The 227,432-nt window shown below is 65.7% G+C and carries 204 protein-coding genes, 2 tRNA genes and 4 pseudogenes (2 of these 210 only partly in view); 134 read left to right on the forward strand and 76 right to left on the reverse strand.

The window, feature by feature from the left end; all coding sequences use genetic code 11:
• The 3 genes in view from ssuC to G4D77_RS27175 are tightly spaced (at most 54 nt apart) and all read left to right on the forward strand, a layout consistent with a single transcriptional unit that may run on beyond the window.
• Positions 1-657: the 3' portion of an aliphatic sulfonate ABC transporter permease SsuC gene (ssuC, locus tag G4D77_RS27165; RefSeq protein ID WP_012206436.1), read on the forward strand. Its footprint begins 195 nt before the window's first position; 657 of the gene's 852 nt are visible here — the last part of the coding sequence; the start codon falls outside the window, past its left edge; it ends in the stop codon at positions 655-657.
• Positions 658-672: 15 nt separating this feature from the next.
• Positions 673-1,653: an ATP-binding cassette domain-containing protein gene (locus G4D77_RS27170; RefSeq protein WP_047218081.1), complete on the forward strand. Its 981-nt coding sequence runs from the start codon at positions 673-675 to the stop codon at positions 1,651-1,653.
• 54 nt (positions 1,654-1,707) lie between these two features.
• Positions 1,708-1,923 (forward strand): TOBE domain-containing protein, encoded by a 216-nt coding sequence (locus tag G4D77_RS27175; protein WP_012206434.1) that lies wholly within the window; start codon positions 1,708-1,710, stop codon positions 1,921-1,923.
• Positions 1,924-1,964: 41 nt separating this feature from the next.
• Here G4D77_RS27175 and G4D77_RS27180 read toward each other — a convergent pair whose 3' ends face one another.
• The 4 genes from G4D77_RS27180 to G4D77_RS27195 are packed head-to-tail and all read right to left on the reverse strand — an operon-like array spanning position 1,965 to position 4,300.
• Positions 1,965-2,444 carry a DUF2269 family protein gene (locus G4D77_RS27180; RefSeq protein ID WP_012206433.1) on the reverse strand — a complete coding sequence of 160 codons (480 nt, stop codon included), beginning with the start codon at positions 2,442-2,444 and terminating at the stop codon, positions 1,965-1,967.
• Positions 2,441-2,845: a DoxX-like family protein gene (locus G4D77_RS27185; RefSeq protein ID WP_133072957.1), complete on the reverse strand. Its 405-nt coding sequence runs from the start codon at positions 2,843-2,845 to the stop codon at positions 2,441-2,443. Before G4D77_RS27185 ends, G4D77_RS27180 begins: the two co-directional genes overlap by 4 nt.
• Positions 2,838-3,707: an NAD-dependent epimerase/dehydratase family protein gene (locus G4D77_RS27190; protein WP_133072958.1), complete on the reverse strand. Its 870-nt coding sequence runs from the start codon at positions 3,705-3,707 to the stop codon at positions 2,838-2,840. The genes G4D77_RS27185 and G4D77_RS27190 overlap by 8 nt, the downstream gene beginning before the upstream one ends.
• Before the next feature lie 38 nt (positions 3,708-3,745).
• Positions 3,746-4,300, reverse strand: coding sequence for a GbsR/MarR family transcriptional regulator (locus tag G4D77_RS27195; RefSeq protein WP_034364559.1), 555 nt, complete (start codon positions 4,298-4,300; stop codon positions 3,746-3,748).
• 186 nt (positions 4,301-4,486) lie between these two features.
• Between G4D77_RS27195 and G4D77_RS27200 the strand changes: the two genes are divergently transcribed.
• Both G4D77_RS27200 and rlmD read left to right on the forward strand, forming a co-directional pair.
• A complete protein-coding gene (locus G4D77_RS27200) occupies positions 4,487-4,804 on the forward strand; it encodes a hypothetical protein (RefSeq protein WP_154833992.1) in 318 nt (105 codons plus the stop codon).
• 76 nt (positions 4,805-4,880) lie between these two features.
• A complete protein-coding gene (rlmD, locus tag G4D77_RS27205) occupies positions 4,881-6,353 on the forward strand; it encodes a 23S rRNA (uracil(1939)-C(5))-methyltransferase RlmD (RefSeq protein WP_154833993.1) in 1,473 nt (490 codons plus the stop codon).
• An 88-nt stretch (positions 6,354-6,441) separates the two neighbouring features.
• On the opposite strand, the gene G4D77_RS27210 is transcribed toward rlmD, so the two are convergent.
• Entirely contained in the window at positions 6,442-6,870 is a 429-nt protein-coding gene (locus G4D77_RS27210; protein WP_016448327.1) for a hypothetical protein, read from the reverse strand.
• Between the two features lie 68 nt (positions 6,871-6,938).
• Complete coding sequence (locus tag G4D77_RS27215; protein ID WP_012206426.1) at positions 6,939-7,631, reverse strand: Bax inhibitor-1/YccA family protein; 693 nt, start codon at positions 7,629-7,631, stop codon at positions 6,939-6,941.
• Positions 7,632-7,821: 190 nt separating this feature from the next.
• Here G4D77_RS27215 and G4D77_RS27220 point away from each other — a divergent pair, with 190 nt between their 5' ends.
• Positions 7,822-8,229: a GlcG/HbpS family heme-binding protein gene (locus G4D77_RS27220; RefSeq protein WP_017405970.1), complete on the forward strand. Its 408-nt coding sequence runs from the start codon at positions 7,822-7,824 to the stop codon at positions 8,227-8,229.
• Between the two features lie 265 nt (positions 8,230-8,494).
• On the opposite strand, the gene G4D77_RS27225 is transcribed toward G4D77_RS27220, so the two are convergent.
• The 8 genes from G4D77_RS27225 to G4D77_RS27260 form a co-directional block, all read right to left on the reverse strand.
• Positions 8,495-8,716, reverse strand: a complete 222-nt coding sequence (locus tag G4D77_RS27225; protein WP_016448325.1) for a hemin uptake protein HemP — start codon at positions 8,714-8,716, stop codon at positions 8,495-8,497.
• 212 nt (positions 8,717-8,928) lie between these two features.
• The gene (locus tag G4D77_RS27230) at positions 8,929-9,342 is read right to left on the reverse strand and encodes an ExbD/TolR family protein (protein ID WP_016448324.1); all 414 of its coding nucleotides are present in this window, start codon (positions 9,340-9,342) and stop codon (positions 8,929-8,931) included.
• A 3-nt stretch (positions 9,343-9,345) separates the two neighbouring features.
• Positions 9,346-10,068, reverse strand: a complete 723-nt coding sequence (locus tag G4D77_RS27235; protein WP_016448323.1) for a MotA/TolQ/ExbB proton channel family protein — start codon at positions 10,066-10,068, stop codon at positions 9,346-9,348.
• Positions 10,069-10,083: 15 nt separating this feature from the next.
• On the reverse strand, positions 10,084-10,788 hold the full coding sequence (locus tag G4D77_RS27240) for an energy transducer TonB (RefSeq protein ID WP_016448322.1): 705 nt from the start codon (positions 10,786-10,788) through the stop codon (positions 10,084-10,086).
• Between the two features lie 101 nt (positions 10,789-10,889).
• On the reverse strand, positions 10,890-11,162 hold the full coding sequence (locus tag G4D77_RS27245; protein WP_016448321.1) for a (2Fe-2S)-binding protein: 273 nt from the start codon (positions 11,160-11,162) through the stop codon (positions 10,890-10,892).
• Positions 11,163-11,268: 106 nt separating this feature from the next.
• Positions 11,269-12,396, reverse strand: coding sequence for an alpha-hydroxy acid oxidase (locus G4D77_RS27250; RefSeq protein WP_193726212.1), 1,128 nt, complete (start codon positions 12,394-12,396; stop codon positions 11,269-11,271).
• A gap of 101 nt (positions 12,397-12,497) precedes the next feature.
• Complete coding sequence (locus G4D77_RS27255) at positions 12,498-12,797, reverse strand: SWIB/MDM2 domain-containing protein (protein WP_012206418.1); 300 nt, start codon at positions 12,795-12,797, stop codon at positions 12,498-12,500.
• Positions 12,798-13,013: 216 nt separating this feature from the next.
• Complete coding sequence (locus tag G4D77_RS27260) at positions 13,014-13,964, reverse strand: DMT family transporter (protein WP_034364552.1); 951 nt, start codon at positions 13,962-13,964, stop codon at positions 13,014-13,016.
• A 362-nt stretch (positions 13,965-14,326) separates the two neighbouring features.
• Between G4D77_RS27260 and aceA the strand changes: the two genes are divergently transcribed.
• The 4 genes from aceA to G4D77_RS27280 all read left to right on the forward strand — a co-directional run bounded on the left by aceA (position 14,327) and on the right by G4D77_RS27280 (position 20,798).
• Positions 14,327-15,658 carry an isocitrate lyase gene (gene aceA / locus G4D77_RS27265; RefSeq protein ID WP_016448318.1) on the forward strand — a complete coding sequence of 444 codons (1,332 nt, stop codon included), beginning with the start codon at positions 14,327-14,329 and terminating at the stop codon, positions 15,656-15,658.
• 484 nt (positions 15,659-16,142) lie between these two features.
• Positions 16,143-17,015 carry a toll/interleukin-1 receptor domain-containing protein gene (locus G4D77_RS27270; protein ID WP_213757798.1) on the forward strand — a complete coding sequence of 291 codons (873 nt, stop codon included), beginning with the start codon at positions 16,143-16,145 and terminating at the stop codon, positions 17,013-17,015.
• A gap of 1,006 nt (positions 17,016-18,021) precedes the next feature.
• Positions 18,022-19,518, forward strand: a complete 1,497-nt coding sequence (locus G4D77_RS27275) for an SNIPE associated domain-containing protein (protein ID WP_213757799.1) — start codon at positions 18,022-18,024, stop codon at positions 19,516-19,518.
• A gap of 317 nt (positions 19,519-19,835) precedes the next feature.
• Positions 19,836-20,798, forward strand: coding sequence for a restriction endonuclease (locus G4D77_RS27280; RefSeq protein WP_213757800.1), 963 nt, complete (start codon positions 19,836-19,838; stop codon positions 20,796-20,798).
• Between the two features lie 612 nt (positions 20,799-21,410).
• Here the strand turns inward: G4D77_RS27280 and G4D77_RS27285 are convergent.
• The gene (locus G4D77_RS27285; protein ID WP_213757801.1) at positions 21,411-23,210 is read right to left on the reverse strand and encodes a DUF262 domain-containing protein; all 1,800 of its coding nucleotides are present in this window, start codon (positions 23,208-23,210) and stop codon (positions 21,411-21,413) included.
• A gap of 660 nt (positions 23,211-23,870) precedes the next feature.
• A complete protein-coding gene (locus G4D77_RS27290) occupies positions 23,871-24,155 on the reverse strand; it encodes a helix-turn-helix domain-containing protein (protein WP_017407084.1) in 285 nt (94 codons plus the stop codon).
• A gap of 231 nt (positions 24,156-24,386) precedes the next feature.
• Here G4D77_RS27290 and G4D77_RS27295 point away from each other — a divergent pair, with 231 nt between their 5' ends.
• The 17 genes and pseudogenes from G4D77_RS27295 (at position 24,387) to G4D77_RS27375 (ending at position 39,711) form a co-directional block, all read left to right on the forward strand.
• Positions 24,387-24,755: a DUF4177 domain-containing protein gene (locus tag G4D77_RS27295; RefSeq protein WP_017407085.1), complete on the forward strand. Its 369-nt coding sequence runs from the start codon at positions 24,387-24,389 to the stop codon at positions 24,753-24,755.
• A gap of 1 nt (position 24,756) precedes the next feature.
• Positions 24,757-25,245, forward strand: a complete 489-nt coding sequence (locus G4D77_RS27300) for an SPFH domain-containing protein (protein WP_213757802.1) — start codon at positions 24,757-24,759, stop codon at positions 25,243-25,245.
• Complete coding sequence (locus G4D77_RS27305; protein ID WP_213757803.1) at positions 25,242-25,871, forward strand: hypothetical protein; 630 nt, start codon at positions 25,242-25,244, stop codon at positions 25,869-25,871. The genes G4D77_RS27300 and G4D77_RS27305 overlap by 4 nt, the downstream gene beginning before the upstream one ends.
• 127 nt (positions 25,872-25,998) lie before the next feature.
• Positions 25,999-26,367 (forward strand): hypothetical protein, encoded by a 369-nt coding sequence (locus tag G4D77_RS27310; RefSeq protein ID WP_213757804.1) that lies wholly within the window; start codon positions 25,999-26,001, stop codon positions 26,365-26,367.
• A gap of 122 nt (positions 26,368-26,489) precedes the next feature.
• The gene (locus G4D77_RS27315) at positions 26,490-26,966 is read left to right on the forward strand and encodes a hypothetical protein (RefSeq protein WP_213757805.1); all 477 of its coding nucleotides are present in this window, start codon (positions 26,490-26,492) and stop codon (positions 26,964-26,966) included.
• Positions 26,967-27,945: 979 nt separating this feature from the next.
• A complete protein-coding gene (locus G4D77_RS27320; protein WP_213757806.1) occupies positions 27,946-29,160 on the forward strand; it encodes a DUF3631 domain-containing protein in 1,215 nt (404 codons plus the stop codon).
• Positions 29,161-29,445: 285 nt separating this feature from the next.
• Entirely contained in the window at positions 29,446-30,618 is a 1,173-nt protein-coding gene (locus tag G4D77_RS27325; protein ID WP_213757807.1) for a site-specific integrase, read from the forward strand.
• 246 nt (positions 30,619-30,864) lie between these two features.
• Positions 30,865-31,095 (forward strand): annotated as a pseudogene (locus tag G4D77_RS27330) (isocitrate lyase); the annotation flags it as partial.
• A gap of 301 nt (positions 31,096-31,396) precedes the next feature.
• Positions 31,397-33,328: a threonine--tRNA ligase gene (thrS, locus tag G4D77_RS27335; RefSeq protein ID WP_016448317.1), complete on the forward strand. Its 1,932-nt coding sequence runs from the start codon at positions 31,397-31,399 to the stop codon at positions 33,326-33,328.
• An 81-nt stretch (positions 33,329-33,409) separates the two neighbouring features.
• Positions 33,410-34,030: a translation initiation factor IF-3 gene (gene infC, locus G4D77_RS27340; protein ID WP_074923479.1), complete on the forward strand. Its 621-nt coding sequence runs from the start codon at positions 33,410-33,412 to the stop codon at positions 34,028-34,030.
• Between the two features lie 203 nt (positions 34,031-34,233).
• Positions 34,234-34,437 carry a 50S ribosomal protein L35 gene (rpmI, locus tag G4D77_RS27345; RefSeq protein ID WP_046240115.1) on the forward strand — a complete coding sequence of 68 codons (204 nt, stop codon included), beginning with the start codon at positions 34,234-34,236 and terminating at the stop codon, positions 34,435-34,437.
• A gap of 26 nt (positions 34,438-34,463) precedes the next feature.
• Entirely contained in the window at positions 34,464-34,823 is a 360-nt protein-coding gene (gene rplT, locus G4D77_RS27350; RefSeq protein WP_012206412.1) for a 50S ribosomal protein L20, read from the forward strand.
• Positions 34,824-34,933: 110 nt separating this feature from the next.
• Positions 34,934-35,986: a phenylalanine--tRNA ligase subunit alpha gene (pheS, locus tag G4D77_RS27355; RefSeq protein WP_012206411.1), complete on the forward strand. Its 1,053-nt coding sequence runs from the start codon at positions 34,934-34,936 to the stop codon at positions 35,984-35,986.
• 212 nt (positions 35,987-36,198) lie between these two features.
• Positions 36,199-38,646, forward strand: a complete 2,448-nt coding sequence (gene pheT, locus G4D77_RS27360) for a phenylalanine--tRNA ligase subunit beta (RefSeq protein WP_154833995.1) — start codon at positions 36,199-36,201, stop codon at positions 38,644-38,646.
• 33 nt (positions 38,647-38,679) lie between these two features.
• Entirely contained in the window at positions 38,680-39,012 is a 333-nt protein-coding gene (locus G4D77_RS27365; RefSeq protein ID WP_016448314.1) for an integration host factor subunit alpha, read from the forward strand.
• A gap of 181 nt (positions 39,013-39,193) precedes the next feature.
• Positions 39,194-39,604 (forward strand): MerR family transcriptional regulator, encoded by a 411-nt coding sequence (locus G4D77_RS27370; protein WP_013801679.1) that lies wholly within the window; start codon positions 39,194-39,196, stop codon positions 39,602-39,604.
• A 30-nt stretch (positions 39,605-39,634) separates the two neighbouring features.
• Positions 39,635-39,711: transfer RNA gene (locus G4D77_RS27375), tRNA-Pro, on the forward strand.
• 100 nt (positions 39,712-39,811) lie between these two features.
• On the opposite strand, the gene G4D77_RS27380 is transcribed toward G4D77_RS27375, so the two are convergent.
• Positions 39,812-40,810, reverse strand: a complete 999-nt coding sequence (locus G4D77_RS27380; RefSeq protein WP_126312046.1) for a LysR substrate-binding domain-containing protein — start codon at positions 40,808-40,810, stop codon at positions 39,812-39,814.
• A 53-nt stretch (positions 40,811-40,863) separates the two neighbouring features.
• Here G4D77_RS27380 and ydiJ point away from each other — a divergent pair, with 53 nt between their 5' ends.
• From ydiJ to G4D77_RS27400, 4 genes are all read left to right on the forward strand, one after another.
• Positions 40,864-43,917: a D-2-hydroxyglutarate dehydrogenase YdiJ gene (gene ydiJ / locus G4D77_RS27385; RefSeq protein WP_154833996.1), complete on the forward strand. Its 3,054-nt coding sequence runs from the start codon at positions 40,864-40,866 to the stop codon at positions 43,915-43,917.
• Between the two features lie 108 nt (positions 43,918-44,025).
• Positions 44,026-44,102: transfer RNA gene (locus G4D77_RS27390), tRNA-Pro, on the forward strand.
• A 236-nt stretch (positions 44,103-44,338) separates the two neighbouring features.
• Positions 44,339-44,689 carry a single-stranded DNA-binding protein gene (locus G4D77_RS27395; protein WP_012206405.1) on the forward strand — a complete coding sequence of 117 codons (351 nt, stop codon included), beginning with the start codon at positions 44,339-44,341 and terminating at the stop codon, positions 44,687-44,689.
• 134 nt (positions 44,690-44,823) lie between these two features.
• Positions 44,824-45,642: a MetQ/NlpA family ABC transporter substrate-binding protein gene (locus G4D77_RS27400; protein ID WP_016448274.1), complete on the forward strand. Its 819-nt coding sequence runs from the start codon at positions 44,824-44,826 to the stop codon at positions 45,640-45,642.
• A gap of 184 nt (positions 45,643-45,826) precedes the next feature.
• On the opposite strand, the gene G4D77_RS27405 is transcribed toward G4D77_RS27400, so the two are convergent.
• The 6 genes from G4D77_RS27405 to G4D77_RS27430 form a co-directional block, all read right to left on the reverse strand.
• Positions 45,827-46,552 (reverse strand): nitroreductase, encoded by a 726-nt coding sequence (locus tag G4D77_RS27405; protein ID WP_154833997.1) that lies wholly within the window; start codon positions 46,550-46,552, stop codon positions 45,827-45,829.
• 4 nt (positions 46,553-46,556) lie between these two features.
• Entirely contained in the window at positions 46,557-47,765 is a 1,209-nt protein-coding gene (locus tag G4D77_RS27410; protein WP_154833998.1) for a thiolase family protein, read from the reverse strand.
• Positions 47,762-49,264, reverse strand: coding sequence for an AMP-binding protein (locus G4D77_RS27415; RefSeq protein ID WP_154833999.1), 1,503 nt, complete (start codon positions 49,262-49,264; stop codon positions 47,762-47,764). The genes G4D77_RS27410 and G4D77_RS27415 overlap by 4 nt, the downstream gene beginning before the upstream one ends.
• The gene (locus tag G4D77_RS27420) at positions 49,257-49,850 is read right to left on the reverse strand and encodes a biotin transporter BioY (protein ID WP_016448270.1); all 594 of its coding nucleotides are present in this window, start codon (positions 49,848-49,850) and stop codon (positions 49,257-49,259) included. The genes G4D77_RS27415 and G4D77_RS27420 overlap by 8 nt, the downstream gene beginning before the upstream one ends.
• A gap of 74 nt (positions 49,851-49,924) precedes the next feature.
• Entirely contained in the window at positions 49,925-50,518 is a 594-nt protein-coding gene (locus tag G4D77_RS27425) for an energy-coupling factor transporter transmembrane component T family protein (protein WP_046241668.1), read from the reverse strand.
• Between the two features lie 17 nt (positions 50,519-50,535).
• Positions 50,536-51,276: an energy-coupling factor ABC transporter ATP-binding protein gene (locus G4D77_RS27430; RefSeq protein WP_047326868.1), complete on the reverse strand. Its 741-nt coding sequence runs from the start codon at positions 51,274-51,276 to the stop codon at positions 50,536-50,538.
• Positions 51,277-51,662: 386 nt separating this feature from the next.
• On the opposite strand from G4D77_RS27430, the gene G4D77_RS27435 reads away from it, so the two are divergent.
• From G4D77_RS27435 to G4D77_RS27450, 4 genes are all read left to right on the forward strand, one after another.
• Positions 51,663-52,544 carry a methionine ABC transporter ATP-binding protein gene (locus G4D77_RS27435; RefSeq protein ID WP_046985622.1) on the forward strand — a complete coding sequence of 294 codons (882 nt, stop codon included), beginning with the start codon at positions 51,663-51,665 and terminating at the stop codon, positions 52,542-52,544.
• 50 nt (positions 52,545-52,594) lie between these two features.
• The gene (locus G4D77_RS27440; protein WP_012206396.1) at positions 52,595-53,260 is read left to right on the forward strand and encodes a methionine ABC transporter permease; all 666 of its coding nucleotides are present in this window, start codon (positions 52,595-52,597) and stop codon (positions 53,258-53,260) included.
• A gap of 62 nt (positions 53,261-53,322) precedes the next feature.
• On the forward strand, positions 53,323-54,153 hold the full coding sequence (locus G4D77_RS27445; protein ID WP_154834000.1) for a MetQ/NlpA family ABC transporter substrate-binding protein: 831 nt from the start codon (positions 53,323-53,325) through the stop codon (positions 54,151-54,153).
• A gap of 84 nt (positions 54,154-54,237) precedes the next feature.
• The gene (locus G4D77_RS27450; protein WP_016448265.1) at positions 54,238-54,786 is read left to right on the forward strand and encodes an NADPH-dependent FMN reductase; all 549 of its coding nucleotides are present in this window, start codon (positions 54,238-54,240) and stop codon (positions 54,784-54,786) included.
• A gap of 90 nt (positions 54,787-54,876) precedes the next feature.
• Here G4D77_RS27450 and G4D77_RS27455 read toward each other — a convergent pair whose 3' ends face one another.
• Positions 54,877-55,281: a hypothetical protein gene (locus tag G4D77_RS27455; RefSeq protein WP_227740966.1), complete on the reverse strand. Its 405-nt coding sequence runs from the start codon at positions 55,279-55,281 to the stop codon at positions 54,877-54,879.
• A gap of 412 nt (positions 55,282-55,693) precedes the next feature.
• Positions 55,694-56,332: an FMN-dependent NADH-azoreductase gene (locus G4D77_RS27460; protein ID WP_016448263.1), complete on the reverse strand. Its 639-nt coding sequence runs from the start codon at positions 56,330-56,332 to the stop codon at positions 55,694-55,696.
• Between the two features lie 175 nt (positions 56,333-56,507).
• Between G4D77_RS27460 and G4D77_RS27465 the strand changes: the two genes are divergently transcribed.
• The 7 genes from G4D77_RS27465 (at position 56,508) to G4D77_RS27495 (ending at position 63,121) form a co-directional block, all read left to right on the forward strand.
• Positions 56,508-57,437 carry a LysR family transcriptional regulator gene (locus G4D77_RS27465; RefSeq protein WP_012206391.1) on the forward strand — a complete coding sequence of 310 codons (930 nt, stop codon included), beginning with the start codon at positions 56,508-56,510 and terminating at the stop codon, positions 57,435-57,437.
• A 115-nt stretch (positions 57,438-57,552) separates the two neighbouring features.
• Positions 57,553-58,212 (forward strand): RBBP9/YdeN family alpha/beta hydrolase, encoded by a 660-nt coding sequence (locus G4D77_RS27470; RefSeq protein ID WP_154834002.1) that lies wholly within the window; start codon positions 57,553-57,555, stop codon positions 58,210-58,212.
• A gap of 158 nt (positions 58,213-58,370) precedes the next feature.
• Positions 58,371-59,372 carry a sulfate ABC transporter substrate-binding protein gene (locus G4D77_RS27475; protein WP_026062880.1) on the forward strand — a complete coding sequence of 334 codons (1,002 nt, stop codon included), beginning with the start codon at positions 58,371-58,373 and terminating at the stop codon, positions 59,370-59,372.
• 74 nt (positions 59,373-59,446) lie between these two features.
• Positions 59,447-60,352 carry a sulfate ABC transporter permease subunit CysT gene (gene cysT, locus G4D77_RS27480; protein WP_154834003.1) on the forward strand — a complete coding sequence of 302 codons (906 nt, stop codon included), beginning with the start codon at positions 59,447-59,449 and terminating at the stop codon, positions 60,350-60,352.
• A gap of 1 nt (position 60,353) precedes the next feature.
• On the forward strand, positions 60,354-61,352 hold the full coding sequence (gene cysW, locus G4D77_RS27485) for a sulfate ABC transporter permease subunit CysW (protein WP_016453281.1): 999 nt from the start codon (positions 60,354-60,356) through the stop codon (positions 61,350-61,352).
• A gap of 36 nt (positions 61,353-61,388) precedes the next feature.
• A complete protein-coding gene (locus G4D77_RS27490; protein WP_016448258.1) occupies positions 61,389-62,516 on the forward strand; it encodes a sulfate/molybdate ABC transporter ATP-binding protein in 1,128 nt (375 codons plus the stop codon).
• A gap of 98 nt (positions 62,517-62,614) precedes the next feature.
• Positions 62,615-63,121, forward strand: coding sequence for a disulfide bond formation protein B (locus tag G4D77_RS27495; RefSeq protein WP_034364539.1), 507 nt, complete (start codon positions 62,615-62,617; stop codon positions 63,119-63,121).
• A gap of 3 nt (positions 63,122-63,124) precedes the next feature.
• On the opposite strand, the gene dhaL is transcribed toward G4D77_RS27495, so the two are convergent.
• Positions 63,125-64,933, reverse strand: a complete 1,809-nt coding sequence (gene dhaL, locus G4D77_RS27500; RefSeq protein ID WP_154834004.1) for a dihydroxyacetone kinase subunit DhaL — start codon at positions 64,931-64,933, stop codon at positions 63,125-63,127.
• A 294-nt stretch (positions 64,934-65,227) separates the two neighbouring features.
• Here dhaL and rpiB point away from each other — a divergent pair, with 294 nt between their 5' ends.
• The 7 genes from rpiB to G4D77_RS27535 all read left to right on the forward strand — a co-directional run bounded on the left by rpiB (position 65,228) and on the right by G4D77_RS27535 (position 72,299).
• Positions 65,228-65,701 carry a ribose 5-phosphate isomerase B gene (gene rpiB / locus G4D77_RS27505; protein ID WP_012206383.1) on the forward strand — a complete coding sequence of 158 codons (474 nt, stop codon included), beginning with the start codon at positions 65,228-65,230 and terminating at the stop codon, positions 65,699-65,701.
• Positions 65,702-65,703: 2 nt separating this feature from the next.
• Complete coding sequence (locus G4D77_RS27510; protein ID WP_154834005.1) at positions 65,704-67,218, forward strand: sugar ABC transporter ATP-binding protein; 1,515 nt, start codon at positions 65,704-65,706, stop codon at positions 67,216-67,218.
• 63 nt (positions 67,219-67,281) lie between these two features.
• A complete protein-coding gene (locus tag G4D77_RS27515; protein ID WP_209672342.1) occupies positions 67,282-68,337 on the forward strand; it encodes a substrate-binding domain-containing protein in 1,056 nt (351 codons plus the stop codon).
• A complete protein-coding gene (locus G4D77_RS27520; protein WP_047326873.1) occupies positions 68,334-69,098 on the forward strand; it encodes a GolD/DthD family dehydrogenase in 765 nt (254 codons plus the stop codon). Before G4D77_RS27515 ends, G4D77_RS27520 begins: the two co-directional genes overlap by 4 nt.
• 48 nt (positions 69,099-69,146) lie before the next feature.
• Positions 69,147-70,127 (forward strand): ABC transporter permease, encoded by a 981-nt coding sequence (locus G4D77_RS27525; RefSeq protein WP_016448253.1) that lies wholly within the window; start codon positions 69,147-69,149, stop codon positions 70,125-70,127.
• Between the two features lie 48 nt (positions 70,128-70,175).
• A complete protein-coding gene (locus G4D77_RS27530) occupies positions 70,176-71,297 on the forward strand; it encodes an alcohol dehydrogenase catalytic domain-containing protein (protein WP_154834007.1) in 1,122 nt (373 codons plus the stop codon).
• A 45-nt stretch (positions 71,298-71,342) separates the two neighbouring features.
• Positions 71,343-72,299, forward strand: a complete 957-nt coding sequence (locus G4D77_RS27535; RefSeq protein WP_012206377.1) for a sugar-binding transcriptional regulator — start codon at positions 71,343-71,345, stop codon at positions 72,297-72,299.
• A gap of 35 nt (positions 72,300-72,334) precedes the next feature.
• Here G4D77_RS27535 and G4D77_RS27540 read toward each other — a convergent pair whose 3' ends face one another.
• The 3 genes from G4D77_RS27540 to G4D77_RS27550 form a co-directional block, all read right to left on the reverse strand.
• Entirely contained in the window at positions 72,335-72,982 is a 648-nt protein-coding gene (locus G4D77_RS27540; RefSeq protein ID WP_154834008.1) for a LysE family translocator, read from the reverse strand.
• A gap of 106 nt (positions 72,983-73,088) precedes the next feature.
• Complete coding sequence (locus tag G4D77_RS27545; protein ID WP_013801706.1) at positions 73,089-73,760, reverse strand: glutathione S-transferase; 672 nt, start codon at positions 73,758-73,760, stop codon at positions 73,089-73,091.
• Between the two features lie 93 nt (positions 73,761-73,853).
• Complete coding sequence (locus G4D77_RS27550) at positions 73,854-74,711, reverse strand: LysR family transcriptional regulator (protein WP_012206374.1); 858 nt, start codon at positions 74,709-74,711, stop codon at positions 73,854-73,856.
• Between the two features lie 109 nt (positions 74,712-74,820).
• Between G4D77_RS27550 and bla the strand changes: the two genes are divergently transcribed.
• A complete protein-coding gene (gene bla / locus G4D77_RS27555) occupies positions 74,821-75,732 on the forward strand; it encodes a class A beta-lactamase (RefSeq protein ID WP_034367430.1) in 912 nt (303 codons plus the stop codon).
• 171 nt (positions 75,733-75,903) lie between these two features.
• Here bla and argA read toward each other — a convergent pair whose 3' ends face one another.
• A complete protein-coding gene (argA, locus tag G4D77_RS27560; RefSeq protein WP_012206372.1) occupies positions 75,904-77,250 on the reverse strand; it encodes an amino-acid N-acetyltransferase in 1,347 nt (448 codons plus the stop codon).
• A gap of 283 nt (positions 77,251-77,533) precedes the next feature.
• On the opposite strand from argA, the gene G4D77_RS27565 reads away from it, so the two are divergent.
• The 4 genes from G4D77_RS27565 to G4D77_RS27580 are packed head-to-tail and all read left to right on the forward strand — an operon-like array spanning position 77,534 to position 82,394.
• Positions 77,534-78,985 (forward strand): TolC family protein, encoded by a 1,452-nt coding sequence (locus G4D77_RS27565; protein ID WP_154834009.1) that lies wholly within the window; start codon positions 77,534-77,536, stop codon positions 78,983-78,985.
• A complete protein-coding gene (locus G4D77_RS27570; protein ID WP_016448246.1) occupies positions 78,982-80,031 on the forward strand; it encodes an HlyD family secretion protein in 1,050 nt (349 codons plus the stop codon). Before G4D77_RS27565 ends, G4D77_RS27570 begins: the two co-directional genes overlap by 4 nt.
• Positions 80,032-80,044: 13 nt before the next feature.
• Positions 80,045-81,259 (forward strand): ABC transporter permease, encoded by a 1,215-nt coding sequence (locus G4D77_RS27575; protein ID WP_154834010.1) that lies wholly within the window; start codon positions 80,045-80,047, stop codon positions 81,257-81,259.
• A gap of 1 nt (position 81,260) precedes the next feature.
• A complete protein-coding gene (locus G4D77_RS27580; RefSeq protein ID WP_017406196.1) occupies positions 81,261-82,394 on the forward strand; it encodes an ABC transporter permease in 1,134 nt (377 codons plus the stop codon).
• 12 nt (positions 82,395-82,406) lie between these two features.
• Here the strand turns inward: G4D77_RS27580 and G4D77_RS27585 are convergent, their stop codons facing one another.
• The 4 genes from G4D77_RS27585 to G4D77_RS27600 all read right to left on the reverse strand — a co-directional run bounded on the left by G4D77_RS27585 (position 82,407) and on the right by G4D77_RS27600 (position 85,381).
• Entirely contained in the window at positions 82,407-83,612 is a 1,206-nt protein-coding gene (locus G4D77_RS27585) for an MFS transporter (protein WP_016448243.1), read from the reverse strand.
• A 63-nt stretch (positions 83,613-83,675) separates the two neighbouring features.
• Positions 83,676-84,122 carry a type II toxin-antitoxin system VapC family toxin gene (locus tag G4D77_RS27590; protein WP_154834011.1) on the reverse strand — a complete coding sequence of 149 codons (447 nt, stop codon included), beginning with the start codon at positions 84,120-84,122 and terminating at the stop codon, positions 83,676-83,678.
• Positions 84,119-84,385 (reverse strand): antitoxin, encoded by a 267-nt coding sequence (locus G4D77_RS27595; RefSeq protein ID WP_016453264.1) that lies wholly within the window; start codon positions 84,383-84,385, stop codon positions 84,119-84,121. The genes G4D77_RS27590 and G4D77_RS27595 overlap by 4 nt, the downstream gene beginning before the upstream one ends.
• Before the next feature lie 24 nt (positions 84,386-84,409).
• On the reverse strand, positions 84,410-85,381 hold the full coding sequence (locus G4D77_RS27600; protein WP_154834013.1) for a LysR family transcriptional regulator: 972 nt from the start codon (positions 85,379-85,381) through the stop codon (positions 84,410-84,412).
• A gap of 76 nt (positions 85,382-85,457) precedes the next feature.
• Between G4D77_RS27600 and G4D77_RS27605 the strand changes: the two genes are divergently transcribed.
• Positions 85,458-86,342 carry an amidohydrolase family protein gene (locus G4D77_RS27605; protein WP_227740968.1) on the forward strand — a complete coding sequence of 295 codons (885 nt, stop codon included), beginning with the start codon at positions 85,458-85,460 and terminating at the stop codon, positions 86,340-86,342.
• A gap of 26 nt (positions 86,343-86,368) precedes the next feature.
• Positions 86,369-87,364, forward strand: a complete 996-nt coding sequence (locus G4D77_RS27610) for a tripartite tricarboxylate transporter substrate binding protein (protein ID WP_013801717.1) — start codon at positions 86,369-86,371, stop codon at positions 87,362-87,364.
• A 25-nt stretch (positions 87,365-87,389) separates the two neighbouring features.
• Here the strand turns inward: G4D77_RS27610 and G4D77_RS27615 are convergent, their stop codons facing one another.
• Positions 87,390-89,021, reverse strand: coding sequence for a gamma-glutamyltransferase family protein (locus G4D77_RS27615; RefSeq protein ID WP_154834015.1), 1,632 nt, complete (start codon positions 89,019-89,021; stop codon positions 87,390-87,392).
• A 13-nt stretch (positions 89,022-89,034) separates the two neighbouring features.
• Positions 89,035-90,024, reverse strand: coding sequence for a Bug family tripartite tricarboxylate transporter substrate binding protein (locus G4D77_RS27620; RefSeq protein ID WP_013801719.1), 990 nt, complete (start codon positions 90,022-90,024; stop codon positions 89,035-89,037).
• A 132-nt stretch (positions 90,025-90,156) separates the two neighbouring features.
• Here G4D77_RS27620 and G4D77_RS27625 point away from each other — a divergent pair, with 132 nt between their 5' ends.
• Positions 90,157-91,041: a LysR family transcriptional regulator gene (locus tag G4D77_RS27625; RefSeq protein WP_154834016.1), complete on the forward strand. Its 885-nt coding sequence runs from the start codon at positions 90,157-90,159 to the stop codon at positions 91,039-91,041.
• Positions 91,042-91,077: 36 nt separating this feature from the next.
• Here the strand turns inward: G4D77_RS27625 and G4D77_RS27630 are convergent, their stop codons facing one another.
• Positions 91,078-91,461, reverse strand: coding sequence for a tautomerase family protein (locus tag G4D77_RS27630; RefSeq protein WP_154834017.1), 384 nt, complete (start codon positions 91,459-91,461; stop codon positions 91,078-91,080).
• 135 nt (positions 91,462-91,596) lie between these two features.
• Here G4D77_RS27630 and G4D77_RS27635 point away from each other — a divergent pair, with 135 nt between their 5' ends.
• From G4D77_RS27635 to G4D77_RS27645, 3 genes are all read left to right on the forward strand, one after another.
• On the forward strand, positions 91,597-92,454 hold the full coding sequence (locus tag G4D77_RS27635; RefSeq protein ID WP_026062589.1) for a LysR family transcriptional regulator: 858 nt from the start codon (positions 91,597-91,599) through the stop codon (positions 92,452-92,454).
• Positions 92,455-92,865: 411 nt separating this feature from the next.
• Entirely contained in the window at positions 92,866-93,720 is an 855-nt protein-coding gene (locus tag G4D77_RS27640; RefSeq protein WP_154834018.1) for an RNA ligase family protein, read from the forward strand.
• A gap of 35 nt (positions 93,721-93,755) precedes the next feature.
• Positions 93,756-94,901, forward strand: coding sequence for an ATP-binding protein (locus G4D77_RS27645; protein WP_213757808.1), 1,146 nt, complete (start codon positions 93,756-93,758; stop codon positions 94,899-94,901).
• Positions 94,902-94,928: 27 nt separating this feature from the next.
• Here the strand turns inward: G4D77_RS27645 and G4D77_RS27650 are convergent, their stop codons facing one another.
• Positions 94,929-95,675, reverse strand: a complete 747-nt coding sequence (locus tag G4D77_RS27650; RefSeq protein ID WP_154834019.1) for a Fic/DOC family protein — start codon at positions 95,673-95,675, stop codon at positions 94,929-94,931.
• Entirely contained in the window at positions 95,623-96,330 is a 708-nt protein-coding gene (locus tag G4D77_RS27655) for a hypothetical protein (protein ID WP_154834020.1), read from the reverse strand. The genes G4D77_RS27650 and G4D77_RS27655 overlap by 53 nt, the downstream gene beginning before the upstream one ends.
• Before the next feature lie 280 nt (positions 96,331-96,610).
• Between G4D77_RS27655 and G4D77_RS27660 the strand changes: the two genes are divergently transcribed.
• Positions 96,611-97,342 carry an ABC transporter substrate-binding protein gene (locus G4D77_RS27660; RefSeq protein ID WP_213757809.1) on the forward strand — a complete coding sequence of 244 codons (732 nt, stop codon included), beginning with the start codon at positions 96,611-96,613 and terminating at the stop codon, positions 97,340-97,342.
• Positions 97,343-97,345: 3 nt separating this feature from the next.
• Here the strand turns inward: G4D77_RS27660 and G4D77_RS27665 are convergent, their stop codons facing one another.
• A complete protein-coding gene (locus G4D77_RS27665; RefSeq protein ID WP_193726213.1) occupies positions 97,346-98,512 on the reverse strand; it encodes a metallophosphoesterase in 1,167 nt (388 codons plus the stop codon).
• A gap of 214 nt (positions 98,513-98,726) precedes the next feature.
• Here G4D77_RS27665 and hrpA point away from each other — a divergent pair, with 214 nt between their 5' ends.
• On the forward strand, positions 98,727-102,815 hold the full coding sequence (gene hrpA, locus G4D77_RS27670) for an ATP-dependent RNA helicase HrpA (protein ID WP_154834023.1): 4,089 nt from the start codon (positions 98,727-98,729) through the stop codon (positions 102,813-102,815).
• 266 nt (positions 102,816-103,081) lie between these two features.
• Positions 103,082-103,732 (forward strand): cysteine hydrolase family protein, encoded by a 651-nt coding sequence (locus G4D77_RS27675; protein WP_154834024.1) that lies wholly within the window; start codon positions 103,082-103,084, stop codon positions 103,730-103,732.
• A gap of 29 nt (positions 103,733-103,761) precedes the next feature.
• Here the strand turns inward: G4D77_RS27675 and G4D77_RS27680 are convergent, their stop codons facing one another.
• The 4 genes from G4D77_RS27680 to G4D77_RS27695 all read right to left on the reverse strand — a co-directional run bounded on the left by G4D77_RS27680 (position 103,762) and on the right by G4D77_RS27695 (position 111,738).
• Entirely contained in the window at positions 103,762-104,139 is a 378-nt protein-coding gene (locus G4D77_RS27680) for a right-handed parallel beta-helix repeat-containing protein (protein ID WP_250134238.1), read from the reverse strand.
• Positions 104,140-104,793: 654 nt separating this feature from the next.
• A complete protein-coding gene (locus G4D77_RS27685; protein WP_250134239.1) occupies positions 104,794-105,720 on the reverse strand; it encodes a DUF3939 domain-containing protein in 927 nt (308 codons plus the stop codon).
• Positions 105,692-106,717 carry a right-handed parallel beta-helix repeat-containing protein gene (locus G4D77_RS30935; RefSeq protein ID WP_227740971.1) on the reverse strand — a complete coding sequence of 342 codons (1,026 nt, stop codon included), beginning with the start codon at positions 106,715-106,717 and terminating at the stop codon, positions 105,692-105,694. The genes G4D77_RS27685 and G4D77_RS30935 overlap by 29 nt, the downstream gene beginning before the upstream one ends.
• Entirely contained in the window at positions 106,702-111,738 is a 5,037-nt protein-coding gene (locus G4D77_RS27695; protein WP_213757810.1) for a DUF6765 family protein, read from the reverse strand. The genes G4D77_RS30935 and G4D77_RS27695 overlap by 16 nt, the downstream gene beginning before the upstream one ends.
• Before the next feature lie 257 nt (positions 111,739-111,995).
• Between G4D77_RS27695 and G4D77_RS27700 the strand changes: the two genes are divergently transcribed.
• Together G4D77_RS27700 and G4D77_RS27705 are read left to right on the forward strand one after the other, a co-directional pair.
• Positions 111,996-112,898 carry a LysR family transcriptional regulator gene (locus G4D77_RS27700; RefSeq protein ID WP_016453252.1) on the forward strand — a complete coding sequence of 301 codons (903 nt, stop codon included), beginning with the start codon at positions 111,996-111,998 and terminating at the stop codon, positions 112,896-112,898.
• Between the two features lie 2 nt (positions 112,899-112,900).
• Positions 112,901-113,404 carry a hypothetical protein gene (locus tag G4D77_RS27705; RefSeq protein ID WP_016450580.1) on the forward strand — a complete coding sequence of 168 codons (504 nt, stop codon included), beginning with the start codon at positions 112,901-112,903 and terminating at the stop codon, positions 113,402-113,404.
• Between the two features lies 1 nt (position 113,405).
• On the opposite strand, the gene G4D77_RS27710 is transcribed toward G4D77_RS27705, so the two are convergent.
• Positions 113,406-113,945, reverse strand: coding sequence for a pyridoxamine 5'-phosphate oxidase family protein (locus G4D77_RS27710; RefSeq protein ID WP_016450579.1), 540 nt, complete (start codon positions 113,943-113,945; stop codon positions 113,406-113,408).
• Between the two features lie 227 nt (positions 113,946-114,172).
• Between G4D77_RS27710 and G4D77_RS27715 the strand changes: the two genes are divergently transcribed.
• The 3 genes from G4D77_RS27715 to G4D77_RS27725 all read left to right on the forward strand — a co-directional run bounded on the left by G4D77_RS27715 (position 114,173) and on the right by G4D77_RS27725 (position 117,100).
• A complete protein-coding gene (locus tag G4D77_RS27715) occupies positions 114,173-115,864 on the forward strand; it encodes a long-chain fatty acid--CoA ligase (RefSeq protein WP_016450578.1) in 1,692 nt (563 codons plus the stop codon).
• 143 nt (positions 115,865-116,007) lie between these two features.
• Positions 116,008-116,820, forward strand: coding sequence for a class D beta-lactamase (blaOXA, locus tag G4D77_RS27720; RefSeq protein WP_016450577.1), 813 nt, complete (start codon positions 116,008-116,010; stop codon positions 116,818-116,820).
• A gap of 61 nt (positions 116,821-116,881) precedes the next feature.
• Positions 116,882-117,100, forward strand: coding sequence for a hypothetical protein (locus tag G4D77_RS27725; protein WP_012206342.1), 219 nt, complete (start codon positions 116,882-116,884; stop codon positions 117,098-117,100).
• Positions 117,101-117,187: 87 nt separating this feature from the next.
• On the opposite strand, the gene G4D77_RS27730 is transcribed toward G4D77_RS27725, so the two are convergent.
• From G4D77_RS27730 to G4D77_RS27750, 5 genes are all read right to left on the reverse strand, one after another.
• Complete coding sequence (locus G4D77_RS27730; protein WP_154834026.1) at positions 117,188-118,087, reverse strand: NAD(P)/FAD-dependent oxidoreductase; 900 nt, start codon at positions 118,085-118,087, stop codon at positions 117,188-117,190.
• Positions 118,074-118,559 (reverse strand): Rrf2 family transcriptional regulator, encoded by a 486-nt coding sequence (locus G4D77_RS27735; protein WP_016453247.1) that lies wholly within the window; start codon positions 118,557-118,559, stop codon positions 118,074-118,076. The genes G4D77_RS27730 and G4D77_RS27735 overlap by 14 nt, the downstream gene beginning before the upstream one ends.
• Positions 118,560-118,625: 66 nt before the next feature.
• Complete coding sequence (locus G4D77_RS27740) at positions 118,626-119,618, reverse strand: tripartite tricarboxylate transporter substrate-binding protein (protein ID WP_074924056.1); 993 nt, start codon at positions 119,616-119,618, stop codon at positions 118,626-118,628.
• A gap of 47 nt (positions 119,619-119,665) precedes the next feature.
• Positions 119,666-120,814: a porin gene (locus tag G4D77_RS27745; RefSeq protein ID WP_016450572.1), complete on the reverse strand. Its 1,149-nt coding sequence runs from the start codon at positions 120,812-120,814 to the stop codon at positions 119,666-119,668.
• Between the two features lie 170 nt (positions 120,815-120,984).
• Positions 120,985-122,694 carry a tannase/feruloyl esterase family alpha/beta hydrolase gene (locus G4D77_RS27750; RefSeq protein ID WP_154834027.1) on the reverse strand — a complete coding sequence of 570 codons (1,710 nt, stop codon included), beginning with the start codon at positions 122,692-122,694 and terminating at the stop codon, positions 120,985-120,987.
• Between the two features lie 195 nt (positions 122,695-122,889).
• Between G4D77_RS27750 and G4D77_RS27755 the strand changes: the two genes are divergently transcribed.
• On the forward strand, positions 122,890-123,777 hold the full coding sequence (locus G4D77_RS27755; RefSeq protein ID WP_046241907.1) for an amidohydrolase family protein: 888 nt from the start codon (positions 122,890-122,892) through the stop codon (positions 123,775-123,777).
• A 6-nt stretch (positions 123,778-123,783) separates the two neighbouring features.
• Here G4D77_RS27755 and G4D77_RS27760 read toward each other — a convergent pair whose 3' ends face one another.
• The gene (locus G4D77_RS27760; protein ID WP_016450569.1) at positions 123,784-124,284 is read right to left on the reverse strand and encodes a MarR family winged helix-turn-helix transcriptional regulator; all 501 of its coding nucleotides are present in this window, start codon (positions 124,282-124,284) and stop codon (positions 123,784-123,786) included.
• Positions 124,285-124,500: 216 nt separating this feature from the next.
• On the opposite strand from G4D77_RS27760, the gene G4D77_RS27765 reads away from it, so the two are divergent.
• The 9 genes from G4D77_RS27765 (at position 124,501) to G4D77_RS27805 (ending at position 134,289) form a co-directional block, all read left to right on the forward strand.
• Positions 124,501-126,330 carry a CocE/NonD family hydrolase gene (locus G4D77_RS27765; RefSeq protein WP_154834028.1) on the forward strand — a complete coding sequence of 610 codons (1,830 nt, stop codon included), beginning with the start codon at positions 124,501-124,503 and terminating at the stop codon, positions 126,328-126,330.
• 51 nt (positions 126,331-126,381) lie between these two features.
• Positions 126,382-127,008, forward strand: a complete 627-nt coding sequence (locus tag G4D77_RS27770; protein WP_154834029.1) for a TetR/AcrR family transcriptional regulator — start codon at positions 126,382-126,384, stop codon at positions 127,006-127,008.
• Positions 127,005-128,054, forward strand: a complete 1,050-nt coding sequence (locus G4D77_RS27775; RefSeq protein WP_154834030.1) for a DUF418 domain-containing protein — start codon at positions 127,005-127,007, stop codon at positions 128,052-128,054. The genes G4D77_RS27770 and G4D77_RS27775 overlap by 4 nt, the downstream gene beginning before the upstream one ends.
• A gap of 218 nt (positions 128,055-128,272) precedes the next feature.
• Positions 128,273-129,391 (forward strand): LuxE/PaaK family acyltransferase, encoded by a 1,119-nt coding sequence (locus tag G4D77_RS27780; RefSeq protein ID WP_016450565.1) that lies wholly within the window; start codon positions 128,273-128,275, stop codon positions 129,389-129,391.
• The gene (locus tag G4D77_RS27785) at positions 129,388-130,884 is read left to right on the forward strand and encodes an acyl-CoA reductase (protein WP_213757811.1); all 1,497 of its coding nucleotides are present in this window, start codon (positions 129,388-129,390) and stop codon (positions 130,882-130,884) included. Before G4D77_RS27780 ends, G4D77_RS27785 begins: the two co-directional genes overlap by 4 nt.
• Before the next feature lies 1 nt (position 130,885).
• Entirely contained in the window at positions 130,886-131,671 is a 786-nt protein-coding gene (locus G4D77_RS27790; RefSeq protein WP_016450563.1) for an ABC transporter ATP-binding protein, read from the forward strand.
• Positions 131,668-132,429: an ABC transporter permease gene (locus G4D77_RS27795; protein ID WP_016450562.1), complete on the forward strand. Its 762-nt coding sequence runs from the start codon at positions 131,668-131,670 to the stop codon at positions 132,427-132,429. Before G4D77_RS27790 ends, G4D77_RS27795 begins: the two co-directional genes overlap by 4 nt.
• Before the next feature lie 38 nt (positions 132,430-132,467).
• Positions 132,468-133,490, forward strand: coding sequence for an ABC transporter substrate-binding protein (locus tag G4D77_RS27800; RefSeq protein WP_154834032.1), 1,023 nt, complete (start codon positions 132,468-132,470; stop codon positions 133,488-133,490).
• A gap of 1 nt (position 133,491) precedes the next feature.
• A complete protein-coding gene (locus G4D77_RS27805; RefSeq protein WP_154834033.1) occupies positions 133,492-134,289 on the forward strand; it encodes an SDR family oxidoreductase in 798 nt (265 codons plus the stop codon).
• Between the two features lie 7 nt (positions 134,290-134,296).
• Here the strand turns inward: G4D77_RS27805 and G4D77_RS27810 are convergent, their stop codons facing one another.
• From G4D77_RS27810 to G4D77_RS27820, 3 genes are all read right to left on the reverse strand, one after another.
• Positions 134,297-136,135 carry a methyl-accepting chemotaxis protein gene (locus tag G4D77_RS27810; protein ID WP_154834034.1) on the reverse strand — a complete coding sequence of 613 codons (1,839 nt, stop codon included), beginning with the start codon at positions 136,133-136,135 and terminating at the stop codon, positions 134,297-134,299.
• Between the two features lie 93 nt (positions 136,136-136,228).
• The gene (locus G4D77_RS27815; protein WP_227740973.1) at positions 136,229-137,635 is read right to left on the reverse strand and encodes a helix-turn-helix domain-containing protein; all 1,407 of its coding nucleotides are present in this window, start codon (positions 137,633-137,635) and stop codon (positions 136,229-136,231) included.
• Positions 137,604-137,954, reverse strand: coding sequence for a hypothetical protein (locus G4D77_RS27820; RefSeq protein ID WP_128422723.1), 351 nt, complete (start codon positions 137,952-137,954; stop codon positions 137,604-137,606). The genes G4D77_RS27815 and G4D77_RS27820 overlap by 32 nt, the downstream gene beginning before the upstream one ends.
• Positions 137,955-138,254: 300 nt before the next feature.
• On the opposite strand from G4D77_RS27820, the gene G4D77_RS27825 reads away from it, so the two are divergent.
• The gene (locus G4D77_RS27825) at positions 138,255-141,113 is read left to right on the forward strand and encodes a midcut-by-XrtH protein (protein ID WP_154834035.1); all 2,859 of its coding nucleotides are present in this window, start codon (positions 138,255-138,257) and stop codon (positions 141,111-141,113) included.
• A gap of 54 nt (positions 141,114-141,167) precedes the next feature.
• On the opposite strand, the gene G4D77_RS27830 is transcribed toward G4D77_RS27825, so the two are convergent.
• From G4D77_RS27830 to G4D77_RS27850, 5 genes are all read right to left on the reverse strand, one after another.
• Entirely contained in the window at positions 141,168-142,436 is a 1,269-nt protein-coding gene (locus tag G4D77_RS27830; RefSeq protein WP_213757812.1) for a ferritin-like domain-containing protein, read from the reverse strand.
• An 8-nt stretch (positions 142,437-142,444) separates the two neighbouring features.
• Positions 142,445-143,311 (reverse strand): phosphate/phosphite/phosphonate ABC transporter substrate-binding protein, encoded by an 867-nt coding sequence (locus tag G4D77_RS27835; protein ID WP_016450660.1) that lies wholly within the window; start codon positions 143,309-143,311, stop codon positions 142,445-142,447.
• 64 nt (positions 143,312-143,375) lie between these two features.
• A complete protein-coding gene (locus tag G4D77_RS27840; protein WP_026062547.1) occupies positions 143,376-144,485 on the reverse strand; it encodes an acyl-CoA dehydrogenase family protein in 1,110 nt (369 codons plus the stop codon).
• A gap of 327 nt (positions 144,486-144,812) precedes the next feature.
• On the reverse strand, positions 144,813-146,045 hold the full coding sequence (locus G4D77_RS27845) for a sensor domain-containing phosphodiesterase (protein ID WP_034367634.1): 1,233 nt from the start codon (positions 146,043-146,045) through the stop codon (positions 144,813-144,815).
• A 369-nt stretch (positions 146,046-146,414) separates the two neighbouring features.
• Entirely contained in the window at positions 146,415-147,230 is an 816-nt protein-coding gene (locus G4D77_RS27850) for a helix-turn-helix domain-containing protein (protein WP_034367637.1), read from the reverse strand.
• Positions 147,231-147,303: 73 nt separating this feature from the next.
• Here G4D77_RS27850 and G4D77_RS27855 point away from each other — a divergent pair, with 73 nt between their 5' ends.
• Positions 147,304-148,020, forward strand: a complete 717-nt coding sequence (locus tag G4D77_RS27855; protein ID WP_034367640.1) for an aspartate/glutamate racemase family protein — start codon at positions 147,304-147,306, stop codon at positions 148,018-148,020.
• Between the two features lie 96 nt (positions 148,021-148,116).
• Here the strand turns inward: G4D77_RS27855 and G4D77_RS27860 are convergent, their stop codons facing one another.
• From G4D77_RS27860 to G4D77_RS27870, 3 genes are all read right to left on the reverse strand, one after another.
• Positions 148,117-149,283, reverse strand: a complete 1,167-nt coding sequence (locus G4D77_RS27860) for a GGDEF domain-containing protein (protein ID WP_016453228.1) — start codon at positions 149,281-149,283, stop codon at positions 148,117-148,119.
• Positions 149,284-149,792: 509 nt separating this feature from the next.
• Positions 149,793-150,476: an energy-coupling factor ABC transporter permease gene (locus tag G4D77_RS27865; protein WP_154834037.1), complete on the reverse strand. Its 684-nt coding sequence runs from the start codon at positions 150,474-150,476 to the stop codon at positions 149,793-149,795.
• A 202-nt stretch (positions 150,477-150,678) separates the two neighbouring features.
• Entirely contained in the window at positions 150,679-151,068 is a 390-nt protein-coding gene (locus G4D77_RS27870) for a MerR family transcriptional regulator (RefSeq protein WP_016450653.1), read from the reverse strand.
• Between the two features lie 72 nt (positions 151,069-151,140).
• Between G4D77_RS27870 and G4D77_RS27875 the strand changes: the two genes are divergently transcribed.
• The 3 genes and pseudogenes from G4D77_RS27875 to G4D77_RS27885 all read left to right on the forward strand — a co-directional run bounded on the left by G4D77_RS27875 (position 151,141) and on the right by G4D77_RS27885 (position 155,153).
• On the forward strand, positions 151,141-152,220 hold the full coding sequence (locus G4D77_RS27875) for an SDR family oxidoreductase (RefSeq protein WP_154834038.1): 1,080 nt from the start codon (positions 151,141-151,143) through the stop codon (positions 152,218-152,220).
• 161 nt (positions 152,221-152,381) lie between these two features.
• Positions 152,382-153,277, forward strand: a pseudogene (locus G4D77_RS27880) (oxidoreductase).
• A gap of 250 nt (positions 153,278-153,527) precedes the next feature.
• The gene (locus G4D77_RS27885; RefSeq protein WP_154834039.1) at positions 153,528-155,153 is read left to right on the forward strand and encodes a sensor domain-containing diguanylate cyclase; all 1,626 of its coding nucleotides are present in this window, start codon (positions 153,528-153,530) and stop codon (positions 155,151-155,153) included.
• Between the two features lie 22 nt (positions 155,154-155,175).
• Here G4D77_RS27885 and G4D77_RS27890 read toward each other — a convergent pair whose 3' ends face one another.
• Together G4D77_RS27890 and G4D77_RS27895 are read right to left on the reverse strand one after the other, a co-directional pair.
• Entirely contained in the window at positions 155,176-155,664 is a 489-nt protein-coding gene (locus G4D77_RS27890) for a MarR family winged helix-turn-helix transcriptional regulator (protein WP_012206289.1), read from the reverse strand.
• Positions 155,661-156,566 carry an alpha/beta hydrolase gene (locus G4D77_RS27895; protein WP_016453223.1) on the reverse strand — a complete coding sequence of 302 codons (906 nt, stop codon included), beginning with the start codon at positions 156,564-156,566 and terminating at the stop codon, positions 155,661-155,663. Before G4D77_RS27895 ends, G4D77_RS27890 begins: the two co-directional genes overlap by 4 nt.
• A gap of 197 nt (positions 156,567-156,763) precedes the next feature.
• Here G4D77_RS27895 and G4D77_RS27900 point away from each other — a divergent pair, with 197 nt between their 5' ends.
• The 14 genes and pseudogenes from G4D77_RS27900 (at position 156,764) to G4D77_RS27960 (ending at position 173,273) form a co-directional block, all read left to right on the forward strand.
• Positions 156,764-157,939, forward strand: coding sequence for an ABC transporter substrate-binding protein (locus G4D77_RS27900; protein ID WP_016450648.1), 1,176 nt, complete (start codon positions 156,764-156,766; stop codon positions 157,937-157,939).
• A gap of 110 nt (positions 157,940-158,049) precedes the next feature.
• On the forward strand, positions 158,050-158,970 hold the full coding sequence (locus tag G4D77_RS27905) for a branched-chain amino acid ABC transporter permease (protein ID WP_154834040.1): 921 nt from the start codon (positions 158,050-158,052) through the stop codon (positions 158,968-158,970).
• 2 nt (positions 158,971-158,972) lie between these two features.
• A complete protein-coding gene (locus G4D77_RS27910) occupies positions 158,973-159,935 on the forward strand; it encodes a branched-chain amino acid ABC transporter permease (RefSeq protein WP_227740976.1) in 963 nt (320 codons plus the stop codon).
• A complete protein-coding gene (locus tag G4D77_RS27915; RefSeq protein WP_193615974.1) occupies positions 159,932-160,726 on the forward strand; it encodes an ABC transporter ATP-binding protein in 795 nt (264 codons plus the stop codon). The genes G4D77_RS27910 and G4D77_RS27915 overlap by 4 nt, the downstream gene beginning before the upstream one ends.
• Complete coding sequence (locus G4D77_RS27920; protein ID WP_046240736.1) at positions 160,726-161,439, forward strand: ABC transporter ATP-binding protein; 714 nt, start codon at positions 160,726-160,728, stop codon at positions 161,437-161,439. Before G4D77_RS27915 ends, G4D77_RS27920 begins: the two co-directional genes overlap by 1 nt.
• 235 nt (positions 161,440-161,674) lie before the next feature.
• A complete protein-coding gene (locus G4D77_RS27925) occupies positions 161,675-164,029 on the forward strand; it encodes a type VI secretion system Vgr family protein (RefSeq protein WP_213757717.1) in 2,355 nt (784 codons plus the stop codon).
• A gap of 87 nt (positions 164,030-164,116) precedes the next feature.
• Positions 164,117-168,670 (forward strand): RHS repeat-associated core domain-containing protein, encoded by a 4,554-nt coding sequence (locus G4D77_RS27930; RefSeq protein WP_250134242.1) that lies wholly within the window; start codon positions 164,117-164,119, stop codon positions 168,668-168,670.
• Positions 168,667-169,137, forward strand: coding sequence for a hypothetical protein (locus G4D77_RS27935; protein ID WP_128422682.1), 471 nt, complete (start codon positions 168,667-168,669; stop codon positions 169,135-169,137). The genes G4D77_RS27930 and G4D77_RS27935 overlap by 4 nt, the downstream gene beginning before the upstream one ends.
• A gap of 184 nt (positions 169,138-169,321) precedes the next feature.
• Positions 169,322-170,815: pseudogene (locus G4D77_RS27940) on the forward strand (RHS repeat-associated core domain-containing protein); the annotation flags it as partial.
• Positions 170,796-171,302 carry a hypothetical protein gene (locus G4D77_RS27945; protein ID WP_128422760.1) on the forward strand — a complete coding sequence of 169 codons (507 nt, stop codon included), beginning with the start codon at positions 170,796-170,798 and terminating at the stop codon, positions 171,300-171,302. The pseudogene G4D77_RS27940 and the gene G4D77_RS27945, both read left to right, overlap by 20 nt.
• A gap of 279 nt (positions 171,303-171,581) precedes the next feature.
• Positions 171,582-171,734 (forward strand): annotated as a pseudogene (locus G4D77_RS31105) (RHS domain-containing protein); the annotation flags it as partial.
• 5 nt (positions 171,735-171,739) lie between these two features.
• Positions 171,740-172,177, forward strand: a complete 438-nt coding sequence (locus tag G4D77_RS27950) for a DUF6896 domain-containing protein (protein WP_154834044.1) — start codon at positions 171,740-171,742, stop codon at positions 172,175-172,177.
• 114 nt (positions 172,178-172,291) lie between these two features.
• On the forward strand, positions 172,292-172,696 hold the full coding sequence (locus G4D77_RS27955; protein WP_154834045.1) for an SCO4402 family protein: 405 nt from the start codon (positions 172,292-172,294) through the stop codon (positions 172,694-172,696).
• Between the two features lie 175 nt (positions 172,697-172,871).
• The gene (locus G4D77_RS27960) at positions 172,872-173,273 is read left to right on the forward strand and encodes a hypothetical protein (protein ID WP_046240940.1); all 402 of its coding nucleotides are present in this window, start codon (positions 172,872-172,874) and stop codon (positions 173,271-173,273) included.
• A gap of 19 nt (positions 173,274-173,292) precedes the next feature.
• Here G4D77_RS27960 and G4D77_RS27965 read toward each other — a convergent pair whose 3' ends face one another.
• Entirely contained in the window at positions 173,293-174,039 is a 747-nt protein-coding gene (locus tag G4D77_RS27965; protein WP_016450628.1) for a hypothetical protein, read from the reverse strand.
• Between the two features lie 59 nt (positions 174,040-174,098).
• The gene (locus G4D77_RS27970; protein WP_154834046.1) at positions 174,099-174,317 is read right to left on the reverse strand and encodes a DUF7661 family protein; all 219 of its coding nucleotides are present in this window, start codon (positions 174,315-174,317) and stop codon (positions 174,099-174,101) included.
• A gap of 180 nt (positions 174,318-174,497) precedes the next feature.
• Between G4D77_RS27970 and G4D77_RS27975 the strand changes: the two genes are divergently transcribed.
• From G4D77_RS27975 to G4D77_RS28005, 7 genes are all read left to right on the forward strand, one after another.
• Positions 174,498-176,846 (forward strand): bifunctional salicylyl-CoA 5-hydroxylase/oxidoreductase, encoded by a 2,349-nt coding sequence (locus tag G4D77_RS27975; protein WP_154834047.1) that lies wholly within the window; start codon positions 174,498-174,500, stop codon positions 176,844-176,846.
• A 159-nt stretch (positions 176,847-177,005) separates the two neighbouring features.
• Positions 177,006-177,809 carry an SDR family NAD(P)-dependent oxidoreductase gene (locus tag G4D77_RS27980; RefSeq protein WP_034400129.1) on the forward strand — a complete coding sequence of 268 codons (804 nt, stop codon included), beginning with the start codon at positions 177,006-177,008 and terminating at the stop codon, positions 177,807-177,809.
• Between the two features lie 42 nt (positions 177,810-177,851).
• The gene (locus G4D77_RS27985) at positions 177,852-178,709 is read left to right on the forward strand and encodes an enoyl-CoA hydratase family protein (protein ID WP_043792445.1); all 858 of its coding nucleotides are present in this window, start codon (positions 177,852-177,854) and stop codon (positions 178,707-178,709) included.
• Positions 178,710-178,711: 2 nt separating this feature from the next.
• Positions 178,712-179,881, forward strand: coding sequence for an acyl-CoA dehydrogenase family protein (locus G4D77_RS27990; RefSeq protein ID WP_013801799.1), 1,170 nt, complete (start codon positions 178,712-178,714; stop codon positions 179,879-179,881).
• A 41-nt stretch (positions 179,882-179,922) separates the two neighbouring features.
• On the forward strand, positions 179,923-181,563 hold the full coding sequence (locus tag G4D77_RS27995) for an AMP-binding protein (RefSeq protein ID WP_154834048.1): 1,641 nt from the start codon (positions 179,923-179,925) through the stop codon (positions 181,561-181,563).
• 9 nt (positions 181,564-181,572) lie between these two features.
• Positions 181,573-182,025, forward strand: coding sequence for an acyl-CoA thioesterase (locus G4D77_RS28000; RefSeq protein WP_016450635.1), 453 nt, complete (start codon positions 181,573-181,575; stop codon positions 182,023-182,025).
• Positions 182,026-182,029: 4 nt separating this feature from the next.
• Positions 182,030-182,434, forward strand: a complete 405-nt coding sequence (locus G4D77_RS28005; protein ID WP_012206268.1) for a RidA family protein — start codon at positions 182,030-182,032, stop codon at positions 182,432-182,434.
• A 66-nt stretch (positions 182,435-182,500) separates the two neighbouring features.
• On the opposite strand, the gene G4D77_RS28010 is transcribed toward G4D77_RS28005, so the two are convergent.
• On the reverse strand, positions 182,501-182,779 hold the full coding sequence (locus tag G4D77_RS28010) for an H-NS histone family protein (protein ID WP_016450637.1): 279 nt from the start codon (positions 182,777-182,779) through the stop codon (positions 182,501-182,503).
• A 766-nt stretch (positions 182,780-183,545) separates the two neighbouring features.
• Between G4D77_RS28010 and G4D77_RS28015 the strand changes: the two genes are divergently transcribed.
• The 6 genes from G4D77_RS28015 to G4D77_RS28040 all read left to right on the forward strand — a co-directional run bounded on the left by G4D77_RS28015 (position 183,546) and on the right by G4D77_RS28040 (position 190,610).
• Complete coding sequence (locus tag G4D77_RS28015) at positions 183,546-184,160, forward strand: TetR/AcrR family transcriptional regulator (protein WP_016450638.1); 615 nt, start codon at positions 183,546-183,548, stop codon at positions 184,158-184,160.
• Positions 184,161-184,292: 132 nt separating this feature from the next.
• Positions 184,293-184,646, forward strand: a complete 354-nt coding sequence (locus tag G4D77_RS28020) for a hypothetical protein (protein ID WP_016450639.1) — start codon at positions 184,293-184,295, stop codon at positions 184,644-184,646.
• 117 nt (positions 184,647-184,763) lie between these two features.
• Positions 184,764-186,959, forward strand: coding sequence for a TonB-dependent siderophore receptor (locus G4D77_RS28025; protein ID WP_043792450.1), 2,196 nt, complete (start codon positions 184,764-184,766; stop codon positions 186,957-186,959).
• An 8-nt stretch (positions 186,960-186,967) separates the two neighbouring features.
• Complete coding sequence (locus tag G4D77_RS28030; RefSeq protein ID WP_154834049.1) at positions 186,968-187,825, forward strand: ABC transporter ATP-binding protein; 858 nt, start codon at positions 186,968-186,970, stop codon at positions 187,823-187,825.
• Entirely contained in the window at positions 187,822-189,249 is a 1,428-nt protein-coding gene (locus G4D77_RS28035; protein ID WP_016454676.1) for an ABC transporter permease, read from the forward strand. The genes G4D77_RS28030 and G4D77_RS28035 overlap by 4 nt, the downstream gene beginning before the upstream one ends.
• On the forward strand, positions 189,246-190,610 hold the full coding sequence (locus G4D77_RS28040) for a DUF3526 domain-containing protein (protein WP_016450442.1): 1,365 nt from the start codon (positions 189,246-189,248) through the stop codon (positions 190,608-190,610). Before G4D77_RS28035 ends, G4D77_RS28040 begins: the two co-directional genes overlap by 4 nt.
• A 100-nt stretch (positions 190,611-190,710) precedes the next feature.
• On the opposite strand, the gene G4D77_RS28045 is transcribed toward G4D77_RS28040, so the two are convergent.
• From G4D77_RS28045 to G4D77_RS28055, 3 genes are all read right to left on the reverse strand, one after another.
• Positions 190,711-191,136, reverse strand: a complete 426-nt coding sequence (locus G4D77_RS28045; protein WP_016450441.1) for a Fur family transcriptional regulator — start codon at positions 191,134-191,136, stop codon at positions 190,711-190,713.
• Positions 191,137-191,868: 732 nt separating this feature from the next.
• On the reverse strand, positions 191,869-192,645 hold the full coding sequence (locus G4D77_RS28050; RefSeq protein WP_016454678.1) for an SDR family oxidoreductase: 777 nt from the start codon (positions 192,643-192,645) through the stop codon (positions 191,869-191,871).
• A gap of 105 nt (positions 192,646-192,750) precedes the next feature.
• Positions 192,751-193,638: a LysR family transcriptional regulator gene (locus G4D77_RS28055; protein ID WP_016450439.1), complete on the reverse strand. Its 888-nt coding sequence runs from the start codon at positions 193,636-193,638 to the stop codon at positions 192,751-192,753.
• 123 nt (positions 193,639-193,761) lie between these two features.
• On the opposite strand from G4D77_RS28055, the gene G4D77_RS28060 reads away from it, so the two are divergent.
• The 14 genes from G4D77_RS28060 (at position 193,762) to G4D77_RS28125 (ending at position 207,358) form a co-directional block, all read left to right on the forward strand.
• On the forward strand, positions 193,762-194,634 hold the full coding sequence (locus G4D77_RS28060; protein WP_154834050.1) for an amidohydrolase family protein: 873 nt from the start codon (positions 193,762-193,764) through the stop codon (positions 194,632-194,634).
• Entirely contained in the window at positions 194,631-195,632 is a 1,002-nt protein-coding gene (locus G4D77_RS28065; RefSeq protein WP_016450437.1) for a tripartite tricarboxylate transporter substrate binding protein, read from the forward strand. The genes G4D77_RS28060 and G4D77_RS28065 overlap by 4 nt, the downstream gene beginning before the upstream one ends.
• Before the next feature lie 183 nt (positions 195,633-195,815).
• A complete protein-coding gene (locus G4D77_RS28070; RefSeq protein WP_074924096.1) occupies positions 195,816-196,331 on the forward strand; it encodes a hypothetical protein in 516 nt (171 codons plus the stop codon).
• A 180-nt stretch (positions 196,332-196,511) separates the two neighbouring features.
• Positions 196,512-197,636 carry a 4-oxalomesaconate tautomerase gene (locus G4D77_RS28075; protein WP_154834051.1) on the forward strand — a complete coding sequence of 375 codons (1,125 nt, stop codon included), beginning with the start codon at positions 196,512-196,514 and terminating at the stop codon, positions 197,634-197,636.
• Between the two features lie 101 nt (positions 197,637-197,737).
• Entirely contained in the window at positions 197,738-199,114 is a 1,377-nt protein-coding gene (locus G4D77_RS28080) for an MFS transporter (RefSeq protein ID WP_154834052.1), read from the forward strand.
• A 37-nt stretch (positions 199,115-199,151) separates the two neighbouring features.
• Positions 199,152-200,180 (forward strand): amidohydrolase family protein, encoded by a 1,029-nt coding sequence (locus tag G4D77_RS28085; protein ID WP_016454681.1) that lies wholly within the window; start codon positions 199,152-199,154, stop codon positions 200,178-200,180.
• Positions 200,181-200,212: 32 nt separating this feature from the next.
• Positions 200,213-200,896: a 4-carboxy-4-hydroxy-2-oxoadipate aldolase/oxaloacetate decarboxylase gene (ligK, locus tag G4D77_RS28090; RefSeq protein WP_012206250.1), complete on the forward strand. Its 684-nt coding sequence runs from the start codon at positions 200,213-200,215 to the stop codon at positions 200,894-200,896.
• 10 nt (positions 200,897-200,906) lie between these two features.
• On the forward strand, positions 200,907-201,824 hold the full coding sequence (locus G4D77_RS28095) for an amidohydrolase family protein (protein WP_016450432.1): 918 nt from the start codon (positions 200,907-200,909) through the stop codon (positions 201,822-201,824).
• A 48-nt stretch (positions 201,825-201,872) separates the two neighbouring features.
• On the forward strand, positions 201,873-202,331 hold the full coding sequence (gene ligA / locus G4D77_RS28100; protein WP_016450431.1) for a protocatechuate 4,5-dioxygenase subunit alpha: 459 nt from the start codon (positions 201,873-201,875) through the stop codon (positions 202,329-202,331).
• Between the two features lies 1 nt (position 202,332).
• Complete coding sequence (locus tag G4D77_RS28105; RefSeq protein ID WP_047472058.1) at positions 202,333-203,202, forward strand: class III extradiol dioxygenase subunit beta; 870 nt, start codon at positions 202,333-202,335, stop codon at positions 203,200-203,202.
• 82 nt (positions 203,203-203,284) lie between these two features.
• Positions 203,285-204,244, forward strand: coding sequence for a Gfo/Idh/MocA family oxidoreductase (locus tag G4D77_RS28110; protein ID WP_016450429.1), 960 nt, complete (start codon positions 203,285-203,287; stop codon positions 204,242-204,244).
• Positions 204,245-204,411: 167 nt separating this feature from the next.
• Positions 204,412-205,296 (forward strand): 4-hydroxyphenylpyruvate dioxygenase, encoded by an 885-nt coding sequence (locus G4D77_RS28115; RefSeq protein ID WP_034366790.1) that lies wholly within the window; start codon positions 204,412-204,414, stop codon positions 205,294-205,296.
• Positions 205,297-205,361: 65 nt separating this feature from the next.
• Positions 205,362-206,258, forward strand: coding sequence for a sugar phosphate isomerase/epimerase family protein (locus tag G4D77_RS28120; protein ID WP_154834053.1), 897 nt, complete (start codon positions 205,362-205,364; stop codon positions 206,256-206,258).
• Between the two features lie 74 nt (positions 206,259-206,332).
• Positions 206,333-207,358: an aldo/keto reductase gene (locus tag G4D77_RS28125; protein WP_154834054.1), complete on the forward strand. Its 1,026-nt coding sequence runs from the start codon at positions 206,333-206,335 to the stop codon at positions 207,356-207,358.
• A 16-nt stretch (positions 207,359-207,374) separates the two neighbouring features.
• Here G4D77_RS28125 and G4D77_RS28130 read toward each other — a convergent pair whose 3' ends face one another.
• Positions 207,375-207,812, reverse strand: coding sequence for a nuclear transport factor 2 family protein (locus G4D77_RS28130; protein WP_227740981.1), 438 nt, complete (start codon positions 207,810-207,812; stop codon positions 207,375-207,377).
• A 17-nt stretch (positions 207,813-207,829) separates the two neighbouring features.
• A complete protein-coding gene (locus G4D77_RS28135; RefSeq protein WP_012206241.1) occupies positions 207,830-208,600 on the reverse strand; it encodes an IclR family transcriptional regulator domain-containing protein in 771 nt (256 codons plus the stop codon).
• 186 nt (positions 208,601-208,786) lie between these two features.
• On the opposite strand from G4D77_RS28135, the gene G4D77_RS28140 reads away from it, so the two are divergent.
• The 6 genes from G4D77_RS28140 to G4D77_RS28165 all read left to right on the forward strand — a co-directional run bounded on the left by G4D77_RS28140 (position 208,787) and on the right by G4D77_RS28165 (position 215,168).
• On the forward strand, positions 208,787-210,181 hold the full coding sequence (locus G4D77_RS28140; RefSeq protein WP_017404655.1) for an MFS transporter: 1,395 nt from the start codon (positions 208,787-208,789) through the stop codon (positions 210,179-210,181).
• A 35-nt stretch (positions 210,182-210,216) separates the two neighbouring features.
• Complete coding sequence (locus G4D77_RS28145; RefSeq protein WP_154834055.1) at positions 210,217-211,050, forward strand: shikimate dehydrogenase family protein; 834 nt, start codon at positions 210,217-210,219, stop codon at positions 211,048-211,050.
• 91 nt (positions 211,051-211,141) lie between these two features.
• Positions 211,142-212,293: a porin gene (locus tag G4D77_RS28150; protein WP_154834056.1), complete on the forward strand. Its 1,152-nt coding sequence runs from the start codon at positions 211,142-211,144 to the stop codon at positions 212,291-212,293.
• Between the two features lie 11 nt (positions 212,294-212,304).
• Positions 212,305-213,366 carry a Gfo/Idh/MocA family protein gene (locus tag G4D77_RS28155; protein ID WP_213757813.1) on the forward strand — a complete coding sequence of 354 codons (1,062 nt, stop codon included), beginning with the start codon at positions 212,305-212,307 and terminating at the stop codon, positions 213,364-213,366.
• 26 nt (positions 213,367-213,392) lie between these two features.
• Complete coding sequence (aroQ, locus tag G4D77_RS28160) at positions 213,393-213,830, forward strand: type II 3-dehydroquinate dehydratase (protein WP_074924075.1); 438 nt, start codon at positions 213,393-213,395, stop codon at positions 213,828-213,830.
• Between the two features lie 84 nt (positions 213,831-213,914).
• Positions 213,915-215,168, forward strand: coding sequence for an MFS transporter (locus G4D77_RS28165; RefSeq protein WP_154834058.1), 1,254 nt, complete (start codon positions 213,915-213,917; stop codon positions 215,166-215,168).
• 6 nt (positions 215,169-215,174) lie between these two features.
• On the opposite strand, the gene G4D77_RS28170 is transcribed toward G4D77_RS28165, so the two are convergent.
• On the reverse strand, positions 215,175-215,831 hold the full coding sequence (locus tag G4D77_RS28170) for a GntR family transcriptional regulator (protein WP_012206234.1): 657 nt from the start codon (positions 215,829-215,831) through the stop codon (positions 215,175-215,177).
• A 215-nt stretch (positions 215,832-216,046) separates the two neighbouring features.
• Between G4D77_RS28170 and G4D77_RS28175 the strand changes: the two genes are divergently transcribed.
• Genes G4D77_RS28175 through G4D77_RS28185 form a run of 3 tightly spaced genes read left to right on the forward strand, consistent with a single transcriptional unit; the run spans position 216,047 to position 218,647 of the window.
• Positions 216,047-216,898, forward strand: coding sequence for an NAD(P)-dependent oxidoreductase (locus tag G4D77_RS28175; RefSeq protein ID WP_250134285.1), 852 nt, complete (start codon positions 216,047-216,049; stop codon positions 216,896-216,898).
• A gap of 47 nt (positions 216,899-216,945) precedes the next feature.
• Positions 216,946-217,932 (forward strand): Bug family tripartite tricarboxylate transporter substrate binding protein, encoded by a 987-nt coding sequence (locus tag G4D77_RS28180; protein WP_213757814.1) that lies wholly within the window; start codon positions 216,946-216,948, stop codon positions 217,930-217,932.
• 40 nt (positions 217,933-217,972) lie between these two features.
• Positions 217,973-218,647 carry an RraA family protein gene (locus G4D77_RS28185; RefSeq protein WP_016451449.1) on the forward strand — a complete coding sequence of 225 codons (675 nt, stop codon included), beginning with the start codon at positions 217,973-217,975 and terminating at the stop codon, positions 218,645-218,647.
• 55 nt (positions 218,648-218,702) lie between these two features.
• Here G4D77_RS28185 and G4D77_RS28190 read toward each other — a convergent pair whose 3' ends face one another.
• Entirely contained in the window at positions 218,703-219,041 is a 339-nt protein-coding gene (locus tag G4D77_RS28190; protein WP_154834060.1) for a DUF6616 family protein, read from the reverse strand.
• A 430-nt stretch (positions 219,042-219,471) separates the two neighbouring features.
• On the opposite strand from G4D77_RS28190, the gene G4D77_RS28195 reads away from it, so the two are divergent.
• A complete protein-coding gene (locus G4D77_RS28195) occupies positions 219,472-225,531 on the forward strand; it encodes a DUF4011 domain-containing protein (protein WP_154834061.1) in 6,060 nt (2,019 codons plus the stop codon).
• Between the two features lie 60 nt (positions 225,532-225,591).
• Here G4D77_RS28195 and ppk2 read toward each other — a convergent pair whose 3' ends face one another.
• Positions 225,592-226,512: a polyphosphate kinase 2 gene (ppk2, locus tag G4D77_RS28200; RefSeq protein ID WP_154834062.1), complete on the reverse strand. Its 921-nt coding sequence runs from the start codon at positions 226,510-226,512 to the stop codon at positions 225,592-225,594.
• Between the two features lie 114 nt (positions 226,513-226,626).
• Positions 226,627-227,432: the 3' portion of a magnesium/cobalt transporter CorA gene (gene corA / locus G4D77_RS28205; RefSeq protein ID WP_012206223.1), read on the reverse strand. Its footprint extends 169 nt past the window's final position; the window shows 806 of its 975 coding nt (coding positions 170-975); its start codon lies off the right edge, out of view; its stop codon occupies positions 226,627-226,629.

Raw genomic sequence — 227,432 nt, forward strand, 5'->3', positions numbered from 1 at the left:
CCGCTGGATGTGCTGCGCGCCGCGCAGGCGCTGGCCGAGTCGGGAGAGCTGCTCAAGCATGTGCAGGTGAGCGCGGGCCGCGCGCTGGGTGGCCTGGCCATCGGCGGCGGGCTGGGGCTGGCGCTGGGCCTGCTCACGGGCTCGCTGCGCTGGGCGGAGACGCTGCTGGACTCCACCATCCAGATGGTGCGCAACATCCCCGCGCTGGCGCTGATTCCGCTGGTCATCCTGTGGTTCGGCATCGACGAGAGCGCCAAGCTGTTCCTGATCAGCGTGTCGGTGTTCTTTCCCATCTACCTGAACACCTTCCACGGCATACGCAATGTGGACCCCGCGCTGATCGAGATGGGGCGCAGCTACGGCCTCACGCGCTGGCAGCTGTACCGCGAGGTCATCCTGCCGGGCGCGCTGTCCTCCATCCTGGTGGGCCTGCGTTTTTCGCTGGGCCTGATGTGGGTGATCCTCATCGTGGCCGAGACCATCTCGGCGCAGTCGGGCATCGGCTACCTGACCATGAACGCCCGCGAGTTCCTGCAGACCGACGTGGTGCTGGTCGGCATCCTGCTATACGCCCTGCTGGGCAAGCTGGCCGACTGGTTTGCGCGTGCGCTGGAGCACTGGTGGCTGCGCTGGCATCCGGGCTACCAGCCCAAGTGACACAAGGAGCACGACATGAGCCGATGGAACCGCATGAAGACCACGCTGGCACAGGCCGTGGAGCTGAACACCACCGCGCCGGCGATGGCCTGGGAGGCCTCGTTCGATGCCGATGGCCTGGACGTCAGCGACCGCCTGGCCCAGAACGACGATGCGCCGCAGTCCGCATCCCCCCAATCCGCACCGCGCCGTGGCGTGCGCCTGCAGGCCGGCGGGCTGACCAAGCGCTACGGCCAGCGCGAGGTGCTGCACGAAGTGCAGCTGCAGGTGGAGCCTGGCGAATTCGTCGCCATCGTGGGCCGCAGCGGCTGCGGCAAGAGCACCTTGCTGCGCCTGGTCGCAGGCCTGGAACAGGCCACGGCCGGCACCTTGCTGCTGGACGGCGAGCCCGCCCGCGCCGTGCAGGGCGCGCAGGGCGGCACGCGCATCATGTTCCAGGATGCGCGCCTGCTGCCCTGGCGGCGCGTGCTGGCCAATGTGACGCTGGGCCTGCCCGCCTCGGCCCAGGAACGTGGCCGCGAAGTGCTGGCCCAGGTCGGCCTGGCCGACCGCGAGGGCGAATGGCCGGCGCGCCTGTCTGGCGGCCAGCGCCAGCGCGTGGCCCTGGCGCGCGCCCTGGTGCACCGCCCGCAACTGCTGCTGCTGGACGAGCCGCTGGGCGCGCTCGATGCGCTCACCCGCATAGAGATGCACCGCCTGATCGAAGGCCTGTGGCAGCGCCACGGCTTCACGGCCCTGCTGGTCACGCATGACGTGCAGGAGGCCGTGGCCCTGGCCGACCGCGTGGTGCTGATCGAGGACGGCCGCATCGCGCTGGATGAACGCATCGCCCTGCCGCGGCCGCGCGTGCACGGCAGCGTGGCGCTGGCGGCCATCGAGCAACGCATTCTCGACCGCGTGCTGCAAAAGCCCGCCGCCGAGCCCGACTCCAACCCGCTGACCGACACCACGGCCTGGCCCGGCGTGCCGGCCCATGGCCTGCGCTGGGCGGTCTGACTTTCCGTTTTCCCCCACCTTCCTTTGATTCCTTTTGATCCCCAGGAGAAAAACATGTCCATTCAAGCCATCAACGTGCGCAACCAGTTCAAGGGCCAGGTGCGCGAAATCATCCGTGGCGATGTCGTTTCCGAAGTCGACGTGCAGACGCCCTGGGGCGTGGTCACCTCGGTGATCACCACGCGCTCGGTGGACGAGCTGGGCCTGGTCGTGGGCTCCGACGTGGTGGCCCTGGTCAAGTCCACCGAAGTGTCCATTGCCAAGCTCTGAGGCCAAGCTCTGAGGCCAGGCACTGAAGGCATTGCCGATGCTCAACCGCCCCAGAGCATCGGCTTGTTGACCATCAGGTAATAGGTCACGGCCATGGCGATGAAGGCCGGGTAGCCCAGCGCCTCCCAGCGCCGGGCATAGACGGCATACAGCGCGGGCAGGGCGGCCTGCGCTGCGTGCGCGCCGCGCGCCATGGCGGCCATGCGCACCTGCAGCCAGACCACGGGCAGCCAGCAGGCGCCGGCCAGCAGGTACAGGCCCAGCGACAGTGCCAGCCACGGCGTGGTCAACGGCCAGCCCGCCATGTGGGCCAGGGCAATGCCGCTCACAGGCTGTATGACCACGCAGGGCGTGGTGAACCACCAGTCCGCACGCACCACCAGGCGGCTGACCACGGCCTGGGCAGCGACGCTGCCGCTGCGGTTGGCGAAGAACATGTAGAAGGCCGAGCCCAGGCCGGTGCCGACCAGCAGCACGCTGGACGCGATATGCAGCGTCTTGAGCAACAGGTAGAGATTCATGCAGACTCCTTGGACGTGACGGGCGCCGACATCAGGTGCAGCAGCATGGCTGCGATCGGCAGGTTCTTGAGCAGCGGCCCCAGCGGATGCAGCCACAGCGTGGGCTGCAGCGCCGTGGCCAGCACGGTCATGGCAGCCATCAGCAGCAAGGCCGCCAGATAGCTCTTGCGGCCGGGCAGGAGCCACAGCGCCAGGCCCACGGCCAGGTCGGCAAGCAGGCCGCTCCAGATCAGGAACGTCTGCCAGCGCGCATCGTGAATGCCGGCATCGGCCAGCACCTGCACGCTCAGGCCCCGGTGCTCGATGGCACTGACCAGGGCCGTGCCCAGCCAGACGGCGATCAGGCTGAGGTGCATGGCTCGCTGTGAAGGGGGAACCTGGCGCAGGCGGTGTTCACCCATGGCGCAGCGTGGCCAGCAAATGGGCGGGCGCGATGCCGGGCCGGCCCAGCAGGCCTTGCAATCCGGCCGGATCGGTGACGTTGTCGCTGGCCAGCATGGCCAGTGTCTCGCTGCACCAGGGCGAGGCGCTGACCCAGTCGCCAGCGCGTGCGCTGGCGCGGGTGAGCCAGCCGGGCAGCGTGCCCACGCGGGCGGGGGCGCGGCCCATCTGCGCGCGCAGGCTGGCAATCAGCGCGGCCAGCGGCAAGGGCAGGGGGCCGCCGATCTCGATCATGCCCACGGGCTCGGGGCGCGTCACCAGGCCGGCCACGGCCTCGGCCAGGTCGCGCACGGCCACGGGCTGCACGCGGGCCTGCAGCACGGGGCGCGGCAGCAGCAGCGCCGGCAGGCGCGCCATGGACAGGAACATCTCGCTGCTGGCGCCGCCAGCGCCGAACACCACGCTGGGGCGGACCACGCAGCCTTGCAGATGGCCGGCTGCTGTGAGTGCCAGCAGATGCTCGTCAGCGGCGCGCTTGGTGGTGGCGTAGCGCGTGGCACTGCCTTCTATGCCCAGGGCAGAGATCTGCACCACGCGCCGCACGCCGGCCGCCGCGCAGGCATCGAACAGGGCGATGGGGGCCTGGGCGTGCATGGCATCGATGGGCCGGGAGGCGCTGTCGCGCAGCACGCCCACGGCATTGACCACGGCGTCCACGCCCGCCAGGTGCGGCAGCCAGGCGTCGGGCGTGGTGGCCTTGGCGTAGTCGAGCGCAGGCAGTGAATGGCGGCTGCGCGCCACGGGGTCGTGGCCGGCCAGTGCCAGCAGGTTGACGATATGGCGGCCGATGAAGCCGTTGCCGCCGCAGACCAGAATGCGCATGGTGACCTCCAGTTTCTCTTGTGACGGAAATTTCAGGCTCAGCGTCCGCGCTTGACACGGGTGTCAGCGGCCTCGGAGCGCACGAAGCGCTGCACGCTGGCGCCCAGGCGCAGGAGCTTGTCCAGCGTGGAGGGCGACAGCCGCAGCATCTCGTCGGTCCAGATGCCCAGCGACTCCATGAGGCGCAGCGTCTCGTGCACGCGGTCCTGGGTGTCGGGGGATTCGGCATCGAAACCGGGCTCGGCGATCAGTTCGCGCAGCATCTCCGAGGTCGGGTCGAACTCGCGCTGCTTGCGCTCTCGCACGATGGTGCGCAGCAGCTCCCAGACATCGGACGAGGTCTCGAAGTAGTCGCGGCGATCGCCGGGCCTGCGGCTGGTGCGGATCAGCTCCCAGTCCTGCAGTTCCTTGAGGCTGTTGCTCACGTTGGAGCGAGCGGCGCCCAGCGTGCCGGCAATCTCTTCCGCGTTGAGCGGGCGGCCATGGAAGAACAGCAGGGCGTGGATCTGGGCGACCGTGCGGTTCACCCCCCAGGAGCTGCCCATGTCGCCCCAATGGTGGATGAAACGGTGTGCGATGGGACTCAGTTGCATGGCCTCAGTGTCTGCAGGCCTGAAATTTCTGTCAAGAGAGAAATTTGAGAAAGCTGAAAATCAAAACCGGCTGCAGTGCGGAGGCGGCACCTGGCGGGGCGCGGCATGTGCTGCTCCATAATGCTGGGCAGCCTGGCCTGCCACCCAGTACATACACAGGCGGGCCGCCGTTTTGAGGGGAACACCATGACTGCTGTGCAAAACCTGCGTGCCATCACCGTGCTGGTCGCCTGCGCGCTGGCGCAGGCTGCGTCTGCCGCCTGCTATTCCGTCTACACGCCCGAGCAGGAGCTGATCTACCGCTCCAACCGCCCGCCGGTGGACCTGACCTTGCCGCTGCACCAGACCGTGGACAAGATCGAGCGCGGCGCCACCATGGTGTTCACGCTGGACGAGTTCAACTGCATCACCGAAATCAACCTGCTGGCCGAACGCGAGCAACTGGCCCGGGCGCGCCAGGAGCGGCAGCGGGACCTGGGCCGCAGCAGCACTCCGCGGTCCTGAGAGGCAAAAGCGAGTTGGGGGCTTTTTTGGGGGGCCGCCACCAGGGCAATCGGAGAGCCTGAGACAATCTGGCCCCATGAGTGAACCCCGCGACAACAAGATCCCCGACAACCTGCCCGAAGCCGACGACGACGCCCCTGCACTGCCCGAAGGCTGGCTGCAGGTGCTGTCCATGGATATGGACGCCCAGGGCGTGGCCCGCAAGAGCGATGGCAAGGTGGTATTCATCGACGGCGCACTGCCGACCGAGCTGGTCAGCGCCAATACCCATCGCAAGAAAAACAACTGGGAAGCCGCCAGCCTGACGGCCATCCACCGCGAATCCTCCCAGCGCGTGCGCCCCGGCTGCCCCAACTTCGGCTTGCATGCCGGCGCCTGCGGCGGCTGCAAGATGCAGCATCTGCACGTCGCTGCCCAGGTGGCCATCAAGCAGCGCGTGCTGGAGGACAACCTCTGGCATCTGGCCAAGGTCAGGCCCGAGACGCTGCTGCGCCCCATCGAAGGTCCGTCCTGGGGCTACCGCTTCCGCTCGCGCCTGTCGGTGCGCTACGTGGCCAAGAAGGGCAAGGTGCTGGTGGGCTTTCACGAGCGCAAGAGCCGCTACATCGCCGACATGGAGACCTGCAAGGTCCTGCCACCCCATGTGGATGCCATGCTGCTGCCCATGCGCGCGCTGATCGCCTCCATGGATGCGCGCGAAACCTGCCCGCAGATCGAGGTCGCCTGCGGCGACTCCGTCACGGCCCTGGTGCTGCGCCACCTGGAGCCGCTGTCCGAGGACGATCAGGCCCGGCTCCGCGCTTTCGCGGCCGAGCACAACGTGCAGTGGTGGCTTCAACCCAAGGGCCCGGACACCGTGCACCTTATGGAGCAGGGAGGCGCCCAGCTCGATTACGGCCTGCCTGATTTCGGCATCACCATGCCGTTCAAGCCCACGGACTTCACCCAGGTCAATCCGCACATCAACCGCGTGCTGGTCACGCGCGCGCTGCGCTTGCTGGATGTCAAGAAGGATGAGCGCGTGATCGACTGGTTCTGCGGTCTGGGCAACTTCACCCTGCCCCTGGCCACGCAGGCGCGCGAGGTGCTGGGCATCGAGGGCAGCGACACCCTGGTCAAGCGCTCCCATGAAAACTACGCGGCCAACAACGCGCAGCGGGCGGAAGGCGACAAGCTCGCGCCCACGCGCTTTGTGGCGCGCAACCTGTTCGAGATGACGCCCGAGATGCTGTTCGCCGACGGCGTCGCCGGCAAGTGGCTGGTCGATCCGCCGCGCGAAGGAGCGTTTGCGCTGTCCAAGGCCCTGGCCGACATCCACCAGGCGCGCATCGGCGCCGAAGGCGCCGAGCCCCTGCCGGCAGGGCATGAGGACTGGCGCTTTCCAGAGCGCATCGTTTATGTCAGCTGCAATCCCGCCACGCTGGCACGCGATGCCGGTTTGCTGGTGCACCTGGCCGGCTATCACTGTGTTTCGGCCGGCGTGGTCAACATGTTCCCGCACACGGCCCATGTGGAGAGCATGGCGGTGTTCGAGCGTCGCGTGGACTGACGGCGGCCCCGCAGGCCCTGCATGAAAAAGCCGTGGCCGCCTGAGGGCGCCACGGCTTTTTTGCGGCCGGATCCGGATGCCTGCCGGATCAGCTGCGATTGCGTCCTGCCGAAGGCTCGGCAGGCACATCTTCCTTGTCGCTGCGGCGGCGGTCACTCTGGCCCAGGACCGAAGGCGTGCCCTCGATCTTGTTGGCGCGCATGTACTCGTCCATATCCTTCCAGCCTGCGAACACCAGGGCCTTGGGCGATTTGGGGTTGAGCGTGTAGCAATCCTCCAGCCCGCGCAGGGCATGGCGGCAGGCCCCGCCAATGGCCTTGGCCTCGGCCTCCTTGGCGACGGCGCGGGGGTCCGGCCCCAGGCCCGGAATATCATCCAGCTTGCAGCCGGCAAGCAGCGTGGGCAGCAGCAGGATGGCGAAGGTGCGGGGAAGATTAGGCATGGTCATCTTGACGAGATTATCGGCACGACCCGGAAAAAGTTGAGCCCGCCTTGCACGAATGATGATCCCGGACATGCAAAAGGCCTCCCGAAGGAGGCCTTTGGTGTTGCAGCACGCAAGGCGCAGCCTTGGCGCGTGCGGCATCAGTCGCGTTCGCCGCCCATGATGCCCAGCAGGGCCAGCAGGCTCTGGAACACGTTGAACAGGTCCAGGTACAGGGCCAGCGTGGCGCTGATGTAGTTGGTCTCGCCGCCGTCCATGATCTGCTTGAGGTCATAGAGCATGTAGGCGCTGAAGATGCCGATGGCCGCCACCGAGATCGCCATCATGCCGGCCGTGGAGCCGATGAAGACGTTGATGATGGAGCCCACGAACAGCACCAGCACGCCCACGAACAGGAACTTGCCCATGCCCGACAGGTCGCGCTTGATCACCGTGGCCAGCGAGGCCATGACCAGGAACACGCCGGCCGTGCCTGCAAAGGCGGTCATGATCAGCTCGGAGCCGTTCTTGAAGCCCAGGATCATGCCGATCATGCGCGACAGCATCAGGCCCATGAAGAAGGTAAAGCCCAGCAGCACGGGAATGCCGGCTGCCGAGTGCTTTGTCTTCTCGATGGCGAACATGAAGCCGAAGGCGCCGCCCAGGAAGACGATGAGCCCCAGACCGCCGCTCAGCGAGCGCGTGATGCCCGTGGCCACGCCCAGCCAAGCGCCCAGCACGGTGGGGAGAAGACTCAGGGCCAGCAGCCAGTAGGTGTTGCGCAATACGCGATTGCGCTCTTGCTGCGAGACACCGTAGCCCGCAGAGCCCAGTGTGGTGACTTGATCATTCATGTGGCCAGTCCTCCGAAGGAGTGTTGTTGCGACTTGCCCATTCTAGGTGGCGGCTCGCGCGCCGCTTGCAATACCCCGAGCCGCTGCCATGGTTTGGTTTCGAATGTTTTGTTCTGCGCATGCATTGTCAGTCCTCATACGATTGCTATGCTTATAGGACATTTGTGATGGAATGGATAACTGCAATCTTATGAAGACCAAGCATGAACTCGAACTGGCCGACGTGAAGGCCATTGCCGCCGCCGCAGAGGCCGAGGCGCTGAAGAACAAGTGGGCCGTGACCATTGCCATCGTCGATGACGGCGGTCACCTGCTGTGGCTGCAGCGCCTCGATGGCGCCGCCGCAGTCTCGGCCCATATCGCTCCGTCCAAGGCCCGTTCGGCTGCCCTGGGCCGCCGCGACACCAAGGGCTATGAAGACATGATCAACAACGGCCGTACGGCCTTCCTGAGCGCCCCCACGGTGGACGGCCTGCTCGAAGGCGGCGTGGCCATCATGAAGGACGGCCAGTGCCTGGGCGCCGTGGGCGTCAGCGGCGTCAAGGCCAATGAGGATGCCCAGGTGGCCAGCGCCGGCATTGCGGCTCTGGGTCTGTAAAAGCCCCTGATGCACCCTGCATGAATCTGCCTTTTGGGCCGATTCATGAGGCAAAGAAAAAGCCCCTGTACTGAGGTACAGGGGCTTTTTCTTTGAAGCGATCCACATTGCAGCGCAGGGAAAAAATGCTTGGCTACGCAAAATCCGAAGATTCTGTTGGCTGGCTAATCGACCTTTGGGACTGGAAGCCCCAAGGTCGCCCCACGATGAAACAAAGAAGCGGTCAGCGGACCCGAACATGACCCGCCGACGGCTGCAATCTTGGTTATTTGGTCAGGATGAGCTTGCCCAGCTTGGTGGCCTGCAGACGATAGGGTGTGCCGTTGTGCACGATGGTCACAGCCTTTTGCCCATTGAGCAGCAAGGTGCTGTCGAGTCCGCTGGCGGCCCCGCTGAGGGCTGCGGATGCTGCGGCCTGCAGCGCTGCAAAGGCCTGGGCTGTGGAGTTGCCGGACAGATGCGAGGTGGCGGCGGAAGTGGCAGACATGCAGGGAATTCCTCAAAAATTGGAAAGTTTTGTGAATGATAACAATTCTCAATTGAAAATCAAGTGAGACTTACTCTCATTGTGGTTTCTGCCCCCGAACGACCGAACGCCTGATCACCTCGCGAGCTTGTTCCAAGAGCGGGCCGCAATGGAAAACGGCCCCGAAGGGCCGTTGTCGCTGAGCGCCAGGCAACGAATGCCGCTCTCGCGGCCTACTTGACGGGGTCCGTCACAAAGCCGATCTTGCGCACGCCGGCACGCTGGGCGGCGGCCATGGCCTGGGCAACACGCTCGTAGCGCACTTCCTTGTCGCCCTGGATGTGCAGGTCGGGTTGCGGCTCCTTGGCTGCCTCGGCCTTGAGGTTTTCCTCGAACTGCGTATCGCTCACGGCCACGCCATTCCAGTGGTACTGGCCATCAGCGGACACGGCCAGGCGCACGGTGGCGGGCTTGACGTCTTCGGGCTGGTTGGTGGCGCGGGGCAGGTCCACGTTCACCGAATGCTTCATCACCGGCACGGTGATGATGAAGATGATCAGAAGCACCAGCATGACGTCGACCAGCGGCGTCATGTTGATCTCGTTCATCACCTCTTCGCCGTCATCATCCATTGTTCCGAATGCCATGGCTTACGCGCCTTTCTTCAGCGGCAGCACATTGCCGGCTTCCTTGCCGTCGATGGACACACGGGCGCCGGTCACGAAGTAGGCGTGCATGTCGTGGGCAAAGCTGTTGAGTGCGTTGAGGATGGACTTGTTGCCACGCACCACGGCGTTGTAGCCGAGCACGGCCGGAATGGCCACGGCCAGACCCAGGGCCGTCATGATCAGCGCCTCGCCGATGGGGCCTGCCACCTTGTCGATGGAGGACTGGCCCGACAGGCCGATGGCGACCAGTGCGTGGTAGATGCCCCAGACGGTGCCGAACAGGCCGATGAAGGGAGCTGTAGAGCCCACGGAGGCCAGAATGGCCAGGCCCGATTGCAGGCGGGCCGTGAACTCGCTGATGCCGTTGCGCATGCAGCGGGTCACCCAGTCGCTGATGTCAAGCGTGTCGTGCAGGTGGGCGCTGGTCTTGCGGTGGTGGGCAGTGGCTTCGCGGCCTTCGAGCACCAGGTAGCGGAAGGGGTTGGACCGGTCATTGCCGAGCTTTTCCAGGCCGCTGGCCAGGTCGGGGCTGTGCCAGAAGTCCTGGGCGTTGCGGGCGTACTTCTTGAACTTCACGATGTCCAGGGCCTTGATGATCATCACCAGCCAAGAGGCCACCGACATGGCCAGCAGGATGACGGCGACGGCACGGGTGACGAAGTCTCCCTGCGTCCAGACGTGGGCAATGCCGAATTGGGAATCCATGGATACTCCTGAGAATCAATTGAGGGTGAATTTGACCGGGACCGTAACCCACATGGGGGTTGGCGTGCCGTTGCTCTTGCCGGGGACGAACTTCCAGTTCTTGACGCCGTCCACGGCCTGCTGGTCCAGACGGTCGTAGCCGCTGGATTTGCTGACCTCGATCTTCTGAGGCAGGCCTTGCGCATCCACGAAGATGCGCAGCATCACGGTTCCCTGCTCGCCCATGCGCCGGCTGATGGCAGGGTAGTTGGGCGCCGGGTTGTTCAGGTAGGCGGCATTGTTGGATGGCAGCTCGATCTTGGGCGGTGCCGGAGGGGCAGGAGGCGCGGGCGGGGCAGGTGGGGCGGGCGGTGCCGGGGGGGCCGGCGGCGCCTCCACCACGGGCTTGGGCTCGTCTTCCAGCGTGCCTCGCGGCGCCGCAGGTGCCGGCTTGGGATCGGCAATGGCCTTGGGCAGAGGCGGCGCCTTCTTCACGACCGGCTGTGGCTTGGGGGGGGGCGGTGGCGGCGGAGGTGGCTTGGGGGCCTCGGGCTCGGGCGCGGGTGGCGAAATGAATTCCGCGATCACCTGGGCTGGCACGATGACCTCTTCGGGGGCGCGCTGGAGCAGGCCATGCTGCATCGCCCAGAGGGTTGCTGCATGCAAGACCACGACCGAACCCGCGATGGCCACGTTACGGCCAAGGCCCCCGGGGGGGCCAAAACGATCAGACTGGGACATAGAGACAGAAGGAGCTGACAGCGGATAGGTGCCGGGTGCTGTCGCTCGGAAGACGGAGTATCAGCTGCGCAGGATCCACCAGGTGCATGTAACGACGAGGATCAGGCTGCCGACAAGTGCTGAGAGGAGGACCATGCTTTGCTCTCCAGGATATTGTTGGCAAGCTGGACGGTCTGGGCCGCGATCTCGTTGTGTATGGCCGCCACGGGCTGGGTTGCGCAGCATTGCGCCACCACATCCCGGGCACAACTCTCGCACCGGCCGCACTGCATGGCGATACCCAATTCGAATTGGATTTCGTCAAAGCTCATGCCAGCGTGAGCGTGGCGTGCGATCTCACGGTCGGAAACCCGGCGACATACACAGACGATCATGGCTACAGGCAGTAATGGCTGGCTATTGATGAGATGAAAAATTATAAATGAGAATTCATCGCATTTGCAATTCTTGGTTGTCTGTAGGGCTGTATGGCCTTGCGCTTTACTCGGTATCCAGTAGCTCCACAGTGGCCTGCGCGAGGGTTGCACAGCCTGTCAGGGCCATGGCGACCTCCAGTTCGTCGCGCAGCAGCCTCAGTACGTGGGCCACGCCAGCGGCACCTGCATTGGCCAGACCCCAGATTATCGGGCGGCCTATCAGCACAGCCGTTGCACCGAGAGCGATGGCCTTGAGCACATCGGTGCCTCGCCGTATGCCGCCGTCGGCGAGCACAGGGAGCGCATGGCCCGAGTTGCGCAAGGCCTTGGTGACGCGCGCCAGTGCGGTGGCCGTTGCGGGAACGGTATCCAGCGTGCGTCCCCCGTGGTTGGAAACAATGATGCCTGCCACGCCCGATCTCGCCGCCTGCAGCGCGTCAGCCGGATGCAGCACCCCCTTGAGCAGCACTGGCAGGCGTGTCTGCTGCTGCAGCCAGGCGACGTCATCCCAGGTGGGCGCATGCTGCAGCAGGCCGTCGAACAGTGCGCTCTGGTCCGGTGTGAGCCGGACGGCCGGAGATGGAGCCAGGCCCTGCAGATTGACGGCAGAAATGCCGGCGGGAAGGCTAAAGCGCGCGCGGCGTTCACGGTCCCTTACGCCGCTGGCGGGGGCGTCCACCGTCAGCACCAGCGCTTCGTAGCCTGCCGCCTCGGCCCGTTCGATCAATTGCCTGGTAAAGCCCCGGTCGTGCTGCAGGTACAGCTGGAACCATAGCGGCCCGCGGGTCGGCGTGAGCTGTGCGGCCTTCGCCACAGTCTCCAGCGGCAGGCTGGCCTGGGTGCTGAGCACCATGCCCGCGCCCAGCGCCGCAGCCGCATAGGCTGTTGCAAGCTCTGCGTCGGCATGCGCCATTTGCTGGAAGGCCATGGGGGCGACCAGCAGGGGGCAGGCCAGCTCTCGCCCCAGCAGTTGCAGCCGTGTGTTTCCCCCTGCAAGAGGCCTGAGTACGCGTGGCCACAACGTGAGCGCATCCCAGGCGCTGCGGTTGGCGGCAAGGCTGTGCTCATCGGCCGCGCCGCCCGAGAAGTAGGCCCAGGCGTTGTCGTCCAACCGCTGCCGCGCCTGGATCTCGTGGTCGGCCAGATTGATGATGCCGTCGGGAACGGCTTGCAGTGCGGGCACTTGGCTCATGGCATTGGAGGGGGGCGATGGCGCATCGCCGGTGGCAGACATCCGGAAAAAAGAAAAGCCGGCCCATGGGCCGGCTTTCATCCGTGGGGCAGGCCCGGGGATTACTTGACGTGCTTGCCGATCAGGCCAGCCATCTCGAACATCGAGACTTGGGGCTTGCCGAACACTTCCTTGAGCTTGGCATCAGCGTTGATCATGCGCTTGTTGGCAGCGTCTTGCAGCTTGTTGGCCTTGATGTAGACCCACAGCTTGCTGATGATCTCGGTGCGGGGCAGGGGGGTGGAACCCACCACGGCAGCCAGAGCGGGGCTGGGGGTGAGGGGTTTCATGAAGGCGGCGTTGGGAGTGCGCTTCTTTGCGGGAGCTGCCGGAGCAGCCGTTGCCTTCTTTGCAGTTGCCATGTTGCTTGTTCCTAGTATGGAGTGGATTCTTTACCAGCGAAAAACCGTCGCTATCCACTGGCAGGCTGATGCTAATGGGAAAAAAACGGTCTTCCAAGCTCACCCGTCAAATTTTTGCCTCGATTTGTTGCTGTGGCGCTGTTTTTTGAAGAGTTTTTGCATTCCTGCTCCCTTTCGGGGGCCGCCATGGCTGGAGGGCCGTCGGAGCCAGCGCTTTCAGAGGGGGCGGACTTCGCTTGTGGACGAAGGTTCCGAAGAGAGTTTTCGGGCGGGCCAGGTAGCCACAAAAATGCCCAGCAGGGCGATCGCGAAGGCCAGTGCCTGCATGGATGTGACCCGTTCGCCCAGCACGCACATGCCGACCAAGGCGGCGCTGATCGGCAGCAAAACCGTGAAAGTGCCCGCCTGCGAGGCTGGCACGCTGCGCAGGCCCGTCATCCACAGCCATACGGTCCACACGCAGGCAGCCAGGGCGTAGAACAGCAGCAGTCCCCAGATGCTCCATTGCACGCTGCCGAAGTCGAAGTGCCAGGCCAGATACAGCCCGAAGGGAGTTGACAGCGCAAATCCCCAGAGGTTGACGATGGATGTGATGCGTTTGGGCCCCAGGGATGTGGTCAGGCGCTTGCCGATCACGGCGTAAAACGCCTCGCAAAGCACGGCGCCGACGAGCAGCATCTGCCCCAGCCATGCCTGCGACGAGGTCGAAGAGGCTGCCGCGGTGCCCGCGTCGGGGCGCGACAGTGCATACAAGCCTATGCCGGTCACAGCCAGTGCAATGGCCAGCCAGGTGCGCGCGGCCACGCGCTCGCGCAGGAACAGCCAGCTCATCAAGGCCACGGCGGCCGGAATGGCGGCCATGGTCACGCCTGCCGTGACGGCGCTGGTCAGGCTGACGCCGGTAACCATGCAGATGGTGAAAAGGAAGTTGCCGAACAACGATTCCAGGAACAGCAGTCCTTGTGTGCGGCGCGGCAAGGGAGCCTCGTCAGCCGGCTTGCGCAGCCATCGCAGCATGGCGATGGCTCCTATGCCAAAGCGCAGCCAGGCCAGCAACAGCACCGGAAAAATGGCGGCCAAGGGCTTGGATAGGGCGACATAGCTGCCGACCAGGGACATGCTCAGCGCCAGGCAGGCATAGGCAGATCTGCGATGGGAGGTGTTCACGGCTTGTGGAGTTTGGGGCGGCGGTGGCGCTGCCTGAACGCGCGATGGTACCTGCGAGCACGGCAGGCACCCGTGACATACCTGTGTCGCGAATGCTTGCCATGCTGTGGCAATTTTTCACTGCATGGAATCTTTGTTTTGCATTATGAAAAATTGAATTGCTGCGTTGCGCCATTTTTTCTCAATACGAGAAATGCAATTTCACATTGAAAAATATGAAAATAAGCTGTTGATTTTTATGACGAAAAATTTAGTCTTGTATAAGACACAAGATGTTGATCGGGTCTTCTATAAGACTTAAATTTGATCCCAAGGCCGACGCAAGAAAGCCGCTTGTTTCAACAACCTCCCAGGAGAGCAACATGCCCCAATCCCTGACCCAGCAACTGAGCCGCGAACAACAGATTTCCGCCCTTGAGAAAGACTGGGCGCAGAACCCCCGTTGGAAGGGTGTCAAGCGTGGCTACAGCGCCGCTGACGTGGTGCGTCTTCGCGGCAGCCTGCAGCCTGAATACACGCTGGCCCAGCGCGGCGCGGAACTGCTCTGGGACAGGATCAACGGCGGTGCCAAGAAAGGCTACGTGAATGCCTTTGGCGCCATCTCTGCGGGCCAGGCCATGCAGCAGGCCAAGGCCGGCCTGGAAGCGGTGTACCTGTCGGGCTGGCAGGTGGCTGCCGACGGCAACACCAGCGAAACCATGTACCCCGACCAGTCGCTGTACGCCTATGACTCGGTGCCCACCATGGTGCGCCGCATCAACAACACCTTCAAGCGCGCCGACGAAATCCAGTGGAGCCGTGGCATCAACCCCGGCGACAAGGAATTCATCGACTACTTCCTGCCTATCGTGGCGGATGCCGAAGCCGGCTTCGGCGGCGTGCTCAACGCGTTCGAGCTGATGAAGAACATGATTGCCGCTGGCGCGGCAGGCGTGCACTTCGAGGACCAACTGGCCGCCGTGAAGAAGTGCGGCCACATGGGTGGCAAGGTGCTGGTGCCTACCCAGGAAGCCGTCGAGAAGCTCATCTCCGCACGCTTTGCCGCCGACGTGATGGGCGTGCCCACAATCGTGTTGGCCCGTACCGATGCTGAAGCCGCCAACCTGATCACCTCCGACCATGACGCCAACGACAAGCCGTTCCTGACCGGCGAGCGCACGCAGGAAGGCTTCTACCGGGTCAGGAACGGCATGGAGCAATCCATCAGCCGCGGCGTGGCCTACGCACCCTATGCAGACTTGGTGTGGTGCGAAACCGGCGTGCCTGACATCGGCTTTGCCCGCGAGTTCGCCCAGGCCGTGCATGGTGCCTGCCCAGGCAAGCTGCTGAGCTACAACTGCTCGCCCTCGTTCAACTGGAAGAAGAACCTCAACGACAGCCAGATTGCCTCCTTCCAGGAAGAGCTGTCTGCGTTGGGCTACAAGTTCCAGTTCATCACGCTGGCCGGCATCCACATCAACTGGTTCAACACCTTCAAGTTTGCCCACGCCTACGCTAACGGCGAAGGCATGAAGCACTACGTGAACATGGTGCAGGAGCCTGAATTCGCAGCCCGCGAACAAGGCTACACCTTCGTGTCGCACCAGCAGGAAGTGGGTGCAGGCTACTTCGACGACGTGACCACGGTGATCCAGGGCGGCTCGTCCAGCGTCAAGGCACTGACCGGCTCCACGGAAGAGGAGCAATTCCACTGAAGCGCGGCTTCGGTGAGTGCAACTTCAGGTAGATAGGGGTGAGAAAGCGTCCGAGGCCTTTTGCTTCGGGCGCTTTTTCTTTGCTGGTCCTTCCGATGGCAGCTGGTCGGGTTGTTCACGACCAACTACGTTCGGGCAAGAGCAGTCTTCGGGAGCGTTCTGAGGCAAGGGCTTCAGTCTGATCCGCGACATCCACGGCGCGGTGTTCGAATGATCGCGACAGCAATTGCCAGCCGTTGACGTTTCCGGTCTTGGTCGAACGCTTCACTCTTAGGAGCAGCCATTCGATTGCTGGGCTTGCCTCGCACCCGCTCGAAGGACCGATTTGGCGCGGCCCGGTTAGCTCGTGTCGACGCGTTACAGTCATCCTGGATACACGCCCCTAGGCCGTCCTCTGTTACATTTCTTAGAAGTCAGTCTTTAGCCCAGCGTGAGCAATCACGGCACGCTGGCTACCGCAAACGTTAGATTTCTTGAGAATAATATGACCAGCGTATTCCTTAGCCACAACTCGCAAGACAAACCATTCGTTCGTCGGCTGGCCAACGACCTGGACGCTCATGGTGTGAAGTGTTGGATTGATGAAGCAGAAATCAAAGTCGGAGACTCACTCATTGAGAAGATTCGTCAAGGACTCGACTCAATGAGCTACGTAGCCGTCGTTCTTTCCCCTAACTCCGTCAACTCAGCGTGGGTTCAGAAAGAGGTGGATGTTGCTATGAATCAAGAAATCCTTGGAAGGCAGGTCAAGGTTCTTCCTCTTCTGTACCGAAAGTGCGATCTCCCGGGATTTCTTCTCGGAAAGAAGTATGCTGACTTCACTAAGGATGAACGCTATGAAGTCGCGCTTGAGGACTTCGTGCGAAGTATCGGAATAGTCTTTCGCCGAAGCGTTCTTACACCTCCCGAGCAAGGCCGCCACATCGGACGAGCGCTAGACAAAGCTTGGATGTGCGGCTTGCCTGTCCTTTCCAGACCATTTCACAGGCCATTCCAATACATTGGATTGACAATTGATGCGGCTGCAAAGGCGGTTGGAGGTACTCCGAACGAAGTAGGGAACATCATCCTTGAGAGCGAAGAATGCCGGTTAGTTCTTGAGGCGGAAGGAAATTTCATCAACTATGTTGATATAGAGCTCAAACGAACTGCGCCTCATCGGCAGTCAGAAGAGTTTGACTCGGAGGTCATTCTTGGCGCACTTAGTATCAATCCGGCCGAGTTGGAGTTGGTCAGAAAAGCTGTCCATTACCACCATTACAGCGACCATAGAAGAAAGCTCAAGGTTAGCGTCTCGTGTCTCTATGATGGCGCCCCTTTGAGTGTCGGATTTGGTGGCAAGTACTACGGAATGTGAGGCAACCAACGCGATGAACTAACCATTCTGTGAGCATATGGCTTGCCGGTTGCGCCGTCGATTCGTGGTTCATGTCAACCGCTGAGTTACTGCATTTTTTTTTGTGGTCATCGACGGCTTATAGTCTTTGTGCGACCGTCGAAAGCGACTCATGATTCATAAGTGACATGGCGCATCGCTTCTCAAAGCGATCACCGATTAAAGATCTGCTTCCACGGCCGGAAAAAGGCTTGTTAGAAGCTCGTGCTCAACGGCTGGCAAGAATAGTTCTCCCATTTGAAATTGGCTGGATTTAATTACGTTAAAGTTTCTAGAGGTTTAGTGCATAAGCGAAATTTCCAGAGAACAGATCAGTAGCGCAGTTCTTTCCTGAATTGAGTAGCACAAAGACCGTAGTGTGCTTGAGCAGTACGCCATATTTATGGATAAATCTCAGATTCTCGAGATCGGCCTCAAAGGATTACTCATCCGTAAGTTCAAAGTTCCGCTTGAAGATTCGGAGCGCTGGACTCTTGGAATAATCAAGAATGAACTTAAATGTCGAGGGCTTCGACCAGATTTTACAAATTACTGGAGAGCGTCATCGAGCACCGCAAAAACATGGCACACGAGTTTCTCGTCAACATCCAGATTACAAGCGTAATTGCCAAATTTAGCGAACGAAAAATCTATGGAGATCTGTTCCGTGCGCTCTATGAACTTGAGCAAACAATCATCTTTCATGATTGGTTTGAAGAGAATGACGGCTGGCTACTAGGCACTTAAAAATATATTCAAGCCGATGTCATTGGCACGGATTGACTCGAATGTCGAGCGTCTGCTTATATGATTTGTCACCGGTTGCTCTTGGCCGATAAGCGGTTGGTGCCGGCCGGCCCAAAGCGACCGTTCCAGATCAGCGAAGTGCATGGCAGTTCGCTGCTTTGGGCTGTGCTTGGCTACTTTAACGAGGTGCCCTCGAAACCGGCGGGAGCCCAATAATCGCAAACGGAAAATGGGAGGACGGATGACACTCAGTGACTTCTGGAACGGGACAAAGCACCGGGTCCGAGCCGAACAACTAGAACAAGAACTGAGGGCTTCGCAGTCGTCTGCCGACGAACTTCGAAAGCGCTGTGAGGTGCTGGAGGGCCAATTGCAGCACAGTGGCCTATTGAGTCTGGGTGAAATTAAGGGCTTAGTCAAAATGGAGGAAGATCGGCTTGCACAGACTAGGGTGCATGTGGCAGCGGCCCAGGCCGAAGTGGACGCCGCCTTTCGAAATTTGAAGGACATTCAGAAGGCAATCCTGGTTGCAGAGGACACGGTGGAGCTCGAATCATTCGCGCTTTACGTGCCCAAGTATCAATTCACCAACAGTGCCGACTACAAGGGCCGTCTGGATGAAATCCGTGAGGAGCAGAAAGAGTCGGCCCGGAGATTGAGCAAGGAAGTCGAAAGTTGGAACCACGCGGGGGTCACGCTGACAAAGACGGAGTGGAAACAGTTGCGCAAGGATGTCTTAAAGCTCTCGTTACGCGCATTCAATAGCGAATGCGAGAACTGCATCGACAACGTCAAGTTCAATAACTTCGATCGCATGGTAGAGCGCATCCGCCGGTCTTTCGACGCCTGCAACAAACTGCTCAAGCGTACAGAGTGCTGGTGGACGGAAGTGGTTCTTCAGCGAAAGTTGGCAGAGCTGCACCTAGCTTACGAATTCCAAGTGAAGCGGGCTGAGGAGAAAGAGATGGCGCGTCAGGCTCGCGAGGACCAGCGTGAACAGGAAAAGCTGGAGCGAGAAATCCGCGAGGTGCGTGCCAAGATCGACAAGGAGCGTCGGCACTTTGTCAGTGCAATTCAGAAGTTACAACTTCGTTTGGCAACCGCCCAGAGCGAGCAAGAGCGTGAAGATCTGCAGGCACGCCTCACCGAATTAGCTCAGCAAAATCGGGCGCTTGATGAAGAAGAGCGAGTTTTAGATTACCGCGAGCAGAACGCTCGAGCCGGTTACGTATACGTGATCTCGAACATCGGCGCGTTCGGCGAAGGGGTCTACAAGATTGGAATGACACGACGTCTGGAACCTATGGAGCGAGTCGATGAACTAGGCGATGCCTCTGTGCCATTTCGGTTCGACGTGCACGCCCTGGTGTTCTCGGACAACGCACCGGCACTCGAGGCAAAGTTGCATGCGCATTTTGCAGTAGGACGTATGAACAAGGTCAACGGGCGCAAAGAGTTCTTCCGCGCCGACCTCAAAGAGATCGAAGCGGTGATCCGGGCGAACTACGATGCAGTGGTAGAAGTAGTGCATGCGGCTGCAGCAGAACAGTACCGCGAGAGCCTTCGCATGGTCATGCCGGCGGAGTCTATCCAAGCGGCGGAACTGGCTGTGGCCGCAGACGCCCGGGGGAATCTTTTGGCTGCCAGTGGAGCCGATGATTCTGGGCGCGATATCTTTGGAGATAAAGCGCCTTGCGCGCAGCGGGCTGGCGAACCTTCTGGTCGCTGCGCTTACTGACCGCTCGTTGGTAGCTAGCGTGAATACGCCTGTCGGCATTGACATATGGCTCACGCTGCAAAGCGGGCGCCAGATTGTGACCTTTTGGCCGGGCAGCCATCTGGCGCAGCCAGCGAAGGTCACGCACGGCCAAATGAGGTCTGTGGTGGTGCTTTAAAGCGGACATCCAACGTTCGAGCGAATCGGCCGCTACGTCCAAGGGCCAGTTGGCCACCCGGTGCTATAGCAGCAGGCCATGAGGAGGCCGTGTCGATTCAGAGGTCGGTAACCTTGTGAACCGCCTTAGCGTCCAGACCCACTGTTGGCACAATTGCAGTATGAATGACGACCGCTTCCACTACCCGCCCGATGTTTTCAACCTGCTGGTTGACACGATTCCACTGCTTTGCAAGGGAAAGGACGATGTGATCCTGTTCTTGCGCGGGGCGGGTGTCCCAAACGATGATCTTGCGGAAATGGAGGCCAAGGTGCGGGCGGATCGCAAATCCGTGAGCAAGTTCGCCATCGTGCGCAATGTACTGGCAAAGTTGAACAAGCGTGGTGACGCTGGTCTTGGCCCACGCCGCGAGGTGATCAAGCGTGTAGTTGAGTTCGAGCACTTCTCGATGTGCTGGGCGAACGACGTGCACAAGGCGAAGGCCAACGTCGGTGACCTCGCGCGCATCGTGAATCACCGAGATTCGTTCACCCGCATGAATCAGCAGCGCGAAGCTGCGCAGGCCGAGATCGCGGCTAAAGCTCGCGCAGAACGTGAAGCTGCAGCCGAGAAACGCCGCAAGATCGAGGATGTACGCGACCGACTGAACGTACTGTTCGGCATGGACAGCGAGCCACATAAGCGCGGCAAGCTGCTGGAAGGCGTGCTGAACGATCTCTTCCGCGCGCACGGCATCCTAGTGCGAGAAGACTTCACGCGGCAGGACCCAACTGGTTCGGTCGTGGTCGAGCAGATCGACGGCGTTGTTGAGTTCGAGGGGCACATCTACCTTGTCGAGATGAAGTGGCTGAAGGACCCGGTTGGTGTGCCCGAGCTTGGCTCGCACATGATGCGACTGTTTGCCCGCGAGGGTGTACGCGGTATCTTCATCTCGAATTCCGACTTCGCAGCATCTGCAATCGCAGAGTGCGTCACCCACTCGACGGCAAAGACTATGGCTCTATGCACGCTGCGCGAAATCGTGATGCTGCTTATGAACGAGCGCGATCTAGTCAAGCTGCTTAGAGACAAGGTCCATGCGGCGATCCTTGAGAAGAGGCCATTTGTCGAAATTCTGGGCTGATGGATGTTCCGACGACACGTTGCGGATCTTCTTTCGACAAAGCCTAGGACGACGAAGGCTACCAGTTCATCACATCGGTGGCCTGTGCTTCGACTGGTATGACATTGACACAATCTAGGCGGCGCGAGCCGCGTCCAGAAAGTCCTGCCGCTGCAGTACCTCATAGAGCTGCCATTCGAGACAGCCGCCTGTTGCTGGACGCAACGACTGCCTGATGTCAGGCAGCGTGAATCAGTTCAGCGACTGTCAACGACAGATCCTGCCCGAAGCCGGGCCTAGCGACTTGTTAGAGCAGCGCCGCAAGGCTGACTTTCGGGTCTGCACCTTGAGCGCCCGGTTTAGGACAGTCCGTCATTCTCCAGGTGGGCGGACCTCACTTCCGATCAACTGGTACGGCTATGAGGGGGTAGCTTACTTAAGCTGTATTGATGATATGCAAACTGCGCATCCTGTACTGCCCAAGAAACATCGGTAGGGCAATCTTATTTTTCAGGTCATTTTAAGAGGCGAGTATTATCAAGGAATTAACCATCTCCTTCCAATATCATTCGTGCTCTTTTCGTACAAATAAAAAATTTCCGAAGGTGTGTCGTTAAGTTAATTTTTTATTTATTAACTGGAATATGGGTAGCGGCTGGATTGCTCGATGAATTCTGCAAAAAATGCAAATTCATTCTCATCGGAAATCGGCTCTGGATCAGTGTTGGCGAGTTTCCTAATATAAATCTTCCCGGCGTACTTAATTGGAGCCTTACTTCTTGTTATTTTCATCAGAACGACGTCTTTATCATAGTATTTTATGAAAACCACATTTCTTTGGATTGCGCGCTTAACATCCTCGCCAATCGGCTCTGCTTCAATTAATTGATGGAGCTTTTGCTGATACCCATCCAAATCTTTATAGAATTTATTCGCCTCTGCGCCGACGCCTGTTACATAGAAGCCACCGTACATAAGTGATTTGGATGCATAGGTATTATCGTGTCGGCGGGCATCAGCCTCGCAATCGGCAACACCAATAATTACGTAGCTATCCCCCGTATGCGAATTTGACATCGCAGTCAATGTCTTTACAATTTTTGGAAGCAGCTTCTCGTTCAACTGACCAACTCTCGACAGCTCATGCAGCCCGATCTTAAAGTCATAGCACACATTCTCCGTCCTAGACTGGTTGAGAATGTTTTGTAGATTTTCCACCCAAGAGATGGCTGTAGGATCCATTCCCTCACGAGGTATAAAGTGCGGCGCAAGAACGCCTTTGGTGGCGTTGATCATCTGAATCCGGTCAGATTGCACCCATTTTCTATCATTACTCAACCGGCCCATGCAGTTTGTCGCCACCCCTCGCAGTGCTGAGGCAAGGGACTTTGAATTTTGGATTTTCTTATTCTGCCCCATCAAAAAGTCAAAAAAAGCCAAATAAATAACTTGGTACGCATTCTGAATTTTTAGCGGCCTATCAGTGTAGAGATGTGCTGCCAAATTGAAGCCAAACTCCTCGACAACTCGCGAAAGTTCATCGAATACAAAGCAAAATTGTTTGTAGATTATTTCAGCGCCGTGCTTCAATACGGCATCATTTGCGAGTACTGAAGAATCTGTGCCAGCAGTATAAACCTCATCTAAAAAACTTGACGACGTCCTTGCGGAGTCTTTTAGCAACAGGTGAAGAAGGATGTGTGCCACAACCTCCTCGTCGCGAGATGCAAGAATGTTTTCATTCGTAAGAATATGACATTTATTCCAGAATGTCTCCCTGACTTTTATCCCATAGTTCAGGTCGTCGCTTGTCAGGCTAATGCTTCGCATCGCATCGAGATCAACAATGTCCGTATGCGAGACATCCCCACGTATATAAATTGCACACCTTCTAACCAATTGCGGAAATTCCGATAAGGCGCCAGCTTGCCTTACCTCGTGCGTGGATAGTCGAACGCCACCAGTGTTAATTCGCCTGAATGTCTCGTCTACATTTGCAGTGGTGGTATATGTTGATGTCGATATTGGTATCGGATAATTGAGAATGTTCGTGCATGCCTCAAAGCTCAAGGTTGGGAGATTCTGCGTTAGCTTTCCATCTTGTAGAAGCTTGTTGGTTTCTGCGACAATTGAAAGATCGAAAAATCCTTCATCAACTCGAAATTGACCTTCGATAAAGGAAGTGATGGCTTCCAAGCGTTGCATTCCGTCTAGTATTTCAAAACAACTTCCGCGCGACGGATGCTCAAACGCAACACCAAGAAATAGCGGGACAGGGAATTGGTTTATCAGTGAATCAATAAACCTCTGCTTTTCCAATAATGTCCATACCAATTTTCTTTGGTACCGACGGTTTACGATAAATTTTCCGAGACGAAAATTTGTATAGACTGCTTGAATCGGTTCACCACGAATATTTAGATTGTTCTGCATCGGCTGGGTTATTGAGCGAAGATTGGACGTTTGTTGAGAAATCCTGCAAAGTATGAGTGTAGATGCTTCTCGTGTACTCCGTCTACTCCGCATCACACTGGAGGGGGGCTAAGCGCTTGAACGCGACCGATTCGCGGCTTTCGTCATCTGCGAGACCCGGACCTCGTCACGTGCGAAGAGCAGAGGAGCTCCCACAGCGGTCAGAAACTGCGGTGTTGTCTTCGCGTCAGCGATACATTTCGGAGGGCGGGGAGCACTCGTTCGAGAGTGTCTGCTCTTAGCGGTGGACTCAACCGGTGAATGCAACACACTCATCAAACATCTCTTCAGGTGTTTGATCCCCAGCGTCTTCCTTGGGTCGTAGACGGTCTCGGATCTTTCAGAAACAATCGCGTAGACGTGTTGTCTGGGCGCCAGGTGAGTCTGTTTGCAGATACTCAAGAAGGACACCCCGGACGACAGCGATGTCCCCGCATCTTTTGTAGACACCACATCCCGATCGACATCGTCATTGCTGCAAAAAAGGCATTCGCAGCTGTTGCCTAAGCGGCGGCAACGGGCCAGCTTAGCCTGAGCGGAGGCGCTTATCAGCTGGGCATCTGAAGGACTTTCGAGCCTTCGAGAACGTTGGCGTTGCCGACCCTTCGAGGTCGGTTGGCCTCAGATTCGGCTCTTCGTTTTCCGGCTATAGGCAAGCGTGCTGCTGCTACGCTTATCGAGGTACTCGCCAAGCAGTTCTAGTGCTGGCACGCCTAGCGCTTCTGCAAACTCAACCAGTTCGACGGCATCAAGTCGGCGCTCCCCCCGCTCGCACTTCGATACGAACGTTTGTGTGTTGCCCAGCCGTTCTGCCAGTTCGACCTGAGATACCCCTACACGCTTGCGAGTCGTCCTGAGGATCGACAGCAAGAGTTGGTAGTCGGAGTTGTGGGTCGAGAGGGACATCGTGCAGTGACTGAAGAGTCATGACACGGTAAAGTCCATCTTGAAATAGTCCAAAATAGACTATTTTTGCCTGGAGTTGGCTGCCGCTTGATCAAGGCATGGTCGTGGGCAGCACAGCAGAACCCGCTGATGTAAAGGGAGATGAACGTCTTAAAAGATCAATACGGCTGTGTAAGCGGCCTATTTCAGATGGCTCAGAAGTGAGCTCTTTTTTTCAACCTGAGGTATTAAATGGAATACGAGTACAAGGTCATTGACGTGGCTGATGGAGCGATCAGTTCACTTTTGCTCGGAGAGGGGCGAATAGAAACTGAAGTTCTGGAGGCTTATATCAATGCCATGGCGTCTGAAGGATGGCGCATGGTTTTTATGGAGAAAGTCATGCAAAGGCATCTTGTCATTGCAGATAGGGAAACCTTGATGATTACTTTTGAACGGAGAGTACCGGAGTCCGAGCGCGTCGCAAGAGCCGCGAGGTGTATTGACGATGTGATTCGTGCAGAAGACGCAGCCAAGCGCAAGGGGCGTGGAGCGGCTGTCGGGGCAGCGGGCATGGTTGCCGCAGGAGCGGTGTTGAGCAATCTACTGAGCGAGGAATAAATTGGATCTGAACCAAAAAATTGCAGAGAGAAGGGCGCAATTGCAAAAGGAAGAGGCGGCCCAGGAGGCGCTCAAGCGGCAGGAGGCGCTTGAACAGCGGCAAAGGGAGCAAGCGCGCGAGAGGGCGATCAAAGAGTCTGCCGAGAAGGAGGCGGCGCGGAAGATTCAAGAGATCGAGGCCCAACTGCACAGCACAAAGGAGAAGGTATCAACTGATGCAGCTCCAGTGCTGGATGAGCGAGTAAGCCAGGAGGCCAAGAAGAAGGTAGATGCACATATCAGCGCACTTGCCAACAAACGATTCACCAAAGGAGAAAACTGGGCATTTGGCCTTCTCATGTTGGGCACCGTCCTTGGGTTCTTTATGGCGTGGTGGGTTGGCCTGGGAATGCTGATTTGGACGTGCTACTACGTCACCAAGGTAAGCAATCGCCACGAAACCGAGATCAGGGCCGAGTTGGCTCAATCCGAAGAAGGGAGCAACAAATGAAGAGAATTTCAACCGCGATCATGCTTGTGGGCATTGTCATGCTCATCCTCGCCTTGGGCAGCGATGTTGCTGTCGATGGCATGGGAGGGCGACGGATCACGAACAACGGCTTGATGCATGACCGCTTGGTCAACATCATCCTGAGCGTGACCCTGATCCTGGGCGGTCTGCTGCTGAAGCTGTTCGGGGAGCGACTGTCAGGCGCCTACCTGCAGGCCATTGATCAGTTGCCAGCGAGTGAGTACTTCGCTCGTTGGGCGACGGCCATGTTGTCGTCTGCCTGTGTGTGGGTGCTGGTCCTGATGTATCTCTGGCCGACAACCCTGATGGCCGCCGTGCTGCTCGGTGTGGTGGCTTGGTGCTCATTCCTGCCGAAGGCTACCTACACAGTGCTCAAGCGAGTGTGGTCCGGCACGCTGGTTCTGGCGCTGGGCATGGCGACATGGCACGCAATAGCCTTGTCTGTTCCATGGATCAATGCGATGACTCTCATGCTGATTTCGAAGGGCGTGCCCTTGGTGGGGACTGGTCGGTTGTTGACCTTGTTCACCGTGATGGCCGGGGTTCCGCTGCTGGTGTCCATCGGTGGATTCGTTTTCACCACACTCAAAATGAAAGAAAACTGACTGAAAATTTCTCTCACACTGGCCGATATTTTGACTAGCTATCTGTAGCCATTTACATTTTCCGCGTGTTGCCCGCCCTAGAGAAATCTTCGGCGGGCTTTATTTTTTTCTAACAGAAAGGAGCTTTATGTTCGTTTATGCGGATTCGCTATCTATTAAATTTGGCTGTGCAAAATCTCTTGGTGCCGAACTGGGGGAATTGATTGGCTTGCGCATTGAAGAGTTGGCCGAATATGAGGTGGATGATCTATCCAGTCTCATCAAAATCCTGGTTCTGGACCCTAGCGATGCATTGGCTACGGTTGATACGGAGCTGGGTTTCTCACTTCTTGGCCGCCATTGCGATGTAGCCGAGAGCCATCGGGATTGGTTCGAGCTGACCCTGGTGCTCAGTGATGACGGCTTCGGTGTCGTGATTTACGTGCCCAAGCATGCGGATCTTGATTCCCGGCTGACGGCCTATTGCGCCAGCCAGGTGAGGGCCAGTTCACAGTGACCTGCCTTCATCACCCACCACCTGCCGCCCGTCGAGGCGGCTTTTTTTTTTGTCTGAGGGCGTTTTGCCACCTTATTTGATAGGCCACCTGCCTATCGCATCTATCTACCAAGGAGAACTTTATGAGTGAAATCGAAGCGACAGAAGCCGGGCAGCAGCCCGTATTGATTGACAGCATCTACAGCGGCACGTGCCTGTCCGTCTCGGGCCGAAGCACGCTCACCTACACAGTGGGCCGGGGCCAGGGCGACAACGCGCTGTACCTGCGCATCGCAAATAGCACCGGCAACGGCGTGTGGTGCAAGGACTGGGCGCCTGCTCAGGCCATAGAGGAGATCGTCGTGGGCGCGCAAGTACTGACGGCCAAGAGCTTTCACTGCTTGCATCCCGGTAAGTCCATCAACACAGGCGGCTTCGTGCTGGCTGCGCTACGGGGCTTGGGGCTGATTCAGCCGGGCAAGGTGAACACGCGGCTCCATGAGCATGTGCCTGGGGCAACCCTGGAGGGCATCATGCGCAACCCGCCCAAGGCAAAGGATGAGTGCAATGTCACCCGCTTGGCAGGCAAGTCGCGCCGCAAGGCCAAGGGGGACGCTTGACTCTCCGAGTTCAGGCCGCCTTGGTCACAGTCATGGTTCTGGGGATGTGGTTCAACGTGACTCGTCCCTTGTCCATAGCTGCTGCGGCTGCGCTGACCTTCATCTACCCCCAGTTGCTGATCGTGAACCTGATTGGCGTGGGACTCGCTCTGTGGGTGCGCTACTTCCGCAAATAGGCAAGCCCAGGCCATAGACGCCCCGTTGCGCACCCCACCCGCACCCCACCCGCACCCCTGCGCCGCAGACCGCAAGAGTGGGGCAGGGCGGCGCGCGCTGGGGGCCCAAGTAGGGGGGTGATGCCGACCCCTCGCCGGCCGCGCCTCGGGGCAATCTGGCCACCCGCCGGGTACGAACCCCCTGGGGCCCTCGGCACCCGGCGCGGGGCTCGCTGCACCCCGGAGCGACGGCGCTCCTCCCCGCTGCAGTCCGCCACATCTGCCACGGCGCCACCGGCCGGGCCATGCCCTGCAACAACGTTGCGGCGTTGCAGATGTTGCGGATGGGGAAGGAGGGCCGGGGCATGCCGTCGAGACCCATGTGGTCAAAAACATACGCTAACTGGCGGATTTTTGAATTTTTTTTGAACCCCCGTTTTGCGGGAGCTTTGCCGTCCCCAAGCAGCGCGTCTCCCACGCAGACGTGCGCCGAGCTCTATGCCAAAAAATCTTAAGGCCGAAAACCAGTACCAAATTTGCTGTCCATGTTTTTTTGTTCCCAGCGAGAAGTGCTTCCGTTCAAAGAAAAAAAATCTTCCCAGCGAGATGGGCGTCTGAGTCTATCTATTTATTTTTACTGTTTGGTGTGCGTCTGCCGCTGACGTATTTTTCGACTCTCTTTTGATGGATAGGAACTCGCTGGATGCATAGCTTGCAGGGACATGTTTTTGTAGGAACAATTCATTCCTGGATTCGCTGTATGAACACGGCGAACCACGGATTGGCCAATCCATCTTTTCAACCACTCATTTTCAGGATGGATCGTGAATAGTAAGTCTAAGAGTTCAGTGTCTTCAATTATTTCGGAAAGTTTGGGCTCTAATAATGTTGCGCCATTTTCTGGGATGGTCGATTGTGATGTGCTGATGGATGATTTGATTGGGGTTATTAAAGATTATGTGATCGTCTCGGAGCGTGATGCCTTGGTTGTCGCTCTGTGGGCCATCCTGACATGGTGCTACGAAAAATTTCATCGTTGTCCATTGCTTTTGATTAATGCTCCGGAGAGGGAGTGCGGTAAAACTCAGCTACTTAAGGTGGTGGAGAAATTGGTGTTTCGCCCAATGGAGACGGCCAATATCACGTTGGCAGCACTTTTTCGGTTGATTACCAACCACAAGCCAACGCTGCTGATCGATGAGGCAGACACATTCGTGGAGGGGAAGACGGAGTTGGCAGGAGTTGTAAACAAGGGCTATGAACGTGGTGGCTTCGTTTTGCGTGTGGAGTCCGATGGAAAGGAGCTGACCGAGCGTGCTTACTACGTTTATGGTCCCAAGGCCATGGCAGGAATCTCGCTTGAGCGGCATCTGCCCAACGCCACAATGAGTCGAGGCATCCAAGTTCCTTTGAAGCGCAAGACCAAGGACGACAGCGTGCAGCGCTTGCGCTCTGCTGATCCCGAAGTCTTTAAGGGCTTGCGTTCTCAGATTTTGAAGTTTGTCCTGGAGAACAAGGAGACCCTTGCGAAGGGGTGGGATGAAATGCCGGAGGAGCTCAGTGATCGCCAGCAGGACAACTGGGAGCCTTTGCTGGCTATTGCACATTGCCTGGGAGAAAAATGGTATCGGAAGGCCTGCGAGGCAGCGGTGCAAAACTACGAAGAAACCTCACCTCCGAAATCTTCTTCAAACCAATTGCTGGAGGATATAAGGGAAGTATTGTCTGGCTACAAAGAGAAGTACATTCCATCCGCTGATTTGCTGAGCATGCTGCATGAAGATAAAGATATGGACTGGTGCACTTACAACTACGGTAAGCCTCTGTCGGCGCGTCAATTGGCAAAATTTATGAGTGCCTACAAGATCAAATCGAAAACTGTGCGTATGACGGAGGAATATACCCCCAAGGGTTACGAGGTGCATGAGTTTGCTGATGCCTTTGCGCGTTACCTGCCGGAACTGCCGAAGGAACTGCCAGAAGAGCTGGAGCAAAAGAAGCCGCCTCGTACGGGCAAGGCGCCTATTCCGAATTTCTGAAGTGGTGATCAAGAAGTTGCATCTAACAAAAGATAGCAGCTATTCTTGTGGAAACCAACGGGTGCGCCGCCTCTGGCGTTGAGGGATTTTTCCTAAGGCGATGATTCTTATTGCCGTTGAGTCGCGCGGTAGCGATCTCTAGCAGATTGCGCCGCGTCTCTTTCTAACTACTTGATTTTACATATCTATGTTCATTTGGATAGGTGCTCGTGCGTCTATTGCACCGGTGCCTATCTCCATGGGCGTGGTTTTTTTATCAATCAACACCCTGAAAGGAGGGGCTGTATGCCCATTGTCAAACTCAGTGCGAAGTTCGTGAATGAAGCGGTTTGCCCGCCCGAGAAATCGCGGGTGGACTATTACGATAGCGCGCTCAAAGGTTTTATTCTGGAGGCTCGGCCTTCAGGGGGCAAAACCTTTTATCTGCGCTATCACGATACCCACGGTAAGTTACGGCAATACAAGATCGGCGATGCCGTGGTGATTAGCTGCGAGAAGGCTAGGAAGATGGCCATGGAGTTGCGCGCAAAAGTGGAGCTGGGCGGCAATCCCCTGGAGGAGCGCCAAACCTTGCGCACAGTGCCGACCTTGGCATCTTTCATCCAAGACGTCTACGTTCCGCACATCAAAGTCCATCGGAGGAATTTTCAGTCCACGCTGAGCTTTATCAAGTGCCACATCCTTCCGCGCTTTGGCGCCAAGCACCTGGATGCGATCACGAGCAACATGGTGGCCGAGGCCCACGCGGATCTGCGTGGGAAGGGCTACGCATTGGCACAGGCCAACAAGCTGCCCATCCTGCTCAAGATCATGTTCAATCTGGCGAAAAAAAAGGGCATCCCCGGCAGCCAGTCCAATCCGACCGACAGTGTGGTGCTGTTCAATCCGAACAACGCCAAGGAGCGGTATCTCAGTGCCGCTGAGACCCAACGCCTGCACGAGGCCCTGTCCCGGTGTGGTTCCGCCCAGTTCAAGAGCATCGTTGCTCTTTTGCTGCTGCTCGGATGCCGCAAGCGCGAACTGCTGGATGCTCGTTGGGAGGATGTTGATCTGGAGCGGCGCAACTGGCGCATTCCTATGTCCAAGAGCGGGAAGCCGCGAAACGTTCCGATCTCTGAAAGGGCTCTGGAGGTGTTTCAAGCGCTGCCACGTTGGAAAGGGTGCCCTTACGTAGTGCCCAATCCCAATACCAAGCAGCCGTTTGGCAACCTGTACCACCCCTGGGACAAGGTTCGCAAGGAGGCCGGGATGCCTGAACTGCGGATGCACGACCTGCGTCACACGTTCGCCAGCAATCTGGTGAACTCGGGGCAATCCATCTACGTGGTGAGCAAGCTTTTGGGGCACTCCCAGCTCAAGACAACGGCGCGTTACAGCCACCTGGCGGATGAGACGCTGATGTCTGCGGTGGATGCTGCAGCTAAAGTGGTGGACACAAGTTGGAGGCCCTGCGTGTAAAAAGCTGCCTAAAATTTGGGCAAAGCGAAGTGCGCCACGCACGCGATCACCTGCCCATCCTATGGGGCTGGGTGGTCCGTGGGGGTCAAACCCTCCCCCTCATTCCTGGGGTGATGGCCCAAAAGCTGAAAACCCAGCAAACAGGTCACTGCGACAGTTTGGGGCATGCATGGGTGGGGCGGGAGGCGCAGGCTCGAAAACGGAAAAAACCCTTGAAAATCTGCTACTTACAGTATTGCTTGAGGGTTCAACACCTTCAAGTTTGCCCACGCCTACGCCAACGGCGAAGGCATGAAGCACTACGTGAACATGGTGCAGGAGCCTGAATTCGCAGCCCGCGAGCAAGGCTACACCTTCGTGTCGCACCAGCAGGAAGTGGGTGCAGGCTACTTCGACGACGTGACCACGGTGATCCAGGGCGGCTCGTCCAGCGTGAAGGCGCTGACCGGCTCCACGGAAGAGGAGCAATTCCACTGAAGCGCGGCTTCGGTGAGTGCAACTTCAGGTAGATAGGGGTGAGAAAGCGTCCGGGGCCTTGTGCTTCGGGCGCTTTTTCTTTGCTGGGGTTAAAATGCAAGGAGTTTTCAACTGACAAGGGCGAGAAAGGCATCATGGTTATGACACCGCGAACTACATCGGAGATGTACACCGGCCGCTAGCGGCTGGCGGTTCGCGCCTGCACGAGATTCACTCGACCCCAACAAAGCGCGGACCAGGCTCCGCGCTTTTTTGCTTTTTGGGGATGGCGCACCCCCTGAGAAATATTTTTAGGAATCCCATGATCCACATTACGCTTCCCGATGGTTCGCAACGCGAGTATCCCGGTCCGGTCACCGTGGCCGAAGTGGCTGCATCGATAGGCACGGGCCTTGCCAAGGCTGCACTGGCTGGCAAGGTTGGCACGGGCGACGACGCCAAGGTGGTGGACACCAGCTTTGTGATCGACAAGGACATGCCCCTGTCCATCGTGACGGCCAAGGATGCAGATGGCCTGGACGTGATCCGTCATTCGACGGCCCACTTGCTGGCCTACGCCGTCAAGGATCTGTTTCCTGACGCCCAGGTCACCATCGGCCCCGTCATCGAGAATGGCTTCTACTACGACTTCTCGTACAAGCGTCCTTTCACGCCCGAGGACCTGGTTGCCATCGAAAAACGCATGGCCGAGCTGGCTGCCAAGGACGAGCCCGTGGTGCGCCGCGTGCTGCCGCGCGACGAGGCCGTGGCCTACTTCAAGGGCATGGGCGAGAACTACAAGGCCGAGATCATCGCCAGCATCCCCTCGAACGAGGATGTGAGCCTGTACCGCGAAGGCGGTTTCGAGGATCTGTGCCGCGGCCCGCACGTGCCGAGCACCGGCAAGCTCAAGTTCTTCAAGCTGATGAAGGTGGCTGGCGCCTACTGGCGCGGTGACCATCGCAACGAGATGCTGCAGCGCGTGTACGGCACGGCCTGGGCTACCAAGGACGACCTGCAGCAGTACCTGCACATGCTGGAGGAGGCCGAAAAGCGCGACCACCGCAAGCTGGGCCGTGAACTGGATCTGTTCCACATCGACGAGCATTCGCCAGGCACCGTGTTCTGGCATCCGAAGGGTTGGGCTTTGTGGCAAGAGGTCGAGCAGTACATGCGCCGCGTGTACCGCGACAACGGCTACCAGGAGGTCAAGGGTCCGCAGATCCTGGACAAGACCCTGTGGGAGAAGACCGGCCACTGGGACAAGTACCGCGAGAACATGTTCACGACCGAGTCGGAAAAGCGCGACTACGCGCTCAAGCCGATGAACTGCCCCGGCCACATCCTGATCTTCAAGCAGGGCATCAAGAGCTACCGCGACCTGCCGCTGCGCTACGGCGAGTTCGGCCAGTGCCACCGCAACGAGCCCACGGGCGGCCTGCACGGCATCATGCGCGTGCGCGGCTTCACGCAGGATGACGGCCACGTCTTCTGCACCGAAGACCAGATCCAGCCCGAAGTGCTGGCCTTCACCACGCTGCTGCAAAAGGTCTACGCGGACTTCGGTTTCAGCGACATCATCTACAAGGTTGCCACGCGCCCCGAGGCGCGCATCGGCTCCGATGAAAGCTGGGACAAGGCGGAGGCCGCGCTGATCAACAGCCTGGAGGCTTCGGGCTGCGAGTACGTGATCTCGCCCGGCGATGGCGCGTTCTACGGTCCCAAGATCGAGTACACGCTCAAGGACGCCATCGGTCGCCAGTGGCAGTGCGGCACCATCCAGGTCGACTTCTCCATGCCCGAGCGCCTGGATGCGGAATACGTGGGCGAAGACGGCGATCGCCATCGCCCCGTGATGCTGCACCGTGCCATCGTCGGCAGCCTTGAGCGTTTCATCGGCATCCTCATCGAGCAGCATGCCGGTGCCATGCCGACATGGCTGGCTCCTGTTCAGGCGGCCGTGCTCAATATCACTGACGCGCAGGCGGACTATGTGCGGGAAGTCGCGCAAAAGCTGCAAAAAGCATTTCCGAATCAAGGCCTTAGGGTGGCGACAGATCTGCGCAACGAAAAGATTACGTATAAAATACGGGAGCATTCGTTGCAAAAGCTGCCTTACATCCTTGTTGCAGGCGACAAGGAGAAGGCCGCTGGTGCAGTGGCAGTGCGCGCACGGGGCAACAAGGACCTCGGAGTGATGTCGGTCGACGCGTTCATTGAACTCGTGGCCAAGGACATCGCGGCGAAGGCCTGACGGAGCATCTCCAAAGGCGTTAGCCGTTTGGCGTGTACTGCACACAAGCGGCTACGCTGTTGTAGCAACTTAAATCCAAGGGTGAGAACCATAGCTACTGAATTTCGTGATCGGCGCCACCGTGAAGAGCGCAAGCATCGTCTCAACCGTGAAATCATGGCGCCTGAAGTGCGTCTGTCCGGCCCGGAGAACGAGCCGCTGGGCATCGTGCCTCTGCAGGAAGCGCTGCGCATGGCGGGCGAGTTGGACGTGGACCTGGTGGAAATCGCCGCCACGGCCACTCCGCCTGTCTGCCGGTTGATGGACTATGGCAAGTTCAAGTACCTTGAACAGAAGAAGGCTGCCGAAGCCAAGGCCAAGCAGACCGTCATCGAAATCAAGGAAGTGAAATTCCGCCCTGGTACCGACGACGGCGACTACAACATCAAGCTGCGCAACATCCGCCGATTCCTGGCCGATGGTGACAAGTGCAAGATCACGCTGCGTTTCCGCGGCCGTGAAATCACGCACCAGCAGATCGGTCTGGACCTGCTGAACCGTCTGCGTGACGATCTGGCGGACTCCATCCAGGTGGAGCAGTTCCCCAAGCTCGAAGGCCGCCAGATGGTGATGATGATCGCCCCTGCGCGCAAGAAGCCCACCACCGGTGGCAAACCGCAAGCAGAGGTTTCTGCTGCACCTGCGGTGGCTGATAAGGCATAATCGCGGTTTCGCCCTTCGCTGAGGGGCGACAGAATTTGCAGGCCTTGCGCGAGTCGATTGCGCGGGGCGTGCGATGCAAGGGACATGGTATCCATGTCCCTTGTTCTTGCCGGCCTTCGGGCTGGCACAGAAGTGTCTCGGGGCCAGCAAGTGCGCGCAGTGTTGCGAGCCGCCTCACGAGCACAAACAACAGGAGCATTCAAATGCCCAAAATGAAGACCAAGAGCAGCGCGAAGAAGCGTTTTCGCGTTCGTCCCGGTGGCACCGTCAAGCGCGGTCAAGCCTTCAAGCGTCACATCTTGACCAAGAAGACCACCAAGAACAAGCGTCACCTGCGTGGTGCAGTGGCTGTGCATGAGACCAACATGGGCTCGATCGCACAGATGCTGCCGATGGCTGGCCTGTAATTCACTGACGAACAAGGAGAAAACACATGCCTCGCGTCAAACGTGGTGTAACGGCCCGCGCCCGTCACAAAAAAGTTCTGGCCCTTTCCAAGGGTTTCCGCGGCCGCCGCGGCAATGTCTTCCGCATCGCCAAGCAGGCGGTGATGAAGGCTGGGCAATATGCCTACCGTGACCGCCGTGCCAAGAAGCGCGTGTTCCGCCGTCTGTGGATCGCCCGTATCAACGCCGCTGCACGTGAACTGGGCCTGACCTACAGCCAGTTCGCCAACGGCCTGAAGAAGGCAGCCATCGAGATCGACCGCAAGATGCTGGCCGATATCGCGGTGCACGACAAGGCTGCTTTCAGCAGCATCGTTGATCAAGTCAAGGCCAAGCTGGCTGCTTGAGATAACGGTCTGTGGCCATCCTCGTGATGGCTTGCAGCGCAAACAGCAAGGGCTAGGGCTTGAAAAGGCTGCTAGCCCTTGTTTCTTTTCACAGTCGATAAAGAGTCGATATGAACGAGTTGGATTCTCTGGTCGAAAGCGCGCAGCAATTGTTCGCGCAGGCACAAACCCCCGCTGATCTGGAAAACGCCAAGGCGCAGTTTCTGGGCAAGTCGGGCAAGGTGACCGAGCTCATGAAGGGCATGGCGCAGCTTTCCGTCGAAGAGAAGAAGTCGCGCGGAGCCGCCATCAACGTGGCCAAGCAAGGCATCGAGGCCGCGCTGACCGCGCGCCGCAAGGCCCTGGCTGATGCCGAACTGCAGGCCCACCTGAAGGCCGAGGTGCTGGATGTGACCTTGCCGGGCCGTCGCCGTGGCCAGGGCGGCCTGCACCCCGTGTCGCTGACGCTGGAGCGCATCGAGGGCATCTTCGGCTCCATGGGCTTCGATGTGGCCGAGGGCCCCGAGATCGAGTCCGACTGGTTCAACTTCACGGCGCTGAACACGCCCGAAGACCATCCCGCCCGTTCCATGCACGACACCTTCTACGTGGAAGGCGGCACGGAACAGGCCCCCAATCTGCTGCGCACGCACACCAGCCCCATGCAGGTGCGCCATGCCGTGCAGCACGTCAAGAAATACCGTGAGCGGCTGGACGCCGGCCAGGGCATGCCCGAGATCCGCGTGATCGCGCCGGGCCGCACCTACCGCGTGGACAGCGATGCCACGCACTCGCCCATGTTCCACCAGTGCGAAGGCCTGTGGATCGGCGAGAACGTCAGCTTCAAGGATCTGAAGGTGGTCTTCACCGACTTCTGCAAGACCTTCTTCGAGAGCGACGACCTGGTGTTGCGCTTCCGTCCCAGCTTCTTCCCCTTCACCGAGCCCAGCGCCGAGATCGATATCCAGTTCCAGAGCGGCCCGCTGGCCGGCCGCTGGCTGGAGGTGGCTGGCTCCGGCCAGGTGCACCCCAACGTGGTGCGCAACATGGGGCTGGATCCTGAGAAGTACATCGGCTTTGCCTTTGGCATGGGTCCTGACCGCCTGACCATGCTGCGCTATGGCGTCAACGATCTGCGTCTGTTTTTTGACGGCGATATCCGCTTCCTGTCGCAATTCCGTTAGAAATGGACCGCCCCCTGAGGCGCTGCGCGCCATCCCCCTGGGAGGGGGATGACGCCCTCGCCGCGAGGCGGCTCTTGCTCGGCGTCTCCGGCCTGAACCACGCCAGTCGCATGGTCAGGCTGTTCGGGGGCTTGGAATGAGAGTCGTCAATACGTTCATGGGGTCCGCCAGCGCCGCGGCGCGCGGACCGAACCAACGCCAAAGAGTCTGATATGCAATTTCCCGAATCCTGGCTGCGCGAGTTCTGCAATCCGCCGCTGACCACCCAAGAGCTGGCCGACACCCTGACCATGGCCGGCCTGGAGGTGGAGGAGCTGGAGCCCGTGGCACCGCCGTTCACCAAGATCGTCGTCGGCGAGATCAAGGCTGCCGAGCAGCATCCCAATGCCGATCGCCTGCGCGTGTGCCAGGTCGATGTGGGCGGGCCCGAGCTGCTGACCATCGTCTGCGGCGCGCCCAATGCGCGCGTGGGCATCCGCGTGCCCTGCGCCACGGTTGGGGCCGAGCTGCCACCCGGTGAAGACGGCAAGCCCTTCCTCATCAAGATCGGCAAGCTGCGCGGTGTGGAGAGCTTCGGCATGCTGTGCTCGGCGCGCGAACTCAAGCTGTCCGAGGACCATGGCGGCCTGATGGAGCTGCCGCTGGACGCGCCCCTGGGCCAGAACATCCGCGAATACCTGAACCTGGATGACACCCTGTTCACGCTCAAGCTCACGCCCAACCTGGCGCATTGCCTGAGCGTCTATGGTGTGGCGCGCGAAGTGGCTGCGCTGACCGGTGCGCCGCTCAAGCCCCAGTCGTTCACGCCTGCTGCGGTGGGTGTGCAGGACAGGCTGGCCGTGAAGATCGAGGCGCCCGACCTGTGCGGTCGCTTCTCGGGCCGCGTGGTGCGCAACGTCAACACCCAGGCGAAGACGCCGCAGTGGATGGTCGATCGCCTGGCGCGCTGCGGCCAGCGCAGCGTGGCGCCGCTGGTGGACATCTCCAACTATGTGATGTTCGAGCTGGGCCGCCCCTCCCACATCTTTGACCTGGACAAGATCCACGGCGGCCTGCAGGTGCGCTGGGGCAAGGAAGGCGAGCAGCTCAAGCTGCTCAACGGCAACACCGTCACCGTCGATGGACAGGTGGGGGTGATCGCCGATGAGCGCGAAGTCGAATCGCTGGCCGGCATCATGGGCGGCGACGCCACGGCCGTGTCCGACGACACGCGCCACATCTACATCGAGGCGGCCTTCTGGTGGCCCAAGTCGATTGCCGGCCGTTCGCGCCGCTACAACTTCTCCACCGATGCGGGCCACCGCTTCGAGCGCGGCGTCGATCCCGAACTGACGGTCGAGCACATCGAGCGCATCACCGAGCTGGTGCTGCAGATCTGCGGCACGCCCGAGACCGTCTGCGGCCCCGTCGACGACCAGAAGTCCAACATGCCCCAGCCCAAGCCCGTCACGCTGCGCGTGGCGCGTGCGGCCAAGGTCATCGGCATGCCGCTCACGCAGCAGCAATGCCAAGATGCGCTGGCCGGCCTGGGCCTGCCGGTGGAGCAGGGCGATGGCGTGCTCACCGTCACGCCGCCCAGCTTCCGCTTCGACATCAACATCGAGGAAGACCTGATCGAGGAAGTGGCGCGCATGGTGGGTTACGAGAACCTGCCCACGACCAAGCCGCTGGCGCCCATTGCGCCCAAGCTGCGCGCCGAAAACCGCCGCAGCCAGTTCGCCGTGCGCCGCGCGCTGGCCGATCTGGGTTACCAGGAAACCATCAACTTCAGCTTTGTGGAAGCCGCGTGGGAGAAGGATCTGGCTGGCAACGCCAATCCCATCCAGCTGCTCAACCCGATCGCAAGCCAGCTCAGCGTGATGCGCTCCAGCCTCATCGGCTCGCTCATGCAGGTGCTCAAGTTCAATGCCGACCGCAAGGCCGAGCGCGTGCGCGTGTTCGAGCTGGGCCGTGTCTTCCTCAAGGATGACAGCGTTGTTGACAGCGACACCACGGTCAAGGGCTTCTACCAGCCCATGCGCGTGGCGGGCCTGGCCTGGGGAGCTGCCGAGCAGCTGCAATGGGCTCGTGGCGAGACCAGGGTCGACTTCTACGACGTCAAGGGCGATGTCGAGGCGCTGCTGGCGCCGCGCAAGCCCGTGTTCGAGCCGGCCGAGCATCCGGCCATGCACCCGGGCCGCTGCGCACGCGTGCTGCTCGATGGCCAGTCCATCGGCTTCATTGGCGAGCTGCATCCCCAGTGGCGCCAGCAATGGGATCTGGCCCAGGCGCCCGTGCTGTTCGAGCTGGAGCTCGATGCCGTGCTGGCGCGCGAGGTGCCGGTGTTCAAGCCCGTGGCCAAGCACCAGGCCGTGGAGCGCGACATTGCCGTGGTCGTGAACGAAAAGACCACGCATGCCCAGCTCATGCAGGCGGTGGAGGCTGCCCAAACCGGCGGCCTGCTGCGCTCTGCCGTGCTGTTCGATGTGTTCCGTCCCAAGGCGCTCAAGGCCGGCGAGACAGCGGCACCGGGCGCGCTGGCGCAGGACGAAAAGAGCCTGGCCGTGCGCCTGACGCTGGGCCATGACGACAGCTCGCTGACGGATGTGCAGATCGAGCAGGCCGTGCAGGCCGTGCTCGAGCAGCTGCAGCAGCGTCTGGGTGCGCGCCTGCGCGCATGATGGAGGGTGCATGCCGTGAAAGGAGATCCTGTGATGGAACTGGCGGTGGAAAGTCTTGATTCGCCTGCGCTGACCAAGGCGCAGCTGGCGGATCTGCTGTTCGACGAGATCGGCCTGAACAAGCGCGAATCCAAGGAAATGGTGGATGCGTTCTTCGAGCTGGTCTCGCAAAGCCTGGTGTCGGGCGAGGATGTGAAGCTGTCGGGCTTCGGCAACTTCCAGATCCGCACCAAGGCGCCGCGTCCGGGGCGCAATCCGCGCACGGGCGAGGCCATTCCGATCGAGGCGCGCCGCGTCGTGACCTTCCATGCGAGCAGCAAGCTCAAGGAGCAGATCCAGGAAGGCACATCGGGCTCCCAGGCCTGAGGAAAGCCTGCCCGGGCCTGCATGGCCAGCTGTCGCCAGCCTGTCTGCCTCGCGGTGGATGGGCTGTTTTTACGACAGGGTGCTGGCTTGCAGGCGAGCTGTGCAGTAGGCTCGGCCTTCTTCCCGGATCAGCGTCCGCGCACCAGCGGCATTGCACATCCTGACTTCATCCACATTTGCCATGGCTTCACTTCTGCCCCAGATTCCCGCCAAGCGCTACTTCACCATCGGTGAGGTCGCGGATCTGTGCGACGTCAAGCCGCATGTGCTGCGCTACTGGGAGCAGGAGTTCACGCAGCTGCGCCCCATGAAGCGGCGCGGCAACCGCCGGTACTACCAGCACCATGAAGTGCTGATGATCCGGCGCATCCGCGAGCTGCTGTACGAACAGGGCTTCACCATCAACGGTGCGCGCAACCGCCTGCGCGAAGCCTCGGGGTCTGCCGTGGTTCCCGCGCTGCAGGCCGGTGTCGTGGTGTCGGCGCCGGCTGCCGCGCCGCTGCTCGGTGGCGATGCCGCGGCCAGCGTTCCGCTGGAGCCGGAGGCCGTGCGCGAGGAGCTTTTGCAGATTCGTGCGCTGCTTTCTATTTGAGAGCAAAAAGCTGTATATAATTGAATTCTTCGGCGTGTAGCGCAGCCTGGTAGCGCACTTGCATGGGGTGCAAGGGGTCGCGAGTTCGAATCCCGCCACGCCGACCATAAATGAAAACGGACCACAGCTTCTGGCTGTGGTCCGTTTTTCTTTGTGCCATTGCCAACCGCTACCAACCGCTGAAGGGGAGCGGCCGTTGCGCAGGAATCAACCCTCAGCGCAGGTTGCAAGCAGCCATTGCCGGAAGGCTGCCAGCGCCGGCAGTGTCGCGTTCCTCTCGGGATAGACCAGGTAGTAGCTGCGCTGGCTGGGGATGGCGTCTCCCACCACGTGCAGCTCACCGCGCGCTATCTCCTCTTCCACCAGTACCCGTGGCACCAGGCCCACGCCCATGCCTGCCAGCACGGCCTGTATCAGGTGCGAGGTCAGCTCGAAGCTCGGCCCTATCCGCATCTGCCGGTGATCGAGCCGATAGTGCGTGAACCACTCGCTCCAGGCCTGCCGGTTGCTGGCCACCGTGAGCAGCACCTGCTGGCCCACCCAATCCGGCGAGGCTGCTGCCTGCCCGGCCTGCTGCAGCGCCTGCGGGCTGGCCACCGCCACCAGAAACTCGTGGTACAGGCGGTGCGCGGTCAGCCCGGGCCAGTCTCCCGTGCCCACGGTGATGGCGGCGTCTATCTCGCCGCTGTCGAAGTCGATGTCGCCTATGCGGGAATGGATGTGCATGGTCACCCCGGGCTGCGCCTGGTAGAAGCCATGCAGGTGCGGCAGCAGCCATTTGGAGCCGAAGGTGGGCAGGGTGGCCAGGTTGAGCGTGCCACCGCCGGACTGGCGTGACATGGCCTGCAGGGTGGCGCTGCGTATGCGGCCCAGCGCGGCACCCAGGTCGATGAAGTAGCGGCGCCCCACATCAGTCAGGCGCACCGTGCGGCCCTCGCGGCGGAACAGGCTGATGCCCAGCTGCGCCTCCAGTGTCTGCACCTGCCGGCTGATGGCGCTCTGGCTGAGCGACAGCTCCTCGGCCGCTCGCGCATAGCTTTCGTGGCGCGCGGCCGCCTCGAAGACCAGCAGCAGGGACATGGAGGGCGTCAGGCGTCGGTAATTCATGAGTTTTATGCAGTGTTCGCGGCCGCAATTTTCGTTTGTTCCAGAGGAAGAGTGTAGAGATACTTGCGGCCATGGTCGGCCTGAAATCGTGTATTGCATGCATGGGTTTCCTGGGCTGATCGCCAGCAACAAATCTCCCCACCTTGCCTTCCATGTCGATTGCCCCACTGCCCCACGCCAGCGCCCCCGTGCCTGCCCAATACCTTGAGTTTCTTGAAGCGTTGAAGGCCGCCGGCTTCGAGGGCGACGTGGACACGGACCATGCCAGCCGCACCGTGCTGGCCACGGACAACTCCATCTACCAGCGCATGCCGCAGGCGGCCATCTACCCGCGTCACGCCGAGGATGTGGCCAGGGCGGCGCAGGTGCTGGCGCGGCCTGAGTTCCGCGATGTGGTGCTGACACCGCGCGGCGGCGGCACGGGCACGAACGGGCAGTCGCTCACGCATGGCGTGACCATGGACTTGTCGCGGCACATGAACGGTATCCTCGAAATCAATGCCGAGCAGCGCTGGGTGCGCGTGCAGGCCGGCGTGGTCAAGGACCAGCTCAACGCCGCGCTCAAGCCATACGGACTGTTCTTTGCGCCCGAGCTGTCCACCTCCAACCGCGCCACCATCGGCGGCATGATCAACACCGATGCCAGCGGGCAGGGCAGCTGCACCTATGGCAAGACGCGCGACCACGTGCTGGCGCTGGACTTCGTGCTGCTGGGCGGCGAGCGCCTGCACAGCGCGCCGCTGGATGCTCAGGCGCTGGAGCGCATGTGCGCCGATTCGGGGCGCATCGGCAAGGTGCACCGCACGGCGCGGCGCATCAGCGAGGACCAGGCGGAGTTGATCGAGGCCAGATTCCCCAAGCTCAACCGCTGCCTCACCGGCTATGACCTGGCCCATCTGCGCGAAGGCGACGGGCGCTTCAACCTCAACAGCGTGCTGTGCGGCGCCGAAGGCTCGCTGGGCTTCGTGGTGGAGGCGAAGCTCAACGTGCTGCCCATTCCCCGCTACTCGGTCCTGGTCAACGTGCGCTACGCTGGCTTCATGGACGCGCTGCGCGATGCGCGCGCGCTGATGGCACACCGGCCGCTGTCCATCGAGACGGTGGATTCCAAGGTGCTGCTGCTGGCCATGAAGGACTTCGTCTGGAGCAGCGTGGCCGAGTACTTTCCGCAGGACGGCCAGCGCCCTACGCTGGGCATCAACCTGGTGGAATTCAGCGGCGACGATCCGCAGGAGGTCGATGGCCGCGTGCAGGCCTTCCTCGGCCACCTGGGCGCCGACGCCTCGGTGGAGCGGCTGGGCCACACGCTGGCGGCCGGCAATGCGGCGGTGCACCGCGTCTATGCCATGCGCAAGCGCGCCGTGGGCCTGCTGGGCAACGTGGCGGGCGAGGCGAGGCCCCAGCCCTTTGTCGAAGACACGGCCGTGCCGCCCGAGAACCTGCCCGAGTTCATTGCCGAGTTCCGCGCGCTGCTGGACAGCCACGGCCTGCAGTACGGCATGTTCGGCCACGTCGATGCCGGCGTGCTGCATGTGCGCCCCATCCTGGACATGAAGAACCCCGTGGACGCCGCCCTGGTGCGCCCCATCTCCGACGCGGTGGCCGAACTCACGCAGCGCCATGGCGGCCTGCTGTGGGGCGAGCACGGCAAGGGCCTGCGCTCCGAATATGTGCCGGCCTTCTTCGGCGAGCTGTATCCCTCGCTGCAGCAGCTCAAGGCCGCCTTCGACCCGCACAACCAGCTCAACCCCGGCAAGATCGCCACGCCGCCGGCCAGCAAGACCTTGCTGCTCAAGGTGGACGGCGTCACCACGCGCGGCGAGCTGGACCGGCAGATCGACGAGCGCGTATGGCAAAGCTATGGCGCGGCCATGCACTGCAACGGCAATGGCGCCTGCTACAACTTCGATCCGGACGATGCCATGTGCCCTTCCTGGAAGGCCACGCGCCAGCGCGTGCATTCGCCCAAGGGCCGGGCCTCGCTGATGCGCGAATGGCTGCGCCTGCAGGGGCAGGCCGGCGTGAACGTGCTGGAGGTCGCGCAGCAGCCCCAGCCCTTCCTGTCCAGCCTGGCCGCGCGCTGGCGCAACAGCCGCGCGGCGCGCCGCGGCGAGGCCGATTTTTCGCACGAGGTCTATGACGCCATGGCCGGCTGCCTGGCCTGCAAGTCCTGCGCCGGGCAATGTCCCGTCAAGGTCAACGTGCCCGAATTCCGCTCGCGCTTTCTGGAGCTCTACCACCGCCGCTACCTGCGGCCCGTGCGTGACTACCTGATCGGCTCGCTGGAGTTCACCATGCCGTGGCTGGCGCGCATGCCCGCGCTCTACAACGGGGTGATGGGCTCGCCATGGATGCGCGATGTGCTCAGCCGTCGCATCGGCATGGTCGATGGCCCGCTGCTGAGCCGGCTGGACCTGGCAGCCACCTTGCGGCAATGGAAGGTGCGCGCGGCCGATGCGCAGGCGCTGGCTGCGCTCACGTCCGAGCAGCGCGCACGCAGCGTGGTCATCGTGCAGGACAGCTTTACCCGCTACTTCGAGACCGGCCAGCTGCAGGTGCTGATCGAGCTGGCGGCGCGCCTGGGATTCCAGGTCTGGCTGGCGCCGCTGCTGCCCAATGGCAAGCCGCTGCATGTGCAGGGATTCATGGGCGCCTTTGCCAAGGCGGCCATCCGCAATGCCGCGCAGCTGGCGCAACTGGCGCAGCCCGGTGTGGCGCTGGTGGGGCTGGACCCGGCCATGACGCTGGCCTATCGGCAGGAATACCTCAAGGTGCCGGGTATGGGCGAGGTGCCGAAGGTCGAGCTGCCCCAGGAATGGCTGCTGCAGGTGCTGCCCGAGGCAGTGACCAGCGTGGCCAGCGTGGCCTACCGGCTGCTGCCGCACTGCACTGAAAAGACCAATGCGCCCGACAGCGGCAAGCAGTGGACGCAGCTTTTCGAGCGACGGGGGCTGCGCCTGAGCGTGGAGGCCACCGGCTGCTGCGGCATGTCGGGCACCTACGGGCATGAGGCGCGCAACCTCGAAACCTCCAAGACCATCTATGCCCAGTCATGGGAGAAACAGATCGAGAGCAAGCAGAACCTGGGCGAGCCGCTGGCCACCGGCTATTCCTGCCGCAGCCAGGTCAAGCGACTGTCTGCACGCCAGTTGCGCCATCCGTTGGAGGCCTTGCTGGACCACGTGCGCGCCACGCATCAGGGGTGAGAAGATGCGGGGGGCTGATCGTCGCCATTTCAGGAATTTGCAGACATTTTTGAAAAATCTCTGCGTTTTCCCTGAAGGCCTGTTTTTAGTCCCTATAATTCAATGCTTCGGCGTGTAGCGCAGCCTGGTAGCGCACTTGCATGGGGTGCAAGGGGTCGCGAGTTCGAATCCCGCCACGCCGACCAAAACGCAAAGCTCCTGACGGAAACGTCAGGAGCTTTTTGCTTTGTACGTTCGTTTTTTTGCGCGTTCAATTTTGCGCGCGATGGCGCCTTGCCGCGAAGAGCAAGGGCAAGGACAAGGACATGTGCAGCTTCGCCAGGCAGGTCCATCACGGATGGCGAGGGCAGCCAGCGCATGAAAAGTCCATGCACCGCGAAGATGCGCGTCCCGGTCTGGGCACGTAAAACCTGCACCTACAATGGCGTCTTTTGTAACTGACGATTTCTTCCTGGTCTCGCACATGATGGATGGACTGATTACCGGCAGACTCACCGGTACGCCCGAACACCGCAGCGACCGCAATCGGCGCCCCTTCATGGTGGCCCGCGTGCGCTCCGAGGCATCCGATGGCACTTCCATCCCGGTCAATGTGGTTGCATTCGACGCCCAGGCCTGCGAGGTGCTGCGCAATCTGATCGAAGGCGATGCCGTGGCGCTGCGTGGCAGCTTCACGCCCAAGGTCTGGATAGACCGCCAGGAGCAACCCCATCCCGTACTGGATGTCGTGGCCCACCAGGTCATGGCAACGCCCGAGTTCCAGGACCGCTGACGCCCGCGCTGCGGCGCCGGTTGTGAGCTACTGAAAAAACTGTCTAGCCGCAGTGTGCCGGTACGGTCGCCGTGCGCTGTGTTGGCGCTACAGTGTGCGCCTGTGTTTTTGACAGGTTACAAGGAACCGCATCCATGCCCACCAAGCGCCATTTCCTCCGCCGCACGCTCACGGCCGCCGCGATTGCCAGCACCGCCGCCATGACCCTGCTGGCCATGCCCGCGCAGGCGCAGGACAAGCCCATCAAGGTCGGCGTCACGGCCGGCCCGCACGCCCAGATCATGGAGCAGGTCAAGAAGGTCGCCGAGAAGAACGGCCTGAAGATCCAGATCGTTGAATTCGGCGACTACGTGCAGCCCAATGCCGCGCTGTCGGCCGGTGACCTGGACGCCAACAGCTACCAGCACCGCCCCTACCTCGACGCCCAGGTGCGCGACCGCGGCTACAAGATCGGCTGGGTGGCCGACACGGTGAATTTCCCCATCGGCATCTATTCCAAGAAGATCAAGCAGCTGGCCGACCTGCCCCAGGGCGCCAAGTTCGGCATCCCCAACGACCCCACCAACGGTGGCCGCGTGCTGCTGCTGCTGCAGGCCCAGGGCCTGATCAAGCTCAAGGAAAGCGCGGGCCTGAAGGCCACGCCGCTGGACGTGGTCTCCAACCCCAAGAAGCTGCGCTTCGTGGAGCTGGACGCAGCCCAGCTGCCACGCTCGCTGGATGACCTGGACGCCTCGGCCATCAACACCAACTTCGCGATCTCGGCAGGCCTGAACCCCAAGACCGATGCCATTGCGCAGGAAGCCGCCAAGAACCCCTATGTGAACATTCTGGTCGCGCGCGATGCCGACAAGGGCAAGCCCTGGGTGGCGCAGCTGATCAAGGCCTACCACTCCGATGAAGTGCGCCAGTTCATCGATGTGCAGTTCAAGGGGTCGGTGATCCCTGCGTTTTGATAGGAAGCACCCCCTGAGCGGCTGACGCCGCTTCCCCCTCTCTCGCTTCGCGGGAGGGGGACGACACCCTCGCTGCGGGGCGGCCCTTGCTCGGTGTCCCTCGCTATGTGTTGCGCCGGTTTCGGTCGCCGTGTTCAGTGCGAGCGAGGGCTGAATTGCAAAAGCTGCCATTGGCAGCTTTTTTTCATTCTCCCAGTACCCTGAAGTATTCGGTCAGCGGTGCGCGGGTGGTCTGGGTGCGGTTGACGGGGGCGGCCTCGTCGGGCCAGCCCAGGGCCAGGCCGCAGACGATGTGCTCGCCGGGCGGCAGGTCGAGCACGCGGCGCACGGTGTCGGGGTAGGAGGCCAGGGCGCCGATGGCGCAGCTGCCCAGGCCCTGGGCAGCTGCGGCCATTTGCAGGCCGTACAGGGTCATGCCCAGGTCCATGTAGCCGCCTGCGCCGAAGCGTGCGTCGATGCTCACCACCAGGGCCACGGGCGCATCGAAGAAGCGGTAGTTGCGGCCGAACTGCGCGTCGCGCCCGGCGCGGTCCTCGCGGGCCACGCCCAGGGCGCTGTACAGGGCCTGGGCCGACGCCACCTGGCGCTTGCGCAGCGCCATGGGCATGGGGCGGGGGAAGTAGCCGTAGTCCTCGCGCTCAGGTGCTCCGCCTTGCCAGTCGGCCAGCAGCGCCTGTGTGAGTGCGCCGCGCAGGCTGCCGCGCACCTGGATGAACTGGCCTGGCTGCAGGTTGCCGCCGCTGGGCGCCCGGCGGGCCGATTGCAGCAAATGGTGCAGCAGCGCGTCCGGCACGGGATCGGACCGGTAGGCGCGCACGGAGCGGCGCGCGTGCACCAGGGCCTCATGCGCATCGCCAAAGGGAAGGGTGTCGGACGGTGGGTTGGCGGACATGGGAAATGCGGAGTCCATGGATTCAAAGCGCCTGCACCAGGCAGGCCGCGCCTATGCCGCCAGCCCCTGCAATGGCGGCCAGGCCCAGGGCCGGTCTGTGGGCTGCTGGCGTGCGGTGCAGGTCTGAGAGCATGCGCACCAGCGCAACCGCGCCCGATGCGCCTATGGGATGGCCGCGCGCCAGGCCACCGCCGCCAGCGTTGAGCTGCTGCAGCGGCAGGCCCAGGGTTTCGGCAAAGGCCAGGGCCTGCACGGCGAAGGCATCGTGCAGCTCCACAGCCTGGAGCTCTTCCGCAGTCAGGCAAGGCAGCTGCAGCGCTGCGGCTGCACGCTCCAGCACCTGCTGGGCCGCCAGTGCGGCGGCGACCGGCGGTGTTTCGGGCGCATGGCCCAGCGAGGCACTGGCCACCCAGCGGGCGCGTGGCTGCAGGCCCAGGCGTGCACAGGCCTGCGGCGTGGCCAGCAGCACCAGGGCTGCGCCATCGGCCTTGGGCGAGATGGTGGGCGTGCTCAGCGCATGGCGCTGGCGTGCATGGGCGTCAACGGCGCCACCCGCTTCGGCCACCACGGGCATGCGCGCAACGCGGGCCGGGTTCAAGGCGCGCGGATAGGCGTCGTGGTCCAGCCCCGCCATGGGCACGATCTCTTGGGCCAGCCGGTCGCGGTGCGCGAGCGCCTGCGCGTGGCTGTGGATGGCATGGGCCTCCTGAACGGCGCGGGTGATGCCATGGGCCAGCGCATGGTCGGCGGCCGATTGCAGCAGGTCCGGGTCGCGTGCGGGATCGGGGGCGAAGGCGGGGCGGTCATAGGTGACGGGCAGCTCGCCTGCATGGCGCGGGCGCGTCTGGCGGATGGGGGCACGGCTCCAGGCCTCGGCACCACCGGCCACCACGATATCGGCCTGGCCCGACAGCAGCAGGCCTGCAGCCAGGGCCACGCTGTCCAGGCCCGAGCAGCACTGGGTATCCACGCTGTGTGCTGCGCAGCGCTCGGGCAGGCCCGCAGCCAGGGCCAGCATGCGGGCCGGGTTGCCGCCTGCGCCCAGGGCGTTGCCTAAGACCACGGCATCCACGGCATCCACGGCCCGGGCAGGCAGGCCGGCCCGGGCCAGCAAGGCCTGGAGCACGGGCGCGCCCAGCTCGTGCGCCGCAAGCTCGCGCAGCGCACCGCCCACGGGGGCGACGGGGCTGCGCGCCCAGGCCAGGATGACGGGGGCGTCGTGCGGGTTCATGGCAGGGGCAGCAGCGCGGGTTCGCCGGGCAGTGCCCGGCCAGTGTCCGTGGCGGTGGCCGCCAGCGCGCGCGCCAGACGGCCGTGGTCGGTCTTGCCGCTGGCGGTCTGCGGCCAGTCGGTGCAGCTCCACCATTGGCGCGGCAGCTTGTAGCTTTCCAGCCGGTCGCGCAGCCAGGCCGCCAGCGCCTGTGCGGAGCCTGCGGGCGCGGCGCCGTGCCATTGCACGACGGCGTGCACCTGCATGCCGCGCAGCGCGTCGGGCAGGCCTTGGATGGAGACCTGGGCGACGCCCGGGTGCGCGGCCAGCAGGGTTTCGACTTCCTCGGGGAACAGGTTCTTGCCCTGGGTGACGAGCATGCGGCTCTGGCGCCCGGCCAGGCACAGCTGGCCGCCGGCATCGATATGGCCCATGTCGCGCACGGACAGCCATTCGCCGTCGCGCAGCGCGGCCGTGCCGTCGCGCGCCTCGCCCACATAGTCCATGAACAGCATGGGGCTGCGCATGTAGATCAGGCCGTCCTCGCCCGGCTGCAGGGGCTGGTCGCCGGGCTGCCGCGTGGCGGGGCGGATCTGCAGCTGCACATTGCTGAAGGGCCGGCCCACGGCCTGGGGCGGGGCCTGTTCGTCGGCCTCCATCCAGGCGATGAAGCTGGCTTCCGAGGCGCCGTAGAACTCGATGATGCGTGCGTGCGGAAACAGCGCGCGCAGGGCCGGGGTCTGGGCGCGCATCCAGCGCGCGCCGCTGATCATGATCAGCTCCACCTCGGGGATGGGCGCCAGCGCGCGGTGTGCGGCCCATTGCAGCATCAGCAGCAGCTGGCTGGGCACGGCGACCAGGCAGGGGGCTTCGCCGCGCGCCAGCGAGGCCAGGCAGCGCGCCGCCGAGAACCGCTCCTGCACCACGGCGCCTTCGCCGCACCACAGGCCCTGCATCACGCCGAACAGGAACAGCGAATGCGAGATGCGCCCGGGCGCCATGGTGCGCTGCGCGGCCACGGGGCCGAAGTCCTGCAGGCAGACGCGAAAGCTCTCTGTCCACGAACGGTGGTGGCGCATGAAGCCCTTGGGCAGCCCGGTGCTGCCCGAGGTGAAGCCGGTGTAGAAGGCGCCGGTGGCCGTGGCCTCGGCCAGAGCGCTGGGCGCCGTGGGCAGCCAGCCCTCGATGCGGCTGCGCACGGCATCGGGCCAATCAGGATCGGCCACGGCGGCGCAGCGGCCGCTGTGCAGGATGGCGAGGAATTCGACGATGGCATCCACGGTGCTGGCGCTGCCGCCCGTGTCCACCAGCAGCATCTCTGGCGCCTGGCCGGCCACCAGCGCGGCCGAGCGCTGCAGCACGGCGGCATGCAGCGCGGCAAAGCTCCATTGGCCGGCCTCGCTTTGCAGCGCCATCGCATCGGGGCGCTGCCGGGCCCAATGCTCCAGCGGACCATGGACCAGGGTCCACGGGTGCTGCAGCGGCGCGGCCAGCGGGTGGGGCGCGGATGGCTCAGCCATGCTGGCGGCCTCCGAACGGCCAGTCCGGCATGCCGCGCGCCACCGTGTGCACCACCAGGGCGCACAGCACGCACTTGACCAGATCGCCGGGCACGAACAGCAAGGTGGCCATGAAGGCCTGCGACAGGCTGAGCTTGGCCATCAGCATCAGCCCCAGCACGCCGAAGGCATGCAGGGCCACCAGCCCGCCCAGCGCCGAGGCCGCAAAGGCGCTGAGCGCCGCGCGCCGGGGCGATCCCTGGGGCAGCGCACGCATGACCAGGCCGGCAATGCAGGCCGCCAGCGGGTAGCCCAGCAGGTAGCCGGCCGAGGGCGCCATGAAGACGGCAATGCCGCCGCGCCCGCCCGACAGCAGGGGCAGGCCCACGGCCACGGCCGCAAGGAACAGCAGCATGGACTGCATGCCGCGCCAGGGGCCGAGCATCACGCCGGCCAGCATCACGCCCAGCGACTGGATGGTGATGGGCACGCCCAGCGGCAGGTCGATCTTGGGAATCAGGCCCATGACGGCCATCAGTGCCGCGAACAGCGAGACCTGGGCCATGGAGCGCGCCGAGGCGCGTGAGACGGTGGAGGGAGCGGTCATGGAGAGTTCTCGCTGTCGGTCAGGAAGGGCAGTTCAGCAGGGCAAATCGGAAGGGCAAATCGGCAGGGCAGGCCTCAGCGGCCCAGGCGCGCCCACAGCGCATCGGACACGCGGCGCGTGGCCTGCAGCATGTGGATGGTCAGCGGCGCAATCAGGCGCAGGCCGCCGGCGCGGCCCGTGCGCAGCCGGTGGGCATCGTCCATGCGCTTCCACTGCACGAAGAAATGCTCGGTGAAACGCAGCATCAATGCCAGCTGCAGGGCCACCTGTTCGGGGGAGATGCCGATGCGCTCCAGCGGCGCCAGCAGCCGCTCCAGCACATCGACCAGATCGCTGGGGCGCGTGCTCACGGTCAGCGCCATGCCCAGCGTGGAGGCGCAGACCAGGCGCAGCGCGCTGGAGGCGGCCAGGGCGTAATGCTGCATCCACACATGGAAGGCAGCCACCAGCAGGGCGGCCACGGTCACCGACAGCATGAGCCGCCGTGCGCCCTCGGTGGCGCGGCCCAGCGACAGCCACAGCAGGCCGCAGGCGGCGCCGGCCATGGCCAGCAGCCACGGTGAATCGATGAGGAACAGGCCCGTTCCCAGCAGCGCCATGAGCAGCAGCTTGCGGCCCGCACTCCAGGCATGGAGCCAGCTGGTGTATTCGCTGTAGAGGCTTCCCATGGCGGCCGGCTCCTGCGTCAGGACTGCGCTTGCAGCCGGCGGGCCACGTCGGCTTCATAGGCTGCGCAGATCTCATGGCCGGGGCCGTCTGCGCGCACCTGACCGCGCTCCAGCCAGAGCACGCGGCCAAAGCTGCGCACGTGGTCCAGCACATGGGTGGAGACCAGCACCTGCTGCTCGGCGGCCGCGATGTCCCTGGCCAGCCGCGCCTGGCCCGGCAGGTCCAGGCTGGCGAAGGGCTCGTCCAGCAGCAGCACGCGCGGCGCGGCAATGAGCAGGGCCAGCCAGCACACCTGCTGGCGCTGGCCCTGGCTGAGTCCGGCCACGGCGCGCGGTGCCCAGTCGGCCAGGCCGCGGCTGTTCAGCAGGGCGCGGGCGCGCTCCGTGGCCTCGCGCCGCGAGATGCCCGAAGGGCGCAACCCCAGGGCCAGCTCTTCCTCCACGGTGGGGAAGATGATCTGGTCGTCGGGGTTCTGGAACATCAGCCCAACCTGGCCCGGCCGCCTGGCGCGGGCCTCGTGCAGTTCGGTGCCGTCCAGCAGCACGCGCCCGGCCTGCGGCGCATCCAGGCCGCACAGCAGCCGGAACAGACTGGTCTTGCCCGCGCCGTTGTCGCCGATGAGTCCCACGCGCGGCTCGTCCAGCTGCAGGTCCAGGCCATCAAAGACGGTTGTGATGCCACGCCGCAGGCGCACCGCTTCCACGCGCAGGCTGGCGGCGCAGGCGGGGCAGTCGGCAGTTCGGGAGGATTCAGGCATGGCGAATGAAAGCGGGTACTTACCTGTAATGCACGCAACCACAAGGAATCTTGCCGTTGTACAGGCCTGTCGGGGGCGGATTCTAGCAATGCCGTCCAGGCCGTACATCAAGGCTTGAAAGACGGCAATCGATATAAGCACCGTATTTTTTATTCTTTTGTTTGAACAACGTTTTGCAACACACTCGTTAGAACACTAATGACGGCAGATCCTGGGGATTCGCCTGTGCTTGGCGACGACGCAAGACAACGCATGCCCATCGGCTTGCAACTGCGTCCAACTGCGCAGCACAGGGCCCGGAAATTGCGCGCCATTGCCTGGAGATGGCGGTGCAAAGGCTGCCGTTGCCGATCCCAGGACCGTTTTCACTGCCGAACCGAGAATCCATGACCGTCCAGACCGCCCATTTGGCCCCGGAAAACGCGCTGATCCGCCTGCGCGACCTGCAAAAGAAATTTGTAACAGCCGATGGCAAGCACTTCGATGCCGTGCGTTCGGTATCACTGGACATCGGCCAGGGCACGGTCTTCGGCCTGATCGGCAAGAGCGGTGCGGGCAAGTCCACGCTGCTGCGCCTGATCAACCTGCTGGAGCGCCCCGACAGCGGCGAGGTGGTGGTGGCAGGCCAGCGCCTGACCGACCTGGGCCGCCGCGCGCTGCGCGAGGCGCGCCAGAACATCGGCATGATTTTTCAGCAGTTCAACCTGCTGCAGAACGCCAGCGTGTTCGAGAACGTGGCCTTTCCGCTGCGCATCCATGGCGGCCACTCGCGCGCCCAGATCGAGCAGCGTGTGCGCGAATGCCTGGACATCGTGGGTCTGGCCGACAAGGCCGGCAGCTATCCGGCCCAGTTGTCCGGAGGTCAGAAGCAGCGCGTGGCGATTGCGCGTGCCCTGGCGCCGCGCCCCCAGGTGCTGCTGTGCGACGAGCCCACCTCGGCGCTGGACAGCGAGACCACGCGCTCCATCCTGGCCACGCTGGCGGACATCAACAGCCGCCTGGGCGTGACCATCGTCATCGTCACGCACGAGCTGGCCGTGGTCGATGCGCTGTGCAGCGAGGTGGCCATCATCGAGCAGGGCCAGGTGGCAGAACGCTTCACGCTGCCCGCCTTGCCGCAGGGCCGTGCCTACGAGGCGCCGCAGCGCGCCACGCTGCTGGGCAGCGAACTTGAGGCCCTGCGCGTGGAGCGTGCCGACAAGGCCCTGCGCGAACGCGGCGCCACCCGCCCCGTGGTGCTGCGCGCCGTGGGCGGCTCCGAGCACTGACGGGCTTTCGCCCGGTCCCGTTTTCCTCTTCTTTTAGCTTCCGCATTCCCATGTCTGAAAACATCGTCGAAATCCTGCCCGAGCTGTGGCTGGCCATGGGCCAGACCCTTTTGATGCTGGGCATCGGCCTGTCGGCCGCCGTGCTGATCGGCGGCCCGCTGGGCGTGCTGCTGTTCCTGCTGGGCCCCGGCCAGTCGCTGGACAACCGCCCGGCCTTTGCCGTGCTGAACTGGACGGTCAATACCGTGCGGTCCTTCCCCTTCATCATCTTGCTGGTCGCGCTGGTGCCCTTCACGCGCTGGCTGGCCGGCACCTCCATCGGCCCGCTGGCTGCGGCAGTGCCGTTGTCCGTGGCGGCCATTCCCTACCTGGCACGCCTGGTGGACCAGTGCCTGCGCGACGTGCCGCGCGGCGTGATCGAGGCCGCGCACGCCATGGGCGCCTCGGAGCTGCAGATCGTCTGGCGCGTGCTCATCGTCGAGGCGCGCTCGGGCCTGGTGCTGGCGCTGACCGTGCTGGCCGTGAGCTTTCTGTCGTACTCGGCCATTGCCGGCGTGGTGGGCGGCGGCGGCATTGGCGATCTGGCCATCCGCTACGGCTACTACCGCTTCCAGACCGATGTGATGGTGCTCACCGTGACCATCCTCGTGGCCATGGTCCAGGTCATCCAGTTCGTGGGCAACACGGCGGCCCGCCGCCTGGACAAGCGCGGCTGAGCGCGCTGTCCAGACCCGCTTTCTTCTTTCTTCCCGCTCCCTCCCAAAAAAAGGATTCCGACATGACCGCATCCCTTTCCTTCGTGCGCCGCCACCTGCTGGCCTCGGCCGCCGCCCTTGCCGCTGCCAGCGTGCTGGCGCTGCCCGCCCACGCCCAGGCCGACAAGAAGCAGCTGGTGATCGGCGGCACGGCAGGCTCCAACATCGACCAGCTCAAGCAGGGCATCGTGCCGCTGCTGCAAAAGAAGGGCTACCAGGTCAAGCTGGTGGAGTTCAACGACTACGTGCAGCCCAACCTGGCGCTGGCCCAGGGCTCGCTGGATGCCAACTTCTTCCAGCACCGTGTCTACCTGCAGAAGTTCGCGGCCGACCAGAAGCTGGACCTGGTGGAGCTGGTGCAAGGCCCCATCGCCCCCCTGGGCGTGTACTCCAAGACCCGCAAGACCCTGGCCGAGGCCAAGGAAGGCGACCGCGTGACCCTGCCCAACGACCCGAGCAACCTGGCCCGCGCGCTGGTGCTGCTGGAGCAGGCCGGCCTGATCAAGGCCAAGCCCGGCATCGACCCGTTGCGCGTGTCCGAAAAGGACCTGGCCGAGAACCGGCGCAAGCTCAAGTTCATCCCGCTGGAAGCCGCGCAGCTGCCGCGCTCGCTGGGCGATACCGAATACGCCATCATCAACGGCAACTTCGCCATTTCCTCGGGCCTGAAGCTGACCGAGGCCGTCTCGCTGGAAAAGACCCCCGACCACTACCTGAACGTCGTGGCCATCAAGAAGAAGGACCAGGGCGCGGCATGGGCCAAGGACCTGGCCGAGGTCTACCGTTCGGCGGAGTTCAAGGCCGTGGTGGACAGCAAGTTCCAGGGCTATGCCAAGCCCACTTTCCTACAGTAAGCGCCGTGCAGGCAGCCACATAATGGCTGCCTGCGGGAGGTACGCCTCCCACCCGTTTTTCGCCACTTCCTCCAGGAGCAATGCATGAGCCAGATCAAGGTCGCTGTCATCGTGGGCAGCCTGCGCAAGGATTCCTTCAACCGCAAATTCGCCGACGCCATTGCGCGCCTGGCACCCGAAGGCCTGGTCTTCGAGCAGGTCGCCATCGATGCCCTGCCGCTGTACAACCAGGACCATGACGGCAATGAGGTGGACGTGGTCAAGCAGTTCCGCGCCCAGATCCAGTCGGCCCAGGCCGTGCTGTTCCTGACGCCCGAGTACAACCGCTCGATTCCCGGTGTGCTCAAGAACGCGCTGGACCAGGGCTCGCGCCCCTACGGCAAGAGCGTCTGGGCCGGCAAGCCCGCTGCCGTGGCCGGCGTCTCCGTGGGTGCCATCGGCACGGCGCTGGCGCAGCAGCACCTGCGCAATGTGCTGGCCTACCTGGACATGCCCACGCTGGCCCAGCCCGAAATCTTCATCCAGGCCAAGGACGGCCTGTTTGCCGAAGACGGCTCCATTGGCGCCGGCAGCCGCGACTTCGTGAACGGCTTCGTGCAGAAGTTCGCGGCCTGGGCGCGCAAGCACCAGTGAGCGGTGCGGCAAGGCCGCTCAAGACAAAAAAAGCCCGGCAATGCCGGGCTTTTGCGTCGGGGGGCCTGCGAGCGCAGAGCTCAGGAAGCGTCAGGAAGAGGGAGAAGGGTTGGCAATCGCCGCAGCAGGGCGTGCGGCGGACGATGCCTTCTCGCGCGCCTGGGCCTGGTCGATGGCGTCGATGATCACCACGCCGGTCGACTTGACACCGGGCGCCGAAAAGCCGGCACCGGGCGTCACGCCGGGATGGGCCAGCAGCTTGCGCGTCATTTCCTGGTTCAGCTGTTGCTGGCTGGGCTTGGCGGGGGTGGGCGCTGCGGCGGGCTGCTCGGGCTCCTCGGGTGCAGGTGCCTCGTCGGTGTTGCGCACATAGCTGCGGTACACGCGCGAATTGAGCTGCTCCTGATCCTGCTCGCGCTGGTACTGCAGGAACTGGTAGACGCCAATGCCCACCACGGTGATGGCCAGCAGGGACACGGCGATCACCGTGATCACCAGGTTTTCATCGGACGGAGGGCGGGCATGGACAGGGCCGCGGGGCCGGACATGGGGGCGGGGACTTGTGGCTGGCATGGATGGAGCGCAGGGAAAAACAATGAGACTGCATGGATATCGGCAGGTCTGCCGGCTTTCTGAAATGCAGTCGGTTCGTGTCGGACAAGGCCGCAAAAAAGCAGCGATGGCCCAGCCTATCAGCTTCACGTGTCTGTAAAAGCGCGCAGCGCATTGCATTTTTCAAAGGAGGCGCTAGGGCGGATACCTCTTTTATTCGCACCAGTCCATCGGGAGCAATCCGGGCTGCCCGGGGCCGGTCGCTCTCGGGCGCCGTCCAAAGAAAAAGCGCCGGGGCCGAAACCCAGGCGCTTGTTCTTTGGGCGTACAGCCCTCGGCTGACCGCGATCCGCAATCAGGCGGCGATGGCCGCTTCCTGATTGGCGGCAGCCGCTGCACGCACGATGTCGTTGCGGGCTGATTCCAGGGCCTTGGCCTTGGACTCATCGCCCATGGCCACGCCTTCTGCGCGCACGATGCTCACATCGGTGATGCCCAGGAAGCCGAACACCGTCTTCAGGTAGCTTTCCTGGTGCTCCAGGGCCTGGCCCATTTCGCTGGTGGAGTACACACCGCCGCGCGTGGAGGCCACGATGACCTTCTTGCCCTTGGCCAGGCCTTCGGGGCCGGCTGCGGTGTAGCGGAAGGTGCGGCCGCCCTGGGCGATGCGGTCGATCCAGGCCTTGAGCTGGCTGGATATGGTGAAGTTGTAGAACGGAGCGCCGACCACGACCACATCGGCCGCCAGGAACTGGCTCACCAGGGCTTCGGAGATGGCGTTCTGTGCGCGCTCGGCTTCCGTCGTGGCGGCCTGGCCGGTGCGAAAGCCCATGGACACTGCGTTCAGGTGGTCGGGGGCGTTCACGGCCAGATCCAGGTACTCGACCTTGGCGCCGGGATTGGCGGCCACCAGGGCGGCCACGGTCTGGGCGGTCAGCTGGCGGGACACCGAAGCGGCGCCGGTGATGGAAGAGTCGATGTGCAGCACTTGCATGGAAAAGCTCCTGGGATGTCGGTTGGGATCGCGGTTGGGATCGGCCATTCGGGAAAGCTTGTAGGGCCGACGATGGGATCAATTGTGAATTTGGACAGAGTCTTTGATAAGCCGCAGAAATTGCGATAGATTGTCCTGAATTTGCAGCCAATGAGCACAGGGAGGGACGAGCGACATGATGGATCTCAACGACATGCTGTACTTCGCCGAGGTCGTGGAGCGCGGCGGCTTCGCCTCTGCCGGGCGGGCGCTGGGCATACCCAAGTCCAGGCTGTCGCGGCGCGTGGCCGAACTGGAGGCCCGGCTCGGAGTGCGCCTGCTGCAGCGCACCACGCGCAAGCTCTCGCTGACCCAGGTGGGCGAGGCCTATCTGCGCCATTGCCAGGCCATGCGCGATGCGGCCCTGGCCGCCGCCGACACCGTGGCCGAGGTGCAGACCGAGCCGCGCGGCACCATCCGCGTGAGCTGCCCCGTCACCCTGGCCCAGACCGTGCTGGGCGAGCTCATGCCCCAGTTCCTGCAGCGCTGCCCGCTGGTGCATGTGGAGATGCAGGTGACCAACCGGCCCGTGAACCTGGTGGAGGAGGGCATCGACGTGGCGCTGCGCGTGCGCCCCAGCCTGGAGGACAGCGGCTCCATGGTCGTCAAGCGGCTGGATGTGGCGCGCCAGATCCTCGTGGCCAGCCCGGAGCTGCTGGAGCGCCAGGGCACGCCGCGTGCACTGGCCGACCTGCAGCACCTGGACAGCATGTCCATGTCGGCGGTGGATGGCCAGTCCAGCCTGCTGCTGGTCGGCCCCGAAGGCCGCGAGCAACGCCTGCAGCTGCAGCCGCGCTATGTGGTGGATGACCTGCTGACGCTGAAATTCGCGGCGCTGGCCGGCAGCGGCATGTGCTGGCTGCCCGACTACATGTGCCACGAGGAACTGGCCGAGGGCCGGCTCGTGCACCTGCTGCCGGGCTGGGAGCCGCCCCAGGGCATCGTGCACGCGGTCTTCCCCTCGCGGCGCGGCCTGGCGCCGGCCGTGCGGCATTTCCTTGATTTCCTCGGCGAGACCGTGCCGGGGCGCAACAGCCATGCCACGCGCGAGCCGGCGGCACGCTAGGGTTGGGTTGCACCTCGCCAAGCCATAAGAAAACAACAAAACGTTCGTTGGGATAGTTGGCGGTGTTCTCCACAATCGGGGCCCATGTCCAGCAATGGACAGTCCAGGAGAACCCATGAATCCCCACCGCATCATCATCGTGCCCGGCTGGCGCAACTCCGGTCCTGACCACTGGCAAAGCCTGTGGGCGCAGCAGCTGCCGCATGCCGAGCGCGTGGAGCAGGACGACTGGCTGGTGCCCCACCGCGATCCCTGGGTGGCCGCGCTGGAGCAACTGGTGCTGTCCCGGCCCGAGCCGGTGGTGCTGGCCGCCCACAGCCTGGGCTGCATCACGGCAGCGCACCTGGGTCCCGAGGCCAGTGCGCGCGTGCGCGGTGCGCTGCTGGTGGCGCCGGCCGATCCCGAGCGCCGTGCCCAGCTGGCCGACTTTGCGCCCGTGCCCTATGCGCCGCTGCCGTACCGCAGCGTGCTGGTGGCCAGCAGCAACGATCCCTACTGTCCGATCCGCCGGGCCGGCGCCTATGCGCGGGCCTGGGGAAGCGAGTTCGTGCGGCTGCAGAACGCGGGGCACATCAATGTCGAATCAGGCTTTGGCGACTGGCCCCTGGGCCTGGCGCTGCTGCAGTCGCTTATGCAGGGCGACAGCTGGCAGCCGGCCCAGCCCCGGCCTGCCGTGCGTTCGCCGCGCTCGCCGCGTCCGCCACGTGTGGCGGCTACGCATGCCTCCGTCTCTGCGGGCACTGGCGCTGGCGCGCCATGGGCTGCCGGCCTGTGATGGGCCGGCGGGTGACTGCGGGCAGGGCAGGTTCTTTATATGGTGACAGGCCATTAACAAACAAAAATATATTCTTTTGAGTTTTAAGTCAGCGTTCGCACAATGTGACTGTCTGTGAATACACCGCAGAGATGTCCACTAATAAAAGGCAGCGAACCATGCATTCTTTGAAGCTCAAGACTTTGTTGGCCACCCTGGCGCTGGCCGCCGCGGGAACGGTATCGGCGCAGAACCAGCTGCTCAACGTTTCCTACGACGTGGCACGCGAGTTCTACAAGGACTACAACGCCGCCTTCGTCGCCCATTACAAGAAGACCAAGGGCGTGGACATCAAGGTGGACCAGTCGCACGGTGGCTCCAGCGCCCAGGCGCGTGCCGTCAACGACGGCCTGGCCGCCGACGTGGTGACCTTCAACACCACGACCGACGTGCAGTTCCTGGCCGACAGCGGCGTGGTCGCCAAGGACTGGGCCAAGAAATTCCCCAATGACGCATCGCCCACTACCTCGACCATGCTGTTCCTGGTGCGCAACGGCAATCCCAAGAACATCAAGGACTGGAGCGATCTGACCCGTCCCGACGTGAAGGTCGTGGTGGTCAATCCCAAGACCGGTGGCAATGGCCGCTATGCCTACCTGGCGGCCTGGGGTTCGGTGCGCGAGAAGGGCGGCACCGACGCGCAGGCGGCCGAGTTCGTGCAGCAGCTCTACAAGAACGTGCCCGTGCTGGGCAAGGGCGGCCGCGATGCGACCAGCATCTTCCTGCAACGCAACATCGGCGACGTGCTGATCACGTTCGAGTCCGAAGTGGTTTCCGTGGAGCGCGAATTCGGCAAGGGCAAGGTCGATGCCGTCCATCCCTCGGTGTCCATCGTGGCCGAGAACCCCGTGGCCGTGGTCGAGCGCACCGTGGCCAAGAAGGGCACGGGCCAGCTGGCGCACGACTACCTGGCCTGGCTGTACTCCGACGAAGCCCAGGAAATCGCCGCACAGCACGCGCTGCGCCCCCGCTCCGAGGCCGTGCTCAAGAAGCACGCCGATGTGTTCAAGCCCATCAAGCAGTTCACCGTGGCCAAGTACTTCGGCTCGCTGTCCGAAGCCCAGAAGGTGCACTTCAACGACGGCGGACAGTTCGACAAGATCTACGTCCCCGGCAAGTAAGCACGCAAGCAGGCATGAAGGCGGCGCAGTCCGCCTGAGGCCCCCTCCCCACACTGGCTGATTTGGAATCCAACATGGTGTCTGCCGTTCCGACCAGCCCAAGGCCTGGCGCCGACGCTCCTGTGCCCGCACCGTCCGGTGCGGCGCGCAATGGGCGCGGCGCCAAGCGCGTTTTGCCCGGCTTCGGGCTGACCTTGGGCTATACGCTGTTTTATCTGAGCCTGATCGTGCTGATCCCGCTGTCGGCACTGCTGTTCAAGACCTTCTCGCTCACCTGGCCCCAGTTCTGGGAGGCCGTGGCCTCGCCGCGCGTGCTGGCCTCGTACCGGCTGACGTTTGGCGCCTCGTTCGCGGCGGCCTGCGTGAACCTGGTGTTCGGCCTGCTGATCGCCTGGGTGCTGGTGCGCTACAAGTTCCCGGGCAAGAAGATCGTCGATGCGCTCGTCGATCTGCCCTTTGCCCTGCCCACGGCCGTGGCCGGCATTTCGCTGACTGCCTTGCTGGCCGGCAATGGCTGGGTGGGCCAGTACCTGGAGCCCTACGGCATCCAGCTGGCCTTCAATCCGAACGGCGTGGTGATTGCGCTGATCTTCATCGGCCTGCCGTTCGTGGTGCGCACGGTGCAGCCTGTGCTGGAGGATTCGGAGAAGGAGCTGGAGGAGGCCGCCACCAGCCTGGGCGCCTCGCGCTGGCAGATCTTCTACAAGGTGATCCTGCCGGCCATCACGCCCGCGCTGCTCACGGGCTTTGCCATGGCCTTCGCGCGCGCCATCGGCGAGTACGGCTCGGTCATCTTCATCGCGGGCAACATGCCCATGATTTCCGAGATCACACCGCTGATCATCATCGGCAAGCTGGAGCAATACGACTACGCAGGCGCCACGGCCGTGGCCGTGGTGATGCTGCTGTTCTCCTTCGTGATGCTGCTGGTCATCAACGCGCTGCAGGCATGGCAGCGCAAGCATTCGGGAGGGGCTTGAGATGGCGTTGTCTCCACAGGAAGCATTGCTTCTCAAGATCATTGGCGCGGTGCTGGTCGCCGTGCTGGTGCTGTACAGGCTCACGGCGCCCCCGAAGGGCCGGCGTGAAAAGCTCTCCACCACCGAGCCGCGCGCTGTGCGCTGGATTCTCACGGGCATTGCGCTGACCTTCATCGGCCTGTTCCTGGTGCTGCCACTGGCGGCCGTGTTCACCGAGGCGCTGCGCAAGGGCTGGGATGCCTATGTCGCCGGCCTGCAGGAGCCCGATGCCTGGTCGGCCATCAAGCTGACCCTGATCACGGCGCTGATCGCCGTGCCGGTGAACCTGGTGTTCGGCGTGGCGGCGGCCTGGTGCATTGCCAAGTTCCAGTTCCGTGGCAAGGCCTTCCTGATCACGCTGATCGACCTGCCGTTCTCGATCTCGCCCGTGGTGGCGGGCCTGATGTACGTGCTGGTGTTCGGCGCCCACGGCTGGTTCGGCCCCTGGCTGGCCGAGCATGACATCAAGATCATCTTCGCCGTGCCCGGCATCGTGCTGGCCACCATCTTCGTGACCTTCCCCTTCATCGCGCGCGAGCTGATCCCGCTGATGCAGGCGCAGGGCAGCGACGAGGAGCAGGCCGCCATCGTGCTGGGCGCCACGGGCTGGCAGACCTTCTGGAAGGTCACCGTGCCCAACATCAAGTGGGGCCTGCTGTACGGCGTGATTTTGTGCAATGCGCGCGCCATGGGCGAGTTCGGCGCGGTGTCCGTGGTCTCGGGCCACATCCGTGGCCAGACCAACACCATTCCGCTGCATGTGGAGATCCTCTACAACGAGTACCAGTCCGTTGCCGCATTCGCTGCCGCATCGCTGCTGGCTCTGCTGGCCCTGGTGACCCTGGTCATCAAGTCGGTGGCCGAGTGGCGTGCCGAGCACCAGGCCAAGGCCGCAGCCGAGCTGCCTCCCGAGCGCCCCACGCCGGCTTCCCAGGCATCCCGTGTGCCGCAGGTGTCCTGAGGCCCGCCCCGACCAGAAAAGAGCAAGAGCAAGACCATGAGCATTGAAATACGCAACGTCAGCAAGCAGTTCGGCGATTTCCAGGCCCTGCGCGATGTGAGCCTGGACATCCAGTCCGGCGAACTCATCGCGCTGCTCGGCCCCTCGGGCTGCGGCAAGACCACGCTGCTGCGCATCATCGCGGGGCTGGAGACGCCCGACGTGGGCAGCATCCACTTCAGCGGCGAGGACACGACCGACGTCCATGTGCGCGAGCGCAACGTGGGATTCGTGTTCCAGCACTACGCGCTGTTCCGCCACATGACGGTGTTCGAGAACGTGGCCTTCGGCCTGCGCGTGAAGCCCCGCAGCCAGCGCCCCAGCGAAGCCCAGATCCGCGACAAGGTGATGAGCCTGCTCAAGCTGGTGCAGCTGGACTGGATCGCTGACCGCTTTCCGTCCCAGCTGTCGGGCGGCCAGCGCCAGCGCATCGCGCTGGCCCGCGCCCTGGCGGTGGAGCCCAAGGTGCTGCTGCTCGACGAGCCCTTCGGCGCCTTGGATGCCAAGGTGCGCAAGGAGTTGCGCCGCTGGTTGCGCCACCTGCATGACGAGCTGCATGTGACCTCCATCTTCGTGACCCACGACCAGGAAGAGGCACTGGAGGTGGCCGACCGCGTGGTCGTCATCAACCAGGGCCGCATCGAGCAGGAAGGCACGCCCCAGCAGGTCTGGGATAACCCGGCCACGCCCTTCGTCTACGGCTTCCTGGGCGACGTCAACCTCTTCAAGGGCCGCGCCAGCGATGGCCGCGTCTACCTGGACGACGGCACCCAGCTGGACAGCCACGACGCCAAGGGCGCCAGCGACAGCAAGGCCTTCGCCTATGTGCGCCCGCATGATCTGGAGGTGGAGCGCTACTCGCCCGGCCAGAACCTGGACGTCCAGGGACGGCCCACGGGCATCGTCGTGCAGCTGGCCCGCGCCATCGTCGTGGGGCCCATTGCGCGCCTGGAACTTATTCCATCGGAGAGCACCGAAAGCACGGACAATGCCGAAGAGGGTGGCCTGATCGAGGCGCAGATTCCTGCGCAGCAGTTCAGGGACATGGCGCTGCGCGAGGGGGAAACCCTGGTGGTAACACCGCGCCGCGCCAAGGTGTTCCTGGACGAGGCGGCTGGCATCTGACGGCGCGGCAACGGTTTCCTGCACCCGCTGAACAGGGCTGCAGCGCCGGGCCGGCGCCGCAGCCCTGATTTCATTCAACTGGGTGACGAAAGACAAGAATGCTTCAATGGTTTGACAACGCTCCGCGCCGCATCCTGGCGCTCATCAGCCTGGCCTGCGTGGCCATGCTGGCCTTCGGCATGTATCTGCAGCATGTGGTCGGGCTGGAGCCCTGCCCGATGTGCATCGTGCAGCGCTACGCGCTGATCGGCGTGGCCATCTTCGCGGGCCTGGGCAGCGTACGCGGCGGGCGCGGCTGGCTGATGGGTTGGGGCATCGCGGCGCTGGTCGCCGCAGGCTTTGGCGCCTTCGTCGCCGCGCGCCAGAGCTGGCTGCAGTGGTATCCGCCCGAGTTCGCCACCTGCGGGCGCGACTTCTACGGAATGATCGAGAACTACTCCATCAGCCGTGCCGTGCCCATGATCTTCCGTGGCTCGGGTGACTGCGTTGCCGTGGACTGGAGCTTCCTGGGCGGCTCCATCGCCAACTGGTCCTTCATCTGCTTCGCCATCATGAGCGTGGCCGTCTTGGTGCTGCTGGTGCGCGGCGCTGCCCGCAGGCGCTGAGCCCTAGGCTGAGGCTTGCGCCAGTCGCCGCTGCAGCGACTGCGCCAGGGTGCTCAGAATCAGCCAGCAGGACGTGGCGCCCGCGTCCAGCACGCCGATGGAGCGCGGCCCCAGCCGGGCCGAGCGCCCGATGCGGGCCTGCAGGTGGCGCGTGGATTCCTTGCCTGCCTCGGCCGCGGCCTCCATGGCCTGCAGCGCCTCGCGGAAACCGGCGCCGGCCTGCAGCGATTGCCGGTAGGCCTGCAGGGCCGGGGCCAGCGTATCGATGAGGGTCTTGTCGCCCACCCGGGCCTTGCCCATCCCCTGCACATCGGCGACGGCCCGCGCCAGCGCCTGGCCGAACAGGGCGGCATCCATCTCCTGCTCCGGCCCAAGAACATCGGCAAAGCCCTGGAAGAAGCTGCCGTACAGCGGGCCCATGGAGCCGCCGATATCGTCCATCAAGGCCTGGGACAGCTGCTGCAGCGCCGCAGGCAGCTGCGCCGCCTGGCCGGCGTCCATGGCATCGAGCCGTGCGCCGCAGCCGGAAAAGCCCTTGGCCATGTTGATGCCGTGATCGCCATCGCCGATCAGGCCGTCGATCTCGCTCAGGAACTCCCGGTGGCCGACGATGGCCGTGATCAGTTCACGCACGATGCTGCCCGCGCCATCGAGCGCGATGGCCGGCCCTTGGCTGGTGCGCCTTGCGGCTGGGGGGCGGGCGGTTTGTGCCTGTTCCTGCGCCTGTTCCTGCGCCTGTGCCGGCGTCCGTGCCGGAACAGAGGGCGGCGTTGGAATGGCCTCCTGCGGCTGGGGCGGCAGCCCGCCGGCCACGGTGAGGGCGACTGACTGGCAGGGCGCGTTGAGGCAGGCCAGCAGCTCGTCGTCCAGCTGCATCAGCGTGAGCGTGATGCCCATCATCTCCAGCGAGGTGAAGAGATTGCCCACGAGCCGGAAGGCCACCTGCATGCCGCGTTCTTGCAGGCGCCGGGCGACCTCGCCATAGAGGATGTACTGCTCCATCAGCGGCGTGGCGCCCAGGCCGGACAGCAGCACGGCCACGCGGTCGCCCGGGGCGAAGGGCAGGTCGGGCAGCAGGGTGTCCAGCATGCGCTCGGCCATATCGGCCGCCGTGGCCGTGCGGTGCACGGACATGCCGGGCTCGCCATGGTGGCCTATGCCCACCTCCATGCTGCCGCGCTCGATATGGAAATTGGCCTTGCCCACGGCGGGAATGGTGCATGCCGACAGGCCGATGCCGATGCTGCGCGTGCGGGCCATGGCGTGCCGGGCGAGGGCGATCACTTCGTCGAGGCTGGCGCCCATGGCCGCCCGGGCGCCCGCCACCTTCCACATCAGGATCTCGCCGGCCACGCCGCGGCGGCTGGCCTCGTCGCCCCGCGCGGCAGAAGGCACGTCGTCGTTGGCCACCACGGTCCTGACCGCCATGCCTTCGGCTGTCGCCATCTGCACGGCCATGGCCACATTCATGTTGTCGCCCGCGTAGTTGCCATACAGGCAGGCCACGCCGGCGCCGCCATCGGCTGCGCGCATGGCGTCGTAGAAGCTTCGGGCCGTGGGGGAGGAGAAGACCTCGCCCACGGCGGCGGCGTCGCACAGGCCTGCGCCCACATAGCCCAGAAAGGCCGGCTCGTGCCCCGACCCGCCGCCCGTCACGATGCCCACCTTGCCCCTGCGTGGCGCGCCATGCAGGCGCACGACGCGGGGGCTGCCTGCGTCGATGCGCAGGGTGTCGCCATGGGCGGCGATCCATCCCTGGAGCATGTCCTCCACCACCCGGTCGGGGTCGTTGATCACGCGGTTGGTCGTCATGCCTTTGTCTCCTCCAGGTGCGGTCCCGGCGGGTGTGCCGAAGACTGTTCATATGATCATTACGTGGTCATTTTTGATTTGTTGAAATTGGCATGTCAATGCCTTTTGGCTATTCAATAGCCAAGGGAAAACGATAGGATTTGATGGATTTTGTAGAAAATTCAACAGGTTACGTATTCATCTTGCCGATTCACATAGCTATCGTTGTTTGACAACTGCTCTCCGATTGAGAAGACTCTCAAAAAACATTGATCAAATGATCATGTGATGGTCTTTTGTAATGAAGGGGATGCCATGAAGCTGGCCATCGGCTGCGACGAAGCCGCCTGCGACCTCAAGAACGCCGTGAAGCAGCATCTGCTGGCCCAGGGCCACGAAGTGGCCGACTTCGGCACGCACGACGGCGAGCCGGTGCTCTACCCCGACATCGGCATCGCGGTGGCGCAGGCCATCGTCCAGGGCCGCCATGAGCGCGGCGTTCTCCTGTGCGGCACGGGCATAGGCATGGCCATTGCGGCCAACAAGGTGGCAGGCATCCGCGCCGCGCAGGCGCATGACACCTATTCGGCCGAGCGCGCCAGCCGCAGCAACGACGCGCAGATCATCACGCTGGGCTCGCGCGTGATCGGGGTGGAATTGGCCAAGGCCATCGTGGACCGCTTCCTCGCATCGCGCTTCGATGGCGGCAGCTCGGCCCTGAAGGTGGATGCCATCACCGGCTTCGAACGCTCGCAGGCCGCTGCGGCCGGGCGCGGGCAGGGCGCGTGACCATGGGCACCGGCACCGGCACCGGCACCGGCACCGGCACCGCACTGCTGCAGGCGCGCGGCGTGGCCAAGAGCTTCGGCGGCGTGCCTGCGCTGCGCAACGGCTGCCTTGAGCTGCAGGCGGGCAGCGTGCACGCGCTGTGCGGCGGCAATGGCGCAGGCAAATCCACCTTCCTGAACATCGTGATGGGCCTGTTGCGGCGCGATGCCGGCGAGATATTGCTCAAGGGCCGGCCGGTGGATTTCGCCACGCCGCACGAGGCGCTGGCGCACCGCCTGTCCATCATCACGCAGGAGCTGTCGCCCATCCCGGGCATGAGCGTGGCCGAGAACATCTTCCTGGGCCGCGAGCCCCGGCGCGCCGGCGTGGTGGTCCGCCATGCCGCGCTGCTGGAGCAGGCGGATGCGCTGCTCAGGCAGCTGGGCTTCGATATCGATCCGCGCGCGCAGATGGGCCGCCTGAGCCTGGCGCAGACCCAGCTGGTGGAGATTGCCAAGGCCCTGAGCCGGCAAAGCGAGCTGATCATCATGGACGAGCCCACCTCGGCCATTGGCGAAAGCGAGACCGCCATCCTCTTCGACGCGATACGCCGCGTGACCGCGCAGGGCGCCGGCATCCTCTACGTGTCGCACCGCCTGACGGAGATCTTCACCATTGCCGACAGCTACACGGTGTTCCGCGATGGCGGCTTCGTGCAGACCGGCGCGCTGGCCGATATCGACCGGCGGCAGCTGGTGAAGCTCATCGTGGGCCGGGAAGTCCGCGCTGCCGCCAGCGAGCGCAGGGCTGCGGCGCCGGGCGAGCCGCTGCTGTCGGTGCAGGGGCTCACGCGCCGGGGCGAGTTCGAGGACATCAGCCTGGACGTTGCCCCCGGCGAGGTGCTGGGCATCTACGGACTGATGGGATCGGGCCGCAGCGAATTCCTCAACTGCCTGTACGGCCTCACGCGCGCCGACCAGGGGCGGGCGAGCCTGGGCGGACGGCCCCTGCCGCGCGGCAATCCGGCGGCGTCGATCAAGGCGGGTCTGGCCCTGGTGACCGAGGACCGCAAGGCCACGGGGCTGGTGATGAGCTCCTCGGTGCGCTTCAACGCCAGCTTGCCCGCACTGCCGGGCCTGCAGCGCGCCGGGGTGGTGGATGGCGCGGCAGAGCGCGTGCTGGTGGGCGGCCTGCTGCAGCGCCTGCGCGTGAAGCTGGCCAGCCCTGCCATGCCGGTCTCCGGCCTGAGCGGCGGCAACCAGCAGAAGGTGGTGCTGGCCCGTTGCATGGCCACCAATCCCGTCTGCCTGCTGTGCGACGAGCCCACGCGCGGCATCGACGAAGGCGCCAAGCGCGAGGTGTACGCCTTCCTGGCCTCGCTGGCCGCGCAGGGCCATGCCGTGGTGGTGGTGTCCTCCGAGGCGCCGGAACTGCTGGAGCTGAGCGACCGCATTGCCATCTTCCGCAAAGGCCGGCTTGACCGCGTGGTGGCCGGCCACGGCATCACGCAGGAGGCGCTGATGCACCTCGCTTCCTGAGCCCGGGCGATGCCCATGCAGCGTTTTTCCCCTTGCCTTTCACAACACACAGGAGACATGACCATGCCGTTTTTCCGCTTCACCACCGTGCTTGCCGCCGCGCTTGCCGGTGGGCTGTTCCTGGCCGCAGCGCAGGTCCGGGCCCAGGCTCCGGCCCCACTGTCGGCACCAGCACCAGTACCCGCACCGGCCAAGCCCTACCGCATAGGCGCGGCCGTCTATGGGCTCAAGGGCGAGTTCATGCAGATGTGGACCAAGGAGCTGAAGGCGCATCCGGCCGTGAAGGACGGCACGGTGCAGATCACCGTGTTCGACGGCAACTACGACGCGCTGACGCAGAGCAACCAGTTCGACACCATGATCACGCAGAAGTACGACGGCATCCTCTTCGTGCCCATCGACCTGAAGGCGGGCGCGGCGCCCGTGCAGAAGGCGGTGAAGGCCGGCATTCCCGTGGTGGGCTCCAACACGCGCGTGCAGGGCGATGTGCTGACCTCCTACGTGGGCAATGACGATGTGGTGGCCGGCCGCATGCAGGCCGAGGCATTGATGAAGGCCATCGGCGGCAAGGGCAATATCGTCGTCATCGAGGGGCCCATAGGCCAGTCGGCACAGATCGAGCGGGCGCGCGGCAATGACGAGGTGCTGGCCCGCCACAAGGACGTGAAGGTGCTGGCGCGCAAGACCGCCAACTGGTCGCGCGCCGAATCCATGGGACTGATGGAGAACTGGCTGACCGCATTCCCGGGCCAGATCCAGGGCGTGATCGCCCAGAACGACGACGAGGCCCTGGGCGCGGTGCAGGCCATCAAGACCAAGGGCATCGATATCAAGACCATCCCGGTGGTGGGCGTGGACGGCGTGGCCGCCGCCATCACGGCCGTCAAGCGCGGGGAGATGACCACCCATTTCCAGGACGCCCAGGCCCAGGCGCAGGGCGCGCTGGATGTGCTGCTGCGCCAGCTAGTCGGCCCGTCCTACCGGCCGCGCTCGGTGGTATGGAGCGAGTATGCCCAGGCCATGCCCTGGGGCGATGGCACGGCCAAATCCTACGAGGTGCCCTGGACCGCCATCGTGCCCGCCAATGCCGACGCCTTCTTGCAGAAGGTGCGCAAATGAGCGCCGCCGGCCTGGAGCGGGACTTCGACGGCCGCACGGCCCTGGTCACCGGCGGCGCGGGCGGCATCGGCCTGGCGATTGCCCGGCAGCTCGCCCAAGGCGGTGCGCGTGTCGTCCTGGTGGACCTGGAGCGGCAGGCATTGGACGTGGCCGCTGCCAGCCTGGCGGAGCCCCGGCGCCACCTGGCGCTGGCGGTGGATGTGACCAGGCCCGAGGGGGTGGAGCAGGCGGTGGCCACGGTGCTGGAGGCCACGGGCCGCATCGACATCCTGGTCAACAGCGCCGGCGTGGCGCTGCTGGAGCCGGCCGGCGAAGTCAGCGAGGCGGCCTGGGAGCGCACGCTGGCCGTCAACCTCACGGCGCCGCTGCTGCTGGCCCAGGCAGTGGCCCCGGCCATGCGCCGCCAGCGCCACGGCCGCATCATCAACCTGGCCTCGCAGGCCAGCGTGGTCGCGCTCCGGCGCCATGCCGCCTATTGCGCCAGCAAGGCGGGCCTGGTAGGGCTGACGCGCGTGCTGGCGCTGGAGTGGGCGACGGACGGCATTACCGTCAACGCCATCTCGCCGACCGTGGTGGACACGCCGCTGGGCCGCAAGGCCTGGGCCGGGCAGGTGGGGGAGGCCATGCGGGCACTCATCCCCACGGGCCGCTTTGCGCAGCCCGAGGAGGTGGCGCGGCTGGCCGTGTTCCTGGCCGGTACGCACGCCGGCATGCTGACGGGCGAGAACATCGTCATCGACGGGGGCTACTCCATCCAGTGAGCGGCCTGCCGGCCCCACGCCTTTCTTCCATCAACGCGGGAGTCCTCCATGACGAATCTTCAAGCCGCATCTTCGCCGCCGCTCTTGGGGCGGCGCGCGCTGGACCTGCGCAGCCTGCGCGAGCGCTACGGCGTGGTCATCGCGCTGGTTGCACTGTGCGCGGCGCTGGCGCTGGCCAACCCCCATTTCATGACCTGGGGCAACTGGGCCGACATCCTGCGCCAGACCTCCATCAACGGCATCCTGGCCATCGGCATGACGTGCGTGGTGCTGACGGCAGGCATCGACCTGTCGGTGGGCGCCATCCTGGCGCTGGCCGGCATGGTCGGCGCCTGGCTGGCGGCCGATGGCCAGGGGCTGGCGGTGAGCGTGGGCGCCGGGCTGGGCGTGGGCATGCTGCTGGGCGGCGTCAACGGCCTGCTGGTGGCCTGGTTCGCGGTGCCGCCCTTCGTGGCCACGCTGGGCATGCTCAGTGCAGCGCGCGGCCTGACCTACATCTACAACGACGGCATGCCGGTGTCCGAGCTGCCCGACGGCTTTCTTGCCATCGGCGCCGGCCAGCTGGGCCCCGTGCCCATGCCCATCGTGATCTTTGCCGTTGCCGTCGCGGTGTTCGCCTTCGTGCTGCGCTACACCGTGTATGGCCGCTACATCTACGCCGTGGGCGGCAACCTGCGCAGTGCCAAGACCAGCGGCATCAACACCCGCGCCATCGTGCTGCTGGTCTATGTGGTCAGCGGCCTGCTCGCGGGGCTGGCCGGCATTTTGCTGGCGTCGCGCACCACGGCGGCGCTGCCGCAGGCCGGCGTGTCCTACGAGCTGGACGCCATCGCGGCCGTGGTGATCGGCGGCACCAGCCTGTCGGGCGGCACGGGCAGCCTGGGCGGCACGGTCGTCGGCGCCCTGCTCATCGGCGTGATCAACAACGGGCTGAACCTGCTGGGAGTTTCCTCGTACTACCAGCAGCTGATCAAGGGCGTGATCATCGTCGGCGCCGTGCTGCTCGACAGTTCGCGCCGCAGGGCATGAAGCGCTGCGCCCACGTCCTGTCCACCATCTGCAACCCGGGAGAGTTCCATGCAAAACACCCTGCCTGACGCCGCCGATACGAACATGCTGGCCGTGGTCTGCCACGGCCCCAGGGATTACCGGCTCGAACGCGTCGCGCGTCCGCAGGCCGGGCCGCGCGAGCTGGTCATCCGCGTGGCTTCCTGCGGCATTTGCGCGGGCGACTGCAAATGCTGGGCTGGCGCGCCGCGCTTCTGGGGAGATCCGGAAAAAGGCCGCCCCGCCTATGTGCGCCCGCCGGTGATCGCGGGCCACGAGTTCTGGGGCCATGTGGTGCAGGTGGGCGAGGGTGCCCAGGAGCACCACGGCGTGCAGCTGGGTGACCGGGTGATCGCCGAGCAGATCGTGCCCTGCCATGCCTGCCGCTATTGCAGGACCGGCTTTCGCTGGATGTGCGAGGTACACGATGTCTACGGCTTCCAGGGCCAGGTGGCCGATGGCGGCATGGCCGAGTACATGCGCCTGTCCGCCCGCGCCGTGGTGCACCGGATTCCCGAGAGCGTGGACTTCGAGGATGCGGCCATCACCGAGCCGCTGTCCTGCGCCATCCATGCCGTCAACCGCGGCGACATCCAGCTCGACGATGTGGTGGTCATCGCCGGCGCGGGCACCCTGGGCCTGCTCATGGCCCAGGTGGCGCGCCTGAAGACGCCGCGCCGGCTGGTGGTCATGGACCTGTCGGACCAGCGCCTGGCGCTGGCGCGCCGCTGCGGCGCCGACGTGACCATCAACCCCGCGCGCGAGGATGCCCGCGCCATCGTGCACGCGCTGACCGACGGCTATGGCTGCGATGTGTACATAGAGACCACGGGCGCGCCCTCGGGCGTGACGCAAGGGCTGGACCTGGTGCGCAAGCTCGGCCGCTTCGTGGAGTTCAGCGTCTTCGGGCGCGAGACCACGGTGGACTGGTCCATCATCGGCGAGGAAAAGGAGCTGGACCTGCGCGGCGCCCACCTCAGCGCCCATTGCTACCCCATCGCCATCGACCTGCTGGCGCGCGGGCTGGTCACCTCCGAGGGCATCGTCACCCACCGCTATGCGCTGTCGGACTGGGAGAGCGCCATCCGGGTGGCCGATTCCATGGACTCGGTCAAGGTCCTGCTGCTGCCCCACGCTGGCGAGGCCCGGTGAGCGGCGCTACACTGCGCGCCTTTCCCGGCACCCTTGGAGGCACCCTTGACTGAAAGCGACCTGACGCGACTGGCGACCCTGTACTACGTCGATGGATGCACGCAGGACCAACTGTCCAAGGAGTTCGGCATCTCGCGCGCCACCGTCGGGCGGCTGCTGCGCCGCGCGCAGGAAGAGGGCATCGTCGAGATCCGCGTGCGGCCGCATTCGCTGGTGTCCGCCGACCTGGAGCGGCAGCTGACCGAGCGCTTTCACATCAAGCGCGCGCTGATCGCGGTGGACCACAAGGATGCCGACCGGCAGCGCGAACTGCTGGCAGGGCTGGTGGCCAGCGAGCTGGAGCGCATCCTGGTCGATGGCTCCATCGTGGCCGTGGGCATGGGGCGCAACGTGTCCTCGGTCTCCGAGCACGCCCTGTCCGCCACACGGCGGGAGTGCCACTTCGTCAGCGCCATCGGCGGCTCCTACCGTGGCGGGGAGGCGATGAACGCCGACCACATCGCGCGCCGCCTGGCCGCGCGCTTTGGCGGCAAGTCCGAATCGCTCTATGCGCCGGCCCTGGTGGGCGATCCGCAACTGCGCAAGGCGCTGCTGGACAACGACACCGTCAGGCACACCCTGGACAAGGCGCGCCGCGCCGACATCGCCCTCATCGGCGTGGGCGATGTCAGCGTGGACAGCAACATGGCCCGCATGGGCTGGTTTTCCGCGCAGGAGATCTCGGACGCCCGCCGCGCGGGCACGGTGGGCGACATGATGGGCTACGACTTCATCGACATCCACGGCCAGCCGGCCGCAACCCCCATGCAGGACCGCGTCATCGGCCTGAGCCGCGAGGACCTGCTGCGCATACCCAACGTCATCGCCGTGGCGGCCGAATCCAGCAAGGTCACGGCCATCCTGGGCGCCCTGCGCACCGGCGCCATCGATACCCTGGCCACCACCACGGCCAACGCCGCTGCCGTGCTGCAGCTGGACGATGTCATGGGGACGACGCGCTGACGCAGCGGGGGAGGCGCGGCTCTTGGGCGGCGCGCCTAGTTCGACACGCGGCGGTAGAAGGCCAGCGAGCCTGCCAGCGCCAGCAGCATGCCGCCGCACAGGCGGTCCAGCCACATCACGGCCCGCCCGCGCAGCAGCCGCGCCGCGCGTGATCCGGCGAAGGCATAGGCCAGCATCACCAGGAAATCGATGAGCGCGAACACCAGCGCAATGGCGATGTATTGCGGCGCCTGGGCGGCCGCCGGGTCGATGAACTGGGGCAGCAGGGCCGAGCAGAACAGGTAGCCCTTGGGATTGGTCACGGCGACCAGGAACGACTTGAGCAGCACGGTGCGGGCGCTGTAGCCGTCGGCGCCGGCCTCTGCCTTGCCGTCACCCTGGGGTGCCGACAGCGATCCGCCCTGGCTGCGCAGCATGCGCAGGCCCAGCCAGGCCAGGTACGCCGCTCCCGCCCACTTGACCACCGAGAACCAGAACTCCGAGGCCGCCAGCAGCGCGCCCAGGCCCAGCGCGACAGCGCCGACCAGCACGAAGTCCGACAGCACGGCGCCCAGCATGCCGGGCAGGGCGCGGCGCACGCCGTGGCGCGAGCCATTGGCCAGGGCCAGCAGCACGGTGGGACCGGGGGTGATGATCGCGATCAGCGCGACCAGGGAGAAGACGAGCAGGGTGGCGAGGGTCATGTCGGCGAAGGCTCATGCGGTTGGCAACAGCCTGCCACTGTGCCAGCTTTGCCTGCCGTGCGCAGCCCCTGCCGACCCGGGGCAGGGCACACGGGGCGGGCAGGCGTCAGTCGCTGCCCACGCCGCCGGCGGCAAAGACCGGGCCGCGCGTGCCGGGCACCCAGCCCGGGTAGGTTTCCATCACTTCGGCGAACAGGGCCGAGTCGATCCAGCGCTGCAGCCAGGCCTGCAGGTGCGGCCAGGGCTGCTCGTTCCATTGCGACTCGTCGATGCGCGCGTACTGGCGCACGAAGGGGCGCAGCGCCATGTCGGCCAGGCTGGGGTTCTGGCCGAACAGGTAGCCGGTGGCCTCCAGCTGGTCGTCCAGCTCGGCCAGCCAGGTCAGGGCATCGGCCTGGGCGTGGTTGACCTCTTCGGCCGTATAGCGCTCGGGGTACTTGCAGCGGTCCAGGGCGTGCTTGAAAAAGCCGTCGTTGCGCTCGATCAGCGCCAGCATGTCCGGCAGCGAGCCGCTGGTCGGTGCCAGCCAGCCATCCGGGTCATTGGCGCGCAGCGCGTGCAGCATGACATCCAGGCTCTGCTCGATCACGCGGCCGTCCTCCAGCACCAGCACGGGCACCGTGCCCTTGGGCGATGCATCGAGCAGCGCCTGCGGCTTGTTGCGCAGGTTGATTTCGCGCAGCTCGCAGGCCAGGCCGGCATGGGCCAGCGCCAGACGGGCGCGAATGGCGTAGGGGCAGCGGCGAAACGAGTAGAGAACCGGCAGGGTCTGGGTCATGGAGCGGGAACGGGGCTAGGGGCCAAAAGCGGCAGATGATAGCGCCGGGGCCAAAGTCACGCGGCCTGCGGGTCTTGCCGCGGGCGTCCGTGGCTATTGCAGCTGCGCCAGCAGCCATTGCCTGAAGGTCTTGAGCGCCGCGCTGGGTGCGCGCGAGCGCAGATGGGTCAGCCAGTAGGCGCCCGTGTCCACCTCCTGCTCGAAGGGGCGCACCAGCCGGCCCTGCTGCAGCAGGTGCTGGAACATGCGCGCCGGCAGCAGGGCCACGCCTGCGCCCTGGGCGGCCGCTTCGGCCAGCGTCAGCGAGGAGTCGAACATGGCCCCGCGCGCCAGCGGCGCGCTCTGGTCCAGCGTGGCAAACCAGCTCTCCCACTCCTGCAGGCGGTACGAGCGCAGCAGCGTCTGCCCGGCCAGGTCGGCCGGCTGGCGCAGGCGCTGGGCCAGGGCCGGGGTGCACATGGGCGTCAGCGGCGCGCGCAGCAGCAGCTCGGCGCGCGTGCCCTGCCAGGCGCCGTCGCCAAAGCGCACGGCCGCATCCAGCCCTTCGCCGGCCAGGTCCACGCGGTTGTTGTGCGTGAGCAGTCGCAGGTCGATGTAGGGGTGCTGCTGCTGGAACTGGCCCAGCCTGGGAATCAGCCAGCCGATGGCGAAGGTGCCGACCACGCCCACGGTGAGGACCTCGCGCGGGCGCGGCTCGGCCACCTGCTGCAGCGAATGCTCTATGCGCGCAAAGCTCTCGGCCACGGCAGGCCACAGCGCATGGCCTTCGTCGGTCAGCGCCAGGCCGCGCGGCAGGCGCCGGAACAGCGGCTTGCCCAGGCGCTCCTCCAGGTTGCGGATGTGCTGGCTGACGGCGGCCTGGGTCACGCACAGCTCGTCGGCCGCCCGCGTCAGGTTGAGATGGCGCGCGGCCGCGTCGAACATGCGCAGGGCATTGAGGGGCAGTTGCATGGTGAGCCAATAGTTTTTCTAAGGGATGCTGCCAATTATTCACGCTGGTCGCAGATTGGGCGCGGCGCTATCGTTGCGATTGTCGATCTGCAACTGAAAAGGAAAAACAATGCAAAGACGCGATTTTCTGATGACGGGCGGCGCGGCCGCCTGGATGGCGGCCGGGCTGGCCGGCTGCGCCCTGCCATCAAAAAAACAGGGGGCTGCCGACCAGGCCTTCAGGACGGAGCTGGCGCGCATCGAGAAAAGTGTGGGCGGCCGGCTAGGTGTGGCCGTGCTGGAGGTGGAGTCGGGCGCCAGCGTGGACCACCGCGGCGATGAGCGCTTTGTCATGTGCAGCACCTTCAAGCTGCTGCTGGCCGCCCAGGTGCTGGACCGCGTGCAGCAGGGCGATGAGCGCCTGTCGCGCCGCGTGCACTACGCCAGCTCCCGGCTGGTTCCCTACTCGCCGGCCAGCGGCCCGCGTGCCGGTGATGGCGGCGGCATGACCATCTCCGAGCTGTGCGAGGCCGCCGTGGTGCTCAGCGACAACACGGCCGCCAACCTGCTGCTGGACGCCAGCGGCGGCCCGCAGGCGCTGACGCAGTGGCTGCGCGCCAGCGGCGACGAGACCACGCGCCTGGACCGCATGGAGCCCGAGCTCAACGAAGGCCTGCCCGGCGACGAGCGCGACACCACCACGCCCCTGGCCATGGTGCAAAGCATGCAACGCCTGCTGCTGGGATCGGTGCTGGACGGCCATGGCCGCGCCCTGCTGCAGCAGTGGCTGGTGGCCAGCCGCACGGGCGACAAGCGCCTGCGCGCGGGCATGCCGGCCGGCTGGCGTGTGGGTGGAAAGACGGGCACCGGCGATCGCGGCACGGCCAACGATGCCGTCATCGCCTGGCCCACGCCGCAAAGCGCACCGCTGCTGGTGACCGGCTACCTCACCGAATGCCCGGCCGACGCGCCGCAGCGCGATGCGGCGCTGGCAGCGGCCGGCAAGGCGGCCGCACGCTGGCAGGCAGCAGTGCAAGGCTGAGTTGCGCCACCATGTCGCTTGATTTGGGCGATTTCAGAAAATTGGCGCGGCCTGAAGACGAGAGACACCGAGGAAGGGCCTGGGCCGGCCGCGCCGCCCCCGCACCGAGGGTGTCGCCGGCCGCCCGTATGCCCCCCTCGTGAGGGGGAAGGCGCACAGCGCCTCAGGGGGTTACAACTTCTTGACCAGGACCTGACTTTTGCGGTCCCAGTTGTACTTGGCCTTGCGAGCCTCGGGCAGCCAGTCGGGGTCCACGGGCTGGAAGCCGCGCTTGATGAACCAGTGCATGGTGCGCGTGGTCAGCACGAACAGGCTGTCCAGGCCCTGGGCCTTGGCGCGCTGCTCTATGCGCTTGAGCAGCTTCTCGCCATCGCCCGTGCCCTGGCTCTTGGGCGAGACGGTGACGGCCGCCATCTCGGCCGTCCTGGCGCTGGGATAGGGGTAGAGCGCGGCGCAGCCGAAGATCACGCCATCGTGTTCGATGATGGTGTAGTGGGCGATGTCGCGCTCGATCTCGGTGCGGCTGCGCTTGACCAGGGTGCCGTCCTTCTCGAAGGGCTCGATCAGCTGGATGATGCCGGCCACGTCGTCGGGCGTGGCCTCGCGCAGCTCTTCCAGCTTCTCGTCGATGATCATGGTGCCGATGCCATCGTGCACATAGATCTCCAGCAGCAGCGCGCCGTCAATCGCAAAGGGCAGGATGTGGCTGCGCTCCACGCCGTGCTCGCAGGCATGCACGCAGTGCTGCAGGTAAAAGCCCGTGTCCGTGGGCTGCTCGGGCGTGGGCAGCTCGGCCAGCATGCGGCGGGCCGTGGCCAGCGGCAGCTCGGTGTCGATGGGGTTGGTCTCGTCGGCCGGGCCCGTGGGGTCCATGCGGATGCCCGGCACCTCGGTCATGAAGATCAGCTTGTCGGCCTTCAGCTCGATGGCCACGCGCGTGGCCACCTCTTCCATGCTCAGGTTGAAGGCCTCGCCAGTGGGCGAGAAGCCGAAGGGCGACATCAGCACCATGGCATCCATGTCCAGTGCGCTGCGGATGCCGCTGACATCGACCTTGCGCACCAGGCCCGAATGCTTGAAATCCACGCCGTCCACGATGCCCACGGGCCGCGCCGTGAGGAAGTTGCCCGAGATCACCCGCACCCGCGCGCCGGCCATGGGCGTATTGGGCAGGCCCTGGCTGAAGGCGGCCTCGATCTCATAGCGCAGCTGGCCAGCGGCTTCCTGGGCGCAGTCCAGCGCCACGGAGTCGGTGATGCGCACGCCGCGCGAGTACTGGGCCTCATGGCCCTTGGCGGCAAGCTGCTCGTTGACCTGGGGACGGAAGCCATGGACCAGCACGATCTTCACGCCCATGGCCTGGATCATGGCCAGGTCCTGGACGATGGAGCTGAGCTTGCCCGATGCGATGGCCTCGCCCGTCAGTCCCACCACAAAGGTCTGGTGTCGGAACTTGTGGATATAGGGAGCCACGGACCGGAACCAGGGGACGAAGGTGAAGTTGAAGACGGTGGACATGGTGGTCAGTCGGGGCATCGGGCCGATGCCGGGCAGAAAAAAAAGGCCTGCGGACAGGTCCGCCAGGACATGCTCGCGCAGGCAGGCGCCAGTGTAGCGGCATGGCGCGGCACCTGCGCGCAGAAATGGAATGGAACGCCAGGCAAATCGACCCTGCTGCACAGTGCCGGGGGCACAAGGCACAGGACCTTGTCCGACGGGGGCCCGCCTGCAAGCCCGTGTAAGCTTCGCCACCATCGGTGAACCACGCAAGGCGCCCCCATTCATGCCATTGAGCGCTTCCATGTTTTTTCCGTTGCTTGCGCGGCCCGCGCGCCTTGTGCCGTGGCTGGCGGCGCTGGGCATGGTCGCAGGGGCGGCCCAGGCTGCAGGGGAGGCTCCGGCCTCCCAGGCTGCCGCCGCGATGAGCTTCGTGCAGGCCCGTCAGGCGCTGCTGCAGGGCTCCGACCAACTGGCCGCCTCGGCCAAGGCCGTGGAAAGCGCGCGGCTCAGACGCCAGGGTACGCAGGGGCTGGGCGGGCCTTCCGTGGCCATCACGGGCCTGGGCTACCGCTACTCGGCCAATGCCGACATCGATCTCGATCCTGCGCGGCGCACCCTGGACGGCGTCCTCGGCCAGCTGCCGCCCTCGGTGGGGCCGGCCATTCCCTCGCTGCCGCAACTGCCCACCTCCTATGCCTTGCAGCGCAAGAGCACGAACGCCTCGGCCAGCCTGTCCCTGGTCTGGCCGCTGTACCTGGGCGGCCTGTCCGATGCGGTGCGCAGTGGCCTGGACGCTGCCACCGACGAAGCCCTGGCCGATGCGGCCAGCAGCAGCCACGCCCTGCATTCGCTGCTGGTGCAGCGCTACTTCGGCGCCCAGCTGGCCGAGCGGGCCGCACGGCTGCGCGAGCGTGCGCTTGAGGGCGTGCGCGTGCATGACGCGGCCGCGCAAAGCATGCTCAAGGCGGGCGTGATCTCCCGGCTGGAGCGCCTGCAGGCCCGTGCCGCGCTGGCCGACGCCGAGCAGCAGGCGCGCAAATCGCGCGACGACGCAGACCTGGCCGCAGCGGCGCTGGCGCGCACGGTCAAGGCGCAGCGGCAGGTGCTGCCCAGCACGCCGCTGTTCGTCAGCAGCCGGCCTTTGCCGCCGCTGGACGGCTTCGTCACCGCGGCCCAGTCGCACCATCCGGGTCTGGACAAGGTCCAGGCCAAGAAGCGCCAGGCCGAGTCCCTGCACGACGCCCAGGAGGCGCTGCGCCGGCCGCAGCTGCTGGCCTTCGGTTCGCGCGAGGTCAACACCAGCGGCAAGCCCAACTGGGTGGCAGGCGTGGCCGTGCGCTGGACGCTGTGGGACAGCATCGACCGCGATGCGCTGGCCGCCTCCTCGCAGCGCAAGATCGAGCAGGCCGAGCTGACCCAAGCCCAGGCGCTCAGCGACATTGCGCTGCTGGTCGAGAAGAACTGGCTGGGCGTGGAGCAGGCACGCCGCCAGTACCAGGCCCAGCAGGCCCAGGAGGATCTTGCGCGCGAGCTGCTGCGGCTGCGCGAGGCCGGCCTGCGGGAAGGCACCAGCACCACGCTGGACCTGATCGATGCCAGCCTCAATCTCGCCAAGGTCCAGACCCAGCGTGCCGAACTGGCCAACCAGTATGTGCAGGCCCTGGCCGCACTGCTGGAGAGCACGGGCCAGAGCGAGGAATTCGACCGATTCATGGCCCAGGCCGACATACAGATCCCACCCGACGCACCATGAGCACAGCCACGCCCGACCATCCCCGCAGCGCCACCGAAGCACCCGGCCCCGCGCCCGTGCCGCCGGGGCGCAGGCGCCCCTGGCTGGCCCTGGCCATCGTGCTGGCCGTGCTGCTGCTCGTGGCCTGGGGCTTTTGGCGTGCGGCGCAGCCCGCCCCCCTGTATTTCCAGGGCCAGATGGAGGCGCGCGAGACCGACATCGCGCCCAAGGTCACGGCGCGCATCGCCAAGGTGCGGGTCACCGAAGGCCAGAAGATCCAGCCCGGCGATCTGCTGGTGGAGATGGACAGCCCCGAGGTGCGCGCCAAGCTGGCCCAGGCCGAGGCCGCGCGCGATGCCGCCCAGGCCCAGGCCGACAAGGCGCAGGCCGGCGCACGCCCGCAGGAAGTGCAGATGGCGCGCCTGAACTGGCAGCGCGCCCAGACGGCCGCCGACCTGGCCCAGACCTCGCTGCGCCGCGTGCAAAGCCTGTTCGACCAGGGACTGGTTGCGGCCCAGAAGCGCGATGAAGCCGATGCCAACTGGCGCGCCTCGCGCGACCAGGCGCTGGCTGCGCGCGCGCAATATGAAATGGCGGCTTCGGGCGCGCGCCAGGAGGATCGCAGTGCCGCCCAGGCCCAGGCACGCCAGGTGCAGGGCGTGGTCGCCGAGGTGGAGGCTGCGCGTGCCGAGACCGAGCTGCGCAGCCCCGTGGGCGGCGAGGTGGTCCAGGTGCTGGCCCGCCAGGGCGAGCTGTCCCCGCAGGGCGTGGCCGTGGTCACCGTGGTGGACCTGGCCGACCAGTGGGTGGTGCTCAATGTGCGCGAGGACCAGCTTGCACGCTTTGCCCAGGGCAGCCGCTTCACCGGCCGCCTGCCGGGCCTGGACAACCGCGAGGCCGGCTTCGAGGTCTACTACCTGGGTGTGCTGCCCGACTTCGCCACCTGGCGCGCGACGCGCGCCGGCCAGGGCTTCGATGCGCGCACCTTCGAGGTCCGCGCGCGGCCGCAGCAGCCCATTGCGGGCGCGCGGCCCGGCATGAGCGTGGTCGTGGAAGGCGGCCGTTGAGCGGCCGGCGGCAGTGAGCGCGAATCCGCCCACGGCCTTTGCCGCCAGCCTGCGGCGCGAATGGCGTCTGCTGCGCGGACGGCCCTGGGACCTGGCCATGGTCAGCTGGGTGCCGCTGCTGGCGCTGCTGCTCATGGTCTGGATCTTCTCGGCAGGCCTGGTCCAGCGCCTGCCCGTCGCCGTCTGGGACCAGGACCACAGCGCCCTGTCGCGCCAACTGGTGCGCATGCTGGGCGCCACGCCGGGCCTGGCCGTGCAGTCGCAGGTGCTCAATGCCTCGGAGGCGCAATGGGCGCTGCAGTCCATGAATGCCTACGCCGTGGTGCAGATCCCGCCAGACTTTGCGCGCGACATCAAGCGGGGCCAGGGGGCCGACGTGGTGCTCATGCACAACGCCCAGCTGGCCACGCATTCCAGCCTGATCCAGCGCGACCTGCGCCAGGTGGTGGGAACGCTGTCGGCCGGCGTGGAAATGCAGGCCCGTGCCAAGCGCGGCGACCCGGCCCAGGCGCTGCGCGTGCGCATGGAGCCCATACGCACCAACCTGGTGTCGCTGTTCAACATCTCCACCAATTACGAGCAGTTCCTGGCGGCGGCGCTGATTCCCGCGCTGCTGCACATCCTGGGCATGACGGCCGGCGCCTGGTCCGTGGGGCGCGAGCTGCGCGACCGCACGCTGGGCCAGTGGATGGCCGAGGCTGCGGGCCCGGGAAAGCCCGGCTGGAGCGCCATTGCGGGCGCCTTGGCGGGCAAGCTGGCGCTGTCCTGGGCCAGCCTGGGCCTGGGCGGTACGCTGGCCATGCTGTGGCTCACGGCCGGACGGGGCTGGCATCCGGGGCAGGGCGCTGCCAGCCTGGCCTGGGTGGCGCTGGCCCTGCTGCTGCTGATCGCCGTGAGCCTGGCGGCCGGGGCGCTGCTGGCGGCGCTCACGCTGTCGCTGCGCACGGCGCTGTCGGGCGCGGGCCTGCTGTCGGCTCCGGCCTTTGCGTTCAGCGGCGTGGGTTTTCCGCTGCTGGCCATGCCGGATTCGGCACGTGCCTGGGCCCTGTCCATGCCCTATACCCACTATGCGCGGCTGCAGATAGAGCAGTTGCAGATGGGCGCGCCCATCGTGCAGAGCCTGCCCGTGGTGGCCGGGCTATTGCTGGCCGCGCTGGTGTTGCTGCTGCTGGCCACGGCAGGCCTGGCGCGCGGCCTTTCCCGCCCCGACAAATGGGGAGGGCGCTGAGATGGCCAGGGGCTTTGCGCATGACTTCATCAACGCCCTGCGTGCCGTGTTCGGCGACGTGGGCGTGCTCATGCTGCTGGTGGGCGCACCCGTGCTCTACGGCTTCTTCTATCCCTGGTTCTATGGGCAGGAGGTGGTGCAGCGCGTGCCCGTGGCCGTGGTGCAGCACGACGGCAGCGGCCTGGCACGCCAGATGCTGCGCTTTGCCCAGGCCAGCCCGCGCATCGAGGTGACCCTGGTCACGGGCGACGAGGCCCAGGCGCAGCAGGCCCTGCTGGATGGCCGCGTCATGGGCTACGCGCTGCTGCCGCGCGACCTCAAGCGCCGCGTGGTGCGCAGCGAAGAGGCCGTGGTCCCCGTCTATGCCAACGGTGCCTACCCGCTGGCCGCCAAGCAGGTGCAGTACGGCTTTGCCGAAGCCTTCGGCACGGTCTCGGCAGGCGTGGAGCTGCGGCGGCTGACGGCCGGCGGACAGAGCGCACTGCAGGCCCAGGCCAGCCGCTCGCCCGTCAACCTGCAGATGCAGGCCCTGTTCAATCCGACGGAAGGCTACGGCAGCTTCGTCGTCGCCGCCGTGGCCATCATCATCCTGCAGCAGACACTGCTCATGGGCGGCGCGCTGCTGGTGGGAACCTGGCGCGAGCAGGGATTGGACAGGGCGCCGGCACGCACCTGGCTGGCGCGGCTGCTGGCGCTGTGCACGCTGGGCTGGCTCTCGGGCCTGTACTACTTCGGCTGGATCTTCGTCTGGCACGACTATCCGCGCGGCGGCAATCCCTGGGGCGCGCTGGCACTGCTGGCCGTCTTCGTCCCGGCCGTGGCGGGAGCGGCGGCGCTGCTGGGCTGGTGGCTGGCCAACCGCGAGCGTGCCATGCAGGTGGTGCTGTTCACCTCCATCCCGCTGGCCTTCGTCGGCGGCTTCAGCTGGCCGGCCGAGGCCCTGCCGCAACTGCTGCAGGCGCTGCGCTGGCTGTCGCCCAGCACGGCGGCCATCCAGGCCTCGCTGCGACTGAACCAGGCCGGCGCGCCGCTGGAGGCGGCGCTATGGCATCTGTCCGTGCTGCTGGCCCTGGCGCTGCTGGGCTGGGTGGCCGTGCTCTGGCTGGGCAGCCGCCGTGCAGACCCTGGCGATTGACCGGTCGGGGCTTCAGGCCGGCGCGCCCGCGCCGCGACCCCGTCCCTGCATGGCCAGCATCAGCAGCACCACGCCCACGATGGGCAGCAGCCAGGTGTTGATGCCGTCCCAGCCGGCCGTGTGCAGCAGCTGGCCCGAGCCGAACGAGGCCACGGCCACGGTGCCGAAGACCAGGAAATCGTTGAGCGCCTGCACCTTGGCGCGCTCTGCGGGCCGGTAGCACTCGGTGACCATGGCGGTGGCGCCGATGAAGCCGAAGTTCCAGCCCACGCCCAGCAGCACCAGGGAGCCCCAGAAGTGCAGCAGCTCCAGCCCCATCAGCGCCATCAGGGCCGAGGCGGCGATCATAACCAGCCCCAGCGCCGTGATGCGGCGCTTGCCGAAGCGCGCGATCAGCCGGCCCGTGAAGAAGCTGGGTGCGAACATGGCCAGCACATGCCACTGGATGCCCAGCGCCGCCTCGCCCACCGTGTGGCCGCAGCCCACCATGGCCATGGGCGCGGCCGTCATCAGAAAGGCCATGAGACCGTAGCTGACCACGCCGGCCGAAGCCGCCACGATGAACTGCGGCGTGCGCGCAATCTCGGCCAGCGGCCGGGCCTCGCCCGCCACGGCGCGGGCCTGGGGCGGCGGCAGCTTCAGGCCCAGCAGCAGCGGCAGGGCCAGCAGGGCGAGAACGGCCTGGCTGTAGAAGCTGCCGGCGAACGGCGTCATGGGCAGGGCGTCGCGCGTCCAGATCACCACCTGCGGGCCGATGATGGCCGCGATCAGCCCGCCGATCATCACGCGCGAGATGGCGCGCGCCTGCTCGGCGGGGTCGGTCATGGCGTCGGTGGCCGCGAAGCGGTAGCTCTGCACGCAGGCCGCGTAAAAGCCCGCCAGCGCCGTGCCGATGCAGAAGGTCACGAAATCGGAGTGCGCAATGCCCTGGGCGGCGATCACGCCCGAGACCACGCCCAGGATGGCGCCCAGCACATAGGCCGTGCGCCGCCCCATGCGCTGCATCAGCCAGGCCGCGGGCAGCGTGGACAGCGCCAGGCCCAGCTGGTAGATGCTGACCGGCAGCGTGGTGGCCGTGGGATTGGTGGACAGCTGCTGCCCCACCAGGCCGCCCAGCGAAATGATGATGGGCGGCGACGCGCCCCCCAGCGATTGCGCGGCCACGAGCAGGCCGAGGTTGCGGCGCTGCAGCGCTGGAGTGTGTTGTTCTGGTGTCATGGCTTGTGCGGCGGAAAGACCGCATCTTCACCGAAAAGCATGAGGGCTGGGTTAAGCGCCGATTCAGCCAGCCGGGCCGGTGGTCCAGTCCGCGATGGCCAGTCCGGGTTCGGGAATGCGGCTGAACACCCGGTCTCTTGTGACCAGTACCGAGCGCTCGCCGGCCTGCGCGGCCTGCTGCTGCAGGAGCAGGGCGTGCGCGGCAATCATCATGTCCATGGAGGCCAGCGTGATGCCGGCCGCCTCGCAGGCGGTGCGCAGGTGGCCGTAGGCATCGGCCACCTGGGCCGTCCAGGGCAGCACCTCGACGCGGGCCAGGAACCCTGTCACCCGCAGCGACAGCCCGGCAGGGTGGCCGCGCTTGGCGACCCCGTACATCAGTTCGGCCTGCGTGACCGCCGACACTGCGATCTGGTGCATGGGTACGCGAACCAGCTGTTCGCGCACGGCAGGGATATCGCCTTTGATGATGTGGCTGGCGATGTTGGTGTCCAGCAGGTAGCGTGTCATCGCGCACTGCCTTCGTCGGCAAACGGATCGCGGCCTGACTCTGGCTGCGCTCGGTCAGCGGTGTCCATGAAATCGGCCGGCACGTCGGTGGTGGCGTCGAGCGCAAAGAACTCTTGCCATGAGTCGGGACGGCGCGACAGGATCACGTCGCCCGTGACGGGGTCGCGACGTATGTAGACCTCTTTTTCCTCGAACCGGAATTCATAGGGAAGGCGCACGGCCTGGCTGCGACCGGTGGTGAAAAGCTTGGCAGTCTGCGTCACGGTGATTCCTTCTGCTGGTATGTATCAAAGTATATATCCGCGCTGTGACTTGCTGTACGCCTCCTGGAAGATCTGGTGGATCAGCTCCCTGAACCATTTGTGCCCCGCGTCATGGTCGTTGCGCGGATGCCAGACGGCGTCGATGGACAGGGCCAGCTCGGGCAGGGGCATGGGGCGCGCCACGCAGTTGGAGCCGGACAGCACGCTGTGCATCCAGTGCGCGGGCATGGCGGCCACCAGGTCGGTGGATTCGATGACGGGCACCATGCCCAGCCAAGTGGGCACCTGGAACATCACGCGCCGCGCCAGCCCGCGCTCGGCCAGGAGTTCGTCCACGATGCTGCTGCCCACGCCCGTGACCTTCAGGTGGCCTTGCTCCAGGTATTTTTCCAGCGTGAGCGGGGAGGCGGCGGCCGGATGGTCCTTGCGCATCAGCACCATCCACTGGTCGTCCAGCAGGCGGCGTGACGCCGACAGCACCGAGCGCCCGCGCGAGACGGAAAGGCGGATTTCCACGCCTTCGTACTCGACGCGGTCCGAGGGCTGGCGGCCGTCGAAGGACTGCACCGACAGGCTGATGCCCGGCGCCACCGCGCGCAGATGGATGCACAGCTGCGGCAGCAGCAGCACGCCCACGTAGTCGGACAGGCGCAGGTGGAAATTGCGCCGCGCCGTGGCCGGATCGAAGCCCTTGCTGACCTCGATGGCGCTTTCGATCTCGCTGAAGGCCTTGCGGAAGCTGCGCGCCAGGCGCACGGCCTCGGGCGTGGGCGACATGCCTTCGGCCGTGCGCAGCAGCAGCGGGTCGTTGAACTGGGTGCGCAGCCGGCGCAGCGCATGGCTGACGGCCGAGGAGGTGATGCCCAGCCGCGCGGCGGCCTTGCCCACGCTGCGTTCTTCCACCAGGGCCTCGAAGATCACCAGCAGGTTGAGGTCGATGCTGCGCAGGTTGACCGGAGCCCGGGGCACGCCGTCTGCATGTTGAATGCTGTTCATTTTGATGATGACAAAGATGAGCTTGACTGAATTTTACGTGCGTCACGACAATGCACCAGCTTTGAAATGAATGCCCATGAATTCACCCAGTTTCAACCGCTGTGCCGGTGATTCCGACGCAGTCGAAAATCCAGCGGAACAATATCTGTTTCCAGAAAATTCCTGCGATACCCATTTCCATGTATTTGGTCGTTTCGATGATTTTCCGTTGATTGCGGAGCGCGCCTATACACCGGCTGTCGCGTCCATGGACGGTTATTGGAAAGCCTTTCGCCCATTGGGCGTGGACCGTTGCGTTCTGGTCCAGCCCAGCGTGTATGGCCGCGATCACGGCCTTCTCAAGCAGACGCTGCGCCATGCCGAATCGGGCCGCATGCGTGGCGTGGCCGTGATCTACGAGGACACGCCGGATACAGAGATCGAAGCGCTGCACGCCCTGGGCGTGCGTGGCGCACGGTGCAATGCGCTGTTTTCGGGCGGGGTCTCCGTCTCCAGCCTGCAGGCCGTGGCCGACCGCATCCGGGGCCTGGGCTGGCATGTGCAATTGCTGGTGAACGTGGATGAAGACCCTGGCCTGGCGCAGCGCGTGGCCGACATGGGCGTGGCCGTGGTGGTGGATCACTTCGGCCACCCGTCGCGCCAGCTGGGCGCCGGCGGGCCGGGCAGCCGCAATCTGCAGGCGCTGATGAAGGAAGGCCGGGCCTGGGTGAAGTTCTCGGGCGCCTACCGGATATCGGCAACGGCATCGGCCGTGGACCCGGCCGTGACTCCCATTGCACATGCCCTGGTGCAGGCCAATCCGCACCGGATCGTATGGGGGTCGGACTGGCCGCATCCCGGAATAAAGGCCCGTTCGAATTCCGCTGGCGAATTGGCGCAGGCACTGGTGGATTGGGTTCCAGAGGAATACAGGCACACGGTATTGGTCGATAACCCCGCGCGCCTGTATTGGGGTCATTGATTTTCAAATAGCAGGAGACAGAGAAAATGAATCGAATCACATCGGGCCGCAGAGGCTTTATCCGCACGGCGGTATCTTTCGCGGCACTGGCTGCGGCATCGGCTGCATCGGCAGTGCAGGCGCGCGCATTTCCGGCCAAGCCGCTCACGCTGGTCGTGCCCTTTGCGCCGGGCGGCAACGTGGACATCGTGGCCCGCACGCTGGGCATTCCGCTGGCCCGGCATGCGGGGCAGTCCGTGATCGTGGACAACCGTGCGGGCGGCGGTGGTGCCGTGGGCTCGGGCTGGGTGGCGCGCGCCGAGCCAGACGGGCATACGCTGCTGGTGGCTACGCCGGGCCAGTTGGGCACCTTGCCCGAGATGATCAAGCTGCCCTACCGCGCCGACAGCTTTGCGCCCATTGCCGTGGTCAGCCGCACGCCCGTGGTCGTGGTGGTGCGCGCCAACGACGCGCGCTTCAAGACCGCTGCCGATTTCATCAAGGCGATGAAGGCCAAGGATGGCAGCGTGACCGTGGGCCATGCCGGCCCGGGCTCGCCCAATCACCTGGCTGTGCTGCAGCTGGAAGATGCGGTGAAGGTGCGCGTCAATCCCGTGCCCTACAAGGGATCGGGGCCGGCCCTGGTTGATTTGATCGGCGGGCAGATTGATGCCGTGGTGGACCAGATCACCAGCTCCACGCCGCATATCAAGAGCGGCGCCCTGCGCGCGCTGTTCGTGCTGGGGCCGCGCGCCGGGGGCGGGCTGGCCGATGTGCCCGACCTGGCCCAGCTGGGCCTGCCGGTGTTCGATGCCACCACCTTCGTGGGCGTGTTCGCGCCCAAGGGTGCGCCCACGGCCAGCGTGGACAGCCTGTATGGCTGGATCTCCCAGTCTGTGGCCGACCCGGAGTTCAGCCGCCTGATCCGCGAGCTGGGCAGCGAGCCCTTCCCGGCCAGCGCGGCCGTGCTGCAGCGCCTGGTCAGCGAAGAAGCCGCGCTGGCGGCGCGGCTGACCCGGCAGGGGCGTCTGCGCGCGGAGTAGCCGCCGCGCGCACTTTCCCGATCCTCTAGTACCCGGCCGCCAGCCCGTCGCGGCGCGGGTCGCTGGCGATCTGGTAGCCCTCCACGGCGGGATCGCCCATGCGCCAGATGAACTGGCCGGCGCCGAAGTCCTGGTAGGGGTCGTGGATGACCTCCACCTGGTGGCCCAGCGCCTGCAGGCCGGCAATGGTGGCCGGGTCCATGCCGCCTTCCACGTTGATGGCCAGGCCTTCGTTGACGCGCCAGCGCGGCGCATCGCAGGCCGCCTGGGGCGACTGGCGGTAGTCCAGCATGCGCACCACAGTCTGCATGTGGCCCTGGGGCTGCATGTTGCCGCCCATGACGCCGAAGCTCATCACGGGCTGGCCGTCGCGGGTCAGGAAGGCCGGAATGATGGTATGGAAGGGGCGCTTGCCCGGGCCCACCAGGTTGGCGCGGTTGGGATGCTGGGGGTCGGTGCCGAAGCCGTGGCCGCGGTTTTGCAGGCTGATGCCGAAGCTCGGCTCCACCACGCCCGAGCCAAAGCCCGAGAAGTTGCTCTGGATGAAGCTGACCATCATGCCGTTCTCGTCGGCTGCCGTCAGGTAGATGGTGCCGCCGCGCACGGGGTTGCCGGCTTTGAAGTCCTGCGCACGGCGCGGATCGATCAGCCTGGCGCGCGAGGCCAGGTAGGCGTCGTCGAGCATCTGTGCGGGCGTCACCTCCATGTCCGCATCGGCCACGTAGCGGTAGATGTCGGCAAAGGCCAGCTTCATGGCCTCGATCTGCAGATGCTGGGAGGCCACGCCATCCACGGGCAGGCTGGTCAGGTCGAAGTTGGACAGAATGCCCAGCGCAATCTGCGCGGCAATGCCTTGCCCGCCCGGCGGGATCTCGTGCAGCGTGTGGCCGCGGTAGTCCTTGGCCAGCGGCTGCACCCATTGCACCTCGTGCGCGGCCATGTCGGCCATGCCCAGGCAGCCGCCGTGCTGCTGCACGAACGAGGTCACGGCCCGGGCAATCTCGCCTTCATAGAAGGCCTTGCCGCGCGTGGCGCCAATGGCGCGCAGGGCGCGCGCTGCGGCGGGAAAGCGGAACAGCTCGCCCACTTCCGGCGCGCGGCCCCGGGGCAGGAAGCTTTCCCTGAACCCCGGCTGCGATTGCAGCTCGGGCGCGCCTGCGGCCCATTTCTGCTGGACCACGGGCGGCACCAGGTAGCCGCGCTCGGCGATCTCGGCGGCCGGCTCCATCAGCGCGTCAAAGGGCAGCTTGCCGAAGCGCTCGTGCAGGGCCACCCAGGCGCTGACGGCGCCCGGCACGGTGATGGAGTCCACGCCCCGGCGCGGCGGCTTGTCCTGGCGGCCGTAGCGCTGGTGGAAGTACTCGGGCGCCCAGCCCTGCGGTGCGCGGCCGCTGGCGTTGAGTCCGTGCAGCTCCTTGCCATCCCAGAGGATGCAGAAGGCGTCCGAGCCCAGGCCGTTGCTCACCGGCTCGACGATGGTCATGGCCGCCGCCGCCGCAATGGCCGCGTCCACCGCGTTGCCGCCTGCCCACAGCATGCGCAGGCCGGCCTGCGCCGCCAGCGGGTGGGAGGTGGACACGGCATTGCGCGCGAACACGGGCACCCGCCTGGAGTCGTAGGGGTTGCCGGGAGTGAAGGGTGAGGAAGAGGCGTGCATGAAAGAACCTGCCTCAGTCGGCGGTGATGCCCATGGTCTTCACGTCACGGCTCCAGCGTGTCAGCTCGCGGTCGATCTGCTGCTTGAAGGACTTGGGGTCGCTGGTCTCGGGGTCCAGGCCCTGGGCCTCGAACTGGGCCTGCACTTCGGGGCGCTCCATGATCTTGCGCACTTCCTGGGCCAGCCGCTCGACGATGGCCGGGTCCGTGCCGCCCGTGGTGAACAGGCCGTACCAGGACGTGAAGGCATAGCCGGGCAGGCCGGCCTCGGCGACGGTGGGCACGTTGGGCAGGTTCTTGACGCGCTGCTTCGTGGTCACGGCCAGGATGCGGGTCTGGCCGGTCTTGGCCGAGGTGATGGCGGGCGGAATGCCCGAGAAGATGGCCTGCACCTGGCCGCCCGACACATCGGTGATGGCCGGGCCGTTGCCGCGGTAGGGCACGTGCACCAGGTTCACGCCGGCCTGCTGCGCGAACAGCGCGCCGGCCAGGTGCAGGGTGGAGCCGTTGCCCGACGATGCGTAGTTGATGCTGCCTGGCGCCTTGCGCGCGGCCTCGATCATTTCCTGCACCGTCTTGTAGGGCAGGGCGGCGTTCACCAGCAGCGCGTTGCCGGACTCGGCCACCAGGGTGATGGGCTCCAGGTCCTTGCGCGGGTCGAACGACAGCTTCTTGGCCAGCACGGGCGCCACGGTGTTGCTGCCGATGGAGCCCAGCAGCAGCGTGTAGCCGTTCTTGGGCGCCTTGGCCACCACTTCGCTGGCGATCAGGCCGCCCGCGCCGCCGCGGTTCTCCACCACCACGCTCTGGCCCAGGCGCTGCTGCAGCTCCTTGGCCAGGATGCGGGCCACGATGTCGTTGGCGCCGCCGGCGGCAAAGCCCACCATGATCTTCAGCGGCTGCGAGGGCCAGGCATCGGCGGCGGGCGCGGCCCAGCCGGGCGTGGCGCAGGTCAACAGGGCGGCGCAGCAGACAAGCAGGCGGCGGGACACGGGTGCAGGCATGGAGATCTCCAGAAATCCGGGAAGTGGGAGGGTGCGATCAGGACGATCGGCTATCGGTTGCCAGCGATTTTGATGATAGAAACTGTTTGGTGAAAGCTGGAATTTCTTACGAATCTTGAAAGCAAAACTTTTATGCCAAGCCTGCGCATTCTTCGCACTTTTCTGGCCGTGGCGGCCGAGGGCTCCTTCACCGCCGCCGGACAGCGCGTGGCGCTGACCCAGGTGGCCGTGGGGCTGCAGATGCGCACGCTGGAAAACGACCTCAAGCGCAAGCTCTTCGCGCGCCAGGGCAAGCTGGTCACGCTCAACGAGCAGGGCCGGGCGCTGGTGCCCATTGCCACCCAGCTGGTGGCGCTGTATGAGCAGGCCAAGCACGGCACGCGGGCCGACGCACCGCTGGCCGGCACCGTGCAGTTCGGCTCCATCGTCTCGGCGCTGAGCCAGCTGGTGCGCGCCACGCTGGAGCTCAAGCGCCACCATCCGGCGGTGGACCTGCATGTGGTCTCGGGCAAGTCCAACCGGCTGATCGCCCAGGTGGAGAACCATGAGCTGGACGCGGCGGTGGTGGTCCACAACCCGGCCATCAAGCGCCCCTCGCTGGTCTGGACACCGCTGTACGCCGAGCCCATGGTGCTGCTGGCGCCGCGCGCCGCCCGGCCCGCGGCGCCCGCCGACATGGTGGAGCGCTATCCCTTCATCCGCTTCGACCGCACCGAGCACACGGGCGAGCTGGTGGAGCGCACGCTGCGTCGCCTGCGCGCCAAGCCCCAGGAGTTCCTGGAGCTCAACTCCATCGAGACCATCGTGGAGCTGGTGCGCGACGGCATGGGCGTGGCCATGCTGCCCAATCTGGCGCGGCATGGCTGGGAGGGCGACCCGCGCCTGCGCGTGCTGCCCATTGCCCAGACCGCCGAGAGCCGGCAGATCGCCCTGGTGCAGCTGCGCACGGCGGCGCGCGCCGAGATCATCACCGCCGTGGGCCAGCAATTCGTGGCGGCGCTGGCGGTGCCGGCCTGAGCGCGGCGCTGTGGGTGTTGCGCCGATCCGCGTGTTTTAAGTTGCGTATTGCGCGAGCCCGTGGCCCATGGACCAGTTCTCCTTGTCCACCTCGACCAGGTTGACGAATACGTCCTCGGGCCGCAGGCCGGGGCTTTCGACCAGCAGCTCGGCGATGCGGCTGAACAGCGCCTTCTTCTGCTCCAGGCTGCGGGTGTTGCTGACCGTGAGCTGCACCAGCACCAGATCGTCGCTGCGCGCCACGCCCAGGTAGGAGGCGCCGTAGCGGAAGTTGTCGCCGTCATGCTCGGTGATGGTCATGAACTGGTCGTCCTCCGGCACGTTGAAGGTCTCGCGCATGGCGCGGTAGAGGCTGTCGCAGATGGCCTGGCGGTAGACGGGGGACTTGCCGGCGCGCATGTTGATCCGGGTCATGGGCATGGTGTGGCTCCTTTGCGTTGCGTTGCGTTGCGTTGAGTTGAGTTGCGTTGCTTTGCGTAGTGGGAGCCTCGAAGGTAGGCCGCACCAGATATTTTGAAAAGCCATGATTGCTGATATCAGTAATAATGGATTGCAATGATTCAACGACCTCTGGACCTGGATGCCGTGCAAGGCTTCGTGCACATCGCGGACCTGGGCAGCTTCACGCGCGCGGCCGAAGCCATGCAGACCACGCAGGCCGCCGTCAGCCTCAAGCTCAAGCGGCTGGAGCAGCGGCTGGGCTGCAGGCTGGTCGAGCGCACGCCGCGCCATGTGCAGCTGTCGGCGCTGGGCGCCGACTTCCTGCCCCATGCGCGCGAACTGCTGCAGGCCCATGAGCGCGCACTGGCGCTGGCCGTCAGCACGCGCCAGCGGCTGACCATCGGCATCAGCGACCACGTGGCCGGGCCTGAGCTGCCGGCCCTGATCGCCCGCATGAATGCGCAGGACCCGCAGCTGCTGATCGACATCCGCATTGCATCGTCCGGCCCGCTGCTGCAGGGATTCGACCGGCGCGAGTACGACACGGTGATCGTTCGCACGCATGCCGGGCGTGACGACGGCGAGCTGCTGGCCGAGGAGCCCTTCGGCTGGTTTGCCGCGCCCGGCTGGCAGCACCGCGCGGGCGAGCCCCTGCCGCTGGCCACGCTGGCCGAGCCCTGCGGCGTGCGCGCCATGGCCGGGCAGCTGCTGGATTCGGCGCGCATGCCGTGGACCGAGGTGTTCGTGGGCGGCGGCGTGGCCGCTGTCTCGGCCGCCGTCATGGCGGGGCTGGGCGTGGCCGCGCTGGCGCCGCGCATGCTGGCCCTGGGCGCCGTGGACGTGGGCCCGCGCCTGGGCCTGCCCACGCTGCCGCGCCTGCCGGTGCTGCTGCACACCCGCGTGCGCGAAGGCCGGCCGCGCGCAGCGCTGGATGCGCTGGGCGCCGCCTTCAAGTCCGCCGTGCGTGGCTAGCAGCCAACAATCGGCCCGGCATGGCGCGCAGCCGCTTGTGCCTGCGGGGCAACGGGCGATAGACTCGCACCCCTCCCATCCACCCTCACCCTTTCGAGGTGCACCATGCCCCGCCGCACAGCTTCCTGCTGAACGACTTCGTCACACGCTGATCCTGGCCTTGCCCCGGATGTCTTTTGCGTGTGCGCTGCGGTGCGTGGCCTTTTGAGGGCTTGCGGCTGACCGTCCTTTTTGCGGACGGCCCCGACAGTCCTGCCATCTTCCCCTTCGACAGCCTGCCGGCCCGGCCACCACGGGCCAGGCCGCGCTGTCGCTGCATCCCCTGCATTGCGGCGCCTGGCGTCGTCGTCGGCTTTTCCCGCCCCATGGCATGGCGCCGTGGGGTGCTGCATCGTTTTCGGAAAGCACGACATGACCCCATCCATTGCCCAAGGCGCTCACTTTCTTTCGAGCGTCGAGATCCTCAAATACCCCCGCACGCCGCACCTGCGCGGCTCGCGCCTGCAGTCCGGTGACCAGGACGACGCCGTGCCCTATGAGCGGCTGGCCGGCCAGCACATCGTCGTCGAGGAAAAGCTCGACGGCGCCAACGCCGCGCTGAGCTTTGCCGGCGACGGCCAGCTGCTGCTGCAGTCGCGCGGCCACTACCTGGACAGCGAGCGGCCCGGCGGGCGCGAGCGCCAGTTCAACCTCTTCAAGCAATGGGCCCAGGCCCACGAGGGCGCGCTGCTGTCCCTGCTGGACGACCGCTACCAGGTGTTCGGCGAGTGGATGTATGCCAAGCACTCGCTGTTCTACGACGCGCTGCCGCACTGGTTCTGCGAGTTCGACATCTGGGACCGCTCGGCGCAGTGCTTCCTGGACACGCCGCGCCGCCATGCCCTGCTGGCCGGCGTGCCCGTGGTCTCGGTGCCTGTGCTCTACAGCGGGGTGGCGCCCCGGCGCATGCAGGACCTGCTGGCGCTGCTGGCCCCCTCGCTGGGCCGCAGCGCGCGCTGGCGCCAGGCCTTCGAGCAGGTGGTGGCCCGCCAGAAGCTGGACCTGCCGCTGTGCTGGCGGCAGACCGACGGCTCCGAGTTGGCCGAAGGCCTCTACCTCAAGGTGGAGGAGGACGGCCAGACCGTGGCGCGCTACAAGTTCGTGCGGCCGGACTTCGTGCAGGTCATCCTCGACTCGGGCTCGCACCACAGCGAGCGGCCCATCGTCCCTAACGGGCTGCGCGAAGGCGCAGACATCTTTGCGGCCGATATTTCAAAAAGCTGGTGAGGCCTGCAGCGCAGACCCATCGCAAGGAGATTTCCATGACGAACTGGAAACAGATCCAGTCCCTGGTGCCGCAGCCCGGCGCCGACCCCGACTTCGCGGCTTGCCTGGCCGCCTTCCCCCAGCTGGAGCAGGCCAAAACCACGCCGCAGGACCCCGTCTATCACGGCGAAGGCGATGTCTGGACGCACACGCAGATGGTGGTACGCGAGCTGCTGGCCGACCCCGGCCATGCGGCACTCACCGCCACCGAGCGCGAGACGGTCTTCCTGGCCGCGCTGCTGCACGACGTGGCCAAGTGCTCGACCACCGTGGTGGGCGAGGACGGCCGCATCGGCCAACCCGGCCATTCGCGCCGCGGTGCGCTGGATGCGCGGCTCATGCTCTGGGAAGCCGGCGCGCCCGTGGACCAGCGCGAAGCCATCTGCCGGCTGATTGCCGTGCACCAGGTGCCGTTCTTCGCCTTTGCCGATTCGCGGCGCGGCCACTCGCCCGAGTTCATCGTGCGCGAGTTGTCCTGGCAGGTGGACCTGCACCTGCTCACGCTGCTGGCGCGGGCCGACATGCGCGGGCGCATCTGCCCGGACATTGCGTCCGTGCTGGTCAACATCGAGCTGGTGCGCGAGTTCGCGCTGGAAGAGGGCTGCCTGCGCACGCCGCGCCGCTTTGCCTCGGACGAGACGGCGGTGCGCTACTTCCGCGGCGCGCAGCTGCATCCCGACTATGCGCTGCACGAGCAGGCCGGCTCGCGCGCCATCGTCATGTGCGGCCTGCCGGCCAGCGGCAAGAACACCTGGGTGGCCGCCCACCATGGCGAACTGCCCGTGGTCTCCTTCGACGATGCGCGTACGGAGTTGGGCCTGCGCCACGGCCAGAATGAGGGCGCGGCTGCCCACCACGCCGTGGACAAGGCCAAGGCCCTGCTGCGCGCGGGCCAGCCCTTCGTCTGGAATGCCACCCACCTGTCGCGCCAGATGCGCGGCAAGACCGTGGACCTGTGCCTGGCCTACGGCGCCCGCGTGGAACTCGTGCACTTGGAAGCCAGCCGCCCGACCCTGCTGGCCCGCAACCGCGCGCGCGACACCACGCTGACCAACGCGGCCCTGCTCGGCCTGCTGCAGCGCTGGGATGTGCCTTTGCCTACCGAGGCGCATGCGCTGTCGTTGGTGGTCAATGAGGGGTAGGGGAGGGGGAGGGGTGCTGTACCGCTGTCAAGCGGCATGCTCGCCGCGTGCCCGCTTCATCTCCAGATAGGACTGGGCTGCTTTCTGGTCGTCGGCCCGGTATGCCACGTTCATGTCCGGGCGATGCACGTCATCGCCCGGACCCTTCAGCCCTGGCAATGCCCGCAGATGATCAAGCAAGGTGGTCTGCGTGTTGGCCGAGGTGATCAAGGGGCGCAGATAGGCATCGAGGTGTCTGCCTTGCGGGTTCTGGATCTCCTGGGTCAGTGCCTTCAGATAAGCCTCCTTGCTGGAGTCCAGCCAGTCGATGGCAAAGCCCGCGCGGTGGCACAGCTCGGCATGGATCAGCAGCATGCTGCGTCCATTTCCGTCGAGAAAGGGATGACCCCAGGCAAACGCGCCCATGACAGCACCAGGTTTGTCGCGCAGGGTGCCTGCATCGTTGCCCATGTCCAGGCCCCATTCTACGGCGCGCTGGCACAGCTCTGACACTTCGAATTGCAGGCCTGCACCCCTGCCGACGAGCCGGCCCACGCCCAGCGCACGCCTGTCCTGGCCGGCCCAGGGGTAGAAGTCGGAAAACAGGATGGCGTGAACGCGCAAAAAATCGCGGTAGCCAATCCGGCCCCGGATGCTTGCCAGAAAGGCAAGTGCTTCTTCCAGGTTGGCCTCGAAAAAGAGGTGTTCCTGGATCTTGACCTCACGGGCGTCTTTCAGTCCTTCAATGTTGCGCAGGTAGCCCGCGCTTTCGAAGTCCCCGAACGGATCGAACATCCTGCACCTCCCTCATGTGATTGGTCATCAGCCTGGCAAGCTGCCGGCCATTGATGACATGTTTTTTCTTCAAGGCCACGAGCAGCTTGCCCGTGCTGTCGAGCTCCACTTCATCTCCTGCAGCGCGTGTGACTGCCTGTGCATAGTCGTCCAGTCCGGTACGCTGGTGCTGGATGTGGTGCGTGCGGGCCAGCCGCTCGACAAACTGGCGTACACCTTTGGTGGGCAGGGCGTTCACGTCTGCGGGCAAGGTTTCGCCGGGTTCATCAGGTGCCGAGGGATTGCGGACATAGCGCACGGCCACATCGCCCAGATTCAGCCTGCGTGAGACGCGCTGGCTGCCTGCATCGATCAGTAGCGTGGCCTGGCCCGCCTCGTTGACCAGATCCACGCTGCGAAACCTGATTCCCAGTCTGTCCAGCACCTCCCTGACCAGCTCATCGCTGGGGGCGAGCAACTGCGGATCGCCGCTGGCATCGGGCCTTGCCTTGGCATAGATGCCGGCGCCCAGGCGGATCAGGCGGCCGTCCGAGACCAAGTCATGCAAGGCCTCGCTGAGGTGGGAAGCGCTTGCCAATCTGCTCAGATCACGCCGGAGCACGATGTTGCCGGAGCGCTTGCTCAGCGATATCTGAAGTTTGCTGTCCAGGTTCATTTATTTGCCTCAGACGATCTCTACATGGTCTGATTTTAAGGTGTTGTTTTTTCCTTTTATAACAATGGGTTGTGTGCGGATTTCATGCCGCTTGACCAGCAGGGATTGCGATGAAGTCCAACCCCAATTCCAGTGCTGGACGCAATGGCAATCCAAGACCCAATACCGGCAAGCCATGCTCGCTGGTGAGATGACACCCGGACCTTGCACCGGCCGTGTGCGCAGACAATGAAGGTTTGAAGACCGCCGCCCCTTCTGTCTGCCACTTCGAAAGCCATCCATGAACCATTCCTCCCAGCTGCTGTCCACCCTCGCGCCGCTTGGCCGCATCCGCGCCTCCATCAACACCGGCAATCCCATTCTTGCGCGGCTGGATGCCGACGGCCGGCCTGCGGGCGTGTCCATCGACCTGGCCCGGCGCTTTGCGCAGCAGCTGGGGTTGGAGCTGGAACTGGTGGTCTTCGACACGGCCGCCAAGTCGGTGGATGCCGTCACGCGCGAGGAGGCCGACTTCGGCTTCTTTGCCGTGGACCCCGTGCGTGGCGCGGGCATCGGCTTCACGGCACCCTATGTGCTGATCGAGGGCAGCTACCTGGTGCGCCAGGATTCGCCGCTGACCGACAACGCCCAGGTGGACCGGGCCGGGCACACGGTCGTGGTCGGCAAGGGCAGCGCCTATGACCTGTACCTGAGCCGCGAGCTCAAGCATGCGCAGATAGAGCGCGCCGTGTCCTCGCCCGCCGTGGTGCAGACCTTTGTGGAATCGACGGCCGACGTGGCCGCCGGTGTCAAGCAGCAATTGGAGGCCGATGCCGCCCGCCTGCCCGGCCTGCGCCCGCTGCCAGGCCGCTTCATGGTGATCCAGCAGGCCATGGGCCTGCCCAAGGGGCGGGGCGATGAGGCCCTGCGCGTGCTGGCGGCCTTTGTGGAAGAGGCCAAGGCCTCGGGCTTTGTGGCCGAGGCACTGCAGCGCCACGGCATCCAGGGCGCAGCGGTTGCGCCTGCGGCCTGAAGGTCAGGCCCCGCGCAGCACCAGCAGGTCGATGCTGGCCGGCACGCCCAGGCGCACGGCAAAGCCGGCCCACAGGCCTGCGCCGGCGCTGACGAAGAGCTTCATGGCGCCGACCTCGTACTCGCCGCGCACAAAGCCGTCATTGGCGGGCGCCACCAGCCATTGGTCCATGCCCAGGATCAGGCCGCCGTGCGTATGGCCCGACAGCTGCAGGCCCACGCCGTGGGCCGCGTTGTCGCGGGCGGTCTTGGGCTGGTGGGCCAGCAGCAGGTGGTATTGCGCACCGGCCTCTTTGGCCTGGCGGGCCACGGTGTCGATGTCGGGCGGCACGCCTTCGGGCACGGACGGGTCGGTGTTCTGGCGCGACAGGCGGCCATAGGCCGGATCGCCGATGCCCGACAGCGCCAGGCGCGCGCCCTGCACATCGATCAGCTGCATGCGGTTTTCCAGCAGGTTCAGGCCCAGGCGGCGGAATTCGGCCATCCAGGCGTCGTAGCCGCTGTAGTACTCATGGTTGCCGGGCGCCGCCCAGACGCCGTGGCGTGCCTTGAGCTGCGCCAGCGGCGCGATGTTGGCGCGGCCGCTGTCCACGTCGCCGTCCACCATGTCGCCGGGCAGCACGATGAGGTCGGGGCGCGCGCCCAGCGTGCGGTCCACGATGGTCTGCACATAGCGTGCGTCGTTGATGGGGCTGGCGTGGATGTCGGCCAGCACGGCCACGCGCAGGCCTTCTAGGCCGGCGGGCAGGCCGGGCAGGCGCAGCGTGCGCTCGTGCACCTCGGGCGGGCGCAGCGCATTGGTCACGCCCCAGGCCGACAGCAGGCCTGCCAGGGCCAGGGCGCCGGCCGTGAGCAGCGGGGCGTGCAGGCGCTGCTTCCAGTCCTCGCGCCGGGCCACGGCGGCCAGCGCCCAGAGGCCGTCGCGCAGCACGATGAAGACGGCCAGCATCAGCAGCAGGGCCAGCACCCAGCCGCCCGGCACCTGCAGATAGGCCAGCGTGCGGTACTCGACCGTGCCCTCGCGCAGCAGTACCAGCAGCAGGGCGGGCGTGCAGCCCAGGGCCGCCGTGGCGACGGCCGCCATCAGGCGTGCGCGGCGCGGCATCAGGCGGACGGGCCACCACAGCCACAGGGCCAATAGCGGGATGACGAGGGCGGCAAGAGTAACCATGGGGAGCAGATCGAGGAAGGCGGGTGAGGCGGCCAGCGCCGGGAGCGGGCGGCAAGGCGAGCGCCGATTGTGCGCAATGCCTTGCATGCCGCTGGCCTGACTTGGCGAAGGCCCTGGCATGCGGGGGTTTTCATGCGGGCGGCACAGGGCAGGCGTATGGAAATCTGCAGCCGCGTGGCGCCGCCGGCATGGCGCGGGGATAATCCAGCCCCTTATGCCTTTGAAGATCAGCTTCCCTGAATCCCTGCCCGTATCCGCCCGCCGTGAGGAAATCATGGAGGCCATGGACCGGCACCAGGTCATCATCGTGTGCGGCGAGACGGGCTCGGGCAAGACCACGCAGCTGCCCAAGATCGCGCTGGCGCTGGGCCGGGGCAAGGTCAACGCCACGCCCGACGACAAGGGCCAGGTGCGCGGCCACCTGATCGGCCACACGCAGCCGCGCCGCATTGCCGCCAGCTCGGTGGCCAAGCGCATTGCCGAGGAGCTGAACACGCCGCTGGGCGATGTGGTGGGCTACAAGGTGCGTTTCCAGGACCGGCTGTCCAAGGACGCCTCGGTCAAGCTGATGACGGACGGCATCCTGCTGGCCGAGACGCAGACCGACCCGCTGCTCAAGGCCTACGACACGCTGATCATCGACGAGGCCCACGAGCGCAGCCTCAACATCGACTTCCTGCTGGGCTACATCAAGCAGATCCTGCCCCGGCGCCCCGACCTCAAGGTGGTGGTGACATCGGCCACCATCGATGCCGAGCGGTTCTCCAGGCACTTCGAAGGCCCCCAGGGGCCTGCGCCGGTGATCATGGTCTCGGGCCGCACCTACCCCGTGGAGATGCGCTGGCGCCCGTTCGAGGAAAAGCGCGACCATGACCTCAACGACGCCATCGCCGAAGGCGTGGACGAGCTGTGGGCCGGCGGCGCGGGTGGCGACATCCTGGTCTTCCTGCCCGGCGAGCGCGAGATCCGCGAGGCGGCGGACCACCTGCGCAAGCACCTGGCACAGCAGCCCGTGCTGCGCCATGCCGAGGTGCTGCCGCTGTTCTCACGCCTGTCGCAGGCCGAGCAGGACCGCATCTTCGACAGCCACACGGGCCGGCGCATCGTGCTGGCCACCAACGTGGCCGAGACCTCGTTGACCGTGCCCGGCATCCGCTATGTGATCGATGCAGGCACGGCGCGCGTCAAGCGCTATTCCTTCCGCAGCAAGGTCGAGCAGCTGCTGGTCGAGCCCATCAGCCAGGCGGCGGCCAACCAGCGCGCCGGCCGCTGCGGCCGCGTGGCCAACGGCATCTGCATCCGCCTGTACGACGAGGCCGACTTCGGCACGCGCGCGCGCTTCACCGACCCTGAAATCCTGCGCTCCTCGCTGGCCGGCGTCATCCTGCGCATGAAGTCGCTGGGCCTGGGCGACGTGGTGAACTTTCCCTTCCTCGAAGCGCCCTCGGGCCGTGCCATTGCCGACGGCTACCAGCTGCTGGGCGAGCTGGGCGCCGTGGACGAGCGCGGCGAGCTGCTGCCCATGGGCCGCGAGCTGTCGCGCCTGCCGCTGGACCCGCGCGTGGGCCGCATGATCCTGGAGGCGCGCACGCGCGGCGCCGTGGCCGAGGTGCTGGTCATCGCCTCCGCCCTGTCCGTGCAGGACGTGCGCGACCGGCCGCTGGAGGCCCAGCAGCAGGCCGACCAGCAGCACGCCAAGTTCGACGACGAGAAAAGCGAATTCAGCGGCTACCTGCGCCTGTGGAAATGGCTGCAGGATGCGCGCGGCGGCAAGGTGGTGGCCAAAAGCCGCAAGGAAATGGCCACGGCCCAGGCGCCTGCCGCCAAGCCATCGGCGCGCAATGCCGCCTTCCTGCCCGTGGCCCAGCGCAGCGGCGGGCAGAGCGTGGCCGCCCCGGCGGCCGAGGCGTTGGCGGCCTTCCATCCGCAGGACACCGGTCCCGGCACGGATGACGAGCCCTCGCACAAGCTCAGCAACCGCCAGTGGGAGCAGCTGCTGCGCCAGAACTTCATCAACATCCGCCGCGTGCGCGAATGGCGCGACATCCACTCGCAGCTGCTGACCGTGGTCAACGAGCACAAGTGGAAGGTCAACACCGAGCCCGCGGGCTACGACGCCGTGCACCTGTCCATGCTGTCCGGCCTGCTGGGCAACCTGGGCTACAAGGGCGATGAAAGCGACGCCTACCTGGGCGCGCGCGGCATCCGCTTCCATCCGCACCCGGGCGCCCACCTGTCCAAGAAGCCGGGGCGCTGGATCGTTGCGGCCGAGCTGGTGGAGACCTCGCGCCTGTACGGCCGGGGCATCGCCGCCATCGATCCGCAGTGGCTGGAGGAAGTCGGCGCCCACCTGCTCAAGAAGCAACTGCTCGATCCGCACTGGTCCAAGAACCAGGCCGATGTGGTGGCGCTGGAGCGCGCCACGCTCTACGGCCTGGTGGTCTACAACGGCCGGCGCATGAGCTATGGCCGCATCGATCCGCAGTCCGCGCGCGAGATCTTCATCCGCCAGGCCCTGGTGGAGGGTCAGTGGGACACGCGCTGGCACTTCCTGCCCGCCAACCTCAAGCTGGTGCGCAAGGTCGAGGAGCTGGAGCACAAGAGCCGCCGCCAGGACGTGCTGGTCGATGACGAGCTGATCTACGCCTTCTACGACCAGCAGATCCCCAAGGACGTGTTCAGCGGCGCCACCTTCGACCATTGGTTCCGCGAGGCGGCCAAGGAAAACGCCGACCTGCTGCGCCTGTCGCGCGACGAGCTGATGCGCCACGAGGCGGCTGGCATCACCACCCAGGCCTTTCCCAAGGTGGTCAAGCTCGGCGGCGTGGACTGCACGGCCAGCTACCTGCACAGCCCGGGCGACGCGCGCGACGGCATCACCGTCACCGTGCCGCTGTTCGTGCTCAACCAGGTCAGCGACGAGCGCGTGGAATGGCTGGTGCCCGGCATGCTCAAGGACAAGCTCCAGGCCCTGCTCAAGAGCCTGCCGCAGCGCCCGCGCAGCCGCTTCGTGCCCCTGCCCGAAAGCGCCCAGCGCCTGGCCGAACTCTTCACCACGCCCGAACGTTGGGGCCAGGGATCGCTCATCGATGCCCTGCTCAAGCAGGTGCGCGACGAGACCTCGCTGGACGTCAAGCGCGCCGACTTCAAGCTGGACATGCTCAGCCCGCACCTGTTCATGAACTTCCGCATCACGGACGAGCATGGACGCCAGCTGGGCCAGGGCCGCAACCTGGGCGCGCTCAAGGCCGAGCTGGGCGCCAAGGCGCGCGGCGCCTTCCAGGCGCTGGCTGCGCTGAAGGTGGCGTCGGTCACCGAGGCTGCGGCCCCACCTGCCGCCGCGTCCGAAGCCGGCAAGAAGGCGGAATCTGGCGCCAGGCCGGACAAGACAGCAAAGCCTGAAAAGGCGGACCATGCCAAGCCCGCCAGCAACGCCAGGCCCAGCCAGCCCGCCGACAGCCGCTACAAGGAATGGAGCTTTGGCGAGCTGCCCGAGCTGATGGAGATCGGCCGGGGCGGGCAGACGCTGATCGGCTTCCCTGCGCTGATCGACCATGGCGATGCCGTGGGCATCGAAGTCTTCGACGAGCCCGAGGTCGCGGCCGCGCGCCACCGCGTGGGCCTGCGCCGCCTGTTCGCGCTGCAGATCCGCGATGCGCTCAAGTACCTGGAAAAGAACATTCCAGACCTGCAGAAGATGGCCGTCGCCTACATGCCGCTGGGCACGCAGGAGGAACTGCGCGAGCAGATCATCGACGTGGCCATAGACCGCGCCTTCCTGCAGGAGCCGCTGCCCACCAACGACGCGCAGTTCAAGCAGCGCGTGCAGGACGGGCGCGGCCGGCTGACGCTGATCGCCAACGAGGTGGCGCGCATGGCCTCCACCATCCTGGTCGAGTACGCGGCGGCCCAGCGCAAGATCAAGGACACCAAGAATGCGCCCGACGCCACGGCCGACGCCGCCCAGCAACTGCAGCGCCTGGTGCCCAAGAACTTCATCGCGGCCGCGCCCTGGACCCAGCTGCAGCACTATGCGCGCTACCTCAAGGCCATCACCAGCCGGCTGGACAAGTACCGCGCCGACCCTGCGCGCGACGCCAGCCGCCTGGCCGAGCTGCGCCCGCTGGAGCAGCGCTACTGGCGCCTGGTGGCCGAGCGCAAGGGCCACATCGATGCGCGCATGCAGGAGTACCGCTGGATGCTGGAGGAGCTGCGCGTGAGCTTCTTCGCCCAGGAGCTGCGCACGCCTTACCCGGTCAGCATCAAGCGGCTGGACAAGGTCTGGCAGCAGCTGCAGAACTAGCGCCGTGCCGGCCTGCGGCCCTTCCGTGATCGGGAGGGCCGCAGGCCATGGTTCAACGCGGCATCGCCACCTTCACCGGCACGCAGCCGGTTGGAGCGATGCAAGGCCCAAGGCCGTTTGCGCCATCACAGAGATGGGGCATTTTTCAAAGCACGGGCGATCTGTGCAGAACCTGCACAGATGCTGGCCGCTCCATGGCGTTGTGGTGGGCCCTGTGCGTTTCTAGACTGCAGGCATCAACCACTTCCCGTTTTCAGGAGCACTGCATGTCCCTCGCAGAACAGGCCAGCCAGGCCACCCAATCCACCAGCCATCCCACCCTCCGCGCCCTGTCAGGCGCGCCGGGGCGCAGCCACTTGCCACGGGGTGCCACGGCGCTGCTGATCATCGACTTCCAGAACGAGTACTTCAGCGGCCGCCTGCCCATCCCGCGCGGCCCGCAGGCCTTGGAACAGGCACGGCGCCTGCTGCAATGGGCCGATGCCGGGCAGGTTGCCGTGTTCCACATCCAGCACATAGCCCCCGAGGGTGCGCCCGTGTTCGCCGTCAATGGCAGCGCCGTCCAGTTCCACCCCGGCCTGCAGCCGCGCGCGGGCGACACCGTGGTGCAAAAGCGCAGCGTCAGCGCCTTCGTCGGCACCGACCTGGCCGACCAGCTGCGCGCGCGTGGCATCACCACCGTGGTCATCTGCGGCCTCATGACGCACGCCTGCGTGGCCGGCGCCGCACGCGATGCCGCGCCGCTGGGCTTCGAGGTCGTCGTGGCCAGCGACGCCGTGGCCACACGTGCCATCACGCGCAGCAATGGCGAATCCGTGGACGCCGACAGCCTGCACCGTGCCGCGCTGGCCGAGATCGAGGATGTGTTCGGCGATGTGCTGCCCACCGCGCATGTGGTGCAGCTGCCCCTGCGCTGAGCCTGCAGGCAGGACCCGCGCATCGTCTCCTAGCGAGAATCCACGGCGTTGCCGTACTCCGTCGTGGTGCTGGCCGCATCCTTGCGCACCGGCACGGCGATCTGCTCGAACACATTGCCTTCGATCACAACGCCTTTGGACTCCAGCAGGTTGATGCCTGCCTGGGGTTCCTCTTCCTTCTTCCTGAACAGCCCGCTGCGCTTCACGATGAAGCGGTTGTTGCGGATGATGGAACCATCGGCATCGCGCAGCTTGAGGATGGCGGGCAACGGGGCCTTGTCGCGCAGGTCCATGTGCACGATGAAGGTGTTGCCCTCCACCAGCGAGCGCGGGCCGTACAGATAGACGGCGGTGCGGCCATCGACCTCGATGGTGTTGTTGCGCACCACGTTGTCGGAGCCGGCCATGATGATGGCGCGGCCGCCGGATTTGATTTGGAGGTTTTCTGCTGTGTAGAAGGTGGGAGGGAAATAATCCCAAGGTATTTTGTTAAAAGCCTCGGTTTCCGGGTTCCAGTTGGATTCTTTTGTAACAGCAGTGTCTTCTGTTAGCATTTTCATTCTTTTATTTATCATAATATTTGGCGCCATCTCAACACCTATGCCAAAAACCCCAGGAGTCTCTATTTTTCCGTTATGAACTTTTAAAAAAACTTGATCATTGCCCAATATTCCTATTCCATTTACATTCTTAAATGGTCTACCGGAGATTAGATGTTCTCTCAAATCCAATTCAGATAGACTGCTTTTGTAAAAAGTCAGTACGCTTCCATTGCCTTGACTATCCGTGGGTGAGCCATGCACTGTTCCACCCTCTATCCAGTCAATGGCCTTTCGCTGTATAAAATCGTGAATTACACAATAGCGGCCATTGCCTCTAATAGCCGCTGCTATAGGGTAATAGCCTCCGAGATATTTAATCGCTTTGCACCCTTCCGGTAGGGGGGAAGTATCGCTAGGTGGGTGACGACGCTCCGCCCATTCTTCTGTTGTTGGCTGTTTTTTTTTGATTTGAATGACATTCAATCAATAGTGCGGAACTAAGCATCAAGAATAGAGTGATCATACCTCTTTGCATACGCTGCTCCCCGGAAGGCAAACCCCTGGGTATTTTTCTTCCTGTCCGATAAGATCTCCTAGAAAAATCTCTCTATTGATTTGCGCCTGATCTTTATCATATTTTTCGCTCATCTTATCAAGAAAATTTATTTCTTTATTTTCTTTGTCATTCTTTCCTTTCGGATTTAATTTGCCATTGGCAATGAATCTATTAACGGATTTTTGCAGGAAATCGATCTTCTTTGGAAATTCTTTCCCTTCCTCTCTAATTGCATTGAATCTCTCGAGCGCATTCCTGATCTCCTCAAACCCCAGCGCAGGCCTAGTTCCATACGCCGTCAGAAACTCATAAACCGCTTTCTCCCCTTGCAGCGATCGATACTCACGCTTGTCCCAATAAGGCACCTCTGGATCAGGCATATTCCCCAGTATTGGCATGTCCTCGTCATAGGTGTAATCCGGCTCGGACCCCGCAAACCCATGCCCTATGCCCAGCTTCACGCTGATGGCATCGAACGGCCGGTTGTCCTTGTCCCGGTGGCTGAAGGTGTCCAGGTAGGAGTGCAGGAATTCGCCCAGGAACTGGTATTCGGCACAGGGCTGGGCCGGGTTGCCCAGCCGGCTGGCGTTGAGCAGGTTGTTCAGTTGCGGGCTCAGGTTGCCCACCACGCTGTTGACGTTGTCGTTGGCGTACTGGGGCAGCGTGGTTCCTCTGTCGTCGGACAGGTTGTCTCCACATACTGTGAAGCCAGCGCCGTGATGCGCGCCCCGGCTCGTAGTCCAGGTCGGCGGCCAGGGCCAGGAAGAAGACCTGTAGTAGTGCATGTCCACCTGGTACAGCCCGTGGTATCGATCCGGTTGAGTGGGTTGCCGCATATGGCCGTCGAATACCTCCATTCCATCAGGGGCTGCCTTTTGAAATGTTTCCACTCTCCGTTGTGGTACTGGCTGCATCCTTGCGCACCGGCAATGTGATCTCTTCAAACACATTGCCTTCGATCACAACGCCTTTGGACTCCAGCAGGTTGATGCCTGCCTGGGGTTCCTCTTCCTTCTTCCTGAACAGCCCGCTGCGCTTCACGATGAAGCGGTTGCTGCGGATGATGGAGCCATCGGCATCGCGCAGCTTGAGGATGGCGGGCAGCGGGGCCTTGTCGCGCGGGTCCATGTGCACGATGAAGGTGTTGCCCTCCACCAGCGAGCGCGGGCCGTACAGGTAGACAGCGGTGCGGCCATCGACCTCGATGGTGTTGTTGCGCACCACGTTGTCGGAGCCCGCCATGATGATGGCGCGGCCGCCGGCTTTGATTTGGAGGTTTTCTGCTGTGTAGAAGGTGGGTGGGGTGTAATCCCAAATACCCGCGAATGTACGGCTGTAGCCGACTTCTTTGATTGCTGGACGATCTTCTGTCAACTCCTGTAGCCTCTGACGACCTTCTATATAAGGTGCCATATCTATTCCAATACCTAGTGGACCGGGCGTTTCGATTTTTCCGTTGTGAACTGCCAAGTGAGTCAGTGATTTGCTATTCATGCCTATGCCGCGGGTATTTTCAAACGGCTTGCCAGATATAAGATGTTTCCTTAGATCAATGTTGGAATGGCTGTCTTCCGAGAAACTAATTACACTGCCCTGACCAGCCTCGTCTGTTGGTGACCCGCGTACTCTGCCATTAATGAAATCTCTTAATTTTCTTTGTACAAAGTCGTGAACTACACAGTGATTCCCCCTCCCTCTGACATACTCAACAATAGGATGAAAGCCACCTCGATATTTGACGGGACTGCAGCCATCTGGCAATGGACCTTTGTCGCTGGGGGGATGGCGACTTTCCGCCCATTCTTCCCAAGTCATGCCTTGGGAGAGTCCGGAAGATAAAATTGCCAAGATGAATATCAGTGATTTAGTTTTCATACTGGTTTGCATATGATACTCCTGGGTAAGCAGACGCCTGGATATTTTTCTTCTTGCCCAACGAGCCCTCCAAGAAATTTTTCCCGATTAGAGTTGGCTTGTCTTTCACTGTAAGCTCCAGACTCTGCATCTTTAAGGTTAATTTTCATTAATTCAACTAATCCTTCCTTTTGATCTGTCTTTGTCGGTTTTAGCTTGCCATCATTTATCCAGGCTTTGATGGTATCTTCTAGTAGATTAAATTTATTTGGTGAATTTCTTCCAGTCTCTCGAATGGCATTAAATCTCTCCAGCACTTTTTCTATCTCTTTAAAACTGACCGCCGGCTTAGCCCCATACCGCGTCAGAAACTCATAAACCGCTTTCTCCCCTTGCAGCGATCGATACTCCCGCTTGTCCCAATAAGGCACTTCTGGATCAGGCATATTTCCCAGTATTGGCATGTCCTCGTCATAGGTGTAATCCGGCTCGGACCCCGCAAACCCATGCCCTATGCCCAGCTTCGCGCTGATGGCATCGAACGGCCGGTTGTCCTTGTCCCGGTGGCTGAAGGTGTCCAGGTAGGAGTGCAGGAATTCGCCCAGGAACTGGTATTCGGCACAGGGCTGGGCCGGGTTGCCCAGCCGGCTGGCGTTGAGCAGGTTGTTCAGTTGCGGGCTCAGGTTGCCCACCACGCTGTTGACGTTGTCGTTGGCGTACTGGGGCAGCGTGGTGCCCTTGTCGTCGGACAGCGTGAAGTGGTACCACAGCAGTTGCCGGTGGTTCTTGAAGATCGAGCCCACCGTGGTGAGGGTGTTGGCATCGTCCAGCGGCTTGGTGATGGGGTTGTCATCCACGTACTGCGAAGCCAGCGCCGTGATGCGCGCAGGTTCGTAGTCCAGGCCGGCGGCCAGGGCCAGGAAGAAGACCATGTAGTAGTGCATGTCCTCCTGGTACAGCCCGGTGGGATCGATGCGGTTGAGCGGGTCGCCGCCGGCATACAGGTAGGCATCGGGTCCGTCCGGGTAGCCCAGCGGGTCCGGCTGCAGGTAGCGGCCGCTGGCCGGGTCGTAGCTGCGGTGCCAGTTGTCGTGCAGTCCGCTTTCCTCGTCGAAGTACTGGCCCGGCAGGCGCAGGTTGAGCACGGCCTGCTGCCGGGGCAGGCTTGTGTGGCCGGCCTGATGCATGGCCGGCGCTCCCCAGGGGGTTTGGCGGGCACGCCAGACCACGCGCTGGCCTGCGTCCGTCATGGCCTGCGGACTGCCCCGGTGGTCGTTGTGGATGTGCAGCATGCGCGCCTTGCCGCTGGCGTTGTCCCGGTTGTGCGCGGATTCCAGCTTGGCGATGGGCAGGGTGCGAGTCCCCTCGTTCAGGTACAGGTACTGGCTGGTGATGCGGCCTTCGCCATCCATTTCCGCGACGAGCCGGTTGTCCTGCCACAGGTAGTGGCTGTGCGTTTGCCCATCGCCCTGGTGCACGGTCTTGCCCACGCGCTGGCCCAGGCTGTTGTAGCGGTAGCTGGCGATGGGCCGGTCCTGGTGGTCGCTGATGCCCTGGAGCTGTCCTGCCTCGGTGTAGGTGTAGCGGTGCAATGCGTCCTGGACGGTGCGGCCCTGGCTGTCGCGCTGCACGGGCGCTGGTGCTGACGGTGCGTTGTCCTGCACCAGCCTGCCGAAGCCCTGGTAGCGGTAGTCGGTCTTTTGCAGGCCGGCTGGTGGCCCCTCCTGCTCGATGGCGCGGATGCGCGGGCCCACGCCGTAGCGGTAGCGCTGGCTGAGGATGGGTGCGCTGCCTTGCGATGTGCCTTGCGATGTGCCTTGCCCGGTGGTCTGCTGCGTGAGGCGCCCGGCAATGTCGTATTGGCGCGAGGTGGCCAGGCCATTGCCTGCCGTGTAGTGCTGCAGGCCGTTGAAGGCGTCTGTTTGGATGTCGCCGACCACCGTCTGCGCGGGCAGCAGGCGTTCGAGCAAGCCTGTGGCGCCAGCGCCCAGCCAGTGGTCGCTGGCCTGCAGCAGGCCGGCCACCCAGGCGCTTTGCAGTTGCAGCCCTTGCACGCTGGCGCCGTCGCTGGCGGGGCCGCGCCGGGTGACGAGCACGCGGCCATCGGCCAGGGTGCGGCTGTGGACCCGGCCGTCCGGGCCATAGCGCGTGGCGGTGCGGTAGGTATGCTCGGCCTGGCCGTCGGGCGTGGCCAGCGCAATGGTGCGTGCCACGGGGCGGCCCAGGGCGTCGTATTCGATGGACTCGCGCTGCCAGTTGCTGTCGATGGTCTGCAGCAGCCGGCCCTGGTAGTGCAGCCGGGTTTGCGAGGAAGAGCGACGATCTGCGCCGGGCGCCGGCTCGTAGGTCTTGGACAGCAGACGCCCACTGGGAGCGTACTGGTAGTGGGTGCTGCTGCCGTCGGCGCGGGTGTGCACCCGCAATTGATCGGCTTCGTTGTAGCGTGCGCTTTGGCGGCCATGATCGGCAAGCTGGAGCCAGACGGTGCGGCCGAAGTCGTCGTGCAGGGCCTGGCGGCGTTCGGCGGGTTGGGTGCTCCGGGATTTGCTGGTGATCTGCTCCATCGCCGCGCTGGCCGGGCCTTGCAATGCCAGCCGTACCGCCCCATCGGGCGTTTGCGACAGGCTGGCATGGAGACTGCCGTTGTTCAGCCAGCGCGTGCGGGTGTCGTCGCCATCGGTGTGCTGGAGCAACTCGCCCGCGTCGCCGTAGGTGTAGCTGTCCAGGCGCCCATCGGGCAGCAGGCGGTGTCTCAGGCGCCCCTGCGCATTCCAGCCGTAGTAGGCCGCACGTTCGGGGAGGTCCTGGCCTTCGCGGTACAGGCCCAGCCGCGTGATGCGGCCTTCGCTGTCGCGTTCGATCTGGCCCCGGTTGCCCAGGCCATCGAGCCTAGCCTGGGTGCTGCCCTGGTAGGCCCAGGTGATGCTGCGGCCTGCCGTGTCGATGGCCTGGCTGGGGCGGCCCAGGGCGTCGTGGCGGATGCGGTATGGATTCAGGCTCAGCCGGCTGCTGGCGCGGGGCTGGCCGTCGGCGTCCAGCAGCCAGCCGCTGGTGGTGATTTCTTCGGCCTGCAGGGCATTGGCGGACAAGGCGCTGTAGCGCATCTGGCGCTGGAGGCGCCGCACGCCGTCGTCTTCGGTGCGGGTCGTGATGCGCCCGGCCTGGTCATGCTCCAGCGCCACGGCGGTGCCATCGGGCTGCAGCACGCGCGTGACGTGGCTGCCGCTGCGGTCCCAGCGCAGCCGCGTGAGGTCGTTCTGCGCCGGGCTTCCGTCGTCATAGCCTGCCAGCGAGGTGGGCAGCGGCCCGTCGATGTCCACCAGCACGCTGCGGCCGTTGATCTCGGTGTAGCGGTAGCGCGTGCTGCGTTCGATGGGCGTGGCGCCGTCCGCATTGCCTGCGGGCTGGCCCTGGGCATCCAATGGGCTGAAGCCCGCCTCGGTGATCTGCAGCGGCTGGCGGCTGCTGTTGTAGCGGATGCGGATCTGGTGTTCGCGCCCGGGCACGACGCTGGGCTGGGCGATGAGTTCGGGCGCGTATTGCTTCCAGGGGTCCTTGCCGTAGCCGTAGCGCACCTGCAGCTGCGGGGCCCGGGCTTGGCCTTGTGTGTAGGGAATGCGGTACACGGCCAGCGGGCGGCCGAAGGGGTCCAGCTCGGTGCGCGTGCCTTCCAGCGGGCGGCCTGCGGGATCGAGCCGCGTGGCGTCGGTCAGGCGCCCTTGCGCGTCGTACCGGTAGCGCATGTCGCCGGGGCCGCAGCTGGCGCAGCCCGGGCCGCGCACTTCAAGCAATCGCCATTGCCCGCCGATGGTGTCGTAGTGGTAGGTGGTTGTTTGCCCGAGGCTGTTGGTGAGGGTGTTCTTCCAGGGCTGGCTGAGGTCCAGGGTGACTTTTTCCTGGTGGCTGTCCGGCGGGCCGCGCACGCTCAAGATAGCGCGGCCGGTGTCGCCGTAGGCGTAGCTGGCGATGCGCTCGTCCATGGGCTTGCCGTCGCTGCCCTGGCCCTGGACGCTGATGCCCGTGAGCAAGGTGGGGTGGCGCGGGTCCTCATAGTGGTAGTGGCGCTGGACCGGGGCTTGGCCATCGGCCGACGGGAGGCTGACCTGCACGAGGCTGGCGTTCAGCTTGGCCTGGGGCTGGGTGCTGCCGGGCAACGGTGCGCTGCCGTGGCGGTAGCCGATGCGGCCCAGCGGGGTGTCAATGGCCTGCACGCCGGTGAAGCTGTCCTCGCCCGAAGATTGGGCGTAGTGCAGGCGCAGGCTGCGCCCCTGCGGGTCGGTGACCTTGAGCAGGCGGTTGCCCTTGGCGTTGTAGTCCAGGCGGACCTGTTCGCCCGAGGGCAGGCTGATGCGGGTCAGGCGCCCCCGGTGGTTGAAGCGCAGCTCGCGCCCGTCCATCCACTGCCAGGTGTAGTGCCGTTCCTGGCCGGGCGTGGTTTCCTTGGTGCCCTTTGTATCCGTGCCTTCGATGCGCACGATGCCGTTGCCCGGCTGCTCGCTGGCGCACAGGCTGGGGTGCTCGCGCAGCTTGCTGAAGATGATGCGGGTGCCGTCGGCCTGCACGATCTGCAGGTTGGTGGGGTGGTCGTACAGGCGGGCCTCGTAGCTGAGCAGCCAGCCGCGGCCGAGCAGGCCTGGCGGCACGTAGGCCCGGCTGTAGCTGCTGTTGTAGTGGCGCACGACTTCCAGGCCGAGCACGCCGGGCAAGGCGGGCATGTCCACTTCGCGCTGGTATTTGTTGCCGTTGATGAGGTGGATGGGGTTGCCTGCGCCCTGGTGGGTGCTGCTGGAGTTGCCCTGGGTGGCGGGGCCGGCGCCGCCGCAGGGGCTGCCGCCGGGCGTGGGGGTGCAGGTGCCGCCGCCCGAGCCGCCACCGCCACCGCCGAGGTCGATGCCGCCGCCCGTGCCGGGGGCGCAGCTTTGCACGGTGGGGTCGCATTTGCCGGAGCCGCCGCCCAGGTTGGGGGCGGCAGCCGCCAGGGTGGGCGTGGCCTGGGCCAGCAGTGCGGCAATGCATAGCAAGGCGCTGCGCAGCAGCGTGTGCCGTGGGTGCATGTGAGTTTCTCCCTCGGGATTTTTAGGAATCTCGGGCAGGAGGCGGCCATGCGTCTGGCGGGGAGCTGGTGGAGGCAAGCCTGTGTCCGGGTTGCCGGTCAATCTAGGCAGCTGCGGCGTGCTTGTCTCTAGGAATAGTCTGTTTCTGCGGCCCAAGGGGAGGAATGGGTCGGAAAAGGGGCTGGCGTGGGGCTGTGGCGCAACGGAATGCGGCCGCCCGCATGCCCCACAATCCCCGCCAAAGGAGTGCACGGGCAATGGACAGATGGCAGGCCATGCGGGTGTTTTGCGGCGTGGTGGATGCGCAGGGCTTCACGGCGGCGCAGGACAGGCTGGGCATGACGCATTCGACCGCCTCGCGCCATGTCAAATGGCTGGAGTCGGAACTGGGCACGCAGCTGCTGCAGCGCAATTCGCGCGGGCTGAGCCTGACCGAGGCGGGGCGCAGCTACTACCTCAGCTGCGTGCAGTTGCTGGAGCAGCTCGATGCGGCCGAGGCCGCGCTGGCCGTGCGCCGCGCACGCGTGGCGGGCGTGCTGCGCATCACGCTGCCGCTGGCCGTGGGCGCCATCGAGCTGGGCGACTGGCTGCCCGAGTTCGAGCAGCAATTCCCGGATCTGGAGCTGCAACTGCTGTGCACCGACCGGCTGGTGGACTTGGTGGCCGAGGGCGTGGATGCAGCCGTGCGCATCAGCCGGCAATTGCCGGACAGTGGACTGCAGGCGCGGCTGCTCACGCATTCGCCTCTGGTGCTGGTGGCTTCGCCCGCCTATCTGATGCGCCACGGGGTGGTGCAGGCGCCAGAGCAACTGGCCGCGCACCGCGCCCTGGCCTTTGCTGCGGGTCCGGCCCAGCTGCGCTGGAGCGTGGTGTCCGGGCAGGGCGCTGTCACCGAGGTCCAGCCGCTAGCGGCATTGCGCACCGATTCGGTGGCCACCATCTTCGAGGCTGCACGCGCGGGGCGGGGCATTGCGGCGCTGACCTGGCATACCGTGCGCTCGGCCATCGAGCGCGGCCAGCTGGTGCGGGTGCTGCCCTGTTTTCATCTGGGGCAGTACAGCTACCACGCGCTGTATCCGCGCACGCGGCATCTGCGCCCGGCCGTGCGTGCCTTCGTGGATTTCATGGCACGGCGCTATCGGCAGGGGCCGGGGGACTGAGCATGGTGTTCTGGAGCCGGCCGCTCGATGCGCAGGAACAGGCCTTTGTGCGCACGCACTTCGGCGCCTCGCTGGATGCGCTGCTGCCGCGCATGCGCCTTTATCTGCGCCGCCTGGGCGACACGCGCAGGGCGCTGTCCATGAATGGCGGGCGCATCTTCATGCCGCGCGCCTTTTTCATGCAGTCCGATCCGCGCCAGCCGCTGCGCCTGTCGCATCCGCAGATCGCAGGCATCTTTGCCCATGAGCTGCTGCACCAGTGGCAGCGCCTGCAGGGCATGCCCGTCACGCGCCAGGCGGCCTGGCTGCAGTTCAAGGCGCTGTGCACGCGCGGTGATCCCTATGCCTACGAGCGCTGCGACGATCCCCGGCGCATGCTGCAGCGCTTTGTCCATGCCCAGGTGGAGCAGCAGGGCCAGATGTGGGAGGACCATGTGCGCGCCTGCGTGGCGGGGCAGGGCGATGCGGCGGGCGCCCTGATCGCGGCCCACGTGCGGGGCACGTGAGTCAGCTGGGCTGGATGCTCAGTGCTTCGGTCAGGTCATGGGCCGACACATCGCGCGCCGCGCCAAAGCCCGCCACGTGCCGGGCGATGGATGGCGTGATGCAGACAAAGCGGAAGTCGCCCAGATCGGTCATGAACGCGGCTTCGGGGAAGCGCAGCACATAGCTGTCGCGCGCGCCATCGGCCAGCACGCTGCCGGGCGGAGGTGTGCTGGCCACGCCTTCAATGGCCACGCGCTCCAGTGCATGCACGCCCTCGCCGTCCACTTCGGCCGCGCACACCAGCAGGCTGACGGCCGGGTGCAGTTCCATGGCCCGCGTGTGCGCTGCCAGTGCGCTGACGTGCAGCACAAAGCAGCCAAACTGCGCATTCCAGGCCCAGGGCACCATGGACAGACGGGGAGCGGGCAGTGCATCGCCAGCCCCGGGGGCAGGGGAGTCGGCGGGCTGGGTGGCCAGGGCCGCGCTGCGGCGGCGGGCCAGCAGATCGCGCAGCGACAGCTGCAGGCGGGACAGGTGGGGCATGTCGGGCGTGGAGGGCATGGCGCCATCGTACCCGTGGCGTACTTGTGGCGTTCCCGTGGCCGGCTTGCGAAAGCACAAGGCGAGTTGCGGTGGCACCGGTATGCCATGGGCGCTCAAGCGTCACTTTGGCGACGATTCCCTGGGGCCTTCCCCAATGCCGGGAACCGGGTGTGCGCCTAGCCTCGCTGGCAAGGCGGATTGCCGCCGTCCGATCCACTCACCGACCATTCAACGCCCATCCGTCCATGTCGACCCTGCCCGCGCACCACGCCTTCTGGCCCAGCCGTCTGCCCCATTCCATCACCGTGCCCGCCACCAGCGTATGGGAGAACCTGGCCGTCAACGCGCGCCGCTATCCCGACAAGCCGGCCATCCGCTACTTCGGCAGCTCCATCAGTTACCGCGAGCTGTGCGAGGGCACGGAGCGCATGGCGGCCTACCTGCACAGCCTGGGCGTGCAGCGCGGCGACCGCGTGATCCTGCTGATGCAGAACACGCCTCAGCTCATCCTGGCGCACTACGCCATCTTCCGCGCCAATGCCGTGGTGGTGCCGGTCAATCCCATGAACATGGCCGAGGAGCTCAAGCACTACATCACCGACGCCGACGCCAAGGTCGCCATCACCACGGCCGACCTGGCCCCCGAGCTGGCCAAGGCCAGCAACGCGCTGGCGCCGGGCCAGCGGCTCGATCACCTGATCGTCACCCAGTTCACCGATGCCTTCGATGCCGGTGTGCAGGGCGACGATGCGCCGCCTGCGCAGTGGCACGACTGGCTGCTCACCCGGCGCGAGCCGGCTGTGCTGGAGGGCGGCAGCGTCCACACCTGGCAGCAGGCCCTGGCCTGCACCGACGCTGCGCCGCCCCATGTGGTGGGCCGCGACGACATGGCCGTGCTGCCCTACACCAGCGGCACCACGGGCCACCCCAAGGGCTGCATGCACCCGCACCGCTCCATCAACCACAACGCCGTGGCCGGCAGCTACTGGGGCAGCGGCACCAGCGAGGCGGTCGTGCTGGCGGTGGTGCCCATGTTCCACATCACGGGCATGGTGTCGGTACTGCACACGGCCATCTTCATGGGTGCCACCGTGGTGGTCATGCCGCGCTGGGACCGCGAGCTGGCCGGGCGGCTGATCTCGCGCTACCAGGTCACCAGCTGGACCAACATCCCCACCATGGTCATCGACCTGCTGGGCAGCCCCAACTTCGCGCAGTTCGACCTCACCAGCCTCAAGTACATCGGCGGCGGCGGCGCGGCCATGCCCCAGGCCGTGGCCCAGCGCCTGCTGGAGCAATACGGCCTGCGCTTTTGCGAGGGCTACGGCCTGACCGAGACCGCTGCGCCCACGCACAGCAACCCGTCCGAGCACCCCAAGCAGCAGTGCCTGGGCATTCCCTTCATGAGCACGGAGGCGCGCGTCATCGATCCTGACACCGGTGCCGAAGTGCCCCAGGGTGAGCAGGGCGAGATCGTGGTCCACGGGCCCGAGGTCTTCGACGGCTACTGGAAGCGCCCCGACGCCACGGCCCAGGTCTTCATGGAGATCGACGGCAAGCGGTTCTTTCGCACCGGCGACCTGGGCCACGTGGATGAGGACGGCTACTACTTCATCACCGACCGCCTCAAGCGCATGATCAACGCCAGCGGCTTCAAGGTCTGGCCGGCCGAGGTCGAGTCGCTGATGTTCCGCCACCCCGCCATCCAGGAAGCCTGCGTGATCTCCACCCGCGACGCTTACCGGGGCGAGTCGGTCAAGGCCGTCGTCGTGCTGCGTGCCGGCAAGGAAGACACCACGGCCGAGGACATCATCCAGTGGTGCCGCGAGAACATGGCCGTCTACAAGGCGCCAAAGGTGGTGGAGTTCGTCAAGGCCCTGCCCAAGAGCGGCAGCGGCAAGGTGATGTGGCGGCAGTTGCAGGAGGCGCAGGCGTAGCCCCGCGGGCAGTTCCCATCCATGGGCAAGTCCCACACGCGCTTGCCCAGGGCGTCGTGGGGCTGTTTGCTGCAGGGGCTCTGCAAAGGCTGCGCGCGCATCTATGATCGCGCGCCAGATACGAACACCGCAGCGCACAGCACATGCATAGATTTCCTGGAACCGCTGCCACGGCCGTGGCAGCTTTTTTTTGGGTTTCCGTTCCCGTCCCCGTTGTCGCGCACGAACTGTGCACCCTCGTCGCCGACGCCGACACGGGCCAGTCCCTGGTGCACAGCGGCCCGGCCTGCGCCGAGCGGGTCACGCCGGCCTCCACCTTCAAGATCGCCATCAGCCTGATGGGCTATGACGCCGGCATCCTGCAGGACGAATCCCGGCCCGCGTGGCCGTACCAACCGGAGTATCCGGACTGGGGCGGCGATGCCTGGCGGCGCGATATCACGCCCCAGGCGTGGATGAAAGACTCGGTGTTCTGGTACTCGCAGCAGGTGGTGATGCGTCTGGGCCAGCAGCGCTTTGACGCCTACGTGAAGGCCTTCCGCTATGGCAACGAGGATGTCTCTGCCGTGCCAGTGGCCGACCCGGGCCACAACGGCGTGTGGGTGGTGTCTTCGCTGCGCATCTCGGCGGCCGAGCAGGTGGCATTCATGCGCAGGATCGTGCGCCGGGAACTGCCCGTGAACAGTCAAGCCATCGACATGACCGCGCGCATCACCCGGCATCCAGTGGCCGTGGGCGGCTGGACCGTGCATGGCAAGACGGGCACGGGCTCGCCGGGCAGCGACAACCGCTACGACGCCAGCCGGGCCTATGGCTGGTACGTGGGCTGGGCCACCAAGGACCAGCGCAGGCTGGTGTTCGCCACGCTGATCCAGGACGAGCAGGCGCAAAAGCCCAATGCCGGCCTGCGCGCCCGCGATGCCCTGCTGCAGCGACTGCCTGCCGTGGACCGCTGACAATGCACGGGCCGTTCCTTTTCCGTACACCTTCCGCACACGAGCGACAGACCGACACCCGATGAAGACCATTGACGAAATGCTGAACCTGGACCTACTCACCCCCGAGCAGCACGTTGAGATCAGCGACTGGATTGCCCGCGCGAATTCCCCCGAGGAAATACTGCAGATGCCCGCCCCTCTTTGGCAGGCCGTGGAGCGGGCCAGCGAGGCCATGGGCGTCAATGCCGATCTTCTGCGGCCGCCCTCGCTGGATGCGGGCGGCGCGGTCTTCGGATAAAGCGTGCTACGCCTCGTCCCGGACCCCTTTCCCGGCTTTCGCGGGCACATCAAAGTGCATAGCACGCTCTAGGGCGGGCGCCGCAGTTCACCATCCCATCATCGACCGGTGCGCGCCAATGCCGGCCATGGCGCCATCGCTCACGGCCATGGCCACGTTGCCGGCCGCGCGGGCCGCGTCGCCACAGGCGAACACGTTGGGGACGCTGGTGGCCTGGCCTTCCGCGACCTTGACGAAGGGACCCATGGGGCCTTCTTCCAGGGCGCAGCCCAGCTGTTCGGCCACGGGGCTGGCGATGCGGGTGCGCGGCTGGGTGAACAGGCCATCCATGACCAGGCGGCGGCCGTCCTGCAGCAGCACGTCGGCCCGGCCTTCCAGGCGGGCGATGGGGGTGGCCTCCACCTGCGTGCCGCGGCGTGCGAAGGCGGCCAGCTCATCGGCACTTGGCGCGTAGGCGCCGTTGAGCAGCAGGGTGGTCTGGCCCCAGTCGGGAAGCATGACGGCGTGGTGATGGGCCAGGGCCGAGCTGGCAATGATGCCGATGCGCCCCGCATTCATCTCGTAGCCGTGGCAGTACGGGCAATGGAAGACGCTGCGGCCCCAGCGCTCGGCCAGTCCCGGCACGGGCGGCAGGCTGTCATGCACGCCCAGCGCCAGGACGAGGCGGGCAGCGCTGATGGCGGTGCCCGCTGCATGGAACTCCAGCCGGCCATCGGGCGCCACGCGGGCGTCCTCGGCCGTGCCGTCCAGCCACTGCACGGTGGGGTAGGCCATCAGCTGCTGCCGGGCCTGGGCGGCGATCTGGGCGGGGGCGACGCCATCCTGGGTGAGAAAGCCGTGCGATGTTTCGCCGGCCTGGTCCACGAAGCGGTTGCGCCGCAGCCCGGCATCGACCACCAGCACCTGGCGGCGCGCACGCGCCAGTTGCAGGGCGGCGGACAGGCCGGCATAGCTGCCGCCGATGACGGCGAAATCAATGTGTTTCATGCTGGTGCTCCTGCAGTTGGTACCAGCCCTGGCCGCCCGCTGCGCGGTGGCGCGCCAGGCGGGCATGGAAGTCCTGGGACAGGGCAGCCAGCGTCACCGAGCCCAGGCGCGCGAGCAGGGCGGCCTCGGCTTGCTGCACCGCGTTGCTCAGCGCTTCGTTCACGGCCTGGGCGACCAGGCATTCGGGCCGGTCTTCCCTGAAGCCCAGCGACACCAGATCAGGGGCGCCCAAGGCTTCATGCACGTCGCGCAGCGTGGTGCGGTCCAGCTCGCAAGACAGCACCCAGCCCCCGCCATGGCCTTTGGCGGAGGTGACAAGGCCTGCATCGCGCAGGCCCGACATCAGCCGGCGCAGCACGACCGGGTTGGTCTGCAGCGCGGCGGCGAGCATGTCGGAGGTGGCAGGTCCATCGCCCTCGGCCATGTGCAGCAGCACATGCAGGACGTCCGAGAATTGGCTGTTCTGTTTCATGCAACATTATTTGTTGCATGAGTGTGGCCTTGTCCCGTGAAGGGGAATGGGCCTGCCGACGACTGATCAGGACTCGCCCGTGAACCCGATCTGCTTGACCAGCGAACTCCAGCGCTCGAACTCGGCCTGCTGGTCGGCGGCCATCTCCTGCTGCGTGCTGCCGCGCGCCAGCAGGCCCAGGGCCGCCAGCCCGTCGATCACGGCCTTGTCCTTGAGCGCGGCGGTGATGGCCGCGTTGGCGTTGGCAATGGTGGCGGCCGGGGTCTTGGCGGGCGCGTAGAACCCGAACCATTCCTCCACCGTGACATCGGGAAAGCCCAGCTCGGTGAAGGTGGGCACCTCGGGCAGGAAGGGCGAGCGCTGCCTGCCCGAGGTGGCCAGCACGCGCAGGCGGCCGGCCTTCAGGTACTGCAGGTAGTCGCCGCTGGGGTTCATGGTGGCCGCGATCTGGCCGCCCACCAGGTCGGTGATGCTGGGCACGGTGCCGCGATAGGGCGCGTGCTTGAGCTCCACGCCCGAGCGCAGGCCCAGCAGCGCGCCCAGCAGGTGCGGCATGGAGCCCGCGCCCGGCGAGCCGAAGCTGGCGCGGTCGGGGTTGGCCTTGGCCCAGGCCAGGAAGTCCTTGAGCGTCTTGACCTCGGCCGGCACGGCGGGGCCCACGGCCAGGCCGTGGTAGATCACGGCGCCAATCGATACGGGCGTTGCGTCTTCGGGCCTGTAGGTCAGCTTGGGGTAGATGTGGGGATAGACCGAGAAGGCCGATACGGGGGCCAGTGCCAGCACGGAACCGTTGGGCGGGGAGTTCTTCAAGGCCTCCACCGCGATGCGGCCTCCGGCGCCGGGCTTGTTCTCCACAAAGCCCGGGCCCTTGCTGTAGGGCGTGCTGCCCAGCCGCTCGGCCACGCGGCGGGCCACGCTGTCGCCCGAGCTGCCGGCCGGAAAGCCGTACATGATCTTGACCTGGTCCAGTGCCTGGGCCAGGGCTTGCAGCGGTGACAGCGAGCCCAGGGCGGCGGCGCTGCCCAGGGCCTGGACGAAATGACGGCGATGCATCTGCATGGGATGTCTCCTGGTGAATATGGGAAAGGCAGGCGGATGGAAGCGGCTCAGAACATGTGGCGGATGCCCACGTTGATGCCGGTCTGCGAGCGTCCCGGCGCGGTGTTGCTGCCCGGCGCGCCGCCGCTGACCGAGACGGTCGCCAGGCGGTCGTTGCGGATGTGGCCGAGCTGCGTGTAGACGGCCGTGCGCTTGGACAGGTTGTAGATGGCGCGTGCCACCAGCAGGTCGGAGTCGTAGCCCGACACGCCGCGGTAGCGCAGCGTGAGCCACTGGGTTTCGAGCACCAGGGCCTCGGTGACCGGGTAGGAGGCGCCCACGTACCACAGGTTGCTGCGTGGCTTGACGGCGTCGCCGTCGTTGTCGCGGCGCAGCAGGCCGCCGCCGATCTTCACGCCGGCCAGCTTGAAGTAGCCGCCCAGGTGCAGGCGCTCGTCATGCTTGGCGCTGGAGTTCATGCCGCCGAACACCGGGTCGGTGGACGAGGCCGGCGTGCGGCCGTTTTGCTGCTCGTAGCCCAGCGCCACGCCCCAGGCCGGTGTGTCGTACTTGGCGTACAGCGACCACTGGCGGCAGGCCTGCGTGTCCGATCCGCTCTCGCCCGGGCAGTTGGTGCCTGCCGGGCTGGGGCCGGCATTGACGGTGTCACGCCCGAAGCTGTAGCCCGCGCCCAGTGCCAGTCCGCCGAAGTTGCCGCGCCAGGCCAGCATGTTGTCGGCGCGCGAGTTGGGAATGTAGGCGTCCAGCGAGCCCATGGCGAAGACGGCCGGGCCGATGATGTCCGAGTCCAGCAGCGACCAGAACAGCATGGAGTTCTGGCGGCCCATGGTCAGGCTGCCCCAGTTGCCGCCCAGGCCCACCCAGCTTTGGCGGCCAAAGCCGCGCCCGCCCTGGTTGAAGGTGCCCTGGTCGGGCGCAAAGCCCGACTCCAGCGTGTAGATGGCCTTGAGGCCGCCGCCCAGGTCCTCGCTGCCGCGCAGGCCCCAGCGCGAGGGCACCATGCTGGTGGTCGATGGCATGCGGCTGAGACCGCCGCCCGCCGCCACATTGTTCAGGTGCTCCACGCCCACATCGACGATGCCGTAGAGCGTGACGCTGGAGGTGCCTTGCGCGAAGGCGCCGAAGCTGGCGCCGGAGCCGGCCAGGGCCAGCACGGCGGTGGCCGCCAGGGTCCGCGGGGATGGGGTGGTTTTCATGGTGATGTCTCCTCTGGTTTGAAAAATCGTTGCCGTCTTGGCGTGGGTGTCCGCGCGCCTTTTCTCGGGCGCAGCGGGGCCCGGCCCCGCCGGGGGCGGGACTGCGGACAAGGGGTGGATGGGGGCGGAGGGGGCGGGCCGTTCAGGCGCCGCCCGCCTTCAGTGCATGGTCAGCGGCAACTGAAGCTGGCAGCGCTTTCCATGTCGCCGCTGCCGTTGTAGCGGGCGGCCAGCGGATGGGGGCACAGCGGCCGGGTGCGCGTGGGCGACCAGTTGGCGGGCAGGTCGGCGTTGGCGCCGCCCGCGTTGCCCGCGCCGCGCGCACTGGCGATCACGCGGTCTGGCGCCTGGCCTTTCTCCACCCAGGCCACGAGGGAGCTGAGCATGTCGAACTGATCGGTGGCCGGGCCGCCGCTGCAGTGGTTCATGCCGGGCACCAGGTACAGGCGGGCGAAGTCGGCGGCGTCGCCATGGTTGCGGCGCAGCGTGTCGTACCACTGCACGGTGTCATCGCTGGAGAAGATGGGGTCGGCCGTGCCGTGGTAGACCATGAGCTTGGCGCCCCGGTTGCGCAGCACGGGCAGCTTGCCGTAGTCGGGCGGCATCATCAGCGACAGGCCGCTTTCCGTGAAGGTGCCGTTGGTCGCCTGCACCTTGGCCAGCATGCTGTCCACGCTGCCGTTGAGGGCGAACTGCGCGTCTTTGAAGCTGGCGGCGCTTTCCGGCGGCGTCTGCCAGATGAAGGCCACGGCACCGGAGTCGCGGCTGATGGGGTTGGAGAATTTCCAGCCGGCCCAGCCGGCCGTATCCAGGCCCGCGTCATACGGGAAGCTGCTGTAGATGCGGCTGCCGCCGCTGGTGGTGGCGCCCTTGAACAGGCCGGCGATGGTGCTCTTTTGCTCGGCGCTGAGGCAGCTGCCGTCGCGCGCACCGCCGCAGGTGGGCACATCGCGCGACAGGTCGAAGCTCGCCTGGCAGGCTGCGCCGGCCTGCACCATGCCGTCGGTGGCCCCGTCCAGCGCATCGCACCGGGCCAGCACGGCCTGGCTGACCAGGCGGCGCTCGGCCTGGGTGAAGCCCGTGCCCAGGTCCGAGGCCGTGGTGGCCAGCTTCGCATAGCCCTGGGCGCCGGCAATGTTGGCAATGGCCGCCAGCGGCAGGCGCGTGCCGGGGTTGCCGGCGATGATGCCGTCGTACTGGTCGGCATAGCGCGAGGCCGCCACCATGGCGTGGCGCCCGCCGTTGGAGCAGCCGCCCAGGTAGGAGCGGTCAGGCCCCTTGCCATAGGCCGTCTGCAGCGCGCTGCGCGCCATGGGCGTGAGCTTGCCCACGGCCTGGTAGCCATAGTCCAGCCGCGCCTGCGGGTCCAGGCCGAAGAAGGGACCCAGGCTGCCTGCATGCCCGGCATCGGAGCTGAGCACGGCAAAGCCCATCTGCAGCGCGTTGCCCAGCGGCCCGCCGCCCAGCGCGCCCACGGCCGTGCTCACGACGCCGTCCAGCCCGCCGTTGGCCTGGTAGAAGAAGCGCCCGTTCCAGTCGCGCGGCAGGCGCATCTCGAAGCCCACGGCGTAGTTCTGGCCATCCACGGTGCTGACGCGCTCGTGCATGCGGCCGGTCACGCGGCAGTGCTCGGCAATGGGCTTGCCCGCCACCGCCAGCGCGCCGGCGGCCACGGTCTCGGCGGCGGTGATGCGGGTGTTGGGAAAGGATATTTTCGCGGCCAGGTCCGTGCACGACAGCAGCGTGGCGGGGCGGGCCTCGGCCAGCTGCGCGATGCCGTCGCTCGAGCCGCCGCAGGCCGACAGCAGCAGGGCCGGCAGGGCGGCGGCCAGCGCGGCCGGCAAGGCGCGGGAACGGGTCTTGTGGATCTTTCTGTCCATGTCTGTCTCCTCGGAAGGTGGTGTGAAGCCTCAGCGCGAATCCGTTGCGTGGCAGCCGTTGCCTGCATCTGCATCGCTTTCTGATGGCCGCGATTTTGGTTATATTTAATAACCAATTCAAGCGGCCTTTGCGAATTTCTTATTGGGACTTCCCCTTGATTGCGGGGCAGGCAGCAGGCCGCACAGGAGACAGACATGGACCACGAAAAACTCATTGCCATCGACATCCACACGCACGCCGAGGTGAGCTGCTGGAACCCGTTCGACAACTACGGCGAGGAGTACGACCGCGCCGCCGACAAGTACTTCGGCAACGGCCGGCGCCCGACCATCGCCGAGACCGTTGCCTATTACCGCGAGCGCAACCTGGGCCTGGTGATGTTCACGGTGGACAGCGAATCGCAGCTGGGCCGGCGCCGCATTCCCAACGAGGAGATCGCCGAGGCTGCGCGGGCCAACAGCGACATGATGGTGGCCTTCGCCAGCATCGATCCGCACAAGGGCCGCATGGGTGCGCGCGAGGCGCGGCGGCTGATCGAGGAAGAGGGCGTCAGGGGCTTCAAGTTCCACCCCACGGTGCAGGGCTTCCATCCCTACGACCGCATGGCCTGGCCGATCTACGAGGTGGTGGCCGAGTACCAACTGCCGGCCATCTTCCACACGGGCCACAGCGGCATTGGCAGCGGCATGCGCTGCGGCGGCGGCCTGCGCCTGGCCTACAGCAATCCCATGCACCTGGACGACGTGGCCATCGACTTTCCCGACATGCAGATCGTGATGGCCCACCCCAGCTTTCCCTGGCAGGACGAGGCCCTGTCCGTGGCCCTGCACAAGCCCAATGTCTGGATCGATCTGTCGGGCTGGAGCCCCAAGTACTTTCCCCGGCAGCTGGTGCAGTACGCCAACACCCTGCTCAGGGACCGCGTGCTGTTCGGCAGCGACTATCCCCTGATCACGCCCGAGCGCTGGATGAAGGATTTCCAGGAAGCCGGCTTCAAGCCCGAGGTGATGCCCGGCATCCTCAAGGGCAATGCGGTGCGGCTGCTGGGCTTGGACCGGCCCGCCGCGCAGAAGGCGGACTGAGCGCGCTCAGTTGTAGATCTTCTGCAGCAGCTGGATCAGCGTTTTGCGCTCGGCATCGGTCAGGCGGTAGGTGGCATCCATCTCCAGCTGGGCCGCCGTTCGTTCGGCCTGGGCCGTGAGTTCGGCGCCGGCCGGCGTCAGGTGCACGCCCACGGCGCGGCGGTCTGTGGGATGGGGGCGGCGCTCGATGAGCTTGCGCCGCTCCAGCGCGGCGATCAGGCCCACCAGGTTGGGCGGCATCACGTCCAGCGCCGCGCACAGCTGGCGCGAGGTGATGCCGGGGTTGTGGGACACCAGGGACAGCACGGAGAACTCCACCATCTTGAGATCGTGGGTGGCCATGCGCTCCACGAACACCTCGATGATGGACATCGAGGCACGCCGGGCGTTGTAGCCGACCAGGGTGTGCAGGAAAGAGGCGTCGATGGACGGCCCCGGCGCTGTGGTGCCGGACGGGGCCGTGTTCTCTTCGGACGGAGCGGGCTTGGATGTGCGGGCGCGGGGCATGGGGTCAAGGAACTGAAAATCGAATCATAGTGTGGCGCGCGGCTGCCGTGGTCCGGGGCCTAAGGCCGTGGCGATTGGCCGCGTTCGCCTTCAGCCTGTCTTCAGGCGTGCTTCAGCCCCCCTTCAGCCTGCGCGTGCGCCATGCGCCCGGACGGTCCTACATTGCGGCCTGCCCCCTTGCGGGCATGACTGCATCAGCAACCAGGAGGACCATCCATGATGACTTTTCGCCATTCCCGCGCGTGGCTCGGCGCGGCCGGCATCGCCACCCTTGCCCTGGGCCTTGCGGCCTGCGGCGGGGGCTCTTCGGGCAGCACCAATCCCGGGCCGCGCATCTGGGGCTACATCCAGCTGCCTGACGGCAACAAGATGCGCTATTCGGTGGTCTTTCCCAAAGGGCCGGGGCCTTTTCCCGTGCTGATGGAGTACGACGGCTACGGATCGGGCTCGGTCACGGACCAGACCACCCAGGAATGGACCAAGGAAGGCTATGCCGTGATGGGCCTGAACGTGCCCGGCACGGGCTGCTCCACGGGCGAGAACCAGTGGGCCGACGCCTCCGTGGGCGCGGCCGGGGCGCACGCGGTGGAGTGGGCTGCGCGCCAGGCGTGGTCCACGGGCAAGGTGGGCATGGTGGGCTATTCATACTCGGGCTACGACCAGCTGTGGGTGGCGGCCCAGCGCCCGCCCAGCCTCAAGGCGATTGCACCTGGCAAGAACGTGGCCGATCCCTACCGCGACGTGGCCTATCCGGGCGGCATCCAGAACATCGGCTTTCCCGCCAATTGGTGGGGGCAGTTCCCCGCGATATGGCGCAAGGCCGCCGAGGACGCCAAGGCGCTGGACGGCGATACCGGATGCGCCCAGGTGGTGGAGGACAACATCCGCAAGATCCAGCGCCCCGACCTGGACATGGCGCGCTGGCTGGACGAGGACCGCTTCTTCGGCGACCGCTACGCGCGCAAGAGCGCCATGTACTCCACGCACCGCATCGACATCCCCACGCTGGGCACCCAGTCCTGGCAGGACGAGCAGGTGGGCACCCGCATGGGCTACTACGAGGACAGCATCGCCCCGGACAAGATGTGGCTGATCAGCTCCAACGGCGACCATCACACCGACAGCGCCCCCTTTATTCGCGAGACCATGAAGCGCTTTTACGCGCGCTTTCTCAAGGGCGAGAGCAACGGCTTCGAGCACACGCCGCGCGTGCTGCTGGCGCAGGAAATGCAGTGGATGAACGGTGGGGGCGACTATGGGCAGCTGCGCCCCTCGGCCGTGGCCAGCTTTGACCGGCTGCCCGTGCGCGTCACGCCCATGACGCTGTGGCTGCAGCCGGGCGGCGGGCTGGGCGATGCGCCCCCGCAGGCCGAGCGCCAATCGGCCAGCTACCGCTACCCGCTGCCGGGCGCCGATGCCAACCATCCCGACGCGGACACCGAGTCCGGCGCGGGCCAATGGATGGCCAGCCCCGCCGGGCAGGGCCTGCTGCGCTTTACCACGGCCCCGCTGCCGCGCGCGCTGAGCTTTTATGGCGAGGCCTCGCTGGACCTGTGGCTCAGCGCCACGGCCGGCGATACCGATGTGCAGGTCACCGTCTCGGAGGTGCGTCCCGACGGCCAGGAGATGTTCGTGCAGCGCGGCTGGCTGCGTGCCTCCATGCGCGCGCTGGACGGCCAGCGCTCCACCGCCTTGCGGCCCTGGGGCGATTTCACCGAGGCCGCCGTGCGCCCGCTGCGCCCCGGCGAGCCCACGCTGATGCGCGTGGAAATCCAGAAGTTCGCCCATGTGTTCCGCGCGGGCTCCAGCCTGCGCGTGACCCTGGACACGCCTTCGCAGACCGGGTACTGGGCCTTCGACCATCTGTCCACGCCTTCGACCAACACCGTCTGGCTGGACCGCAGCCGGCCGTCGAAGATCGTGCTGGGCCACATCGCCTATGCCCATGAGCGGCAGCTGCCGGACTGCCGGCGCATGCTGCGCCAGCCCTGCAGGCCCAACGAGGAGGCCGTTCCTTCGGGCGTGGGCCCCCTGCCGCCGCTGTGATTTCATGCCCCGGTGTTGACCATGAATGAACGTTCGTTCATCATTCGGGGCATGAAAAAGAAAGAAGACATCAGCGAGCGCCGGGCTGTCATCGTGGAGGCCGCCCTGCAGTGTTTCGTGGAGCGCGGCTTTCACTGCACCAGCATGCGCGACATCGCGCAGGCTGCCTCGGTGAGCCTGGGCAATCTGTACAACCACTTCGACAGCAAGCAGGCCTTGATTGCCGAGGTCGCCACGCAGGAGCAGACCGAGCTGCTGCCCTTGCTTCAGGCGCTGGAGCGGGCCGCAGCCCCTTCGCTGCCGGTGGTGGCGCAATTCCTGGCCGCCTACCAGGCGCTGTGCCGCCAGCGGGAATGGGCCGTGCTCAGCGCCGAGTGCCTGTCCGAGATCGCGCGTTCGCCGGGCCTGGCGCCGGCCTTCGAGGCCAACCGCAGGCGCATGCTCGACGGCCTGGCAGGCTTCATGGAGCGCGGGGCGCAGCAGGGCCTCTTGCGGCCCGCCGTGCCCGTGCGCCTGGTCGCGCAACTGCTGCTGGATGCGGTGGAAAGCGATGCGCTGCGCTTTGCGCTGGCGGTGACGCCGCAAGAAGACGCGGGGGCGGATGAAGGGGTCGATGTGCTGCATCCCGCCTTGCTGGCCTGCCTTCTTGGAGGCGAGGCACAGGGAGACGCGACATGAGGCATGCCACCGGCAGGGGCGCCCGCCTTGCGGGGCTGGACCTGGCGCGCTATCTGGCGCTGGCAGGCATGGTGTTCGTCAACTTCAAGCAGGCCATGCATCCCGCGCTGCAGGAGCCGGGCTGGCTGCTGTCGTTCTTCCATTTCCTGGAGGGCAAGGCCTCGGCTACCTTCGTGGTGCTGGCAGGCCTGGGCCTGGTGCTGGCCACGCGCTCGCTGGAGCCGGCCACGGCGCGCCTCTGGACGCTGCGCCGCGCGCTGTTCCTGCTGGTGGCCGGTGGCATGAACCTGGTGATCTTTCCGGCCGACATCATTCACTACTACGCGGTCTACTTCGTGCTGGCCATCGCCTGGCTGCAGGCCGGCGCAAGGGCGCTGCTGGCCGGCATGGCGGCCGTGGCCGTGCTCTCCGCCTGGGCCTTGCTGCAGCTGGACTACAGCCAGGGCTGGGACTGGGCGAGCCTGTACTACCAGGGCCTGTGGGAGCCGGCCGGCTTTGCGCGCAACCTGCTGTTCAACGGCTTCCATCCGGTGCTGCCGTGGTTTGCGTTCTTCCTGTGCGGCATGCTGCTGGCGCGCCTGCCTCTGGCCGAGCCGCGCGTGCAATGGACCTTGGTGGCTGCGGGTGGCGTGATGGTGGGATTGGCCTGCGCCGTCTCGGCGCTTGCGGCCCGCAGCGCTTGGGCGCCCTGGCTGGGCACCGGCCCCATGCCGCCCGGCCCTGCCTATCTGCTGATGGGCCTGGGCTGCGCCAGCATTGCCATAGGCGCCTGCCTGCGGCTGGCCGACCGCTGGCCCGGTGGACCGTGGCGCGGCCTGCTGCCGGCCGGGCGCATGACGCTGACCCTGTACCTGGCACACATCCTCATCGGCATGGGCCTGCTGGAGGCCATGGGCGCGCTGGACGGCTCACGCAGCCTGCGCGAAGTGGCCGTGGCCGCCGCGCTGTACGTGATCATCGCCAGCCTGGCCGCCTGGGCCTGGAGCAAGAAGGTGGCGCAGGGGCCCGTGGAATGGGTGATGCGGCGGCTGACGGCCGTGGGCTGATACGGCCCGCAGCAGGATTGTCCCGGTCCTGCACCCTTGGCGACCCTGCTGTAAGATAGTCCTCCGCTCCGGGGTGCACGCCAGTGCTGAGATCCACACCCGAGAACTTGAACCGGGTCATTCCGGCGGAAGAAGAGCTTGCACCCCTGCGTGGTCGCCCATGCGCCACGGGCGGGGGAGCCTTCGGAGCATCACGTCCCAGCTCTCGAAGGAATTCCATGGACAAGGCCCGGCCCCAGGCGGCTTCTCTGGTCGCAGACCTGCTTGCATTCATCGCCATGGACGGCTGCACCGACGAGCAGTTCGACGCACTGGCCCTGCGGCTGTTTGCCTACCAATACGAATCGAATGCGCCGTTTCGCAGCTTCTGCCAGCGGCGCGGCGCCACGCTGCGCAATGTGAAGACCTGGAGCGACATTCCAGCCGTGCCCATCGATGCGTTCAAGGCCATGGAGCTGCGCAGCGAGCCGGCCTCGCCCGCGGAGCGCGTGTTCATGACCAGCGGCACCACGGGCCAGGCCAAGGGACTGTCCGCGCGCGGGCGCCACTTCCATCCCGCGCTCGATGTCTACGATGCGTCGATGACGCGCAACTTCGCGCAGCGCTTCATGGCCGGGCACGAGCGCCTGCCCATGGGCATCCTCTTTCCCGACGAGCAGGCCATGCCCAACTCTTCGCTGGCCCACTACCTGGCGCTGGCCAAGACGGAATTCGGCACTCCTGACAGCCGCTACTTCCTCACGCCCGACGGCCTGGACATGCCCGGCCTGTGCGCCGTGCTGGAGGAGTCCGAGCGCAGCGGCCGCCCCTATGCGCTGCTGGGCGCCAGCTTCAGCCTGGTGCATGTGATGGATGCGCTGCGCGAGCAGGGCCGCAGCTTCCGTCTGCCGCCGGGCAGCCGCATCCTGGACACGGGCGGCTACAAGGGCCAGTCGCGCGAGCTGCCGCTGGAGGACTTCTACGCCGACCTGTCCCGGCTGCTGGGCGTGCCGCGCAGCCACTGCATCAACATGTACGGCATGACCGAGTTGAGCACGCAGTTCTATGACGACGGCAATGCCACGCTGCCGTCGGTCAAGTCGGGGCCGCACTGGATACGCTCGCGCCTGGTCGAGCCCGTCACCGGCCGCAGCGTGGCGCCCGGCGAGCGCGGCATTCTCGTGCACTGCGACCTGGCCAACTACAACGCGGTCACCACCATCCTCACCGAGGACGTGGGCCTGTGGGCCGGCCATGGCGAGAACAGCGGTTTCCTGTTGCTGGGGCGTGCCGAGGGCGCAGCGGCCAAGGGCTGCTCGCTGGCGGTCGATGAATTCGTGAAGGCCGCTGCTGCATGAACATCGAGCGGATCACGGCCGGCTACCTGCCCGAACTGCCTGGTTTGCGCGAGGACGAGGTGCAGTGGCATGTGCTGCCCTTCGAACGCGGCGGCGTGCGGCTGGAAGTCTCCGTGCCCCTGCTGACCGGCCCGCAGATGCATGCGCTGGCAGCCCATGTGCGCCGTGCCGCCGACCGCCACCTCAGGGCCATGCCCGTGGCCGAGATCATCGACGCCATCGACCGTGCCATTGCCCGCCTGCTGGACCGCAGCGATCCCTATCGGCGCCAGGCCGAGGCCTGGCTGCCCGTGGTCAGCGGCTATGACGCCGACATGGTGAGCCTGGGGCTGACGGGCTTCTTCAAGACCTTCCGCGCCGCGCAGCTGCGGCGCTTCGTGGCCGAGGACTTTGCCAACCCGGCCGTGCTGGACGGCTTCCAGCCCGCGCCCAAGGGCGGCGCGGTGCGCGCCTTCGGGCCCGACCTGCTGATGCACAGCTGGGCCGGCAATGTGCCTGCGCTGTCCCTGTGGAGCCTGGTCTGCGGCCTGCTGGTCAAGGCGCCCGCCATTGGCAAGCTGGCCAGCGCCGAGCCGCTGTTCGCGGGCTGGTTCGCACGGCTGCTGGCCGAGGTGCACCCGCCGCTGGCCGATTGCCTGGCCGTGGTGTGGTGGAGCGGCGCGGGTGGTGTGGATGGGGCGGATGGCGCCGATGGCGTGGATGTCGGTGGAGCCGCCGCGCTCCATGCCGAGGCCGACACCGTGCTCGCCTACGGCGGCAACCAGACGCTGCAGGCGCTGCGCCAGCGCCTGCCCGTGACCACGCGCTTTCTGCCGCATGGCCACAAGCTGGGCTTCGGCATGGTGGGCGCCCAGGCGCTGGACACGCTCAAGGCGCCCGCCGTGGCGCGGCTGGCGGCCTGGGACGTGATGCGCTACGACCAGCAGGGTTGCTACTCGCCCCATGTCTTCTACGTGGAGCGCGGTGCCCCCGTGCCGCCGCGTGCCTTTGCCGACTATCTGGCGGCCGAGCTGGCCAACCTGCAGCGGCGCTTTGCGCGCCGGCCGTTGGAGCTGGAGGAGGGCGCCGCCGTGGCCCGCTGGCAGCAGGCCGTGGAATGGTCGGGTGACGAACAGCAACTGCTGGGTCCGGTGGACGCACCCTGGAGCGTGGCGTACAGCGACAGCCTGCAGCCGCTGGCGCCCACGGCCCTGTACCGCACGATTGCCGTGGTGGGTGTGGACCGCCTGGATGACGCCGTGCCCGTGGTGGCCGCGCAGCGCGACTACCTGCAGACGGCCGGCATTGCCGCCTCGCCCGAGCAGCTGTACCGCCTGGCCGGCCTGCTGGGGGCGGCCGGCGTCACGCGCATCAGTGCCATCGGCTCCATGAGCATGCCCGAGGCCGGCTGGCACCATGACGGCCGCTTCAACCTGCTGGATCTGGTGCGCATGACCGAGATAGAGCAATCTGCCGAGGCGGCGGCGCAGCCGTTTGCGCCGTATGCGGACTGACATGGCGAACCTGCAAGAGGGGACGGACGGGGCTGCAACCATGGCGTTTCTCGATGTCGAGCAAGTGGTCTTCACCTACCCGGGCCGCCCGCCCGTGGTGGACGGCGTGGACTGGCGCGTGCAGGCCGGTGAGGTCCACTGCCTGCTGGGCCGCAGCGGCTGCGGCAAGACCACCTTGCTGAAGCTGGCGGCGGGGCTGCTCAGGCCGCAGTCGGGCCGCATCCTGCTGCGCGGCGCCGAGCTGGCCGAGCCCGGCCCGCAGCTGGGCTTCATGTTCCAGGCGCCCACGCTGCTGGAGTGGCATACGGCGCTGGGCAATGTGCTGCTGCCCGTGTCGCTGCAAAGGCGGCCCGCGCCGCAGGACGAGCAACGCGCCCTGGCGCTGCTGCAGCAGCTGGGCCTGGCCAGCCATGCGCAGCGCCATCCGCGCCATCTCTCGGGCGGGCAGCAAAGCCGCGTGGCGCTGGCGCGGGCGCTGGTCCTCGATCCGCCGCTGCTGCTGCTGGACGAGCCCTTTGCCGCGCTGGACGCCATCACGCGCGCCGAGCTGCAGGACGACCTGCTGCGCACCTGCCGCGAGCGCGGCACCACGGTGCTCTTCGTCACCCACGACATCAACGAGGCCGTCTACCTGGGCGACCGCATCGCCCTCATGCACGGCGGGCGCATCGTGGCCGATATGGCGGTCGATCTGCCCGCGCCGCGCACCCAGGCCATGCGCCACGGGCCGGCGTTCAACGAACACTGCGCCCGCGTGCGCGCAGCCCTGGACAGGACGGCGGCATGACGGTGTCCTTGTTCCATGCCCGCCTGCTGGCCGCCGCGCTGGCGCTGGTCCTGCTGGGCCTGTGGGAGCTGCTGGTGCGGCAATGGGGCCTGTCCGCCCTGGTGCTGCCGGCGCCCTCGGCCATTGCGGCATCGCTGTGGACGGGGCTGGCCACGGGCTATTTCTGGCCGCACATCTGGGCGACGCTCCAGGCCCTGCTGCTGGGGCTGGCGGCCGGCAGCGCGATCGGCCTGCTGGCGGGCATGGCCCTGGCTGAATCCGAGCTGCTCGAGCGTGTGCTCAAGCCCTACGTGGTGGTCAGCCAGGTCGTGCCCAAGCTGGCGCTGGCGCCGCTGTTCGTGCTGTGGTTCGGCTTCGGCATGCTGCCCACGGTGCTGATCACGGCGCTGATCTGCTTTTTCCCGCTGATGGAAAACACCCTGACCGGCCTGCGCCAGGTCGATGCCCAGCGGCTGCAGCTGTTTCGCATGCTGGGCGCCACGCGGCTGCAGACGCTGCTGCGCCTGAAGCTGCCCACGGGCCTGCCCGCCATTCTTGCGGGCCTGCGCGTGGCCGTGGTGCTGGCCCTGGTCGGCGCCGTGGTGGCCGAATTCATGGGCGCCAGCCGGGGCCTGGGCGCCGTGGTCATTGCCGCCCAGGGAATGATGGACACCACCCTCATGTTCGCCGCCCTGGTGCTGATCGCCGCCATGGGCCTGCTGCTGTACCAGGCCTGCCTGGTGCTGGAGCGCCGGCTGCTGCGCTCGCGCGCCGCCTGACCATCCTGAACACTTCCGAAACCTTTTCCCCAAGCGCCATGCACACACCGCAATCCCCCTTCCTCACCCGCCGCAGCCTGCTGGGCGCCACCGCTGGCCTGGCAGGCTTGGCAGGCCTGACTCTGGCCGGCACCTCGGCAGCGGCCGCGCCCGCCCAGGGCAAGATCCGCCTGGCCGGCTGGAGCAAGCCCATCAGCGAGATCACCAACGTCCTGGCCGAGCCCGACAAGGGCTTCTTCAAGGCCCAGGGCGTGGAGCTGGCCTATCTGCCCGGCGCGGGCGGCGGCGACGCCATCCGCAACATGCTCAGCGGCCAGGCCGATGTGGCCTTCACCGATCCCGGCTCCTTCTTCATGGCGCTGGACAAGGGCGAGAAGCTGGTCGCCATCTACGACATCTACCCGCAGAACGTGTTCAACGTGGTCTCGCTCAAGTCGGCGGGCATCCGCAAGCCGGCGGACCTCAAGGGCAAGAAGATCGGCGTCTACAGCCTGTCCAGCGGCACGCGCCAGAACCTGCTGGTGATGCTGCACCAGGCCGGCCTCAAGGAGTCGGACGTGACCATCGTCGTCACCGGCCTGCTCAACTTCGCGCCGCTGATGCAGGGCCAGGTCGATGCCACGGCCGCCACCGACACCGGCCTTGCCGTGGGCCTGCGCAAAGGCATTGGCGAGGTCGATGTGATGCAGGTGCGCGACCACCTCAACATCTCCAGCGACATGTTCGTGGTGCGCGAGGACACGCTACGCGACAAGAAGGACCTGCTGCGCGCCTTCCTCAAGGGCTACCGCGACAGCGCCGCCTGGATGATGGCCAACCCCGAGGAAGCCGCCACGCTGGCCGGCAAGCACGCCATCGACGGCACGCAGCGCGACATCAACCTGGACGTGATCCGCCTGCGCAATGCGTCTTCGCAGCCGCTGCAGGCTGGCAAGCCGCTGGGCAGCTTCGACCTGGCCGCCCTGCAAAAGGGCGCCGACGCCTACCGCGCGCTGGGCATGGTGCAAAGGCAGATCAAGGTGTCCGACGTGGTGGACACCAGCCTGCTGCCCGGGGCCTGAGATGGCACAGCCGTCTTCCCTGGGACTGCAAGGCAAGGTGGTGCTGGTCACCGGCGCCGGCCGCGGCATAGGCGCAGCCATTGCCACCGCCTTCGCGCGCGAGGGCGCCCTCGTGGCGGTCAACCACCTGTCCAACGACGCTGCCGCCGCCCGCACCGTGGCGGCCTGCCAGGCTGCGGGCAAGCAGGCCGGAGGCGATGCCTGGGCCATCAAGGCCGATGTAGGCTCGCAGCCTGCCGTCCAGGCCATGGCCGAGGCCATCGCGCGCGAGGCCGGCGCCATCGACATCGTGGTCAACAACGCCTTCAGGCCCTATGCCTTCGATCCCGAGCGGCGCAGCCGTTTCGACGACCTGGACTGGAGCGACTACCAAGCCCAGTACGACGGTGCCGTGGGCGCGGCCTTCAATGTCTGCCGCGCCGTGCTGCCGCAGATGCGCCAGCGTGCGCGGGGCAGCATCGTCAACATCGCCAGCAACCTGGTGGAGCACCCCGTCGTGCCCTACCACGACTACACCACGGCCAAGGCCTCGCTGGTGGCCTTCAGCCGCAACCTGGCCAGCGAACTGGGGCCCGTGGGCATACGCGTCAACTGCGTCGCGCCGGGCCTGGTCTATCCCACGCAGGGCACCCAGGACACGCGCGAGTCCTTCCGCGAATCGCTGATGGCCGCCACGCCGCTGCGCCGCCTGGCAAGCCCCGAAGACGTGGCGGGGCCGGTGCTGTTCCTGGCCTCGGAACTGAGCGGCTTCATGACGGGACAGGTACTGTTCGTCGATGGCGGCCTGGTGATGCGCTGAGCCTGTTCTAGAACTGCTCCCACTCATCGGCCTCGGCCATCTCGGCCATTCCGGCCGCCGTGGCGCGGCGGGGTGTTGCCGCCTTGGCGGGCAGCGCCACAGGCGCGCTGGAGGCCGCAGCCGCTGCCGCGCGCAAGGGCTTGGCGGGGCGGGGCACGGCAGGGGCCAGCGCGGGAGACGGCCTGGCGGTCTGTGCACGCGCCGGCACGGCCGCTGCCACTGTCGTGGACTTGGACAGGGCGGCCTGGGGGCGGGTCGCGTTCTCATCCAGCCGGAACACGCTGACCAGTTGCACCAGTTGCGCGGCCTGCTTGTTCAGGCTGTCGGCAGCAGCGGCAGACTCTTCCACCAGGGAAGCGTTTTGCTGCGTCACCTGGTCGAGCTGCTGCACCGCGTCGCTGACCTGGGTCACGCCCTGGGACTGCTCCTGCGTGGCGGCACCGATGTCGGAGATCAGTTCGGCCACGCGGTGCGTCTGGGTGACGATGTCGTTCATGGTGCTGCCGGCCTCGGCCACCTGGCGGGAGCCGGCGGCGACCTTGCCCACGCTCTCGCTGATCAGGCCCTTGATCTCCTTGGCCGCATTGGCGCAGCGCTGGGCCAGCGAGCGCACCTCCGAGGCGACCACCGCAAAGCCCTTGCCCTGTTCCCCGGCACGCGCGGCCTCCACGGCGGCATTGAGCGCGAGGATGTTGGTCTGGAACGCAATGGCGTCGATCACGCCGATGATTTCCCCGATCTTGCGCGAGCTGTGCGTGATGTCCTCCATGGTGCTGACCACGCCATGCACCACCTCGCCGCCGTGCACGGCCGTGGCGCTGGCCGACTGGGCCAGGCCCGAGGCGCTGCGCACCGTGTCCACGTTCTGCTGAATGGTGGCGGTCATCTGCTCCATGGAGGCGGCCGTTTCCTCCAGGTTGGCGGCCTGCTCCTCCGTGCGAGCGCTCAGGTCGGCGTTGCCCGAGGCGATCTGGCTGGCGCCCGTGGCAATCGATTCGCTGCTGTGGCGCACCTGGCTGACGATGCCGGCCAGGCTGGCGCGCATGGCCTCCAGGCTGGCCAGCAGGCTGGTGGTATCGCCCCGGCGCAGCTGTACGTTCACCGCCAGGTTGCCCTTGGCCACTTCCTGCGTGACCTGGGCCGCGTAGGCCGGCTCGCCACCGAGCAGGCCCTTGATGCGGCGGGTGATGGCCCAGGCCACCAGCGCACCCAGCAACAGCGAGGCCAGGGCCAGCAACAGCGAGGCCAGGGCCAGCGACAGCATCTGCCGGCCGGCGGCCAGCGATTTGCCTTCGGTGGCCTGGGCCGTTTCCGTGGCACGCACCTGCTGGTGGGCCAGCATGTCGTTGATGGCGGCAAAGAACGCGTCCTGCTGCCTGCGGAACTCTCCGCTGCTGCCCAGCATGGCCGAGACAGTGGGCAGGTCATGCCGCATGGCCGCGGCCATGAACTGGTCCAGCAGCGGCAGGTAGGCGGTGCGCGCATTCCTCATGCGGTCGTACAGGGCGATGCCCTGCGGCGTGGTCAGGCCCTCGCGGAACTGCTCCATGAGCTGACCTATCTTCTGGCGCTGCGTGTCCAGCGTGGCCTTGGCCAGGGCCTTTTCCGCAGGGTCTTCGATCAGCGCCAGACTGCGCACGCCGCGGAAGATGAACTCCACCGAGCTCTTGACCTCCACCAGCCTGAGCAGGCTGGTGATGCGCGTGTCGGCCAGGTAGGAGACATCGTCCGAGGCCTGGATCAGCCGCGCTCGGCCCAGCAGCGCAATCGACAGCGCGATGAGGATGAGAACCGAGAAACCCAGACCCAGCATGGAGCCCGTTTTCATATTCTTCAGATATTTCATGCGTCTTCCTTTGCGTCCTACTTTGCATGTTGCTTCGGGTGATCGGTAGGGCCTGAATACACGCCCGTCATATGCATTACAGGATTTTTCAAATCACGTCAGCCGGTGGTGCCGAACCCAGGCCGATGGCGGTATCCCATAATGGCCGGAAAAATCCCTGGAAAATGTGGAGAGGGAGGAATATCCAAGCCGGGAGGAAATCTGTCCTATGCTTTGATCCGTGGTCAGCAAGGATTCCGCAGCCAGGTGGATACGGCTTTGTCTTATATATTCACCAATGCTGCATGATCGGCTATGGCGAAATGAAACTTCCAGCGTGCGGCGGCTGACGCGGCAATGGTCGGCAATAGACTGCACCAGCAGTTTCTTGTCCAGGTTGTCTTCTATGTATTGAAGGGCGCGTTTCACATAGGCAGGTTCCAGGTCATGCAACCGCGCCTCGTCCATGGCCGTGAATCGTGATTTCTCCAGATAAGGACTGATGGCCATGCTCTTGAGTCGCATGATGTTCAGCGCCTTCAGCGTGGACAGTGCGCCCGCGAAATCGCCCTGCGTTTCCTGTATGTGGTACTCATAGACCAGCGCATTGCGGTGCAGGCCCTCCAACTGGTAGGTCTGCGCCGTGGACTTGGCCAGTACGGCGGCCTGCAGCGCCTGTCCGTACTGGCGCTTGCTGCAATGCACCAGCGCACTGCTGAGCCAGGCCCAGCCTGCAATGGGCGGGTTCTTGGCCTGGTAGTGGATGCCGATGCGCTCAATGGCGCGGACCACGGCGGCAGCCTCGCGCCGGCCCGACTCCAGCCCCTTGAGCGACAGCCGCAGCAGCTCGCTGTACGGCCAGGCCAGGCCCGCTGGCAGCTGGCGGCCCACATTCCCCAGCAGGTCCTGCAAGGCAGCGCTGTCGGGCGCAGCGGCACCCAGCTGGACCAGGCCTGAATCGGGCGGTGGCCCGCACCACAGGTCCTGGTGGTTTTTATAAAGAAAGACCTTCCAGAGGATTTGCGCCCGGGCCCAGGTGATCAGGGCGGGCAGCCAGGGGCTGTCTCCGGGCGCCATTTGCGCAAAATCATGGTCCTTGCCTTCGATCAATTGCAGGGCGGTATCGAGCTCGCCCAGCCGGCCATGCGCCAGCGCCAGCACATAGGTGGCGCGCACCAGGGCCTCGGGCGGCAGCAGCGCGGGATTGGCCATGGCCGCCGTGACCAGTGAAATGGCATTGCGCTCCTCACCCAGCTGGCAATGGATGAAGGCCGCTGCGATGCGCGACGACACCGCGCGGTCAGGCATGCGGTGCAATTCGAAAATCGCCTGCGCTTCCTGAATATGCCTGAGTACCAATGATGGATATATCGGCGGCTCCGGCCATTTGCAGGCCTGCAGCAATTGCTCGGCCCGGCTGATTTTATTGTTTCCCTGATCAGTACGCTGGTGATGGTCGGATATTATTCTCCACAATCTGGATGCGCTCTCATCTGGGTGGCCGTGGATGTTGTGCGTCAAAAGATGGATTGAGTAAGAATTCTTGCATGAAAAAATCAATGATCCTGCTCGATTGATGCATTTTCATGATGAATGCATCTGTGGGGTGGCGCAGGCCTGTCCCATGGGAAACACTGATTGACTGGAGGAATCTTACAGGCTGAATAAACAATTGTTTACATTTGGAAAAGCTTTCTCTTGTCAGATTGCGCAGGCGTTTGTCTTTTTGCGAAACTTTCTCCGGCTCCATTGACTTAATTCGCTGATGCGGCTCGGTTTTTCTGATGGGAAAAATCACAAAGGCCCGCGAGAAAATCCCTGAGTTTTCTAGGGTTGTCACAAGTCGAGTGATATGCGGCCCGCATGTGGGCGGGGTGGATCTGGGCCGGTACCTGCCAGGCAAGGGCGGGCGGTCGGACGAGCTGGGCGCATTGGAGGGGTCGTGCGGCCTTCGAGCGGCCCTTGCCAGAGCCGGTGCCCGCTGGCCAATTACCTGCTTTCAGGGATATGCGCTGCGCAGGCCGTCGTCTAGAGTAAGAAATTGTCAGCAGCGCAGTCATTTGTGGCCTGCCTGAAGGCAGTGGCGGGGACCGCTCCCCGCCTGTTCGGATCTTCGGATCTTTTCTTCCAGGCCAGACCCATGCTGCAACTTTTCCAATTCCTTGCCCGTGGCACGGGGCTCGCACAGGCGTTGGGCGCCTTGGCCGTGGCCTGTGCCGTGCCGGCAGCCCAGGCCCAGAGCATCACTGCGGCACCGCTGGCAGCCGTGGCGCCGGCGGCGATTCCTGTGGACCACCCTGGCGCTCTTGCGCTGCTGGCGTTGGCCTTGGGGGCCTGCCTTGTGCGGGGTGTGCAAAAAGGGCGGATCTCCCTGGTCGGCCTGCGTGCCTGGGCCATGGGCGGTGCTGTTGTCATGACCGCAGCCACGGCGGTCTGGGGCGAGCGGGTGCAGGCCCAGATTCAGGAATTGCAGGAAGCCTTCAACCAGGCTGCGGGCGAGACGCTTGTCATTCCCGTGCAGGCGAGCGCCCTGGGCGCCGCTGGAGCGCCGCAGGGCTTCCTGCCCGTGGTCTACCGCAACCAGACATCGCTACGGCTGAAAATCACCGGCATCACGGACCCTGTGTGGAACACCTGCTTTCCGCTGGGCGTGCCGGGCACGATTCCCACGACGGCCGCGCGTCCCGGCAGCGCCTGCGCGGTCGGCGCCACGCTGGAGGCGGGCGGCTCCTGCTGGGTGGACGTGGCGCAGCTGTGCGCCAACGCGGCGGCCGCCGCGCACGGCAGCCACGCCAGCGTGCTTGCGCCCGACAGCGTGCAGGTGGACACGGCCGGGCAGCGCACGGGCAATTTGCTGTCCAACGATTCCGATGCCGATGGGGCGCTCGTGGTCGCCAGCTTCACCTATGAAGGCCAGACCGTGGCGGCCGGCAGCTCCCGGAACGTGGCGGGGCGCGGGACCTTCGCGCTGCAGGCAGACGGCAGCTTCACTTTCCAGGCGGATGCGAACTACAGCGGCGGCCATCCGCTGGCCATCGGCTACACCGTGCAGACCGGCGCGTCCAGCACGCTGAGTGTTTTCGTGAACCGGGTGCCCGTGGCCGGCAACGATACGGCCACCACCGATGCCGATACATCCGTCACCATCGCCGTGCGCGGGAACGACAGCGATGCGGATGGGGACAGCCTGACCGTTTCCGGCATCACCCAGGGCACCCACGGTTCCGTGGTCGTGGATGCCGTCACGGGCAATCCGGTCTATACGCCGAACGCCAACTTCACCGGCAGCGACAGCTTCACCTACACCATTGGCGACGGCAGGGGCGGCTTTGCCACGGCCAGCGTGTCGGTGACGGTTGCTGCTGCGCCCTCCGGCAATCAACCGCCAGTGTCTGTATCCGATGCGATAGTGGTGGCCGAGGGCGCTGTGGCCACGGTCCTTGCCAGCGGTGCAACCAGCGTGCTGGCCAACGACACGGACCCTGACGGCAATCCGCTCGTCGCGGTGCTGGTGACGGGTCCGGCGAACGGGTCCCTGACGCTGAGCGGCAATGGCACCTTCACCTATATCCACAACGGCAGCGAGACGGTTTCCGACAGCTTTGCCTACCGTGCCAGCGATGGGCTGGCCTTGGGAAACATCGTTACCGTTTCCATCACGGTCACTCCCGTGAACGATGCACCGGTTGCCGTGGCAGATCAATGGATGGTTGCCACGGACATCCCGCGGAGCATCGGCTTTGCCACGTTGCTGGCCAATGACACGGATGCCGACGGCGACAGCCTGACCATCACCTTGGCTCATTCGCCGATCAATGGCAGCCTTGCATCGCAGGCGGGCGGGGTGCTGTTCACGCCCGCTGCAGGCTACGAAGGACCGGCCAGCTTTCTCTACGACGTCAGCGATGGGCGCGGCGGTACCAGTATCGGCACGGTCAATCTGTCGGTTGGAGCGGCCAGCGCTTCTTCGGTCGTTGTTCTGAAGTCCCTGCTGGCCATCGCACACGGCACAGGCGGGACCAGCTTCAGGTTTCCGATAACCGCGAAGCTGGTGGATACGGATGGCTCGGAAACCCTGTCGATCAGGATCAGTGGACTGCCCACCAATCTGTCCTTCAATGCGGGCACGAACCTGGGTGGTGGTGTCTGGCAGTTCACCGAAGCCGACCTGCCCAATCTCATCCTGAATCTGCCTGGCAGCTACACCACGAACGCCACCAATCTCACGGTCCAGGTCACGGCGACGGAGGTGAGCGGCGGCTTCACGGCATCGACATCCACCGTGGTCACGCTCAAGGCCTCATATACGACCGTGGATATCACCACGACCGAGAGCGGCAACCATACGGGCAACTCGGCCAGCGAATACATCACCGGTGGCAACGGCGCCAACACCATCAACGCCGGCAGCGGAAACAACATCGTTTTCGGGGGCGCTGGCGACGACAACCTGTCGGCGGACTCGGGCTCCGATGTGCTGATCGGCGGCAGCGGCAACGACACCCTCAACGCGGGATCGGGCACGGACCTGCTGGCCGGTGGCCCCGGCAACGATCTGATGAGCGGCGGTGATGCGGGCGAGAACTTCGTGGATGTCTTTGCCTGGTCGCTGGGAGACCAGGGGGCGGCGGGAACACCGGCCTTGGACCGAATCCAGAACTTCGCCACGGCGGCCGCGGGAGCCAACGGCGCAGGCGGTGATGTACTGGACCTGCGCGACCTGCTGCAGGGTGAATCCGCAGGCCCCGGCAATGCCGCAGGCAACCTGGCCGACTACCTGCACTTCGAGATCACGGGAGGTGATACCTGGGTCCATGTCAGCCACACGGGCGGCTTCGGTGCGGACTCCCATGCGGCGGGTGCAAGCTATTCGGCATCGGCCGAGACCCAGCAGATCATCCTGGAAGGCGTGAATCTGCAGACGCTGTATTCGGGTGCCGCCACGGATCAGCAGATCATCACGCAGCTGCTGAACAACAGCAAATTGATCGTGGATTGACCGGCGCCGGTCCTATGGCCACCGGGCACCGCGCACCGGGTCCGTTTCTCGTGCCTACATGAAATTGCGCGTATGCAGCGAAGCCAGCCGCTCCGCATGCCCGCGCTCGAACCCCAGCCGCAGCAGCTTGGAAAAACGGCCGTCTGCCATGTCGCGCATGAGCTGCTGCACGCGGGCGGCGCCACGGGCCAGGGCCTCGGGAGTGAGGGTGCCGGCCGCGATGAGGATCAGGGCGTCGAAGACTTCCTCGTTCAGCCCCGAGGTGCCGGCCAGGTTGTCGAAGCGCTGCTCCACGGCCTGGGCCAGCTGGTGCTGGAAGCCGGGCTCGTGCTGCAGGCGGTACAGCAGGTGGGACATGCCCAGGGCCACATGGCGCGCCTCGTCGCGCGCGGCCAGGCGGCAGATCTGGCGTGTGAGGGGGTCGGGCGCCTCGGTCTGCAGGAACTGCAGCAGGTGCACGAAAGTGCCTTCGCCCAGCACCGACAGCAGGAAACCCGCCACGGAAAAATCCGTCTCGTCCAGCAGGCTCTTGAGCGAGGCCTGGCCACCCGCCGTGGACAGCGCGGGCTCGCGGCCGTGGCGGCGGATGCGGCGCGTGAAGACATCGATGTGCCGCGCCTCGTCGGCCACCTGGATGGCCAGCGCAGCCTGCAGTTCGCGGTAGTGCGGGTGCAGCTGGCCGAGGAAGCGCGCAGGCACCAGCAGGGCCGCATTCTCGTTCTCGACCATGTAGGTCATGAGCTGGACGATGGCGTCCTCCACCGGCGCGGGCAGCTCGGGTGCGTCGTTCCAGTCGATGTCGGTGTCGGCATTCCACTGCGCGGCCACGGCCTGGGCGTAGAGGTCGGAGGCGCTGCCGGTCCAGACCTGCAGCTTGTCGCTGAGCCGGAAATGGAAGGCCGGCGCGCCGGCTTCCACCTGCGCGCCACGCGCGGCCAGGCCCCAGAAAGGCTGGGCCTGCGCGGCCACGGCACCGTCGCCCGAGCGCGCATCGCTGCGGCCCGTCTGCGCCGCGCCGCGCCAGCGCCCGGCCTGGGCGCCGCCGCGCGCCACGATGGCCATGGCCTGTGCTGCATCCACGCCATCCTCCCAGCGCAGGCCATGGCCCTGGTCGCTGCACCAGCCCGACAGCTGGGCCTGCCAGCCCGGCGCGCTGCCGGTCACGCGCAGCTGCCCGCCCACGGGCAGGGCGGCCAGCGCGTGCTTGACCAGCAGATGGGCGCCGGCATCGAAGCCCAGGCCCTGCAGGTCGATGACAGGCAGGGTGGAGGCGGGCTGGGTGGAGGCGGGCAGGGCGCCGCTGTCGGAATCAGGCATGGCCATGGCGCGTATCAGTAACGGTAGTCCTGCACGGTGATGCGGCCTTCGGCGTCGTAGAAGGCCTCGTCCGTCACCGCGCGCTCCAGCAGGCCGTAGCCCGTGCCGCGGCCCGGGTGCCAGACCTTCAGGCCTTCCAGCTCCAGCAGCGGGCGCACTGCCGCGTCGTCCCAGGACATGGCCAGCAGGATGTCGCGGAAGGCGGCGGCACGCCCGGCATCGATGTGCGGGCCGGCCGTCATGTTGCAGTGGTCGAAGGCGCCCGAGGTGGCCAGCACGCGCGTGCCGCCGGCCGGCAGCGTGCCTTCGCGCGCAAAGGCCAGGTAGTTCTTGCCCACCATCCATGAAGCCTGTATCTCGCCGGCCACCATGGCGGCGGCGGCCAGGCGCTCGCCGCCGATGTGGTCGCCGTGCTTGCCGCCCAGCACGTCAAAGCGGCGCGCCGTGTAGTCGCGCCCGGCCACCAGCCCTTGCTGGCGCAGATGGTCCAGCGGGATCAGCGTGGCCTGGGGCGAATCCACGGCACCGAAGCCCACGGTCTTGCCGCGCAGGTCCTGCACGCTCTGGATGGGGCTGTCTGCGGGCACGACCAGCAGCGAATGCAGGTCCAGGTCGGTATCGCGCATGGCGATGGACTCCACGCGCAGGCCGCGCGCGCGGGCCATGCGGTCGGCGCGCACAAAGGCCAGCGGCGAGTTCCAGGCCAGGTGCACATCGCCTGCCATCAACGCCTCGGTCAGCGACTCGTAGTTGGAATAGAGAACGTAGTCGAAGTAGTAGCCGCGCTCGATGAAATACGCCTTGAAGCCTTCCCAGATGGTGATCACCTTGGGGGCGTAGGCCACGGCGCCGAGCTTGATCACGGGGGCGGTTGTCGTCATGCGGAAGTCCTTTGCTGGATGGGGGAGGAGGGGTGAAGCGATCGACGGGTTCTGCCGTTCAGGCTCAGGCGGCGGCGTCGCACATGCCTTTGCCCAGCATGTCGTAGATCACATCGGTGGTGGGCGCCATGACCGAGGCGGCGCGCGCATCGCGGAACAGGCGCTCTATGCCCAGCTCCTTGCGGAAGGCGGCGCCGCCGCACACGCGCATGGCAATGTCGGTCACTTCCAGTGCGGCCTCGGCGGCTGCGGCCTTGCTCTGCAGCAGGCGGGTGCGCGCATCGGCCCGGGCCGCCTGCACGGCGGCCACGGTATCGTCGCGCAGCAGGCGGGCCTGCTCCAGGCGCAGCTGGGCACGGGCCAGGTAGGCGCGGATGGTGGGCAGGTCGGCCAGCGAGCTGCCGCTTTCCGCAAAGCGCGTGCCCGCCACATGGGCCACGGCGCGGCGCAGCGCGCCCTGCATCAGGCCGATGGACGTCGTGGCGATCAGCGTGGGAAAGAAGGGCATCAGATAGCGGCCCTTCACGGCCTCGCCCTCGCCGTCGGCGCCCAGCATGCGGGCGCGTGGAACGCCCACGTTGCGTGCCTCGATGGGCGAGGACGCATTGCCGCGCAGCCCCATGCCGTTGAAGCGTCCGGGAATGGACAGGCCCGGCAGCCGGCTGTCCACCAGCCACAGCGTATTGCCCTCGCCCTGCGTGGCGCGCGAGATCCAGACATAGGAATCGGCCTCGCCGGCCGACGTGATCATGCTCTTGAGCGCGTTCAGGTGGATGACATCTTCAGCGGCGGTCGCCGTGCCCGTCGGCGCCCAGATATGGCTGCGCGAGCCGGCTTCGGACACCGCCAGCGTGGTGAGGTGGCGGCCGGCCGCGATCTCGCGGCGCACAGGGTCGTCGGCAAAGGGTTCGATCAGCGCCACGCCGCAGTAGTGCATGGTCAGCACCATGGCCGTGCAGGGGCAGTCCTGGGCAATGCGCTCGACGACCTGCACCGCTTCGGCCAGGCCCTTGCCCAGGCCGCCCACCTCGCTGGCGCTGATCAGGCCCAGCAGGCCGGCTGCCGCCAGTGCATCCAGCGCGGCACGCGGGTAGCGTGCCTGCTCGTCGATCTGCGCGGCCTGGGGCGCGATGATGTCGCGCATGAGGGGTTCGAGTTGCTTCAAAACTTCCATCTGGGTTCACCGTAGGCATGCCCATGACCGCCTGCCGGGAGGCTGTTGCTGGAAGTCTGGGGAAATGCTGGGGCGCCGCGATGGCCGCTGGACGCGCCTGCCGCATGCAGACCTGCAATGGCGGATGGGCTGGGGAAAGAATGCAGGCGATTATGCGCCGGGTGCACTACGGCTTCGCGCAACGGGCGCCTTGCTCGGGCACCATGGCTGGTGTATGCTTGATCCCGGTCAAGGTGGCGGGAGAACGCTGCGTCGCCACAGCACATTCACGCACGCATGCAGGCAGGCACGCATTCACGCAGGCTCGAAAGCTTGAACGCCTGGGCCCTAGGCCCTGGCAAGCCCCATGGCCAGCGCCTGTGCTGACCCCATCGGCTTGGCAAAGAAGTAGCCCTGGGCCAGATCCACGCCAAGGCTTGCCAGCGCATTGAATTCCTCTGCAGTCTCCACACCTTCGGCGACCACCACGCTTCCTATTTCGTGCGCGAAACTCGTGAGCCCCTTGGCGAGCGCACGGCGGCTGCGGTCGGTATCGACGTCGTGCGTGATGCTCATGTCCAGCTTGATCATGTCCGGTTGAAGATGCAGGATGTGCCGCATGCTGGAGTAGCCGGCACCGGCATCGTCGACTGCCAAGGTCGCGCCCCGGCGCCGCAGCGGAGCCAGTGCATCGGCCAAAGCCCTGTAGTCATCCACGGCGGCATGCTCCGTGATTTCCAGCGTCACGCGCGACAGATCCTGGTCCGAACCCAGAAGCCGGGGCAGCTGCCCCGACTGGATCAGCTGCGGCGAGCAGTTGACTGCGAGCAGCCAATCGGTTGGCAGGCGACCGAGCGCGCCAAGCGCCGTGTCGATTGCATGGCGCTCCAGCTCCAGCCCCAGGCCGACTTCGTGCGCTGCCTTGAACCATTGGTCTGGCGGGCGAAATGGCTCCAGGTCAAAGCGCGACAAGCACTCAAAACCGTGCAGCTTGCCTGTCGCGATGGTGTATACGGGCTGAAATACAGGGCGCAGCGCATTTCCCTGCATGGCAAGGCGGATTTCGTTGGCCGCTTTGTCCCTTGCATGCTGGACCGCAGAAGTTGCACTGAAATGCAGTCCCAATAAATCGGAGAATGCCCGCAACAGCGACATATCGTGCTCACCCAGCGCGGGATTGGGCTGGTGGCTGAAGCAGCACAAGGTGCCGTACAGACGGTTGTCATCCAGGCGGATCGGTACGCTCAGGTGCGAGCCGATGGGAATGGTGTGCGTCTCCGGTATTCCCTGTGCAGCGGGTAAACGGGACGTGTCTGGAATCAACTGCGGCAATTCGCCATTGACCACCTTCTGGCAATAGCCCTCGTTCAATGGAATCTTCTGCTGCCGGAAAATCACACCGCCAGTGCTCTCGTCCACATGCTCCAGCACCCGATCCGCTTCGCGGAATCGGGCCACAAAGGCCACATCCATGCCCAGATGCCGCCGGACCACGGACAGTACACGGTCCACTCCATCCAGTTCAATGGCGAAAGCAAAAATTCTGCTCAAAGGTGCGAATGTGGATTTTCGAGGGGTCATTTCATTGATCTGCTCTATCAGATGTGTACGCACATTGAATGGGCACGCTGCTGGCGGATTGGCGGTCCTCAGTTCTGCCCGGCATGGCCGAGCGGCACGATATGCCGTTGATAACGGGAATGAATTATCGGTAGTCCGCTCCATTGGCAGGAACACGGCAAGGTTTGGGGTGCCGCGCCATCGCAAATCAGAACAGGGGGAGAGCAATGGCCCTAAGTATGCGCGGTTGAAGTGCGCAGGTCGAGTCCGTCTGTTCGGATTGACAATGGGAATGAAAAGCCAACGCGGGAACTTGCAAGTTCATTGCACCGCCTGGAACACCGGTCATGCCGCATGCCCCGGGCGTGACGGGTCCAGGTGCTCCATCGGTCACTGCCTGGCCGTATGGCGAATGCGGGCCAGGTACTGGCTGGGCGTCAGCCCCAGATGTTTGCGAAACGCGGCTCCCATGTGCGATTGATGGCTGAAGCCGCAATCGTGGGCGATACAGGCCAGCGAATCGGCATCCGCCCGCATCATGGAGCGGGCCGCCTGTATGCGGGTCTCCACAAGATAGGCATGCGGAGTCATGCCAAGCAGCTGGGAAAACTCACGCAGAAAACGCAGCGGGGTGCGACGGGTCATCCGGGCCAGCTGGGCAATGCTCAACGGCTGTGCAAACTCGGCCGCCATGCGCTCCAGAACCGGCCGATACACCGGGCGCAATGCATCGATGCGCGGGATGGGCGCATGGGGCACATCCCTCGCATCGACGCATTGCCGGGCCATGAAGTGCAGGGCTGCCTGCTCTATTGCCAGGGTGTCCGTCTCGGGGCAAAGCAGCAGTTGCCGCAGCTGGTGCGCAATCTGCAAGGCGGCGCGCTGGCCAGGGTGTACAACGCGCCGGGCTTCGGTGTCAGGCACTGCGTCGTCCAGCCATTGCTCCCATTGCGCAGGGGTACAGCGAACCACCAGGTACTCGCCACCCGTGGCCGATTCGGAAAACACATCCACCCCCGGTGGCGTGCGTGCCACCGTGCCGGGCCATGTGTCGAAGTCCACGCGGCGGTCGCTGCCAATGGCATGCACGCCTTGCTGGCGCTCCAGCGCAATGCCCAGCGAATGAAGGCGGGTCGGGTCATGGCTGCTGTAGGCCGCGCGGCCCAGCAGCTGCACCTCGAATCCCGGTAGTTCCTGAACTTTCATCACCCTGGTGCCTTGTGTCTTGAACTGAAATTTCTTGATAGACGGGAAACCGGGCGCTGCCCACACTGAAGGCATGAACGCAAACCACACGGAAATTCACCGCATCATCGGTCTCATCGGGGGCATGAGCTGGGAGTCCAGTGCCGAGTACTACCGGCTCATCAACCAGGGCGTGCGCGACCGGCTGGGTCCGCTGCGCTCTGCAAAACTGCTCATGTACAGCGTGGATTTTGGCCCTATCGAGCTGGCCCAGCATGAAGGCCGCTGGGATGACGCAGCCGCCTTGCTGGAAGATGCCGCGCGGCGGCTGCAGGATGGCGGGGCGGATGGGGTGCTGCTGTGCACCAACACCATGCACAAGCTGGCAGACCGCATTGCGGCAGCGGTGCGCATCCCTTTTCTGCACATTGCCGACCCGGTGGCCGATGCGGCCCGGGCGGCAGGCTACCGCAGGCTGGGGCTGCTGGGCACCCGCTTCACCATGGAGCAGCCCTTCATGCGCGAGCGCCTGCAGCAGCAGGGGCTGGAGGTGATGGTGCCGCAGGAGGCGGACCGCGCCGAAGTGCACCGCATCATCTACGAGGAACTGTGCGCAGGCCGGATACGGGAAGAGTCGCGGCGCACCTATCAGCGCATCATGGCGCAGCTGGCCGGGCAGGGCGCCCAGGCCATGGTGCTGGGCTGCACGGAAATCAGCCTGCTGGTGCAGCAGGCGCATTGCCCCGTGCCCGTGCTGGACACCACGGCCTTGCATGCCGAGGCTGCGGTGGACTTTGCATTGACGCCTTGAGGCGCCAAAACGACCCGGACTGAACCGGCCCGGACCCCTATCAGCGGCAGATGTGACCTGCAAGCGCACGCAAGCGGCCCACCTGCGGCAAGCAGATCATCCGTGGGGCCGCCCTGGCGCAAGCGGGGCGAGTTCCATCCGGTCCCGTCCCTTGCGCTTCGATGCATAGAGGGCCTCGTCGGCCTGCTTGAGCCAGTGGGACAGCTCTGTTCCGGGCTGGTCGAACAAGGCCGCACCGATGCTCAGGGACACGGGCTGCGGCGTCGCGAACATCGCGCGCGCCTGCTGCACGAACGCCTCGCGCAAGTCCTGGCCCAGCGCCTGCGCGGCCGTGCCGCAGACGTTGTGCAGCAGGATCACGAACTCATCCCCGCCCAGCCGCGCGGCCAGTGCGCCGCGAGGCAGCACGCTGCGGATGAGGTCGCTCAGCGTCACCAGCAGGCGGTCGCCGGCATCGTGGCCGTGCAGGTCGTTGACCTGCTTGAAGTGGTCGATGTCGATCAGCAGCAGGGCGCCGGGGCGCGCCGGCGAGGCTTGTGCCAGCAGCGCCGGTGCGCGCAGATAGAGCGCGCGGCGGTTGTCCAGGGAGGTCAGCGGATCGCGGGCGGCAATCTGCGCGATGCGCTCCTCGCGGCGATGGCGCTCCGTCCCGGTCATGGACATGGCCAGCAGCATGATCGCCATCACGCCCTCCACCAGCGAGACCAGGATCACCGTGCCGCGGAAACTGCCCAGGTTGACGAAGGCGTCCAGCGCCACGGTCGATCCTGCCTTGGCGAGGTAGAACAGGCCGTGGGCCAGCAGCACGAAACTCAACTGCGCCGCGCCCATGCCCAGCGCGCCGCCATGCGGGCGCAGCAGCAGGCCGGCGCGCAAGGTGGTGATGGCGATCAGCAGCGACTGGATGCCCAGCATCGCCTTGGACCACCAGGGCCCGTCTGGCAGAAACAGCATTGCCAGCCAGACGACGGCCAGCAGCCACCAGAAGTGCGACAGCCGCACGCGCATGAATCCGGCGACCCCGGCCAGGAACAGCCAGTGGGCGGCGATCAGCAGGCCGTTGGGAAACCAGATGCCCAGCAGCACATGGCCGCTGGAACGCAGCAGGGCCAGCACGCAGCCCACGACGATGATGGCGAACCCCGCGCTCCACAGCAGCAGCGAGCGTTCGCGCACGCTGCTCCATTCCGCAGCCAGATACAGCGCCGAAGCGGCCGCCATGGCCGTGGTGAGAACGAGCAGGGTGAAGGGGTCGAGAGCCATGGGCGATGGAGGTATCGGCGCAGGCGCGCTCCTTGTGAGAGCCGCCAGACAAGGAGCAATGCGGCGACGGTCCGTGCCGTCGCGATGCAGTGGAGCAAAGCGAGCGGGGCGGATTGTCGCAGGAAGCGGGTTTTCAGGCTTGCCCGATCACCCGGCTGCAGCGATTCCGGCGTCGGCCGCGTTGCCAAGGCCACGTCGCGGAGGCGAACGCCGGGTCCTTGCACTGCGCAGGCATCCCGCCGCTCCAGACCATGGCGAAGCCGTCCTCACTGCTGGGCTGCGGGCTCTGTTGGAAGCCCGGGGCCTTGTGGAAGGCGGTGGATTTGCCGAGCTCGCTTGCCGGCAGGCTGATGAAGAGGGACCTGGTCATGCTGGACCAAGAGGAAGCGGCCACGGCTGCGCGCGGGGCCGCTCCCCGCTTTGCCATGGTGGCCCGGGGGCGGCAAGGCGGGAGCACCGGGGCAAGATGCCCTATGGGGCGTCAACCGTGACCGGGGGAGCCGGCCCTGTCAGACCGCAACGGCGTGCAGGCGGGTATTGAAAAGCGGCCCTTGGGTGAAGGTCGCCAGGCGCTTGGCCAGCCACAGCACCGCCAGGTCCACCAGGGGTTCCACCAGCACGACGCACATGTAGGCAGCACCGAAGCTTGCCACCTCGGTCAAGGTTGCCAGGCTGGCACCGTGGCCGTAGATGGCCCAGAACGCGACCCACAGGACAATGCCGCCCTGGTAGGTGGTGGACAGGGCCAGGGCCTGCCTGTAGCTGATGTCCACATAGGCCGTGCCGGCGGGAATCAGCCGGCGTGCCAGTTGGTTCACCGCATACAGCGGCACCAGCAAGGTGGTGACGTTCATGCCGTACTGCGGCAGGTCGAAGGGGGCAAAGAACAGGCCCTGCACCAGCAGGCCGAACGCCAGGCCGATGGCCGCAGCTCCCGCGCCGAACATCAGCAGCAAGGTCGAGCCCAGGATCAGATGGACCTCGGACACGCCGACCGGCTCGTGCGGAAACACCTCGAAGAAGCTGAACACCAGCGCGGTGGTGATGACACTGCGGGCCAGCAGCGCGAGCCAGCCGCCGTTGTCGTGCAGGCTTTGCCTTGCCAGGGCGGCGGTCAGGCCGAAGGCCGCTGCGGCGGTGACATAACTGAGGGCGATTTTTTCGGGGCTGACGACGCCGGGTTCGATGTGCATGGGAGGTCCTGAACAGTCAAGGTCCGTTGCAGGGCGGGCGCCGGCTGCGCAACGGCAAAGGTATTGAGCATAGCCGTGGATGAATGGCTGCGCCATGCCTTGGCGCGGCAGATGCGTTTTCTGTCCAGGCTGCGCGGATGTACTCGGGTGATGCCGGGGGCTGCCATGCAGCGATTGCCGCTGTTGTCTGGATGCCGACAGCTCACTTCAAGGCGTTGTTGAGTCGCTGAAGCTCAAGTTGCTTGGCAGCACTGGCCTCGAGATTTGCACGCTCCTCGTCCAAATACCGATAAATGCTTTTGAGCTCAGTGATTTTCTTTCTGATCTCCAGCATTTTCTTTTCAATCAACTTGGCACCCTCGGCACAATCGATTGACTTGTTTCTCTGCGCGTCCAGAATTTCGCCTATTTCCGCAAGAGAAAATCCCATGCTTTGTGCGCGCTGGATAAATCCAAGATCCTGCAGGGTTTGTGGTGTGTAAACACGGTAATTGTTGTTTCGCCGCAATGGTGCGATAAGGCCGATCTTCTCGTAGTAGCGCAGGGTATGGCGGCTGGCGCCGCTGCGGACCTCGAGTTCGCCGATATTCATGAAAAAACGCTTGACTATAGAGTTTGGTCGACAGTCTACACTCGATTTTTCATCGTGCCAAGGAGCAGAAAAATGAGCGTGGAGTGCTTTGTTACGGGAGGGACCGGCTTCATCGGCCAGCATCTGGTGTCATGCCTGAGCGCAAAAGGTCACACGATTCGGGTGCTGATGCGTCGCCCGGAGCGCCTGGCGCAACTGCGGGAGCAGGTCGACAATCTGGGAGGTGTCGCAAACCGTGTCTTTGCCGTGGCTGGCGATCTGGAGCAGGAGAGCCTCGGCTTGAGTCTTTCCGATCGAGAGGCTTTGCGGCAGGCCGAAGTTGTGTTCCACCTGGGCGCCCACTTCGCGTGGGGCCTTTCAATGGAGCATTCGCGTGCAGTGAATGTGGAAGGTGCAAAGCGCGTGGCGTTGTTGGCAGCGCAGCAAGATAGCCGGCTGGTGATGATCGGCGGCTATATGCTGAAGAACAATGAACATCTGCAGCGCATCGGAATTGATCCCGGCCATCCGGAAAGGACTCATTGGCCTGCCGTCTATCGGCGTGTCGGCGCTTACGAGGGGAGCAAACTGGAGGCGCATTTCGCGACCCTGGAGTCCATGGCTGCCAAGGGAGGGAAAATGACCGTCGTGCACCCCGCAACGGTCTGTGGTCATAGCCGCACGGGACATATACCTTGCAGCCAGCCACTGGTGGATCTGATACGCAATCTGGCGCAGGGAAAACTGGCTGCAGTGCCCGGTAGCGCAGAGCACTGGTTGCCATTGGTCACTGTGGATTATCTGGTCGAGCTGGTTTCGGCTTGCGCTTTTGATCCTTCCATGGCCGGTCAGGAGTTTCTGGCGCTTGACGACCAAAGTCCCAACTTGCGAGAACTCCTGGCAGAGGTGGCACAACCTCTTGGAATAAAGTCCCCAAGGCATCATATTTCGCTCCGATTGCTGAAATGGCTTTTGAGCATTCCTCCGGTCGCGCGGTTTTTGAATACGGATGCCGAAGCCTTGGACTTCATCCAGACTACGCGTTTTGACACAGCGGCGGTCGAGAAATTCGCCAAAAGGCACGGAATATCAAAGCCGGATATGCGTCAATCGTTACGGAATACTGCAATGTTCGTCAAATCATATTGCATGCCCAGTGAAAAAGTCCACTGACGTGTATTTTGCCGGGATGAATACTGAGAAACTATCAAGATGCATTGCACCTATGCACGCACAGCCAAGAGCAGCCCTCCACTGCGCCCGTGGCACTCCATAATTGTCCTTTTCAGGTGTCGAGGCCGGCGCCGAGCATCCGTTTCGAGGAATCCGCTTCAGTGAATCAACAAGTCCATACAAGAATCGCTGTCCTGGGGCCCGGTGCGATCGGGACCACCGTCGCTGCTGCGTTGCACGAAGTCGGCCGCACGCCCATGCTTTGCGGCCGTTCGCCGCGCGACAGCCTGGTGCTGCAAGGTAGCGGTGTTCGCATCGTTGTTCCCGGGCCGGTGAGAACGGAACCAGCACAGATTGCACGCCCGGTGGACCTCGTTTTCTCGCGGTCAAAGCGACTCAGACCGCTGCCACTGCGCAATGGCTTGCGGCGTTGAGCGGCCCGCAAACCGTCGTGTGTGTCCTGCAAAACGGGGTCGAGCAGTTGGAGAGTGTCACTGCGCTGTGCCCTCAGGGGCGAGTCGTTCCTGCAGTCGTGTGGTTCCCTGCGCAGGCGCAATCCGATGGATCGGTGCTCCTGCGCAGCGATGCTCGGATCAGCCTGCCTGACGAAGCGGCCTCCCTCCTGGTTGCGCAGGCACTGCAAGGCTCCCGGTGCCTGGTAGACCTGGTTTCGAATTTCAGATCTCTGGCCTGGCAAAAGCTGCTGCAGAACGCGGTGGCCGGGCTCATGGCGCTCACGCATCGCCGCTCGGGCATGTACGGCCGGCACGACATCTCCAAGCTCACACTGGACTATCTGCAGGAGTGCCTGGCCGTGGCACGCGCCGAAGGTGCTGAACTGGGCGATGAGGTCGCGCAGGCGATCCTCGACAAGTTCCAGGCATCCCCTGCCGACTTGGGCACGTCCATACTGGCGGATCGCGAAGCAGGCCGCCCGCTCGAATGGGATATCCGCAACGGCGTTATCGCGCGCCGCGGCCGGGCGCGCGGGGTTCCGACCCCGATCGGTGATGTCTTGGTGCCGCTTCTTGCTGCCGCGAGCGACGGCCCCGGCTGATCACCCATGCCTTGACGATAAGGCCTGTGATCACAGGCCTGCCATCCGCATTCAGCCTGAAGCTGTTGGCAGCACCCCCCAATCCCAACCCTGCCGGCCGATTTTTCCGAAGCCGGGGACAATACCGGGTTCGCGGGTTTTTCCGGCTCGACCTGGGTCGAGGACGGGAATCGCTTGCGGAAGGAAGCTGCACTGGCGTTGAACCCGGACGCAGAAAACCCCAAGATCGGACGGCGGCGAGACTGCCGAGATGGCGCAGGTGCATGTGACGAAGAGGGATTGGTGGACAAGGGCCTGCCGCAGCCGCAGCGGTCGGCCCGTCAAACGCGATACCCGCCTGGTGGGCTGGCTGCTGGCCGTGGTGTTCGTGTCGGTATCGGCGGCCACGGTGTGGCAGTTGGTGGCTGCGCGCCAGCGCACGCTGGCCGAGGTGGATACCGTCAACCGCAATCTGGCGCAGACGCTGAATACCTATTCCGAAGGCGTGATCACCCAAAGCTCCATGTTGCTGCTGGGCATTGCCGAAAGGCTGGAGCTGGATGGCGCCGGTGCCGCGCACCTGGAGCGCGTGCTGCATCTGGTCAACCGCCAGGAGCAGCTGCTGAACCAGCTCAACGAGCTGCTGGTCGTGGACGCGCAGGGGCGCTGGCTGATGTCGTCCAAGGGGACGTTTCCCCCAGGAACGCAAAGCGCGGACCGCGACTTCTTCACGCACCACCGCGACGACCCGTCGTCAGGCATCTACATCGGGCCGCCGATCCGCAGCCGCTCCACAAGCGAATGGGTGATCACCATCAGCCGGCGCTATACCGACAGCGAGGGCCAGTTTGCCGGCGTGGTCGTGGTGACGCTGGGTGTGGAAAATTTCCTGCGGCTGTTCGGCAAGATCGACATCGGCGAGCAGGGCGCCATTTCACTGAGCACGCCGGGCGGGCAACTGCTGGTGCGCCACCCCTTCCGTGAGCAGGACCTGGGCCGGGACTTCTCGCAGTCGCCCAATTTCCTGCGCCACTATGCGGGGGCGATGTCGGGCACGGCGTCGTTCCGCTCGGGCCTGGATGGCACGGAAAGAATCTATGCCTTCCTGCGCAGCGAGCGCTATCCGCTGGTGACCACGGTGGCCCTGGGCCGCGACGAGGCGCTCAGTTCCTGGCAGCGCCAGGCGCAGCTGACGCTGGCCGTGGTGCTGGGGCTGTTTCTGGCGATTGCGCTGATCGGCTGGCGGCTGACGGCGGCGATGCGGCTGCGCTCGCGTGCCGAATGCTCCCTGGTCAGCGCGCGCGAGGAATTGCTGCAGGCCAACCGCCGGCTGGAGGTGCTGGCCGCCCAGGACCAGCTCACGGGCCTGGCCAACCGGCGCCGCTTCGACGAGGTGCTGGAGCGCGAGGCACGGCGCGCCGTGCGCGAGGGCACGCCGCTGTCGCTGCTGCTGATCGATCTGGACCATTTCAAGGGCTACAACGACGCCTACGGCCATGTGGCGGGCGATGCCTGCCTGCAGACAGTGTGTCGCGCCCTGGCCCAGGCCGTGCAGCGGCCCGGCGACATGGCGGCGCGCTACGGCGGGGAGGAGCTGGCCGTGGTGCTTCCCAATACGGACCATGCCGGCGGGCTGCAGGTGGCCGAGCGGCTGCGTGCGCGCATCGAGGGCCTGGGCCTGGAGCACCGCAGCAGCCGCTTCGGCCATGTGACGGCCAGCATCGGCGTGGCGACGGCGCAGTGCGGTGAGGCTGGCGCGACTCAAGGCGCTACACAAACCGCTACACAAGGCACTACCCACGGCTCCACCCAAGGTGCCGCCGTGGCGCTGGTGGAAGCGGCCGACCGTGCGCTGTACCGCGCCAAGGCCGCAGGGCGCAACTGCGTGCAGGGCTGAATGGGGGTGGGTCTGCGTGCGCTCAGTCCGTGGGCGAGCGGTGGGCCACCACCTGCTGCTTGAGGTCGCCCAGCGCCTGGTACAGGTCGTTGCGGCTGGCCTGCGGCATGTCGCCGAACATGCCCATGACCCAGGACTCATGCGCCTTGGCCATGCGCGCAAAGGTCTTGCGGCCCAGCGGGGTGAGGTGCAGCACGGAGCTGCGCCGGTCGGACTCCACCTTGGTGCGCACCACCAGGCCCTCCTTCTCCAACTGGTCGGTGATGCCGGTGATGTTGCCGTTGGTCACCATCATGTGGCGCGACAGCTCGCCCATCTTCATGCCCTCGGGCGCGCGCTGCAGCTGGGCCATGAGGTCGAAGCGGGGCAGGGTGGTGTCGAATTCGCTGCGCAGGCGGTTGCGGATCTCGCCTTCGATGAGGTTGCAGCAGGTGAGCATGCGCAGCCACAGGCGCAGCGCATGGTGGTCGTCGGGCGCGGCGCGCGACTCCAGGTCGGGAGCGTGGGTCATGGCTGGTTCTGCGGTGTGGGGGCGCTCAAGCCCATCTGCGCGAGGATGGCGCGCGTCAGCGGGCTGGCCGGGTCGTTCAGGGTGAGCACGATGTCGAAATGGTTGGTGCCGGGCATGGCCACGTACTGGCCTGACGATGGACCGGGGCCACAGCGCTGGTTCCAGGCGGCCAGGTAGTCGTCGCTCTGGCGCTTGAATTCATCGGTCTCGCTCTCGCCGTAGCTCACGATGAGCGGGCAGGCCGCGCCGTGCGGCAGGAGGGCGGGGCTGTTGCGAATGGCGTCCTGCTCGCTCAGGCGCATCCATTCGTTGATGTGGGTGTGCACCAGCGGGCGCAGGTCGAACAGGCCCGACAGCGGTGCGGCGCCGCGCACCACGTCTTCGGGCACGCCGTAGTCCGCATGCCAGCCACCGGCCAGCAGCATGCCCGCCAGGTGGCCGCCGGCCGAGCTGCCGCAGACATGGATGCGGCCCGGGTCGCCGCCGTAGCGGGCGATGTGCGCATGCACCCAGGCCAGTGCGCGGCGTGTCTGGTCCACGATGCGGTCCAGCGTGACGGCGGGCGCCAGCGAGTAGTTCAGGGCCACCACCACGGCGCCGGCGCGCGTGAAGGTGGGCGCCATGCTGCTGGAGTCGTCCTTGGACAGCAGCCGCCAGTAGCCGCCGTGGATGAAGAAGAGAACAGGGGCGCCTGCCGCCCCGGTTGCTGCCGGGAAAATGTCCAGCAGCTCGTCGGCATGCTCGCCATAGGCCACGTTCAGCGCGCAGGGCAGGCTCTGGCGCGCGGCCCGGCTGTCGTCGGCATAGGCCTTGATGATGGGGGTGATGTCGGGTACCGTCGCGCGGGCGTTGTACTGGACATCGAGTCCGGCGCGGTCGTAGTGACGGTAGAGTGCGGGCATTGGAACGGAGATGGCGCGAAATGGTTTGTATGGCAGGTATTGGTACAAGTCCCAGACTTGTTCTGCAAAATACTTTAAACCTAAACTAAGACCCGCGCCAACCGTTCCAGCCCTTACAGAGTTTCCCGTCCAGCGTGACGGAAGACTGCCTCACCACCGATTGCCATCCGCGCGGCCCGCGCAAGGAGCACAGCAGCATGCGTTTCCTCACCCCCTTCCTGGCCGCAGCGGCCCTGGCCCCTGCCTTTGTTCCCGCGCTCGCGCAGGCGGACACCATCAAGGTCGGTATCGCCAACGATATTTCCGGGCCGTTTGCCGCGCTGGGCGCCGAGGCGCGCGATGGCTTCAACCTCGCCATCAAGCAGTTGGGCGGCAAGCTGGGCGGCCAGCCGGCCGAGTTCCTGCAGACCGACATGGGCGGCAACCCCGACCAGGCGCGCCAGCTGGTCACGCGCTACATACAGCGCGACAAGGTGGATTTCTTCACCGGCCCCATCGGCTCCAACGTGGCCCTGGCCGTGGGCCCAGCGCTGTTCGGCGCCAAGGTGCCCTACCTGTCCAACAATCCCGGCCCCAGCCAGTTCGCGGGCGCGCAGTGCAATGCGTTCTGGTTCGGCACGTCCTACCAGAACGATGCCTTCCACGAGGCAGCCGGCAAGCTGGCGGCCGACCGTGGCTTCAAGAAGATGTTCATCATGGCGCCCGACTATCCGGCCGGCAAGGATGCGCTGGTCGGCTTCAAGCGCGGCTACAAGACCGCGCCCGGCGAAGAGGTCTACACCAAGCTGGGCCAGATCGACTATGCGGCCGAGCTGGCCCAGATCCGCGCGGCCAAGCCCGATGCGGTCTACATCTTCCTGCCGGGCGGCATGGGCATCAACTTCGTCAAGCAGTTCGTGTCCACGGGGCTGTCGCAAAGCGTCAAGCTGATCGGCCCGGGCTTCTCGGCCGACGAGGACGTGATCCAGGCCGTGGGCGAGCCCATGCTGGGCATGGTCAACACCGCGCAATGGGCGCATGACCTGGACGTGCCGCAGAACAAGGCCTTCGTCGAGGCCTTCCGCAAGGAGTACAAGGGCCGCAACCCCTCGGTCTACGCGGCCCAGGCGTATGACGTGATCATGGCCATGGATGCGGCCGTCAAGCAGGCCGGCGGCAAGGCCTCGGACCGCCAGGCCATCGTCAAGGCGCTGGAGAAGGCCGACTACGCCTCGGTGCGCGGCCCCTTCACGTACGGCAAGAACCACTACCCCATCCAGGCCTACTACCAGCGCGTGATCGAGAAGGACGGCAGCGGCCGCATCACCAATAAGCTGGTGGGCAAGGTGTTCGACAAGTACCAGGACGTCTACGTCAACGACTGCAAGATGTGACCCCGCCGCCGCGCCCCCGTCGGGCGCGGCGTGCCTTGATCTTGATTTTCAAAGCCGGATGATTTGTTGACCGCGCGCGGGCCGATGCGCCTGCGGCAGGGGGCGTGTGGATGACGTGGACGCTGCTCTTGGAGCAATTGCTCAATGGCCTGCAGTTCGGGCTGATGCTGTTTCTGATCGCGGCCGGGCTGACCCTGGTGTTCGGCATCATGGACATCATGAACCTGGCCCATGGCTCGCTGTACATGGCGGGCGCCTATGTGGCGGCCGAGACCATGCAGCGCACGGGCTCGTTCACCGTGGCCGTGCTGGTGGCGGCCGTGGCTACGGGCGTGGCGGGTGTGGTGCTGGAGCTGGTGCTGATACGGCGCCTTGCCGTGCGTGACCATCTGGCCCAGGTGCTGGGCAGCTATGCGGTCATCCTCATTGCCAATGACCTGGTCAAGATGGTCTGGGGCCCGGCGCCGGTGATGCTGAACATGCCGGCCGCGCTGTCGGGGCCCGTGCAGTTGCTGCCCGATCTCATGTACCCGGCCTACCGGCTGATGATCATCGTCTTCGGCCTGGCCGCCGCGCTGGGCCTGTACTGGTTCGTGACGCGCACGCGCGCCGGCGTGCTGGTGCGGGCAGGCGCCTCCAACCGCCAGATGGCCACGCTGATGGGCGTGCGCGTGCCGCTGCTGTTCCTGGGCGTGTTCACGCTGGGCGCCATGCTGGCGGCGGTGGCGGGCGCGCTGCTGGGGCCCATCACCTCGGTGCAGGTGGGCATGGGCGAGGACATCCTGATCCTGGTGCTGGTGTGCATCGTCATCGGCGGCATAGGTTCCATACGCGGCGCCCTGGTGGGGGCCTTGCTGGTGGGCATGGTGGATACGGCGGGGCGGGCCTTCCTGCCCATGCTGCTGCGCCAGGTGTTCTCCCCGGCCGTGGCGTCCAGCGTGGGGCCCACGCTGGCGGCGATTTCCATCTACGTGCTGATGGCGGTGGTGCTGGTGTACCGTCCTTCCGGCCTTTTCCCTGCGCGAGGCTGAGCATGGAACACAGCACATTGCAAGGCAGGTTCCAGGCCCGGTTCTTCTGGACCGTACTCGCGCTGCTGGCGCTGGCGGTGTTCCCGCTGGTGGCTCCGGCGCTGGGGCTGGACTTCTACATCTCCTTCGTGCGCCGGGTGCTGATCTACGCGCTGGCCGCCACCAGCCTGAACCTCATCCTGGGCTATGGCGGCATGGTGGCGCTGGGGCATGCGGCCTTCTTCGGTGCGGGGGCCTATGCGGTGGGCATCCTGGCCATGAACGGCGTGACCTCGGCCCTGGTCGCCTGGCCTGCCGCCGCGCTGCTGGCCGGGCTGCTGGCCGCCGCCACGGGCGCCGTGTCGCTGCGCACGCGCGGCGTGTACTTCATCATGATCACGCTGGCCTTTGCGCAGATGCTGTTCTATATCTTCATCTCGCTGCGCCAGTACGGCGGCGAGGACGGGCTGAACCTGCCCGGCCATTCCGTTCTGCCCGGGCTGGACCTGGGCCACGATGTGTCCTTCTACTACGTGGTGCTGGCGCTGTTCGCGGTGCTGATGGCCGTGTTCGGGCGGCTGGTGGATTCGCGCTTCGGCAAGGCGCTGCAGGGCGTGCGCGAGAACGAGTCGCGCATGGAGTCGCTGGGCTACCCGGTCTACCGCCTGAAGCTCGTGGCCTTCGTTCTCAGCGGCGCGGTGGCGGGGCTGGCAGGCGCGCTGCTGGCCAACCACAACCTGTTCATCTCCCCCAGCCTCATGCACTGGACCCAGTCGGCCAACCTGCTGATCATGGTGCTGGTGGGGGGCGTGGGCCTGCGCTGGGGCGGCGTGGCCGGCGCCGTCGTCATGCTGACGCTGGAGGAAGTGCTTCGCATGTGGACCGAGTACTGGCACCTGCCGCTGGGCCTGCTGCTGCTGTGCGTGGTGTTCGGTGCGCCGCGCGGCCTGACGGGCCTGTGGCCCGCACGCGGGAGGCAGGCATGAGCGGCGCGGCCACCCCTATCTCCATTCCCACTCCGGCCCTGGAAGCCAAGGGCCTGGTGCGCCGCTTTGGCGCGCTGCTGGCCACCGACCATGTCTCGCTGTCGCTGGCGCCTGGCGAGATCCATGCGCTGATCGGCCCCAATGGCGCGGGCAAGTCCACGCTCATCCATCTGCTGTCCGGCACGCTGGCGGCCGACGCCGGCACCCTGGCACTAGCCGGGCGCGACGTGAGCGCGCTCAACGCCCACCAGCGCGTGGCGGCGGGGCTGTCGCGGTCTTTTCAGATCACGAACATCTTCAAGCAGTCCAGCGTGCTGGACAACCTGGCGCTGGCCGTGCAGGCGCATGCCGGCAGCAGTTTCCGCTTCTGGCGCCCGCGCGCGGCCGAGACCGCGCTCTACGAGCAGGCCCGCGAGCTGGCGCGCGAATGCGCCATTGACGCCAGCCTGCTGCAGCGCCCCGCAGGCACGCTGCCGCATGGCGAGCAGCGCAAGCTGGAATTCGCGCTGGCCCTGGCCGCACGGCCCGGCGTGCTGCTGCTGGACGAGCCCATGGCCGGCATGGGGCCTGATGAAACACTGCGCCTGACCGAGCTGATCGAATCCCTGCGCGGCCGCGCCGCCATGCTGCTGGTGGAGCACGACATGCAGGCCGTGTTCCGCCTGGCCGACCGCATCTCCGTGCTGGTCTACGGCCGCATCATCGCCACCGGCACGCCCGACGAGATACGTGGCAACGCCGATGTGCGCCAGGCCTACCTGGGAGACGAAGAAGTGAAGGAGGGCGCGTGATGCTCGAAATGCAGGCCGTGCAAAGCGGCTACGGACCCAGCCAGGTGCTGTTCGGCGTGGACCTGCGCATCGAGGCAGGCCAGGTCGTCACCCTGCTGGGCCGCAACGGCATGGGCAAGACCACGCTGCTTCGCACGCTGCTGGGCCAGCTGCCCCTGCGCGCTGGCTGCATGGTGTTTGCCGGGCAGGACATCGCCGGCTGGGCCACCGACCGCATCGCCCGCGCCGGCGTGGCCATCGTGCCCGAAGGCCGCCAGTGTTTTCCCAACCTCACGGTGCGCGAGCACCTGACGGCCTTTGTGGCCCATCGCAATTCGGGCAGTCCCGGCGCGGCCGAGCCCTGGACGCCCGAGCGCGTGTTCGCCCTGTTCCCCCGCCTGGGCGAGCGCGCCTCCAACATGGGCAACCAACTGTCGGGCGGTGAACAGCAAATGCTGGCCATAGGCCGCGCCCTGGTCACCAACCCGCGCCTGCTCATCCTGGACGAAGCCACCGAGGGCCTGGCCCCCCGCATCCGCGAAGAGATCTGGTCCTGCCTGGCCCAGCTGCGCGCCGCTGGCCAGACCATCCTGGTCATCGACAAATACGTGGAGCGCCTGCTGGGCCTGGCCGACCGCCACCTCATCCTGGAGCGCGGCAAGGTCGTATGGAGCGGAGACTCGGCCGCGCTGGATGGGGACAGAGCGCTGTGGGAACGGTATTTGGGAGTGTGAGCACGCGCAATGCATTCGCAGTTCAAGGCGAAATTCAAGGCGCGATGGAGGGTTGAATGGCGTTGAAGATCAATGGGTGGCATGCCATTCAAATACATGCCTGTATCCAAGATGGGAAATTGCTTACATTTACAGGATGTATCTGACCCTGCATTTGATTGCCCTATAGCCATCGGCTTGTCTATGATCCCCGCTCACCAAGAGACGGGAGGCCGCCCCCAGGGCGGTTCATACAATGACACGCCGAGTCACCATCCATACGCCATTGGGCGATGAACTGCATTTACGTGAATTGCGCGGCCAGGAAAACATCAGCCAGCTCTTCAGCCTCGATGTGGAAATGCTCAGCGAAAACGAAAGCATCGATCCCAAGGTCCTATTGGGCAAAAACGCCACCATAGAAATAGAAACCCAGGGCGGCGGCAGGCGCTTCATCGACGGCATCGTCACCCGCTTCGGCATGCAGGGCCAGGACCACCGCCACTACGCCTACAAGGCGCGCCTGAGCCCCTGGCTGTGGCTGGCCACGCGCAAGAGCGACTTTCGCATCTTCCAGAACCTCAACGTGCCCGACATCGTCGAGCAGGTATTGGGCGTCTATGGCCATCCAATGCAAAGGAAACTCACCCGCGCCTATCGCAGTTGGGATTACTGCGTGCAATACAACGAAAGCGATTGCGACTTCGTCTCGCGATTGATGGAGCACGAAGGCATCTACTACCACTTCGCGCATGCCATGGGAGAACACACCCTGGTGCTGTGCGACGACATCATTGCCTCGCACGGCGCATTGCCCGGTGGTGAATCCATTCCCTTCTATCCCCCGGAAAAAGCCGCCGCAGGCGATCAGGAAAACATCCACGCCTGGCAGTTGGAGCAGGAAATCAAGCCGGGCCGCCATTACATCGACGACTACGACTTCAAAAAGCCCCGGGCCGAACTGTCCCACATGCGCCGCGATCCACCGGGCCATGCGCACGACGGCCATGAAACCTACGAATGGCCGGGCGGCTACACGGAGTACGGCGACGGAGATGCCTACATCCGCGTGCGCCTGAAGCAAGGCCTCACGGGCCACAGCCGGGTGCGGGGCCAGTCCTGCCACCGGGCGCTGGCCACGGGCTACACCTTCAGCCTCTACAACTACCCGCGCGGGGACCAGAACCGGCAGTACCTGATCACGGGCCTGAGCTACCACCTCAAGGAGAACCCCCGCGTCAGCGCTGTGGCCCCGGGCGCCAAGGGCAGCGCCGCCGAAGACGGCTCCTTCCAGCGCTACGAACTGCAGGCCCAGCCCACCAGCCTGGCCTTCACGCCGCCGCGCACCACGCCCAAGCCGCGCACCACGGGACCGCAGACCGCTGTCGTCGTGGGTCCGGCCGGAGAAGAAATCTGGACCGACGAATACGGCCGCATCAAGGTGCAGTTCCACTGGGACCGGCTGGGCAGCAAGGACCAGAACTCCAGCTGCTGGATCCGCGTGGCCACCAACTGGGCAGGACCAGGCTTTGGCGCCATCTCCATCCCGCGCATAGGGCACGAGGTGGTGGTGGACTTCCTCAACGGCGACCCGGACTATCCCATCGTCACGGGCTGCGTCTACAACGCGGCCAACATGCCGCCCTGGGCGCTGCCGGCCAACGCCACGCAATCGGGCATCAAGACCCGGTCGAGCAAGGGCGGTGCCGCAGGCGCGGGCATGAAGAACGGCCCGGGCGACGCCAACGCCATCCGCTTCGAGGACAAGGCCGGGCAAGAACAGCTGTGGCTGCATGCGCAAAAGGACCAGCTCACCGAGGTCGAGAACGACGAGGACAAATGGGTGGGCAACGACCGGCGCAAGACGGTGGACCGGGACGAGACCAGCGTCATCCACCGCGACCGCACCGAGACCGTGGACCGCGACGAGACCATCACCGTGCACAACAACCGCACGGAGCGGGTGGACCACGACGAGAAGATCAGCATCGGCGACAACCGCAATGAAGACGTTGGCATCGACGAGAACATCTCCATCGGCAAGAACCGCAGCAAGACCATCGGCAAGACCGAGACCGACAAGATAGGCCAGAACTGGCACGTCACGGTCGGCCTGCTCAAGACCCAGACCATAGGCATGGCCTACATGCAGAACGTGGGTGGGATGAAGATGATGAACATCGGCGTCAACTACATGGAAAACATCGGCGTGGCCATGCAGACCCATGTGGGCATGAACCAGAGCCTCACCGTGGGGCAGGAGCGCCAGGTCAAGGTCGGCAGCAAGCAAAGCACCGAAGTGGGCTCGCAGTACTCGCTGACCGTGGGCGGTGGTGGCGGAGGTGGCGGTGGCGCGGGAGGTGGCGCCGGTGGCGGCATGGCCATGAACATCACGGCGCCCGGTGGGGGCGATGGCGGCGGTGGTGGGGGTGCAGGCGAAGGTGGCAAGGCCTCGCAGCTCACCATGGATGGACAAAGCATCCAGCTCAATGCCGCCAAGATCCGGCTCGAAGCCCAGCAGGAAATCCTGCTGACCTGCGGCGAAAGCACCATCCGCATCACGCCCGGCGACATCCAGATCCTCTCGCCCATGGACCGGCTCAACTGCTGAGGCCCGCATGTCCTGCAGCCCCTGCATTCCCCGCATCTTCTGCATCCGCCGTCCCGTTCTCTCTCACCTCTCCAGGAGCAGCCTCGCATGAGTGGCCAACCCGCAGCCCGCATCACCGACAGCGTCGTCAAGGGCAAGATCGTCACCGGCTCGCGCACCGTGCTCATCGGCAGCCAGGGGGGCCTGGCCTGCTCCGTCTGCCCGGGCGGTATCACCGTCAGCTCCCCCGTCAACCCCCAGCTCGGCGCCAAGGTCCTGCTGGGCGCACAAGACCTGGACTTCGCCCTGCCATCGGCTGCGCTGCCCGTGGCCTGGCAGCGCCAGTACAGCAGCTACGTCAACCCCGAGCACGGCGCGGCCTGCGGCCTGCTGGGCCATGGCTGGCACCTGCTGCAGGAGCTCAGCATCCGCCTGCAGGAAGAGGCCACCTTGCTGCTGGACGCCAGCGGCCGCGTCATCACCTTCGACCAGCCCCTGGCCCCGGGCGGCCAGCTGCACAGTGCCAGCGAAGACATCTGGCTGCTGCGCGGCGGCAGCCCGGAGCCGGACGGCGGCACAGCGCCCTGGGCTGCGAACCCGCGCTGGTCGCATGTGGAGGCGGCGCTGGCGTGCAATCCCGAGGCCATCCTGGCCTTCAGCGGCGATGGCGACACCCTCTGGGGCTTTGGTCCTGCGCCCGGTGAACCTGTCGATGGCCCTTGGCGCCTCATGGCCCAGATCGACCGCTTCGGACGCCGCCAGCTCTACCACTACAGCGACGGCAAGACCACGGCCCCGGACGTCAACGGCAGTCCGGAACCGCTGCCCGCAGGCCGCCTGGTCTCGCTGAGCGACGGCACAGGCCGGCGCTACCGCCTGCTGCACCAGCGCATCCACGGCGGCAAGGACGCGCAGGGCCTGAACGGACTGTGGGGCGCCGACGATGGCTGGCGCCTCATCGGGGTCGACCTCACGCAGGACCCGTTGCATCCCCTGTCCACCCCCATCACGCTCGTGCGCTACGGCTACAGCAGTGCAGGCGATCTCATCACCGTCCACGACCGCGCAGGCCAGCTCGTGCGCGAATTCGAATGGGACCACCACCGCATCAGCGCCCACCGCCATGCCAGCGGACCCTGGCACCGCTACCGCTACGAGAGCGCCCAGCCCGGCGCCCGCGTCATCGAACACAGCAACCAGGAAGGGCTGTCCTACCGCTTCGACTACCTCAGCCAACCGCCGGGCCCGGACGGCCAGCCGCGCGCGGCCACCCGCGTCAGCGACAGCCTGGATCGCATCGAGACCTACTACTTCGAAGGTGCGGCGGGCCTGTCGCGCCTCATCGCCCACCACAAGGCCGACGGCAGCCGCTGGCTGCAAAGCTACGACAGCTTCGGCCGCCTTGCCTCGCGCACCGACCCGCTGGGCCGCAGCGTCCACCTCAGGCGTGATGGACAGGGCCGGCTCATCGGCGTGCAACTGCCCGATGGGCGCAGCACCCAGCAGGAACACGACGAAGCCACGGGCCGCCTGCTCGCCTCCACCGACCCGGCAGGGGCCACCACCGGCTACCAATACGACGCCTGGGGCCGTCTCACCCAGATCACCCAGGCCGACGGCAGCACCGAGCGCTACCACTACCCCGACCCCCAGGAAGCGCCGCTCACCTGCGACAGCCCCCGGCGCATCGAAGACGCCCAGGGCGGCAGCAAACAGCTGGCCTGGAGCGACGCGGGCCAACTGCTCAGCTACACCGACTGCTCGGGCCACAGCACGCACTACCACTACGACCGCTGGGGTGCGCTCATCGAAGTGGGCAACGCCCTGGGCCAGCGCCAACGCCACCAGCGCGACGGCCAGGGCCGCATCGTGGCCAGCGAACTGCCCAACGGCCAGATCGAGCGCTACCACTACGACAGCGCAGGCCACCTCACGCGCATCGAACCGGCCCAGCCCCCGCTCACCCCTCTCATGGGGGGGCAAAGCCCTGCTGCACCGGCCGCCGACCCCAGCATCCACCTGCGCTACGACCTCTGGGGCAGGCTGGTCCAGCGAACACATGGTGGCCTCACCCTGGCCTTCGAATACGACAGCGCCGGCCGCCTCACGCGTCTCGTCAACGAAAACGGAGCCCAAAGCCGCTTTGCCTGGGACACGCTGGACAGGCTCGTGCAGGAAGAAGGGTTTGACCAGCGGCTGCAGCGCTACCGCTGGGATGCGGCAGGCCAGCTCATGGAAGCCACGGACGGCAACGCTGCACGGCAAAGCAGCAGCCACTACCGCTGGGACGAAGGCGGCAGATTGGTCGAACGTCAGCTGCCCGCCACGGCCCATGCGCCGGCCCAGACCCACCGCTACGAATGGGATGCGGCCGGACGCCTCATGGTCGCCAGCGTCTGGCAGCACACCGTCGAGAACACCGCGGAGAACACCACCCAACTGCAAAGCCGCATAGCACTGGAACGCGATGCCCTGGGCCGCATCACCGCAGAAGTGCAGCAGCTGTACCGGCCCGGCAAGCACAGCAACGGGGGCGGCGGCGCAGACCAGATCGAATACGAACACCGCATCGCCCACAGCCTGGACGCGCTGGGCGCACGCCAGCACAGCCAGCTGCAAGGCCTGGGAAAGATCGCCTGGCTCACCTACGGCTCAGGCCATGTGCACGGACTGCAGCTCAACGGCGCCGGCCTCATCGACTTCGAACGCGACGCCCTGCACCGCGAAGTCCGCCGCAGCCTGCACCCACCCACTCCCGCAGCAGAAGCAGATGCAGACGCACACCCCCCCCTGCAGGTGCAACGCCAATGGGACAGCATGGGCCGCCTCACGGCCCTGGGCACCACAGGCCTGCAAAGCACGGAAGGCAGGGATCACCTCGTCCAGCCCCTCATCGGCCAGATCCTTGGCCGCCGCTACCACTACGACAGCCTGGGCCAGCTCGTTGCCATCGAACAGGCCGGCGCCCCGGGCCAGGCCGCACAACTGCTGCGCTACGGCTACGACAGCGCCGGGCGCCTCAGAGCGGCCACCGACAGCCAGGACCCCCAGACCACCGCCCGCTGGCAGATCGACCCTGCCGGCAACCGCCTGCCAGCACTCGGTGCACCCGGTGCACCGGGCCAGACGAACACCCAGGACAGCTGGGCCGCCCAGGTCCATGCCCACTGGCGGCACACCGACTTCAACCTCATGGGCCTGGGCCACCTTGCAGGCCAGCGGCAAGGCCCCGTGCAGCGCTGGGAAGACAACCGCATCGGCTTCACCGAAGACCGCGTCTGGCGCTACGACCCCTGCGGCAACCGCATCGCGCAAATGCATGCAGACCACAGCCAGCAGCAACTGCACTACGACGGAGCACACCAACTCATCGCCGTGCGCAGCAGCCAGATCCAGGGCAACGCCGAGCAGTTGCGCCACCACAGCCGCTACACCTACGACGCCCTGGGCAGGCGCCTGAAGCAGCAGGTCGAAAGCGCGGACTCCACAGAATCCACCCGCACCCACTACTACGGCTGGGACGGCGACCGCCTCATCCACACCGAACGCCTGCAGCACGGCAGCGACACGCGCCACATAGAGCACACCATCTACGAACCCGGCAGCTTCACCCCCCTGGTGCGCCTGAGCACCACGGCCAGCGGCGACCCCCAAGACCAACCCCACCTGCTGGTGCAAGCCATCACCGCAGGCCTGCCCGACCCGGACGACCCCAACCACGCGCCGGCCCTGGCCCTGATGCAAACCATGCTCGACGCCATGCCGCGCGACATGCAGCAAGACGCGGCCCGCCACCTGCGCCACACCCTGGACCACGGCCTGCCGCCCGGCGCCCAGGCCATGCTGGGCGAACAGGCAGACAGCACCACGCGCCTGCTCAGCGGCATGCAGGCAAAGCTGCAGGAACAGGAAAAAGAACAACAAGCCCGCATCGCCATCCACCACTACCACTGCGACCACCTGGGCACACCCATGGCCCTGACCGACCAACGGGGGCTAGTCACCTGGGCGGCCAAGCTGGACCCCTGGGGCAATGTGCTGCAGGAATACAACCCGCAAGGCATCCACCAGGCGATCCGGCTGCCGGGACAGCACCATGACAGGGAAACGGGGCTGTATTACAACCGGCATCGGTATTACGATCCGGTGGTGGGGAGTTATGTGAATCAGGATCCGATTGGTCTTAGAGGGGGGATCATAAAGACTGTATATGCAGATAATAAACCCAATAAATATCAAGATCCCCTTGGGCTTGAGTGGCAAGTCGATCCGATTGGGAGATCTCCTCAGAGCTTGGGATCGGGGATTAGTACAATATTTTGCGATGGAAAATCACCAGAGATATTCGTGCAGAAACTTGAATTTGAAGAATGTCCTGGGATAAAAAAATGCACAGAAGAGCATGAAAAATCTCATTTAAATGATGCGCTGAATTTCAACAAGAACATATGTGCCAATAATTCCGGATCGGTAATTGTCACCAATTCCGATGACGTCAAAAGGCTTGACTCGGAAAGACGAGCAATGCAGAAAGAAATTCAATGTTTGAGCCAAGAATCGGAAAATGAAACTATTCCAAGTTGCAAAAGTAGATATAACTCAAAGATGAGAATAATTGACTGGCAAATCAAGAACAAAGTTGACACTGGAAATTATCCATGAAAAATTATCTAATTTTCTTCTTGTTAATTTTCGTCGCATTGCAAGCGAGATCTCAAGTGGATCTTGAGGTTAATTTCATTGATTGCGGAGAAAATGGATCTATCAATATAAGGCATGCCATAAGAAATAATACAGATTCGGATAAGGTTATTTATGATTTTGCTGCCCCCTGGTCTCCAAGTGACTATGGGGTTAGGTATTATGCTTATGCTCGGAAGGATAAGCCAAAAAATATCAAGCAAGACTTTTTTGATTATGGATCTGGAAAGGAGATAAGATTGAAAAAAGGAGATTTAGTAGAAAGAAATGTGAATATAAGCCCTTATCTTGGTGAGATGAGTAAGGAAAATGAAAACGAGGATATATATATATTCTGGTTCTATAATTTCATAACTATAAATTCCGATTACAAGCGCAAGAGTAATGGATTCTTTGTAATTCCCAAAAACTGCTATAAAAATAGATGATGTTGTCTGTAATTGGTTTAGTCGAGGTGGACGCTTTTGGGGTTGATTTAAAACCTGAAATACAATATTTTGATTGCAAGTGATTTGTAAAGTGGATTCAGGAGATATGCCCTTGCCGTCAGAGGATTGCCTCAGCTCGCTCCTACAAAAAACGCTTGAATACGCACGCCATCCTCGCTGCCAAAGCACCGACTTCAACCTCATGGGCCTAGGCCACCTCGCAGGCCAGCGGCAAGGCCCCGTGCAGCGCTGGGAAGACAACCGCATCGGCTTCACCGAAGACCGCGTCTGGCGCTACGACCCCTGCGGCAACCGCATTGCGCAAATGCATGCAGACCACAGCCAGCAGCAACTGCACTACGACGGAGCACACCAGCTCATCGCCGTGCGCAACAGCCAGATCCAGGGCAACGCCGAGCAGTTGCGCCACCACAGCCGCTACACCTACGACGCCCTGGGCAGGCGCCTGAAGCAGCAAGTGGAAAGCGCGGACTCCACAGAATCCACCCGCACCCACTACTACGGCTGGGACGGTGACCGCCTCATCCACACCGAACGCCTGCAGCATGGCGACGACACCCGCCACATAGAACACACCATCTACGAACCGGGCAGCTTCACGCCCCTGGTGCGCCTGAGCACCACGGCCAGCGGCGACCCCCAAGACGAGCCCCACCTGCTGGTGCAAGCCATCGCCGCAGGCCTGCCTGACCCGGACGACCCCAACCACGCGCCGGCCCTGGCCCTGATGCAAACCATGCTCGACGCCATGCCGCGCGACATGCAGCAAGACGCGGCCCGCCACCTGCGCCACACCCTGGACCACGGCCTGCCGCCCGGCGCCCAGGCCATGCTGGGCGAACAGGCAGACAGCACCACGCGCCTGCTCAGCGGCATGTAGGCAAAGCTGCAGGAACAGGAAAAAGAACAGCACGCCCGCATCGCCATCCACCACTACCACTGCGACCATCTGGGCACACCCATGGCCCTGACCGACCAACGGGGGCTAGTCGCCTGGGCCGCAAAGCTGGACCCCTGGGGCAATGTGCTGCAGGAATACAACCCGCAGGGCATCCACCAGGCGATCCGGCTGCCGGGGCAGCACCATGACAGGGAAACGGGGCTGTATTACAACCGGCATCGGTACTACGATCCGGTGGTGGGGAGTTATATCAATCAGGATCCGATTGGGTTGATGGGGGGATTCAACGTCTTTAGCTACGGGGCCAATGATCCTATAAGAAGCTATGATCCATTGGGCCTCGATTGGGTCAGGTCGGACATCACTTATCCCAGAGATTCTCCAGATCCAGAGAATCCACTCAATTTCAACACAGTGTATTGTGATAATGAGGAAGTGAAAATAAACTCAAATAATGTAGGAAAGTGTCAAAATGCTCTCGGCACTACCGTTGCGCACGAAAATTCTCACAAAGAAGACATATTAAATTCAAATAAAGATATATGCAAAGGAAACAAAGGGATATCTCAAATTGGGACAAGTAATAAGCAAGTCCGTCTTGCCTCAGAAAGAAAAGCACATGAACTGGAAATAGCCATTCTAGAAAATGCTTTAAAGGACCCTCCCGTTGGATGCACTTCATACGGAATCGAAGCAGAGATACGAACTACCAAGAAAGAACTACTGAAAGTCCATCATGGCACCTACCCGAATTAAATATAGACTTGCAACGTGTTTGTTCAAGATGATAATATTGATATTCCTTCCCCATGAATCTCATGGAGAGCCCAAGGAATATAAAAATATCATTGAATATTCTTTGACCTTGAAAGTGGAAAAAAACTCAATAAAAACAAATATTGTAAACAACTCATCAAAGGATATTAAATTAAGAAAAGACTCCCTTCCATCATCTCTCCTTATTCGTGGGATAAATCTTAGCGCCTACTCAGATTCAGAAGAGCTTAAACCAATTGGCTTATTTATCCCAATTGGAAGCAATTCAGATTTAAAAATAATACCTGCCGGGGGAGAATTATCCGGCGAGATCAACATAAATAAATTAATAAACAATGATTGCTTTCTTTTGAAGAAAAATCCAATAATAATATTCTGGAGATATTCGGCTCAGACTGATGAAGGCATTCTACCGGCTAAAGAGGGAGCCATAAGAATAAGCGACAAAGATGTTTCATGCGATTAACGCATGTTATGAATTTTTCGTCTTGATGGCGAAGCGCCAGACGAGCACAATAAACTTGATGGAAAAAATTATGACTAATGCGATAAGCTCAAAGTACTTACGCGTGAGGAAAAATTAAGGCAATTATGGCAAGGTGGATGAGATAAAAAAAGCACAGGTGCCGAATCCGGCTATCTAGAGCGTCTTGTGGATTTCCCACAGAAATCAGTACCTGCATGACTGCTGGCCACATGAGCACAGTAAAGACCAAAGATTGAAGACCACTCAGCTCAGCAGCCGACGGACCAGACCGGCTAGGTGGCCTGGGCTGCAAAGCTGGACCCCTGGGGCAATGTGCTGCAGGAGTACAACCCGCAAGGCATCCACCAGGCGATGCGGCTGCCGGGGCAGGCTCAAGACGCCGCCGCTGCTCGTTCAAATAGAACAAGGTATTGATTGTGGTAGATTATTCCCTTATCAAAAATATTGCTTTTGGCATAAAAAAATATGTAGAAAAACAGGAGATTCTACATCTTTCTTTCATGAGAATCCATAGTGATCTTGTGAAGCTATCAAATATAGAATTTCTTCCTCGCAGCGGATTTGTTTTTGATGAGGAGATGAATAAGTGGGAATTTAAAAAGCATGGATGTGGTTATGAGTTCTCTCATGAAGGTACGGTTATTGATATAAATGATTATTTCCTGTCGAATGGAGATTTTTTTAGCGCAAATAGATTATTCTTCTATTTTGAATCGATTGGATTTAATTTCAAAAACCAATATGCTGATGATGCAATTAAATCAGCCTTGATTTATTTGGAATCTACAGGAGAGATCGTGAAGGTGCTGCCGACGGGGTATTATAAGTTACTTTCATCTCAATGCTGTCATTAATTTAATTGTTAATCTAGTTAATAAAGGGGATAAAATCTTATTGATTTTATAAAATGCATAACAAGCTCCAGGGCTACTCACAATCGGCGGGTAACAGGATAGGAAGATATTGAGATGCCTCGCTTGAAATATCCTGAAATGAGAATGGAATTGCTCGGATATTTGAGGAAACTCAAGGATTTGAAGTATCAAATGAAAGCCTGGGTGAACCATGATTTCCCTGCAGACGTTCAATACGACCATCTTGATTTGGCCATACATTTCATTTTTGACGATACGGATCTTGGCAGTGATGCTCGTATGGCGATCGGTGAAATTCTTCTCGATGAGCAGGAGGCATCACTGATGAGGCAGTTGGTGGATGCCATCAATGCCGTCTTTGAGGCGTACGGCACGGACATGCCGAACAGCTTCTACATGCAAGTTGGCGAATGGACGAGAGTGGTGGCCTATGCCGAAAGGGCGTTCGATTGTCTGGAGGGGAGCAACGCCGCTGGCTGCCCCGAGCCGCTGGATTGACACGGGCATGCCTGCCAGCCGACTAGCCGGGGCAAGGCCATGGCTGATCGTGATGTTCAGTCGGTGGTGAAGAGTACCGTAGCGTTTCCAGGTTCGTGGAACAGCAAGATGTTTTCCACTGGTAGCCCGTCCCCCAAACCTGCCGGACAATCCATGGAAACCGAGGCCCCGTTTCATGACAACTTCAACCCCCCTTGCCGAACCCGAATTGAGAGCCTTCGCCGCAGCGGCGGCCGAGCAGCAGCGATGCACGGACTGTGCTGTGCTGTGGAGGCCGGGCTGGGAGTCCTTGTCGGGGGCGGACAAGACTTCGCATCTGCAGCAGGTTGGTGCGCTGGGCACGCCGGAGACACGGGAATTGCTTGATGAATACCACCCCCAGGGCACGAACCAGTGGTCACCGGATGCCCCCATCGCCCTGGGCTGGCACCCGTACAACCGCTGCACGCTCTGGCGCTGCCACCATTGCAATGCCGCCTTTCTGCGCTACACGGAATACGGCGGCTACTACCAGGACGATCGTATCCGCCCGCTGCTGGCGCATCTGATCGTCACGCCCGAGCCGGGGCGCGTCTGAGCGGCGCTGCTCGGCCGGCTCAGGTCCAGTCGAAGGTGAACAGCGCCGTGCGGCTTTCCGGCTCGTAGAACAGCAGGATGCTGTCCGCGCCCGTGGCGCACCAGTTGTAGCCGGCCACGTTGGCCACGTGGAAGAAGGGCTTGCCGTCGCGCGTGATGCGGATGCCGTCGTCTTCCAGTTCATCGCCCATGCCGGCGTTCTCCGCCTCGTCCAGCTGAAAGGCCGGGGGAATGGGCGGGTGGCTGGTCCAGTTGCCGTACCAGATGCCGCCGCCCAGGCTGTCCAGGTAGTCCTGCTCCACGGGCTCGCCCTTGCCGTAGCGCGAGTAGCTGGCCAGTCGGCCATGCTGGGCGTAGTAGGCACTGGCCTTGGCGTGGCTGGCCAGCATTTCGTCGGTGTGCTCGCAGGCGTAGGCGTCCTTGGTGAACTGGCCGCCATGCTGCGGCGCGCGCTGGAAGAAGCCTTCGTTGCCCAGGAAGCGGTAGCGGTTGTCGGGCGTCAGTTCCAGCGCAAACCAGTTGGGGGCGGTGAAGGCGTTGTGGTGGGCTTCGGTCTCATCGCCTATGCAGCCCTCGAAGGGCTCGACGGGGCACAGCATGTGGACCACGGTGCCGGCCAGTTCGGGCCGCACCAGGCCCAGGTCGATGGAGATCAGCGGCAGCAGGTGCTCTGCCAGCCAGGGCTGGTCGGCCACAAAGATGTCGGCGGCGGCGGGGAAGGGGGTGAGGCCCGGCTTCAGTTCGCGGACTTCGGTTGGCTGGGACAAGAGGGGCTCCTTGGCGGATAGAGGGGGTTGGGAATGCGGGGGGCGCTGCGGGCCGGGTGTCAGGTGATCTCGAAGATGTCCTGGTCCGATGCGGCTGCGCTCTCGTGATAGATGTCGTACAGGTACTGGGCCAGTTCGGCGTGGGTCACGTCGGCGGGGATGGCCAGCAGGGCAGGGGCACGCTTGCCGTCCGCGCCCAGGTTGAAGCAGCGCCAGTGGGCGTCTGCCCGTTCGATGGCGATGATGCGGCCAAAGACATTGAAGCGGTATTTCTCCAAGCGGGTGTCTCCTGGTGAGCTGGCATCGTAACGGGAGCCGGTGGCATATCCGTGTTCTCCCCATGTCCGTGGTGGCGGTTTGTCCATATATTTCAAACCTAAACTATTCAGGCCTAAAGTGATTGGGCACTGTTGCTGAACCTGGGGCGCCTGCCGCCCGTCGAGAAAAGGGTTTGCGGTATGAAGATCGTCTGTATCGGTGGAGGTCCCGCCGGCCTGTACTTCGGCCTGCTGATGAAGCTGCAGGACCCCGCCAACGAGGTCACGGTGGTGGAGCGCAACCGGCCCTACGACACCTTTGGCTGGGGCGTGGTGTTCTCGGACGCCACCATGGACAACCTGCGCGAGGCCGATCCGGTGTCGGCCCGCACCATTGGTGACGCCTTCAACCACTGGGACGATATCGACATCCACTTCAAGGGCCGAAGCCTGCGCAGCAGCGGCCATGGCTTCATCGGCATAGGCCGCAAGAAGCTGCTCAACATCCTGCAGGCGCGCTGCGAGGACGTGGGCGTGAAGCTGGTGTTCGAGAACTTCGTGCAGGACGACCAGGCGATGGCGCGCGAGTACGACGCAGACCTGGTCATCGCCTCGGACGGCATCAACAGCCAGGTGCGCACGCGCTATGCCGATACCTTTCGGCCCGATATCGACCAGCGCCGCTGCCGCTTCGTGTGGCTGGGCACGACCAAGGTGTTCGATGCCTTCACCTTCGCCTTCGTGCAGACCGAGCACGGCTGGTTCCAGGCCCATGCCTACCGCTATGAAGACGGCATGTCCACCTTCATCGTGGAGACGCCCGAGGAGACCTGGCAGGCCGCCCGCATAGAGCAGATGAGCCAGCAAGAGGGCATTGCCTATTGCGAAAAACTGTTCGCCCCCTGGCTGGACGGCCATGCCCTGGTCAGCAATGCCACGCACCTGCGCGGCTCGGCCATCTGGATCCGCTTTCCGCGCGTGATCTGCAATACCTGGGTGCACTGGAATGCGCTGGACACGCCGCGCGGCCCGCGCAGCGTGCCCGTGGTGCTGATGGGCGATGCGGCGCACACAGCGCATTTCTCGATTGGCTCGGGCACCAAGCTGGCGCTGGAGGATGCGATCGAGCTGGCACGCAGCCTGCGGTCTGCGGGGGGCATCGAGGCCGGCCTGCGCCACTACGAGGAGGTGCGCAGCGTGGAGGTGCTCAAGATTCAGAACGCGGCGCGCAATTCCACGGAATGGTTCGAGAACGTGGAGCGCTATGCGGGCCTGGAGCCGGAGCAGTTCGCCTATTCGCTGCTGACGCGCTCGCAGCGCATCTCGCACGAGAACCTGCGCCTGCGCGATGCCGCCTGGCTGCAGGGCTTCGAGCGCTGGATTGCCGAGCATGCGGGCGAGACCGTGCCCGAAGGCCGCCGCCCGCCCATGCCCATGCTCACGCCCTACCAGGCGCGCGGCCTGCGGCTGAAGAACCGCATCGTGGTCTCGCCCATGGCCATGTATTCCTGCACCGACGGCGTGCCTGGCGACTTCCACCTGGTGCACCTGGGCGCGCGCGCCATGGGCGGCGCGGGCCTGGTGATGGTGGAGATGACCTGCACCTCGCCCGACGCGCGCATCACGCCCGGCTGCCCCGGGCTGTGGAACGACGAGCAGGCGCAGGCCTTTGCGCGCATCGTTGATTTTGTGCACGCGCAGGGCGGGGCGCACATTGGTATGCAGCTGGGGCATGCGGGCCGCAAGGGTTCCACCCAACTGGGCTGGCAGCAGATCGACCATCCGCTGGAGCAGGGCAACTGGCCGCTGCTGTCGGCGTCGGCACTGCCGTACTTGGAGGGGCTCTCGCAAGTGCCCCGCGCCATGACCCGCGCCGACATGGACCGCGTGCGCGAGGACTTCGTGGCCGCCACGCGGCGCGCTGCGGCAGCGGGCTTTGACTGGCTGGAGCTGCACTGCGCGCACGGCTATCTGCTGTCCAGCTTCATCTCGCCGCTGACCAACCGGCGCGATGACGAATATGGCGGCAGCCTGGACAACCGCCTGCGCTTTCCGCTGGAGGTGTTCGAGGCGGTGCGCGCAGCCTGGCCGCAGGACCGGCCCATGTCGGTGCGCATCTCGGCCCATGACTGGGTGGAGGGCGGCATCACGCCCGACGATGCGGTGGAGATCGCACGCCGCTTCAAGGCGGCGGGCGCCGACATGATCGACTGCTCCTCGGGCCAGGTCAGCCCCGACCAGAAGCCGGTGTACGGCCGCATGTACCAGACGCCGTTTGCCGACCGCGTGCGCAACGAGGCCGGCATACCGACCATTGCCGTGGGCGCCATCTTCGAGGCCGACCATGCCAACGCCATCATCGCCTCGGGCCGGGCCGACCTGTGCGCGCTGGCGCGTCCGCACCTGGCCGATGCCGCCTGGACGCTGCGCGAGGCCGCACGCCTGGGCGCCCACGATGTGGACTGGCCGCCGCAGTACCAGCCCGGCAAGCGCCAGTTGGAAACCAACTTCGAACGCGCCGCCGCCATGGCGCAGTTGGACGCGAAATGAAACTACACCCCCTGAGTCGCTTCGCGCCTTCCCCCTCTCTCGCTTCGCGGGAGGGGGACGACACCGTCGGTGCGGGGCGGCCCTTCCTCGGCGTCCCTCGCTGTGTGGCGCGCCGGTTTCATAGGTTGCGGGTGGCTCGCATCGCCACGGGTGATTGAAATGACCATATCTTTGAATCTTCTTGAAGGGCGCCATGCCCTGGTGACGGGCGGGGCGCGCGGCATAGGCCTGGCCTGCGCGCGGGCGCTGCTGGCGCGCGGCGCGCGGGTCACGCTGCTGGGACGCGATGTTGCGGCGCTGGAGGCTGCCGTGCGCGAGCTGGGCGGCACGGCACCGGCAGCACAGATGGTGCAGTCCGTGCAGGCGGATATTGCCGACGAGGCCTCGGTGCGCCAGGCCTTCGCGCAGGCCGAGGCGGCCTTCGGCCCCGTGCAGGTGCTGGTCAACAACGCAGGCCAGGCCAGCAGCCAGAAGTTCGAGCGCACCGATGCCGCACTGTGGCAGGCGATGCTGGCCGTCAATCTCACAGGCACCTTCCACTGCATGCAGGCCGCGCTGCCGGGCATGCTGGCTGCGCGCTGGGGCCGCATCATCAATGTGGCCAGCACGGCAGGGCTGATCGGCTATGCCTATGTCAGCGCCTATTGCGCGGCCAAGCATGGCGTGATCGGCCTCACGCGCTCGCTGGCGCTGGAGACCGCAGGCAAGGGCGTGACGGTGAACGCCGTCTGCCCCGGCTATACCGAGACCGACATCGTGCGCGGCGCCGTGGCCAACATCGTGGACAAGACCGGCATGACTGCGGATGAGGCCCGCGCCAGGCTGGCCGAACGCAACCCGCAGGGCCGCCTGGTCCAGCCCGAGGAAGTGGCCGAGACCGTGGCCTGGCTGGCCCTGCCGGCGTCCGCCTCGGTCAACGGCCAGTCCATTGCCGTCGATGGCGGCGAGGTGATGACCGGCTGAACCCGGTCCACCCCCGTTTTCTGAATTCTTGATGGAGACACCATGAGCACCCAGCCCGAAGAACACAGCATGAAGCACCACAAGCGCCCCCTGGCCGGCTACGAGGCCAGGACCTTTGTGTGGCAGGTATCGGCCGACGGCAAGATCGGCACCATCACCCTGAACCGGCCCGAGCGCAAGAACCCGCTGACCTTCGGCTCCTATGCCGAGCTGCGAGACCTGTTCCGCGCCCTGGTCTATGCCACCGACATCAAGGCCGTGGTGGTCACGGGCGCGGGCGGCAATTTCTGCTCGGGCGGCGATGTGCACGAGATCATCGGCCCGCTCACCAAGATGAGCATGCCCGAGCTGCTGGACTTCACGCGCATGACGGGCGACCTGATCAAGGCCATGCGCGCCTGCCCGCAGCCCATCGTGGCGGCCGTGGACGGCATCTGCGCGGGCGCGGGCGCCATGGTCGCGCTGGCGGCCGACATGCGCCTGGGCACGCCCGCGGCGCGCACGGCGTTTCTCTTCACCCGCGTAGGCCTGGCCGGTGCCGACATGGGCGCCTGCACGCTGCTGCCGCGCATGATCGGCCAGGGCCGCGCCTCCGAGCTGCTGTACACGGGCCGCGCCATGACGGCCGAGGAGGGCGCTGCCTGGGGCTTCTTCAATGCATTGCACAGCCCCGAGCAGATCAGCGAAGCCGCCCACGCGCTGGCCGCCCAGCTGGCCGCCGGCCCCACCTTTGCCCATGGCGTGACCAAGAAGCTGCTGCACCAGGAATGGAACATGGGCGTGGACGAGGCCATCGAGGCCGAAGCCGAGGCCCAGGCCATCTGCATGCAGACGCGCGACTTCCACCGCGCCTACGAGGCCTTCGTGGCCAAGCAAAAGCCCGTCTTCGAAGGAAACTGAAAATGCGTGATTCCTCCTGGCTGGACTGGCCTTTCTTCGATGACGCCCACCGCACGCTGGCGCATGAGGCCGATGCCTGGTGCGCCCAATCCCTGGGCGATGTGGACCACCACGATGCCGATGCGGCCTGCCGCCAACTGGTGAAGGCCCTGGGCCAGGCCGGCTGGCTGCGCTATGCCGTGCCGTCCGGCCCCGGCGGCGCCTGGGGCGGGGCCTTGCCCGAGGTGGACTCGCGTGCGGTCTGCATCCTGCGCGAGACCCTGGCCCGCCATGAAGGCCTGGCCGACTTCGCCTTTGCCATGCAGGGGCTGGGCAGCGGTGCGATATCGCTCATGGGGTCGGACGCGCTGCGCCAGCGCTACCTGCCGCGCGTGGCGCGTGGCGAGGCCATTGCGGCCTTTGCGCTGTCCGAGCCCGATGCCGGCTCCGACGTGGCCGCCATGGCCTGCGAGGCGCGGCTCGAAGGCGACCACTATGTGCTCAACGGTGCCAAGACCTGGATCTCCAACGGCGGCATTGCCGACTTCTACTGCGTGTTCGCCCGCACGGGCGAGGCGCCGGGGGCGCGCGGCATCAGCGCCTTCGTGGTCGATGCGGACACGCCGGGTTTCTCCATTGGCGAGCGCATCGAGCTGATCGCGCCGCACCCGCTGGCCACCATCCGTTTCGACAACTGCCGCATACCCGTGTCGCAGCGCCTGGGCGAGCCGGGGCAGGGCTTCAAGCTGGCCATGATGACGCTGGACATCTTCCGCGCCTCGGTGGCCGCCGCCGCACTGGGCTTTGCGCGCCGCGCGCTGGACGAAGGCCTGGCACGCGCCAAGTCACGCCGCATGTTCGGCCAGACCCTGGGCGACCTGCAGCTGACCCAGGCCGCGCTGGGCGACATGGACACGGCCATCGACGCATCGGCCCTGCTGACCTACCGGGCCGCCTGGATGCGCGATGTGAAGAAGACGCGCACCACGCGCGAGGCGGCCATGGCCAAGATGACGGCCACTGAATCGGCCCAGGCCGTGATCGACCGTGCGCTGCAGATGTTCGGCGGGGCGGGCGTGGTCTCGGGCATGCCGGTGGAGACGCTGTACCGCGAAATCCGCGCGCTGCGCATCTACGAGGGCGCGACCGAGGTGCAGAAACTCATCATCGCGCGCGAGCTGCTCAAGGCCTGAGCGGCAGGCTGCCCATTCAACGCAAAGCCAGGGAACATCGCATGCAAGCCTCCGCCCACATCGATACTTTCGCCCGGGACAACCTGCCGCCGCCCGACCAATGGCCCGAGTTCCTGCTCGACGGCCCGGACGTGGCCTATCCCGAACGCCTGAACTGCGCGGCCGAACTGGTCGATGCCATGGTGGCGCGCGGCCATGGCGACCGCGTGGCCCTGCGCTGGAGGCAGGGCGCGGACCAGGCCGCCATGACCTATGCCGAACTGCAGGCGCTGACCAACCGCATCGCCCATGTGCTGGTGGAAGACCTGCAGCTGGTGCCCGGCAACCGGCTGCTGCTGCGCGGCCCCAACAACGCCATGATGGCCGCGTCCTGGCTGGCCGCCATCAAGGCCGGGCTGGTGACGGTGCCCACCATGCCGCTGCTGCGTGCCAAGGAGCTGCAGCAGATCATCGCCAAGGCCCGGGTGCAGGCCGTGCTGTGCGATGTGCGCCTCAAGGACGAGGTGCAGCTGTGCCTGCAGCCCGGCCATGAACACCATTGCCCGGACCTCTCGCGCGTGCTGTATTTCAACGATGGCGCAGCCGACGCGCTGGACGCCCTGGCCGCAGCCAAGCCCGACACCTTTGCCTGCTGCGACACGGCGGCCGACGATGTCTGCCTCATCGCCTTCACCAGCGGCACCACGGGCGCGCCCAAGGGCTGCATGCATTTCCACCGCGACGTGCTGGCCATGTGCGACCTGTTCCCGCGTCACGTGATACGGCCCAGCCCGGACGACATCTTCTGCGGCACGCCGCCGCTGGCCTTCACCTTTGGCCTGGGCGGGCTGCTGTGCTTTCCGCTGCGCGTGGGCGCCAGCACCGTGCTGGCCGAAAAGCTCACGCCCGAAGGGCTGCTGCAGCTGGTGCAGGATTTCCGCGCCACCATCGTCTTCACCGCACCCACCTTCTACCGGCAGATGGCGGCGCAGGCAGCGCGCTTCGACCTGTCGTCACTCAGGAAAAGCGTCTCGGCCGGCGAGGCCCTGCCGGACGCCACGCGCCAGCTGTGGAAGCAGGCCACGGGCATCGAGATGATCGACGGCATCGGCGGCACCGAGCTGATCCACGTCTTTGTCTCCAGCCCGCCCGAGGAGGTGCGCGCGGGCGCCATCGGCAAGGTCGTGCCCGGCTATGTGGCCCAGGTGGTGGATGACGACATGCAGCCCGTGCCCGACGGCACGCCCGGCCGCCTGGCCATCAAGGGGCCGACCGGCTGCCGGTATCTTGCCGACGAGCGCCAGAAGCGCTTTGTGCAAAACGGCTGGAACCTGCCCGGCGACACCTTTGTGCGCGACGCCGACGGCTATCTGTTCTACCAGGCGCGCAATGACGACATGATCATCTCGGCCGGCTACAACATCGCCGGCCCCGAGGTGGAGGATGCGCTGCTGCGCCACGAGGCCGTGGCCGAATGCGGCGTGATCGGCGCGGCAGACGACGAGCGCGGCCAGGTGGTCAAGGCCTTTGTGGTGCTCAAGCCCGGCTTTGCGGCCGGCGACGACATGGCCGCCACGCTGCAGGCCTTCGTCAAGGCCAGCATTGCGCCCTACAAGTACCCGCGCGCCATTGTCTTCGTGCCGGCCCTGCCGCGCACCGAGACCGGCAAGCTGCAGCGATTCGTGCTGCGCAAGATGCCGTGAGCGCGCGCCATGGCCTCCGCCTTCGTCAGCCAGGTGCAGGTGCTGTTTCGCCATTGCGATCCGGCCGGCATCGTCTTTTACCCGCGCTATTTCGAAATGGTCAACGACCTGGTCGAGGAATGGTTCGACAGGGGAATGGGCCTGCCATTCCACACCCTGCATGTACAGCGCCAGGTGGGCACGCCCACGGTGTCGGTGCAATGCGATTTCACGGCGCCCAGCCGCTGGCACGACACGCTGCGCCAGGTATTGGAGGTGCGCCGCATCGGCGGGGCGTCGTTCCAGTTCGATGTGCGTTTCGAGGGGCCGGACGGCCAGCGACGGCTGTCTGCGCGCATGACCATCGTCACCATGGATTTGCGCAGCATGAAGGCCACGCCACTGCCGGCCGATCTGCGCGAGCGCCTGCAGGCCTATCTGGTGCCGCAGGACGGTTTTACGGATTCAACGAGAACAGGATGAAGCAATGAAGACTCTGCAACCCCCGGACTGGCTGGCGCCACGAGGCTATGCCAATGGCATCCTCACCGAAATGACGGTCGGCTCCCGGCTGGTGTTTGTCGGCGGGCAGATTGGCTGGAACGGCCAGCAGCAATTCGAGTCGGACGACTTTGCGGAACAGGTGCGGCAGGCGCTGGCCAATATCGTCGCCATCCTCGCCGAAGGCGGCGCCAGGCCCGAGCACATCGTGCGCATGACCTGGTATGTGACCGACAAGCAGGAATACGTGGCGGCCTATCCCGCCATTGGAAAGCACTACCGCGAGCTGATCGGGCGGCATTTCCCCGCCATGACGGCGGTGGAGGTGGCGGATCTGGTGGAAGACCGGGCCAAGGTGGAGATCGAGGTCACGGCGGTGGTGCCTGCATGACGCACCTCTGAGCATGTGCCCGCGCATGTGCGCCGCCGTGCGGGCGGGCCCATGCGGGGCAGGGACTCACTTGATTTCGAACAGGGTGCGGTCCTTGCCCAGGATCCAGTTCGGCGGCTTGCCGCGGCCGGTCCAGGTCTTGCCGGACTCGGGGTCCTGGTACTTGGCGGGGGCGCTCTTCTTGCCATCGGGCTTCCAGGGGAAGACCTGCTGTGCCGTGAAGCCAAACTCCCGGACCAGTTCCTGCACCGATGCCAGAGCCGCTTTGGACTCCAGCTTGCGGGCCTCGTCGATTTGCTGGTCGAGCAGTTTTTTCTGGGCAATCAGCTCTTGGTATGTAGTCATCTTGATAGAAGAATTTCTAAGTGCGGCTATTTGTCGAAAACTGCGCAGCAAGAACAACGACCCGGAACTCTTTACGCAATGGTCAAGGTTGGTGCATGTGCAGTGGGGGATGAAGATATCACCGTAAGTATAAATACTGATGATGTGAGCGTTCTATGGGGTGTAGACAGCTTCTTCTCATGCCTGGGCATATTCCGAGGCGATCCGCATTATATCCAGCAGCATCTTGATAACCGCCACTTTACAAAAGCTGTTGCGTCTTTGTTACATTTGCAGAGCATTGCGGTTGGCGCTTCCTCCTCTGGAGAGTGCGTGCTGGCATGCTTTTCCTGGGCAGCCGCGACTAGGTGATCGTACAAGTTCCCATTTCAGAACCGGTTGCGGGTGCTGATTTTGTTTCATCAATCGATTTTATTTATCGATTTATAAAATAAATTACATGTGATTCGATTCTGCTATTTAATCTTGCGATTAACACGCGTTGTTTCATTTGTCTTGTCGATTGGCTGGATAGATTTTTTGTATTGCGAGGATTGAATTCCTGGCCGTGGTTTGAAATATCTTCCGCCGATATCGCGTAAATTCATGAGCCGTTGATTGCCAGGCCATTGCAGTCCCGGGAATGCCTTTGGGGCTGATTCTTCAGGCGCAGTTTCGCGGCCCGGCCATGCCCGCCAGGCAGCGGGCGCGTACCGAACGCTTGATTGGCGTGCCACCAACAGCCTGTTAGGATCGCCGAACTACAACGATCCACACCCTGGCAGACATGGCAAGAAGGCAGACCAGTGCCCACGACGGCAACGAGACCCGCGAGACCCTTCTCAAGCTGGCCGCCCGCACCTTCGGTGAGCAGGGCTACTCTGCCACCACCATGCGCAACATTGCCGAGCAGTCCGGGATCGAGGCCGCCAGCATCTACTACCACTTCGCCTCCAAGGAGGAGCTGGTGGACGAGGTCATGGAGCAGGGCGGCAACCGCATCATCAGCCAGCAGCAGGAGCGCCTTGCCGCGCTGGGCGCCGACGCCACGGCCGAGCAGCGTTTCCGCGCAGCCGTGCTGGGCCAGATGGCGGGCCTGATCAAGCATGGGGACTTCGCCCTGGCCCACGGCCGCCTGCTGGGCCAGCTGCCTGACAAGGTGCGCGAACGCCAGATCAAGCGCCGCGAGCGCCACCAGAAATTCTGGAGCGGCCTGCTCGAAGACCTGCGCGCCGAAGGCCGCCTGCGGGCCGATGCCGACATCCACCTGGCGCGCATCATGATCCTGGGCAGCATCAACTCCATACAGTCCTGGTTCAACCCCCGCAAGGGCTCGCTGGAGAAGGTGGCGGACCAGATCTGCGACATGTTCTTCCGGGGCGTGGGGCCCGCAGATCAATAGGCACAATGCGGGAAATCGCCAGTCGGCTGTCACATGCCTGTGCCATATTGCCGCGCTGTCTCCGGGGCCCGTGCTGAAAATGCCGGCGGACAGTTAACGATATTGAATTGTCAATAGTAAGATCGCCGTCTTATGCGTCTGCTTGTTTTGCGCCTGCTATTGCTGGCCGTGTTCTTCAACACGGCCATTGGCATGCCCCTGCACGGCGCAACGCATATCCGGCAGGCGGCGGCAGCGCCCGGCCAGGCGTTTGCCGGCCTGAACGGCTGCGAGGACAAGGCGCCGGCCGGTGAAAAGGCGGAAGCCGCGGAAGCCGTCTGCGTCTGGTGCATGGGCCATGCACCGCATGCGGCGGCCTGGCTGCCGCACTTCGGCCTGCCGCTGGCCGTGGCCGCACCGCCTGAGAGGGTGCCGCCGCGCACCGTGGGCGGCGCCATCCCCTCGCAGAACCGCTGGGCCTTTGCATCGCGCGACCCGCCGCGCTGAATCCGCAAGCACTTTTCTCCTTCTCTGCCGCCGGCACCCGTTGGTGCTGGCGGCATGTCCGTGTTTGCGCGCGCCGGCTTCTGATGCCGGCGGCATGCGCCCGTGCCCGTTTTCATCATGACTGCCTTCTCCATCCTCGCGAAGCCGCTCCCCGGCCTTCGCCCGCTGCCGCTTGCCCTGAGCGCTGCCGCTTTCTTCTCCACGCCCGTGCTGGCCCAGGGCCAGGAACAAACTGCGGCATCCGTGCCGTCAGCGCCGTCGCCCCAGGAGCAGACCCTGCTGCCTGCCGTGGAAGTCGTGGGCCGCACGGCCTCGGGCGCCTATCACACCGATGAGGCGGCAGGCGCCAAGACCGACCTGCCGCTGCGCGAGCTGCCGCAGTCGGTGCGCGTGATCACGCGCCAGGCCATGGACGACCTGGGAGCCACCAAGCTCGACGATGTGCTGGACTATGTGGGCGGCGTCTCGCGCCAGAACAACTTTGGCGGCCTGTGGGACAACATCGTCATTCGCGGCCTGCCCGGCGATCAGAACGTGGGCATGGCCACCTTGTTCAACGGCTTTTCCTCGGGGCGCGGCTTCAACGCGCCGCGTGATCTGGCCGGCGTGGAGCGCATCGAGTTCCTCAAGGGCACGGCCGCTGCGCTCTACGGCAGCAGCGAGCCGGGCGGCACGCTGAACGTCGTCTCCAAGCGTCCGCTGTGGACGCCTTCGCATTCCGTGGAAGCCTATGCGGGCAGCTACGGGCTGCGGCGCGGCGCGCTCGACAGCACGGGACCGATTGGCGAGAACTTTGCCTACCGGCTCAACATCGCCGTGGAGGACCGCGACAGCTTCCGCGACTTCGTGGGCGCCAGCCGCCAGGTGATTGCGCCGGCCTTCACCTGGAAGCTGGGGCGCGATACGGTGCTGGAGTACTCGGGCGAGCTGCTGCGCCACAAGACGCCGCTGGACCGTGGCGTGGTGGCCGTGGGCGACCGCCTGGGCGCCATCTCGCGCAGCCGCTTCCTGGGTGACCCGCGCGACGGCGATGTGACGGTGGAAAACCGCACGCACCAGTTCATCCTCTCGCATGAGTGGAGCGCGCAGTGGCGCAGCCGCCTGGGCCTGTCCTACCGCGAGACCTCGATCAACGGCTTTTCCACCGAACCCCATGCGCTGCTGGCCAATGGCGACCTGACGCGCCAGCGGCGTTTCCGCGACTACCAGTCCGACGATATCGCCGTGCAGGCCGAGCTGCAGGGCACGGTGAAAACGGGCACCGTCGAACACGAGCTGCTGCTGGGCCTGGAGAGCTTTCGCTTCGACATGGATACGGTGATGCTGCGCGCCAACCCCACGGCGGCCAATCCCTATGCCATCAATATCTACAACCCCGTCTACGGCGGCACGCAGCCCGTGCCCACGGCCAATACCGATACCTTCGAGCGCCAGCGCAATACGGCCTTCTACCTGCAGGACGCCATCAAGCTCTCGCCCCAGTGGCGCGTGGTGGCCGGCCTGCGCATGGACCGCTATGACCAGTCGCTGCACAACCGCCGCACGGGCGCGACCACGCAGCAGGACCCGACCTCGACCTCTCCGCGCCTGGGCCTGAGCTGGCTGCCGCTGCCGCAATGGACCTTCTATGCCAACGTGGGCCGCTCGTTCCGGCCCAACGTGGGCGTCGATGTGGCCGGCGCGGGCTTCAGTCCCGAATCCGGCCGCTCCATGGAGCTGGGCGCCAAGTGGGAAAGCGCCGACCGGCGCATGGGTGCCACGGCCGCGCTGTTCGACATCCGCAAGCGCAACGTGCTGACGGCCGACCCGGGCAACGCCGGCTACTCGGTCTCGGCCGGCGAGATCCGCAGCCGGGGGCTGGAGTTCGACTTTGCCGGCCAGGTCACGCAGCGTTGGCGCCTGAATGCGAGCCTGGTGCTCAACGACGTGGAGATCTCGCGCGACAACACGCTGGAAGTGGGCGGGCGCTTGCTCAACGTGCCCAAGGTCAACGGCAGCGTGCTGGCGGTCTACGAGAACGCCTTCTCCAACGGCCAGCGCTACGGCATTGGCGGCGGCGTCACCCGCGTGGGCAAGCGCCTGGGCCAGGCCCGCACGCAGGCCGAGGCCGACGCGGGCAAGGCGGCCTTCGATCTGCCCGGCTACACCACCGCCAAGCTGGTGGCCTACTGGCGCATCAGCCCCACGCTGCGCCTGACGCTGGACGTGGACAACCTCTTTGACAAGACCTACTACACCAGCTCGTACAGCCGGCTGTGGGTGACGCCGGGCACCGCCCGCACCGTCACCGTAGGCCTTCAAGCCAAGTTCTGAGCCCCGCCATGCATCCATCCCTTCCTGTTTCTTCCAACCTCACTTCTGCCTCCACGCCCGTGCTCCAAGCACTGGGCGCCGTGGTGGACTATGGCGAGCGCACCATCCTCCAGGGCCTGGACCTGGCCGTGCATGCCGGCGAGATCTATGCGCTGCTGGGCGCCAACGGCGCGGGCAAGACCACCACGCTGAGCCTGTTCCTGGGCTTTGTGCGGCCGCGCAGCGGCCAGGTGCGCGTGCAGGGCGTGGACCCGGTGACGGCTGCCGCGCAGGCGCGCGGCCTGATCGCCTATATCCCCGAGAACGTGGCGCTGTACGAGCACCTGAGCGCGCGCGAGAACGTGGCCTATCTGCTGGACCTGGCGGGCCAGCCCGCCAGCAGGGATGCCATCGGCCAGGCCTTGTCCGCTGCAGGGCTGGATGCGGCCGCGCATGACCGGCGCGTCTCGGGCTTTTCCAAGGGCATGCGGCAGAAGGTGGCGATTGCGCTGGCGCTGGCACGCAAGGTGCCGGCACTGCTGCTGGACGAACCCACTTCGGGCCTGGACCCGCAGGCCACGGCCGAATTCAGCCGGCTGATCACGCAGCTGCGCGGCCAGGGCGTGGCCATTCTCATGGTCACGCACGACCTGCTGGGGGCTGCCGATGTGGCCGACCGCATGGGCTTCATCGCGGGCGGCAGGCTGGTGGAGGAGGTGGCGGCCCGTGGGGAAGAGCGCTTTGACGTGCGGGCACTGCACCGCCACTACGCGGGTACAGGTTCGGGTGCGAGTGCGAGTGCGAGTGCGAGTGCAGACGCAAACGCAAACGCAAACGCAAACGCAGACGCAGACGCAGACGCAGGCGTGCAGGGGGCCGCGGCATGAGCACGGCCTGGACCATTGCACGCGAGGAATGGCGCCTGCTGCTGCGCGACCGCGTGGCCGTGCTGGGCATGGTGCTGTGGCTGCTGCTCGGTGCTACTGCCGCCTTCACCGCCTGGGACCAGCGCAGCGCGGCCCAGGCCCAGCGCGAACGCCACCAGTCGCAGGTGGATCACGAGTTCGAGGCCCAGCCCGACCGCCATCCGCACCGCATGGTGCACTACGGCCATTTCGTGTTCCGCCCGCTCAATCCGCTGGCGGCCTTCGATGCGGGCATAGACGCCTACACCGGCCACACGCTGTTTCTCGAAGGCCACCGCCAGAACAGCGCCAACTTCGGCGATGTGCGCCAGTCGTCGCTGCTGCTGCGCTTCGGCCAGCTCACGCCGGCCTTTGTGCTGCAGGTGCTGGCACCGCTGCTGCTGATCTTCGTGGGCCATGCCTGCATCGCGCGAGAGCGCGAGGCCGGCACCTTGCGCGTGCTGCTGGCCCAGGGCGTGGGCATGCGGCAGTTCGTGGCCGGCAAGCTGCTGGCGCTGACGGGCGTGGCGGCCCTGGTGCTGCTGCCCGCCTTGCTGGCCCTGGCCTGGATGGCGGTGGCCACGCCCGTGCCCATCAGCCTGGTGGCCGCGCTGGCGGCTGGCCATGTGCTGTGGCTGCTGCTGTGGGCCGTGGGCATCACCGCGGTCTCGGCCCTCATGCGGCGCGGGCGCGATGCCTTGCTGGCCCTGCTGGCCGCCTGGGCCATTGGCGTGGTGCTGGTGCCCCGGCTGGCGCCGGAGCTGGTGGGCGCGGCCCTGGCATTGCCCACGCGCTTCGAGACCGACATCGCCACGGCGCGCGAGCTGGCGGCGCTGGGCGACAGCCACAATCCCGACGATCCCTACTTCGCCGCCTTTCGCGCCAAAGTGCTTGCACAGTACGGCGTGTCGCGTGTGGAGGATCTGCCCGTCAACTACAAGGGCCTGGTCGGCATGGAGGGCGAGCGGCTGACCAGCGAGCTCTTCAGGCGCCATGCCGAGGCCAGCTTCGATCTGCAGGCCCGGCAACTGCGCAGCGCCGACGGCTTTGCCCTGGTCAGCCCCTTGATTGCGCTGCGCCGCCTGTCCATGGCCGTGGCCGGCACCGACCTGCAAGGCTATCGGCGCTTTCTGGAGCAGGCCGAGCAGCATCGCTACCGCATGGTGCAGGCGCTCAACCAGCTGCAGGTGGACAAGCTCAGCTACGCGGGTGACCGTTCCAGCCGAGACAACCGCATCAGCCACGAGCACTGGCGCGGCGTCTCCGACTTCCATCACGAGCCCGATCCGCCGCTGGCGGCCTTGCGCCGCGCGGCACCCGCAGCCTGCGTGCTGCTGGGATGGCTGGCGGCGCTGGCGGCCGCCTTGCTGGTGGCCACGCAACGTCTGGGGAGGGTGGTGCGATGAGCTGGCTACGACATGAATGGCGTCTTCTGACGCGCTCGCGCCTGGCGCTGTGCGCCCTGGCCCTGCTGCTGTTGCTGTCCACGCTGGCCGTGCTGTCGGGCCTGCGCGAGATCTCGTCGCAGCGCCAGACCCTGGACCGTCTGGCCCAAATGCAGCAGCAGGAAATGGCGGCCCAGGCAGGTCGGCATGCACAGTCCGGCGATGCGGGCTCGGTGGCCTACTACGGCTTTCACAGCACCTGGGATGCACCGTCGTCCACGGCCTTCCTCGCCCTGGGCCTGCGCGATGCCGCGCCCTATGTGCTGCGCGTGCGTGCCCTGGCGCTGCAGGCGCAGCTGCATGAAGGCGAGAGCTTCAACCCCGAACTGGCGCTGGCGGGCCGCTTCGACTTCGCCTTTGTGCTGGTCTACCTGGCGCCGCTGTTCCTGATTGCACTGCTCTACGACCTGGTCTCGGGCGAGCGCGAATCGGGACGCCTGGGCACGCTTCAGGCCATGCCCGGCAGCGGGCGCCGGCTGTGGCTGCGCCGTGCGGGCCTGCGTTCGGTGCTGTTGCTGGCATGCCTGGCGCTGCCGGCCCTGGCAGGGGCATTGGCCAGCGGGGCGCAGGCGGGCGCCATCGCCTCCGTGCTGCTGAGCGCCACGGCCTATGTGGCCTTCTGGAGCGGGCTGTGCCTGGTGGTCGCCACGCTGGGCGGCAGTTCGGTGGCCAACGCCATGGCCCTCATGGGCTGCTGGGCCGTGCTGACCCTGGTGCTGCCCACGCTGGCCAATGCCGCGCTGTCGCGCGCCGTGCCCGTGAGCCAGGGCGTGGAGCTGATGCTGGCCCAGCGCCAGACCGTGCATGGTGCCTGGGACCTGCCGCGCGAGCAGACCATGGAGCGCTTCTTCCGCAACCACCCCGAATGGCGCAACACCGCGCCGCTGCCTGCGGGCTTTCACTGGAAGTGGTACTACGCCTTCCAGCAGCTCGGTGATGAAAGCGTCGCCCCCCAGTTCGCCGCCTATCGGGAAGGCCTGCAGGCGCGCCAGGCCTGGACCGGGCGACTGGGCTGGCTGCTGCCCGGCGTGGGCGTGCAGGCCGCATTGCACCGCCAGGCCGGCACCGACCTGCTGGCGCAGCTGGCCTACCAGGACGACATTGCCGCCTTCCATGCGCGGCTGCGGACTTTCTTCTATCCCTATCTGTTCGAGGACCGTCCATTCGGCGCGAAGGACTTTGCAGCGCAGCCGGTCTTCACGGCCAGTCCGCGCCATGCGCCGCAGACCTGGGGTCAGGTGGCGATGCTCTGGGCGGTGGCTGCGCTGGCCTTGCTGGCCGGGGGCGTTGCCGCAGGCCGCGTGCGGCCGGGCAGGCGCTGAGGCAGCGGACCGGGGAAAAAGAAACAGCCATGGCGCAGGGAAGGCCTGCGCCATGGCTGTCGGCTTGCCGATGCCTGGGCCTGAGGCCCGGGGCCCGCCGCTACTGCACGTTCTGGTGGCAGTCGCTGCAGATGCCGTACATCGTCATCTCATGGCGCTCCACCACAAAGCCTTCGGGCACGATGCGCTGCATGTCGCCAAGGCAACCGGGCACGTTGAACACGCGGTTGCAGCTCATGCAGCGGAAATGGTGGTGATGGGCGCGGCCGCTGAGTTCGTAGCGCGTGGCCTCGCCGGGTAGGTCCACGGCCTGCACCTCACCGGCTTCCATCAATTGCTTGATGTTGCGGTACACCGTGGCCAGACCGATGGCCGGCACTTCGCGCTGCGCTGCGCCCAGGATTTCAGCGGGGAGCAGGGGGCGCCCGGCCTCTTCCATGACCGTGCGTATCGAACTGCGCTGGCGGGTCGAGCGTTCCATTGGCCTGAACAAGCGCTCCACGATGGGCTGAGTGTGTCTAGTCATGGTAGTTCCGTTATTTACTATAACAATCTCGAAGCGATTAATCAGTGTTCACGAACGCTCACAGCCGAAATGGAACTGTGCCTGCCTGTAGCTCCTGCAAGCATGGGGATGCAATCCCTGCAACGGTTCTTTTCTTCAAAGAGAAAAATCACATCGGACGGACAACAGGTATTCCATTCTTGCGGTTTTGCGCGAGTATATGTCGTGAGCATTCGATGGACCTTGTGCGAAGGTTAAATACCATAGCCGTCCACAATGCTGTAATGGGATGTAATTGATCTATTGTCTGAAGAATGCTTGAAACAAGGGTTGTGCGGGACTTCGCGCAGGTCCTGAATCCGACGGTAACTGCTGGAGACGCGATGCAATGGATTGCATGGGCAGTGTATTACCGATTCAAGCAGATTGCCTCAATGCACCTCGTTTGTCCATCATCCATTCCCTGGAAGAAAGGTGCGGCCATCCCGTAATGGTACATGTCACCACATGTCGATTCAGCATCCGGGCACCATTTGCCGAGCAGTTGCTTCGTCGTGAATTGCGTGGTCAGAAAACATCAGCCTGCTCCTTGGCCACGATGCGGGAATGAACAGCGAAAGCGCAAGCATCGTTTCCAGGGGAATTATTGGGGCAGGAATGCCACTTTCAAAACTCCCCTGATAAAGCCGCCGCAGGCGACCGGAAGATCCGAGCGGGCCGCCATTGCCGCGACGGCTTTGGCGGGGCTCTGCTTCAAGTCCGTTGGATGGACACACCGCCATCGACCACCATGGCCGTTCCCGTGACGAAGCTGGATGCATCCGACGCCAGGAACAGCGCTGCCGCTGCAATCTCCGCCGGTGTGGCCAGGCGCTTGAGGGCGTGCAGGTTTTCGACAAAGGCGCGTGCCTCGGGCGTGGGGGTGCTGGCGCGGCCCATGGGCGTGTCGGTGCCGCCGGGCAGCAGGGCGTTGGCCCGCAGGCCGCGGGGGCCGTATTCAGCCGCGATGACCTGGGTGAGGCCGACGAGGCCGGCCTTGCTGGCGGCATAGGCACCCATGCCGGGCAGGCCCGCCGTGTAGCCCACGAAGGTGGAGGTGAAGATCAGCGAGCCGCCGCCGCGTGCCAGCAGGGCCGGTATCTGGTGCTTGGCGCCCAGAAAGGCGCTGGTGAGATTGGTGGCGATGGCCTCCTGCCAGGCCTGCAGCGACAGGTCGGGCAGGGCGCAGGGATCGCCCGTCATGCCGGCATTGTTGAAGGCGATGTCCAGGCCGCCAAAGCGCGCCGTGGCGGTTTCGACCAGGGCCCGGGCCAGCGGCTCGTCCCGCACGTCGCCGGCCAGCGCAATGGCCTGGCCGCCGTCCTGCTCTATCTCCGCCACCAGGGCCTGCAGTTCCGGCTGGCGGCGGGCCGTGAGCACCAGCCTGGCGCCGTGGCGTGCGAACAGCCTGGCGGCTTCGCGGCCTATGCCTGAGCTGGCGCCCGTGATGAGGGCGACTTTTCCGTGGAGTTGCTGTGACGATGGCTGCATCTGGCACCTTTTCTTTCCGTGAATGAGGGAAAGCGGTTTGTAGTGCGGCGCAGGCGCGGGCGCATCCCGTTTCTTGCACCGGTGCGGCGCCAATGCGGGCCGCACTCAGTCTTTGCCCAGGTCCAGGTGTGCGAACAGGTCGGCCAGCGTGGGCGTGGAGCGTGCGGGCCAGATGGCGCTGAGGTCCAGGCTGGGCAGGGACCGGCCATCGCGCACTTCGCAAAATCGCACGCCGCGAAAGTCCATGGAGCGTATCCAGCTGGGCAGCAGTGCCACGCCGCAGCCGCCTGCCACGCAGGCCAGCACGGTGAGAGTCCGGTTGGCCTCCTGCGCCACATGGGCTTCGTGGCCTGCCTTGCGCAGCGCGTCGAGGATGCCGGCATGCAGCACGGGCAGCTGGGCCTGCGGGTACATGACCAGCCCGGCCTCGGCGATCTGCGCCAGGCTGACCTGGCCGTCCTCGCCGATCTGGAATTCGTCGGGCACGGCGGCCACCAGGCGCTCGCGCAGCAGCTGGCGCTCGCGCATGCGCCCGCCCACGGCCACGGGCGTGTGCATGAGGCCGATGTCGATGGCGCCGGTCTGCAGGGCCTCGGCCTGCTCGGCATTGCTCATCTCGCGCAGGATGACGCGCACGCCGGGCGCCTGCTGCCGCAGCGCGCGCAGGGCGCGGGGCAGGGTGCCGAACAGCGCCGAAGACACCAGGCCCACGGTGAGCTGGCCTGCACTGCCCCTGGCGATCTCGCGCGCGCGGCTGGCGGCGGCATCTATGCGGGCCACGCTGGTGCGCACGTCATCCAGCATGGCCAGGGCGGCCGGCGTGGGCAGGGCGCCCTGGCGCGAGCGCTGGAACAGCTGCACGCCCAGGTCTTTCTCCATGCGGGCCAGGGTCTGGCTCAGCGCGGGCTGGGCAATGCCCAGCCAGTCGGCTGCGCGGCTGACGCTGCCCTGGTCCACCACCGCCAGAAAGTAGCGCAGATGCCGGGTTTCCATATCGATCCAGTATGAATAAATCCATTTTGAAGAATGGAAATATATATCCCTCGTTCCTAGAATCCGGCCGCATACCCCCTGCGCCGCATCCTGTGCCGCGCCACCCGCAAGGAGTTTTTCCCCGTGTCTGCCCTGCCCAGGTTCGCCATTGCGTCCAGCGTCGATACCCATGCCCATGTCTTCGAGCGCGGCCTGCCCATGCCCGATGTGCGCCGCTACGCGCCCGACGCAGATGCGGCCCTGGCCACGTATCTGCAGCACCTGGACACGCACGGCCTGGCCTATGGCGTGCTCGTGCAGCCCAGCTTCCTGGGCACGGACAACCGCTACATGCTCCAGGCCCTGCGCGCCCGGCCGCAGCGCCTGCGCGGCGTGGCCGTGGTCGATGACAACACGGGCGAGGACCACCTGCAGGCCCTGGCCGATGCCGGCGTGGTGGGCATGCGCCTGAACCTGATCGGCCTGCCTTTGCCTGATCTGAATGCGCCCGGTTGGCGCCGCGTGCTGGAGCAGGCCAACACCCTGGGCTGGCATGTGGAGCTGCACCTGCAGGCCGGGCGCTTGCCTGACCTGCTGCCCACCCTGCTGGCGGCCGGCTGCCGCGTGGTGGTCGACCACTTCGGGCGTCCTGACCCGGCCCTGGGCGTGCGCGACCCTGGCTTTGGCTATCTGCTGCAACAGGCCGGCAGCGGCCGTGTGTGGGTCAAGCTGTCCGCGCCCTACCGCATCTGGCCCGCCGCCGACTGCGCCGCCTCGGGGCGGCAGGCCACCGCGCAGTTGCTGCAGGCCTTTGCGGCCGAGCGATTGCTCTGGGGCAGCGACTGGCCGCACACCCAGCACGCGGGTCAGGCCAGCTATCCGGCGGCCGTGCGCTGGATGCACGACTGGCTGGACCCGCTGGACGATGCCGCCTCGCTGCAGGCCGTGCTGGGCCGCAGCGCCGTCGAGCTGTTCCGATTTCCGAGCCCGATTCAAATCCAAGGAGACACACCATGAAATCCCTGTCCAGACGCACCGCCGGCCTGTGGGCGGCCGCAGGCCTGATCTCTGCCGTTGCCGGCATGGCCGCGCCAGCCGCTGCGGCTGCAGCGGCCAACTACCCCGAGCGCCCCGTCACCCTGGTCGTGACCTATCCGCCGGGCGGCACCGTCGATGTGGTGGCGCGCCTGATCGGCCCCCGTCTGTCTGCCGAGCTGGGCCAGCCCGTGGTGATCGAGAACCGGGGCGGAGCAGGCGGCATGATCGGCGGCGCCCAGGTGGCCAAGGCCCAGCCGGACGGCTACACCCTGATGCTCGATGCCTCCAACCACGCGCAGAATCCCGCCATCCATGCGCGCATGCAGTTCGATACGCTCAAGGCCTTCGCGCCGGTCTCGCTGCTGCTGCGCGTGCCCAATGTGCTGGTGGTGGCGCCTTCGTCGCCCATCAAGAGCGTGCAGGACCTGATCCAGGCCGGCCGCTCCGAAGCGGGCGGGCATCTGTACTTTGCGTCGGCAGGCCCGGGCTCGGCCCAGCACCTGGCGGGCGAGCTGTTCAACCTGCTGGCCAGGACGCAGCTGCACCATGTGGCCTACAAGGGCGGCGGCCCGGCCATGATGGACGTGATGTCGGGCCAGGTGCCGCTGATGTTTGCCAGCATGGGCTCGGCCTGGCAGCACGTGAAGACCGGCAAGCTGCGCGCGGTGGCCGTGGGCGGGCTGGAGCGCTCCAAGGCCGCGCCCGAGCTGCCGACCATTGCCGAGTCGGGCGTGCCCGGCTACGAGACCTACGAGTGGAACGCCATCTTTGCGCCGGCCGGCACGCCGCCCGCCATCGTGAACCGGCTGTCCACGGTGCTGGCCAAGGTGCTGCGCGAGCCTGCCATCGTGGAGCGGCTCGCTGGCATAGGTGCCGAGCCCATAGGCTCCACACCGGCCGAGCTGGAGACATTCCGCCGCGCCGAGATCGCCAAATGGCAGAAGGTGGTGAAGGACTCGCGGCTCAAGCTGGACTGAGCGCGTGCAGGCCAGAAAGCGGACCATTGCGGTCTGCTGTACACCGCAGGCAGCCCTGGCGCGTTGAGCAGGAACGGGCGCTGGCTTGAACGGGTTCTTACACCTTTTCAGGCGCAACGGCCCATGCGGCCCCAGGCGCTTGGTAGAAACGGGGCCTTTCCTGTTTCACCCCTTCAAAAGAACATGGCCATGCTTACCTTGCGATCCACCTTGCGCGCCGCGGCCGCCTTTGCGCTGGCGTGCTCGGCCCTTGCGGCCCAGGCGCAGACCTATATCAGCGGCTCGGTCTCGGGCCAGCTGGCTCCGGGTGTCTACGGCACCGTGGACATAGGCAATGCCCCGCCTCCGCCGCTGCTGTACCAGCGGCCCGTCATCATCGCGCCGGCGCCCATGGCCCCGCCGCCGGTCTACATGTGGGTGCCGCCCGGCCATGCCAAGCACTGGGGCAAGCACTGCGCACGCTACGGTGCCTGCGGCCGCCCGGTGTACTTCCTGCGCAATCCGCCGCCGCACTGGCGCGCCGGGCCGCCGCGCCACGATCCTCGCTGGCGCGAGGAGCGCCGCCACCGCGAATGGGAGCACCGCCGCGATGACCGCCGCTGGGACCGCCACGACCGCCACGATCGGCATGACCGCCACGACGACCACCGCGGCCGCGGGCATGGCCATGATCGCGGCCGGGGCCATGACCGCGATTGAGCGTCACTGCGCCCCAATAAGTTGTATCAAGCAGTTGCGGCGCCCCGGCGTCGCAGCCTGCGGCCCAGGCTTGGCGTTGAGCTATGCCGGTTTGCTATAGCTGCTAGCGGGCTTGCCCAGTAGTGCCTGGCCCGCGCCATGCTCACAATAGCTGTCATACCCATACTGATAGAGACAGCCATGCAAACGGCCATTCCCTGCCTGCTGATGCGGGGCGGTACTTCCAAGGGCCCTTTCTTCCGGGCCAGCGATCTTCCCTCCGACCTGCCCACGCGCGACCGCGTGCTGCTCGCGGCCATGGGATCGCCCGACAAGCGGCAGATTGACGGCGTGGGTGGCGCCCATCCGCTGACCAGCAAGGTCGGCATCGTCAGCCTCTCCGACAAGGAGGGCATAGACCTCGAATTCCTCTTCGCCCAGCTGCAGCCCGACAAGGACACGGTGGACACCACACCCAACTGCGGCAACATGCTGGCCGGCGTGGTTCCCTTTGCGCTGGAGACCGGCATGGTGCAGCCGCGTGGCGAGACCAGCACCTTCCGCGTGCTGACGCTGAACACCGGCATGGCGGCCGACATCACGGTGCAGACGCCCGGCGGCCAGGTGGAGTACGAAGGCTCGGCCCGCATCGACGGCGCGCCCGGCAGCTCGGCACCCATCGAAATCAGTTTCCTGGACACGGCCGGCTCGGTCTGCTCTGGCCTGCTGCCCACGGGCAAGCCCCGGGACACGGTCACGGTGACGGGCGAGGGGTTCGAGCCCTTCACGCTCGACGTCACCTGCATAGACAACGGCATGCCGCTGGTGATCTTCAAGGCGTCCGATGTGGGCGCTACCGGGCAGGAGACCGTGGCCGAGCTCAACGCCGACACCGACCTCAAGCGCCGCGTCGAGGCGCTGCGCCTGCAGATCTCGCAGGCCATGGGCCTGGGCGATGTCTCGGCCAAGAACTACCCCAAGATGACGCTGATCGCGCCGCCCCAGCATGGCGGCGCGCTGACCACGCGCAGCTTCATCCCCCATGTCTGCCATGACGCCATCGGCGTGCTGGCGGCCGTCACCGTGGGCACGGCGGTGAAGATGCCGGGCACCGTGTGCGAGGGCGTGGCACAGCTGCAGCAGGGCACGGGTCCGCTCACCGTCTCGGTGGAGCATCCCACGGGCGAGTTCAGCGTCACGCTGGACAGCGACCCGGCCCATCCCGACGTGGTGACCAAGGCGGCCCTGCTGCGCACGGCGCGCCTGCTGATGCGTGGCGAGGTCATGGTGCCGCGCTCGGCCTGGGACGGCCGCAGGCAGGACTGAAGAAACAGCGCAGGGGCTTGCCGGCCCCTGCGGTGCAAGGGGCGGGCTGCGCGCGCAGATGCGGTATCCGCCAGGCTGAGAGACAGTGGAAGAGACAAGTCATGACATCCGTCCAGAAGGACGCCGCAGCAACCGGCGTCAATGTGCAGACCCTGCTCAACGAGCACCCGTTTTCGGGATTCCAGTGGGTGATCTTTGCGCTGTGTTTCCTGATCGTTCTGCTCGATGGCTTTGATACGGCGGCCATCGGCTATATCGCGCCCTCGCTGATCACCGAGTGGGGCGTGAGCAAGCCCGCGCTTGCGCCCGTGCTCAGCGCTGCGCTGTTCGGCCTGGCCGCAGGCGCGATCTTCTCGGGCCCGCTGGCCGACCGCCTGGGCCGCAAGACCGTGCTCGTGGGCTCGGTCGCGGTGTTTGCCGTGGCCTGCCTGGCTTCCGGCTTTTCCCCCGACATCTGGACCCTGGCCGTGCTGCGCTTCGTCACCGGCCTGGGCCTGGGCGCCGCCATGCCCAATGCCGTCACGCTGATGAGCGAGTACTGCCCTGATTCGCGCCGTGCCACGCTGACCAACGCCATGTTCTGCGGATTTCCGCTGGGCGCGGCCTTCGGCGGCTTTCTGGCGGCCTGGATGATCCCGCATTTCGGCTGGCGCAGCGTGCTCATCCTGGGCGGTGCCGCGCCGCTGCTGCTGCTGGTGGCCCTGGTCGTGCTGCTGCCTGAATCCGTGCGCCACATGGTGGCCAACAACTACCCGGCCGAGCGCATCCGCAAGGTGCTGGCGCGCATTGCCGGTGATGCCGTGCAGGGCGTGCAGCGTTTCGTGCTGACCGAGGCCAGGCCCGAGGCCCAGGCCGGCAGCGGCATGGGCGTGGTGCTGTCGCGCCAGTACCGCGTGGGCTCGGTGATGCTGTGGATCGCCTACTTCATGGGCCTGGTCATCTTCTACGCGCTGATGAACTGGATGCCCGTGCTGTTCAAGGAAGCGGGCCTGGACCCCAAGACCGGCACCCTGGTGGCGGCGCTGTTCCCGCTGGGCGGCGTGGGCGCCGTGCTGTTCGGCTGGCTCATGGACCGCTTCAATGCCAACCGCATCATCGCCATCGGCTATGCGCTGACGGCGGCCTCCATCTGGTGGATAGGCCAGACGGCCGGCCACCTGGGCTGGCTGGTGGTGGCCGTCTTCCTGGCCGGCACCATCATGAACACCGCCCAGTCGTCCATGCCGGCGCTGGCCGCCGCCTTCTATCCGACACGCGGCCGCGCCACGGGCGTGGCCTGGATGCTGGGCATCGGGCGCTTCGGCGGCATCGCGGGCTCCTTCCTGGTGGCCGAGCTGTCGGCGCGCCACATGGCCTTCAGCGAGATCTTTGCCGTGGTGGCCATTCCTGGCGTGATCGCCATGGCCGCCCTCATCATCAAGCAGTACAGCAGTCCCGAGCCGCAGGGCGGCGCGGTGCCTGCCACGCCCCTTCATTGACACATTTCCACCCCATAAAGACGCAGGAGACCCTCCGATGATCATCGACGTACACGGCCACTACACCACCGCGCCCGCGGCCCTGGGCGCCTGGCGCGACCTGCAGATCGCGGGACTCAAGGACCCGTCCAAGGCCCCGCGGGCCAGCGAGCTGAAGATCAGCGACGACGAGATCCGCGAGACCATCGAGACCAACCAGCTCAAGCTGATGAAGCAGCGCGGCTCCGATCTCACCATCTTCAGCCCGCGCGCCAGCTTCATGGCGCACCACATCGGCGACTTCGAGACATCGAGCACCTGGGCCGCCATCTGCAACGAGCTGTGCTACCGCGTCAGCCAGCTGTTCCCCGATCACTTCATCCCGGCCGCCATGCTGCCGCAGTCGCCCGGGGTGGACCCCAAGACCTGCATTCCCGAGCTGGTCAAGTGCGTGGAGCAGTACGGCAACGTGGGCATCAACCTGAACCCCGATCCGTCAGGCGGCCACTGGACCTCGCCCCCGCTGTCGGACCGCTCCTGGTACCCCATCTACGAAAAGATGGTGGAGTACGACATCCCGGCCATGGTCCACGTCTCCACCAGCTGCAACGCGTGCTTCCACACCACGGGCGCCCACTACCTGAATGCCGACACCACGGCCTTCATGCAGTGCCTGACCAGCGACCTGTTCAAGGACTTCCCCACGCTCAAGTTCCTGATCCCCCATGGCGGCGGTGCCGTGCCCTACCACTGGGGCCGTTTCCGCGGCCTGGCGCAGGAACTCAAGAAGCCGCTGCTGGACGAGCACCTGCTCAACAACATCTTCTTCGACACCTGCGTCTACCACCAGCCGGGCATCGATCTGCTGACCAAGGTGATCCCGGTCAAGAACATCCTGTTCGCCAGCGAGATGATCGGCGCCGTGCGCGGCATCGATCCGACCACGGGCCACTACTACGACGACACCAAGCGCTACATCGAGGCCACGGCCAACCTCACCGAAGAAGAGCGCTACCAGGTCTACGAAGGCAACGCGCGCCGCGTGTTCCCGCGCCTGGACGCCGCCCTCAAGCAAAAGGGCCTGTAAGCAGGCCGCCACCACAGATCAAGGAGAACACCATGTACGAACTCGGTGTGGTTTACCGCAACATCCAGCGCGCCGACCGCGCGGCCGCCGACGGCCTGGCCGCCCTGGGCTCGGCCACCGTCCACGAGGCCATGGGCCGCGTGGGCCTGCTCAAGCCCTATATGCGTCCCATCTACGCGGGCCAGCAGGTCTCGGGCACGGCCGTCACCGTGCTGCTGCAGCCCGGCGACAACTGGATGATGCATGTGGCCGCAGAGCAGATCCAGCCCGGCGACATCGTGGTCGCGGCCGTGACCTCGGAATGCACGGACGGCTACTTCGGCGACCTGCTGGCCACCAGCTTCCAGGCGCGCGGCGCGCGTGCGCTGATCATCGATGCCGGCGTGCGCGACGTGAAGACGCTGCAGGAAATGAACTTCCCCGTGTGGAGCCGCGCCATCTCCTCCAAGGGCACGATCAAGGCCACGCTGGGCTCGGTCAACATCCCCGTGGTCTGCGCAGGCATGTGGGTCACGCCCGGCGACGTGATCGTGGCCGACGATGACGGCGTGGTCTGCGTGCCCGCCGCCAAGGCCGCCGAAACCCTGGCTGCCGCGCAAAAGCGAGAGAGCTTCGAGGGCGAGAAGCGCGCCAAGCTGGCTTCCGGCGTGCTGGGCCTGGACATGTACAAGATGCGCGAGCCGCTCGAAAAGGCCGGCCTTCGTTACATCGATTGAAGGAGGGAACATGAGCGCTTTTGAAAAGACCCCCGGCTGGCTGGACTGGTACGCCGGCCCCTCCAAGCCCAAGTTCCAGGTGCCCGCAGGCGCTGTCGATGCCCACTGCCACGTCTTCGGCCCCGGCGATGAATTCCCGTTCGCGCCCGAGCGCAAGTACACGCCCTGCGACGCCAGCAAGCAGCAGCTGTTTGCGCTGCGCGACCACCTGGGCTTTGCGCGCAACGTCATCGTGCAGGCCACCTGCCACGGCGCCGACAACCGCGCCATGGTCGATGCCTGCAAGGCCGCCAACGGCAAGGCGCGCGGTGTGGCCACGGTGCGCCGCAGCGTGACCGATGAGGAGCTGCAGGAACTGCACGCCGCCGGCGTGCGCGGCGTGCGCTTCAACTTCGTCAAGCGCCTGGTGGACTTCACGCCCAAGGACGAGCTGATGGAGATCGCGGGCCGCATCGCCAAGCTCGGCTGGCATGTGGTCATCTACTTCGAGGCCGTGGACCTGCCCGAGCTGTGGGATTTCTTCACCAGCCTGCCCACCACCGTGGTCGTGGACCACATGGGCCGCCCCGACGTGAGCAAGCCCGTGGACGGGCCCGAGTTCGAGCTGTTCCTCAAGTTCATGCGCGAGCACCAGAACGTATGGAGCAAGGTCAGCTGCCCAGAGCGCCTGTCCGTCACCGGCCCCAAGGCGCTGGACGGCGAGCAAAATGCCTACCGTGACGTGGTGCCCTTCGCCCGCCGCGTGGTCGAGGAATTCCCCGACCGCGTGCTGTGGGGAACCGACTGGCCCCACCCCAATCTGAAGGACCACATGCCCGACGACGGCCTGCTGGTCGATTTCATCCCGCACATTGCACCGACTGCCGAGCTGCAGAAGAAGCTGCTGGTCGACAACCCCATGCGTCTGTACTGGCCCGAAGAAGCCTGATGGCGACCATGTCCGGCCTGGGTGCCGGACATATTCAAGGAGATATCCATGGCATTGGACAAACCCTATCTGGACGTGCCCGGCACCATCATTTTCGATGCCGAGCAGTCCCGCAAAGGCTACTGGCTCAACCAGTTCTGCATGTCGCTGATGAAGGCCGAGAACCGCGAGCGCTTCAAAGCCGACGAGCGTGCCTACCTGGACGAATGGGCCATGAGCGAGGAGCAGAAGCAGGCCGTCCTGGCCCGCGATCTGAACTGGTGCATGCGCACGGGCGGCAACATCTACTTCCTGGCCAAGATCGGCGCCACGGATGGCAAGAGCTTCCAGCAAATGGCCGGCTCCATGACCGGCATGTCGGAAGAGGAATACCGCAACATGATGGTGAGCGGAGGCCGTTCGGCCGAAGGCAACCGCCGCGTGGGCGAGGAGGGCGATGCCCAGGCCCACCGCCAGCCGCAGGGCAAGGCCGGCAGCGTGGACAAGAACAACAAGGAAGGCAACTGACATGGCACGCATCACCGCATCCGTCTACACCTCGCATGTGCCCGCCATCGGCGCGGCCATGGACCTGGGCAAGGTGGGCGACCCCTATTGGCAGCCGCTGTTCAAGGGCTTCGAGCACTCGCGCCAATGGCTCAAGGACAACAAGCCCGACGTGATCTTCCTGGTCTACAACGACCACGCGACCGCGTTCAGCCTGGACTTCATCCCGACGTTTGCCATCGGCACGGCCGCTGAATACCAGCCCGCCGACGAAGGCTGGGGCCCGCGCCCCGTGCCCAAGGTCATCGGCCATCCGGAACTGGCCAGCCACATTGCGCAGTCGGTGATCCAGCAGGACTTCGACCTGACCATCGTCAACAAGATGGACGTGGACCACGGCCTGACCGTGCCGCTGTCGCTGATGTGCGGCGAGCAGGACGCGCGCACGGGCGCCTGGCCCTGCCCGGTGATTCCGTTTGCCGTCAACGTGGTGCAGTACCCCGTGCCGTCGGGCCAGCGCTGCTTCAACCTGGGCCGCGCCATCCGCCGCGCCGTGGAAAGCTTCGACGAAGACCTGAACGTGCAGATCTGGGGCACGGGCGGCATGAGCCACCAGCTGCAGGGCGCGCGTGCGGGCCTGATCAACAAGGAGTGGGACAACCGCTTCCTGGACCTGCTGATCGAGAACCCTGCCGGCCTGGCCAAGATGCCGCATATCGACTACGTGCGCGAGGCCGGCTCCGAAGGCATCGAGCTGGTGATGTGGCTGATCGCGCGCGGCGCCATGGCCGATGTGGACGGCCCCGCGCCGCTGCCCAAGGTCAACCACCGCTTCTACCATGTGCCGGCATCGAACACCGCTGTCGGGCATCTCATCCTGGAGAACGGCTGAGGCCCCCGCGTTCATCACTGCGTGTATTCACTGCCCCCCGAGGGGGCCTTCGCCTCCTTGAGGCGGCTCTACGGAGACTCATATGAGCAACAAGACCATCAAAGTCGCCCTGGCGGGCGCCGGTGCCTTCGGCATCAAGCACCTGGACGGCATCAAGAACATCGACGGCGTGGAAGTCGTCTCCCTGGTGGGCCGCGAGCTGGCCAAGACCCAGGAAGTGGCCGACAAGTACGGCATCCAGCATGTGACCACCGAGCTGGCCGACAGCCTGGCCCTGCCCGAGGTGGACGCCGTCATCCTGTGCACGCCCACGCAGATGCATGCCGCCCAGGCCATCGAGTGCCTGAAGGCCGGCAAGCATGTGCAGGTGGAGATCCCGCTGGCAGACAGCCTCAAGGACGCGCAGGCCGTGGCCGATCTGCAAAAGCAGACCGGCCTGGTAGCCATGTGCGGCCATACGCGCCGCTTCAACCCCAGCCACCAGTGGGTGCACAAGAAGATCGCGGCCGGCGAGTTCAACATCCAGCAGATGGATGTGCAGACCTACTTCTTCCGCCGCACCAACATGAACGCGCTGGGCCAGGCCCGCAGCTGGACCGACCACCTGCTGTGGCACCACGCTGCCCACACCGTGGACCTGTTCGCCTACCAGGCCGGCAGCCCCATCGTGAAGGCCAACGCCGTGCAAGGCCCCATCCACCCGGAACTGGGCATTGCCATGGACATGAGCATCCAGCTCAAGGCCGCCAATGGCGCCATCTGCACGCTGAGCCTGTCGTTCAACAACGACGGCCCGCTGGGCACCTTCTTCCGCTACATCGGCGACACCGGCACCTACATCGCGCGCTATGACGACCTGGTCAACGGCAAGGAAGAGAAGATCGACGTTTCCAAGGTCGATGTGTCCATGAACGGCATCGAGCTGCAGGACCGCGAGTTCTTCGCCGCCATCCGCGAAGGCCGCGAGCCCAATTCCAGCGTGGCCCAGGTCCTGCCCTGCTATCAGGTCCTGCACGATCTGGAAAAACAGCTCACCCCCTGAGCCGCTTCGCGTCTTCCCCCTGAAAGGGGGACGACACCCTCGGTGCGGGGCGGCCCTTCCTCGGTGTCTCTGAGTTGGGCCGCGCCAGTTTTACGCGTATTTGATCGTAGGAGAGCGATGCCACTTGGGCGTGGCACGACGATCATGTTTCCACCCGGAGTACCGCAATGACCGATTCCTCCTCCAGCAGCCGGGAAGACGTGCCCGAGGCGTCCAATCGCCTCGGGATCGACGGCATAGAGTTCATCGAGTACACCACCAGCCAGCCCCAGGCCCTGGGCCAGGTGCTGGAGGGGCTGGGTTTTCGCCCCGTGGCGCGGCACCGCTCGCGCGAGGTGACGCTGTACCGGCAGGGGGACATGAACCTGGTGGTCAATGCGGGCGCCGCCGATGCGCTCGCCCATGCCGCGTCCGACGGGCAGCCCGTCATCTCGGCCGTGGCGCTGCGCGTGCAGGATGCCCTGCAGGCGCATACGCGCTGCATCGAGCTGGGAGCCTGGGCGGCGCCCAGCCAGGCCCAGGCGATGGAGCTGCACATTCCGGCCATCCACGGCCCGGGTGGCAGCCGCTTCTACTTTGTCGATCGATGGCAGGAGTTCTCCATCTATGACATCGACTTCAAGCCCGTTGCCGGGGCCGATCCCCATCCGCCGGCGCTGGCCGGCCTGGGCTATTTCGGCGTGGTCCAGTACATAGGGCGTGGCCGCAGCGCCGACTGGATCACCTACTTCGAACGCATGTTCGACTTCCACCTGCTGCCCGATGCGCAGCGCTTCGGCATCCTGCCCAAGGGCAAGCTCATGCGCAGTCCTTGCAAGCGCTTCCTGTGGCAGCTCATCGAGCCCGATCCGGGCCTGGAGTGGGACGACATGCCCGAGCGCCTGCAGCGCATCGGCCTGGGCACCACCGACGTGCCTGCTGCCGTGCAGGCCTTGCGTCAGCGCGGCGTGGAGTTCGTGGAATCGAGCCGCCTGCACCCCGATGACCGCGGCGCGCTCACGCGCAACGCCATGGGTACCGTGGTGTTCGAGCTGGTGCACCGCGACGCCTAGCGCAAAGCCTGGCGCGCCGCCGTCCGATTCAACCGCCGATACACACAACGATCCTGGAGGGCAACATGGGCTTGCTGGACAGCTATGGCATGGACACCATCACTCTGAATGGCTCGCTGGAGGCCAAGCTCGACGCCATCCGGCGCGCGGGCTTCACCCAGGTCATGCTCAGCGCGCGCGACCTGGCCGGCCACCCGGGCGGCGTCAAGGCGGCTGCGGCGGCGGTGCGCGCCAGCGGCCTGCGGCCCACGGGCTTTCAGGTGCTGCGCGACTTCGAGGGCCTGTCCGACCACCTGCACCACTACAAGGTGGACATCGCCAAATCCATGCTGGAGATGTGCGCCGAGATCGGCAGCCCCGTGCTGCTGGCCTGCTCGTCCACCTCGCGCCATGCCACGGGCGATCTCGACGTGATTGCGCGCGACCTGCGCAAGCTGGCCATGCTCGGCATTCCGCTGGGCGTGAAGATCGCCTACGAGGGCCTGTCCTGGGGCCGCAACGTCAACGAATTCACCACCAGCTGGGACGTGGTCTGCCGCGCCGACATGTCCAACCTGGGCATCGGCCTGGACTCCTTCCACATCCTGGCCGCCAAGACGCCGCTGGATGCGCTGGAGCTGATCGACCGCGACAAGATCGTCCTGGTGCAGCTGTCCGACTTCATGTGGCATGACGCGCCCACCTTCGAGGAACGCATGGCCACGGCGCGCACCTTCCGCGTGTTTCCGGGCGAGGGCGTGCACAGCGAGCGTCTGGCCGACCTGGTGCTGCGCCTGGACCGCCTGGGCTACCGTGGCGACTACAGCTTCGAGGTCTTTAACGACGACTACCAGCAACTGCCGCTGGACACCGTGGCCGAGCGCGCGCGCCGCAGCGCGCAGTGGCTCAACGACGACGTGCTGCACCGGCCCGTGCCGCTGCCGGCCTGGGCGCGCACGGGCGTGCGGGGCGCTGCGGTTTGACGGCAAAATCGTTGTGCGAATGCACTGCAAGGGAGCGCCGGCCGCTCCCTTTCTTCTTTTCCCTGTGAGCCACCATGACCAACCTGTCCACACGAAACCTGGGTCCCTTCTCCGTCAGCGCCGTCGGCCTGGGCTGCATGAACCTCAGCCACGCCTATGGCCATCCGCCGTCGCCCGAGCAGGGCAAGGCCGTGCTGCATGCGGCGCTGGACGCCGGTGTCACGCTGTTCGACACGGCGGCGCTGTATGGCTTCGGCGCCAATGAATCCCTGGTCGGCCCCGTGCTCAAGTCCCACCGCAACCACATCACCCTGGCCAGCAAATGCGGCATGGCCGGCGTGCGCGGCGACGACGGCGTGGTGCGCCGCGTGATCGATGGCCACCCCAGGACCCTGCGCCGCAATTGCGAAGACAGCCTGCAGCGCCTGGGCACCGATGTCATCGACCTCTACTACCTGCACCGTTGGGACCGCCGCGTGCCCATCGAGGAATCGGTGGGCGAGATGTCGCGCCTGGTGGAAGAGGGCAAGGTGCGCGCCCTGGGCCTGTCCGAGATCGGCGCCGACGCGCTGCGCCGCGCCCATGCCACCTTCCCCATCGCCGCGCTGCAAAGCGAGTATTCGCTGTGGTCGCGCAATGCCGAGCTGGGCACGCTGCAGGCCTGCAAGGAACTGGGCATTGCCTACGTGGCCTTCAGCCCGCTGGGCCGCGCCTTCCTCACCGGCAAGCTCCAGGAGGTCGAAGGACTGGTCAAGGGCGATATCCGCGCCGCCATGCCGCGCTTTGCGCCCGAGGCCTATGCGAAGAACCTGCAGCTGCTCGCGCCCATGAAGTCCATTGCCGAGCGCGCCGACTGCACGCTGGCCGAGCTGGCCATCGCCTGGGTGCTGCACCAGGGCGAGCATGTGATTGCCCTGCCGGGCACCACCAGCGTGGACCACCTGCACGAAGACCTGCGCGGCGGCGCCGTGCGCCTGGATGCGGCCCTGCTGGCCGAACTGGACGACCTCTTCAAGCCCGAGCGCATCCAGGGCGACCGCTATGCCGTGGCCTCGCAGCGCGAGGTGGATACGGAAAAGTACGCGTTCGAGACCGTCTGAACACGCCGCAGGCCGCTCATGGCATGGATGCGGCCAGGTCGAATGGCGCCGTGGGCGTGCCCTGGTGGAAGCGCATCTGCCAGCCCCGCGCCGTGCGCAGCCAGACCGAGGAGCGCAGCGTATGCCGGCCGGCCGTTCCATCCTCGGCCACGCTGGCCGAGCGGTAGGTCAGCAGCGCGCTGTCCGGTCCCAGGCGCGCCAGCGCAAAGCCGCCTGACACCAGCCGGGCAGGGGCCTGTGCTGGCAAGGCGTCCGCCAGGCTGTCCACGGTGGCGGCCCGGTCGTGCATGCCGCCCGATCGGCCGAATTCCAGGAAGTCTTCATGCAGCAGCGCCTGCAGCTGGCCTGCGTCCGATCGCACCTGCGGATCGTGCAGCCGCACTTCCAGTGCCTGCAGATGCTGCAGCAGATGGTCGTCGCCGCCATGCATGTCCAGGCCAGGAAGTTGCGCCATGGCCGTGTTGTTCACCATCAGATCAGATCCCGCATGGCCTGCGCCGTCTCGCGCAGCATGGGCAGCACGCGCGCCACGGCGTCCTTGCCGGTTTCGCGGCCCATGGGCATGGTGATGTTGAGGGCGCCGGCCAGCGCGCCGTGGCGGTCGCGCAGCGGCACGGCAATGCCGCGCGAGTCCAGGTTCAGCTGCTGCTCGCACAGCGCCCAGTCCTGGGTGCGGATCAGGGCCAGCTCGCGGCGCATTTCGGCGGGGCAGGTGATGGTGTGCGAGGTGAAGACCGTCAGCGCGCGGTTGTCCAGCCAGTGCTCCAGCTCGGCGTCGCTGCGCATGGACAGCATCAGCATGCCGGCCGCCGTGACCTGGGCCGGCACGCGTGCGCCCAGCACGTAGCCGGTGTTCATGTTGCGGTTGGGGCCGTTGCGCGCGATGTAGACCACCTCGTCGTCGTCCAGCACCGCCAGGTAGGCGGTTTCATGGGTGCCGGCGGCCACGCGCTGCAGGAACGGCTGGACGATGCGCGGCAGCCGCGCCGACTCCAGGTACGACTGCCCCAGCCGCAGCACGCGCGGCGTGAGCCAGAACAGCTTGCCGTCCCCCGCCACGTAGCCCATGTGCTGCAGCGTCAGCAGGTAGCGCCGCGCGGCGGTGCGCGTCATGCCCGTGCGCTGGCCGGCCTCGGCGGCCGTCATGCGCGGGTGGGCGTCGTCAAAGGCTTCGATGATCGATACGCCGCGTTCCAGTCCGGCAATCCAGTCGCGCTGGGCGAGGGTGGAAGGTGTTGTCATGACGGTTTTGATTTTTCCGTATTAACCCTGGGTGCGTGCGATTATCGAACAGCGCGGTGCGATCAGCGCACATGCCTTTCGAAATTGGCTTGGGCGCATCCATAGGCGGGAACTACATTTTTTACATCCCGCCGGCCTGGCCGCAAGCATCGGGCAGGGGCCTTTTCTACATGGAGGAGACAACACATGAGCGCAACCCCGATACACACACAGCCCACCGGGCACCAGCCGCGCAAGGCCGCCACCAGCGGCTGGATAGGCTCGGCCCTGGAGTACTACGACTTCTTCATCTACGCCACGGCGGCTGCGCTGATCTTTCCGCAGATCTTCTTTCCGCAGGGTGATCCGGCGATTGCCATCATCGCCTCGTTGGCTACCTATGGCGTGGGCTATGTGGCGCGGCCCATCGGCGCCTTCGTGCTGGGCCATCTGGGCGACACGCACGGGCGCAAGCAGGTGCTGGTGTGGTGCATGTTCCTGATGGGCTTTTCCACCATCGCCGTGGGCCTGCTGCCCACCTATGACCAGGTCGGCCTGTGGGCGCCCGCGCTGCTGGTGCTGATGCGGCTGATACAGGGCTTCGCGGTGGCCGGCGAGATCTCGGGCGCCAGCTCCATGATCCTGGAGCATGCCCCGTTCGGGCGGCGCGGCTTCTTCGCCAGCTTCACGCTGCAGGGCGTGCAGGCCGGCCAGATCCTGGCAGCGGCCGTGTTCCTGCCGCTGGCGCACTACATGCCCACCGAGCAGTTCAACAGCTGGGGCTGGCGCATTCCCTTCATCCTGAGCTTCGTCGTCATCATCGCGGGCTGGATCATCCGCCGCGAGGTCAACGAGACCCCGGCCTTCACCGCCGCAGGCCGCAGCGAGGCGCGTCCGCGTTCGCCCGTGGTCGAGGCCTTCCGCCACCATTCGCCCGACATGCTGCGCGTGGTCTGCATGGCGCTGATGAACGTGATCCCCGTGGTGGCCACCATCTTCGGCGCGGCCTACGCCGTGCAGCCCGCCTACGGCATCGGCTTCGCCAAGGACATGTACCTGTGGATTCCCGTGGTGGGCAACATCGTCGCGGTGCTGGTGATCCCCATGGTGGGCAACCTGTCCGACCGCATCGGCCGGCGCCCGCCCATCATCTTCGGCGCGCTGCTGTCGGGCCTGCTGGCCATCGGCTACCTCTACGCCATCAGCGAACGCAACATGCCGCTGGCCTTCGCCATGTCCATCCTGATGTGGGGCGTGGTCTACCAGGGCTACAACGCGGTGTTCCCCAGCTTCTACCCCGAGCTGTTCCCCACCCGCACCCGCGTCTCGGCCATGGCCATCTCGCAGAACGTGGGCACGGCCATCACCGCCATGCTGCCCGCGCTGTTCACGGCCGTGGCGCCTCCGGGTGCGCACAACATCTGGCTGACCGTGGGCCTGATCGCCTTCGGCATCACCGTGGTGGCCGCCCTGGCCGCGTGGAGCGCCCGCGAGACCTACCGCGTGCGCATGGAAGACCTGGGCGAGGCCGGTGCGCAGCCCGTGGCAGCTGCCGAGTACGACCGCCTGCGCAACCAGGCCCTGGCCCAGTCCGGCCGCTGAATCCTGCAACCCAAGGCATCCGAAGGCCCCAGGAAATGATTTCCGGAAAAACCACCCTCATCGCGCACATCGGCGACCCGACCGAGACCTTCAAGTCGCCCATGATCTACAACCCGTGGTTCGACAGCCGGGGCATTGATGCCTGCGTCGTGCCCATGGGCGTGAAGGCGGCGCATTTCGCCGGCGACTTTGCCGCCATCATGCGTTTCACCAACCTGCGCGGCGCGCTGATCACCATGCCGCACAAGGTGTCCGTGGTGGACCTGGTGCACGAGGTCACGCCCGCCGTGCACATTGCAGGCGCCTGCAATGCCGTGCTGCGGCGCGAGGACGGCACGCTGCTGGGCGACCAGTTCGACGGCGCGGGCTTTGTGCGCGGCGTGCTGCGCAAGGGGCGGCAGCTGCAGGGCGCGCGGGTGCTGATTTCCGGGGCGGGTGGCGTGGGCTCGGCGATTGCCGCCTCGCTGGCGGCGGCCGGCGTGGGCGAGCTGATGCTGTTCGATACGCGGGACGAGAGCGCGCAGGCCCTGGCCGGGCGGCTCGCTGCCTACTACCCGAGGATGAAGGTGGGCACGGGCTCCAGGGACCCGCGGGGCTTTGACGTGGTCGTCAACGCCACGCCGCTGGGCATGAAGGACGATGACCCGCTGCCGTTCGATGTGCAGCGCATCGCACCCACCGCCTTTGTGGGCGAGGTGGTGATGAAGTCCGAGTTCACGCCGCTGCTGCGCGCCGTGCGCGACAAGGGCTGCGACTTCCAGGTGGGCACGGACATGCTGTTCGAGATGATTCCCGCCTACCTCGAATTCTTCGGCTTCGGCAGCGCCACGCCCGACGAGCTGCGCGCCACCGCCCACATCTCCTACTGATCCAGCCGACAGACAACCGGCCCTGGATGCGTCCGGGGCAGGGCGCAGCCACGCCCGAAAAAGCATTTTTCACAGAGAAGGAGACAAGACCATGCAACAGCAAATGCACCAGACACCGCGAGTGCCGCAGCGCGGGGCCCTTCGCATCCTGGCCCTGGCCACCGTGCTGGGCGCCTGGGGAGCGGGCGCCCAGGCCCAGTCCTCGGTCACCATCTACGGCAGCGTGGACCAGTACATCAACCACATGCGCAGCAGCTCGGGCGCATCCATGACCACGCTGGAGGACGGTGCCCTGCTGCGCAGCCGCCTGGGCTTTCGCGGTCAGGAAGACCTGGGTGGTGGCCTGTACGCGAAGTTCCAGCTGGAGATGGGCATCAACGCCGACAACGGCACGCAGGCCGACAGCACGCGCGGCTTCGACCGCCAAAGCTGGGTGGGCCTGGGCGGCGGCTGGGGCGAGGTGCGGCTGGGCCGGCAGAACACCGTGATCTTCGGGCGCGGCGACTACATCGACTTCACCTCGCGCACGTTGGGATCGATGGTCAACAACTTCGGCGTGCCCTCGCGCTTCGACAACGACATCTCCTACACCTCGCCGCGCATGGCCGGCTTCCTGTTCGAGGCCCACTACGCCATGGCCGAGACCGGTGCTCCAGCGCGCCAGGCCATCTACCAGCTGGGCCTGGACTACCTGAACGGCCCCTACCGCGTGGGCTATGCAGGCCTGTATGCGCGTGCGCCGCAGAGCGCGGCCTATACCGACGCGGTCCGCTACGACAACCTCTACGCCAACTACGACTACGGCAAGGGCAAGGTCCAGCTGGCCTTTGTGCGGTCCAACAACAGCACGGCAGGCTCGGCGGGCAACAACACGGGCACGGTGCTGGGCAATGTGGGCGGGCTGGTGGCGGGCACGAACGCCGACGTGCACCGCTTCTACCGCGTCTGGCAGCTGTCGGCCGACTACCGCGTGACGCCGCAGCTGCGCGTGGGCGCACTGTGGGGCCGCATACAGGATGGCTCGGACAGCGGGCGCGGCGCATCGGGCGGCGCGGTCGCGGCCTACTACGACCTGTCCAGGCGCACCATGCTCTACGCGGTGGCCGAGCAGTTGAAGAACGACCGCAACGCGGGCTTCCGGCTGGCGGCCTCGGGCGGCATGAAGCCCAACTTCACATCGGCCGACGACGTCAACGGCCGCACCATCAAGGGCGTGCAGCTGGGCGTGCTGCACCGCTTCTGAGGGGGCATGCCATGGCACAGCTGCACCCGCTTCGCATTGCCGTGGCCGGCGCCGGCGCGATCGGCCAGGCCCATATCGCCGCCATCGGGGCCCAGGCGGATTGCCGCCTGTCCGCCATCGTGGACCCGGCGCCGGCAGCCCGGGAGCTTGCCCAAAGGGCCGGAGTGCCGCTGTGGCGCGACCTGGGCGAGCTGATCGCCCATGACAGGGCCGACGCCGTGGTGCTGGCCACGCCCAACCGCCTGCATGCCCCGCAGGCGGCGCAGTGCATGCATGCGCGCCTGCCCATCCTGCTGGAAAAGCCCGTCACCTCCACCGTGGCCGAGGCACAGCGCCTGGCCGCGCTGGCCGAGCGCAGCGGCGCCCGCGTGCTGGTGGGCCACCACCGCGCCCACAGCCCGATCATGGCGCGGGCCGCGGCCCTCATCGCCCAGGGGCGGCTGGGCCGCCTGGTGGCCGTGACCGGCGCGGCCCTGTTCTACAAGCCGGACGCCTATTTCGAGGAAGGCCCCTGGCGCCGCGAGGCCGGGGGCGGCCCCATCCTGCTCAACATGATCCACGAGGTCCACAACCTGCGCATGCTGTGCGGCGACATCGTGGCCGTGCAGGCCTTCGCCTCGCATGCCACGCGCGGTTTTGCCGTGGAAGACACGGTGGCCATCAACCTGCGCTTTGCCAGCGGTGCGCTGGGCAGCTTTGTGCTTTCGGACACGGCCGCCAGCGCGCGCAGCTGGGAGCAGACCTCGCAGGAGAACAAGGCCTATGCCAGCTATGAGGACGAAGACTGCTACCTGGTGGCGGGCACCTTCGGCTCGCTGGCCATACCGAGCATGCGGCTGAAGACCTATGCATCGGCCGGCCAGCGCTCCTGGAATGAGCCCTTCGACCTGGATGTGGCCGCCGTGGAGCGCGAAGACCCGCTGGTGCGCCAGATGGCGCATTTCGCGCAGGTGGCGCGCGGCCTGGCGCAGCCGCTGGTCAGCGTGCACGACGGCCTGCGCAACCTGCAGATCACCGAGGCCATTGCAGAGGCGGCGCGTACCGGTGCCGCCGTCGAGACCCCGGTGGCATGAACGAATCCCTGAATCGAGGACACCCCATGAAGACCATCCTGATGCTGCACGGCATCAACCACAACATGTTCGGCCAGCGCGATCCGGCGCAGTACGGCACGGTCACGCTGGCCGAGATCGACGCCTCGCTGCGCAGCCTGGGCAGCCAGCTGGGCTGCGAGGTGGACAGCTTCCAGACCAATTGCGAAGGCGCCATGTGCGATCGCATCCACCAGGGCTTTCGGGACGGCGTCGATGGCGTGCTCATCAACGCCGGCGCCTGGACGCACTACAGCTACGGCATCCGCGACGCGCTGGCCATGCTCACCGTGCCCGTGGTGGAGATCCACATGAGCAACATCCATGCGCGCGAGCCCTTCCGCCACCACTCGGTGTTTGCCGACATCGTCCGGGGCCAGATCTGCGGCTTCGGCGCGGACAGCTATCTGCTGGGCCTGCGGGCCGTGCTGTCCGCCGTCGCATAGGATGCATGGCGCGCAACTGGCCATGTATCGTCCTTCGAACTCCCTCGCTCGACGCGCCGCATGCCGTGACCAGGCTTCATTGAGATGAACTTCGCTGATCCCGGCCCGCGCCGCTCCGTTTCCTTTCTCCTGCTGCTGCCGCTGCTGCTGGCCGCGCAGCCGGTCGCCACCGATGGCTATCTGCCGGCGTTGCCCGAGATCGCGCGCGACCTGGGCTCGGCCAGCAGCAGCCTGACCGTGTTCATGCTGGCCTTCGGTGTCGCCCAGCTGGTGTGCGGACCGCTGGCCGACCGCTTCGGGCGCCGGCCCGTTCTGCTGACGGGTTTGGCCTGCTACACGGCAGCGGCGGCAGGCTGTGCGCTGGCGGGCAGCGCGGACGCACTGGTGGCCTGGCGCGCCGTGCAGGGCGCGGCCATGGCGGCCATCCTGGTGTGCGCACGGGCTGCGGTGCGCGACCTGTATCCGGCCCATGAAGGGCCGCGCATCATGGCCCGCGGCCTGATGGGCCTGGGGCTGGTGGCCCTGGTGGCGCCGATTGCCGGTGCATGGGGCGTCCAGGCCACCGGCTGGCGCTGGGTGCTGGTGGCGATGGGCGTCTACTCGCTGGCTTTGCTGGCACTGTGCTGGCGCACTTTCAGCGAGACGCGGCAAGCGCCGGCGGAGTCTGCCCCGGTCCTCGCATCCGTACCCGTATCCGTATCCGCTGGCGGTGTGCGCCAGGTGATCGCCGACCCCGGCTTTTGCGCCTGGACGGCACTGGCCGCAACCACCTACGGCGGCATCTTCTGCTTTTTGCTGCTGTCGCCGATGGTGTACGTCGACCTGTTCGGCCTGTCGCCCGTGCTCTACGGCTGGATTCCAGCGGGCGGCTCGCTGGTCTACATCCTCGGCATCACATGGTGCCGGCGCCTGCTGTCGCGCCACGGGCCGGTGCGCACGGTGCAGCTGGGCGCTTCGCTCAGTCTGCTGGGGCCGTGCATCCAGATCGCCGGCTGCGTGCTGGCGCCGGCCTCGCCCGTTCCATTGTTGCTAGGGCACGCGGTGTATGCGCTGGGCCATGGCCTGCACCAGCCTTGCGGCCAGGCGGGCGCGGTGGGGGGCCTGCCGCCGCAGCTGGCCGGGCGGGCCGTGTCGTGTTCGGGCTTCGCGATCATGTGCGTGGCCTTCTGCGCCGGCCAGCTGGCGGCGCAATTTGTCGATCCGACGATGCGCCACGGTGCCTGGCCGATGGTGCTGCCCATGGCGCTGGCGGGCGTTGTGCTGGTCCTCATCGCCTTTGTCTGGCTGCCGCGGCTGTACCGGGTGGGGGCAGCGCAAAGGGTTCAGCCCCGGTCATGACACCGCTCATGCATCCGCGCGGTATTCACCCCGATGCTTCATGAACCGGTGGTAGGACATGCGCAGGTGCAGCTGCATCACCTGGCGTGCCAGCTCCCCATCCCTGGCACGTATGGCGATCACCAGGTCGCAGTGGTGGTGCAGGCTTTGCACCAGCTCTTCGGGCGTGTAGATGTAGAACGACCGCTTGATGATCGGCATGTCGATCATCGTCGCCAGCATGGTCTTGAGGCGCGGCGAGCCCGATGCCTCGATCAGCGCGTGGTGAAAATCCCGGTTGGCTGACTGCACCTCGCCAATGCCGTCGTGGCCAGCGGCAATGCCGGCCTCCATGCGCTGGTTGCTGGCCTCCAGCTCATCGGCCAGCCCCTCGCCGCCGCGCGTGGCCGCGAGGAACGAGGCGTACGGCTCCAGCAGCATGCGCAGCTGGAAGGTCTCCTCCACATCCCAGTCGCTCCACTCCGACACGCGGATACCCTGGCCCGCGCCATCGGTGGCCAGGCCATCTTCCACCAGGCGGTGCAGCGCATTGCGCACCGGTGTGCGGCTCAGTCCCAGGTCGCGGGCAATGGGCTCCTCCTTGAGCTGTTCGCCGGGTCGGTAGTGGCCGCCGATGAGCCGCTGCCGCAGAACCTCGTACGCCTTGTCTTTCACGTTTTGCACTGTGTTTGCACCAAGTGGATGGGAGTGGTGCGCCGATTCTAGGTGACGGCTGAGGGACCCGTTTCGCTTCGCTTTATTCCGAAAAATACAAAACAAGTACAAATATTCGAAGTTCTACGGGAAATCTCTAGGAAGAAAAAGGAGATGCGCTCCGTAGACTGCGATAAATGTTTTAAATTTGTATTTTTATGAAGTTCGCAATACTGGGTGGTGGAATGGTCGGCGCCTGCTACATGCAGGCCTTTTTGGAGCAGGGGCACAGCCTGGTGGGCCTGTGCGAGCTGCAGCCCAACGCTGCGGTGGCCGACGCCGTGCAGGCCGCTGGCGCGCAGGTGCATGCCGCGCCCGGCGCCTGGCTGGCCGAGGCCGACGTGGTGGTGAGCGCCGTGTTCGGCACCGTGGCGCGCAGCCTGTTCGAGGCCTGCCTGCCCCATCTGCGCGATGGCGTGGTCTATGTGGACATGACCACGGCCGACCCGCAGGAGATGCGCGAATGCGGCGAGCTGGCCCGGCGCGTCGCCCAGGGCAGGGCGGTGCACTTCGTGGATGTGGCTATCACCGGCGCGGTCAACCTGGGCGGCAGCAAGACGCCGCTGCTCGTGGCCGGTGGCAAGGCCGGTTTTGTACAGGAATTGTTCTTGCCCTTTGGCGGCTCCGTTCGCGTGGTGGGCGGACAGCCGGGCGAGGCCGCCGCGCTCAAGCTCCTGCGCAGCATCTACACCAAGGGGGCCGAGGCGCTGGCCGTGGAGTGCCTGGTGACGGCCCAGCAGATGGGCCTGCGCGAGCAACTGCATGCCGTGCTGCAGGACATCGACGAGACACCGTTGCGCACGCTGATGGAGTCCATGGTGCGCACGCACATCCCGCATTCCGCACGCCGCCGCAACGAGGTGGCCGAGGCCCGGCAGCAGATGGCCCGCAACGGCCTGACGCCCATCGCCTTGACCGCCGTCGAGGCGCTGTTCGCCGACACGGCCCGGGCGCATGCGGTGCAGCCCTTCACCGGCACCTCCACCGACGAGGCCATCGATTGGCTGGGCAGCCACGTGCTCGCCAGCCAAGCCTGATCAACGTACCCATGCGCCAACCGACACCACCAAAGGAGACATCCGCAATGACGACCCCGACCCGACGCCGCCTGGCCCTCGCCGGCCTGCTGGCACTGACCGCTGCCGCCATGGCTCCGGCCCATGCCCAGGGCACCTATCCGCAGCGCCCCATCAGGTTCATCGTGCCCTTTCCGGCCGGTGGCGGCACCGACAACCTCACGCGGCTGGTCGGCACCAAGCTCACCGAGGCCCATGGGTGGGCCATCGTGGTGGAGAACAAGCCCGGGGCCGGTGGCAACCTGGCTCTGGACCAGGTGGCCAAGGCCCCCGCCGACGGCCTGACCCTGGTGATGGCGCAGACCGACAACGTGGTGCTCAACCCGCTGCTGTACTCCAAGCTCACCTACAACCCCGACAAGGACCTGCGCGCCGTGGCCCTGGTCGCAGCCGGCCCGGCCGTGCTCGTGGTGAATGCCGATTCCCCGTACAAGTCCCTGGACGACATCATTCAGGCGGCGAAGAAGGAACCCGGGCGCCTGAGCTTTGCCACGCCGGGCACCGGCACCATTTCGCACCTCATCAGCGAGGCCTGGCAGAAAAGCTCGAATGTGAAGTTCACCCACGTGCCGTTTCGCGGCGTGGCGCAGGCCATGCCCGACCTGCTGGGCGGGCGCATCGACATGTACATGGGCTCCATCCCCACGCTGCTGTCGCACATCCAGTCGGGCAAGGTGCGCGCCATCGGCGTGACCACCGCGAGCCGCTCCAAGCTGCTGCCCGACGTGCCGACCTACACCGAATCCGGCATCAAGGGCGTGGAGCTGGCCAGCGTGTGGGGCGTGATGGCCCCGGCCGGCACCTCCGACGCCATCGTCAGGCAGCTCAACGAAGCCATCAACAAGGTGGTGAACGCACCCGACACGGCCAGGAAGATCGCCGACTCCGGCGCCGAACTCATCACCGGCACACCGCAGGACATGGCCAGGCTCTACGCCAGCGACCGCGCACGCCTGGCACCCATCGTCAAGAGCTCTGGCACCACGCTCGATTGAGCGGCACGGCTTTCATTCCATCCACTCTGAGCACCACACCATGATCGGTCTTCAAATTCTGAAGCGGCAACGCGCTGTCAGCCTGGATATTGCCAGGCGCTATCTCGACGTGCCTGTAGCCAACGTCAGCGACTGCATGGCCCGCATGACGGCTGGCGGCGCGCGGCTGCGCCCCATGCACGGCGGCGGGCGCATGGCCGGCCCCGCGTTGACCATCAAGACACGCCCGGGCGACAACCTCATGCTCCACAAGGCACTTCAACTGGCCAGCCCAGGTGACGTGATCGTGGTGGATGCGGGCGGCGACCTCACCAACGCACTCATCGGAGAAATCATGGTCGGAGACGCCATGCGCCGCCAACTGGGCGGGATCGTGATCAACGGCGCGATCCGCGACGCGGCATGGATTCGTGCTGGCAGCTTCCCGGTATTTGCCGCGGGCGTCACGCACCGCGGACCCTACAAGGATGGCCCGGGCGAAATCAATGTGCCTATCGCCATCGATGGCATGGTGATCGAGCCCGGCGACCTCATGATTGGCGATGACGACGGCTTGCTGTGCGTACCCTATGCGCAAGCGCAGGCCCTGCTGGATGCAGCACATGGAAAACAGATGGTTGAGGCCAAGATGGTGGCCGACATCGCTGCCGGTACCTACAGCGCGCCATGGATCGACGAGACGCTCAAGCGTCTGGGCTGCCCGATTCAGCCGTAGCGCCGGCGCTGCAGCATCCATCCTGCACCCATTCATCACCCATCGCCCGTCCGCCTCAGACCTCGGCCAGCGCCTTCAGATGGCTTTCCAGGCCACCGGTGCCGCTGGCCGCGTTCACATGGTCGAAGTAGCCGTACCAGCCGCTGGCCTTGATGCCCGCCAGCAGGGCATCGCGCGCGGCAGTATCGGGAAAGCGCCAGATGCCCAGGAAGCGGTGCGGACTGGCCTGGTCCAGGCCGCTCTCGGTCTCGGCCAGGGCCAGCACCTGCACGCCCATGGCAGCCAGGCTGCCCATGGCGCTGGCAACCCCTTCCAGAAATTGCTGGCGCTGCGCGGCGGGCAGGGCCAGCCAGGCGGGGTTGGGGGAATAGAGCTCGACCAGATAGTGGGACATGGTGTTTCCTTGCATGGGCGCTGTGCGCCGTGGTTGTTGGTGCCATATTATATGGTGACTAATCATAAAGTTACGCAACCACGTGCAGCCGGGACCGTCCACCAGGCATTTGCGCATATCCAGATGCGGCAGGCTTGTTTGCGATGGGGTCAGCGCGCTTTGCCCGTGCCGTGACCGCCGTGCACGGTGCCGTCAACGCCATGATCTTCGAGGCGCTGACGGGGATGCGCTCGTGCATGAAGTGATTGCCGGGCTTGCGGATTGATGTTCTCAGCAGGCCTCTTCGCTCTCATTTTTTGCAAACAGTGACCCCTGAAAACCGCCCATCTCGGACACGGCGCCCCATTCGCAGCGGACAATCGTCGGGCCAGGAATATGACGGGATTTCGACAGTTCCCGCCGCCTGCTGGCCAGCCAAGGACTACCGCGCATGACAGAAGACCCCCGCCGAGATTCCCCCGCAGATGCCGCCCCCGCCGCCGCGCAGGCGCCGCAGACGGCCCCGCAGCTGCGCATCGGCACCGTCGCCAAGCTCAATCTCGCCGACTTCCAGAACGCCGTGCCCGCGCTGCTGGAGCTGGCCATCGTCAACGAGGGCGATCTGCCGCTGCAGGCGCTGAGCCTGCACCTGGCCTCGGAGCCTGCCTTCATCAAGCCGCGCACCTGGCGCCTGGAGTCGGTGGCCGCGCACAGCACCTATGCGCTGACCGACCTGGATGTGGCGCTGGACGGCGCCTTGCTCTCGCGCCTGACCGAGGCCGAGCCTGCCGTGCTGCGGCTGGAGCTGCGCAGCGGCCAGCCGGCACAGACGGTGCTGGCCCGGCACGAACACCCGCTGGAACTGCTGGCACGCAACCAGTGGGGCGGCCTGGGGCATTTGCCCGAGATGGTGACGGCCTTCGTGCAACCCAACGATCCGGCCGTGGACCGCATCCTCAAGGGCGCGGCGCAGGCGCTGGAGTCGGCGGGCAAGTCCGGCGCCATCAACGGCTATGAACAGGGGCCGCAGCGGGCCTGGGAACTGGCCTCGGCCATCTGGACTTCCGTGCTCCAGAAGAAACTCAACTACGCGCTGCCGCCGGCCAGCTTCGAGCATGCGGGCCAGAAGATACGCGGCGCGACCCAGGTGCTGGATGCGGGCCTGGCCACCTGCCTGGACCTGACGCTGCTGTTCGCCTCCTGCCTGGAGCAGGCGCACCTGAACCCGCTGCTGGTTTTCACGCGCGGCCATGCCTTCGTGGGCCTGTGGTTGGGCAGGCAGGAATTCTCGACCGCCGTGGTCGATGACATCACGGCCGTGCGCAAGCGGCTCAAGCTGCAGGAGCTGGTGGTCTTCGAGACCACGCTGGCCGCGCAGGGCCAGGCCGTGGCCTTCAGCCAGGCCATTGCCCAGGGCGCGCGCCAGCTGGCCGAAGAGCATGAGGACCAGTTCGAGCTGCTGGTGGACGTTCGGCGCGCGCGCATGCAGCGCATCCGCCCGCTGGCGCTGGCCCAGCCGCAGGACGCCGCGCCCGAGGCCGGCGAAGGACAGGCCGAGCCACGGCTCACCGTGGAGCCGCCGCCCGAACTCCTGGCGCAGGCGCAGACACGCGAAGTGCCCACCTCCCAGCTCGATCCCAAGGACAGGCTGGCGCGCTGGCAGCGCCGGCTGCTGGACCTGTCGCTGCGCAATGCCCTGCTCAACTTCAAGCCCGGCAAGAAATCGCTGCTGCTGCAGGTGGCCGCGCCCGCGCTGGAGGACACGCTGGCCCGGGGCCAGGTGCTCAAGCTGCTGCCCAGCCCCGAGCTCATGCAGGGCAAGGACCCGCGCAGCCAGCCATTGCACGAGGCGCGCAGCCTGGAAGACCTGCGCGGCGCGCACGCCGAAGAGGCGCTGCAGCGGCGCGAGGTCTTCATCGACCTGGAGCCGCTGGAGCTGGACAGCCGCTTTGTGGAGCTGTTTCGCGGCGCGCGCAACGCGCTGCAGGAAGGCGGCGCCAACACCTTGTTCGTGGCCCTGGGCTTTCTGGTCTGGAGCCGGCCCGACAAGCCCGATGTGCGCGTGCGCGCGCCGCTGATCCTGCTGCCCGTCACGCTGGAGCGCAAGAGCGCGCGCTCGGGCTTCACGCTGCAGGCGCATGAGGACGAGCCGCGCTTCAACCCCACGCTGGTCGAGATGCTACGCCAGGACTTCCAGCTGGAGCTGGGCGTGCCCGCAGGCGACCTGCCGCGCGACGAGGCCGGACTGGACATCACCGGCATCTGGGCCCGCGTGCGCGAGGCGATCAAGGACGTGCGCGGCTGGGAGGTCAGCGAGGACGTGGTGCTGTCCATGTTCTCCTTCGCCAAATACCTGATGTGGAAGGACCTGGCCGAGCGCGCCGACCAGCTGCGCAGCTCGCCCGTGGTCGCCCACCTGATCGACACGCCGCGCGAGCCCTATCGCTCGGAGATCGCCTTTCCCGACACGCGGCGGCTGGACCAGGAGTTCGCGCCGCAGCAGGTCTTCAGCCCGCTGCCGGCCGATTCATCGCAGCTGTCGGCCGTGATGGCCGCTGCGCGCGGCAAGGACTTCGTGCTCATCGGCCCGCCGGGCACGGGCAAGAGCCAGACCATTGCCAACCTGATCGCGCAGTGCCTGGCCGAGGACAAGCGCGTGCTCTTCGTGGCCGAGAAAATCGCCGCGCTGGACGTGGTCTACCGCCGCCTGCGCGAAGTGGGCCTGGGCGAGTTCTGCCTGGAGCTGCACTCCAACAAGAGCCGCAAGCTCGACGTGCTGGGCCAGTTGCAGAAATCCTGGGACTCGCATGGCCAGGTGGATGCCGAGGCCTGGGCCGCCAAGGCCAGCCAGCTCGGCCGCCTGCGCGAGCAGCTGTCGGCCTATGTGGAGCGCCTGCACCGGCGCCACGCCAACGGCTGGACCATCTACCGCGCCATTGGCGCCGTGGCCGGTGGCCAGGAGCTGCCGCGCCTGGGATTTCACTGGCCCACGCCCCAGGCCCATGACGAAGCGGGCCTGGCCCTTTTGCGCGAGACTGCGGGCCGCCTGCAGGCCAATGCCCAGGCCGTGGGCGCGCAGCATCTGAAGGACGGGCCGCTGGCCACGGTGCAGGCCAGCGACTGGTCCGTGCGCTGGCAGCAGCAGATGGTGGATGCTGCCCAGGCGCTGCACGATGCAGGCCAGGGCTTTGCCGAGGCGGCGCAGCAGCTGGGCCGGCTGCTGCGCATGGAGTGGCCGGCGCTGGGGCGCCAGGCGCGCTCGGCGCTGGGCGTGATCGCGCGCGCGCTGCCTGCGGCCGCAGGCCGCAACCTGGCTTTCTGCGTGCTGCCTGACGGCGCGCGAATTGGCGAATCCCTGCAATCGGGCCTGCAGCTGCTGGCGCAGCACGGTGATCTGTCCGCACAGATTCCGGCGCCCTGGCCGGCCGAGCTGCAGGCGCGCCTGGCCCAGGCGCTGGACCTGCTGGCGCAGCGCCGGCGCCTGCAGGCCGGACTGGGCACGCCCTGGCCCGTGGCCCTGGGCGACGAGCTGGAGCGCGGCCTGCAGTGCATCGACGAGATCGCGGCGCTGCGCCAGGGCCTGTCCGTCAAGTACGGCGCCGGCGTGGGCCAGCTCAACGTGGCGCAGCTGCAGCGCGAATGGGTCAGGGCCGGCAAGTCCTTGTGGCCGCTGTCCTGGCTGGGCAGGCGCAAGGTGCGCGCGGCGCTGGAGGCCACCATCGAAGGCGCGGGCGAGCCGCGCGTGGCCGATGACCTGGCCGCCCTGGTGCGCATCCGGGGCCTGCGCGAGGAACTGGACCAGATCCAGCCCGGCGCCGCAGCCGACGGCCTGTGGTCCGGACACCGCACGCGCACCGACCATGCGCGCAGCGCCCTGAAGGCCAATGCGGCCCTGCTGGCCGCGCGCGCGCAGAAAGCCTTCTCGCTCGACGGACTGGAGGCCGTGGCCGAAGGCCATGGCGGCGAGCGCTGGGCGGCCGAAGTGCAGCGCCTGCAGGCCCTGTACCAGATCGACCGCCAGCTCGATGGCTACCTGCCGCTGGCCGATGCCAGCCACGGCCTGTGGCGCGGCCTGGAAACCGATGCCCAGGCCTTGCAGGACGCGCTGGCCTTCGAGCGCGAGCGCCTGCAACTGACGCGGCGCGGCGGCCTGATGGCATCGCACGCCGCCGTGGCCCAGGGCCGCTGTGGCGCGGCGCTGCAGCAGGCCCATGCGCAGCTGGCGGCCCGCAGCGCCATCGAGGAACAGCTGCTGGCGCTGGACGATCTGCGCTTGCGCTGCCCCGGCGTCTGGGACGGCCTGGACACGCGCCCGCAAGCCGTGGAGCATGCGCTGCGCCTGCAGGGATCGCTGCAGGCAGGGCTGACCGGGCTGGGCTGGCAGGAGGCCGAACTGGCCCAGGCACGCCAGGCCCTGTACCAGGTGCTGGCCTTGCGCAGCGCCGAGCTGGGCGAGGGCGCCGCGGTCGGCATGGCCTGCCAGCAGTTGCTGGACAGCCTGGCCGGCCTGCACGCGGCCATAGACCCCTTCAGCGCGGCGGCAGCCCATGGCGAGCCGCAGCAGCGTGCCCTGGCCCAGCGCACGGCCGAGCAGCTGGCGGCCACGGCGGGCGGCGTGCTGGCCGGGCAGGGCGGCCTGCATGCCTGGTGCGCCTGGCGCAATGCCCAGGCCGCGGCCCGCGCGGGCGGGCTGGGTGCGCTGGCCGACGCCATCGAGTCCGGCAGCCTGGAGCCGGCCCAGGCGCCCAAGGCCTTCGAGGTCAACTACGCGCGCTGGTGGCTGGCGCTGGCCGTGGACGAGGACGAGGTGCTCAAGCGCTTCGTCTCTGCCGAGCATGAGCGGCGCATTGCCGACTTCCGCGCGCTGGACGATGAATTCACCTCCGTCACGCGCCAGTGGATACGTGCGCGGCTGTGCGCGGGCCTGCCTTCGGCCGACAGCATCCAGCGCAACAGCGAGTGGGGCATCCTGCGGCGCGAGATCACCAAGAAGCGCCAGCACCTGCCGCTGCGCCAACTGCTGGAGCAGATCCCGTCGGCCGTGCTGCGCCTGACGCCCTGCCTGCTGATGAGCCCGCTGTCCATTGCCCAGTACCTGAGCGCCGAGACCAGCAACTTCGACATCGTCATCTTCGACGAGGCCTCGCAGATCCCCGTCTGGGACGCCATCGGCGCCATGGCGCGGGCCAGGCAGGTGGTCATGGTCGGCGACCCCAAGCAGCTGCCACCCACCAGCTTCTTCGGCCGCGCCGACACCTCCGACACCTTCGACGACGACACGCAGGGCGTGGAAGGCGACATGGAAAGCATCCTGGACGAATGCCTGGGCGCCAGCCTGCCCACGCGCAACCTGTCGTGGCACTACCGCTCGCGCCATGAAAGCCTGATCGCCTTCAGCAACCACCGCTACTACGGCGGCGGGCTGGTGACCTTTCCCTCGCCCGTCACCGATGACCGCGCCGTCAGCTTCCATGCCGTGCAGGGCCGCTATGAGAAGGGTGGCGCCCGCATCAACCAGCCCGAGGCCAAGGCCCTGGTGGCCGACCTGGTGGCGCGGCTGAAGTCGCCGGGGTTTGCGCAGTCGGGTGCCACCATCGGCGTGGTCACCTTCAACTCCGAGCAGCAAAGCCTGATCGAGGATTTGCTGGACGAAGAGCGCCGCAAGGACCCGGGGCTGGAGCCGTTTTTCTCCGATGCGCTGCTGGAGCCCGTCTTCGTCAAGAACCTGGAAAGCGTGCAGGGCGACGAGCGGGACATCATGTACTTTTCCATCACCTACGGGCCCGATATCTCGGGCGCGGTATCCATGAACTTCGGCCCGCTCAACCGCGACGGCGGCGAGCGGCGGCTGAACGTGGCGGTGACGCGCGCGCGGCAGGAGCTGCGCATCTTCTCCAGCCTGCGCGGCGAGCAGATGGACCTGTCGCGCACCCAGGCGGCGGGCGTGCGCGATCTCAAGCACTTCCTGGAATTTGCCGAGCGCGGCCCGCGCGCGCTGGCCGAGTCGCACCATGGCAGCCAGGGCGATTTCGACAGCCCCTTCGAGGCCAGCGTGGCCCAGGCGCTGGAGCGCAAGGGCTGGCGCGTGCACACGCAGATCGGCGCATCCTCGTTCCGCGTGGACCTGGGCGTGGTGCACCCGGACCATGCGGGCAGCTACCTGGCGGGCGTGGAGTGCGACGGCGCCACCTACCACCGCTCGGCCACGGCACGCGACCGCGACAAGCTGCGCGAGCAGGTACTGCGCGGCCTGGGCTGGCAGATTCTGCGCATCTGGTCCACGGACTGGTGGGTCAACCCGGGCGGCACGCTGGAGCGCATCCACGCGGCGCTGACCGCGCTGCTCGAGCAGGAGCGGCGCAAGCGTGCGGCCGAGGTTGTTGAGGTGCCGCAGGCGGCCGCAGTCGCCGGGGCAGAGCCAGAGCCAGAGACGCCTGAGGCGTCCGAGGCATCCGAGGCCTCCGCGTCCTCCGAGGCATCCGTGGAGGATGGCGAGGCGCAGAAGGCGTGAGGAAACGGGTCTTGAGAAGACGGGTCGCGGGAACGCCGGCGGCCCGCTGCCGGCCGCCGCTCAGTACAGATCCGGCACGTACATGTGCTGGGGAACGGGGTTGCGTGTGTATTCGGGGTTGCGCGTGCGCTCGGGCAGCACGATGGCCGGGTGCTCTATCTCTTCATAGGGCAGCTGCGTCAGCAGGTGGGAGATGCAGTTGAGCCGCGCCTTCTTCTTGTCCACGGCCTGCACCAGCCACCAGGGCGCCTCGGCGATGTGGGTGCGCTCCAGCATGGCTTCCTTGGCCTTGGTGTAGTCCTCCCAGCGGCGGCGGCTCTCGAAGTCCATGGGACTGAGCTTCCACTGCTTGAGCGGGTCGTGCACGCGGCCCAGAAAGCGCAGGTGCTGCTCCTCGTCGGTGATGGAGAACCAGTACTTCACCAGCGTGATGCCCGAGCGCACCAGCATCTTCTCGAACTCGGGCACGGAGCGGAAGAATTCCTCGTACTCCTCGTCGGAGCAAAAGCCCATCACACGCTCCACGCCGGCGCGGTTGTACCAGCTGCGGTCAAAGAGAACGATCTCGCCGCCCGCAGGCAGGTGGGAGACATAGCGCTGGAAATACCATTGCGTGCGCTCGCGGTCGTTGGGCGCGGGCAGGGCGGCCACGCGGCACACGCGCGGGTTCAGGCGCTGGGTGATGCGCTTGATCACGCCGCCCTTGCCGGCCGCATCGCGGCCCTCGAAGAGGATGACCACCTTCTTCTTGTGGTGCTGCACCCAGTCCTGCAGCTTGACCAGCTCGCCCTGCAGGCGCAGCAGCTCGCGGAAGTAGGTCTGGCGGCTCACGGTGTCGGCACCGTCCAGATCGTCGCCACCGCTGCCCAGGCGGGCGTCGTCTATCTCCATCTCCAGTTCTTCGTCGTAGCTGTCGAGCAGATCGCGTTCGATGCGCTGCATCAGCGAATCATGGTGGTCGGGCAGAAGTTCGTCGTACATGGTGGGGAATCCGGGCGTCCAGGAGTTGGCGCCTGGGATGGTGGCGTGGATGTGTGACGCGGCTGTGACGGTGCGGCTGGGTGAATACCCTGGCACCGCTCGCCTTCCCGCCGCCTACAGCCACCCCGCCTTGCGGAACTTGTAGTAAAGCAGGCCGCAAACACCCAGCACGAACAGCAGTGCGGCCGGATAGCCGTATTGCCACTTCAGTTCGGGCATGTTCTCGAAGTTCATGCCCCAGACGCCGAAAAAGGCCGTGCAGATGGCGAAGATACTGGCCCAGGCTGCCAGCCGCTTGGTGACTTCGTTTTCCTCGATGGACACCATGGACAGGTTCACCTGGATGGCCGTGCCCACGGTGTCGCGCATGGTGTCGATCTGGGCGTTGATGCGGCCCAGGTGATCCATCACATCGCGGAAGTAGTCCCTGGAGCCCACGCAGATCTGGGGGACGCGCCCGCCGTTGAGCTTGCCCACGGCTTCCAGCAGGGGAGCCACGGCGTGCTTGAGGTCCATGGCGCGGCCCTTGAGTTCATACAGCTGCTTGATGTTGTCGCGCGCCGCGCCCTTGGTGAAGATCTGCTGCTCGATCTGCTCCAGCTCCACCTCCAGCGCGTCGATGATGGGAAAGTAGCGGTCCACCACCGCATCCATCAGCGCATACAGCACAAAGCCCGAGCCATGGCGCAGCAGCTCGGGCTCGCTTTCGCAGCGCTCGCGCACGCCCAGGAAACCGCGCTTGCTGCGGTTGCGCACCGACAGCACGTAGTTGGAGCCCACGAAGACATCGACCTCGCCGTGGTTGAAGTGGCCGGGCCGCTCGGGCTCGGGCTCCAGCAGGTGCATCACGGCAAACAGCGAGCTGCCGTACTCCTCCAGCTTGGGCCGCTGGTGACCGTGCAGCGCATCCTCCACGGCCA

The organism is Delftia sp. WY8 (assembly GCF_018437695.1).
Lineage (GTDB): Bacteria > Pseudomonadota > Gammaproteobacteria > Burkholderiales > Burkholderiaceae_C > Comamonas > Comamonas tsuruhatensis.

Bases quoted from the DNA above. Each gene is read 5' to 3' on its own strand.
- G4D77_RS27170 (WP_047218081.1), top strand. From the start codon at position 673: ATGAGCCGATGGAACCGCATGAAGACCACGCTGGCACAGGCCGTGGAG.
- G4D77_RS27175 (WP_012206434.1), top strand. From the start codon at position 1,708: ATGTCCATTCAAGCCATCAACGTGCGCAACCAGTTCAAGGGCCAGGTG.
- G4D77_RS27180 (WP_012206433.1), bottom strand. From the start codon at position 2,444: ATGAATCTCTACCTGTTGCTCAAGACGCTGCATATCGCGTCCAGCGTG.
- G4D77_RS27185 (WP_133072957.1), bottom strand. From the start codon at position 2,845: ATGGGTGAACACCGCCTGCGCCAGGTTCCCCCTTCACAGCGAGCCATG.
- G4D77_RS27190 (WP_133072958.1), bottom strand. From the start codon at position 3,707: ATGCGCATTCTGGTCTGCGGCGGCAACGGCTTCATCGGCCGCCATATC.
- G4D77_RS27195 (WP_034364559.1), bottom strand. From the start codon at position 4,300: ATGCAACTGAGTCCCATCGCACACCGTTTCATCCACCATTGGGGCGAC.
- G4D77_RS27200 (WP_154833992.1), top strand. From the start codon at position 4,487: ATGACTGCTGTGCAAAACCTGCGTGCCATCACCGTGCTGGTCGCCTGC.
- rlmD (WP_154833993.1), top strand. From the start codon at position 4,881: ATGAGTGAACCCCGCGACAACAAGATCCCCGACAACCTGCCCGAAGCC.
- G4D77_RS27210 (WP_016448327.1), bottom strand. From the start codon at position 6,870: ATGTCCGGGATCATCATTCGTGCAAGGCGGGCTCAACTTTTTCCGGGT.
- G4D77_RS27215 (WP_012206426.1), bottom strand. From the start codon at position 7,631: ATGAATGATCAAGTCACCACACTGGGCTCTGCGGGCTACGGTGTCTCG.
- G4D77_RS27220 (WP_017405970.1), top strand. From the start codon at position 7,822: ATGAAGACCAAGCATGAACTCGAACTGGCCGACGTGAAGGCCATTGCC.
- G4D77_RS27225 (WP_016448325.1), bottom strand. From the start codon at position 8,716: ATGTCTGCCACTTCCGCCGCCACCTCGCATCTGTCCGGCAACTCCACA.
- G4D77_RS27230 (WP_016448324.1), bottom strand. From the start codon at position 9,342: ATGGCATTCGGAACAATGGATGATGACGGCGAAGAGGTGATGAACGAG.
- G4D77_RS27235 (WP_016448323.1), bottom strand. From the start codon at position 10,068: ATGGATTCCCAATTCGGCATTGCCCACGTCTGGACGCAGGGAGACTTC.
- G4D77_RS27240 (WP_016448322.1), bottom strand. From the start codon at position 10,788: ATGTCCCAGTCTGATCGTTTTGGCCCCCCCGGGGGCCTTGGCCGTAAC.
- G4D77_RS27245 (WP_016448321.1), bottom strand. From the start codon at position 11,162: ATGATCGTCTGTGTATGTCGCCGGGTTTCCGACCGTGAGATCGCACGC.
- G4D77_RS27250 (WP_193726212.1), bottom strand. From the start codon at position 12,396: ATGAGCCAAGTGCCCGCACTGCAAGCCGTTCCCGACGGCATCATCAAT.
- G4D77_RS27255 (WP_012206418.1), bottom strand. From the start codon at position 12,797: ATGGCAACTGCAAAGAAGGCAACGGCTGCTCCGGCAGCTCCCGCAAAG.
- aceA (WP_016448318.1), top strand. From the start codon at position 14,327: ATGCCCCAATCCCTGACCCAGCAACTGAGCCGCGAACAACAGATTTCC.
- G4D77_RS27270 (WP_213757798.1), top strand. From the start codon at position 16,143: ATGACCAGCGTATTCCTTAGCCACAACTCGCAAGACAAACCATTCGTT.
- G4D77_RS27275 (WP_213757799.1), top strand. From the start codon at position 18,022: ATGACACTCAGTGACTTCTGGAACGGGACAAAGCACCGGGTCCGAGCC.
- G4D77_RS27280 (WP_213757800.1), top strand. From the start codon at position 19,836: ATGAATGACGACCGCTTCCACTACCCGCCCGATGTTTTCAACCTGCTG.
- G4D77_RS27285 (WP_213757801.1), bottom strand. From the start codon at position 23,210: ATGCAGAACAATCTAAATATTCGTGGTGAACCGATTCAAGCAGTCTAT.
- G4D77_RS27290 (WP_017407084.1), bottom strand. From the start codon at position 24,155: ATGTCCCTCTCGACCCACAACTCCGACTACCAACTCTTGCTGTCGATC.
- G4D77_RS27295 (WP_017407085.1), top strand. From the start codon at position 24,387: ATGGAATACGAGTACAAGGTCATTGACGTGGCTGATGGAGCGATCAGT.
- G4D77_RS27305 (WP_213757803.1), top strand. From the start codon at position 25,242: ATGAAGAGAATTTCAACCGCGATCATGCTTGTGGGCATTGTCATGCTC.
- G4D77_RS27310 (WP_213757804.1), top strand. From the start codon at position 25,999: ATGTTCGTTTATGCGGATTCGCTATCTATTAAATTTGGCTGTGCAAAA.
- G4D77_RS27315 (WP_213757805.1), top strand. From the start codon at position 26,490: ATGAGTGAAATCGAAGCGACAGAAGCCGGGCAGCAGCCCGTATTGATT.
- G4D77_RS27325 (WP_213757807.1), top strand. From the start codon at position 29,446: ATGCCCATTGTCAAACTCAGTGCGAAGTTCGTGAATGAAGCGGTTTGC.
- thrS (WP_016448317.1), top strand. From the start codon at position 31,397: ATGATCCACATTACGCTTCCCGATGGTTCGCAACGCGAGTATCCCGGT.
- rpmI (WP_046240115.1), top strand. From the start codon at position 34,234: ATGCCCAAAATGAAGACCAAGAGCAGCGCGAAGAAGCGTTTTCGCGTT.
- rplT (WP_012206412.1), top strand. From the start codon at position 34,464: ATGCCTCGCGTCAAACGTGGTGTAACGGCCCGCGCCCGTCACAAAAAA.
- pheS (WP_012206411.1), top strand. From the start codon at position 34,934: ATGAACGAGTTGGATTCTCTGGTCGAAAGCGCGCAGCAATTGTTCGCG.
- pheT (WP_154833995.1), top strand. From the start codon at position 36,199: ATGCAATTTCCCGAATCCTGGCTGCGCGAGTTCTGCAATCCGCCGCTG.
- G4D77_RS27365 (WP_016448314.1), top strand. From the start codon at position 38,680: ATGGAACTGGCGGTGGAAAGTCTTGATTCGCCTGCGCTGACCAAGGCG.
- G4D77_RS27370 (WP_013801679.1), top strand. From the start codon at position 39,194: ATGGCTTCACTTCTGCCCCAGATTCCCGCCAAGCGCTACTTCACCATC.
- G4D77_RS27380 (WP_126312046.1), bottom strand. From the start codon at position 40,810: ATGCAATACACGATTTCAGGCCGACCATGGCCGCAAGTATCTCTACAC.
- ydiJ (WP_154833996.1), top strand. From the start codon at position 40,864: ATGTCGATTGCCCCACTGCCCCACGCCAGCGCCCCCGTGCCTGCCCAA.
- G4D77_RS27395 (WP_012206405.1), top strand. From the start codon at position 44,339: ATGGCGTCTTTTGTAACTGACGATTTCTTCCTGGTCTCGCACATGATG.
- G4D77_RS27400 (WP_016448274.1), top strand. From the start codon at position 44,824: ATGCCCACCAAGCGCCATTTCCTCCGCCGCACGCTCACGGCCGCCGCG.
- G4D77_RS27405 (WP_154833997.1), bottom strand. From the start codon at position 46,552: ATGGACTCCGCATTTCCCATGTCCGCCAACCCACCGTCCGACACCCTT.
- G4D77_RS27410 (WP_154833998.1), bottom strand. From the start codon at position 47,765: ATGAACCCGCACGACGCCCCCGTCATCCTGGCCTGGGCGCGCAGCCCC.
- G4D77_RS27415 (WP_154833999.1), bottom strand. From the start codon at position 49,264: ATGGCTGAGCCATCCGCGCCCCACCCGCTGGCCGCGCCGCTGCAGCAC.
- G4D77_RS27420 (WP_016448270.1), bottom strand. From the start codon at position 49,850: ATGACCGCTCCCTCCACCGTCTCACGCGCCTCGGCGCGCTCCATGGCC.
- G4D77_RS27425 (WP_046241668.1), bottom strand. From the start codon at position 50,518: ATGGGAAGCCTCTACAGCGAATACACCAGCTGGCTCCATGCCTGGAGT.
- G4D77_RS27430 (WP_047326868.1), bottom strand. From the start codon at position 51,276: ATGCCTGAATCCTCCCGAACTGCCGACTGCCCCGCCTGCGCCGCCAGC.
- G4D77_RS27435 (WP_046985622.1), top strand. From the start codon at position 51,663: ATGACCGTCCAGACCGCCCATTTGGCCCCGGAAAACGCGCTGATCCGC.
- G4D77_RS27440 (WP_012206396.1), top strand. From the start codon at position 52,595: ATGTCTGAAAACATCGTCGAAATCCTGCCCGAGCTGTGGCTGGCCATG.
- G4D77_RS27445 (WP_154834000.1), top strand. From the start codon at position 53,323: ATGACCGCATCCCTTTCCTTCGTGCGCCGCCACCTGCTGGCCTCGGCC.
- G4D77_RS27450 (WP_016448265.1), top strand. From the start codon at position 54,238: ATGAGCCAGATCAAGGTCGCTGTCATCGTGGGCAGCCTGCGCAAGGAT.
- G4D77_RS27460 (WP_016448263.1), bottom strand. From the start codon at position 56,332: ATGCAAGTGCTGCACATCGACTCTTCCATCACCGGCGCCGCTTCGGTG.
- G4D77_RS27465 (WP_012206391.1), top strand. From the start codon at position 56,508: ATGATGGATCTCAACGACATGCTGTACTTCGCCGAGGTCGTGGAGCGC.
- G4D77_RS27470 (WP_154834002.1), top strand. From the start codon at position 57,553: ATGAATCCCCACCGCATCATCATCGTGCCCGGCTGGCGCAACTCCGGT.
- G4D77_RS27475 (WP_026062880.1), top strand. From the start codon at position 58,371: ATGCATTCTTTGAAGCTCAAGACTTTGTTGGCCACCCTGGCGCTGGCC.
- cysT (WP_154834003.1), top strand. From the start codon at position 59,447: ATGGTGTCTGCCGTTCCGACCAGCCCAAGGCCTGGCGCCGACGCTCCT.
- cysW (WP_016453281.1), top strand. From the start codon at position 60,354: ATGGCGTTGTCTCCACAGGAAGCATTGCTTCTCAAGATCATTGGCGCG.
- G4D77_RS27490 (WP_016448258.1), top strand. From the start codon at position 61,389: ATGAGCATTGAAATACGCAACGTCAGCAAGCAGTTCGGCGATTTCCAG.
- G4D77_RS27495 (WP_034364539.1), top strand. From the start codon at position 62,615: ATGCTTCAATGGTTTGACAACGCTCCGCGCCGCATCCTGGCGCTCATC.
- dhaL (WP_154834004.1), bottom strand. From the start codon at position 64,933: ATGACGACCAACCGCGTGATCAACGACCCCGACCGGGTGGTGGAGGAC.
- rpiB (WP_012206383.1), top strand. From the start codon at position 65,228: ATGAAGCTGGCCATCGGCTGCGACGAAGCCGCCTGCGACCTCAAGAAC.
- G4D77_RS27510 (WP_154834005.1), top strand. From the start codon at position 65,704: ATGGGCACCGGCACCGGCACCGGCACCGGCACCGGCACCGCACTGCTG.
- G4D77_RS27515 (WP_209672342.1), top strand. From the start codon at position 67,282: ATGCCGTTTTTCCGCTTCACCACCGTGCTTGCCGCCGCGCTTGCCGGT.
- G4D77_RS27520 (WP_047326873.1), top strand. From the start codon at position 68,334: ATGAGCGCCGCCGGCCTGGAGCGGGACTTCGACGGCCGCACGGCCCTG.
- G4D77_RS27525 (WP_016448253.1), top strand. From the start codon at position 69,147: ATGACGAATCTTCAAGCCGCATCTTCGCCGCCGCTCTTGGGGCGGCGC.
- G4D77_RS27530 (WP_154834007.1), top strand. From the start codon at position 70,176: ATGCAAAACACCCTGCCTGACGCCGCCGATACGAACATGCTGGCCGTG.
- G4D77_RS27540 (WP_154834008.1), bottom strand. From the start codon at position 72,982: ATGACCCTCGCCACCCTGCTCGTCTTCTCCCTGGTCGCGCTGATCGCG.
- G4D77_RS27545 (WP_013801706.1), bottom strand. From the start codon at position 73,760: ATGACCCAGACCCTGCCGGTTCTCTACTCGTTTCGCCGCTGCCCCTAC.
- G4D77_RS27550 (WP_012206374.1), bottom strand. From the start codon at position 74,711: ATGCAACTGCCCCTCAATGCCCTGCGCATGTTCGACGCGGCCGCGCGC.
- bla (WP_034367430.1), top strand. From the start codon at position 74,821: ATGCAAAGACGCGATTTTCTGATGACGGGCGGCGCGGCCGCCTGGATG.
- argA (WP_012206372.1), bottom strand. From the start codon at position 77,250: ATGTCCACCGTCTTCAACTTCACCTTCGTCCCCTGGTTCCGGTCCGTG.
- G4D77_RS27565 (WP_154834009.1), top strand. From the start codon at position 77,534: ATGTTTTTTCCGTTGCTTGCGCGGCCCGCGCGCCTTGTGCCGTGGCTG.
- G4D77_RS27570 (WP_016448246.1), top strand. From the start codon at position 78,982: ATGAGCACAGCCACGCCCGACCATCCCCGCAGCGCCACCGAAGCACCC.
- G4D77_RS27580 (WP_017406196.1), top strand. From the start codon at position 81,261: ATGGCCAGGGGCTTTGCGCATGACTTCATCAACGCCCTGCGTGCCGTG.
- G4D77_RS27585 (WP_016448243.1), bottom strand. From the start codon at position 83,612: ATGACACCAGAACAACACACTCCAGCGCTGCAGCGCCGCAACCTCGGC.
- G4D77_RS27590 (WP_154834011.1), bottom strand. From the start codon at position 84,122: ATGACACGCTACCTGCTGGACACCAACATCGCCAGCCACATCATCAAA.
- G4D77_RS27600 (WP_154834013.1), bottom strand. From the start codon at position 85,381: ATGAACAGCATTCAACATGCAGACGGCGTGCCCCGGGCTCCGGTCAAC.
- G4D77_RS27605 (WP_227740968.1), top strand. From the start codon at position 85,458: ATGAATTCACCCAGTTTCAACCGCTGTGCCGGTGATTCCGACGCAGTC.
- G4D77_RS27610 (WP_013801717.1), top strand. From the start codon at position 86,369: ATGAATCGAATCACATCGGGCCGCAGAGGCTTTATCCGCACGGCGGTA.
- G4D77_RS27615 (WP_154834015.1), bottom strand. From the start codon at position 89,021: ATGCACGCCTCTTCCTCACCCTTCACTCCCGGCAACCCCTACGACTCC.
- G4D77_RS27620 (WP_013801719.1), bottom strand. From the start codon at position 90,024: ATGCCTGCACCCGTGTCCCGCCGCCTGCTTGTCTGCTGCGCCGCCCTG.
- G4D77_RS27625 (WP_154834016.1), top strand. From the start codon at position 90,157: ATGCCAAGCCTGCGCATTCTTCGCACTTTTCTGGCCGTGGCGGCCGAG.
- G4D77_RS27630 (WP_154834017.1), bottom strand. From the start codon at position 91,461: ATGCCCATGACCCGGATCAACATGCGCGCCGGCAAGTCCCCCGTCTAC.
- G4D77_RS27635 (WP_026062589.1), top strand. From the start codon at position 91,597: ATGATTCAACGACCTCTGGACCTGGATGCCGTGCAAGGCTTCGTGCAC.
- G4D77_RS27640 (WP_154834018.1), top strand. From the start codon at position 92,866: ATGACCCCATCCATTGCCCAAGGCGCTCACTTTCTTTCGAGCGTCGAG.
- G4D77_RS27645 (WP_213757808.1), top strand. From the start codon at position 93,756: ATGACGAACTGGAAACAGATCCAGTCCCTGGTGCCGCAGCCCGGCGCC.
- G4D77_RS27650 (WP_154834019.1), bottom strand. From the start codon at position 95,675: ATGTTCGATCCGTTCGGGGACTTCGAAAGCGCGGGCTACCTGCGCAAC.
- G4D77_RS27655 (WP_154834020.1), bottom strand. From the start codon at position 96,330: ATGAACCTGGACAGCAAACTTCAGATATCGCTGAGCAAGCGCTCCGGC.
- G4D77_RS27660 (WP_213757809.1), top strand. From the start codon at position 96,611: ATGAACCATTCCTCCCAGCTGCTGTCCACCCTCGCGCCGCTTGGCCGC.
- G4D77_RS27665 (WP_193726213.1), bottom strand. From the start codon at position 98,512: ATGGTTACTCTTGCCGCCCTCGTCATCCCGCTATTGGCCCTGTGGCTG.
- hrpA (WP_154834023.1), top strand. From the start codon at position 98,727: ATGCCTTTGAAGATCAGCTTCCCTGAATCCCTGCCCGTATCCGCCCGC.
- G4D77_RS27675 (WP_154834024.1), top strand. From the start codon at position 103,082: ATGTCCCTCGCAGAACAGGCCAGCCAGGCCACCCAATCCACCAGCCAT.
- G4D77_RS27680 (WP_250134238.1), bottom strand. From the start codon at position 104,139: ATGGCCGGCTCCGACAACGTGGTGCGCAACAACACCATCGAGGTCGAT.
- G4D77_RS30935 (WP_227740971.1), bottom strand. From the start codon at position 106,717: ATGCAAACCAGTATGAAAACTAAATCACTGATATTCATCTTGGCAATT.
- G4D77_RS27695 (WP_213757810.1), bottom strand. From the start codon at position 111,738: ATGCACCCACGGCACACGCTGCTGCGCAGCGCCTTGCTATGCATTGCC.
- G4D77_RS27700 (WP_016453252.1), top strand. From the start codon at position 111,996: ATGGACAGATGGCAGGCCATGCGGGTGTTTTGCGGCGTGGTGGATGCG.
- G4D77_RS27705 (WP_016450580.1), top strand. From the start codon at position 112,901: ATGGTGTTCTGGAGCCGGCCGCTCGATGCGCAGGAACAGGCCTTTGTG.
- G4D77_RS27710 (WP_016450579.1), bottom strand. From the start codon at position 113,945: ATGCCCTCCACGCCCGACATGCCCCACCTGTCCCGCCTGCAGCTGTCG.
- G4D77_RS27715 (WP_016450578.1), top strand. From the start codon at position 114,173: ATGTCGACCCTGCCCGCGCACCACGCCTTCTGGCCCAGCCGTCTGCCC.
- blaOXA (WP_016450577.1), top strand. From the start codon at position 116,008: ATGCATAGATTTCCTGGAACCGCTGCCACGGCCGTGGCAGCTTTTTTT.
- G4D77_RS27725 (WP_012206342.1), top strand. From the start codon at position 116,882: ATGAAGACCATTGACGAAATGCTGAACCTGGACCTACTCACCCCCGAG.
- G4D77_RS27730 (WP_154834026.1), bottom strand. From the start codon at position 118,087: ATGAAACACATTGATTTCGCCGTCATCGGCGGCAGCTATGCCGGCCTG.
- G4D77_RS27735 (WP_016453247.1), bottom strand. From the start codon at position 118,559: ATGAAACAGAACAGCCAATTCTCGGACGTCCTGCATGTGCTGCTGCAC.
- G4D77_RS27740 (WP_074924056.1), bottom strand. From the start codon at position 119,618: ATGCAGATGCATCGCCGTCATTTCGTCCAGGCCCTGGGCAGCGCCGCC.
- G4D77_RS27745 (WP_016450572.1), bottom strand. From the start codon at position 120,814: ATGAAAACCACCCCATCCCCGCGGACCCTGGCGGCCACCGCCGTGCTG.
- G4D77_RS27750 (WP_154834027.1), bottom strand. From the start codon at position 122,694: ATGGACAGAAAGATCCACAAGACCCGTTCCCGCGCCTTGCCGGCCGCG.
- G4D77_RS27755 (WP_046241907.1), top strand. From the start codon at position 122,890: ATGGACCACGAAAAACTCATTGCCATCGACATCCACACGCACGCCGAG.
- G4D77_RS27760 (WP_016450569.1), bottom strand. From the start codon at position 124,284: ATGCCCCGCGCCCGCACATCCAAGCCCGCTCCGTCCGAAGAGAACACG.
- G4D77_RS27765 (WP_154834028.1), top strand. From the start codon at position 124,501: ATGATGACTTTTCGCCATTCCCGCGCGTGGCTCGGCGCGGCCGGCATC.
- G4D77_RS27770 (WP_154834029.1), top strand. From the start codon at position 126,382: ATGAAAAAGAAAGAAGACATCAGCGAGCGCCGGGCTGTCATCGTGGAG.
- G4D77_RS27775 (WP_154834030.1), top strand. From the start codon at position 127,005: ATGAGGCATGCCACCGGCAGGGGCGCCCGCCTTGCGGGGCTGGACCTG.
- G4D77_RS27780 (WP_016450565.1), top strand. From the start codon at position 128,273: ATGGACAAGGCCCGGCCCCAGGCGGCTTCTCTGGTCGCAGACCTGCTT.
- G4D77_RS27785 (WP_213757811.1), top strand. From the start codon at position 129,388: ATGAACATCGAGCGGATCACGGCCGGCTACCTGCCCGAACTGCCTGGT.
- G4D77_RS27790 (WP_016450563.1), top strand. From the start codon at position 130,886: ATGGCGAACCTGCAAGAGGGGACGGACGGGGCTGCAACCATGGCGTTT.
- G4D77_RS27795 (WP_016450562.1), top strand. From the start codon at position 131,668: ATGACGGTGTCCTTGTTCCATGCCCGCCTGCTGGCCGCCGCGCTGGCG.
- G4D77_RS27800 (WP_154834032.1), top strand. From the start codon at position 132,468: ATGCACACACCGCAATCCCCCTTCCTCACCCGCCGCAGCCTGCTGGGC.
- G4D77_RS27805 (WP_154834033.1), top strand. From the start codon at position 133,492: ATGGCACAGCCGTCTTCCCTGGGACTGCAAGGCAAGGTGGTGCTGGTC.
- G4D77_RS27810 (WP_154834034.1), bottom strand. From the start codon at position 136,135: ATGAAATATCTGAAGAATATGAAAACGGGCTCCATGCTGGGTCTGGGT.
- G4D77_RS27825 (WP_154834035.1), top strand. From the start codon at position 138,255: ATGCTGCAACTTTTCCAATTCCTTGCCCGTGGCACGGGGCTCGCACAG.
- G4D77_RS27830 (WP_213757812.1), bottom strand. From the start codon at position 142,436: ATGGCCATGCCTGATTCCGACAGCGGCGCCCTGCCCGCCTCCACCCAG.
- G4D77_RS27835 (WP_016450660.1), bottom strand. From the start codon at position 143,311: ATGACGACAACCGCCCCCGTGATCAAGCTCGGCGCCGTGGCCTACGCC.
- G4D77_RS27840 (WP_026062547.1), bottom strand. From the start codon at position 144,485: ATGGAAGTTTTGAAGCAACTCGAACCCCTCATGCGCGACATCATCGCG.
- G4D77_RS27845 (WP_034367634.1), bottom strand. From the start codon at position 146,045: ATGACCCCTCGAAAATCCACATTCGCACCTTTGAGCAGAATTTTTGCT.
- G4D77_RS27850 (WP_034367637.1), bottom strand. From the start codon at position 147,230: ATGAAAGTTCAGGAACTACCGGGATTCGAGGTGCAGCTGCTGGGCCGC.
- G4D77_RS27855 (WP_034367640.1), top strand. From the start codon at position 147,304: ATGAACGCAAACCACACGGAAATTCACCGCATCATCGGTCTCATCGGG.
- G4D77_RS27860 (WP_016453228.1), bottom strand. From the start codon at position 149,283: ATGGCTCTCGACCCCTTCACCCTGCTCGTTCTCACCACGGCCATGGCG.
- G4D77_RS27865 (WP_154834037.1), bottom strand. From the start codon at position 150,476: ATGCACATCGAACCCGGCGTCGTCAGCCCCGAAAAAATCGCCCTCAGT.
- G4D77_RS27870 (WP_016450653.1), bottom strand. From the start codon at position 151,068: ATGAATATCGGCGAACTCGAGGTCCGCAGCGGCGCCAGCCGCCATACC.
- G4D77_RS27875 (WP_154834038.1), top strand. From the start codon at position 151,141: ATGAGCGTGGAGTGCTTTGTTACGGGAGGGACCGGCTTCATCGGCCAG.
- G4D77_RS27885 (WP_154834039.1), top strand. From the start codon at position 153,528: ATGGCGCAGGTGCATGTGACGAAGAGGGATTGGTGGACAAGGGCCTGC.
- G4D77_RS27890 (WP_012206289.1), bottom strand. From the start codon at position 155,664: ATGACCCACGCTCCCGACCTGGAGTCGCGCGCCGCGCCCGACGACCAC.
- G4D77_RS27895 (WP_016453223.1), bottom strand. From the start codon at position 156,566: ATGCCCGCACTCTACCGTCACTACGACCGCGCCGGACTCGATGTCCAG.
- G4D77_RS27900 (WP_016450648.1), top strand. From the start codon at position 156,764: ATGCGTTTCCTCACCCCCTTCCTGGCCGCAGCGGCCCTGGCCCCTGCC.
- G4D77_RS27905 (WP_154834040.1), top strand. From the start codon at position 158,050: ATGACGTGGACGCTGCTCTTGGAGCAATTGCTCAATGGCCTGCAGTTC.
- G4D77_RS27910 (WP_227740976.1), top strand. From the start codon at position 158,973: ATGGAACACAGCACATTGCAAGGCAGGTTCCAGGCCCGGTTCTTCTGG.
- G4D77_RS27915 (WP_193615974.1), top strand. From the start codon at position 159,932: ATGAGCGGCGCGGCCACCCCTATCTCCATTCCCACTCCGGCCCTGGAA.
- G4D77_RS27920 (WP_046240736.1), top strand. From the start codon at position 160,726: ATGCTCGAAATGCAGGCCGTGCAAAGCGGCTACGGACCCAGCCAGGTG.
- G4D77_RS27925 (WP_213757717.1), top strand. From the start codon at position 161,675: ATGACACGCCGAGTCACCATCCATACGCCATTGGGCGATGAACTGCAT.
- G4D77_RS27930 (WP_250134242.1), top strand. From the start codon at position 164,117: ATGAGTGGCCAACCCGCAGCCCGCATCACCGACAGCGTCGTCAAGGGC.
- G4D77_RS27935 (WP_128422682.1), top strand. From the start codon at position 168,667: ATGAAAAATTATCTAATTTTCTTCTTGTTAATTTTCGTCGCATTGCAA.
- G4D77_RS27945 (WP_128422760.1), top strand. From the start codon at position 170,796: ATGGCACCTACCCGAATTAAATATAGACTTGCAACGTGTTTGTTCAAG.
- G4D77_RS27955 (WP_154834045.1), top strand. From the start codon at position 172,292: ATGCCTCGCTTGAAATATCCTGAAATGAGAATGGAATTGCTCGGATAT.
- G4D77_RS27960 (WP_046240940.1), top strand. From the start codon at position 172,872: ATGACAACTTCAACCCCCCTTGCCGAACCCGAATTGAGAGCCTTCGCC.
- G4D77_RS27975 (WP_154834047.1), top strand. From the start codon at position 174,498: ATGAAGATCGTCTGTATCGGTGGAGGTCCCGCCGGCCTGTACTTCGGC.
- G4D77_RS27980 (WP_034400129.1), top strand. From the start codon at position 177,006: ATGACCATATCTTTGAATCTTCTTGAAGGGCGCCATGCCCTGGTGACG.
- G4D77_RS27985 (WP_043792445.1), top strand. From the start codon at position 177,852: ATGAGCACCCAGCCCGAAGAACACAGCATGAAGCACCACAAGCGCCCC.
- G4D77_RS27990 (WP_013801799.1), top strand. From the start codon at position 178,712: ATGCGTGATTCCTCCTGGCTGGACTGGCCTTTCTTCGATGACGCCCAC.
- G4D77_RS27995 (WP_154834048.1), top strand. From the start codon at position 179,923: ATGCAAGCCTCCGCCCACATCGATACTTTCGCCCGGGACAACCTGCCG.
- G4D77_RS28000 (WP_016450635.1), top strand. From the start codon at position 181,573: ATGGCCTCCGCCTTCGTCAGCCAGGTGCAGGTGCTGTTTCGCCATTGC.
- G4D77_RS28005 (WP_012206268.1), top strand. From the start codon at position 182,030: ATGAAGACTCTGCAACCCCCGGACTGGCTGGCGCCACGAGGCTATGCC.
- G4D77_RS28010 (WP_016450637.1), bottom strand. From the start codon at position 182,779: ATGACTACATACCAAGAGCTGATTGCCCAGAAAAAACTGCTCGACCAG.
- G4D77_RS28015 (WP_016450638.1), top strand. From the start codon at position 183,546: ATGGCAAGAAGGCAGACCAGTGCCCACGACGGCAACGAGACCCGCGAG.
- G4D77_RS28020 (WP_016450639.1), top strand. From the start codon at position 184,293: ATGCGTCTGCTTGTTTTGCGCCTGCTATTGCTGGCCGTGTTCTTCAAC.
- G4D77_RS28025 (WP_043792450.1), top strand. From the start codon at position 184,764: ATGACTGCCTTCTCCATCCTCGCGAAGCCGCTCCCCGGCCTTCGCCCG.
- G4D77_RS28030 (WP_154834049.1), top strand. From the start codon at position 186,968: ATGCATCCATCCCTTCCTGTTTCTTCCAACCTCACTTCTGCCTCCACG.
- G4D77_RS28035 (WP_016454676.1), top strand. From the start codon at position 187,822: ATGAGCACGGCCTGGACCATTGCACGCGAGGAATGGCGCCTGCTGCTG.
- G4D77_RS28040 (WP_016450442.1), top strand. From the start codon at position 189,246: ATGAGCTGGCTACGACATGAATGGCGTCTTCTGACGCGCTCGCGCCTG.
- G4D77_RS28045 (WP_016450441.1), bottom strand. From the start codon at position 191,136: ATGACTAGACACACTCAGCCCATCGTGGAGCGCTTGTTCAGGCCAATG.
- G4D77_RS28050 (WP_016454678.1), bottom strand. From the start codon at position 192,645: ATGCAGCCATCGTCACAGCAACTCCACGGAAAAGTCGCCCTCATCACG.
- G4D77_RS28055 (WP_016450439.1), bottom strand. From the start codon at position 193,638: ATGGAAACCCGGCATCTGCGCTACTTTCTGGCGGTGGTGGACCAGGGC.
- G4D77_RS28065 (WP_016450437.1), top strand. From the start codon at position 194,631: ATGAAATCCCTGTCCAGACGCACCGCCGGCCTGTGGGCGGCCGCAGGC.
- G4D77_RS28070 (WP_074924096.1), top strand. From the start codon at position 195,816: ATGGCCATGCTTACCTTGCGATCCACCTTGCGCGCCGCGGCCGCCTTT.
- G4D77_RS28075 (WP_154834051.1), top strand. From the start codon at position 196,512: ATGCAAACGGCCATTCCCTGCCTGCTGATGCGGGGCGGTACTTCCAAG.
- G4D77_RS28080 (WP_154834052.1), top strand. From the start codon at position 197,738: ATGACATCCGTCCAGAAGGACGCCGCAGCAACCGGCGTCAATGTGCAG.
- G4D77_RS28085 (WP_016454681.1), top strand. From the start codon at position 199,152: ATGATCATCGACGTACACGGCCACTACACCACCGCGCCCGCGGCCCTG.
- ligK (WP_012206250.1), top strand. From the start codon at position 200,213: ATGTACGAACTCGGTGTGGTTTACCGCAACATCCAGCGCGCCGACCGC.
- G4D77_RS28095 (WP_016450432.1), top strand. From the start codon at position 200,907: ATGAGCGCTTTTGAAAAGACCCCCGGCTGGCTGGACTGGTACGCCGGC.
- ligA (WP_016450431.1), top strand. From the start codon at position 201,873: ATGGCATTGGACAAACCCTATCTGGACGTGCCCGGCACCATCATTTTC.
- G4D77_RS28105 (WP_047472058.1), top strand. From the start codon at position 202,333: ATGGCACGCATCACCGCATCCGTCTACACCTCGCATGTGCCCGCCATC.
- G4D77_RS28110 (WP_016450429.1), top strand. From the start codon at position 203,285: ATGAGCAACAAGACCATCAAAGTCGCCCTGGCGGGCGCCGGTGCCTTC.
- G4D77_RS28115 (WP_034366790.1), top strand. From the start codon at position 204,412: ATGACCGATTCCTCCTCCAGCAGCCGGGAAGACGTGCCCGAGGCGTCC.
- G4D77_RS28120 (WP_154834053.1), top strand. From the start codon at position 205,362: ATGGGCTTGCTGGACAGCTATGGCATGGACACCATCACTCTGAATGGC.
- G4D77_RS28125 (WP_154834054.1), top strand. From the start codon at position 206,333: ATGACCAACCTGTCCACACGAAACCTGGGTCCCTTCTCCGTCAGCGCC.
- G4D77_RS28130 (WP_227740981.1), bottom strand. From the start codon at position 207,812: ATGGCGCAACTTCCTGGCCTGGACATGCATGGCGGCGACGACCATCTG.
- G4D77_RS28135 (WP_012206241.1), bottom strand. From the start codon at position 208,600: ATGACAACACCTTCCACCCTCGCCCAGCGCGACTGGATTGCCGGACTG.
- G4D77_RS28140 (WP_017404655.1), top strand. From the start codon at position 208,787: ATGAGCGCAACCCCGATACACACACAGCCCACCGGGCACCAGCCGCGC.
- G4D77_RS28145 (WP_154834055.1), top strand. From the start codon at position 210,217: ATGATTTCCGGAAAAACCACCCTCATCGCGCACATCGGCGACCCGACC.
- G4D77_RS28150 (WP_154834056.1), top strand. From the start codon at position 211,142: ATGCAACAGCAAATGCACCAGACACCGCGAGTGCCGCAGCGCGGGGCC.
- G4D77_RS28155 (WP_213757813.1), top strand. From the start codon at position 212,305: ATGGCACAGCTGCACCCGCTTCGCATTGCCGTGGCCGGCGCCGGCGCG.
- aroQ (WP_074924075.1), top strand. From the start codon at position 213,393: ATGAAGACCATCCTGATGCTGCACGGCATCAACCACAACATGTTCGGC.
- G4D77_RS28165 (WP_154834058.1), top strand. From the start codon at position 213,915: ATGAACTTCGCTGATCCCGGCCCGCGCCGCTCCGTTTCCTTTCTCCTG.
- G4D77_RS28175 (WP_250134285.1), top strand. From the start codon at position 216,047: ATGGTCGGCGCCTGCTACATGCAGGCCTTTTTGGAGCAGGGGCACAGC.
- G4D77_RS28180 (WP_213757814.1), top strand. From the start codon at position 216,946: ATGACGACCCCGACCCGACGCCGCCTGGCCCTCGCCGGCCTGCTGGCA.
- G4D77_RS28185 (WP_016451449.1), top strand. From the start codon at position 217,973: ATGATCGGTCTTCAAATTCTGAAGCGGCAACGCGCTGTCAGCCTGGAT.
- G4D77_RS28190 (WP_154834060.1), bottom strand. From the start codon at position 219,041: ATGTCCCACTATCTGGTCGAGCTCTATTCCCCCAACCCCGCCTGGCTG.
- G4D77_RS28195 (WP_154834061.1), top strand. From the start codon at position 219,472: ATGACAGAAGACCCCCGCCGAGATTCCCCCGCAGATGCCGCCCCCGCC.
- ppk2 (WP_154834062.1), bottom strand. From the start codon at position 226,512: ATGTACGACGAACTTCTGCCCGACCACCATGATTCGCTGATGCAGCGC.